Below are 229,787 nucleotides of genomic sequence, written 5' to 3'. Positions count from 1 at the left end.
GCTGTTACCGGGCGAACGTGCAGCGGAAATTGGACAGTTTTACTCTGAGGACGAGTACGATCTGACGATTCTGAAACAGTCCGGGCGCAAACTGCTGGAGCTTGGCCGATCCTGCCTGCACCCGGATTATCGCGGTGGCACGGCGATGTATCACCTATGGAACGGGTTGGCAGCCTATGTCGCAGAACGCCAGATCGAGGTGTTGTTTGGTGTGGCCAGTTTCCACGGCACCGATGTGCAGGCGCTGGCGCAACCGCTGTCGATGTTGCACCACAATCATCTGGCCCCTTCCGACCTGAGGGTCCGCGCGCAGCCGGACGTGTTTCAAAGCATGGATATCGTAGCGCCCGAAAACCTGGATCGTCGTGCCGCGATGGTGCAGGTGCCCGCGCTGATCAAGGCCTATTTGCGGCTTGGTGGGTTCGTAGGCGAGGGCGCTTTCATCGACCACGCCTTCAACACAACAGATGTTTGCCTGATCCTGGACACCAAACGCATGAACGAACGGCAACGGCGCATTTATGGCGGAGCGTAACGCTGTGAGTCAGGCATCTTGGCAGAGCGACGAAGCGCCCGATCCCATCGAACTGGGCTTCTTAGGGTGGTTGCTTGTCTTCCTGCGCGGTATTCCTTTGGCGACGCTTGTCTTTGGCGGGCTGGTTATCCTGTTGCTTATCCGGCTGGTCGAACGTCCTTTCTTTGGCGTGCGTCGTCCGATAACCCCTTTCATTGCGCAATTTGTGTGTCGGAACGCTTTTCGCATTTTGGGTATTGGATTCCGGACCTCTGGCGAGTTGATGCGGGAACGGGGGGCCGTGGTTGCGAACCACACATCCTGGCTGGATATCTTCGCGCTGAATTCGCGAAAACGGGTTTATTTCGTTTCCAAAGCCGAAGTGGCGAACTGGCCCGGCATCGGTTGGTTGGCCCGTGCAACGGGAACCGTGTTCATCGAACGGAACCCCAAAAAGGCGCAAGAACAAACCCGCATATTCGAAGAACGGCTGAAAGCCGGGCACAAGCTGTTGTTCTTCCCCGAGGGGACTTCGACCGATGGATTGCGTGTTTTACCTTTTAAAACAACACTTTTTGAGGCGTTCTTTGCAAGCGAGCTGCGCGATTTCATGTATGTGCAGCCGGTTTCGGTTGTTTTTCACGCGCCTGAAGGGCAACCGGATCGGTTCTACGGATGGTGGGGTGATATGGATTTCGGGCCGCATCTTTTGAAAACCCTGGGCGCACGCAAGCAGGGCTCGGTCGAGTTGATTTACCACGCACCGGCCAAGGTCAGCGACTTTGCGAACCGCAAGGCGCTTGCCGCGCATAGCGAACAGGCCGTACGCCACGCTCATTCGCTCGCGCGGCTTGAAAAATAAGGGCATTAAGCCCTTGCGCAATAGGAAAACCTGCCGTATACGCGCGCCATTCAAACCCGCAGGCGGGGTTTGGGCTTTGTAGGGGAGACATCCCTATCTGGCCCGCCGGTTGGAGCATCCGCTTCTTTCACCCCCGCCGAGGCGTAAACCGGAAAAGGAAAATAGCATGGCTCTTCCCGAGTTCACCATGCGTCAGCTGTTGGAAGCTGGCGTTCACTTTGGTCACCAGACACAGCGTTGGAACCCCCGCATGGGCCCGTTCATCTACGGCTCGCGCAATGGCATCCACATCATGGACCTGACCCAGACCGTTCCGATGCTGGACCAAGCTCTTCAGGCCGTTCGTGACACCGTTGCAAAGGGTGGCCGCGTTCTGTTCGTTGGTACCAAGCGCCAGGCAGCCGGCCCGATCGCAGAAGCCGCTGAAAAGTCGGCTCAGTACTACATGAACCACCGCTGGCTGGGTGGCACGCTGACCAACTGGAAAACCGTTTCCCAGTCGATCAACCGTCTGAACCAGATCGACGAAGCGATGGAATCGGGTGCCGAAGGCCTGACCAAGAAAGAGCGTCTGGGCATGGAACGTGACCAGGGCAAACTGCAGGCATCGCTGGGCGGTATCCGCGAGATGGGCGGCGTCCCTGATCTGCTGTTCGTCATCGACGTCAAAAAAGAAGCGCTGGCGATCGCAGAAGCCAACAAACTGGGTATCCCGGTAGTGGCTGTTGTCGACACCAACTGCTCGCCCGACGGTGTTGATTACATCATCCCCGGCAACGACGACGCAGCCCGTGCAATCGCTCTGTACTGCGACCTGGCCGCACGTGCTGCTCTGGACGGTATGACCGCTCAGATGGGTGCTGCTGGCGTTGATCTGGGTGCGTTCGAAGAAGCCCCGGTTGAAGAAGCCGTTGCAGAAGAAGCCCCCGCCGAAGCAGAAACACCTGCCGAAGCGTAAGCTGCCCGTCACGTAAATGACATATGGGGCAGGGTAGACCTGCCCCAATTCCGTTTGAATTGAGGAGAGCCTAAAGATGGCAATCACAGCAGCAATGGTTAAAGAACTGCGCGACGCAACCGGCGCAGGCATGATGGACGCAAAGAAGGCACTGACCGAGACCGAAGGCAACATGGACGAAGCCGTTGACTGGCTGCGCACCAAGGGTCTGGCCAAAGCAGCCAAAAAATCGGGCCGTACCGCAGCCGAAGGTCTGGTTGCTGTTCACGTCAACGGCGGCAACGGTGTTGCTGTCGAAGTGAACTCGGAAACCGACTTTGTCGCCAAGAACGCCGAATTCCAGGAAATGGTCGGCAAGATCACCTATGCAGCCGAAGGCGTCGACGATGTCGAAGCTCTGCTGGCGGCTGATCTGGGCGGCAAGAACGTTGCAGACACTCTGACCGACAAAATCGCCACCATCGGTGAAAACATGTCGGTGCGCCGCATGTCGAAACTGTCGGGCGACACCGTTGTGTCCTACGTCCACAACGCAGCCACCAACGGCATGGGCAAGATCGGCGTTCTGGTCGCTCTGTCGGGCGGTGACGACGCGATTGGCAAGCAGGTTGCGATGCACATCGCAGCTGTAAACCCGGCGGCTCTGTCCGAGGCGGACATGGACCCGGCCGTTGTCGAGAAAGAAAAGCAGGTTCAGATGGACATCGCCCGCGAATCCGGCAAGCCGGAGCAGGTGATCGAGAAGATGATCGAGGGCCGCATGAAGAAATTCGTCGCGGAATCGACCCTTTTGAACCAGCAATTTGTCGTGAATCCTGACCTGACCGTTGAAGCGGCAGCCAAGGAAGCAGGCGCGACCATCACCGGATTCGTCCGCATGGAAGTTGGCGAAGGCATCGTTGTCGAAAAAGAAGACTTCGCAGCAGAAGTTGCCAAAGCCGCCCAAGGCTAAGACAAAGTCACGACCCCCAGTGGGTCATGAACGCTCAGCCGGTCACGGAAACGTGGCCGGTTTTTTTGTTGTTTGTCAAACGACTTGAACGATTTTAGGACGTATTGAAATGAGGGACCCCGCATGATGGGGATGGACAGGGTCCCTCAAAATTCCGACTGACAGACGCGGACGAATAGACGCCTCTCATTCAGAGTGACCGGAGAGCTTTGGTATTGCAAAGATCCAATCAAATCGTTCCCTGGCTAAAGCCACCACTCACGGAACAGTATCAATTTGCGATTTTTTGCGCGGAAAGGGAAGTAATGTTTTCCTTACCTATGGTAAACTGACGCAGTTTAGCGTCAATAAACCGTTACGCTTCCATGACAAACATCTGATTCTGCAGTGATGCCTTCAACACGGCCTGCGCCGTGGTTTCGACGCTCAGAGCTTCACGCGCGAGGCGCAGATGCTTTTCAACGGTGGCAGCAGTCAGCCCCATCAGCAGCGCGATATCCTGCGTCGTCTTGCCGTCGCCGACCCATTGCAGCGCCTCGCGCTGCCGCTTGGTCAGGGCGCGGTTTGGCGCGCTGTATGGCAGCGTCAGGATCTTCAAATGCGCCATGTTGTTCATGAGCAGGATGTCTTCTCCGTGCGCGTCCCAGACAGCGTCAATTTCGTCCTGGGTACGACCACCGATACAGGCCATCGAGATCGCGCCCTTGGATCGCACGGAAACCGAGTTGAAACTGACCGTGAATCCAACGGTTATGTTTTTGGATCTGTTGAATTCATAAACTTGCCGTTCCTGCTCGGTCATGGTGCCGGTCGACATCATCTCTTGGATCATTCGCCAACTGGCCGCGCCCTCATTTTGAAGCGCCCATTTCAGCATGGGAGCATGGAAATACAGGCCGGAATGCAGGAACCCGTTCAAATAGTCGTTGCAGTGGTTGGTCAGGATCACAAAGTCTTCGGGGTCCCCCAAAGACGTTTCTGTACGGTATTGCGTGTGACCGTACAGAAGGCGGTCGAACCCGTATTTCGCCATTTGGCGACAGTGGGCATCCCAAAGCTCTTCCAGGGTTTTGGTGTAGCTGATGAAGTTGAGGTATTCGTTCAAGTTCAAACGGTATCCTCCCTCGAAAGATGGTCTGCAAGCGCGTCCATGGCCAGGACGTAAACCTGTCCACCGAACCCGCAGATTTGTCCGATGCAGACCGGCGCGATATACGAGTGATGGCGAAACGTTTCGCGCGCGTGAATGTTTGACAGATGGACTTCTACAACGGGCAGGTTTACCGCTGCGATCGCGTCCCTTAGGGCCACGGAAGTGTGGGTATAAGCGCCGGCATTCAAAACGATCCCGTCCTGCGTGCCACGCGCCGCATGGATCGCGTCGATCAGCGCACCTTCGTGATTGGATTGCACATGCGTCACGGTCTGACCCTGCGCCTCGCCGTGCGAGACACAGCGATCCACGATCATGTCCAGCGTTGTATGGCCGTAGACCTCGGGCTGCCTGGTGCCCAAAAGGTTCAAGTTCGGGCCGTTCAGAACCAATATTCTCGTCATCTTCAATCCATCCCCGTTACGTTGTGATAAACCCGAAACGAGGGGGCGTCCACCCGACTATTTGTTCACGAAACAAAGTTTCGCCGAGAATGTTCTGCGATTGCACCAAGTGAGATTGTTCCAGTACTCAGGGCGCTTCCATCGTGACCACGACTTTGCCCTGGACCGAGCGTTCTTCAAGCGATCTCAACGCTTCACCGGCGCGTTCCAATGGGAACCTTGCGCTGATCCGGGGCCTGATTTTCCCGGCCCGATACATCGCAAAAAGCTCGGCCGTGTTCGCAGCGTGCCCTTTGGGATTCCGAAACACCGAAGCGCCCCAGAATACGCCGACGATCTGGCACCCTTTGAGCAATGTCAGGTTCAGAGGAATATTGGGAATGCCAGCGGGAAAACCGACCACCAGAAACCGTCCGTTCCATGCCATCGCGCGCAACGCCGGTTCTGAATAATCGCCACCGACCGCATCATACACAACGTCCACGCCGTCGCCGCCTGCAATCTGCTTGATGGCTTTCGAAAAGGATTTCTGAGCGTCACGGTCCAACGCGCGCGGGTAAATAATCGTTTCATCTGCACCGATATCTTTACAGAACGCGGCCTTGTCGTCGGACGACACTGCGGCGATTACCCGCGCACCTGCGGCCTTCGCCAGTTCGATCGCAGCTGACCCGACACCTCCGGCGGCCCCGAGAATCAGCACTGTCTCACCCGGTTTAAGATCGGCTCTGTCCTTGAGCGCGTGATGCGATGTGCCGTAGGTAAAGATGAAGCAGGCAGCGTCTTCATAAGGCATTTCATCCGGGATTTTCACTGCAGTGTTGGCCTTTAGCGTCAAATGAGTGGAAAATCCTCCATGACCAACCAATGCAAGCACCCGATCGCCCGCTGAAAGGTGCCGAACTTTTTCGCCAACTGCGATCACGTCGCCCGAAACCTCGCCGCCGGGGGCAAAGGGGCGGGGTGGTTTCATCTGATAGAGATCGCGGATCATCAGCCCATCAGGAAAATTCACACCCGCAGCACGGACGCGTAACAGGATCTCGTCCGGCGCGGGCACTGGGTCGGGCAGGGTGGTCAGCTCTAATGTATCGGGACCGCCTTTTGTGACGCTGAGTAATGTCTGCATGTGCCCATTGCCTCTTGCTTTGCCAGATGTGAAATCGTTGGATTGCAGGCAACCGTTGTCAAAAGATATGCCAGATGCAACCCCTTGGACAAAGCGCCTGGGGGTTAGGAGAACCCATGACGCCCGAATCCCTGTTTTCGTTGCCCGGAAAAACCGCCCTCGTGACCGGAGGTGCAACCGGCATCGGCCGGATGGCGGCCGAAGCGCTTGTACGTGCAGGGGCTCATGTTCTGATTGCATCGCGCAAGTCGGATGCGTGCAAAGCCGTTGCCACCGAGTTGAATGCGCTGGATGCGCCGGGGACTGCGGAGGGTTTCGCGGGTGATGTGAGTACGGAAAGCGGCGTAGATGCGCTGGTTGAAGACGTCAGAAGCCGTACGCAATCTCTTGATATTCTTATGAACAATGCCGGAATCGCTTGGGGCGCGCCGCTCGGGCAATTTCCGCACGCGGCATGGGATAAGGTCATGTCAGTGAACGTTTCAGGCGGTTTTGATCTGACCCAGAAATTGCTGCCTTTGCTTATGAAATCAGCGACGGATGACGACCCGGCCCGCGTTGTGAATGTGGGCTCTGTCATGGGCGAGGTGCCAATGGGCGATGGCGCATACAGCTATTCGGCGTCCAAAGCAGCCGTATTGCATCTGACCAAGATCATGGCGAAGGAACTCGCCGGGCGGCGGGTCACGGTCAACGCGCTTGCGCCTGGTCCGTTTGTGTCCCGGATGACGGAATTTGCAACAGGCGACGCGAACAAGCGCGACAGGGTCGGGCAATCTGTTCCGCTTGGCCGCGTTGGACGGCCCGAAGACATCGCAGGTTGCCTGCTGTTTCTGTGCGGTCGCGGCGGAAGCTATGTTACCGGTGCGGTCATTCCGGTTTCCGGCGGAATCAACGTACAGACCGGCGGCGATATTTTTGCTGCGGCGAACTGAGCGTTTCCGAGAAGGGTCGAGCCGTGGAACACGAAGAACAATCATTTAGTATCAGCGATGTAACAGAATATCTTGACGCCCATCTCGAGGGGTTTTCTGGCCCGCTTGAAGTTCATAAATTCGCTGTAGGACAATCAAACCCGACCTATCTATTGCAGACACCGGATCAATCCTACGTGCTGCGGCGCAAACCGCCGGGTGTACTTTTGAAGTCCGCTCATGCTGTCGATCGCGAATATCGGGTACAATCCGCTCTGGCCGGAAGCAATGTGCCGGTACCCGAAATGTACCTGTTGTGCGAAGATGACTCGGTCATCGGGTCCGCCTTCTATGTGATGGAATATCGCGAGGGCCGGGGCTTTACCGATCCAACCATGTCGGGCGAAAGCAACGCGACACGCACCGGCATCTTAGATGAAATGAACCGGGTTCTGGCCGAGCTGCACTTGGTGGACATTGACACCGTCGGTCTGTCTGACTTTGGGCCGCCGGGCAACTATTTCGAGCGCCAGATTTCCCGTTGGACCGGACAGTACAGGGCTACGGAAACCGAAAAAGTCAAGGATATGAACCTTTTGATTGAACAGCTTGAGGTGCACCTGCCTGCCGATGACGGACAGCGGACACTGGTTCACGGGGATTATCGGATCGACAACCTTCTGTTTGCCAAAGACGGAACAGACTGCGTTGCAGTGCTCGATTGGGAATTGTCCACGATCGGCCATCCCTACGCGGATCTCGCTGCCGTCATCATGCAGTGGCAGTTGCCTCCGGGGAACGAGGGCCGTGGTCTGGCGGGTGTTGATCGCGCTGCGCTTGGGCTGCCGTCGGACCGGGCGTTCATCGAGCAATATTGCGCGCGCACCGGTCGTGCGGGGATAGAGAATTTCGGCTTTTATCTTGCGTTCAATTTCTTCCGGATGGCTGCGATCTTGCAAGGTGTTTACAAACGGTCGCTGGACGGCAACGCGTCGGACCCGGTCCGGGCCCAGGCCTTTGGAGCTTACGTCCCGGTATTCGCCCGGCACGGGTTAGACGCATTGGGTCATCCCTAAAGGTCGGTAAAAATCACTTGGGTTGCTTTAGTTCAAGTTCGAGATTGCCAAGGCTGTTCTTGCCAAAGAACATCTCGGGGCCAGCAAATATTGTGGGTACGCCGAACACACCGCGACGCACAGCGGCTTTGGTTTGATCCTTCAATGTCTGCTTGATCTCGGGGTTTGTCGCCGCCTCGCGGATTTTTCTGGCGGGCAAGCCCGCTTCATCGACGACATCTGTCAGGACGTTCAATTCGTCAAGCTTCTGTCCATGCACCCAGATAGCATCAAAAACTGCGTCTATGTATTTGCTTTCCCATGGTTTACCTTGCGCAAAGCACGCGCCACGCATGGCGAATTTCGTATTCAGCGGAAAATGCGGGCTCATGTGGAAACTTATGCCTCGCCGACGGGCGTATCGGTGTAGATCATGCGTAAGATAGGCCGTTTTCTGACGGTTCTCGGAAAACGCTTCAAACGGGCTTTGGTTGTGAGTCGCCTTGAACACAACACTCAGCAAGACCGGACTAAAACTCAGCTCGGCCTCACGTCGTTTGGCCAGACCCGGCAGAACCTTGTGGGCAAGAAAGGCGTTCGGGCTGCAAAAATCGTAAACGAATTCAATTTTCTTCGCCATCTGTCCGCTCCGTCAAAAAAAGGTAATCAAGGCGGGAATCAAACCCACCCAAGGTTGAGTGTGCCGATACCATAGCAGCTTGCCCGGTTGGTAAACGAAAATCGTTTGCTACCTTCGGATTTTTCTGTTGTTCCTCGGTTTTGCGCTGCAAGATCGGTTTCAGGGTTCAGCAACCGGGACACAAGATGAATTTCGACACAGCGCGATTGGCTCGCATTCAAGTCTGGATGCAACGCTATGTAGATCAAAGAAAATACCCTGGATGCTCGGTGTTGGTTAACCAAAACGGGAATGAGGCTTTCTTTCATTCTTGCGGATTGCGTGACGTCGAGAACGGCTTGCCGTTCGACCGTGACACAATGGTGCGAATCTATTCGATGACGAAACCAGTCACCTCGGTCGCTTTGATGATGTTGGCCGAGCGCGGGTTGTTCCACCTGGACGCACCGTTATCGGATTTCCTGCCCGGGTTCGACGCAATGCGGGCGCTGGTGCCCGAGGCGACTTCGATCGACCAAACCGAGCCCGCACCGACACCCACGTTGCACCAGTTGCTGACGCATACCAGCGGTCTGAGCTATCCGTTCAATCCGGGAATTTTGCCACAGGCGATGGATGCTCGGGATCTGATCTTCGCGCCCGGTCAGGGCCCGTTGAGGGAACGGGTTGATCTGTTGGCCACATTGCCTCTGGCCTTCCAACCAGGAAAGCGTTGGGAGTATTCCGTTGGCATTGACGTCATCGGACGCGTGATCGAGGTCGTGTCGGGCCAGCCACTGGACCGTTTCTTTGCCGAGCAGATATTTGAACCGCTTGGGATGCACGAAACCGGGTTTTCGGTGCCGACAGGGGCAGGGGGCCGGTTTGCCTCGCTCTATAGCCCGTTAGAAGGCGACGCGATGGCGCTGAATGCTGCCAGATCAGGCTCCGAAACATTAAGGTTGGTCGACAGCGCAGGCTCCTCGCCCTTTGAACATGCAACCACCTTTTCCGGTGGCGGTGGTCTTGTCAGCACGATTGACGATTTTGCGTCCTTTTCCGAAATGCTTCGTAACAAGGGCGCGACGGCGACGGGTCGGTTGCTGGGGGCATCGACCGTCGATTTCATGATGCGCAATCACTTGCCGGGTGACATCGCTTCGATGGGACCGCAGAGCTTTGCCGAGCAGCCGATGGATGGCACAGGGTTCGGTATCGGCGGCGCGGTTGTTCTTGAACCGGCACGGGCGCGCGCACCGGGGTCGGTGGGTGATTTTGGTTGGGGTGGTATGGCGTCGACCTATTTCTGGATCGACCACAAACACGATATGTCGGTTGTTTTTTTTACACAACTTTCGCCGTCCAGTTCTTATCCTTCGCGGGCCGAGCTCAAGGCATTGGTTCACGGGGCGCTCATTGAATGATCCTTTCGCAAATGCTAGGCGGCTGTCGCGGCAAGTGGAGAAAGAACCATGACCGAAGCGGAACGTATCCTGTTGGATTTGCTCAATATCGAAGCGCTGGAGGTCGATCTTTTTCGCGGCACCGGTTCGGGAGGTGAAACACCGACCCGGATTTTCGGAGGGCAGGTCATCGCGCAGGCTCTCGCAGCCGCATACCGAACCGTTGATGATCGGCTGTGCCACTCGTTACACGCATATTTCATCCGTGCGGGCGATCCGTCAATTCCAGTGATATATCAGGTTGACCGGGCCCGGGACGGCGGGTCATTCACAACCCGTCGCGTGGTTGCAATTCAGCATGGCAAACAGATTTTGAACCTCTCCGCATCATTTCATTGCCAGGACCAGGGCTGGGACCATCAGCATCCGATGCCGAAGGTTGTCGGTCCGGACAATCTGGCGACCCGGAATGAGCTGCGCCACAGTTATCTCGACCGGGTGCCCGAGAAATTTCATTCAGAGCTGCTGCGGGAACGCCCGATCGAAGTCAGTGAGATCGAACCATTGGATTTTCTGACCCCGGACGTGGCCGACGACAAACATTACCTGTGGTTTCGCATGACGGCTGCGGCGCAGGCTGATCCGGTGATGCAGCATCTGCTGCTGGCTTATGCCTCGGATATGGATTTGCTGAGCTCGGGCCTTCGACCGCACGGCCTCAGCTGGTTGTCGGGTCTGGTTGACGGTGCCAGCCTTGATCACGCCATCTGGTTCCACGCACCAATGCAGTTTCAGAACTGGCATCTTTACTCCATGGAATCTCCGTGGACCGGGCAGGGGCGCAGTTTCAATCGCGGCTCAATTTATTCTCAGGACGGTACGCTGGTGGCGTCCATCGCCCAGGAAGGTTTGATGCGAAAGCGGAAGGCGCGTTAAAGGTCACCGCTATATATTTGATTTAGCGATGACATTCCGTCCAGCCATCGGTCATAGTCGGCGGATTTGAACTGTATGTAATCCCGAACCTTTTCGTGAGGCAGCACCAGAAAGCGTTCGTCACTAATGGCTTCAAAGCAGGCTTGCGCGATGTCTTCTGGGTCGAGAATGCCATCTATGGCGGCAGCCGAATCCTCGTGACCGCTGATCATATCCGTACGCACAGCCTGCGGGCACAGAACTGAAACGCGAATACCTTTGTCTTTGTAAGTCAGTGCCAGCCATTCGGAAAAGCCGACAGCGGCGTGTTTGGTCACTGCATAAGGTGCTGCGCCGGGTTGGCTCAGTAATCCAGCAGCGGAAGCTGTGGTCAAAAAGTAGCCGCCACCGCGCGCGACCATGCGCGGTATCACGTGTCTGGCCGCCCAGACATGCGACATCACGTTGATCTTCCAGATCCGGTCCCAATCCGCGTTCGGCACCTCAAGCCCGCCAAGCGTCAGAATGCCGGCGTTTGCACAGAACAGGTCAATTGCACCGATACGGGCTTCAACGGCTTCAATCATCAAGCGCGTCGAATCCTCGCTGGACACATCGCACTCAATTGCATGGCCACCGATTTCTTCGGCCACAGATTGAGCGCTCACGATGTCGATATCCGCACAGACGATCTGCGCACCTTCGGTTGCAAAGCGCTGCGCCAATGCTTTTCCGATGCCACGAGCGGCACCGGTAACAACAACAGTTTTACCGCTCAACTGCATGAAAAGGCGATCCTTTTAGATATTTGTCGGCAATCTGGGCTACCGCCTTCGAATCAGAAATATTTACATAATACCGATTATGCGGATATTGCTGCCACTTAATAGAACGCCTGCAATCCTGTTTGCGCGCGTCCCAAGATCAGCGCATGAACGTCATGAGTCCCCTCGTAGGTGTTTACAGTCTCCAAGTTGATCATGTGACGCACGACCTGAAATTCCAAAGAGATTCCGTTCCCGCCGTGCATGTCGCGCGATTGCCGTGCGATCTCCAGTGCTTTGCCGCAATTGTTCCGTTTGATCAACGAGATCATCTCGGGCGCGGCTTCCGCCTGATCCAGCAGACGCCCGACACGCAAGCTGGCCTGCAAACCCAGAGCTATCTCGGTCTGCATGTCAGCCAGTTTGCGCTGAAACAGCTGTGTCTGCGCCAAGGGCTTGTTAAACTGCTTGCGGTCCAATCCGTATTGCCGTGCCGCGTGCCAGCAGCTTTCTGCTGCGCCCATGACACCCCAACTGATGCCATACCGAGCACGGTTGAGACATCCGAATGGACCCTTCAATCCCTGTACATTTGGCAGCAATGCCTCTTCGGGCACGTCGACATTATCGAGAACGATCTCACCTGTGATCGAGGCGCGAAGGCTCAGTTTTTTGTCGATCTTCGGCGCGCTCAGCCCTTTGGTGCCTTTGTCCAGGACAAATCCGCGGATCTTTCCATCGTGCGCGTCGGATTTGGCCCAGATTACAAACACATCCGCGATCGGAGAGTTCGAAATCCACATCTTGCTGCCATTCAAACGATAACCGCCATCGATTTTCTGGGCCCGGGTCTTCATTCCTGCCGGGTCTGATCCCGCGTCCGGTTCGGTCAGACCAAAACAACCAATCCATTCGCCGCTGGCCAGTTTCGGAAGGTATTTGCGCCTTTGATCCTCGCTGCCATAGGCGTGAATCGGGTACATAACCAGCGAGCTTTGTACTGACATCATCGAGCGATAACCCGAGTCGACCCGCTCGATCTCGCGCGCGACAAGGCCATAGCCGACATATCCGGCCCCTAGCCCACCGTATTCCTCGGGGATAGTTATGCCCAGCAGGCCCATCTCACCCATTTCGCGAAAAATATCGGGGTCGGTTTCTTCGTTTTCGAAGGCCTCGGTTACGCGCGGCTGCAGCTTTTCCTGCGCGTAAGCGCGGGCGCTGTCGGAAATCATGCGCTCGTCTTCTGCCAACTGGTCCACAAGACGAAACGGATCGTCCCAGGTAAACGCGCCAAGTTCCGGGGCATCCTTGGCGCGCAGCATCGGTTTTTGATCAGGAGCGTTCATGGCATTTCTCCGCAAATTCGAGAGGTTTGCTGAAACCTACCCGGACCCGAGCGCAAAAAACAGCAAGACTTTATCAAGAACGCATGACCAATTCGCATAGCGATATGCGGGAACAGGCACCCTGCCCCGCAATGCATTACCCCAGCGCGTAGCCCGCGCCCCGGACCGTGCGCACCGGATCGTCGCCGCCATGCTGTGTCAACGCCTTGCGAAGACGGCCAATGTGGACGTCGACCGTACGCGTATCCACGTAAATGTCGCGCCCCCAGACCCGATCCAACAATTGCTCGCGGCTCCAGACCCGGCCTGGTTTTTCCATGAAGGTGCTCAGCAAGCGAAATTCGGTCGGACCCAGTTTTAGCGGCTTGTCATCGCGACTGACCTTATGAGTTTCCGAATCGAGAATGATATCGTCAAACTCAAGCCGCAAACCTACGGTGGCTGGACGAACGCGCCGCAGTTGCGAGCGCACGCGGGCCATTAGTTCGACGACCGAGTATGGCTTGACCACATAGTCATCCGCACCCGTTTCCAGACCGCGCACCTTGTCGACTTCTTCGGACCGCGCCGACAGCATAATGATCGGGATCGACCGGGTGTCTGGTCGCGTCTTCAGCCGTCGACACACCTCGATCCCGCTGAGATTTGGCATCATCCAGTCCAGCACAATGATATCCGGACAGTCTTCATCGACCAGCAGCAGGGCTTCGTCACCGTTGGCGGCCTTGGATACGCTGAACCCTTCGGCTTCGAGGTTGTAGGCCAGCACTTCACGCTGTGCCAATTCATCCTCTACCACAAGCACGGTTGGTTGATCGGCGGACATCTTCGGTTACTCCTAGGCCGTTTGCGAGGTCACGTCCGCCTTGGGACGTGCATCTGCGGGGCGCTCTCCGGTGACAAGATAGACGACCTGTTCAGCGATGGATGTCACGTGATCGCCCATCCGCTCGATGTTCTTGGCGATGAAATGCAGGTGCATACAGGACGATATGTTGCGTGGATCTTCTGCCATGAAGGTCAGGAACTCACGGAACAGGCCGTTATACATCTGATCAACCTCTTCGTCGCGATTGATGACATCCGTCGCCAGTTCCGCGTCGCGTTGAATATAGGCGTCCAGAGCGTCACGCAGCATCCGTTCAACCTCGCGCGCCATGCGGCGCAGGGCTGCTGCGCTGCCGCTGATTTCACCCGCATTGACCAGGACCGTGGTCCGTTTGGCGATGTTTTTGGCGTAATCGCCGATCCGCTCAAGGTTTCCTGACACTTTCAGGACCGACAGCACAAGACGCAGGTCGCTGGCGGTTGGTGCGCGCAGCGCAATCAGCCGTGCGGTTTCTTCGTCGATCAGCTCTTCCAGGGCGTCGATGGCTTTGTCGCCGCGCCGCACCTCTTGCGCCAATTCCTCGTCGCGGGTTTCCAGCGAGCGCGCCGCGCCGATGATCGCGGCCTCGACCAGCCCGCCCATCTTCATGATATGCGCCTGAATGGCCTCGAGGTCGCGGTCGAAGGCGGATGCAATATGTTGTTCGGTCATATCTGAATACCTGTGTTCAGCCGATGCGGCCGGTAATATAGCTTTCGGTGCGGGGATCTTCGGGGTTGGTAAAGATCTGCCCGGTCTCACCAAATTCGACAAGATTGCCAAGGTGGAAAAACGCGGTCTTCTGGCTGACCCGCGCGGCCTGCTGCATCGAGTGGGTCACGATCACCACCGAATAGCGCGAGCGCAGTTCATCGATCAGTTCCTCGACCTGCGCGGTTGCGATCGGGTCCAGCGCCGAGCATGGCTCGTCCATCAGCAGAACCTCGGGCTCGGTTGCCACAGCGCGCGCGATGCACAGGCGCTGCTGCTGGCCGCCAGACAGGCCGGTGCCTGGAGCGTCCAGACGATCCTTGACCTCATCCCAGATTGCACCGCGGCGCAGGGATTTTTCCACGATTTCATCAAGTTCCGCCTTGTTCTTGGCAAGGCCGTGGATGCGAGGGCCGTAAGCGACGTTGTCATAGATCGACTTCGGGAACGGGTTCGGCTTTTGGAACACCATGCCCACCTTGGCACGCAGCTGTACCGGGTCGACGCGCTTGTCATAGATGTCTTCGCCGTCCAGCAAAATGTCGCCCTGCACGCGGCAGATATCGATCGTGTCATTCATTCGGTTCAGACAGCGCAGGAACGTGGACTTGCCGCAGCCCGAGGGGCCGATGAAGGCGGTCACGGTCTTGTCTTCAATCTCGACATTCACGTCCTTGATGGCGTGGGTGTCGCCGTAATAGACCTGTACCTTCTTGGCGCTGATCTTGATGTCTTTGGAGTCCACGTTTCTCTCCACTCGTGTCATGTCATTCATGTTAGCCCCCTTTTACCAGCGGCGTTCAAAGCGGCGGCGCAGGATGATCGCGATGATGTTCATCGTCAGCAGGAAGATCAAAAGAATGATAATCCCGCCCCAGGCTTTTTCATAGAAGCCAACATCCGCCCGGGCCGCCCAGGTATAGATTTGCGCCGGCATCGCCGAGTTCGGCTCGGTAAATCCGGCAAGGAACCCGTCGGGGTAGCCGCGCGCAACAAAGCCAACCATGCCGATCAGCAGCAGCGGCGCGGTTTCGCCGAGCGCCTGCGCCAGACCGATAATGGTTCCGGTCAGAATACCGGGCGCGGCCAGCGGCAGAACGTGGTGGAACACCGCCTGCATTTTCGAGGCCCCTACCCCCAGCGCCGCATCGCGGATCGACGGCGGTACCGCCTTTAGCGAGGCTCGGGTCGAGATGATGATGGTCGGCAGCGTCATCAGAGTCAGCACCAGTCCGCCAACCAACGGCGCCGACTGCGGCAGGTGCATGAACTGGATGAACACGGCCAGACCCAGAATGCCGAACACGATGGAAGGCACCGCCGCAAGGTTTGAAATATTTACCTCGATCAGATCGGTGAACCTGTTCTGCGGCGCGAATTCCTCGAGGTAGATCGACGCTGCCACGCCGATGGGCAACGACAGGGCTAGCACAACCAGCATCATGAAGAACGACCCCACGACCGAAGCGCCGATGCCAGCGCCACCCGGGTTGTCCACGCCCGAATCCGAGCCGGTGATGAAGGGCCAGTTGAACGCCTGCTTGATAATTCCGGCCTCTTTCAAGGCATCAACCAGATCCAGGTCGCTTTTCTGCAAGAACCGGCTGTCCTGCATGGAGTCGCGAGAAACACGATCCTTGAAGTACCCATCAACCCGGCTGGAAGTTGCCAAATCAAATTCGATCGGCTCACCGATCTTGTCGGGATTCGCCTTGTAGAATTCGCGGATTGTGCCGCCGATCTTGCCCAGAATCCGTTCGATCGCGGCTTCATCGAAATCCACACTGATCCCGCTTTCTGCAAGGTCTTCGTTCAGTTCTGCAATGAACAGGTTGGAATAGGCCTTGGTCTTGAACATCGTCCCTTCGGCTTCTTCGAACTGCGGTTCAGTCAGCGTGAACTCAACGCTGACCACGGTGCGCGTGAACGCCGGTATCCCCTGCGACAGGATCGAGGCGAACAGGACCACCAAAAAGAACAGCCCGGTGGCGATGGCTACAATCCCATAAGCGCGGAAACGCTTTTCGGCGTTGGCGCGTTTGCGGGTATGTGCGTCTGAGGCCATCAGTGAGCCCGAACGGCGGTCCGCTGCGGGCGTTGGCATGCTGGCGTCGGTCATTCGTACTGCTCCCGGTATTTGCGCACGATGTAGAGGGCAAAGATGTTCAGGCCCAATGTGAGGATGAACAGGGTCATGCCGAGGGCGAAGGCAACCAGCGCCTCGGGTGAGGCAAAGTCGGCGTCACCTGTCAGCTGGCTTACGATCTTGGCGGTGACGGTTGTCATGGCTTCGAACGGATTCAGGCTCAGGCGGGCTGCGGCCCCTGCCCCCAGAACCACGATCATCGTCTCACCAATGGCGCGCGATGCGGCCAGAAGGATGGCTCCCACGATCCCCGGCAACGCAGCGGGCAGGACAACCTGACGGATGGTTTCCGATTGGGTGGCACCAAGGCCATAAGACCCATCGCGCATGGCCTGCGGTACCGCGTTGATAATGTCGTCAGACAGCGAAGACACAAACGGGATCAGCATGATGCCCATCACCAGACCGGCGGTCATCACAGCGGTGCCCGCCTTCATCCAGCCCAGACCGTCAGCGCCGAAAACGCCCAGTAGCAGCGGACCGACGGTCAACAGCGCAAATAGACCGTAGACGATGGTCGGGATACCGGCCAAAACCTCGAGCATGGGCTTGGCGATCGAGCGGACCCGAGGCGATGCATATTCACTCAGGTAGATCGCGGCAAACAGACCGATCGGCACCGCCACCAGCAAAGCGACCAGCGAAATGTAGAACGTGCCCCAAAGCAATGGGATGATACCCAAAGCCGATGAGCCCCCGCGGCCCGAAAAGCTGGGCGACCATGTCAGGCCAAAGAAGAACTCGGATGCCGGGTAGAGCTTGAAGAACTCCCAGGTGTTGAACACCAGCGACAGGACGATGCCAACAGTTGTCAGAACCGCGACCGAAGCAGCGGCAAGAAGAAGCATACGCACGCCCTGTTCGACCACATTGCGCGCCCGGTATTCGGCTTGTGTCTGCCACCAGCTGATCACGGCACCGATCAAAGCGACAAGAATAACCGCAGCCGACATGATGGCATAACCGGTTGCATTCATTGCTCTGTAACGCTGCGCCGCGTTCAAAATAGGCTGTGTGATTTCAGCCGTCACAACCTGCCCGGCATCTTTTAGCAATTGGGTGATCTCGGCGATGTCGGCTTTGGGGTTTGCAGCAGTGGCTTCGGTCAACTGGCCCTGCGCCACCGCGTTGTTCAGCCCGCTGGCCGTGCGGCGCACTTCGGCCATGACAAGGCTGCGCGACGAACCCTCCTTGATGGCGGAATCGGGCACCATCTCTGATACCTGAGAATTCACGTAAAGTGGCTGAATCAGCAACCAGACGATCAAAAGGCCGATCGCAGGAACCACCGTCTTTAGCGCGACGTTCGCGCCGTAAAAGGTAGGGAGAGAATGCAGGTTCCGGCTATCGCCCCCGGCGCTTTGCAAGGCGCGCGCACGCCCAAGCACGTATCCGACTGCAGAGATCGCGACAACGATCAGAAAGAGCCAAATTATCGGCATAACACCCCCACGGGTCTTGATCAGGAATTCAGAAGTACTTGGGGGCGACACGCCTGGCCGCCCCCAATCATCGGACCAATGTCAGGATTAGCTGCCCGAGCCAAGCGTCTCTTCGTTGGCAATCGCTTCCTGTGTCTTTGCCAGCTCAGGATCAGCAACCAGGCCATAGTTTGCCAGCGGACCCGATCCACCCGCGATTTCGTCATGGGTGAAGAACTGAGCGTATTCTTTCAGGCCAGGGATCACGCCGATATGCGCTTTCTTGACGTAGAAGAACAGCGGGCGCGACACGGGGTATTCACCCGAAGCAATGGTCTCGGTCGACGGAGCGACATCACCCATGGTGGCAACCTTCAGCTTGTCGGTGTTGTTCTCGTAGAACGCCAGACCAAACACACCGATGCCGTTGGGGTTGGTGTCGATACGGGCCAGAGTTTCAGTATAGTCACCATCGATGTCGACCGACTTGCCGTCTGCGCGCACGTCCAGGCATGCATCTTCGGCGTCGTCCTCGCTCATACCGCCTGCAACCATGGCCTCCATAGCGCCGGTTGCTTCGCAACCTGCCAGCAGAACCTTGTCTTCGAATACTTCACGGGTGCCGTGCTTGGTACCGGGGATGAACATGGCGATTTCAACATCCGGCAGATCGCCGTTGAACTCGGCCCAGCTGTTAAAGCTGTTGTCGACCAGCGCACCGTCCTTCATGACTTTCGAGCCGATGGCGTTGTAGATGTCCGCAGGCTGGAACGCGGTGAACGCAGGGCCTGATTGCTGGCTGGCAAATACGATGCCGTCATAGCCGATGCGGACTTCCATGATGTCGGTCACGCCGTTTTCGGCGCAAGCTTTGATCTCTTTTTCGCGGATGGCGCGGGATGCGTTTGCAACGTCGATGGTGTTTTCGCCAACGCCTTCGCAGAAACGCTTCAGACCGGCCGAAGAGCCGCCCGATTCCACAACCGGTGTCGGGAAGTCGGTGTTTTCACCAAACAGTTCGGCAACGATGGATGCGTAAGGCAGAACGGTCGAAGATCCAGCAACCTGAACGTTGTCACGAGCAGCAGCAGTGGTCGCCGATACGGCAGCAATCGCCAGCGCAGAAGCCGACAGTTTTACAAAGGACATCTCAGTCTCCTTGAAAGTACATTATGTGATCACCCCCATGATGATCTTGACGGCACCCCTAAGGACCTCGCGTAAGCCTTTTGTGACAGGTTCGTAACGGTTTTATGACAAGGTGGAGATTTCTTAATACTATTTAAGTTGACGCCACGGTGGTCTCAGGCGCTGCCGGATCAGCGCGGCAGGATCACGGTAAAGACCGTTCCCTTGCCAAGCTCACTTTCCACCCGCAATCGTCCACGATGACGGTTTACGATATGCTTGACGATCGCCAGCCCCAACCCGGTCCCGCCCAGCTCGCGCGACCTGTGACTGTCGGCGCGGTAGAACCGTTCGGTCAGACGCGGCAGGTGAACCGCATCGATTCCCGGCCCTTTGTCGACGATCTGAACGCGAACCGCAGGACCGCGCATTGCGGTGTCTCGCTCGGATGGCTGAACGCGCACATCGACGCGCCCGCCGCTGCCACCGTATTTTATAGCGTTTTCAATTAGGTTGGTAAAAACCTGACGCAACTGATCGCTGTCACCGGGCAGCATCACCGGATCGTCAGGCGCGTCCAAAGACAGCGTGACCTCAGCATCATCCGCCAGCGGGCGCAGCGTGTTCAGCGTCGACTGGATCAGCCCCGACAACTCCAGTTGCTCTTTCGGGCGCACGCGCTCTTCGCTTTCGACGCGGTTGAGCGACAACAGATCGCCAACAAGGCGATTCATCCGGTTGGCTTCGTCCGCCATGATTTGCAGAAACCGGTCGCGGGCGGCCTCGTCGTCCCGGGCGGGGCCGCGCAGGGTTTCGATGAATCCCATCAGCGCTGTCAGAGGCGTCCGCAGTTCATGGCTGACATTGGCGACAAAATCGCGACGCATGTGATTGGCCTGTTCCAGATGGGTCACATCCTGAAACACCACCAGAACAGCGCCGCCGGACACCGCCCCGACACCGTTCATATATCTGCATTCGACATCAAAAGTGGTATCCTGCGCCCCGTCATTCGACAGATGCCGGGTCCGCGTCGGCGCCTTGTCACGCAAGCTTTGCTCAATCGATTCGATAACCTGAGGCTGCCGCAGAAAAGTGGCAAAGTGGCGCCCCTGAATACTGTGTCCCAGCAGGGTCTTGGCGTCCGTGTTGGCCGCAATAATCCGCTCGGTCTGATCGACCATCAGCGCAGGCAGCGGAATGGCCGAAACGAATTCTTCGATCAGTTCGGTAGACATGATGCGGCCTTTGCTGGCTAACCGCCTGTTGAAACCGGCACCAACCGATCCCGGAACCTGCGCATATTGTCCTGATAGTGCAATGCACTGAGCGTCAGCTTTTTTACGGTCGCATCATCCAGTTGCCGAACGACCTTGCCGGGCGAGCCCATGACCAGAGAATTGTCAGGAATTTCCTTACCCTCAGTAATCAGCGCCCCTGCTCCAATCAGACAGTTCCTACCGATTTTCGCACCATTGAGAACAATCGCTCCCATACCGATCAGCGTGTTTTCACCAATTGTGCAACCGTGCAGCATAACCTTGTGCCCGATGGTGCAGTTCGGCCCGATCGTCAGCGGATAGCCTGCGTCGATATGCATGACGCAATTCTCTTGAACATTGCTGCCCGCACCAACCCTTATCTCTTCGTGATCCGCGCGGATGGTGCAACCAAACCAGACCGAGGCGCCCTGCTCGAGCACCACTTTGCCGATAAGATTTGCGTCCGGCGCGACCCAGGTGTCTTCGTGGACCTGCGGGGCATCATCGCCCAGAGCGTAAAGGGTCATGACAGGGCCTCGAATTCGTTTTGCAACTTGCGAACATGCTCTTGCAGCTTCGGTTGCTGGATGCGGCGCATCCTTTCGGCGCTGACGATTGCCTTGAGTTTCTCTTCGGTCGCATCGAGATCATCATTGACCAGAACGTAATCGTAATAACCCCAGTGGCTGATCTCATCCCAGCTCTTCTGCATCCGTTTGGCGATCACGTCGGCACTGTCCTGCCCGCGACTTTCCAGTCTGCGGCGCAATTCTGGGATCGAGGGCGGCAGGATGAAGATCGACAAGGCGTGTTTGCCGAGATCGGAATTGCGAATCTGCAGATCGCCCTGCCAATCCACATCGAACAGGACATCCCGACCGTCATTGATTGACTCGCGCACCGGCGCGATTGGCGATCCGTAGAAATTCCCGAACACATGCGCGTGTTCCAGCATTTGGCCGTCCGCGACCTGCTGCTTGAACGCGTCTTCCGACAGGAAATAGTATTCCCGGCCGTGTTCCTCACCCGGGCGCGGCGCGCGGGTTGTGGCCGAGACCGAGAACTCCAGCCCGCTGTCCCATTGCATCAACCGGCGGGCCAATGTGGATTTTCCCGCACCCGAAGGAGAGGACAGAATGATAAGTAGGCCCCGGCGATCTGCCATGTCGATGTTCCCGTCTCTATTCCACGTTCTGCACTTGCTCGCGCATCTGATCGATTACGGCCTTCAACTCAAGCCCAACCGACGTCAGATCGGCGTTTTGCGATTTCGAGCACAGCGTATTGGCCTCGCGGTTGAACTCTTGCGTCAGGAAATCGAACTTGCGCCCGACCGGGCCGTCTTGCGTCAACAGCGTGCGCGCCGCATTGATATGCGCCTTTAGCCTATCCAGTTCCTCGGTGATATCAGCCTTGACCGCAATCAGAGCCAATTCCTGCGCGACCCGGTCCGGGGCCGCACCCTGAGTGTTGTCCAGGACGCGCGCAAGGTTTTCGCGCAAAGACTGCCCCATTTCGTCGCGTCGTTGCTCGGCCAGTTCTGACGCGCGACTGGTAAGCGTCTCGACACTGTCCAATTGCGCGTTCAGGATTTCGGCCAATGCCTGACCCTCGGTCTTTCGCATGTCCAGGAATGCGATCAGCAATGTGGCAAATTCCGACCGGAGTTGTTCTACCAGCGGCGCTGCATCGTCCGCCTCGGCGCTGGCTTCGACCATTCCCTTCAAAGCCAGAAGGTCGCTGGCTTTCGATGGCGCCAACGTCAGACCCTGATTTGTCGCCAGCGTTTCGGTCTGCGCAAGGGCCTGCAATGCCGCCTGCATCGCCGGGACGTTCAGGCTTAGATCCGACGCAGTCTCTTCCCGGCTCAGCCGCAGGGACAGAGTCACGTTGCCGCGCGCAAGTGCCTTGGACAGGTCGGTCCGCAGTGCCGCCTCGAGCCCGGTCAGCCAATCCGGCACGCGCAGGCGCAAGTCCAGCCCCTTGCCGTTGACGCTGCGCAGCTCCCAACTCCAGCTATGAGGGCCATGCGCCCCTTTGCCCGAGGCGAACCCGGTCATGGATTTGATCATGCCTGCCCTTTCAAATCTGCCTTCCGCACCTAATGCCATCCGCCAGTCGGGGGCAAGACCTCGCTTATTCGTCAATTCATATGCGGAAGTTAACCAATCGTTAAAGAATTCCTCCAAAATTGTATTAACCCGTGCCAATCTTTCAGACACAAGGACTGGAAGGCCGGTGATCTGCCCAATAGTTGGCATTTTACGAAAATCGCGGCTGATCGGCGTTAGGGTGATGAAAATGAAAAGCTTTTTTGGAATTGGTTCCAGCTCGGGTTTTGGAAAGATCGTCGCAATGGACCGCTTTGACAGTGGGCGCAGCCTGTCCCCGATCCGTCAGGCCGAAGCGTATTGGACCGCGCTGCTGGATGGCAGCGAGGTTCCGATGCGTTCGCAAATTGATCCACGCGGACTTGAGAATATTCTGGAATATACCTTCATTCTCGAACGGATCGCGCCGGGACTGGCTCGCTTTCGGCTGGCTGGCAGCCACCTGAACAAGATTGCCGGCATGGAAGTTCGTGGCATGCCCGTGACCGCGTTTTTCGAACCCAGCGCACGCAGCGACATGACAGAACATCTGAATCGCGTGTTTTCCGAACCTGCGGTGGCCGAATTGAGCCTTGTCTCGACCGGCAAGATGGGTCGGGCGCGGATGCAGGCGCGGATGTTGTTGCTGCCCCTGAAAAGCGATCTGGGCGATATCAGCCGTGTCCTTGGCGTTTTTATCGGTGACGGCACGATCGGCGCAACACCGCGCCGCTTTAGCATCGCGGATACACGTATCAAGGCGGTGCGCGATGTTCAGATGCAGCCCCAGTTGCGCGAGCATGCCGGGTTTGCCGAGGATAAGGCCGAGTTCAGTCCCTCAGCCTCGCATCTCAGACTGGTCTCATCGCGCGACGACTGATCCAAAGAAAAACGGCGGGCACTGGGCCCGCCGCTTTCAAATTCTGTGCTCCGACGATCAGCTTGCGGCGCGCTTTGCCCCGTTTCGGCGCAGGTTCGTCAGCTCTTCGGCGACCAGGAAGGCCAGTTCCAGCGACTGTGTTGCGTTCAGGCGCGGGTCGCAGGCCGTATGATACCGGTCCGACAGGTCTTCTTCGGTCACCGCACGTACACCGCCGGTGCATTCGGTGACGTCCAGGCCGGTCATCTCGAAATGAACACCGCCCGGAATTGTCCCTTCTGCCTGATGCACGCCAAAGAAATCGCGAACTTCACGCAGGACAGAATCGAACGGGCGGGTCTTGTAGCCCGTGGCCGACTTGATCGTGTTGCCGTGCATCGGATCGCAGACCCAGGTCACAGTGGCGCCTTCTTCCTTGACGGCCTTGATCAGGCGCGGCAGATGCTCGCCCGCGTTTCCTGCGCCAAAGCGCGCGATCAAGGTCAGGCGACCTTCTTCATTTTCCGGGTTCAGCTTGGACATCAGAACCTTCAGGTCTTCCGCCGTCGTGGTTGGACCGCATTTCAGGCCAATCGGGTTTTGAACGCCACGGCAGAACTCGACATGCGCACCGTCGGGCTGACGCGTGCGGTCGCCGATCCAGATCATGTGCCCGGAACCGGCAAGCCAGTTGCCTGAAGTCGAGTCCAGACGGGTCAGCGCCTCTTCGTATTCCAGCAACAGGCTTTCATGGCTGGTGTAGAACTCGACGGTCGAGAACTCATGCGTCGTGTCCGCAGTGATCCCCGCCGCGCCCATGAAGTCGATCGTGTCCTGAATGCGGTCCGCAATCTCGGAATACTTCTGAACATCCTGCTCGTCGGTAAAACCAAGCGTCCAGGAATGAACACGGCTCATATCGGCGAAACCACCGGTCGAGAATGCGCGCAGCAGATTCAGCGTCGCCGCGGCCTGGGTGTAGGCCTGCAGCATCTTGGCTGGGTTCGGAATGCGCGCTTGGGGCGTGAATGCCAACTCGTTGATGATATCGCCACGGTAGCTGGGCAGTTCCACACCATCGACCACTTCGGTCGGCGCGCTGCGCGGTTTGGCAAACTGGCCCGCCATGCGACCGACCTTCACCACAGGCACTTTGGCACCATAGGTCAGCACCATGGCCATCTGCAGCATGACTTTGAATGTGTCGCGAATTGCGTCTGCGCTGAACTGTTCAAAACTTTCGGCGCAATCCCCACCCTGCAAAAGAAAGGCTTCGCCGCGACCGGCGGCACCAAGATGTTGCTTGAGACGCCGTGCTTCGCCAGCAAAAACCAGCGGGGGATACTGCGAAAGCTGAGCCTCGACTTTGGCCAGCGCGGCCGCGTCGGTATAGTCGGGCATCTGAACTCGGGGCTTGTTGCGCCAGTTCGATTTTTGCCACTCGGTCATAGCTTTGATCTCCGCTGAGGTAATTCAGGCTGTCTCTATACAAAAAGCTTTGAAGAGTGACCATATCCGATTTGCGCCTCTTGACGCAGCAAACAAGCTTTGAGCATGGTTGCGGCCACATCAGCGACCGGGGATGTTTCCGGCCAGCACCGAATCAAGGACAATTCGCCATGCAAGAGCAACGCCAAGTTGTCACTGTGGACAGCGATACCACAAAGCCGAAGCACTTTGTTTTCGTCTTGCTCGACAAGTTCTCACTGCTGTCCTTTGCCTCGGCACTGGACAGTCTGCGTATCGCAAACCGCATGGCCAATAGCGAGCTGTACCGCTGGACGCTGGCGGGCGAAGGCGGAGAGGTCGTGCAGTGTTCGGCGGGGACCACATTCAAGCTGGACAGCGATTTGCAGGAGTTGCAGCGCGATGACGTGGTTCTGATCTGCGGCGGTGTCGACGTGCAGGCGGCAACGACCAAGCGTGTTCTGAACTGGGTCCGGCGCGAAGCGCGCAAAGGGCTGAAGATCGGCGGCTTGTGTACGGCGGCCTATTCGTTGGCCAAGGCGGGGTTGCTCGACGGCAAACGTGCCACGATCCACTGGGAGAACTCGGACAGTTTCTCGGAAGAATTTGACTCGGTCGAATTGACCAAGGCGGTATTTCAGATCGACGGAAACCGCATGACAACCGCCGGTGGAACGTCTTCCATCGACCTGTTGCTGAAACTGATCGCAGATGATTATGGAGAAGAATTGGCCAACGCGGTTGCAGATCAGATGATCTATTCCTCGATCCGAACCGATCAGGACACCCAGCGCCTGTCGACCCCGACCCGCATCGGGGTCCGCCATCCCAAGCTGAGTCAGGTCATCCTGATGATGGAAAAAAACATTGAAGAACCGATCTCACCGTCGATTCTGGCCAAGGATGTGGGCATGTCGACCCGGCAACTGGAACGTCTTTTCCGCCGCTACCTGAGCCGCTCGCCCAAGCGCTATTACATGGAACTGCGCCTGCACAAAGCGCGCAACCTGTTGATGCAGACCGACATGAGCGTCATCAACGTGGCGCTCGCCTGCGGCTTTGCCAGCCCGTCGCATTTCTCGAAATGCTACCGGGCCCATTACAACACCACGCCCTATCGCGAGCGTGGCGCGCAGGCCGGGCGTTTGTCGGTCTAAGACATCAATAAAGTTTAAACAGTTCTTCGGAACTTGTGTTCATGTTGAACCGCAGAACCAGCACGCCATCTTCGCGCTCGTGGACAAGCGCATAGTAGAAGAAATAGCTGTTTTTGTCGTTCCAAAACGCGCGCATTTCGTGGGAAAAGCCATTGGAAAGCTCAACACGCTCCATAATGGCAGTGTTTGTCAGATAATAGGGCACAGCGTCGCGCAGTTGAGTCTGTATGACCCTCAATTGTTCGGGCGTGAATTCGTCGGCTCCGCCCAAACGCAGAACGACATTCGTAAACTCACGATTCTTTATCTTCTGTTCAATGTAATTTTCGTAGTCCTCGTAAGAACTGAAAGCTTCGTCGGCGAAGGCAGGTAACGCACAGAGCGCAAGTAACATCTTGGCAAGAAATAGTTTCACAGAATTCTCCGCTGGGTTGTCGTAAATCCGTTCTAGGGTTGCGGCGACATCCTGTAAACCGCGCCCTGCCCCACAGAAATGAACCAGATCGACCCGTCCGGTGCCTCAACAATGTCACGGACGCGTTCGGTTTCACCGCCCTTTATCTGCTCAACTTCGCGCAAGGGTTGCCCGGATAGCCTTGCGATGTAATCGAACTTTAGCGAGCCGACAAAAAGGCTGCCCTTCCATTGCGGCCAGAGCTTGCCAGAGTAAACCAGCAGACCGGACGGGGCGATCGACGGGTCCCAATAGTGCCGGGGCTGTTCCATGCCCCGCTTCGTTGTCCCCTCGCCGATCTTTTGCCCCGAGTAATGGACGCCATAAGAAATGACAGGCCATCCGTAATTCGCCCCTGGACGCACCATGTTCACCTCGTCGCCACCGCGCGCACCGTGTTCGGACACCCACAGCTGACCGCGCGCATCCAAGCCTGCGCCCTGCGGATTGCGATGACCATAGCTCCAAATTTCAGGGCGCATGCCGGGCTGGCCGACAAAGGGGTTGCCCGCCGGGACCGTACCATCCCGGTTGATCCGAATTACGGTTCCCATATGGTTCGACCGGTCCTGCGCCTGCGGTCGGTCACCTCGGTCACCAATTGTGACAAATAGCGTCCCATCCGCCGCCTCGACCACGCGCGAGCCGAAATGCCGCCCGCCGCTGCCGCCCGGAATGGCTTCGAAGATCACGCGAAGATTGGTCAATCGGTCGCCGGATTCGGACAGGCGGGCAACTGCAACGGCAGTTCCGGCACCACCCTTCTGTGGCTTGGAAAAAGACAGAAATACCTCGCGGCTTGTTCCGAAGTTTCGCGCGACGGTCACATCCAGCAAACCGCCCTGCCCTTTGACGGCTACTTTGGGCACGCCTTTGACGCGGCGCGATTTACCATCTTTGATGTACAGCAAGTCCCCGTCACGCTCGGTCACCAGAAAACTGCCATCAGGCAAAAGACCAATGGCCCATGGTGTACCCAGACCCTTTACCATCGGTGTTACCTGAATCGGCCCAACCGAGGTTTCAATGACTTGGGCATTGGTCAATCCGCCCCACAGCAGAAGGATCGCAAGGGTGCAGGCTCTCAGCATGGTAACACTCCCAATTTTTGGCCCAATCTTCTGGTCCAAACCTCTGGTGATGCCGCCGGATCGGCAACAAATCCATTAAAACAAATAGGATTGCTGCTTGGGAAAGCACAGTTGCGTTAGCACTTTTCTTTTCCGGGCAGCTTGCCTAGGGTCGTGCCCAGAACGAAAACGTTCAAAACAGGGAGTAACCAAATGAAAAAGCTGCTTACTGCAACCGCAGCAACCGCTCTGCTGGCCGGCACCGCCATGGCCGACGACGTAAAACTGGGCATTCTGTTCGGCTTCACCGGCCCGATTGAATCGCTGGCGCCTGCGATGGGCTCGGGTGCGGAATTGGCGATGGCCGAGGTCACCGAATCCGGCAAACTGTTGGATGGTACGTCCGTCACCGGCACGCGCGCTGACACTGGCTGCATCGACAACGGTCTGGCAACTTCGAATGGCGAACGCATGATCGGCGACGGCGTCGCGGGCATCATTGGCGGCGATTGCTCGGGGGTGACGGGTGCGATTTTGCAGAACGTCGCGATTCCGAACGGCATGGTCATGATTTCACCTTCGGCGACGTCGCCGGGCCTGTCGACCATGGAAGACAATGGCCTGTTCTTCCGCACGGCACCGTCGGATGCGCGTGAAGGTCAGGTCATGGCTGACATCCTGAACGACCGCGGCATCAGCTCGATCGCTTTGACCTACACCAACAACGATTACGGCAAAGGTCTGGCCGACGCGATCCAGTCGTCCTTCGAGGCTTCGGGTGGCGAAGTGACCATCGTTGCCGCGCACGAAGATGGCAAGGCGGACTATTCGGCCGAAGTTGGCGCGCTGGCATCAGCTGGTGGCGACATCCTGGTTGTTGCGGGCTATCTGGACCAAGGTGGTTTGGGCATCATCCAGTCTGCCTTGGACAGCGGTGCATTTGACACCTTCGGTCTGCCCGGCGGTATGATCGGTGACTCGCTGCCCGCAAACGTCGGTCCTGACCTGAACGGCTCGTTCGGTCAGATCGCAGGATCAGGCGGCGAAGGTGCCGAGAAGTACTTTGCCATGGCCGAAGCGGCCGGTTTCGACGGCTCGTCGCCCTATTCGCCTGAAGCCTATGACGCCGCTGCGCTGTTCATGCTGGCGATGCAGGCAGCGGGCTCGGCCAACCCGGCCGACTATGGTTCCAAGATCATGGACGTTGCCAACGCTCCGGGTGAGAAAATCTATCCCGGCGAACTGGCCAAAGGTCTGGAACTGCTGGCCGCAGGCCAGGAGGTTGACTATGTCGGTGCATCCGGCGTTGAACTGATCGGCCCCGGTGAAAGCGCGGGATCCTATCGTGAGATCGAAGTGACCGACGGCGAAAACAAGACCGTCAACTTCCGTTGATCCGACGCGAACAGTCATAAAAACAAGCAGCCCGGGCCTTGTGTCCGGGCTGTTTCAATGACAAAAGGCCGCACCCTGCTTGGGGATGGGACTATAACGCCTAAAAATTGGCGGCTGGGGGAGAAAAATGATCGTCGTCGAAGACGTGCACAAGCATTTCGGCGGGTTTCATGCGGTGGATGGGGCATCGCTGGAAATCCAAAAAGGGTCAATCACCGGGCTGATCGGGCCGAATGGCGCGGGAAAAACCACTCTGTTCAACGTGATCGCAGGTGTTCTGCCGCCCACCTCGGGCCGCGTTTTCATGGATGGCGAAGAGATCACCGGCCTTCCGCCGCACGATCTGTTCCACAAGGGTTTGCTGCGCACGTTCCAGATTGCGCATGAGTTTTCGTCCATGTCGTGCCGCGAAAACCTGATGATGGTGCCCGGCGCGCAATCGGGTGAATCGCTGTGGAACACCTGGTTCGGACGCAAGCGCATCGCCGATGAAGAGCGCGCGCTAAAAGCCAAGGCCGATGAGGTGCTGGAGTTTCTGACCATCGAACATCTGGCCGATCACAAGGCTGGTCAGGTCTCGGGCGGTCAGAAAAAGCTGCTGGAACTGGGTCGCACCATGATGGTCGACGCCAAGATCGTGTTTCTGGATGAGGTCGGCGCGGGTGTGAACCGCACTCTGCTTATGACCATCGCCGACACGATCCTGCGCCTGAACAAGGAACGCGGCTATACGTTCGTGGTCATCGAGCATGACATGGATTTCATCGGCAAAATTTGCGACCCGGTCATCTGCATGGCCGAAGGTAAGGTTCTGGCCGAGGGCACTCTGGACGAGATCAAAGCCAACGAGCACGTGATCGAGGCTTACCTGGGAACCGGCCTGAAGAATAAAGACAAGCTGGAGGCGGGCGCATGAGCGACAACCCCTACCAGGACGACAAGGGCAACAAGGACGCTTCGATCACCAATACGCATGGGGTTGGCACCATGACCCCCGCCCACCGCAAAAGCGGTCAGACGCATCGGGTTGAAGGCGGCCCCTTTTTGATCGGCGACACCATGACAGGCGGTTACGGCAAAGGACCGGACATCCTGCACGACTGCACCATTGCGGTCGACAAGGGTGAGATCGCGGTAATCGTCGGCCCCAACGGCGCGGGTAAATCCACTGCGATGAAGGCAGTGTTCGGGATGCTGGATGTTCGCCAAGGGTCCGTGCGGTTGGATGGCGAAGACATCACCAATCTCAGCCCACAAGACCGTGTGGTGCGCGGAATGGGCTTTGTACCCCAGACCTCGAATATCTTCACGTCGATGACGGTGGAAGAGAACCTTGAGATGGGCGCTTTCATCCGCCGCGACGACATCAGCCAGACGATGGAGCAGGTCTATGACCTCTTCCCCATCCTTCGTGACAAACGCAATCAAGCGGCCGGAGAGCTATCGGGCGGTCAACGCCAACAGGTCGCCGTGGGCCGCGCGCTGATGACCCAGCCCAAAGTGCTGATGCTGGACGAACCCACCGCCGGCGTATCGCCCATCGTGATGGATGAGCTGTTCGACCGGATCATCGAGGTCTCTCGCACCGGGTTGCCGATCCTGATGGTTGAACAGAACGCCCGTCAGGCGCTGGAGATTGCAGACAAGGGCTATGTGCTGGTTCAGGGGCGGAATGCCTATACCGGCACGGGCAAGGAACTGCTGGCCGATTCGGAAGTTCGCAAGAGTTTCTTGGGAGGGTGAGGATGAAAGTTCTGTTCCTCACAGCACTTCTGTCGGTCGGTACCGGTGGGGCCACAGCACAAGAAATCACAAAGTGTAAGATGGATTACACGTGTGCCAATATCGATGCTTGTCAGTCAACCAAGACGGGTCAAGGTGTTGATTTTGAGTTTGTACTTTTGCCCGACAACGAGCTTCGTCTTGATCTCGGAGATGGTGGGTTGCCGTTACTGAAAGTCCAGCAAGTGACCGACGACCTGATGACAGCACATGGCTGGGATTCCGATTGCTCAGCCTCATACACCTTCAGCTTATTCGCTGATGGGATTGTCGCTTACACGACCCACGTCTTTGTGGGCAAAGGTATAAGCCTGACCGGCCTTGGCCGCTGCGAGGTAAATGGCTAATGGACTTCCTCAACGCCCTTGTGGCGCTCTCCAACTTCGTTCTTGTTCCCGCAATCGCCTATGGCAGCCAGTTGGCGCTGGGCGCTTTGGGGGTGACGCTGATCTATGGCATCCTGCGGTTCTCGAACTTCGCCCATGGTGACACGATGGCTTTTGGCGCAATGATTGCCGTTTTGGTCACGTGGGGCCTGCAAGCCGCCGGGGTTAGCTTCGGCCCGTTGCCGACCGCTCTGCTGGCCCTGCCCTTTGCCATTCTGGGCTGTATCGTTCTGGTGCTAATCACCGACCGGCTGGTTTACAGGTTCTACCGGGAACAAAAGGCCAAACCGGTCATTCTTGTGATCGTGTCGATGGGCGTGATGTTCATCATGAACGGGCTGGTGCGGTTCATCATCGGGCCTGATGATCAAAGGTTCTCGGACGGTGCGCGCTTCATCGTCTCGGCAAGGGACTTCAAGGCGATGACCGGGCTGCGCGAGGGGCTGGCGATCAAGACCTCTCAGGGCATTACCGTGATCGTGGCTGTTGTCGCCGTGGCGCTGTTGTTCTGGTTCCTGAACAAAACCCGCACCGGTAAATCGATGCGCGCCTATTCGGACAACGAGGATCTGGCACTGCTGTCCGGCATCAACCCCGAGCGTGTGGTGATGATCACATGGATCATCGTCGCAGCACTGGCGACCACGGCGGGTGTGCTTTACGGCCTCGACAAAAGCTTCAAGCCGTTCGTCTATTTCCAGCTTCTGCTGCCTATCTTTGCCTCGGCCATCGTCGGTGGCCTTGGCAACCCGATTGGGGCGATTGCGGGCGGATTCATCATCGCGTTCTCAGAGGTTACCATCACCTATGCCTGGAAAAAGGTGCTGACCTATCTGGCACCGGAAAGCCTTGAACCATCCGGATTGGTGCAGTTCCTGTCCACCGATTACAAATTCGCAGTCAGTTTCGTCATCCTGCTGATCGTGCTTCTGTCTAAGCCCACGGGCCTGTTCAAGGGGAAAGTGATATGAGCGAGACGGTCAAAAATACGCTGCTCTTTGTCGTCGTCGGCGCGCTGATCTTGCTCACGGGCTTCATGCAAAGCTGGAACGCTGCGATCCTGATCCTGAACATGGGTCTTATCTCGGCCATCATGTCGATCGGTGTGAACCTGCAATGGGGTTTTGCCGGCCTCTTCAACGTCGGTGTCATGGGCTTTGTCGCGCTGGGCGGACTGGCGGTTGTGCTTGTCTCGACTCCGCCAACACCCGGCGCCTGGTCAAGCGGCGGTTATGGTGTCATCCTGGCGCTGCTGCTGGGGGCCGCGACAGTGGTTGCGGCCGTGATGGTGGCGCAGAAGATGCCCAAAGGGCGTACCCAGACCCTTGCCATCATCGGGATTTTGATCGTCGGTTTCTTTGTCTACCGCGCCCTTTTCGATCCAAATGTCGCCGCAATCGAGGCGATAGATCCTGCCATTGCCGGCAACATCGGCGGTCTGAACCTGCCCGTTCTGCTGGCTTGGCCTGCTGGCGGGTTGTTGGCCGCAGGTGCTGCATGGCTGATCGGAAAAACTGCACTGGGTTTGCGCTCGGACTATCTCGCGATTGCCACTCTGGGCATCGCCGAGATCATTATCGCGATCATGAAGAACGAGGATTGGTTGGCGCGTGGCGTCAAGAATGTCTATGGCATTCCGCGCCCCGCGCCGGTGGTCGGCTATGAGGTCGATCTGCAGCAAGACCCCTCTTTCCTTGCGCGTGCCGATTGGCTTGGGCTCGACCCTGTAATCGCATCGACCCTGTCGGTAAAGCTAGGATATTCGCTGCTGTTTCTGATCGTGCTGCTGGCGCTGCTGTGGATGGCGCAGATGGCGCTGAAAAGCCCCTGGGGCCGTATGATGCGCGCCATTCGCGACAATGAGGTCGCGGCCGAGGCGATGGGCAAAGACGTCACCCGTCGTCATCTGCAGATCTTTGTACTGGGCTCTGCTGTATGTGGCATTGCGGGCGCGATGATGACCACGCTGGACGGTCAGTTGACGCCTGGTACGTACAACCCGTTGCGCTTTACTTTCCTGGTCTGGGTGATGGTGATTGTTGGCGGCTCGGGCAACAATTTCGGCGCGGTTCTTGGCGCTTTCCTGATCTGGTTCTTGTGGGTGCAGGTAGAGCCAATCGGTCTGTGGCTGATGAGTCTGATCACAGCCGGATTGCCCGATGGCAGTGCGCTGAAGGCCCATCTGGTAGAGAGCGCTGCACATATGCGCTTGTTCACCATGGGACTGGTTCTGCTGCTTGTGCTCAGATTCAATCCAAAAGGGCTGATTCCGGAAAAATAGCCCGCATTCAGAGGGGAATTTTGGGAACCGCGCCTCAGAAACGGCGCGGTTTCTTGCCTGAAAGGTAAATATTTTGTAAACGCCGGGGTCACCACTCACCTAACCGAAGCGTCCTGCGATCATTGCATCATGGGTGTCTCGGGCGGGATTGGGCGAAGTCTCTTGTTAACCATTGCAGGACGTTAGTGAACCCGATGAAACTCAGTATCAAAACCGTATTGATTGCGCTGCCACTTGCCGCGACGCTGGCCGGTTGTATCCCAACCCCCGAAGATCTTGAGACCACTCCGGTCAAAGTGCAGACGCCAAAAGGTGTGGTGACCTGCCAGTTGTACCGGCAAAACCGGGTAACGTGGGACCGAGCAATTGACTTCCCGGCCACCAAGATGTCGGTGCCCGAAGCGGATCGTTATTGCCGACAGGAAGGTCAGCGCCGTCTTAATCAGTGACCGTCGGAGCGCCTTGCCGTTGTGCGCAAGGCGTCCTTTCCAGGCGATCAGCGGTTCTTGAACAAGCTGCCCAATATGCCCCGGACCATGCGGCGACCGGTCGTGCCTTTCAATTCCTTGATCACCGCTTCGCTCATGGCTGATGCGAACGTGTCCTTGCGCCGGGTGATCCGAGCCGAAGACCGCCCGACCCGGCTGCCGGAAAACCGTCTGGCGGCGCTGAACTCGCGTTCCATCGGGGACTGGCTGGCCAGAACCTCTTCGGTTTCCGCCTGCTCTGCGGCTTGCGCTGCTGCTTGGGCACGGGCCTGAAGGATTTCATAGGCGGATTTGCGGTCTACCCGTTCACCATATTTCGCAGCCATCTTGGACGCCGCCACAAACGCCTTTCGCTCGCTCGCTGTGATCGGCCCGAGTTGAGACCCGGGTGGCCGGATCAACGTCCGTTCGACCACCCCCGGTATCCCTTTTTTCTCCAGCATCGAGGTCACGGCCTCGCCCACGCCAACCTCGCGAATGGCTGTTTCCGTGTCGAAGGCCGGGTTTTCGCGATAAGTTTCGGCGGCCAGTCGCAGGTTCTTGCGATCCTTAGCGGTGAATGCGCGCAGGGCATGCTGTATCCGGTTGCCCAGCTGGCCCAGAATATCTTCAGGGATATCGGCCGGGTTCTGCGTGATAAAATAGACCCCGACCCCCTTGGAGCGGATCAGACGCGCGACCTGCTCGACCTTGTCCACCAGAACTTTTGGGGCATCATCGAACAGCAGATGCGCTTCGTCAAAAAAGAACACCAGCTTGGGTTTGTCCGGGTCGCCAACTTCGGGCAGTTCCTCGAACAGTTCGCTGAGCAACCACAGAAGGAACGTTGCATACAGGCGCGGCGCGCCCATCAGTTTGTCCGAGGCCAGAATGTTCACCATCCCCTGCCCGTTTTCGTCCACACGCATCAGATCGGACAGATCAAGCGCAGGTTCGCCGAAAAGATTGGTGCCACCTTGGTTTTCCAATACCAGCAGGCGACGTTGAATCGCACCGATCGAGGCGGTCGATACATTGCCATAGCGCAGTGACAGCTGCTCTCTGTTCTCGCCTATCCAGACCAGAAGAGCTTGCAGGTCCTTGAGGTCCAGCAGCGGCATGCCTTCCTCGTCCGCGACGCGGAAAGCAATGTTCAGGATGCCCTCCTGCGCCTCACTCAGTTCCAACAAGCGGGACAACAACAGCGGTCCCATTTCCGTGACAGTGGTACGAACCGGGTGACCCTGATCCCCGAACAGGTCCCAAAAGGTCACCGGGCATGCTGCGTAGGAAAACGCATCAAAGCCGATCCGGGATGCCCGGTCCTGAAACGCCTGATGCAGCTTGTGATCTGCACTGCCGGGTTTTGCGAGCCCCGAAAGATCGCCTTTGACATCAGCGAGGAAAACCGGAACGCCAGCCTGCGAAAACCCCTCGGCCAGAATTTGCAGTGTCACGGTTTTGCCCGTTCCCGTGGCCCCGGCAATCAGACCATGCCGGTTTGCGTAATCCAACGCCAGTCCCTGTGGCTGACCATACTCGGTTCCGCCACCGCCAACGAATAACTTGTTTTCCATCTGATACCTGTCCCAACTTCTACCGATCTGTCCAAAGCATACAAAGTTAACCTTTGGGTGCGATAGTCAATCTGCTTTCCAAGCGGTGTTCCGGGCGGAAAGCGACTTCCTCCCTGTCGACTGGCCGTGCCTTCGGGCACGGCTCTTTTTTGCGTCTTTGATGGTTTATCGAAGGAAATGCATCACTTTTTCAGGTTAACAGTTGACCACTGGGTTCGCCTTTCGTAACGTCGCGCCATAACTAAGTCGGCCAGTCCGACGGGGAGAACCAAAACGTCAAGGGAGCCGCTGTACCGGCTCCCTTTTCTGTTGTGTCGACGCATTGAAACTCCCCTCAAACGGCGGAAATCCGACAATTTAAACTTTGGTGCGTCGGTTTGAACCTGACAGTCTCAAGCAAGGATGATAGACGGAACAAAAAGCTGGATCAGCAACACGAGGCATTCATGATCAAGAACCTTCTCACCTTCAACGTCGTCGCCGCAGCGTTGTTCAGCAGCGCGGTCTTCGCACAAGAAGCGGCCCAGGAAGAGCAGACCGAAGCACAGGTCCCGCAAACCGAAGCCGGATCCGATCTGGATCTGGGCGAAGAAGGTCCGCGCGTTGGCGAGCAATATGTCAAAGAAGAAAGTGGCGATTGGAATATCACCTGCCTGAAAACCGAAGATGGCAACGATCCCTGTCTTCTGCGCCAGGTTCTTTTGGGCGAAGAGGGTCTGCCCTTTGCAGAGATTTCCGTCAACAAACTGCCCGAGGGAAACGCGGCTGTTGCCGGTGCAAGCCTGATCGTACCACTTGAAACCATGCTTCAGGCACAGGTTGCTCTGTCCATCGACGGCGCACCGGGCAAGCGTTACGACTATCACCATTGCAACCGGGTCGGGTGTGTCGCGCAGCTAGGCTTCACCCAAGGCGATATTGACGCGATGAAAGGTGGCACCACGGCGACTATTTCTCTGGTGTCAATTCTTGCCCCCACTCAGTTGCTCGAGACTGAAATGTCCTTGGCGGGCTTCACCAGCGGCTTTGACAAGTTGATACCGCTCGAGAACTGAACCGAGCAGAAACAAATGCGCCGCTGGCTCCAACCAGCGGCTTTTTTTTGTAGCGTAACGACGCTTCAGACGCGTTTCAGTGCCAGAACTGCATTCAACCCACCAAATGCGAAGGCATTGCTAAGCGCCACATCGATTTTCGCATCGCGCGCCTCGTTCGGAACCACATCCAGGGCACATTCGGGGTCGGGTTCTTCATAGCCGATTGTCGGCGCAATAACCCCGTCGCGCAGAGCCATGATACACGCCAACAACTCGACCGCGCCGGTGCCGCCGATCAGATGACCATGCATCGACTTGGTCGATGAAATCATCAGATCATCGGCGTGTTTGCCAAATACATCTGCAACAGCCGCGCATTCGGTCTTGTCATTGGCCGCGGTGCCCGTCCCGTGCGCGTTGATATAGCCAACGTCGCTGGCGTTCAGCCCGGCATCCGCCAGTGCCCCGGCCATTGCGCGCGAGGCGCCCTGTTTGCTGGGCATCACGATATCTGCCGCGTCCGAGGACATTGCAAAGCCGACCACTTCGCACAGGATATCCGCGCCGCGCGCCCGAGCGTGATCATATTCTTCAAATACGAAGACGCCAGCACCCTCGCCTTGCACCATGCCGTTGCGATTGGCGCTAAAAGGTCGGCAGGCGTCTTTGGACATGACGCGCAACCCCTCCCACGCCTTGACGCCGCCAAAGCACAACATCGATTCTGAACCGCCAGTGAGCATAGCCGGCGCGGCGCCACTGCGGACCATTTGAAACGCCAGCGCCATGGCGTGGTTCGACGACGCGCAAGCGGTTGAAACAGTAAAACTGGGACCTTTGAGGTTGTGTTCCATCGACACATGGCTTGCCGCTGCGTTGTTCATCAGCTTGGGCACCACAAAAGGATGCACACGGTTCTTTCCGTCCTCATAGACGGACCGGTAATTGTCGTCCCAGGTCGAAACACCACCACCAGCTGTCCCCAGAACCACCCCAGAGCGCGCGGCCACGTCACCGTGAAATTCGATCCCGGATTGCTGGATGGCCTCTTTCGCGGCGGTCAGCGTGAACTGCGTGAACCGATCATACAGGGTCATCTGCTGGCGGTTGAAACGGCCTTCAGCCTCGAACCCGCGCACCTGCCCACCGATTTTGATAGCCAGCCTCTCGACATCACGAAACTCCAACTCAGAGATTCCGCAACGACCCTCGCGCATGGCTTCCAGCGTATCGGGCACCGAGTGGCCCAGTGAGTTGATTGTACCGGCCCCGGTAATGACGACGCGCTTCATGAGATTATGTCAGACCTTTTCCGACACCAGCTTTTCGATACCCGCGATGATCTTCGCGACATTCGATATGTCAAAATCACTGGCAGTTGGCTCATTCGCATTGAACGGCACCGAGATGTCAAACTCTTCTTCGATAGCGAAAATGCTTTCGACCAGGCCCAGGCTGTCGATACCCAGATCCTCGAGGGTGCTGTCGGGTGTGACATCCGATGGCTCCAGCACGGCCTGCTCTGCAATGATTGCGATGACGCGGTCGCTGATGCTCATATCGTTCCCCTGATTGTCGCGTTGGGGATGATTTAATCGCTCGGAGGCTGTTTGGAAACAGCCTTTTTCAAAGCCGCTACGTCGCTGGCCAATCGGGGCAGACGACGCTGCGCTTTGTATATCTCGGTATGGCTTTCCATTTTGATACCGGGATAGCCCATAATGACACGTCCGGCAGGAACGTTGGACAGTATCTTGGTGCCGCCGCCCGAGATCACGCCATCGCCGATGAAAATGTTGTCTACAACCCCGGTCTGGCCACCCAAGACCACGTTGTTGCCTATTTCAACCGAACCGGAAACACCTGTCTGACCGCATAGCAAACAATCATTTCCGACCCGCGTATTGTGGCCCACATGCACGAGGTTATCCAGTTTCGACCCGCTGCCGATCACCGTGTTGCGGATCGTGCCATTGTCGACAGTGCAGTTTGAGCCGACCTCGACATCATCTCCGATCTCGACCGCGCCAAGCGAGTGGATGCGCAGCCAGCTTTGCGCCTTGGCCTCGCCCTGATCGCCCAGGGTCTTTCGGGCATTTTCGGCCCCTGACACTTCGGGTGTCACAAAACTGAAACCGTCCCCTCCGATACGCGCACCGGGTTGGGCGATGAATCTGTCACCGATCTGACACCGCGCGCCGATGCTGACCATTTCGCGCAATACGGCGTTTTCACCGATTGAGGCATCCATGCCGATCACACAATGCGACCCAATTACCGAGCCTGCCCCAACCCGCGCACGCGCACCGATCACGGCCAGAGGTCCAATTGATACGTCAGCACCAATCTCCGCGGTGGGGTCTACAACTGCCGACGGGTGAATGCCCTCGGCGACACCCTGCCCCCGGTCCAACATCGACGTTATCCCCGCCATCGCCATTCGGGGACGTTTCACAAAGATCGCGGCATCTAGGCCAAGGGCCTTCCAGTCCGCTCCTTCCCAAAGAACAGCGGCCCGTGCGCCGCCTGTTGAAAGAGCCTCGGCATATTTTGGTGCCATGGCCATTGCCAGATCGGTTGGCCCCGCATCACCAGGCTCCGCTGCGCGCAGTATCGTCAGATCGGTTTGTCCCTCGGCTTCGGCACCAAGAGACTGAGCGATTTGCTGAATAGTGAACTGCATGTCGGGCTTCCTTGTTGCAGGATTTGCCCCAGTGATTACCCCTGAACGTCCGGCAGGACCACCCCTGCCTTCTGCAGCGCGTCCCAGATTTTTTGATCCCGTTTGTAAACGTCGCGACGATACTGGACCTCACCCTTGGGGCCGATATACGCCGTGCGGTAGATCAGATGCACCGGAACCGGTTTTTCCAGGTTGACCTTGGTCTCTTTGCCGGTGTTCAGGACACGATGGAAAAATGCCTTGGGGTCCTCTTCCTGCCGGGCCAGCAGCGCATAGGCAAACTCAAACGGTTGGGCCAGTCGGATACAGCCATGAGAGAAAGCCCGCACCTCACGCGCAAACAGACTTTTCTGTGGCGTATCATGCAGATAGATGTTGTGCTTATTGGGGAACATGAACTTTACCAGCCCCAACGCATTGCTCTTGCTGGGGGGCTGTCGCATCGAAAACGGGAAGTTTCGCGCGGTGAACTGATTGAAGTCCACCGCCCCGCGATTCACCTGACGTCCGCGCCGGTCCGTGATCTGGATGTGACCCACCGCATTCGGGTTCGCGCGCAGCTTTGGCAGGTATTCCTTGGTGATGATCGAGCGTGGCACATACCAGCTTGGATTGATCACCATATGCTCCATCTCATCCGAGAACTCGGGGCTGCGGCGGTCATGTACGTTCTTGCCGATGACCGCGCGAGTTTCAAATGTCACCCGACCATCGTCGACGATTTTGGCCGAGAAATCGGCCTGATTGACCAGAACATGCCGTTCGCCGCGCTCCTCCGGCAGCCAGCGTTCCCGCTCTAACGCCACCAGAACGGCCTTCAGCCTGTCCGATGCCGGGCGATTCAATTCGGTGATGGTGCCTTTGCCAGCAACACCATCTGCTTCAAGTCCGTGCGCTGCTTGGAAAGCCTGTACTGCCGCGACCAACGCATCGTCATAATCAGGGCTGGCCGTGGGTTTCAGATACCCCATCGTTACCAACCGATTGCGCAACTTTACGACGTTCGCACCGGAGTCACCCCTCTCGAGTTTTGTGACGGGCACAGTCGGCCCCCAACCGCCCTGGGCGATCAGATCCTGCAGGGCCATCTTCTGCTTCATCAATGCGCGGTATTGCGGCGAGTTCGGACCAAGCTGTTGGATATAGCCCCCCGGATGACCCGCGACGAGGCGCTGCAAATGGTCTGCAGCCGGACGCCGCTCGACCTCGCGCACAAGCCCATCGTCGATTTGAGATGGCCTGACAGTTCCGGCCTGCAAGTCGCTGGCATATTTCACAAAAACCCGGCTCAGCTGAGCCTCAATCGCACCCAGATCGCGTGTGGTTCGCGCCTGTTCCATCTGGTCGATGAGGGACTGTACGTCATAACGCCCCGCAGGCAGACCGTGGCGATCGGTATTCGACAACGCCTGAACCAAAGCTGCCCGACGCGATTTGTGCTCGGGCCCGGTTCCGACCCAAATGGGCTGATATCCGTTCTGGCGGTAGTACGCCGAAATAGCCGGGTTCGATGCGGTGTTTTCCGCCAGCGCCATCTGGAACGCGGTCGAACTTGTGTCCCCCTTGGCAAAGGACGCGGACAAGGCAAAACCCAGCGCAAAGAGGAAACGGGTACTGGTACGGGCAACAGGCGACATGAGATGACCTTGGTTATTCAATGACTTGAGCGCCTCAAACAGGGCGTAAGGGAAATAATGTTCGTTCACTTCAGACTTGTCTATTCACAAATGTATCACCAATCCGCATCTTTTGCGCGCTGATGCGCGTTTGCATCTCGCTTTTGGACGCCTGCTCAATTTCGTGACTCGTCTGCGTCAATTGCGCAAAAAACTGCCGAAAATTCCCCCTTGAAAGCGCCTGAGCGAAACACTGCTTGGCTCACGAATCCGGCTGTGTCATAAAATCCGCATCTGGGATGGGAAAAAATTAAGACAGCATGCGTAACATCGTGTGCAGGCAGGAACAGTACGGGACGAAACAAAAATGACCAAGAGCAGTAGTTCGGGCTTGACCCGACGTGCCCTATTGGGCGCATTTGCCGCTACGGCAGTGATCGCGGCACCGACCTATTCCAATGCAGCAGGGTTTCTTCGCGGCGGTGGCGATATTCGTCGTATCCGCATGTATTCCGGACGCACCGGCGAACGGATCGACATGGTCTATTGGGTCGATGGAAAATACATCAAGGACGCCGTCAAGGAAGTGAACCACTTCATGCGTGACTGGCGCAATGATCAGGTCATGAAGATGGACCTGCGGACGATCGACATCATGGCCGCCTCGCACAATCTTCTGGATGTCAGCGAACCCTACATGCTGTTGTCGGGATATCGTTCACCAAAGACCAACGCGATGCTGCGGTCGCGGTCTCGCGGTGTGGCGCGGAATTCGCTTCACATGAAGGGACAGGCTGCGGATCTTCGGCTGGGGTCTCGATCGGTCTCTCAGATGGCAAAGGCCGCCATGTCTTGCCGCGCGGGCGGCGTGGGTCAGTACTATCGCTCCAATTTCGTGCACATGGATTGCGGCGACGTCCGTACATGGCGCGGCTGAACGGCACCAGATACGTCCCAGACAACAACTGCCCAGTTCCAACAAGACATTGCCGCGCGTTTAGCGCGGTGAAACATATACTTTATTTTTCTTTCGTAATCGCTCAGGCTGCAGATGCTCTGGGACCGCGATTGTGTTGATCACTCCGCGGCTCATAAAGCCAAGCTTTGATGATTTAACGATTGCGATGCCATGAAAATATTGTCTTTCAAACCTGGTCATGACGGTACGATTGCAGGCATAGACACAACTTCACGACGATTGCTGTTTTCATATGAGGCCGAAAAGGGCGGCTTCCCACGCAATGCCGCCGTAACACCGGATACCTTTATTGACGCAGGCCTCTGGTTCAACCAACTACCGGACGGGATTGCGCTGAGTGGCTGGTCCATACCGCAATCGGATCATGCCACCGTCTCGGGCGCAGGATATCGCGGCGTTGGTCCGGGGTCAGAGCAATTCAGAAAGACGACCTTTTTCGGCAAGACGCTGGACTATTATTCCTCGACACATGAGCGGTCGCACTTATGGGCAGCTTACGCACTATCGCCATTCCCGCAGGGCGAACCCTGCTATGCCCTGGTTTGGGAGGGCGTGTTGGGCGATTTCTACGAGATCGACAGCGCCTTGAATATTCACCATCTGGGCCAGGTTCTCAGCGCACCCGGTCACAAATACGCGTCACTTTATGACCTGGCCGACCCGGCCTACAGGCCATCCGATGGTACGTTCCGCAAAAGCAACGCCGGCAAACTGATGGCGGCTAGCGCCATGGGTGATGCGAGCCGCGTGGACAAGGATGCGGATGCGTTGATCGAAGCCATACTGGACTGGGATTCCGATACGAAGCCGCTGAAAAAAAGTGACTTTTCTTCTTCGCGCTTTTTTGACATAGGTACAGATAGTTCGCAGTTTCATGATCTGGCAGCCAGATTCTCGGATGCTCTGTTTGATCGGTTCCACCGATTTGCCGAGGCAAATTTGACAAACGGGTATCCGTTGCTGATTTCCGGCGGCTGTGGATTAAATTGCGACTGGAACACGCGCTGGAAGAACAGCGGTTTGTTCCGCGATGTTTTTGTGCCGCCCTGTACCAGCGATTCCGGCAGCGCGATCGGGACCGCCGTGGATGCGATGCGGCACTATACTGGGCAGGCAAAACTGGACTGGGACGTGAACTCCGGACAGGCGTTCATCGACGATCAGATCGATCTGACGGATGTCAGCATGTCAGAGTTGAACCTATCGGACGTCGCTGCCGCCTTGCATGAGGGCGCAGTCGTCGGTTGGGCCACTGGAAACTGTGAGATCGGACCGCGCGCGTTGGGGAACCGATCAATTCTTGCCGCGCCGTTTGATGCTGCAACTCGAACCCGGTTGAACCTTATCAAGGGACGGCACTCAGATGCGCCGATCGCACCGGTTTGCCTTGAGGAAGACGTGTCAGAACATTTCGACTGGGACGGCCCATCGCCTTACATGTTGCATTTTCAGAGGGTCACCGACCCCAGATTGAAGGCGGTCGAGCATCTGGACGGGTCGGCACGTGTGCAAACCGTGAACCGGCAACAGAACGCGCGGCTCTACACGTTGCTGCAAGAATACAAAAAGCTCTCGGGTGTCGGAGTGCTTTGCAATACGTCTCTGAATTTCCAGAACGCTGGATTCATCAACAGAACCAGCGACTTGAACCGCTACGCGCGCTCTGCCGGGTTGGATGCATTCGTGGCCGGAATTTCATTTTACCGGTTCAAATAGTTGAGGCCAAGTCTTTCGGACTATTACAAAAGGCCCCCTAACCCAGGAATACAGACCTCTGGACGCGGATTTGAGTAGATGGCGCACCTGAGAGGATTATTGTCTAGCTTCATTGCCATTTTTGCAACTTATTAACAATGACTTAAGGCCACTAACGTTACGCATGTGTCAACTATTGTGTCACCTAAGAAGTCCAACTTTTTTGTTGGTGGGGCTCACTATTTCGTCATCGTTAAAATGGGCAGTCGGCATCAGCAGAGAACTGGTCAAGGCTCAGACTTTCTTGTTATCCTTGCCAAACGGTATCCGCTCAAGGTCCTGCGGGTGAAAAAAACTATGCGCCTCGCCTGCGGCATCTCGTTGATACTCAGAACCATTTTTTTTGAAAATTGGGGGGATTTCTCCAATGAAGGAAAAATCAGCTTCTGAAGTTAAACTTTGGTATCAAACTCTAGAGTTGATCCGCTACATACTGATCGGAAACCCCCTAAAACGCTTTTTTACGACAATTTTCTTTGGCGGAATTACCTTAATCGGCGGCGAAGGGCTGATATACCTGCTTGCGGAATCCGCACTGGTTCACGTCGATTTGGGTGCCGACGGCTCAGAGCAGAACCATGATGCTGACAGAAATCTGCTAACCGTGCGAAACGCCGGTTTATTGCTTTGCGCCACCGGAATCTTCCTTCACTTGGCTCTGTATGCCTTTGAAAAGTTTACAGAATGGAAGGCAGCAAAAAGGGCACATAGAAACAAGAAGGCCCAGCTGGTTGGAAAACTAAACGAAATCGCACGCACATTTTCTGATGACCAAATCCCTACCCACTCCAACCACATAAAAGACGATATCGATGAAGCAAAGAAACTTGCGCTGGAACTTAAACCTGAGCTGACTGAAGCTGTTCTGTCAGATCCGATGTTTGCCGTCGTTGCTGCAGCCAAAATCGATCCAGCATTATCCAATCCATATTTGGGTGTGACCGCTGAAAAGCTTATGGAATTCGCCAGGCGTTTGGCGGATAACTCAAAATCGATAACCGCTGCGTCGACACTTTCCGTTAGAAGACTGATTGAGTATTCAGCCGTCCTCGCATTCGGATTGGTTGGATTGTTTTTTGTGTCCATAGCAGTTGGTTCGTTCAAAGCACCAATGCGCATAACTACACTGGCGGAAAGTGGTGAAACATGGAGCCCCGGCGACTGCTACCGGCCAGATGGTTGTCCCGGGAAAAAAATCTCGGGAAAAATCTTCGACTGGCTTTCAGAAGAGTGCCCATTGCCTAGCTTTATTTTCGGCGATTGCGACGGTATTGTAGCGCAGTATGCTACTGGGCGACGTTATAACACATATTTCGACAAGCAAGATATGCTTTGGCCGTTGGAGCTTGCCGGTCCTTTCAGAGTGGCAACTCGGGACCCCTTTTCAATTTACGAGCAGCTTGCCGAAACCTACCCAGATTGCATCGTGATTAAAAAAACTGATACTGGTCTCTTTCTGGAGGTCAAAAAAACTGAAGAGATTTGTAGAAACGTAAAGGAGGATTGAAATGCTTCTTAGAATTCTTTTTTATTTTTTGTTTTCAGTACTTTCCATGGGACTTTCCCACGAAGTGGTCGCAGCTACGTATACGTGTACAGAAGTGGATGACAAGGCCACCCTGACTTATAGCGGTGGCGACACTGTTACCGACAATCACTCAGACAAGAACTGTAGTTGGACAATTGGTACTTCAAATTGTTCCGGTTGTTATCGACCAGAATGGCGTCAGTTTCAAACCTTGATAAACGAACTCGCTACAAACGCTGGGTATAGCCTCTATAGGGATCGTTCTATTAAAGAGTTTTTTCCAGCTATGTATACGATTGCACAAGAAAGACTGGGAGTTGATTTAAGTAACGTTGATCTAGACGAATTTAGCTGTGATCGACATGATTCCTATGGTGATGTCTACCTCGACTATGACAACGTCGGATTTAATGCCTCGATCGCCTGCATAGTTTTCGAACCTGGGTACAACAATGAAGTCCGCATAGGAAATACACTGATTCAAACTGCCAACGACCTTCTAATCATTTCTGTCAAAGGCAGTGGTTGGGATGATGGCGAGATAACCACCTACGTGACAGTGCCCCGTTAGTACCTGACTGCAACAAGGCCTTCTTTGGCTCTGAAACCAACGGGTCCGCCACCTGCTTTGGGAAACGGAAGATCATGAATGGCATACAAGCAACCGAAGCAGAAAGTTCTTTAGCTTTGTGGCTGGTTTAGGTGAACAGGAAACATGAACTGCTCGGCCCTGTACTGTCGTTGACCACGCTAAAAGTTGGTTTGGCTGTTTCACAGGGCCGTTTACCAAGAAACTTCGTCTAATTCAGCACTGAGCTTCCATAGCGACTGATTGACGAGCATCATTGACGATCCGGTAGACTGATCTCTGAGAAATACTCAGGCGCTGGGCTATTTCTTGCTTCTTATAGCCTTGACCCAGTAGCTGAAGCACCTCAGAGGTTCGCATACGTGCCGTTGGTTTTCTGCCTTTGTATTTGCCCTCGGCTTTGGCCTTGGCTATTCCTTCTCGCTGACGTTCCAGCATCATCTCTCTTTCAAACTGAGAGATAGACCCAAGGACATTCAGCATGAGCTTCCCTGTGGCTGTGGAGGTATCAAGGGACATGTCGAGTACTCTTAGGGCGACGCCACTCTTTGTGAGTTCATCCACTATCTCTCCGAGGTGTCGGACCGAACGAGCAAGACGGTCAAGCTTGGTGACTATGAGGACATCTCCCTCTCTGCAGAAGCTGAGGGCGTCACTGAGGGCCTCTCTGCGGGCAACAGAGGAGACTTGCTCGGAGTAGATCTTCTCACATCCAACTTCTGAGAGTGTCTTCTGTTGAGCTTCCAATCCTGCTTGTTGTTCCAGTGTAGATGTTCTTGCGTATCCGATAATCATGCTGGCGGTTTCCTTTAGGTTCCTAGACGTTGAGGCAATTGCTTGCCAAAAGCCGAGATCGACTTCATTGCCACCATTTCCTCCACCCTGGGAAGACGGACACAGAACCTTGGCCTATTGGCAGATTTTTTTAGCTGGAAACTAAGGGGTGGGGGGTTTTGGAAACCGACTTCAAAAAGGAGGGGCTATATTGTTCTTATTATTCCCACAAAAAAAACGGTTCCTTAGAGGTGCAGAAGCTGAAAGGTATGAGCACCAGAATCTCAGTTAATTGAGTGCACTGTCTTATCAGGACTGAGCGGCCCAAGGTTGCGACTATTCAACGGCGTCAACGGTTTGACTATCAATTGGCTGTACGGTGCGGAGCCGATGACCAAGGCTGTGGTAGGCGCTACTTATCACGTCTCGCCAGCCATCCGCCGCAAGGCTTAAACATACGGGATCAAGCGCACGTTTTACGTCGTCGGGTGCCCACACACGGTTCAGTTGCTTTGCCTTCGCGTAGACGACAGCATAACCAATGCGGCCTAGGAAGATTTTCTCCGCCCACTCTGTTGCAAGATAGCGCACCAGTTCTGGGTCTTCATGGTTGCCATACCTAACCGTCAGGTCATCTTTCGTGTCGCCAATGGACGGATAAAGCATATTGACGAACAGTTCGTTCGTCGTTTCGATGTAGATCGCTGCTTTGCCTGTTATCCCATGATCTTCGATGTCCTGTTCGTCGCGCAGTTGGATAAATTCCGGCGGCTGTTCCATATTCTTGGATATCGACGCACGCTTCGTACCCAGCGGGTTGAAGATCAATTCGTCTGGTTTTTCTGAACTGACTTGGTCGCTTTTCCCCTCCCCGCCCTCAGGATTCGGTTGGGCGCCACGAGCGCCACCATCTGTTACCGGTTGGTCGCCCAACAATGACTCACGCGGGCTTTTCACGCGCAATCGAAGGTTATTCAGCATCTGTTGGAGTTCTTTGCGTAGCTCGCTTGTGTCTGTCGAGCTTTTGGGTGCGAACTCACTTATGCGATCTATCAGCCACTGTGGGCGATTTCGATACACAAGCTCTGCGAAGTCTTCGACTGTGACTTCCCTTTGATCTCCGGCCTTCAACTGCAAAAAACGCCTGTAAGGCTCATGACGTACCGGGAAATCGTCCGGCACTTCGATGTGAACTGAAATATGCTTGGCTCCAAACGGAATGCCGAACATCGGAGCGTCTACCTTCCACTTTTGAGACTTCCGCACATCGTACATCTCACCCTTGTAGATAATGCAGGCAGTGCTCAGGTTAGACGCGAAGGACCCGCTGACGGATTGATTGTGCGACGTGTTCTTGTATGGCGGATCGAAGTAGAAGTGGATGACAATCCCACCCTCGACTTCGACAGCTTCGTATCCACCAAATACGTCCCGACGTTCCAGAATGGTCTTGAAGGTCCGGCGTCCGTCACGCGGATGAGTACCCTCATTCAGGCCTAACTCAACACCCTCCGGCAGGCGATAGATACGGTGGTACAGCCCCGTAGCGATCCACTGTCTGTCCGTCTCTGGGTCGCCGTCGTATGGGTCAGCAACGGTATCTTGCTCTGCTCGGTTGCCAAGAAGAACAACTTCCGTCCAATCCTCGTCGGTGCTGTACTCGCCTTCAGTGATGACTTGGTCAGTTACATCCAGCACCTCTTCAAAGCCATCTTCAACCGGCTGGGGTATCTTGCCATATATACCGTCTCGGTTCCCCATGAGAACTTGGCTCACGGCACCGTCGCGGCAGGATCGGTATCGCATTCCAAGTTTGTTTGATGGCAGTGAAGCGACCTTCGCACCCATGCCGAAGTTGCCTTCCAATGCCATGTCTTTGCCGAGTGACGCTGCCAAGTCACAGATGTGGAGCAACTGACCACTATCCAGACCCGGCCCCGTGTTCCATATCGCAAGCTTCCTTGCCGACCCAGTAAGCTCTACGTGCTTACCGAGTATCTCGACCCTTCGACCGAACAGGTCGTCCGCTTTCGAGGCAGCTTCAATCGCGTTCACGACAAGTTCACGAAGCATCATCGTCTTCGGACACTGCTCGATCTGCCTTGCGACCGTGAAGTCGATGTCGTGGATTTTGAGAGGATGGATACGGTTAAAGTCGATCACTGGAACACCCTCATAGCTTGAATTCGCCACCACGGGACGACGTGGCTCCGAACCGGCTCTCGACTTCGCCTACAGCATCGCGCAGCGCCTTTATTATCTTCCGCGTCTCTTCCTGCTCGTAGGTATACGTTGCCCGGTTTGACAGGTTGCCAATAAGCCTTATTGCATCGAGCGCCTTATTGGTCCGTTTTTCAGCAAGTTCTCTGAACTTCTCGTGTTTCTTGTCCATAATACCCACCTACTCCACACAAACACCGAGGATCGTCGCTTCACGCCTCATGGAGGAGATATTATTGTCATATATAGGAATATTTCAAGATTATTTGTAGTTTATTTTACTAATATTTCATAAATACCTTATATTTTGAAGTGCGAAAAGAAAGCTGTCTTCGCCGTAAGGATTTGTATTTTAACTATTTTAAGGAAGTTCTCCGACGAATCTCTACGATGTCACAACAGTGCTGTGTGGGAGAGTGGATTCAGCATCTGATGAAACCTATGCAAACTAAAGCCACGTCTTCCAGAAAAGTTTGGAACAAAGAAGACACTGCCGTCCATGCGCTTTTTCGGAACGATAGCTTACCGCCACCGAAGAATACAGACATCAAGGCAGACAAGTAGGCTTCCCAATCGCGGCGTTGACGACAGCCAGCAGCCGTTTCGTGTCACGTGCCGATCTCTTAATTCAGAGGACTTTATCTTTCTCAAAAACCGCGATTGCCTTGGTACAGTTCAACCTCCCTCTTCCAGATTGTGCCCATTAGCCCCACTATTCAGCGAACTCACCAGAGCTTCGGTTTCACCGAAGGCTTCTTTTTCGACCTCAAACGAGGTGGTGCCACAAGTGATACCTAACCGCACAGTTTGCCTGGCGTAGACAATGCCATGAATTCAATGTGTTGATCTTATTCTCGAGCAACTGAGTTAGGTCAGCGAACCAACCCTATGTCCGTCGGGAATGCTACAAAGAAGACACGTCCAATTACCTTATCGTGAAAAACAAAGCCACCACCTTGCTCGGTGCCCCATGAATGGGGTCGATTATCTCCAATAACAAAAAATGCATCGCGCGGTACTATGTAAGTTGGGCTTTCTGCATATATTTCGCGATAGTTCTGTAAGACTCGGTAACTTCTCCCATTAGGCAGAGTTTCGGTAAATTCCGATAGCCTTTCTATATCTGGCTCCTGATCGACATCCCAGTATATTGAAACCTCTATGTTTTGACGTCCCTCTACTGACTCACGTACCACCTCGGCACCATCAATTTTCATTTTACCATCTTCCGTGAATTCGACGGTTTGGCCCCCAATAGCGATCACCCTTTGAATGTCATCCACATAGTCTGTAAATTGGTTGAAACTTCTTCCTTGAATTTCACCAAACGCAATTACGTCGCCTGGTTCGAGTTCAGCAGGGTTTACCCTCAAATCAATTATAGCAAGAGACCCGCCTGGGAGTGTCGGTTGCATCGACGACCAAGGCCAAACTCCGTTGTATGTAGGTGCTCCAAGCGGCCCCATCATTGAGTGGCGAAGGTAGGTCTTTGCAGACTCAACTCCACTAACGCCAGCAACCGCACAAAAAGCAACAACATTAGCGACAATAGCTATTAGAAAGTACTTAATGATCCCGACGCCACATGCGACACAAGACAATCGAAGAGTTAGGAAACCACCAACTAAACCAACTGCCATAAAAACCAAATTGTAGATGATCAAGTGTTTCCACAGCATCACACTTGAAAACAACTCAAACACAGAGAGAAATAACAATACGGAGATCGTCATGGACAAAAAGCAAATTGACGTACCATACAACAGTGCCCGCAATAATCTTTGCGGCCGTACTTTGTAGCCCAACAACGCTAGAAGTAAAGCTGAGGGTATCGCCCAGACGACCACAACAAAGAGTGTGATGCTTACCAACGGCTTGGGAACAGTCTCCAAAAACAATCTGACTAGTTTGTTTTCCGAGTCGAAAGAATAATAGCTAAACGGATTATCTGGCCAAAAAGTTTCGAAAGCCGCAACACAAAACAACACTGACACAGCAAAAAATGCGACCGGGTCTAGGAGCTTTCTATTCTTAAGTAATATCTTTAGGCTTCCGGAGTAGAACACTGGAAACACTGAGAGATATTTGATCAGCAAATCCCCGGTTTTCTTTATGTATCCTGATTGTTGGTATGATTTTGCAAGTGTTTCCGAATATCTCCTAAGTCGGGTTCTGAATAAACTTTCTGAAAATCTGCCAAGCATCAATAAATCTCCGATCTAATACCCACGATGGCCGACCCACGATCTGAATATTAAATCCGAATGCGCCGTTACAAAGCCATGTCGAATTCGTACATCGATGCAACGCCGACAGCGCTGCCTCAAAAGCATTGACAGTTATGTCAAAATTCGCACCAATTGTCACGTCAGCAGTCGCGACACTGATTGCTATCTCGTCTTTCTTACATCCAAGCGTTCCCATTAAGTTCACGACTAGCAAGCGCTTAACCTCTCCGATCAAAGTCTCGGGTTGGCCCCCAAATCTACCTATCATCCGAGATTTCCGTCAGTTCGTGATGCGTGGGCAAAGGCCGTAACGTCGCGTCGTGGGGACTCGTTGGCATTCCGGAACGGCTCTTTAGTTTCATGCGAACAGTGATGGCTGCACAGTCCAGTTGGGATTTTACATCAAACCGACAAGTCTAAAATGCTCTGGGATGTTGTCTGATGAAGTCTCAAGAGTTTTGAATCTCTCAGAGTTGGAGGCTTTAAGCACATAACAAAAGCGAGGTTTAACAAATTGATATAAAACCTAAATAAGTCAAACTATCCATTGCCCCGAGAGCGCTCTGAGAGCCTCTTAGAGCCCCGTAAGGCGGTCCATTACAACCTCTTAGCCCTAACCCCCTACCAGAAAGAAGCAAACGGCCCTGTACTGTTCCTTTGGATTGATCCAATGAAGCCAAGCATCTCGTTGATTGTATCGATGAATAAAAGACTCTAAAAGCCACTTAAACTTAACAAACACTCGGAGCCATTCAACGACGGCCTTAGCGTTCATAGTAACCCGTAAGGTAGGACATTATGGTATCTACCGTTAGCATTTTAGAAGTAGACTACAAGCAATCTAATACACATCGTATGGTCAAACCAAATCTTACACGTAGGAGCAGTAAGTAATTGAATCAGATAAGTTAATAGTCCCAGTATCTACTGAGGATTCTTCTTCATCAAAGTTCCACCTCTAAGGTTGGCTTAACTCCAACATGCTCAAAAAACGCTTCGATGAACACTTCTTTTGCAGTATCTATGTCCTTTGCGCGAACAATTAGACAATCATGGATTGGAAGTGCTGGTACATTGTGTTCGCGTTTTAGTATCAGGAGAGTGCGATTCATTATGTTTGAGTCAATTGCCTGAAGTTTCAGCGAGTTAAATCCACGAGCCTCTAGATCATCCAAGAAGGGGTAGTACTCTATCAGTTTAGATTGGACTGGGTTGCTTCTACTGCTTACCCTTCCATTACCAACAATTGTATTTACTGCCTGTTTGACTTCGGCTCGATCAATTCCCGCTATCTCGTAAAGGTCGACACCAGCTTCATACTCGGCACCAAACAAGCCATGAAGCATGGTTAGTTGACAGGCCTTTATGTCGATTTCAGCTGTAGCTTCGCCACCAATCTGGATACCTTTACGGTCTTCAGACTTCCAATTTATGTAGGTGGACTCAGAACCGTAAAATCTACCCCCCATATCCCATTGATAGTCCTCAGTATCGCCATTGTTGAACAAGCGATACAGCGCAGGAGGCGCACCAAAGCTGTACTGCCATTCAGCCAAGAATCCATTGATTTCCCGAACATCAGCTTCGAGTGCATCAGTCTTTGGTGTTTTTTCGTACGGAATGAGTCTGCCCTTAGCCTGACCACTGGTCTTTGTTGCTCTGAGGCTGACCGGTTGGGACTTTTTGAATTCTGTCCTGAAATGCAGAGACAAAGTAGCTGGGCTTATTCCAAATTCCTCAAGCTTTGTCAGCAAAAGAGGTTTCGCCCGAAGTCGGGTAGCCCAACGCTTATTGGGAGTGTTCGGATGATATATCTCCCCATCCCATTCATCACTGCCTCGAAAGCCGTCAACAACGTCCAATAGGCCCATATGGGGCCATTCTTCCTTTAGGGATTCATAGTGTCTGCTAGATGCCAAAGTGTCTCTGAACTTGGTTCTATCACTCAATCGCCAACAGTAACCGTTTGCCTCACTGTTCAATGCTGCTTCCAACAAATCTCCTATAAGCGCAGCAATAGTAGCTTTTAGTGACAGAGCAGCTTCAGCTTTGAGGCCCCTTATTCTTCTTCCTTGTTCTTTGCGAAAGGAAACGGTTTGCTCAAACAACTCATCAACGGCCCTTTTAGCTTCTTCTGAAAAGGGAACCATCAGTAAAGGAGCCATTTTTGCTGACCTCAGTTCCTCAGGTTCAAAGTCTGGAACGATCTTCTCAGCAATGCCTTTTTCGTCTTTCATTTCTTTTTTCTTCAATCGTTTACGTTGGATTTACCGCATGTACTAGCTCGCATTCGATCATATGCAGTAGATGATTATGAAGAACCGAGAGCTCATGTCCCAAACCGTAGGTTTCCCCTACACCGTAAGTCTTCCAGCCCCCGATCCGGTCATGAATATCCTTTGGACAGCCTGTATTTCTTAGTCTGTCTTTCATCGAATGCCTTAGGCTATGCATACTTTGCTTTTCACCTCTAAGTCCCTGTTCAGTCAGCCATTTGTTCAACGCGGCGGAGGTTGCATTTTTGTCGTAGTCACCATGCCTAGTGACCAGAGGAAAAAGATAATCCTCTTCTGAAGCAGCCATAGCTTGCTTCACACCCCACAAAGCCGCACCAACTAAGGGAACCTTCCTAGCTGATCCGTCGTTTTTGACTTCTCTGACGCTATTTGCCGCGATGCAGACATACGGTATCGTTTCATCCAAATGGACATCACTCCGAAGTAATCCGGCAATCTCAGACAGTCTCGCACCAGTATCGCTTAGGGCTGCAATCAACCACCTGCGCTCATCGTTGACCTCGATACACCGTTTCTGAATTGACATAATCTGTTCAACTGTGAACGGGTTCTTTGTTTGTTCAAAATCCCTTTCGGATTCCGGTATTTGCAGTTTCTCTAGTGGGTTATTCATTACGACTTCGAGTTCGAAGATAGCCGTCTTGAATACCGGCCTCACCTGAGCGAGATACCTTTTTATCGTCGCCTTTTTCACACCGCTTTCAAGCAGGTCCTTAACGTAGGCATTCCCGTGTTCCCGCCGAAACTGATCTATTGGCATGTCTCCATTGACCTTTATGAACCTCTGTGTGGCTCGGTCAAACTGAGGGTCTGATGCCCGTCTTGGATGAAAGTACAGGTGCTTCACAATAACTTCAGAGAAGCTGGGGCAGGTGAGTTTATTCAGTTCATCACCTTCAGCATAAAACAACTCAGCTGCCATCCTAAGGCTTGCTGGTAGACGTTCCTTCACGATACCGGGGTTGTTTCCGTAGGGGTCGTGAGAGTGAGCGAGGAGTTCATCTACAAACTCATCCGGCTCGATGTCGTATTTGTCGTACTCGACGGCTTGACCCGGCTTCAGACCATACTTTCGCAGTACCGCCATTCCCTCTTCTCTAGTCTGAAGGTCTGATTGCCCCTTCGACCTCAACAGGCTCCACTCTCTGTCGATGCGCCTAGTTTCTTCGAGTGATCGCTTTGCTGCCAATGCAGGGTTGTCAGTCTTGAGCGAGGAAAACAGATGGGCTTTCCCATCGTATCTATTCTGTAGGTCGGACGGAATTCGACGGCGATAGTAGGCTGCGCCCCTACGCCACTCTACGTATTTTATTTTCATACTGATTGGGCCGATTTTGAACCAACTTGCTGCCATGTGTCACCTAATGTGTCACCTAACAGAGCGCAATAACAAACTAACTCATTGTATTTATTGTATTATGCTATTTGATATGGCGCACCTGAGAGGATTCGAACCTCTGGCCTCTGCCTTCGGAGGGCAGCGCTCTATCCAGCTGAGCTACAGGTGCGTTGAGCGTTAGCTATCGTTCTTCGAAACAGGGTGCAACTGAAAATGCGCTGTAATCAGATGGTTTCCGACCGGTTCACGCGAACAGGTCGTGTGCCAGTTCCAACGCATCGATCAACGTGTCGACCTCGTCCTTGGTATTGTACAAACCAAAGCTGGCGCGGCAGGTTGCGGTCACGCCGAGGTGGTCCATCAAAGGCCCGGCACAGTGGTGGCCGGCACGAACGGCAACGCCTTTCTTGTCCAGAATGGTCGAGACGTCATGCGCGTGCCCTGCTCCATCCAGAGTAAAGCTGAAGATCGCTGCTTTGGTTGCAGTCGTGCCCTGAACCTGAAGCCAGTTCAGACCGGCAAACCGTTGCATAGCATAGTCGCGCAGCCCTGCTTCATGCGACGCGATTGCGTCCATTCCCAGGTCCATCATGTAATCCAGCGCCACGCCGAGACCGATCGTCTGAACTATGCCGGGCGTCCCGGCCTCGAACTTCATCGGCGGGTCGTTGTAGATGACCTGTTCTTTCGAGACCTCTTTGATCATGTCGCCGCCACCGATAAAGGGGCGCATTTCGGCCATGCGGTCAGATTTGATGTAAATCGCGCCCGACCCTGACGGACCATACAGCTTGTGGCCCGTGATTGCATAGAAGTCGCAGCCAATATCCGGCACGTCGACCGGCATGTGAACCGCACCTTGGCTGCCGTCGACCAAAACCGGCACCCCCTTTGCATGCGCCCCTTCCGTGATGGTTTTGACATCAACAACGGTGCCCAGAACGTTCGAGCAATGGGTGACAGCAACCAGCTTGGTTCGCGGGCCGATGGCGTCGATCACGGCCTGCGGGTCCAGATGACCGGTCGCATCGACATCCACCCATTTCAGCACGACACCTTGCCGTTCGCGCAGGAAATGCCAGGGCACGATATTGGCGTGATGTTCCATGACGCTCAGAACAATCTCGTCCCCTGCTTCCAGTCGCGGCATCGCCCAGCCATAGGCGACCAGATTGATCCCTTCGGTGGTGCCAGAGTTCAGGACGATCTCATCCTCATTGGGCACACCCAAAAAACGGGCGACTGTTCCGCGAACGGCCTCGTACTTCTCCGTGGCGAGGTTGGACAGATAATGCAGCCCGCGGTGCACATTGGAGTATTCATGCGCATAAGCCTGTGTCACTGCATCGATCACAGCCTTCGGTTTTTGCGCCGAGGCGCCATTGTCCAGATATGTCAATGGCTTGCCATTCACCTCTCGGGACAGGATCGGGAAATCAGCGCGGATTTTCTGAACGTCATACATTGGCGGGAATTCCCAGCATCGGCCCACCGACAAGAGACAGCAGGACAGTGACAACAACGGCGATGGCCAGCGCCGACAGTACGATCACACCCAACGCCTTTAACGGAGAACCAAAGCGATGAGCCTGATCGATGAAATGAACGGTGATGTAGAGGCCCAGCAAGAACACCGCAACAGCCACAATGGTAAGCAACCCGGGCATGACGATCAGCACGACGATATTGGCTGCCTGCACCAATACGCGCAGGAACTGCAACCACACCATGACGATCATAATGTCATCGAATGACGCGGTTCCGCCCAGCTTGCGACCAACCTGATAGAAGGCCGCGATGCTCAGGATCAGACTGCCGCCGACAACAACAAAAAAGACCACCAAAGAGTTGCCAATTCCTTGCAGATCCGGGTCCTGGATTGGGGCCAGAACGTTGGACAGAACGTGCATCAGCGCATTCAGAACAACGGCCAATGCCAATCCCAGCCACAAGGTTTCGCGGCCCGGTTTCATCGCCAGCAGCTGACGCGCTGCCAGGGCGGGGTTTGTCACTGTCGTAACCATCAGGGAACGCAGGTTAATCTCAGTCATGCGGTGCGCCCTTCTGCTCGGATCAACCCTGACATCCAAAACCACAAAAAGACGATGAACCACAAGAGGCCCGTAGCGGTTTGTGTCGGTCCCGGCCCGATAAACCCGGCCACCAGCCCGTTCAACAGGATTAAAGGGGCCGAGGCCAACAGGGCCCAGAACAGCGATAGGCGCGCACCGAACCAGTCCCCCTTACCGCCAACTGCGCGGGCAATCAGATGCGTCAGGCCAGCAATAAGGTAAAGCACAAGCGGCATGCAGATCAGCCAAGCGAACAAGCCGCCTGCCAATAGTGCATTCAGTTCCTGTCCGGTTACGTAGGCTTCGCGAGACAGGCGCGGCGTGTCGGCGACAAACACGATGGCACAGCCGATCATGACGAAAGCCAGCGCGCGATCCTCGCGCTGACCCATGTCAAGAAGCCGCCCGACAACACGGCCTGGGCCGCGATACGTGGCCACTATGTCCTGTGTGACAGGCATCAGCGGCGGCGTGCCAGCCAATCTTGCAGACGCGAGACGATCACACCGGCCAGTTCCTCATCCTCGATCTCTTCCACCGCTTCGGCCAGAAACGCCAGCGTCAGCATGTCGGTGGCATCATCGGTCGGAACGCCGCGCGAGCGCAGGTAAAACAACGCCGTTTCATCAATCGCGCCCGAGGTCGATCCATGTGAACACGCGACATCGTCGGCATAGATCTCAAGCTCGGGTTTGGCGAGAAACTGGCTGTCATCGTCCAGCAACAGCGACTGGCTGATCTGATAACCATCCGTCTTCTGTGCGCCTTCCTTGACCAGGATCTTGCCCTGAAACACGCCCGTTGCACCGTTGCGCAGCACTTTCTTGAACACCTGACGGCTTTCGCAGTTTACCGCGTCATGCGTGACAAAGACCGTGTCATCGTGATGGAAATCCCCGTCGCCGACGCAAGCCCCGGCAACATGCGCAACTGCATCGTCTCCGGTCAATTCAACAACCTGTTCGTTGCGCGTCAGAACACCGTTCACCGTCAGCGTGAAGGATTTGTAGACAGATTCCTGCCCCATCCGAGTGAACATGTGCGTGGCCGCCCGCCGCTGATGGTCGCGGCCTTGCGCCCGAATGTGATGCAAAGTGCCATGTTCGGCGATATCGATCTCCATGCACTTGTTGAAGCGCGATGCCGCAGGACCGTTTTCAAGGATCGTCGCCTCAGCACCGCTTTCGACCCGCACGATATGATGCAGGATCGCATCCGAGGTCTCGGACGCGTGGCGATAAATAAGGCTGATCGGTTTCGAAGGTTTTCCGGTCACATGGATCGCCACACCGTCAGACGCAAACGCGGTGTTCAGCGCGGCCAACGGACGCTGCACCGGGGTCTGACCTCGTGCCTCAAGAACGCCGTATAACTCTTTGGCCCAATGAATATCTTTGCAGCAGATGTCCTCAAGCCGGTCAATTGTGACACCTTCCAGCTTAAGATCATCCGATTGTTCAGGGCTGAACACGCCGTCGATGAACACGATCTTCAGACGATCGAATTCATGGAACATCATCGGCTCATCGGTCTGAAACAACGCGGCCGACGGGGCCTCGGCCGAGACCAGCGTGTCAGGGCGGGTGTATTTCCAATATTCATCCCGCCGCCCGGGCAGGCCCATTTCACGTACCCGGACCAGAGCGGCCTCGCGCGCTTTGCGCGTGCACCCGGCATCGGGCATGGTCAGCGCTGCCAACCTTTCCTCGGTCGCCGTCTGTTTTGCTTGGGGCAAAGCCATCAGTTCACCTCGGCCAGAATGTCGGCATAGCCATTGTGTTCGACCTCCAGCGCCAGCTCGGGACCACCGGATTTCACGATGCGGCCATCGGCCATGATGTGAACGACATCGGGTTTGATGTGATCCAGCAGACGCTGATAGTGCGTGATGACAAGGAAACTGCGGCCTTCGTCGCGCAGGGCGTTCACACCTTCCGAAACCAGCTTCATCGCATCTACATCCAGACCCGAGTCCGTCTCGTCGAGGATACACATTTTGGGTTCCAGCATGGCCATCTGCAGGATTTCATTGCGCTTTTTCTCGCCGCCCGAGAAACCAACGTTAACCGGGCGCTTGAGCATATCCGCGTCGATTTTTAGCGACTTGGCTTTGGCGCGGATGATCTTCAGAAAATCTGCCGCCGACAGTTCGTCCTGGCCGCGCGCCTTGCGTTGAGCGTTCACCGCGGTGCGCAGGAACGTCATGTTGCCAACGCCGGGGATTTCAACCGGATATTGGAATGCCAGAAACAGGCCTGCCGCCGCGCGCTCTTCCGGCTCCAGTTCCAAAAGATCTTCGTCATCCAAAGTCGCCGAGCCATTGGTCACTTCGTACCCATCGCGGCCCGACAGCACATAGCTGAGCGTCGATTTCCCCGACCCGTTCGGCCCCATGATCGCATGCACTTTTCCAGCCTCGACCGTCAGGTCTACGCCCTTGAGAATTTCCTTCTCTTCTTCCTCAAGTTTGACGTGCAGGTTTTTGATTTCCAGCATTTTTTGTCCTTTTGCGAATCGCACGGGACCACCCGGCCCCCAATTTTCATATTCAGGAGAGAGCAGGCTTATCCCACCGAACCTTCAAGGCTGATCGCCACCAATTGCTGCGCTTCCATCGCGAACTCCATCGGCAGCGCCTGCAGGACGTCCTTGCAGAACCCATTGACGACCAGCGCCACGGCCTCTTCCTCGTCCATGCCGCGCTGACGGCAGTAGAACAGCTGATCGTCGTCCACCTTGGACGTCGTTGCCTCGTGTTCCACGCGCGAGGAGTTGTTGCGGACTTCAATGTAAGGCACTGTATGTGCGCCACATTTGTCACCAATCAGCAAACTGTCGCACTGCGTATAGTTGCGAGAATCCTTGGCTTTGGGGTGCATCGACACCAACCCGCGATAGGTGTTCTGCGCCTTGCCAGCACTGATGCCCTTGGACACGATGCGCGACTTTGTATTTTTGCCCAGATGCACCATCTTCGTGCCGGTATCGGCCTGCTGATAGTTGTTGGCAATCGCGATCGAATAGAACTCACCCTGACTGTCGTCGCCACGCAAAATGCAGGACGGGTATTTCCAAGTCACTGCAGAACCGGTCTCAACCTGCGTCCACATCACCTTTGACCGGTCGCCCCGGCAATCGGCACGCTTGGTCACGAAGTTATAGATACCACCCTTGCCGTTTTCGTCCCCGGGGAACCAGTTCTGGACGGTGGAGTACTTCACCTCGGCGTCTTCCTCGATGATGATCTCGACGACGGCGGCATGCAGCTGCGCGGTATCGCGCTGCGGTGCGGTGCAGCCTTCCAGATAGGACACGTAGGAGCCCTTGTCAGCGATGATCAGGGTGCGTTCGAACTGTCCGGTGTTCTCCGCGTTGATACGGAAATAGGTGCTCAGTTCCATCGGGCAACGCACGCCCGGCGGGACATAGACGAAAGATCCGTCCGAAAAGACAGCCGAGTTCAGCGTGGCGTAGAAGTTATCCGAGACCGGAACAACGGTACCGAGATACTTCTTCACCAGTTCAGGATGTTCGCGGATCGCCTCGGAAATCGAGCAGAAAATGACACCGGCCTTCTTCAGTTCTTCCTGAAACGTTGTGCCAACAGAAACCGAGTCGAAAACGGCATCCACCGCAACCTTGCGACCTTCCGCAGGAGCGTCCTCAGCGCCTTCAACGCCAGCCAGAATCATCTGTTCTTTCAGCGGGATACCCAGCTTTTCGTATGTGGCCAGCAGTTTGGGATCGACCTCGTCCAACGATTTCGGTTTCTCCTCCATCGATTTCGGACGGGCATAGTAATACTGATCCTGAAAATCGATCTTGGGATAGCTGACCATAGCCCAGTTGGGCTCTTCCATCTTGGTCCAGCGCTCAAACGCGGCCAGACGCCATTCGGTCATCCATTCGGGCTCATCATTCTTGTCCGAGATCAGACGGACGATATCCGGGTTCACGCCTTTGGGCGCGTATTCCATCTCGATATCGGTTTCCCAGCCATATTTGTAGGTTCCGACCTCGCGCACCGCGTCCACGGTTTCCTGATCGACACCTTCTTTTACCTGGGTCTGGTCCAAAGCGGCCATAAGACACCCTCCGTCAGATCACGCGGCACGCGCGCGATGCTTTTTCTGTTTTTCAAGCCACGTTTCGGCGAAACGCAGCACATCTTCTTCCGTCGTCTCCGGGCCAAGCGATACGCGGATCGCGCTGGCTGCGGTCACTTCGTCGTAGCCCATTGCGCTCAGCACGGCGCTGGCTCGCACCTTGCCACTGGAGCAGGCCGAGCCCGCGCTGATCGCGAAACCTGCCAAATCCATCTGCATGACCTGTGTTTCGCCTTTCCAGCCCGGAGTCGCAAAGCACAGCGTATTGGGTAGGCGTTCCCGCCCTTTCCCGACAAAAATAGTCGCTTCCGATCCAGCCTCAAGTGCCTTTTCTAGAATATTTCTAAGTTCCGCAACCTTTTCCCAAACACCATTGGCAAGATCTGCTGCCGCCGCTTGAGCAGCGGCTCCGAACCCTGCTATTCCAATGACATTTTCCGTTCCGGACCGGCGGCCCATCTCTTGACCACCGCCTTTGATCTGCGCGGCCAGATCGGTGCCACGTTTCATCACCACTGCCCCAATGCCTTTAGGACCGCCCAGCTTATGAGCCGAGACCAGAGCGATTTGCGCACCCAGCCAGTTGAACGCCACCGGAAGCTTTCCAAACGCTTGTGTGGCATCCGTGACCGCCAATCCCGAGGGCAGTTCCTGTACGACGCCGGTTTCAGAATTGGCAAGCTGCAAGACCGAGTTCAAAGGGTCTGAGATTGCGACCAAACCATCAGCAGAAACCGGCAAAACCTCGTTTGTCCAAGCTCTTACGGCGTCATGCTCGATCGCTGCACCTTGCAAGTCTCGTCCGCTCAGCGCCAAGGCAGCCCCTTCAGTCGCGCCCGATGTAAAAACCACATCGGCACCGTCTGCGCCGAATGCACTCGCCACTTGCGCCCGTGCCTTTTCGATCAGCGCCTTGGCCGCGCGCCCTTCGGCGTGCACCGAAGATGGGTTGCCGCACACATCCATTGCCGCAAGCATCGCTTCCCGGGCCTCGGGCCGCAGCGGCGTGGTGGCGTTGTGATCAAGATAAACACGTTTCATGGATTCATCTTTTTAGGCAAGTCAGCAAATGTGGTGTTGGTCCCATGGTTTTCCATCACCTCAGTCGTCCACCACGGCAAACAGGTTGGGCACCGCAGGGCAAGGTGCCAGATCGTTGCGGATCACGTCCGACAGGCGGGTTTGATGCAGGAACACATAGACATGTGCGCTGAGCCCCTCCCAGAGACGATTCGTAAGGGATTGCGCACGGCTGCCCGACGATCCGCCCGAAGCACCTGCCCCTTTGTGCATGGCGTCCACAGTTTCGTCGACCGCCGACAAGACCTCGACCACGCGAATGTCCGATGCTGCACGCGCCAGACGATACCCGCCACCCGGGCCACGCACCGAAGCGACCAGATCGGCACGCCGCAGTTTGACGAATAACTGTTCCAGGTAAGGAAGAGAAATGTCCTGCCGCTCAGAAATCTCGCCCAGTGTGACCAGCTTATCCGCTGGCTGCAAAGCGATATCTGCCAGAGCAACCATTGCATAACGGCCTTTTGTCGACAGCTTCATCTTCTATCCCCACGGCAAGATTGGCGCGAAAACATTGACGCCGCCGCAGCCAGTGCGTATCTCCCACTGACAGCGCCATCGCGCAATGTGATTGCAATTAGAACCGTTCTAAAGTGCCCGAGGATAACCGTCAAGTATATCCGGGTGCCGACGAGAAAAAGACAGGACCAAAGCCCATATGCCCGAGGTGATTTTTCCCGGACCCGAAGGCCGCCTGGAAGGCCGCTACCACCCCCAAAAGGAAAAAGACGCACCGATCGCCATCGTTCTGCATCCGCACCCTCAGTTCGGCGGGACCATGAACAACAAGGTGGTCTATAACCTGCACTATGCGTTCTACAACATGGGCTTCACCGTGTTGCGGTTCAACTTTCGCGGCGTTGGCCGCAGCCAGGGCGAATACGATCAGGGCGTAGGTGAGCTGAGCGATGCAGCCTCGGCGCTGGATTACCTGCAATCGATGAACAACAACTCCAAGCACTGCTGGGTCGCCGGTTTCTCATTCGGCGCGTGGATCGGCATGCAGCTGTTGATGCGGCGCCCCGAGATTACCGGGTTCATCAGCGTTTCGCCCCCGGCCAACATGTACGATTTTTCGTTTCTTGCGCCCTGCCCGTCTTCGGGCCTGATCATCAACGGGTCCGCCGACCGCGTCGCCCCACCTGCAGACACCACCACTCTGGTCGGCAAGCTGCACGAACAAAAAGGTATAACCATCACGCATAACGAGGTCGAGGGCGCGGATCACTTCTTCCAGGAACGGCACATGGACACCTTGATGACCGATGTGACCGATTATGTGAAACGCCGCCTGACCGAGACCACACGCTGATGTCAGACACCATTACCACCCTGGCGTCCAAGCTTGCCGAAGACACGATGAAGGTAATGGACGAGACCGGCGAGGATCGTTTCTTTGTCGAGGTTGGCGAAGTTCTTGGTGCAGCCTCGCAATCTCTGGAAGAGGCATTTCTGACCGAAATTCGTGTGCGCATGGCAGAGCGCAAGGCACGACTTTTCGTTGTCGAACGGCTCAGCCGGCACAGGTCAAAGTTCAAGGCGATCGAAAAGAAATAGTCGCCCGCCAACGTTGAAATCAGGCACAAAAAAAGGAGCTGTTCAGCTCCTTTTTTTGTGGTTTCGGCCGGGCCTGCGTTTAAGCCGGAATACCCAATAACCGCTCGACACTCTGGGCTGCATCCATGTCGACGGACCCCCCGTCTGCAAGCCACCCCAACGCCGCGATCAGAACCGAAACCACAATGACGGTCTTCGCAAATGTCGTCATTTTAAATAACTCATAAATCAGAAAACAATTAACACGACACCCTGTTACACGCATTCTGGGACTTCGAATAGTCGGGTTTACCTGACCTTTGCCGAAACAACGCACCTTGGCCGCGGCTCGAATTTCCTTGCCCGACCATTGATTTGGGTGTTCAAGCGACACGTGAGTTTGCGTCAGGAATCCCGCCGTGCCCAAGACATATCTGATCCTACTGCTTGCCGTGGCAGCAGAAACCATCGGGACCACAGCCTTGCAAGCCAGCCAGCAATTCACCCGGTTCTGGCCGTCAGTCCTTGTACTGGTCGGTTACGGGCTGGCGTTCTATCTGCTCGCATTGACCCTCAAGGTGATGCCGGTTGGCATTGTCTATGCCATCTGGTCAGGTCTGGGGATCGCATTGATCGCGCTGATCGGGTATCTGGTTTTTGGTCAGCGTCTCGACTGGCCTGCGATCATAGGTCTGGCGATGATCTTGGGCGGAATTCTGGTTATCCATCTGTTTTCCGCAACAGCGGGCCACTGAACGCGCGATAGGGCTGGTATCTTTGGCCATGCCGCGTTATGCGCCGGGCCAACTTCCCGTTCAAAGGCTGACCTCTCATGGACCTGCGCAACATCGCAATCATCGCTCACGTGGACCACGGTAAAACGACTCTGGTAGATGAGCTGCTCAAACAATCCGGCGCATTCCGGGAAAACCAGGCCGTGGCCGAGCGTGCCATGGACAGCAACGATCTGGAGCGCGAGCGCGGCATCACCATTCTGGCAAAGGCCACCAGCGTCGAATGGAAGGGCACGCGCATCAATATCGTCGACACCCCCGGCCACGCTGATTTCGGTGGTGAGGTCGAGCGGATCCTCAGCATGGTTGACGGCGTCGTCCTGCTGGTGGACGCGGCCGAAGGCCCGATGCCGCAAACCAAGTTCGTGACCTCCAAGGCTTTGGCGCTTGGGTTGCGTCCGATCGTTGTCCTGAACAAAGTCGACAAACCTGATGCCGAACCCGACCGGGCGTTGGACGAGTGTTTCGACCTATTTGCAAATTTGGGCGCCGATGACGACCAATTGGATTTTCCAGCCATGTACGCCTCGGGTCGTTCGGGCTGGGCGGATATGGAGTTGGACGGACCACGCAAAGACCTGACCGCCCTGTTCGATCTGGTGGTCGACCACGTACCCGCGCCGCAGCAGGCCGAGCGCAAGGAAGAACCCTTCCGCATGCTGGCCACCACGTTGGGCAGCGACCCGTTCATAGGCCGCATTCTGACCGGCCGCGTGGAAAGCGGTACGCTGAAAGCGGGCGACAGCCTCAAGGCGCTCAGCCGCGATGGGACATTGATCGAGAACTTTCGCGCCTCAAAGATTCTGGCCTTCCGTGGTCTGGCACAACAGCCCATCGATGTGGCCGAAGCCGGTGACATCGTGACCATCGCAGGTATGAGCAAGGCCACTGTTGCCGACTCTCTGGTCTCACCCCAGGTCGACGAAGCCCTGCCGGCGCAACCGATCGACCCGCCGACCATCACAGTGACCTTCGGCATCAACGACTCGCCTCTGGCCGGTCGGGACGGCAAGAAAGTTCAATCGCGCGTCATCCGGGATCGTCTGATGAAAGAGGCCGAATCCAACGTCGCCATCCGCATCAGCGACACCCCCGGTGGCGAAGCCTTCGAGGTTGCCGGCCGTGGCGAATTGCAAATGGGCGTTCTGATCGAAAACATGCGTCGCGAAGGGTTCGAACTCAGCATCTCGCGCCCGCAGGTACTGTTCCGCGAGGAAGACGGGCAGCGTCTAGAGCCGATCGAAGAGGTCACCATCGATGTAGATGATGAATTCTCGGGCTCGGTGATCGAAAAGATCACCGGCGCGCGCAAGGGCGAGCTGGCCGAGATGCGCCCCGCCGGTGCAGGCAAGACGCGGATCATCGCGCATGTGCCCTCACGTGGGCTGATTGGCTATCATGGCGAGTTTCTGACCGACACGCGCGGCACCGGCGTTCTGAACCGCGTGTTCCATGGCTGGGCTGCGCATAAAGGCCCGATCCCGGGACGCCGAGCAGGCGTTCTGATCTCGATGGAAAAAGGCCAGGCCGTGGCCTATGCCCTATGGAATCTGGAAGAGCGCGGCCGGATGTTTGTCGGCCCCCAGGCGGACGTCTATCAGGGCATGGTGATCGGTGAGCATTCGCGCGACAACGATCTGGAAGTGAACCCGTTGAAGGGTAAAAAGCTGACAAACGTTCGGGCAAGCGGCTCGGACGATGCAGTCCGCCTTACGCCACATATCCAGTTTTCTCTGGAAGAGGCCATCGCCTATATCGATGACGATGAACTGGTCGAGGTCACGCCGAATGCAGTTCGCTTGCGCAAGCGTTATCTCGACCCCCACGAGCGAAAGCGTATGTCCCGCGCCGGATAACTTTGTTTCCAAGTCGCAAACAATGCCATGTTTGTGACATTTTTGCGCCCCTGCGGAAAATTCGCACTATTCCCAAACCCGGCCTCGCGCCGGGTTTAGCTTTTGTTTTTGTTGCAAGTTCTACCTGAAGAAGAGTCAATTTACTGTCGATCACCTTTGGCCAATCTTGTAAATCCGGCCGCAGAAAGGTCTATTTATGTCCAAACTGTGACGTTGTTCACTGCCAACTAGAATCACAGGGTCTATAAACAGACCGAGTTAGTAAAGAGTATCAAGGAGCAGCGCTATGCGCATCAAGTCCAATATCTTATATGCAGCCTTTGTTTCCGCATCGTTGCCATTCATCAGCGCAACGTCCGCCAGTGCGATGTGCACCGTCGCGACAGCGAAACAATCCGTATCAGCCAACACGCTGTGCGCCTGTGATGTCGTCAGCTCTCGGATGCTGAAATACATCCAGCGTCGGGCGGATTTCGAGAGCATCCTGGAAAAGACGTTGATCGAATGCCCCGGTTTTGCGGCGGTTCTGACCGACTTCCCAACCGCTTCGATCGGCCTGGCTGAACAGCGCTCTGGTGACGGATCGGCGGACGAAAGCACCGAACGCGAAGATCCTCCTGGAACAGATGATACACCAGAGGATAACCCGCCGAACGATAACCCGCCGAACGATAACCCGCCGAACGATAACCCACCGAACGATAACCCGCCTCGGGACAACCCTCCCAAGGATAATCCCCCGAAGGACAACCCGCCCAAGGATAACCCACCGAAGGATAACCCGCCCAAGGATAATCCTTCAAAGAAAGATAAGAAAAAAGCTAAAGAAGAACGGAAAAAGGCAAAAGAGAACCGCGCCAAAGCTAAGAAAGAGCGGGAATCTGCAAAAGAGTACCGCGAAAAAGCCAGACAAAAGAGGAATGGCGCCAAGGAGCTTCGGCAAGCAGTTAAGGACCTCAAGGAATTGGCCAAAGAAAAGCGCAATGCTGGTGACAAAAAAGGTGCGAAACTTGCTAGGGAAGAAGCTCGGAAGAATGCCGTATATGCTGACGCACATCGGGCTTGGGCAAATGAAGCCCGAGACACCGCACAGAGACATGCCGCTGCTGCCAAGGAATACCGTGCTGCTGCTAAGAAGCATCGAGCGGCCGCCAAAGCTGCGGCCCAAGACTACCATGCTGCTTCAAAAGATACCAAAGCGCGCAACAAACAAAATGAGGATGATATCGGTCGGTAGGATCGTCTGTTAGAAAATCAAAAAGAAAAAGGGCGGCGCATTTGCGACCGCCCTTTTTCATTGGCGCATCCGGCCGATTGTTCTCTGGAAAAAATCAGCTGCGACCGTATACGCCTACCCAGTTCCGAGGCTGTTTGGGGTCTTGCATCCGAAGGAACAGATAGCGGGTCGCATTCCAAGGTTTGATGCGATTCGTAAGGTTATCAAGAACAAGATCGCCCTGGCTGGAACGATAAACCAAAACGGCGTGTGGGTTCTTGCGATTGTCCAAAACCGTGGCCAGCAACAGTTTGCGCGGATCGATACCGGCCTGAATCAAATCGCGTTTCTTCAGAAGGGCGAAGTCTTCGCAGTCGCCCCCCATTGATGTCGGCAATGCCCAGAACTCTCGCGTTTTGTATTGCAACTGATCTGTGACTTCGCGCGTGGACCGATTGACCCTGTTGTTGATCTGTTTGACCAGTCTCAATTCCTGACTGCTGGACAGCGACACGGACGCCTTATGAGCGCAGGCCCAGGAATACTGGCGGCACAGCTGTGCTGCGCCCGAAGGCGGCGGCGAGGCGGAGACGCCAGCGATAAAGGCTGATCCGGTGGCAGACGCTGTAGAACCGAACAGAAGCGAACTGCCCAGCACGGCAGATGCCACGACGGTACGCCAGCGGAGTGATACAGCGCGCTTTGACAAAGCGTTCAGTGTGTTCGCAACGGTTTTCATGCCTGTCCCTCGATCCTGTGACATCCCAGAGATTGGCGTACTCAGGACCATAACCGGTTTTTGGAAACTATCCGTAAACCCGGGCCAATACGCAATCTCAGGTCAAAGTGATGGGGAAAAACGGCGGAATTTCGTCACTTTTGGTGGCCATTTCCGTTCAACAAAGTGGCAAGGCAGAACACAATTGCCATTGCGCAAAGGGTATGAGCGCGGCCCGTTAGGGGATAACCATTTGTAAATAGAGTGTTTTTTGAAGCGCCCCACTCAGTTCGCCCACGAACCAAGACTCGACCGGGGCGCCTCGTCATCCAAAGCGCCATGACCCTACGTAACGTACGGAGGTGATTCTTATTCGGTGATTTCGACCACGACCAATTCCCGCTCGCTGGCGCCACGAGCGTGGTCCAAAGCCGCCTGATATTCTGCCGAGTTGTAGCACTCGACCGCCGCCTCGACAGATGGAAACCGCGCAACCACATTTCGCGGCCGTTCCTTGCCTTCAAGCTGAACATACCGTGCTGCGCGGGCGATAAACTTGCCGCCATGTGCGGCAATCGCCGGGCCGGCCAGCTCGGCGTATTTTCCATATGCTTCGGCATCGGTCACCGATACATGCGCGATCCAGAGTGCAGCCATCTTATCCTCCCAAAACCTGCTCTGCGGCTTTTATTGCGGCCTCAGCGTTCGAGGCATCCCGGCCACCGCCCTGCGCCATATCGGGTCGACCGCCGCCGCCCTTGCCACCCAGTTCTGAAACAGCGGCGCGGACCAGATCGACGGCCGAAACCTGGCCCGTCAGGTCGTCGGTCACCCCTGCAGCAACAGCCGCTTTGCCACCTGTATCCGCAATCAAAAGCACCGCGCCGGAGCCGATGCGGCTTTTGTGTTCGTCGATCAGCGCAGGCAAGTCCTTGCCCGAAACGCCAGACAGCGCCTGCGCCAAAAAAGCGACGCCATTGACATCCCTTGCCTCAGCGCCGCCGCCCTGCCCGGCGCCACCGGCCATTGCAAGGTCCCGACGCAGTTGCGCGACTTCGTTCTGAAGCGCTTTCCGCTCATCCAGCAGGGATCTGACCCGGTCGACCACGGTGTCCGGCTGCGCCTTCAGTTCCGTGGCGACTTGTGCCAAGCGATGATCCTGCGCCGACAGATAGCGGAACGCTTCGTCGCCAGTCAGGGCTTCGATCCGGCGGACGCCAGCGCTGCTGGCGCTGTCGCCCAGAACAACAAAGGTCCCGATGTCGCCGGTTTGGCGGACATGGGTTCCGCCACACAGTTCAATCGACCAGGTTTCACCATCCTGGCCCTTGCCGGTCGGTGCCTTACCCATCGAAACAACGCGCACTTCGTCGCCGTATTTCTCGCCAAACAATGCCTGCGCACCGAGTTCGCGTGCATCATCGGGTGTCATGATGCGAGTCTCAACGCTCGAGTTCTGGCGGATGAAGTCGTTGACCTGACGTTCAACTATCTGGATCTCGTCCGGTGTCAAACCTTTCGAATGACTGAAATCAAACCGAAGCCGGTCGGCAGCGTTCAACGATCCGCGCTGCGCGACGTGATCGCCCAACGTTTCACGCAGGGCTTCGTGCAACAGATGGGTTGCCGAGTGATTTGCGCGTATGGACGTTCGGCGGGCATGATCTACTGCAAGCTCGACCGCATCGCCTTTGGACAAGGTACCCTGGCTGACGATGACACGATGCGCATAGACTTTGCCCTCGGCAAACTTGCGCGTATCATCGACCTGCGCGACGTCCTGCATATTCTCGAGGCGCCGGATTTCACCCGTATCGCCAACCTGACCACCCGCTTCGCCGTAGAACGGCGTCTGGTTCGTAACGACCCAGCCACTGCCCCCCGCGTCGATCTTGTCGACCAGAGCACCATCGACCACCAGCGCCAAAACCTGGCCCTCGGCCTTTTCGGTGTCATATCCCAGGAAATCGGTCGCACCGGCCGTATCCAGTACGTCAAACCAGACCGCCAAGTCTGCGGACTCGCCAGAACCAGCCCATGCGGCACGCGCCTTTGCCTTTTGCTCGGCCATTGCCGCGTCGAACCCGTCGGTATCCACGGTCCGGCCCTTCTCACGCAGCGCATCCTGCGTCAGATCAAGGGGGAATCCGTAAGTGTCATAGAGTTTGAATGCGGCATCGCCCGGCAGAGCTGCGCCGTCAGCCAGGCCCGAGACTTCGTCATCCAACAGCTTCAGGCCACGATCAAGTGTTTGCTTGAAGCGGGTCTCCTCCAACAGCAGAGTCTCTTCGATCAGCGCTTGTGCCTGACCCAATTCGGTATACTGCGCGCCCATCAGTTGTACCAATGTGGGCACCAACCGATGCATGACCGGATCTTTCGCACCCAGCAGATGCGCGTGGCGCATGGCCCGGCGCATAATCCTCCGCAACACATAGCCGCGACCGTCATTGGACGGCATCACCCCATCCGCAATCAGAAACGATGTCGAGCGCAAATGGTCGGCGATGACCCTATGATGGACATTCTGATCCCCATAGGGGTCAACACCGGTTGCGTCGGCCGACGCCTCGATCAACGTCTTAAACAGGTCGGTGTCGTAATTGTCGTGGCTACCTTGCAGAAGCGCGCCGATCCGCTCCAGCCCCATGCCCGTGTCGATCGACTGCATGTCGAGTTCCACCATCGAGCCGTCTTCGAACTGCTCGTTTTGCATGAAAACGATGTTCCAGATCTCGATAAACCGATCACCATCTTCTTCGGCCGATCCCGGAGGGCCGCCCCAGATGTGATCACCATGATCATAGAAAATCTCGGTACAGGGACCGCAGGGGCCGGTCGGGCCCATCTGCCAAAAGTTGTCGTGGGTTGCTATGCGGATGATCCGGTCTTCGGGGACCCCGACCTTTTTCCAGATCTCGAACGCTTCGTCATCGGTGTGGTAGACGGTCGTCAGCAACCGGTTCTTATCGATGCCGAATTCCTTGGTGATCAATTCCCATGCAAACGGGATCGCCTCGGGCTTGAAGTAGTCACCGAACGAGAAATTTCCCAGCATTTCAAAGAAGGTATGATGACGCGCGGTGTAACCGACATTGTCCAGATCGTTGTGCTTGCCACCTGCGCGTACGCATTTCTGAGCCGTAGTGGCGCGCTGATAGTCACGGGTTTCGACACCGGTGAACAGGTTCTTGAACTGCACCATGCCCGAGTTGACGAACATCAATGTCGGGTCATTGCGCGGGACCAGAGGGCTGGACGCAACCACTTCGTGCCCCTGCTTGGCAAAGTAGTTCAGAAATGTCGATCGGATGTCGTTCAGCGTGGGCATAAGGCTCTCTCGGCGCGCAGTCGTTGTGGTCAGCAAAGGTTTAGCCGCACCCCCGGGGAGTGTCCACAGCATTGGCCGGTCTGAGACGAAACAAGGCGGCCCCAAGAGACCGCCCTGTTCCAGGTATTCTCAGCACCTTCGGGGTGCCGGGGGATTTCTGCTGTTCCCGTCAGCGTGCGTCAAGCTTCGAGGATGTCGTCCTCTTCCGCTTCGGGCGGCATTTCAAAGTCCAACCCATGGGCGGCGCGGATCTTATCCTCGATCTCCAGCGCGGCACGACTGTTGTCGCGCAGATATTGCTTGGCATTCTCACGACCTTGCCCGATCCGCTCGTCGCCATAGCTGAACCATGAGCCCGATTTCTCGACCACTCCGGCCTTGACGCCCAGATCCAGCAGTTCGCCCATCTTGGAAATGCCTTCGCCATACATGATGTCGAATTCCACCTGCTTGAACGGTGGCGCCACTTTGTTCTTGACCACCTTCACGCGGGTCTGGTTGCCAACAACCTCGTCCCGGTCCTTGATCGCACCGATGCGACGAATGTCCAGACGGACCGAGCAGTAGAATTTAAGCGCATTACCACCGGTGGTGGTTTCGGGGCTGCCGAACATGACGCCGATCTTCATCCGAATCTGGTTGATGAAGATCACCATGCAGTTCGAGCGGCTGATTGATCCTGTCAGCTTGCGCATGGCCTGGCTCATCAGACGGGCCTGTACGCCCACATTGCTGTCGCCCATGTCGCCTTCCAGCTCGGACTTCGGCGTCAGTGCCGCAACCGAGTCGACCACGACCATATTCACCGCCCCCGAGCGTACCAGCGTATCGGTAATCTCAAGCGCCTGCTCGCCGGTATCGGGCTGCGAAATCAGCAACTCGTCCAGATCGACGCCAAGTTTGCGGGCATACTGCGGGTCCAGTGCATGTTCTGCGTCCACGAACGCACAGACACCGCCGCGCTTTTGCTGTTCAGCAATACAATGCAGCGTCAGTGTGGTCTTACCAGAGCTTTCAGGACCGTAAATCTCGACAATCCGCCCCATCGGCAAACCGCCGATTCCCAGCGCAATGTCCAGCCCCAGCGAGCCGGTCGAGCTTGCATCGATGTCCTGCTTGGCGTCCTCGCCCAGCTTCATGATCGAGCCTTTGCCGAACTGCCGTTCGATTTGTGCCAGCGCGCTGTCGAGCGCCTTTTGCTTGTCTGCGTTTTTCTTGTCGCTCATCGTCAGAAGATCCGCCATTGTCCTGTCGCCTTCCCTTTTGTCACACCCTTGTACGGGCGGCAATCGCTGCTTTGTTCGCCTCTTGTTCCTTATGGGACCAAAAAGAGAACATTTCAACAAAAACTTACAGAACTCACAGTTCTGCAATTGTGTTAAAGAGTCGTTTACGACAATCTCAATTCCAGAAATTGCCGTAGGTTCAGGACTAAATGCTTGTTTTTTATGAAGAGCGCCTTGCGTTTCTTTCGGTTCCAAAAACCGGCAGCACAGCGTATCAGGCCGCGCTTCGCGATCGTGCGGATCTGGTGATTGCCAATCCTCCCGAGTTGAAACACGCAACAGTTCGCCGCTTTGATCGGTTCTTTCAGAACATGTTCCGCAAGATGTTCAACACCGAGATGGAGATCATGGGTGTTGTGCGCGAACCGGTCGACTGGCTGGGTAGCTGGTACCGGTATCGCAGCCGCCCAGAACTGCTCGGCCATGCGAACGCAACACACGACCTGAGTTTTGACGACTTTGTTCTGGCCTATCTGTCATCGCCCCGCCCCGCTTTTGCGGATATCGGCAGTCAGGTCGAGTTTTTTCAGCCCCGCAGCAACGGCAAGGCGGCGACGTATCTATTTCGTTACGAAAACCAAGACCAGATACTGGCGTTCCTGCAGGACCGGCTGAACTGTTCGATCAGCCTGTCACGTCTGAACGTCTCGCCCGAACGTCCATTGGATCTAAGCGATACTGTTCGTCAAAAATATCTGGCCGCGCACGCGGACGAGTTCGAATTGCATGAGGCGGCGAAGTAGCACCTCAGCTGAGTTGTTGAAACACAGCTTCGGTCAATTGCGTCAGTGAGAACGGCTTTGGCAGGAACGCGGAGTTCGGGACCTGCGGCCCTGAATCTCCGAAAGCGCCTTCAGTGTAACCGGACATGAAAATCACCCTCACATCAGGGCGCGTCAGCAATGCCTTGCGCACCCAGGTTGGGCCATCCATGCCGGGCATGACGACATCGGTGACAAAAACGTCAACGGTCAGGTTCTCATCCTCAAGCAATCGCAATGCCTCTTCGGCTGAATCCGCTTCGAGGACCGTGTAACCCTTTAACCGCAGCGCCCTGGTGGCGAAGGCGCGAACAGGCGCTTCGTCCTCGACCAGCAGTACAACGCCCTCACCCTGACGCGGGCCTTGCTCGGGCGGCATCTCAGAAGGTTCGGGGGCCGGGGAATTGGACTGCGCACAAACCGGCAGGTAAACCGAAAACTCAGTTCCGTGGCCCTGAATACTGTCGACGAAAATGAACCCGCCGGTCTGTTTCACGATGCCATAGACGGTGGACAGGCCCAGACCGGTCCCTTCGCCGGTCCGCTTTGTCGTATAGAACGGTTCGAACACCTTCTGCAGCTTGTCAGCAGCGATGCCGACGCCGCTGTCGATCACTTTGACGGTCACATACTCTCCAGGCTGAACCGTCGCGCGATCGCGCGTGATGGGTTGATCCAGAACCAGAACTTCGGTCTCGATCCTGATTTCCCCGCCCTCGGGCATCGCGTCACGGGCGTTGACGACAAGGTTCATCAAGACCTGTTCAAGCTGTCGTTTGTCGGCTCGTACAGGTTTCAGCACGGGATCGTGGCTGAGATTGAGCTGGACCTTTTCGCCAACGAGCCGGTTCAGAAGGTGGATCAGGTCGGAAATCGTGTCGCGCAGATCAAGCACCTCGGGGCGCAGGTTTTGCTTGCGCGAAAAGGCCAACAACTGACTGACAAGGGCAGCCGCGCGGTTGGCGTTCTGGTTGATCTGCACCAGATCCCCATAGTTAGGGTCGTTCTGGTCGTGCCGCAGCAGCAGCAGGTCGCAATGACCAGAAATTGCCGTCAGCAGATTGTTGAAATCATGCGCCACACCGCCCGCCAACTGTCCCACGGCCTGCATCTTTTGTCCCTGCACGAACTGAGCTTCCAACGTTTTCAGCTCGGTCGCGTCGTTCAGAACTGCTACAAGCACGACTTGATCATCGCTGACAAGCCTCGACAGAGTCACTTGTACAAAGACCTCCTGATCCTTGCGGGACAGACGCAGAAACTCGGACTGCGGCGGCAGGTTCTGTTCGGCTGTTTGCGCAAGCCAATCTTCGATCGGCTGACCAAGACCGTGCATAATATCTGCTATGTCCGTTCGGCCGGACAGGTCCTCGCCCACCAGCTTTGCCGCCAAGGAATTCATCTCCAGAACTCGACCCTTCGGCGAAAGGCACATGATCGGAACCGGCAGATCTTCGGTCGATCCACCGATGTGCGAGCCCGCGCAGCCATCCAATGGCAAAATGACAAGATCACGTTCGGCGCCGCTGCGCTGCAACGTCGAAGCCACCGCCGGGCGCGAGCCGTTGCTTGTATGCACGGGCACTATGCGACCTGCGCGGTGCACATCCTGCGATATCACGTCGGTCAGGTTCGCCGGCCGCTGCCCCAACAACTGCTCGCCCGCGTCATTGATATCCAGAACGATATCGTTTCGACCCAGAGACAGCACCGGCACAGAAACCGATTTCCAACGCGGTTCGATCTCGGGACCGATGCGCCAGAAAAACAGATCGTCTTCAAGTGCGGTAACACTGACAGGGATCACCCGACCCCGGGTGACAACGTCGTCCCGCGCGCCACCCTGCCCCTGGGCCTGCGATTGCAAGCGCAGCAATATCGCAGCCGGGTTGGCAAAATGAGTTCGAAGGCAACGATCCAGCCGTGTGCCCTGCCCGGCGCGAAACCGCGTTCGGGCGTTCTCGTTTGCAACGAAGATTTCACCCAAGGAATTGGCAACGAAACAGGCGTCAGCTTCCTGTTCGGCAAACGCGGACAAAACCTGGTGTATTCGACGCTCGGACAAACCACTGATCACTGAGAACAGGCTGAAGACGACAAAAACTGCAAAAAAGCTTAGGCCCACCGCTAATATCCCGGAATTCCAACCGGCAGGGACCATGTTGAAAACCGGCAGAAGGCACAGAAACGCCGCGACAACCGCCAGAACCGCAATACGTTGCCATCCAGTCCGCCCGGGGCGTAACGGTTCAAACGGAAATTCAAAAGTTTCAGACATAAATTGCTCGGATTAAGGTCTTTTTTGCCCAGTCATGAGCATTAATAGTTAACGACCTATTAACCTAACAAGAGTGTTTTTCTATTTTAGGTTGTGATGCCAATTATTCTTTCGCCAGATGAGCCGAATAGAACCCATCAGTCCCCTGCGAAACCAGCCATTGCTTACGCCACTTTGACCGCCAATCGGGGTTTTCGGACAGAAAAGCATCAACAATCGCGTCATTTTCGACGTTCAGCATTGAACATGTCGCGTATGCCAGAAGGCCGTTGGCAGTAACCAAAGGCGCAGCGTCCCGAAGAATCTGCAACTGGGTCCGCCCAAGGTCGGCCAATTTGTCGCGGGTTAACGCCCATTTCCCAGCGGGCGCGCGCCGCCATGATCCGCTGCCTGAACACGGAACATCTGTCAGGACCACGTCAAAAGCAGCAAGTGATGTCAGCCGATCTGTCTTGACAACTTCGATCCGAGCCCCGGCACGTTCAGCCCGTGCAGGCAGATCACGCATTCTGGCGGGGTTGGCGTCATGGGCAAAGACCTCAATATTCTCGGCCCGTGCTGCCAAAGCCAAAGCCTTGCCACCACCTCCCGAACAATAGTCCAACACGCGCATGCCGGATTGCAGAGGCACCGCTGCCACTACCGCCTGACTTGCGGCGTCCTGCAGCTCTACGATGCCAGTGCGATATGCCTCACTTTGCGCTACCCGTCGCGCGCCTTCTGTGACCTCCAACGCCGTATCGCAGGCCGGATGTGCGTGCGCCATAACCCCATCGTGTTCCAATGACCGAATGGCCTGCGCCCGATCCGCCTTGCTAAGGTTGACGCGTACATGAACCGGCGCGCGCGATCGCAGCGCGTTCGCTGCGGCTTGGGCTTCTGCGCCCAGCGAGGATTGGAATTCGGGCCAGAGCCAGTCGGGAATGTCCAACTGCTCGGCTTCGGACGTAAATTCGCGCGGGGTTTCGTCGGCGCGCAGCACATTCGGTGCATGACGATCTCCGGTAAACAACTCGGCAGGATCAGCACCTGCCGAGCGTTGCGCGCCGATCATCAGTCCGCGCCCGGTATCCGCCCCGCCCAAAGCCGCGAAGGAGCGGCGACACCGCAAGGCGTCGAACACATGATCCCGGATCGCCGCGCGGTCTTTGGACCCTGCAAACCGGCTGCGCCTTGCCCAACCGGTCAGAGCCTTCTCGACCGGCACGCCTGCCAAAATCTCGTCCAGAATGTCGATCGAAGCCTGAACGCGCGCGGCGGGTGTCATTTTGCTATCCGGTCCCAAAGGGCGGTCCAATCAATCGACCGGACCCGCCTGTTTTTCAATCGATCACATGACCCGGTAGTTCGGGCTTTCTCGGGTGATCTGAACGTCATGCACGTGGCTTTCTTTCAGCCCGGCACCGGTGATTTTCACGAAGTTGCAGTTGCGGCGCATTTCGTCGACGGTAGCACATCCGGTATAGCCCATGGCTGCGCGTAGACCGCCAACCAGTTGGTGAATCACCGCGCTGGCCGAACCTTTGTAGGGCACCTGCCCTTCGATCCCTTCGGGCACCAGCTTGTCACTGGCTGCGTCCTTCTGGAAATATCGGTCTGCCGATCCGCGCGCCATCGCTCCTAGACTGCCCATGCCGCGATAAGATTTGAACGAACGGCCCTGATACAGGATCACCTCGCCCGGGCTTTCATCGGTGCCCGCGATCATCGACCCGACCATCGCACAAGACGCCCCTGCGGCAATCGCCTTTGCAAAATCGCCCGAGAACTTGATACCGCCATCCGCGATGACCGGAACGTCTCCGGCCGCTGCCGCACAATCCATGATCGCCGTCAATTGAGGCACCCCGACGCCCGCAACCATCCGCGTGGTGCAGATCGAGCCCGGCCCGATCCCAACCTTGATTGCGTCGGCACCGGCATCAACCAGCGCACGTGCTGCGTCACCGGTCGCCACGTTACCAGCGATGATCTGAACTTCGTTCGACAAAGATTTTACCCGCTTCACGGCGTCCAGCACGCCTTGCGAGTGGCCGTGTGCGGTATCGACGACGATGATGTCGACGCCGGAATCCACCAGTTGCTCGGACCGTTCAAAACCCGCATCCCCAACCGAAGTTGCCGCTGCCACGCGCAGGCGGCCAAGATGATCCTTGCAGGCGGTGGGGTTCAGAACGGCCTGCTCGGTGTCCTTCAGTGTCAGCAGGCCGGTCAGCTTTCCTTCACTATCAACGACCAGTAGCTTTTCGATCCGGCGCGCGCGCATCAGGCTTTTGGCCTCTTCCAGATCAGCGGGCTCCTGTAGCATCGCCAGATTGTCCGAAGTCATCATCGCCATGATCGGCGTATCGTCCGACGTGGCAAAACGCATGTCGCGGTTGGTTACGATGCCGACCACGCGACCGATGTCGTCAACCACCGGAAACCCAGTGAAATTGTAGCGCTCGACCAAGGCCTTCGCATCAGCCAGCGTCTGATTGGCGCGCAACGTGACAGGATTGTAAACGATGCCCGATTCGAACCGTTTGACGCGACGCACTTCGCGCGACTGCTCTTCTACCGAAAGGTTCTTGTGTACGACGCCGATGCCACCGGCTTGCGCCATGGCGATGGCCATCCGGGCCTCGGTCACCGTGTCCATCGCCGAGCTGAGCAAGGGGATATTCATGCTGATCGCCCGCGTTACACGCGTGGTCGTATCCGCCGTTGCAGGTAGCACCGAAGATGCGCCTGGAACAAGAAGAACGTCGTCAAAGGTGAGTGCCTCACGAATCTGCATCTGACTACCCCATGCAAAAGCCCGTTTGGCGGTGACCCTATTGCATGGAATTGCCCCGAGGAAAAGCCCCAGCCGCCAAGTTGTTGTCCTCCGTGCGCGGATGCCGCGCCGGAAAACGACGCAAGCTGTGCAAATCGTGCCGCTGACAGCCCTTTCCCTTTCTGCGCAAAGCCATATCTTGCGCGCAACACGCGCGAACACAAAAAGGCAGGCCTCAATGACCACCGACCCTCTTGTCGTCTTTACCCCGTCCGGCAAACGCGGCCATTTTCCGGTCGGCACTCCGATACTGACTGCCGCCCGGCAGTTGGGCGTCGATCTGGATTCGGTCTGCGGTGGGCGCGGGATTTGCTCAAAGTGCCAGATCACGCCCAGTTACGGCGAGTTTCCCAAGCACGGCGTGACGGTGTCTGAAGACGCGCTGAGCGAATGGAACGCGGTTGAACAGCGCTATGACGACAAGCGCGGGCTGAAACCGGGTCGGCGTCTGGGCTGTCAGGCGTCGGTGCAGGGCGATGTGGTCATCGACGTCCCACCTGAAAGTCAGGTGCACCGGCAGGTCGTCCGCAAGGCTGCCGCAGCGCGCGCGATTACCATGGACCCGGCAACGCGTCTGTATTTCGTGGTCGTCGAAGAACCTGACATGCATTCGCCCACCGGCGATCTGGAACGGCTGGAACGCGCCTTGCGCGAACAGTGGAAGATTGACGCGATCACCGCCGATCTGTCCCTGATGTCCAAGCTGCAGCCCGTCCTTCGCAAGGGCAAGTGGGAGGTCACGGTCGCCGTTCACAAAGGCCACAAGGATGAGGTTTCAAAGATCGTCGAGATTTGGCCCGGCCTGCATGAAGGCGGTCTCTATGGTTTGGCCATCGACCTCGGTTCAACCACCATCGCGGCCCATCTGACCGATCTTGAAACCGGTGAAGTCAAAGCGTCTTCGGGCCTGATGAACCCGCAGATCCGCTTTGGCGAAGACCTGATGAGTCGTGTCTCTTACGCAATGATGAACCCCGGCGGAGACGCCGAGATGACCAAAGCCGTGCGCGAGGCGATCAACGACCTGACAACCTCGATCGCGGATGAGGCCGGAATTGATGCCTCGCTGATCGTGGAAACCGTGTTTGTCTGCAATCCGGTGATGCATCACCTGCTGCTGGGTCTGGACCCGGTCGAGCTGGGGCAGGCTCCGTTTGCCCTGGCGACATCGGAAAGCATGTCCCTGCCCGCGCGCGAGATGGACCTGACCACTATGAACCCACGTGCGCAGGTCTATATCCTGCCCTGTATCGCCGGTCATGTGGGGGCGGATTGCGCCGCGGTTGCCTTGTCCGAAGAGCCCGGCAAGTCAGACGATCTGGTTCTGATCGTAGATGTCGGCACCAATGCCGAGATCCTGTTGGGCAACACGCACCGAGTACTTGCATGCTCGTCGCCTACTGGTCCGGCGTTTGAGGGCGCCCAGATCAGTTCGGGTCAACGCGCCGCGCCCGGTGCTATCGAACGGATTGAGATCGATCCGGTCACCAAAGAGCCCCGGTTCCGCATCATCGGGTCCGACAAATGGTCCAACGAAGAGGGTTTCGATCTGGACGTCGCGACAACCGGCATCACTGGCATCTGCGGTTCGGGCATCATCGAAGCGGTGGCAGAAATGCGCATCGCGGGATTGCTTGACGAAGGCGGCCTGATCGGATCGGCAGCCCAAACCGGCACCGAACGCTGCGTGCCCGAAGGGCGCACCCATTCCTACCTGATCCACGATGCCAGCGCCGACGGCGGGCCCCGGATCACGGTGACGCAAGGCGACATTCGGGCCATCCAACTGGCAAAATCCGCACTTTATGCAGGCGCGCGTCTGTTGATGGACGAAATGGAAGTCGACAAGGTCGATCGCGTGGTTCTGGCTGGCGCGTTCGGCGCGCATATCTCGACCAAACACGCGATGGTTCTGGGAATGATCCCCGACGCGCCGCTCGACCGTGTTTCTAGCGCCGGGAACGCCGCTGGCACCGGGGCGCGGATCGCGCTGTGCAACATCGGATCGCGGGCCGAGATCGAACGCGTTGTGCGCGAGATCACCAAGGTTGAAACCGCCATCGAGCCCAAGTTTCAGGATCACTTCGTCGCCGCCAATGCGATTCCGCACAAGACAGACCCGTTCCCGGAACTCGGTCAGGTCGTCACGCTGCCTTCGCCGTCGTTCAACACCGGTGGCGGAGACGAGGAAAAGTCAGGTCGCCGTCGTCGCCGGCGATCGTAATGACAGACTGAGAAAACCTAAGCGGTTGTCTTGCAATGATCGTCCTGAACTGATTGGATCGGTTCAGGGCCTCAGTCCGACTATCGTCGTGAATCCCTGTATCAGTGCCAGTGGGCAAACCGGCAAAGGCTGCCGCTTTTGCCTGCCCGTTTGACGGTTCCGAGGCCATCGATTCCCCCCTAATTTTGAACGCCAAGGAAGGTCGTTGTCCGATGCCTTTTCCAAATCCCCCGTATGATGGAACCTGCCTGTGTGGAGCCGTCCGGGTTCACGTCAGTGCACCACCTCTTTTGACATTTGCATGCCATTGCAGCGATTGTCAGAAACTCTGCGCCAGCACCTATTCACTCACCACCATGTTTCCGCGCGACAGTTTCACCTGCACGGGTGAGTTGATCAAAGGTGGACTGGGCAAGCCCGGACGCGCGCATTACTTCTGTAAGTCCTGTAAATGCTTTGTGTTTTCTCTGATCGGCGACCCTGCACAACGGGCCAACCTGCGAACAACAATCTTGAACGATGCGGCGTCCTTCGCTCCGTTTGTCGAACTCATGACAGACGAAAAGATGCCGTGGGTGAACCTGCAAACCGCACACAGTTACCGCAAGTTCCCTCAGACCCAGGAAGAGTTGCAATCGCTTATGAATGCCTATTGCGATCGCTGACCGTGTTTGCTGTCGTGGTCGCGAAATTCTGCCCCCAACACCAGGTTACCGACCGGGGTGGCGAACACACGAACCGCCTCTGCCGAAACAAAAAAAGAAGAAGATTCCGGATAGATGCCGATGTTGTGATATAAGAAATGCACATTATTTTGGCGGGAGGATGTCGTGGACCAACAATTGCACGACTGGCTAAGCGCCCTTGGCTTGGAACGTTACGCGGCGACTTTTGAAGAGAACGACGTCGACCTTGAAACGTTGAGCCATCTGAACGACGAAGACCTGAAAGAGCTGGGCTTAAGCCTTGGGCATCGGCGTCGCCTGCTTGCGGCGGTATCGCCAACGCAGAAGGCAAAAGCCAAAGGCGCGCTTGCTGATTCCGAGCCCGAACGGCGACTGCTTACCGTGTTATTCGTTGATATTGTGGATTCCGTGGTCCTGTCCCGCGAACTCGACCCCGAGGAGATGCGGGATCTGATCAAGCGGTATCAATCTGCCGTGGTGTCGGCCGTGCTGCGCTATAACGGATATGTTGCCAAGTTTCTCGGCGACGGCATTCTGGCCTATTTCGGATGGCCCGAAGCGCATGAGGACGAGGCCGAGCGCGCTGTCAGAACCGCAAAAGACGCATTCGCAGCCATTCGGGAAATACGTGCGCGCGACGGGACCCGCCTTAAGGCGCGTGCGGGCGCTGCAAGCGGAGAGGTTGTGATCGGCACCATCGTGGGCGACGTAATGAACGATGACGCCGCCGTCATCGGCGCAACCCCGGGGTTGGCTGACCGCCTTCAGCGCCTGGCGCGCCCGAACGAGATTGTCGTTGGTCCGTTGACCCGCCAACTTCTGGGTCGCCGTTTCGAGGTCGAGGATCTTGGTCAGAACGTACTGAAAGGGTTTGATGAACCGATACAGGTTTGGCGCGTCGGCGACGAATCGAAGGCTGAAACCCGATTTGAGGCGTCACAATTCGAAGGCTCGACACCTCTGGTCGGTCGGTCCGCCGAGTTGCGGGTCATTCGTGATGCCTGGACCACCGCCAAGGCGGGATCCGGTCAGGTAATTTCCCTGTGCGGCGATCCGGGGATCGGCAAATCCCGATTGCTCGAGGAAATGCGCCGCGAGATCGCCGAGGATCGGCGCTTTGGCTATCGCTATCAATGCTCTCCGCACCACACCAACAGCGCGCTTCATCCTGTGATCGCCGGTCTGCGCAGGGTCGCAGGGATCGCGGAACAGGACACCGACGCCGCGCAGTTGGAAAAGCTGGAAAACATTCTGGGCCTGACCGATTACCCGCTGGAAAAAAGCATACCATTGATTGCCTCGCTTCTTCGGGTGCCGACCCAGGGTCGATATGACGAATTGGACCTGCCGCCGGTACAACTGCGTCGCGCGATCAACAGCTGCCTCGTCGATCAGGTCCTGGGCATGAGCAAACAGCACCCAATCATTATTGTGTTCGAGGATATTCACTGGGCCGACCCAACAACGCTTGAACTGCTTCGCAAACTGTTCGCAGCAATTGCCGACGCGCCAATTATGGTTCTACTGACCTATCGGTGCGAATTCTCACCCGACTGGCAAGATTTTGAGCACTGGCAAGAACTATCCCTCAATCGCGTCGGGCGCCGTCAGTCGCTGCGTATCGTAAATGCTGTGGCCAGCGACATCCTGGACGAAGACGTCGCGGCGCAGATTGTCAAACGCGCAGACGGTGTGCCGCTTTATATCGAGGAGCTGACCAAGGCCTTTCAGGAGGCCGGGCCTGACTATAAGGACGCCCCTCCGGCGACGCTTCAAACCTCGCTCTCGGCGCGTCTGGACAGGCTGGGGGCCGCCAAGGCGCTGGCGCAGGTCGGGTCGGTCATCGGGCGAGAATTCGACCACGAGGACATTATCGGTCTGGCAAAGGACCTGAATCTCGACTGCGATGACGAATTGGAAAAACTTGTGGATTCGGGACTGGTCCAGCGGCGCGGCGTCCCGCCAGCGGTTTGTTACATGTTCAAACACGCTTTGGTTCAGGACGCGGCCTATTCGACATTATTGAAAAGCCGACGCCACGAATTGCATCGCGCCTTTGCCGACCTGCTGGAACGCAAGCGTTTCAAACGACCGGGCGAGACCGCCGGGATCGTCGCACACCACGCCTTTCTGGGTGAGGACTGGCAACGTGCTTTCAGCGAGTTTCGCCGGGCCGGAGAAGATGCGGTGGAACGGTCTGCGCTGCGCGAAGCCGCCGGCCAATTTCGGCGCGCGTTGGAGGCGCGCAACGAGATAGATCAGGAGATCGAAACAGCGTCCGACACGATTGACGTGCAATTCGCATTGCGAAACGTACTTTGGGCACTGGGCCAGTTCGGCGCAATTCTTGCGCCGCTCGAAGAAGCAGAAAAGCTGTCCATCATGCTGAAGGACAACGTTCGGCTCGGCTGGGTTTCGGTCTATCGCGGTGCCAGCCTTTGGCAGGTCGGCCGTTCGGCCGAGGCTAAGGCTGCTGCAGAACGCGGACGAGACATCGCTCGTGTCGCGGGTGACCTGCCGCTGGAGGCAGCATCGAATTTCTATCTCGGCTGCGCCTACGTAACTTCGGGCGAGTTGGGAACAGCGGAAAACTACTTTGAACGCGTCGTCGCATTGCTGCCCGGCGATTTGGCACTTGAAAAATGTGGACTTCCATTTGCACCAGCCATCATCGCACGGTCTTGGCTGGTTTGGTCATATGCCGAACGCGGGGCCTTTGAACACGCCGAACAAAACGCGAAACAGGCCGAAGCCCTTGTAGATCGCCAGGATAACCCATTCAACCGGGCCCATATCGGCTATGACATTGGTTACTATCAAATTATCCGGGGTGACATTGACGGAGCGCTTGAAACCCTGGGCGATGCCAGCGCAACCATCAACACCTGGGGACTGACCTACCTTTCGCCCTTCACGAATGGCTTTCTGGGCTATGCCGAGATTTTGTCCGGTGAGGTTGAACAAGGCGTCAAGCGTCTGGAACAAGCCTGTGATTTGTACAACGACATCGGTCTTGGCCTATTTAAGTCACTTGTGTCCGCCCAATTAGCCCTGGGCTATCTCAAAGCAGGTCGGCGCGAGGACGCAATGGCGCAATTGACCCGCGCCTTGGACATCGCCCGCAGCCGAGGCGAGCGCGGCCACGAAGCCTTTGCCTTGTTTGTCATGGGAGAAACGTCAAACGGTGCCGGACATGGCGGAGATTTTGACGCCATCAAATGTTACGAAAGCGCGCTCAAACACGCCAACTCACTCAACATGCGCCCGCTTGCCGCACAGTGTCACCTCAGGCTCGGCCAGGTCCGAGAGCGACTGGGGCTTTCTGATTTCAAAGACGATCTAAATCAGGCCCGTCAGTTGTTGGGTGAAATCGGTAACTTAGGCGATGAGCTGAGTTGAGCAGGATCTGTTCAGCGCACGACCTTTCAATCGCCTATTCGCAGTCTAGTAGAAGCACGCGGAGAAGTTGCGTTCTCACGCAAAGTCTTTGGTCAATGAACTTTGGCGGTGGGCACAATGCTGTCGCATGGATGCGTGGTTGAAAATAGGACCTGCGTTCAATCGTCCGCTCAAAGTCTCTAAACCGATCAGTTTCGCAATTGTTCCGGAACAAATACGTAGCAGGCCAATCCACCCAGTTCGGCAGAGCCCTTCAACTGCAATTTCGCTCCATACGCTTTTAGAAGGTCAGCAACAATTGCCAGACCCAAGCCGGTGCCAATCACCGACGTATCAAGCCGTTTGCCAAAGCGAAGTACGTCTCTTTCAGCTTCTTCCGGGATACCTGGGCCGTCATCTTCGATACAAAGCTCGATACCGTTTTCTACGCTGACCGCAGAAAATCGGATCGTTTTCTGACCCCATTTGATTGCGTTGTCGAGGAGATTTCCAATGACCTCTTCGATGTCCTGAGGATCCATTCGAACCTGAAGCCCAGCCTCACAATCTGTCGTCAGAGTTTTCCCTTCACGCTCGGCCATAACCGAAAACAATCTGGATAGCCGGTTAACGGAATTTGTTAGATCAGTGCGCGAATGCGTCAGTTCAGCGGTGTTTGACGCGCGCATGCGCGCAAGAGACCGCTTGAGTTGGGCGTCTATCCTGTTCAACGCGTCATCTGCAGGTTCGGTATCTGAGCCCGCGTCCGACAAAGTTGCCAGTTCGTTTCGGAGGATTGCGGTCGGCGTTTTGAGTGCATGTGCCAAGTCCGCTGCTTGCCGTCTGGAACCAGACACAATTTCGCGGTTTCTGTGCAACAATTGATTGAGGTCCTCAACAAGCGGCGAAACCTCTTCCGGATAATCTTCGGGCTTCAGATCGTCGCCCTTGTCCCAGCGATGCGCCACATCTGCACGCAATTTCCTGAGGGGGCCGATAATTGCAGACATCAACAACAATGACCCCGCAACTCCGATCAAGCCGACCAAGCCAAATACCGGAAGCAGGTTGTTTTGCGCCGCGCGGCGTTCACTTATTAGCTCAAGCCTGCTTTCAGCGACCGTAACGCCCCACTCGGTTCCGTCTTCAAATGTGATTTTCTGGTAGACGCCGCGAACGGCCTCATTGTCCGGTCCAGATGTGTTCCAGACGGTGGACTGTTCCGTCGCACGCGCGGGTTCGGAAATTGTTTCATCAAAGAGCGAGGCAGATGTAAAAGTGGCTCCGTTGCCATCGGTCACTTGCCAATACCTGCCGGAGTATGGAGTACCGTAGGCCGGGTCGAACATGAGATCGCGCAGAGCCTCTGGGTCGTCGGTCGTCGCACTCAACCCGACAACAAGTTGCGTGTGCCTGTCGCGCAGAGTTTCGTCGAATTGCTCCAGGACACGGGTGTTGATGTATGAAAACACAACCAGCGTTCCGACGCCGACAGAAAGCGCACCTGTCGCGAGGCCGCCAAGCAAAGCGCGCTGGCGCAGCGATAACATCAGGCCGTATCGATCATATAGCCGCGCCCTCTGACCGTTGTGATAAGGTCAGATCCCAGCTTTTTTCGTAACCGGGTTATGAATACGGCTATGGTGTTCGAATCCCGGTCACCGTCATACTCGTAGATGTGCTCTGACAACTCGGTACGTGACACCATGCGTCCCATGTTGTGGGCAAGGTAAGTCAGCACAGCAATCTCTTGCGCGGTCAGATCGACGGGAATTCCACCCACACTGACACGCCCGTTTCGCGTATCAAGCATGACGTCCCCCATCTCGATCACCGGATTCAGCTGACCGCTTTGTCTGCGCAGGATGGCGCGCACTCGCGCCGCCAGTTCGGGCATGTGAAACGGCTTCGTCATGTAGTCATCAGCGCCTGCATCAAGGCCATCCACACGCTCGCTCCACCCGTCGCGGGCCGTCAGGATCAACACCGGCGTCTTGACGCCCGCACTTCGCCATTCCCGCAGGACAGAAATACCGTCGCGTTCCGGCAACCCAATGTCGAGGATGATCATGTCGTAAGGTTCAGTCGCACCTAAATGCAGGGCGTCTGTTCCGTTGTTGGCCACGTCGACCACGCGACCTTCTGAACTTAGAAGTTTCTTGATCTGCTCGCATAGCTGCGGCTCATCTTCGGCCAGAAGTACTCTCATATTCAAAAGCTACAGTCACAACGGCTTTGGTTTAAGCACTATTTTTTACCGTTGCCTTTGCCGTTCCCGCCAGAATTGCCGCCACCGTTACCACCGCCGTTTCCGCCACCATTCCCGCCGCCGTTACCACCGCTATTACCACCGCCGTTTCCACCACCATTGCCGCCTCCATTGCCGCCGCTGTTGCCGTTTCCACCGCTGTTGCCGCCGCCGCCGCCGTTGCCATTGCCGCCGCTGTTGCCGCGACCGTTGCCACTGTCGTTGTTTCCACGGTTCGCAGAGGCACCAAGGTTGCTGTTGGTCTTGCGGCTGTTGTTGGCGTTGGCGGGATTCGAACGCGCTGCTTTCGATATTTGACGCCCAACACTGGATCGGTTGGAAACGACCATTCCGGTCTGCGCATTCACAATCACGCTGACTATTTTTCCATCAGGCTTCTTGACTAGAATGCGATAGTAAATCTGATCAGCCTGAAACGCGCGCGCATCTACGGGGGTGCCGCCATAAGCTTTCTCGACACCTTTGATAACCCGTTTCAAACGGATGGTGCCCCCGGTAAGGGTCGCCTTGCGCAGTTCGCCTTGCTTAAGCTCGCGCGTCTGGGCTGCCGCTTCCCCAATGGGCAAAGCAACCAGCAGGCTTGCAACCACCAAGATCACCTTCGCACGCATGAAAGTCCTCGTATTTCGCGGCTAGAGACTACGTCTTTCGACATGAACCGATGATGAACAAGCAGTTAGCCCTGCGTTCAAGCACGCTCAAGTTAAATGGCAACAAGCTTAGGAGATTCGTGCGCGAATCCAGACGATTGAACACAGCGAGTTGTTTCAGAATTCTGATGCCCGCTGATTTCCACCGGGGAGGTCGATATGAAAACCACCAGTTTGACACTGTTAAAAGCATCTACCTTGGCAATTGCGCTGCTGGGATCAACAGCCATCGTAGCCACCGTCGCTATGCCCGACGTAGCCTTTGCAAAGGAAGGCAAAGGCAATGGCGGCGGAAAAGGTAACGGTGGAGGAAACGGCAAGGGTGGCGACAACGGAAATGGTGGAGGAAAAGGAAACGGCGGAGGAAAGGGTAACAGCGGCGGCAAAGGGAATTCGGCCAAAGGTGATCGTGGCGACCATAGTTCCGTTGGTAACAAAGGCGGCAAGAAAGGTGCGGACAAAAGCCGTGGTGGCCGAAACGCCAGCAAATCGAAGTCCAAATTCTCACGCTCTGCTTCGGGCAACGGTGGCCGTTTTTCCTTGAAGGACATCTTTGGCGGCAAAGGTAAATCGAGAACAGTTACCACCTCCAAGAAAGGCGCGAGCACGAATGGTGGCAGGCAAAAGCCTAGGACCTACCACAAGTCGAAAACCGTGATTGTGGAGGAATCTGTTCGTCCCGCCGTTCGGACCAAAGGCAACACAATGGCTGCGCTACTTGGTGCCCACCCGTCTGAACTGGGCGCTTTGAACGCCGCCAATGCCAGCGAGACTGCACTGGCAAACGCGGCCCCCAATTCGCGCGTCGGTCGAATTGCAAATTATCGCGACACCGTGTTGGCAGGTGAGCCGCTGCGCGAAGAGCTTGCGGAACAGCTGGAAGAGCTCACCGGACTGGAGCCACCGGAACGGACCGTTTCTGAGATCGAGGAAGACCTGGAGGTTGCTCTGAACGAAGTGCAGGAAAACCAGGAACGCGTTGAGGATCTTGAGCAAGCGCTTGAAGACGCGGGCGGAACGGATCCAGAAATTGAAGAACAATTGGATGAAGCCCGCGCTGATTTGGACGAGTCCATCGATGCCGCGCAGGACCTGAACGACGAAAGACAGGCGGCTGTCGAATACGAGGAAGCAACCGAAGAAGTGCAGGAACTGGCTGATCTGGTCGAAGAACAGGAATTGGCCGAGCGGGAAGCGTTGGAAGCTGCGGCCAACAAACCTGTCACCGATGCCGTCGAAGCGGAGGTTAAATCATTGCTGGGCCTGTACTGAGGGCCGTAAGCGCAAGGTGGGGGAAGAACATGACGAAAGACGACCTGGCACTGTGGGCAGTCGAGAAACTGAACACGCCCAAACACGAGGCTGAGCAAGTTGCTGAGATGCTCATGGAGTTGCTCAGGACCGAAAACAAACGGTTAGCGAGTCCGCATCGATCTATCCACAGTGCTGACTACTCACGGAAGTACTGAAAACCGGGCCAGCCATATGCTTCACAGGGATGGGAAGCGGCTGGCCCGACTAATTCTAAGTGCAAGATCCCGCCCACTTTGTTCACCGTCGCATGAAGAAAGAAATCCCGCCCCAAAACCGGAGCGGGATTCAGTTTTCAATTCCAATATCTAGGACGAATACCGGGAATTGTTTGGGGGTCCGCTGAACTGCCTTCAGACGTTGTTATGTGCCTCAAAAAGCCGCTTGTTTTTTACGATCTCGGTTAGTGCATTTTCGATAGGAGGGAAGCGACCACTGCTCGATTTGGTCGTGGTTGACAAACGTTCTCCGGCAATCTTACCAGAGGTTTGCATCACAGCTGTTGTGCTGGATTTTTCAGTCACAAAGGCAGGCTTGATCATGCTTTTCCCCTTGTCAGCGATCAAACGACACACCACTCGTTCGATCCAACCTGATCACTATGCCTCAACACGGTTGAACACTGTGCGAATACATTGTTCACGTTCGGTTAATGTTGTTCGCGAAATAAAGACAAACGAATAACGGACGCCTGGGTGAACCAAGAACAAGCTGTCTGAATACTGCTGGTGGGTTCTGCGACGTGAGGTTCCTCATTTGGTTTCTGAGAGTGCGTTAGCAGTGTCGCCGCATCGAAAGGCGCATTCTTGCCGACCGCCTCGCCCTTACGCGTTCAAATGCATATCTAAACCCTGAAACTTTAGAAGGCGCTGGAAATGAAAGTATCAGTTGGAGTTCTTACGGCAGCCCTAACCCTGCAAGGGGCGTCTATGGCAAGTGCAAACGACAGGTTATGGGGTCATAGCACCGACCAGGGTTTTGGCTTCAACGCAACCGCGCCAATCCTTGTAAAGTCCAAATCCAAACACTGCCCGCCCGGCCTCGCGAAGAAAGCGGTACCATGTGTACCGCCAGGCCAAGCCAAAAAATATCGCCGTGGCGATTACATCTATGACGGGTATGTCCGTATCGACGAACCGGGCCGATGGGGATTACGGCGCAATGGCTATTACGTGCGCGCCGGTGATTACGTATACGAAGTGAACCGTGAAACGCATGAAGTGCTCAATCTGATAGGTGCAATCGCCGACGTTTTGAATTGAGCCTGAAACGCGTCGCGCTGTACGATCTGATTTCTTTGTGTATCCAACTCACGCAGGGATACATGGCGGTACCTCGCCGGCGCATCCAAAGACACGTAAGGTGGGGCAACGGAACCCAGATATTTCCAAGAAACACGGGCGCATTGAATTCAGAAAGGCAGAAAAGTAAATGTCAGATGAGCTCCGTCACGGTCTTGTACCGCCATTTACTTTGCTTTCTCGCCAACAATCGCAAGTATCTGCGGACGGGCTTCAAGATTTCCATGCTACGATCTTTTGCCAAATTGGGGAGGTTTAACCTTTCGCCTTTTCGTTCGGTTTTGGAGGTGCGTTCTCTAGAAGCTCAACCAACTCAGCTGGAATACCAACCCCGGACACGTCGATTTCCTTTGGGCGGATCGTACATTGATGGGCTTTTAGCTTCGTCCCCACCTCAAATTTTTCCGTCGCTTCTTTCAAGTTACGTTTGAGAACGGTTTCCTCAACAGATACCGCTCCGTCTTGGTCACCAAGATTGCAAGCAGCCGAAACTGAAAAATTGATCTCATCGACGTCTAACTAGTATCGACCACTAGATTTTACGATGCGCTCAATGTCTTTAAGCAGGCAGAAACCAATTTGAGAAAGCAGAACTTTGCCGTCGCGCTTGGTTGAGCCAAGATTCTTGTATGAGACTTGCGGGCAATACTGAACATGACGCTCAGTGGCTGAAAACCGGATGATTGTCGTTGCGCTGCTATTGAGGAGCGACTTTAGAAACTTCAGCTGCCTCGTTGGATGCATAAAATTCAACACGCTATAAAGATGAACGAAGTCGAACTCGCTTATGAAGACCGCATCCAACTCATCTGCGCTAGCCACACTGAAATTTTCACCATACCTTTTCTTTGCCCGCGCGATTTGGCGTTCAGATATATCGATGCCAAAATACCTATCCAACTCAATTTCAGAATATTTTTCCAGGGCATATCTAAAGAAGCCCGCTCCGCATCCAACGTCCAATATCTTCGTTGCACCAATTTGTTCTGCAACAGATATTGCCTGAAATGACAGTGGATCGTTGCTAAATGAACTCGGGCGACGACTGTGCTCGCCCCGCAAATACCCGACCATGTCATATGCGTCTACGACCGAGTCGTCTTCATAATATTCTTGGTTGGCAAATCCTGTCTCAGAATTATCCGAGATATCCCAAAGCCTATTCCGTTCGTCAAACCTTCTGGCGTCCGCGCCCCATAACCTTTCGATCGACAACCCAAAGAAATTGACCATGAATGACCTCACCTAAATGTTGACCGGGTCGCTAGCACCTCGAACTGAGCCAAGCAAGCAACAATGTTGGCACGTCGAACACTAATTTAGGTATGCAGCAATTATTCGTCCGCACTGTATGCAGCAATTATTCGTCCGCACTGATTGATGCTTGCACTGCATTCCTTCGCATTCGACACATATTTGAATCAGTTGTCGGACGAAAACCGACCGTGCCAGGCTTCTAAGCTGTTGCTAATCCGTCAGAAACAGCCCATCGAACGTTCAAAATTCCATAGCAAATTGGCTCCTTTCCCGCATAATCCGGCAAGGAAACCCTTTGACTTAATAAGGATGTGGTGCCCAAGGAGAGACTCGAACTCTCACGCCCGTGAAGGCGGGGGATTTTGAATCCCCTGCGTCTACCATTCCGCCACTTGGGCCACGATCATTGGATTACCGTCACCAGTCGGGAAGGTCCAGAGGCAAAAATCAACCTTACCCCAGTTTGTTTTGCCTCTAACGGTTGACGGTTAAACACCTGCATGGTTTGGCTTGCATCAACATTGAATTGGAACCCTGCATCCTATGCTACGATCCCTGTATGACTGGACCATCCGTCTGGCCGAACATCCGCGCGCTCTTTGGGCGCTTGCGGTCGTGGCCTTTGTTGAAAGTTCGTTCTTTCCGATTCCACCGGATGTGCTGATGATCCCGATGATCATCGCGCGGCCATCTCGGGCGTGGTTGATTGCGTCCGTCGCGTTGGTGGCCTCGGTCCTGGGCGGGCTTCTGGGATATGCAATCGGCGCGTTCTTTTATGAAAGCATCGGGCAACCCATTCTCGAGTCGATGGGCAAGGCGCATGCCATGGAAGAGTTCAACCATCGCTTTAACGATTTCGGGTTCTGGGCGGTTCTGGCGGCCGGGGTGACCCCCTTCCCTTACAAGGTGATCACCATCATGTCCGGCTGGACGGGAATGCCACTTGGGACGTTCATTGCCACTTCGATCCTAGCTCGTGCACTGCGCTTTTTCCTTGTCGCCGGTTTGCTTTGGGGATTTGGCGAACCGATCCGGGAATTCATCGAAAAACGTTTGGGACTGATGTTCACCCTCTTCATCATCTTGCTGTTTGGTGGGTTCTTGGCGGTTAGATATCTATGACGAAACGCAACCTTCTAATACTCCTCGCCACAGCCGGATCAGCGGCACTTTTGCTGGGCGCGCTGGGTTTTCAGCATCTTGGCGGGTTGGCGCCGTGCAAGATGTGTATCTGGCAGCGGTATCCGCATGCCGCTGCGATTGCACTGGGAGTATGCGCCTTTGCCTTCCCTGGTGTTCGCTTTCTCCCCCTACTGGGCGCGATCGCAGCGGCGATCACCGCAGGGATCGGCGTGTTCCACGCCGGTGTCGAACGCGGATTGTGGGAGGGTCCTTCGACATGCACCTCGGGCGACATCGGTGGTCTGTCGCAGAAAGACCTGTTCGATCAGATCATGTCCGCCCCGCTGGTGCGTTGCGACGAGATTCCGTGGGAGATGTTGGGCCTGTCCATGGCGGGCTGGAACGCGCTGTTCTCGGCCGGTCTGGTGCTGCTATGGCTTGCGGCCTCGCGCGCACGCTGAACGTTATTAAGCGTCCAGTTCGGCATCCCAATACAGGAAGTCTATCCAACTTTCATGCAGGTGGTTCGGCGGGAACTTGCGCCCGATATTGCGCAACGCCTCGGCATCCGGCTGGCGGGGTGGCTTGTTCAAAGACATGCGTGCCTGTCGCAGCGACTTGGACCCTTTGCGCAGATTGCACGGGCTGCACGCAGCCACCACATTCTGCCAGCTTGTGACGCCACCTGCGGCGCGCGGCACCACATGATCAAAGGTCAGGTTGTCGCGGCTGCCGCAGTACTGGCATTTGAATTCGTCCCGCAGAAATAAATTAAAGCGCGTGAAGGCCACGCGCTTTCTGGGTTTTACGTAATCCTTCAGGACAACGACCGAAGGTATTCGGATCTCGGTACTCGGACTGCGGACAACCTCGTCATATTCAGCGACTATGTCGACCCTGTCCAGCCAAGCAGCCTTGATTGCTTCCTGCCAGGGCCACAGGGACAAAGGGTAGTAGGACAAGGGGCGATAGTCTGCGTTCAAAACCAATGCCGGATGATGCTTGAGCGCACCGGTTTCCCTGACAAATTCGGTCCTGAAGTCTCCATCCATATCAGAATCGCTCCTCGCTCTGCTCTGCCTGTTTTGACATCAGAGCGGGGAACACCCGCCCCGGCCTTAATCTAACTATATATCGTGTTAAAACTCTGACAAGCCCTGAGTTTCCACAATATCTCGGTCACTGGTTAAGCCCAAAGCGTAACAGTGGCGTGACAGTTATCCACAGGTTGCAACGGTTTTGTCAGCAAGCTATGGCGGGGTTTATGTCCTGGTTCATCCGCTTCAACAAACCCTACGACGTGCTGCCGCAATTCACTGATCGCGCGAATGCGGATTCGCCGCGCAGCACCCTGTCAGATTTCATCGATCTGCCGGATGTGTATCCCGCCGGGCGCCTGGACCGTGACAGCGAGGGGTTGATGTTGCTTACCGATAACGGGCGGCTTCAGGCGCAGATTTCGGACCCAAAGCACAAGATGGCCAAGACCTATTGGGTTCAGGTCGAAGGCATCCCGGACGGCGCAACGCTCAACGCATTGCGGGACGGTGTCGAGTTGAAAGATGGGCCGACGCGGCCGGCCAAGGCACGGTTAATGGACGAACCCGACGGGCTCTGGGCTCGTACCCCACCCATCCGGGTGCGCCAAACGGTGCCCGACAGCTGGATCGAGCTTACGCTCCGCGAAGGCCGAAACCGACAGGTCCGCCGCCTGACCGCAGCGGTTGGGCACCCCACCCTTCGGCTGATCCGCGCGCGCATCGGCGATTGGACGCTGGACGGACTGGAACCCGGCGCTTGGGACAGCCTGCCCATGCCAGCCCTGAGCACCTCTGTGCAGCGAAAACGGGACCGGCGTCCGCGTCGATGACGACCAAGGCCCGATCTGCTAGACTAGGGCCATGAAACTGACGCCCGAAATACCTGTGCCCTCGGCCATTCTCGAGGCGGCTCTGTATGTCGACGATCTGGACGCAGCCGAGACTTTTTACGGCGAGGTTCTGGCGCTGAAACGCATCCAGCGCGTCGAGGACCGGCACGTGTTTTACCGCATCGGCCACTCGGTTCTGCTGTTGTTCAACCCCGATCAGACCGAACAACCGCCAACCAACCCCGACCTGCCTGTCCCACCTCACGGCGCGCGCGGCCCTGGGCATGTGTGCCTTGTACTCGCCCGCGAAGAGATCGCCGCCATGCGCAAGCACTTGCTCGATTGGAACATCCCCATAGATGCCGAGTTTGAATGGCCCAACGGCGCGCGGTCGCTATATGTGCGCGATCCGGCGGGCAACTCGGTCGAGTTTTCAGAAGGCCGATTGTGGGACTAACCGTCTAGCGCAGGGGCAGTTTCTCACCGCCAATTACACGGTAAATCTCGCTAGACGTCACCCCAACCTCGCCCAGAACGGCCTGAAACCTGGCCATATGAGGTGTTGCGAAATGCGCCTCGAGTGCGGCCTGATCCTGCCACTCTTCGTAGACGCGAAAACAGGTTTTGTGCCCCAGAATCTGACTGAACTCATAAATCAGACATCCGGGTTCTTGCACGGTTTCCGCAACCATTTCCAGCGCAGCTTTGACCGCTTTTTCAACGCCTTGCGGCGCGACCTCAACTGTTCCTGTCACGATCAGCATGACACGTCCTTTCTTAGCTCATACCGCTTGGATACCCGGTTCACAGGTGTTCCATCTTGAAGCTGAACGCCATAGGCCACCGAGTAATCCCGAAAACCCATCTTTTCATAATAGCTTAGCCCCAGAATGTTATCCGCACGAATGGTGGCGTTAATCGCATTGAAACCAAGCGATCTTGCGACCCTTTCGGTTTCGGCAAACAAGGCACGCCCTGCTCCACGCAGCGTCGGTGATCGTCGTGTAAAAGTAGCCACATCTGCACAATCCTCGGGCAAGGCATCATATGTACCCAGCCACTGAAACCCGGCCACATCTCCGGTATCGTCCAGAGCAACATGGCAACATAACTTGTCTGCCCCGTCCAGATAGCTGAGTGCGAACTGCGCCTCTGAAAAGGGGGTCTCATGCGCCGTGGCTCCGCCTGCGGCAATGATCTGGTTGAGGATCGCGCAAGCTTCGGTCACGTCTTCGGGCATCATGGGACGGACGGCGATCATCGACTACAAGCTCAGTTTATCGCGCATAAAGGCCAGCGCCACGCTTAGCCCGTCGGGTGCGATCCCGTGGCCGGTGCCTTTCATCACGTGCGCGTAGACCTCTTTGAATCCAGCCTCCTGCAAGGCTTCGGCGGCTTCGGGCAAAGATTGCGGGGGAACCACGTCGTCCACGTCGCCATGCACAAGCAGAATCGGCATCCGGCTGACTACTTCCTCTGCCAGCATGTCCGGTTCCAGCAAACGGCCTGAAAAAGCCACGATACCCGCCACCGGGTCTTCGCGGCGAGGTGCGACATGCAGGCTCATCATCGTTCCTTGCGAGAAACCGAACAAGACAACCTGTTCGGGCAAAACGTCCTCGTCGACCATAAGCGCGTCCAGGAAGGCGTTGAAATCCTCGACCGCCATTTCCATGCCGCGGCGCGCCTCTTCCTCCGATGATCCGTCGATCCAGGGGATCGGAAACCATTGAAAGCCGTTTGGCATTCCTGGGATCTGCTCGGGCGCATCAGGGGCGACAAACAGCGTGTCGGGCAGATGTTCCCCCAAAGGGTCGGCCAATCCCAGCAAATCGGCCCCGTTTGCGCCATAGCCATGCACGAACACCACAACCGAGCGTGTATCACCCGAAACCGGCTCTTTCCTGAGCGCGTTCAAAACCCGTGTCATCTGATCCCTTCTCTGTCTTTTGCGACCCGGTAATAGGCCCAGAGCACCCGCGCGGCAACCGACCGCCAGGGCGACCAGGCCTCAGCCATTTGACGCAGCTCTTTGTCCGTGGGCCGTTCGGACAGGTCATACAAAACGCGCGCGGCCTCTTGCAGCGCCAGGTCTCCGGGCGCAATCACGTCGGCCCGACCCAGCGAAAACATCGCATAGATTTCAGCGGTCCAAACGCCAATCCCAGGCACTTGTGTCAGGATGGCGACAACTTCGTCATCCGGGGCACTACGCAACGCCCTGTAGTCGATACGCGCATCGGCCAGCGCACGGGCATAGCGGATTTTCTGACGGCTCAGACCAACGGCGCGCAGGTCGTCATCGCTGGCCCACATGATCTTGCGCGGTCCTGTGAGCTTTGCCTCGACCATCCGCTTCCAGATCGCATTGGCCGAGGCGACACTGACCTGCTGACTGACGATCGCACTTAGCAATTGGGCGAACCCATCAGGCTTGCGCCGCAACGGTAACGGACCTGTCTGTTCCATCGCATAGGCCATGCGGGGGCATGTTTCCGCTAGCCAGTCCGCCCCTTCGGCAACACAGTCAGGCGTTTCGATAATGCGTCCGACAGACATGCGTGCTCCGGCGGTTAAAGATGCGCTCACGTTAGGTTGCTTTGCCGCAGATGCAACCCGCTTGTACGACGGGCTTTTCACGGATACGGATGAGCCCATGACAATGACCTCCGCCACCCCTGACAACAACCGGGCCAAACGCAACGTCGCCGTTTTGGTCGCGGCGCAGGCTGTTCTGGGTGCGCAGTTGCCGATAATCTTCATTATTGGCGGTCTGGCGGGGCAATCGCTGGCGACCAACGCCTGCCTGGCCACGCTGCCGATCTCGCTGCTTGTGTTGGGATCAATGCTGTCGGCAACGCCCGTTTCAGCCATCATGCAGCGCTGGGGTCGTCGGGCGGGTTTTCTGATCGGGTCGACTGCGGGGGCCTGCGGGGGCGTGGTTGGCGCCTATGGGCTCTTTCTCGGATCATTCCCGATCTTTCTGCTCGGCAGCCTGCTGACCGGCGTCTACATGAGCGCGCACGGATTCTATCGATTTGCCGCAGCTGACACCGCATCGGATGACTTCCGCCCAAAGGCGATCTCTTATGTGATGGCAGGTGGCCTTGCTGCGGCCATCATCGGTCCTCAGATCGTAAAACTGACTTCAACCGCCTATGTGATTCCGTTTCTGGGCACCTATATCGCCGTCATTGCACTCAATGTCATTGGCGCGGCTCTGTTCTTCCTTCTTGATATTCCAACGCCCGAGCGGCCAACTGCGAATACCCCCAAAGGGCGCAGTCGGTGGGAGCTGCTGAAAACCCCCCGCATCGCCGTCGCCGTCATCTGCGCGATGGTATCATACGCCCTGATGAACCTTGTCATGACGTCGACCCCACTAGCTGTTGTCGGCTGCGGTTACACCGCCAATGACGCAGCGGATATTGTCACCAGCCACGTGCTGGCAATGTATGTCCCCAGTTTCTTTACCGGCCACCTGATCGCCCGCTTCGGGGTCGAGAAAATTGTGGCGCTTGGTCTGGCAATACTGGCGGCAGCTGGTGTGGTCGCCCTGCAAGGGGTTGAACTTGGAAACTTTTTCGTCGCCCTCGTGCTGCTTGGCGTCGGTTGGAATTTCGGCTTCATCGGAGCAACCAGCATGCTAGCCGCCTCGCACGACGTTAACGAACGCGGCCGGATGCAGGGTCTGAACGACCTGTTGGTGTTCGGTGGGGTCACATTCGCCTCGCTGGCCTCGGGCGGTTTGATGAACTGCTCGGGCGGATCACCGATCGAAGGGTGGACAGCCGTCAATCTCGCCATGATCCCCTTGCTCACGCTGGCAGGAGGTGCGTTGTTGTGGCTGGTGCTGAGGCCGTCGGATACCCAGACTGCCTGATCAGGTTACCAGCGTCCTGTCGCCGCCACGCGCATCAGGGATAGCCTGCGGCGGAGTTCTCCCTGCTTCAGCGCGCCCGCTGCCACAAGTTGTGGATTTGCCAACGCACGCCGCAGCACCCATTCGGCCTGCCAACCTGCAATCAGCGCCGGTTGCGCGGCCTTTGAGACACGCGCACCCTCAGACCGTGCAGACCGCAACCGATCCAACGCCTTTTGCGCCAGTGCCTGCACACCGTCCAGAGTTCCATCAAGCAGGGGGATGCGACCGCGCGCCTCAAGATCTGGTATGGCGCGAAACCAGTTGGCAACGCCCACCGCATAGCCGAAATCTCGCACCACATCTTCGTCCGCCGATCCCAATGCCTGCGCCGAAACCACCAGCAGCGTACCTGAGCTATGGTTGATGTAGGCATCGAAATGGGCCTCATCCTCGAACGGATCACGATAGATATCCCAACGCCTTACGGCGACATATTCATCCAACATCGCGACGAGATGCGGAGACAATACGCGCGTTAACGGCGTTACAACTTCGTGCCGTCGAACGGTTGGACCGTTGGCGATCTCCTGCAGAGCATCGCGCCACCATTGCAGGCGCATTTCCGCGATCATCGCCTCTTGCGTGACCCAGGGCGCGCGCGCGACCTCGACATTCAGCGCGTAGATCGGAAACAACACTGCTCGTGCTGCAACCGGGGCTGCCATCGCCGCCATGAATCGATCAGGGTCGGCACGATGTACCAGCGCGGCGCAAGCTTTCACGTCGTCGTCGAACTGCACGGGCTACTCGGCCGCTGCGGACTGCGGCCCGCAATCGCGCACCAGTTTCCACTGAATGGCCTCTAACAATGCCTCGAACGACGCGTCGACTATGTTGGCACTGACCCCCACAGTGGACCAGCGCCGCCCCTGCCCATCTTCGCTGTCGATTATGACGCGAGTCACCGCTTCGGTACCGCCCTGGGTGATCCGCACTTTGAAGTCCACCAGATGCATGTCATCCAAAATGCGGGAGTATTGCCCGAGATCCTTGGCCAACGCCTTGGACAGCGCATTCACAGGCCCCCGGTCACTGCCGCTGTCATCCATAGACTCGCTCACCGACAGCTTTTTCTCTCCGTCGACTTTCACGACAACAACAGCCTCGGACAAGCTGACCATCTTGTTGTACTTGTTCTTGCGCCGCTCGACCGTCACTTTATAGCGCTTGACCTCAAAGAACTGCGGCAGCTGCCCCAATTCGTCCCGCGCCAGCAGTTCAAAGCTGGCCTGAGCGGTGTCATAGGAATAGCCTTCGGCCTCACGCTCTTTGATCCGGTCAAGAATACGCCCCAACGCAGGGTTCCCTGCTTCGACCACCAGCCCCGCATCGGTCAGGCGCTTACGCAGGTTGGATTGACCTGCCTGGTTCGACATTGGAATGATCCGTGCGTTGCCTACACTTGCTGGGTCTACGTGCTCATATGTCGCGGGATCTTTCAAAATCGCGCTGGCATGCAGCCCTGCCTTATGGGCAAAGGCCGAGGCCCCCACATAGGCCGATTGCTTGCTGGGTACGCGGTTCAGGATGTCATCCAGCATCCGGCTGATGCGCGTCAGCCCTGCCAGCGCCTCGGGATCGACCCCGATCTGGTAGGTCGAGGCATAGGGTTCTTTCAACAGCAAGGTCGGGATCAGCGCGGTAAGATTGGCATTGCCGCAGCGTTCGCCCAACCCGTTTAACGTCCCCTGAACCTGCCGCGCGCCTGCATCAACCGCCGCCAACGAGCAGGCAACGGCATTTTCCGTATCGTTATGGGTATGGATACCCAACCTGTCCCCGGGAATACCGGCGGCGATCACCTCGGACACGATCTGCCCGACCTCGGCCGGCAAAGCACCGCCATTGGTGTCGCACAGCACCACCCAACGGGCACCCGCATCAAGGGCGGCCTGACAGACCTTCAACGCATAGCCAGGGTTTTCCTTGTAACCGTCGAAAAAGTGTTCGGCATCGAACAACGCCTCACGCCCCTGGGCGACGATATGCGCGACCGAGGCGCGAACATTCTCGACATTTTCATCCAGCTCAATCCCCAACGCGTGCGTCACGTGATAGTCATGCGATTTACCGACCAGGCAAACCGCCCGGGTCCCGGCATTCATCACCGCCGCCAGCACGTCGTCATTGTCGGCAGATCGACCCGAACGTTTGGTCATACCAAACGCCGTCAAACAGGCCGACGTCTTGGGGGCACTCTCAAAGAACGCGCTATCGGTGGGGTTTGCACCGGGCCAGCCGCCTTCGATATAGTCAATTCCCAACGCGTCCAACGCCTGCGTGATCTGGACCTTCTCAACAGTCGAGAATTGCACGCCCTGCGTCTGCTGCCCATCGCGCAGCGTGGTATCGTATAGGTAAAGACGTTCTTTGGTCATGTTCTGGCTCTTTGGCTTGACTTGTAGGTGCGGCGAATGGATCAGCGTCAGATGCTTTCGAGTTTGGCGGGATCAAATCCGGCACCCGGCACCAGTTCAATCGAATCCTTGCTCATCCGAACCTCAAGACCGGCGGCAAGGAAGACGGATTTCAAACGGTCCACCTCGGAAAAATCCTTGCTGATCATGGCTGCGGCGCGTGCGGCGGCCAACTTTTCCTCATAAGAAGAAAAGTCCGCTTCGGCGCTTTCGGCCCATTCCGCAAGGTCCTCAGAGAGCAGCCCCAACACCCGCGCACTTGCCAGCAACCCGGCACCATCGCCATCGGCGGCAAGACGGTGCAACTCGGCGATGGCACCCGCTGTGTTCAGATCATCCGCAAGCGCGTCGATAACCGCGGGTGCCGCGCTGGCGGCGGGCTCGATGCCCGCTGTCAGCGCCCGCCATTTGCGCAGCGTAGTCTCGGCGTCCCGCGCCTTCTTGGCTGTCCAATCCATCGGCTTGCGGTAATGGGTCTGCAAGAAAACGAACCGGATCACCTCTCCCGGAACGCCCTCTTCCAACAGATCATGAACAGTGAAGAAGTTGCCCAATGATTTGGACATTTTCTTGCCTTCGACCTGCAACATCTCATTGTGCATCCAGTACCGCGCAAACTCTCCATTCGGATGTGCGCAACTACTTTGGGCGATCTCATTTTCATGGTGTGGGAACATCAGGTCGTTGCCGCCTCCATGAATGTCAAAGCTGTCGCCCAGCAGTTCATAGCTCATGGCCGAGCATTCAATGTGCCAGCCCGGACGCCCCCGGCCCCATGGGCTCTCCCAACCCGGCAACTCATCAGTCGATGGTTTCCACAGTACAAAATCCATCGGGTTCTTCTTGTAAGGCGCAACCTCGACACGGGCACCGGCAATCATGTCATCGACAGACCGGCCTGACAGTTTTCCATAGCTCTCTTTCCAACTATCCACCGCAAACAGCACATGCCCCTCGGCCGCATAAGCGTGACCCTTTTCGATCAACCCCTCGATCATCGCGATCATCTGAGCGATGTATTGCGTCGCGCGCGGCATCTCGTTCGGCTCCAGCGCACCCAACGCGCCCATGTCGTGCAGGTACCAGCCTATGGTCTCGTCCGAGCGCTCCTGAACCAACTGCTCCAGCGATCCTTCGGCCCCGGCCTGCTTGCGGGCCAATGCGGTCGCGTTGATCTTGTCATCCACATCAGTAAAGTTGCGCACATAGGTCACATGATCGGCGCCATAGACATGCATCAGCAGTCGATAAAGCACATCAAAGACCACAACCGGACGCGCGTTGCCCAGATGGGCCCGGTCATAGACCGTTGGACCACAGACATACATCCGCACGTTTTCAGGGTCGATCGGCGCGAAATCCTCTTTCGCCCGCGTCCTTGTGTTGTGCAGTTTGATCGTCGTCATCAGGTCATGCTCCTAAAACAGCAGTTACGTCTCGCGTTGGCGCGGGCTTAGCAACTTGTCTCAGGGATGAAAACGAAAGAAACCGGCCCGCTTGATGGATCAGCAGGTAATGCAGCAAATAATGATGCAGGTCATCGGGTTCATGAGCCATCGCATATCACGTGCGGCGACGTGAGCCAAGACTTGAGTTCAACTCATTCGGGCGGCACTGTGCACGGCATGAGCCGCGAAACCGTCAACGCCATCTGCGCCCAATTGCCTGGCGCTGACCTGTCCGACCCCTGGGGTGGCGGGCACGACGCATGGAAGGTCGGTGGCAAAATGTTCGCCTGTATCGGGTCCGTCGGGGATGGCGTTTCCGTCAAAACCCCGGATATCGAAACCGCTCAAATGCTGATCGACGCGGGCGTGGGGACCAAGGCCCCGTACTTTCACCGCAGCTGGATTCGGCTGCCCTGGGATACCGATCCCGAAGAAATGCAGCACCGCCTGATCGCGTCTTATGGCATCGTACGCGCGTCGCTGACGAAAAAAGTTCAGGCGCAGTTGCCGCCGCGAAGTTGATTGACAATTCTTTGCCGCTCTGTCCCATTTCCGCCAATGGACTGAAGGGAGACGCGCCATGAAACTGTCGCATCGCATTACCCATCTGACCGGCGGCGGTCCGGATGGCTGGGACGTATTCTACCGCGCGCGTCGGATGATTGCCGAAGGTCACGCCGTCACCGAGTTGACCATTGGCGAGCATGACATTCAGACCGATGCCGAGATCCTGAATGCGATGGACGCCTCGGCCCGTGGTGGTCACACCGGTTATGCCATGGTCCCGGGCACTGACTTGCTGCGCGACACCGTGGCGGCGCGGCTGCAAATCCGCACCGGTGTGGCGACAACCCGTGATAACGTCCTGATCACGCCGGGCGGTCAGGCGGCCCTGTTTGCGGCGCATCTGGCCACATGCAACCCAGGTGATGTGGGCCTCTATCTGGACCCCTACTATGCCACGTACCCAGGCACGATTCGCGGTGCCGGAGCTGCCGCCAGAGCGGTACAAACGCATGCTGAAGACGCATTTCAACCGCGTGCCAGCGACATAGACGCCGCAACAGACGGTGCCGTATCGCTTTTGATCAACACGCCGAACAATCCGACCGGGGTGGTCTATTCACACCAGACCTTGCAGGCTATCGCGGATGTCTGTCAGCGACGGGACCTCTGGCTGATCTCGGACGAAGTGTATGACACCCAGGTCTGGGAAGGCAGCCACCTGTCGCCGCGCGCGTTGCCGAACATGGCCGAGCGCACGTTGGTCGTGGGCTCGATGTCAAAGTCGCATGCCATGACAGGTTCGCGCTGCGGCTGGATCGTTGCCCCAGCCGAGGTCATCGACAATCTGATAAACTTGGCGACTCACACCACTTACGGCGTGCCCGGTTTCATTCAGGACGCCGCCAGTTTTGCCCTGAATGCCGGGCATGAGCTGGAAGAGAGAATTGCCGAGCCCTTCCGCCGCCGTCGCGCATTGGCAAAGCGCGTTCTGGGCGCGCAGCAAACCGTGACCGCGATCCCTTCGCAGGGGGCGATGTATCTGATGCTGGACATTCGTGCTACGGGCCTGAGCGGAGACGCTTTTGCCAACGCGCTGTTGGATCGGCACGCCATCGCCGTGATGCCCGGCGAAAGCTTTGGCACAGCTGCCGCAGGGCACATTCGTGTGGCAATGACCATCGACGACGACAGGTTCGCAAGCGCGGTCCAAACCGTGTGCGATTTTGCTGCAGAATTGGCCATGAACAAAGGGGCGGCGTAGGCGTCAGAACCGGAAGGTCGTGCGCAAATTGAAAACGTTGGTCTGGATCTGCCCGTTGGTTCGCGTTGGGGTATCAAAGTCCTGTCGCAGCGCCTCGCCGCTGATCACGAACCTGTCGTTCAATGGGTAGGCGATGCCTATCCCATAGACAGCCGCCGTATCGCTATCGCCCGAAGTATCGGCGCGCGCGGTGCCCACAACGACATAGCCAAGCGCCGGGCCGAAATCATAGCCGCCGCGCAGTTTCAGGCGTGAGATGCTGTCCAGACTCCCCTCGCCTTGCCCCAGATCAAGGTTGAGACGGTTGTATTCTAGCTCACCACCCAGAACAAAACTGCCGAAGTCATGGTCATAGCCGATATGCGGGCCAAAGGCCGAATCGCTGCCGCTCACACCATCCGGCCCGTCTGCATCTGCATAGCCAAAACTGAATCCCACATAAGGGCCGGTCCAATCCTCGGCCAGTGCCGGGGCAGCCCCCGTCAGCATCAATACGACCAGTATCGCCTTTGTTGGTGTCACACAGACCTCCAAACAGATGACGCCGGAACCTTTTTGGCGGCTCCAGCACAGCGTCGCACATGCCCCCACAACAGCAAACAACAAAACATGTATTCAATTAACTATGCATATCTTAACAGATTTCTATCATAACGGGAAAAAACATTTCTTCACGCGGTCTTGCGCAGTTCTTCGTGAAAGTAATGTCCGAAAACGCCAGAAATAAACTCTGTTCAAGGTCGCAAACAGGACAGATATTGTCGTGCGCGGTTGAAAAACTAGTCGCAGGTTATCGAGGAAACCGATGCAAAACGAAGTCTGGAAAGTCCAACTGATCAGCCGGACGATTGGTGCTGATCGGGGTCGGGCGGCGCGCGGTCGGCCTGCGCGCGATTGAATCTTGCGCAAAACCACCAAACCAGCCCTTTGTTCCGGACCAACTACATGAATGATCAATCCCGTACCTCTTCCCGCAGCGGTGGGCGCTCTGCCCGTCGAGCCGCGCGCGCGTCTGCCTTACCCGAGCATCTGCGTCCTGTCCGACCTGGCATGTCCGGCGGTGCTCTCAAGGTTCTGACCGACACACAGGTACAGCAAATCCACCAGGCGGCGTTGACCGCCCTTGAAACAATCGGCCTAGCGGACGCCCCGCAAAGCGGAATCGACTATCTGGTCGGTGCTGGTTGTACCTTGGGCGATGACGGTCGGATCCGGTTTCCGCGCGCGCTGGTCGAGGATACTTTGGCGAAGGCGAACCGCTCGGTCACGTTATACAGCCGCGATGGCAAGACCGATCTGGATCTTTCCGGCAGTCGCGTTCACTACGGAACCGCAGGGGCTGCGGTCAGTATGGTGGACGTGCAGGGCAACGCCTATCGCGACTCGACCGTACAAGACCTGCACGACGCGGCGCGTATCTGCCAAGAACTTGATAATATTCACTTTGTTCAGCGCCCGATGGTGTGCCGCGACATTGCCGACAACCTTGAAATGGACCTGAACACGATCTACGCGGCGTGTTCCGGCACGTTCAAACATGTCGGCACGTCCTTCACGGAACCAAGTCATGTCCCCCCGGCACTCGAAATGGCTTACATGATCGCTGGCGGCGAGGATAAATACCGCGAGCGGCCATTTGTTTCGAACTCGAACTGTTTTGTCGTGCCACCGATGAAGTTCGCGACCGAAAGTTGCGAAGTGATGGAACTTTGCATCAAGGGTGGGATGCCGGTTCTGTTGCTGTCTGCCGGAATGGCCGGGGCCACCGCACCGTCGACGATTGCCGGCGCGATTACGCAGGCAACGGCAGAATGTCTTGCCGGTTTGGTTTACGTAAATGCCGTAAGTCCCAGTGCACCCGCGATTTTTGGCACCTGGCCCTTTGGGTTGGACCTTCGGACCGGAGCTATGTCAATCGGTTCGGGCGAACAGGCCCTGCTGACAGCAGGCTGCGCCCAGATGCACCAGTTCTACGACCTGCCTGGCGGAGCGGCGGCCGGCGCGTCGGATTCCAAGATGCCCGATATGCAGGCCGGGTGGGAGCAGATGTGTTCCAACGTGATGGCCGGGCTGTCTGGTGTGAACATGGTCTATGAGGCTGCGGGCATGCATGCCTCACTGCTTGGATTCTGCTTTGAAAGCCTGATCCTGGCAGACGATCTGATTGGACAGGCACAACGCTGCGTCCGCGGGATCGAAGTTACAGACGAAACACTGGCGCTGGATCAGATGGCCGAGGTCTGCATCGGCGGGCCGGGTCATTATCTGGGAACCGATGCCACGCTAAGCCGGATGCAGGCGGACTATGTCTATCCGACATTCGGCGATCGCACTTCGCCTAAGGAATGGGCAGAACTTGGAAAGCCTGATCTGCTTGCCAAAGCTGCTGCGCGAAAGGATGAGATTCTGGCGAACCCTTCTGCGGCCAAGTTCGACCCTTTGCTGGACAGCGAACTTCGGGCGAAGTTCAACATTCACTTACCATCGTAAGCACTTGAAAAGGCGGCCCGTTACGAGACGAGCCGCCTGTTGTTGCAGCGTTAGCCGTTATTCGGCGGAAGCAATCCCGCCTCTTGCGCCACAGCGATCTCATCCGCGTCCAAGGCGCCGTCACCATTTGCATCCATTGCCGAGAACCCGTCGGTATCGACCTCGGGCAAAACGGCTTGTACCTCTTCGATGGTCAGAACGCCATCTCCGTTGGTGTCCGCACTGGACTGCGCCAGCGCGAGTGCGGGCAGGCCAAAAGCGATTGCGGAAATGACGGCCAGTTTTTGCGGTTTCATGAGTGTGCCTCCTGAGTAGATTTCAAAGTTTTTTCGTCCGGACAGGGCACAGACACACGCAATTGCCGGTCTCAGTCACCCCATGTGAGGGAGGATCAGGAATTCGCGCCATTCTCCGCGTGTTTGTCCGAGTCGCATCCGCAATCAACCGCTGGGCGAAATGGCTGTTCGAGGTGTCGGCGAAACTTGCCCGACGCTTGATCACCGATCCGGCAAGCCTTTGCCTGAAACCGCGACTCGGATGACCAAAAAAGAAAGGGGGCCGAAGCCCCCTGTCAGTTTCGCCTTCCAGGCTCTTTTCGTTGACCGCCCGGTGTTTTTTTGCCTGCGGCCTGGACTGCGCATGGGGCGAGCGCACCCGCCCCCTGAAAGAGTGGGAGGGAGCAAATATTCCGCCCCACCCTGTTTGCGGCCAACACGGGCATGTCGACCGGATGGACCAAGGCAACTTAGGTAAGTCTTTGCGCCTTGAGCCGTTGTTCGTCGGGACCCGAGATCCGGGGGGAAATCGAGGTCCCTGCGCCCCGGGGTGCCGGGGCGGTATTCTCAGCTACACCCGCTTGTCGCGCCGCAGGTGTTGCATTTCATGCAGGTGCCGTTGCGCACCAGCGTGTAGTTTCCGCATTCACCGCACGGGTCGCCCTCGTAACCTTGCATCTTGGCTTTGGTGCGGGCATCCATGCTGGTCGCGACGGCGGTTTCCGCTGGGGCGTCGAACTGCGCGGCGGTTTCCGCCATGCCGGTCACATCTGCTTGCCCACCATTCAGAACCATCAGATCCTGCGGCAGACGCTTGCGCAGATAACCGGTCGAGCTGATTTGTTTCAGCACTTCCAGAGACTTTGTTGCAGCACTTTCGCTGATTTCGGATACGTTCGCGACGCCCTCATCCTCGCCGCGGCCCAAATCGTCAAAGGTCGCTCCTTCGGGTTTCACATGCGCCAGATCGGTGCGATCCAGATAGGAGACGGCCAGTTCGCGGAAGATGTAATCCAGGATCGACGTCGCGTTCTTGATCGAGTCGTTGCCCTGCACCATCCCAGCCGGTTCGAACTTGGTGAAGGTGAAGGCATCCACGAACTCTTCCAGTGGAACGCCATATTGCAGGCCAACCGAGACGGCGATGGCAAAGTTGTTCATCATCGCCCGGAAACCAGCACCTTCCTTGTGCATGTCGATGAAAATCTCGCCCAGCTTGCCATCTTCGAACTCACCAGTGCGCAGATAGACCTTATGGCCACCCACGATCGCCTTCTGGGTATAGCCCTTGCGGCGATGCGGCAATTTCTCGCGATGGCTGCGGATCATTTCCTTGACCACAACCTTCTCGATTACCTTCTCGGCCAGAACGACCGCCTTTTCCTGCGTCGAACCGCTTTCCAGAACTTCCGCCGCCTCGTCGTCATCCTCGACCAGCGCCGCCGCCAAAGGCTGCGACAGTTTCGAGCCGTCACGATAGAGCGCGTTTGCCTTCACACCCAGCGACCAGCTGAGTTCGTAAGCTTTCTGGCAATCCTCGATGGTCGCATCATTCGGCATGTTGATCGTTTTCGAGATCGCACCCGAGATGAAGCTTTGCGCCGCAGCCATCATGGTGATGTGGCTATCAACCCCAAGGAAACGCTTGCCTTTCTTGCCGCACGGGTTGGCGCAGTCGAATATCGAATAGTGCTCTTCCTTCAGATGCGGCGCACCTTCCAGCGTCATCGTCCCACAGACATGGTCGTTCGCCGCGTCGATATCCCCTTTGGTAAAGCCCAGATGGCGCAACAGGTCGAAGGTCGGGTCGTTCAGCTTGGTCGCCGGGATCCCCAGAACGCCGGTGCAGAAATCTTCGCCCAGTGTCCACTGGTTGAAGACGAACCGGATATCAAAAGCACTTTCCAGCGCGGCGTCCACCTTGGCCAGTTCGTTCGGGCCAAAGCCATGACCGGTCAGCGACGTGTGGTTGATCCCCGGCGCGTTGCCGATGGTGCCATGTCCAACCGCATAGCCCACGATCTCTTCGATCTGAGCCGAGGAATAGCCCAGCTTCTCAAGCGCAGAAGGCACCGAACGGTTGATGATCTTGAAGTAGCCACCACCGGCCAGCTTTTTGAACTTAACCAGCGCAAAATCGGGCTCGATCCCGGTCGTGTCGCAGTCCATCACCAGACCAATAGTGCCGGTCGGTGCGATAACCGTGGCCTGCGCATTGCGATAACCGTTCTTTTCGCCGAGGCTCAGCGCCTCATCCCACGCGGACATGGCCAGATCGACCAGACGTTTATCCGGGCAGTTGCCGTGATCCAGACGCACGGGCTTCACGGCCAGTTTCTCATACCCCTCGGTCACTCCTTGCGACGCGCGGCGGTGGTTGCGGATGACGCGCAGCATGTGGTCGGCGTTGCGCTCATAGCCCTTGAACGGGCCAAGCTCACCGGCGATCTCAGCCGAGGTTGCATAGGCCACACCGGTCATGATCGCAGTCAGCGCGCCACAGATCGCCCGACCTTCATCCGAGTCATAGCTGTAGCCCATGTTCATCAGCAGACCGCCGATGTTCGCATAACCCAGACCCAAAGTGCGGAAGTCATAGGACAGCTGCGCGATTTCCTTGGATGGGAATTGCGCCATTGTCACCGAGATTTCCAGTGTCAGGGTCCACAGGCGCGAAGCATGCATGTAATCCGCCGCCTGGAACTCACCATCCTTGAGGAACGTCAGCAGGTTCATCGACGCCAGGTTACAGGCCGTGTCATCGAGGAACATGTATTCCGAGCACGGGTTCGAGCCGCGAATCTCACCGTCTTCGGGGCACGTGTGCCATTCGTTAACGGTGTCGTGAAACTGGATGCCCGGATCAGCACAGGCCCACGCGGCGTGGCCGACCTTTTCCCACAGATCGCGCGCCTTGACGGTCTTGGCGACCTTACCGTCGGTCCGGTTGATCAACTCCCAATCCGCGTCTTTTTCAACGGCGGTCAGGAACGCATTGGTCACTCGGATCGAGTTGTTCGAATTCTGACCCGAGACCGAACTATAGGCTTCCGAATCCCAGTCCGTATCGTAGGTCGGGAACTCGATGCTGTCGTGGCCCTGCTTGGCGTAATCCAACACGCGCTTGATGTAAGTTTCTGGGATCGCAACCTTTTTCGCCTCGCGAACCGCCTTTTTCAAAGCATCGTTCGAATTCGGATCATAGGCATCGTCAGCGGACCCATCCCAAGACCGGATGGCCTCGAAAATGCCGTTCAGCATCTTCTCGTGCATCTTCGATCCGGCAACGATCGAGGCCACTTTCTGTTCTTCGAGCACCTTCCATTCAATGAACTGCTCGATATCGGGGTGATCGGCGTCCACGATCACCATCTTTGCTGCTCGACGGGTTGTCCCGCCTGATTTGATCGCGCCAGCGGCGCGGTCGCCGATTTTAAGGAAGCCCATCAGGCCCGAGGATTTGCCGCCACCCGACAGCGCCTCGCCTTCTGCGCGCAGATGGCTGAAGTTGGTCCCGGTGCCCGATCCATACTTGAACAAACGTGCCTCACGCACCCACAGGTCCATGATGCCGCCTTCGTTCACCAGATCGTCATCAACGGACTGGATAAAGCACGCATGCGGCTGCGGATGCTCGTAGGCGGATTTCGACTTGGTCAGCTTGCCGGTTTTGTAGTCGACATAATGGTGCCCCTGCGCCGGGCCGTCGATTCCATAGGCCCAGTGCAGGCCGGTGTTGAACCATTGCGGCGAATTCGGTGCGGCGCGCTGGGTCGCCAACATATAGCGCATCTCGTCAAAGTAAGCGCGCGCGTCGTCCTCGGTCGAGAAATAGCCGCCCTTCCAGCCCCAATAGGCCCACGCGCCCGCCAGACGGTCAAACACCTGCTTCGAAGAGGTTTCTCCATCAAATTCAGCGCCATCAGCGGGAACCGAACGCCACAGGAATTCAGGAACGTCTTTTTCTTTTACCTTCTTCAGCTTGGACGGAACGCCAGCCTTACGAAAGTACTTTTGCGCGATGACGTCGCTGGCCACCTGGCTCCATTTGGCGGGAACCTCAATCTCGTCCAGGCGAAACACAATGGTCCCATCGGGATTGCGGATTTCCGAGGTCGCGGACACAAAGTCCAATTCGGCGTATGCGTCCTGCCCCGGTTTGGTGAACTTTCTTTCAATCTTCATATCCGCTGCCCCAGCTTCAATCCGTCCAAATTCTAGTCTCAGGCACAAAATCTTGAGTGGCGAAGTGCCGCTCGCCTTGCCTAGCCAAGTTCGAACACAGGAAGACCGTCGCTGCCTTTGACAGCGCAAAACCGTACAATCCGGTCGCACGTCTGAATGGTTTGTTGTCCGTCCCTTGCCCGGCGCCACCCTGGATGTCCTACCAGATATAGTGTCGCGCCCCTCGGCCCATACAATCTGACGTATGATGCCATAGTTGGTCAACGACCTTTTTCAGAGTTTTTTGAAATCTTTTTTGTTGACCGCCGTTCTAAAATCGGCGGAAAACCGCCGCGAACCGATTCCTCCACAGCCAACCACCGTGCGCAGCGCCTTACACCCGGCTTCGAACCAGAGAGAATATTCGTTTCCCTCGGCCACCTTAGCGGCCAGAGATCAACCAGTTCAGCGTTTACGAAAAGTTCAGAGAATCATCGCCTCGGCTTTGGTCCGCGTGCCATAGTTGAAACGAGGAACACTCATTCACCTGGGAATCGGTTTCGGTATGCGTCTGTTGCGTTCAATTCCTGCTCTGGCCCTGATCGTGTCCTGCACATCACAGGACAGCCCACCCGGATCACGCAGTGCACAATTCGCCGAGTATCCCAAAAAGATGTTCAATTCGTTTCAAACAGACTGCGCCGGGCCGGGAGAAGATTACGTAAACACCGGCAAAGGCAGCTTTGAATGCCGCGAGCATCTTTCGCCCGAAGCGACAGCTTTTCTGATTCTGTCTTATGACGGCTACCCGCAAAAGCTGCCGCAAATCGTGACCCGTCTGGAATCAACCAAAAATCAACTTGGGTATCGCGTGGACGCAGATCTTTTCTTCCTGGTGCCGCAACAAGATGGCGGAACGCTGAGAATCCCGGTGCAAAGCGAAACGCTTGATCAGGATTTCAGTCGCCTCTACGCCAGATATGGCGGAACGCCGATCTAAGAAGAAGTGGTCGGGGCGGCAGGATTCGAACCTACGACCCCCTGTACCCAAAACAGGTGCGCTACCAGACTGCGCCACGCCCCGGACCGTGCGCCTTCCTAAACGCGCCGATCTGATTTGAAAAGCCCTAACAGGGCCAAATTGCAGGACCTTGCGAAAAAATTTCATGACGCAATTGCGTTCCAGGGCCGATACCGTAACGGCTCGCCAGCCCGGCATTGATTTCGAGCACGGTAAATACCGAATCGCCGCCTTTGATTGGGGTAAGATCCCCCGGTACCGCACCTTCATGCACATGGGTTACGGTCCCGGCGCGATCGGTAAAAATCATGTCCAACGGGATAAGCGTATTCTTCATCCAAAACGCGACCCTTTGCGGGGGGTCGAACACGAACAGCATCCCTGCCCGCGCGGGAAGTTCCTGACGAAACATCAAACCGCGCGATCTTTCCGCTGGCGTGATTGCCAATTCGATATCAAACCGAACTTGGGCCTGATCGTTGCGCAATTCGACCCGGTCAGCCCGGCACTCGGCGCGGGCCGCGGCGCTGAAACACACCATCAGGATCGCAAGCGCCGGGAAGAACTTCTTCATTGCATGAGGCTCAGCCGTTCAGGGCTGCCTCCCAGGCCAAAACCTGAGCAGCCATCCGGCCCCGTTTACCATCGATGACCCGCATCGCCAGCGCTTCGCCCGGTTGCAGATCGGCCAACCCGGACCGGCGCAGGACCTCGATATGCAGGAATACATCTTCGCTGCTACCAAAGACATTCGCGAATCCGAACCCCTTGCCCTTGTCGAACCACTTTACGCGGGCCGCCTCAAGTGGTGCCTCGGAAATCACGCCCGGATCAAGCTCGGCGAAGTCGGCCAGCATCATGGTGTCGGCGCGTTCCGGTGGGTCGACGCTGACCACCTCTACCGCCTGCACACCACGGTCGGTGCGATGGGTCATGATCTCGATCCCGGCGCCATCAGCGACCGAGCTCTGCCCGAAGTTGCGCAGGACGTTTACGTGCAGCAGAATGTCCGGACCACCTTCGTCGGACACAACAAATCCGTACCCCTTAGCGGGGTCGAACCATTTAACGTGTCCACGGACGCGATACATGCTGTTCAGATCTTCTGGCACTGTTTTCCCATCACGATATAGCGCAGTTCGTCAGGGGTTCGTTGTTGATGCAAATGGCTCGCAAATTCAAGCCGAAAAAGTTCTTTGATTCTGGGCTGTTGCATTTCACGATACGCGAGTGTCATGGATTTAACCTCTGCACTTGCCATTCCGAGTCCGGCGAGTTCCGGGTCCAGCGAAACCGGTCATGCAACCGGAACGCACCATCCGCCCAGAACTCGAATTCAACTGGCGTCAGCCGATAGCCACCCCAGAATTCGGGGCGCGGCGGGTTCGGGCCAAGTTTGGCGGTCACCTTTGCCACCTCGGCCATAAGCGACGTTCGACTGTCCAACGGCTGCGACTGGTGCGAAGCCCACGCCCCCAACCGGCTTTTCAGAGAACGCGAGGCGTAATATTCATCCGCCTGCGGCCCGTCTTCCCGGGTGATTGTACCACGAACGCGAACCTGACGCCGCAACGATTTCCAATGCATCACAAAGGCGGCCTTGTGGGCATCATCCAATTCACCTGCTTTGGCACTGTGATAGTTGGTATAAAACACAAAGGCTGCGGGTTCGATATCCTTCAGCAGCACCATGCGGACATTGGGCATACCTTCGGAATCGACGGTTGCCAGCGCAATCGCATTCGGATCATTCGGTTCCGTTTTCTCAGCTTCTTCCAGCCACCGACCCGTTATTTCAAACGGATCAGCGCCAGCAAAAATGCCACTACGCTCGTTCATTTCCATCCCCTGGAAACAATTGTTAACGACACTAAGGCGAGAACCCGCTGCGAGCAAGAGCGCATGGCCTTGATGCAGGGCAATCAATGGCATAAACCAACCGAACATAACGCGACGACATGCGGAGAAACAAACATGTCAAATCAGTTGATGGCCGGAAAACGCGGCCTCATCATGGGACTGGCCAATGATAAATCAATCGCATGGGGAATCGCCCGAGCGCTGTCCGACGCCGGAGCCGAACTTGCCTTTTCATATCAAGGCGACGCGCTGAAAAAACGTGTTGACCCGTTAGCCGAGAAACTGGGAAGCGAGATTGTTCTTCCGTGTGACGTCAGCGACGAGGCATCGATAGATGCCCTGTTCACTTCTCTGGAAGAAAAATGGGGCAAACTGGATTTCGTGGTCCATGCGATCGGGTTCTCGGACAAGAACGAATTGCGCGGTCGCTACGTCGATACCAGCCGGGCGAATTTCAACCTGACCATGGATGTGTCGGTTTATTCGTTTACCGCCGTGATGCAGCGCGCCGAAAAGATGATGGCCGAAGGTGGCAGCGCCATCACGCTGACCTATTACGGGGCCGAGCAGGTCATGCCCCATTACAATGTCATGGGCGTCGCCAAAGCGGCGCTGGAAGCATCGGTGAAATACCTGGCCGAAGATCTGGGCAAGGATGGTATCCGCGTCAACTCGATCTCGGCGGGTCCGATCAAGACATTGGCCGCCAGTGGCATCGGTGATTTCCGCTATATCATGAAGTGGAACGAGTACAATTCGCCCCTACGCCGCAACGTGACCATCGACGATGTCGGCAAATCGGCACTGTATCTTCTGTCTGATCTCAGCAGCGGTGTCACGGGCGAGAATCTGCACGTGGATTCGGGCTACCACATCGTCGGCATGAAAGCCGTCGACGCGCCGGACGTGGAAAAAGGATAACAATCGATGAGCGCCAAAGACCGCTTGCCCCACGAAAAAGGCTTTCACATAAGCTGGGACCAGATCCACCGGGATTCCCGCGCTCTGGCCTGGCGGCTGGATGGGCAAGGCCCGGACGACGGGGCGTGGCGCGCCGTGGTTGCCATCACGCGCGGCGGAATGGCCCCCGCCATGATCGTCAGTCGCGAGTTGGATATTCGCACCGTGGATACGATCAGCGTGCGGTCCTACCACCATCAGGAACAAGGCGAGGCCGAAGTATTGAAAGCCCCCGATGCCGACCTGATGGGCGACGGCACCGGCGTTCTGATCATCGACGATCTGGTCGACAGCGGCAAAACGCTTGAACTGGTGCGCGACATGTACCCCAACGCCCATTTCGCGACGGTGTATGCCAAACCCAAGGGCCGACCGATGGTTGATACATTCATCACCGAGGTCAGCCAGGACACCTGGATCTTCTTCCCATGGGATATGGCGCTGCAATATGTCGAGCCCTATAGGGGCACAGACTGACATCCGGGCTTCTTCTGTTCAAAAATACCTCGGAGCGCGAGGCAGAGCCTCGCAAAAAAAACGCATGAGCAACACACGCACCGCCGCCACCTTCCCTCCTCCGGTGATGGAGGCCCGACGCTGGCTAGACGGTGTAATCTTTCCCGCAGACCGCCCGCTGATCAACGTCAGCCAAGCCGCGCCGGTCGATCCACCGCCGCTGGCGCTTCGGCAGGCGATGGCAGAGTTCGCTATAAACGAAGACAGCGCGCATCTATATGGTCCCGTTCTGGGCAACACCGATCTGCGCGCGGAATTGGCACGTCAGATCGGCGAGCACTATGCCGCAAATGTCGCGGCCGATCAGGTTGCCATAACCTCGGGGTGCAATCAGGCGTTTTCTGCTGTTGTGTCGGCGGTTACCGATCAAGGGGATGAGATAATCATACCAACCCCTTGGTATTTCAATCATAAGATGTGGCTGGACATGGCCGGCGTCAAAGCTGTTGACCTGTCGACCGGCGATGATCTTTTGCCCGATCCGGAAAAAGCCCGCGCTTTGATCACCAGCAAAACGCGCGCCATTTCGCTGGTGACGCCGAACAATCCCGGCGGAGTAGAATACCCTGCCGAACTGGTACGTGCCTTTTTTGATCTTGCGCGCGAGGCTGGCATCCGCCTCCTCGTCGACGAAACCTATCGCGATTTCGACAGCCGCAGCGGTCCTCCGCACGATCTTTTCCAGCAGGAAAACTGGCAAGAAACGCTTGTTCATCTGTATTCTTTTTCCAAGGCCTACCGGCTGACCGGGCATCGCGTGGGGGCGGTCGCCAGCAGCACCGCTCTACTGGCCGAAATGGAAAAATTTCTGGACACAGTAGCGATCTGCCCCAGCCAGATCGGGCAATTCGCCGCCCTGTGGGGGATGCAGAACCTGTCGCAATGGGTGGCGGGTGAGCGTGACGAAATCCTCGACCGCCGCGCAGCCATTGCCGAGGGCATGCCAAAGCTGGAAGCCAAAGGTTGGCGCTTGCTGGGCTTGGGTGCGTATTTCGCCTATCTCGAACACCCTTTCGACCTGGCCTCGGATCAGTTGGCACAGCGTCTTGTGCCAGAGGCAGGCATTCTGCTGCTCCCGGGCACCATGTTCATGCCTGCGCGTGACCCCGCCGGCAAGCGACAGGTTCGCGTGGCATTCGCCAATCTCGACCGTGCAGGAATTGCACAGTTGTTTGATCGACTGAGTGCACTGTCCTTCTGACCTTGCCCCCCGGCGATGCGCGTCGTATTCAGGGCCGCAACCAACAGGGCAGCACCTGCCACCACATAACACAGAGGGCGCCATGGCCGCAGGCATGAAAAACCTATCAAAGACCTTTGTCTGGATACTCATGGGCCTTTTGATGCTGGGCCTTGCAGGGTTCGGCGCGACCAGCCTGACCGGTACGGTCAGAACCGTGGCGCAGGTCGGCGACGAAAGCGTCTCGGTCGACAAATATGTCCGCGAATTGCAGCGTGAAATTCGCGCGGTCGAGGCGCAGACCGGGCAGGCAATGCAGATTTCAACCGCGCATGAACTTGGGCTGGATCGGCAAGCTTTGTCGCGACTGGTGGCTCTGGCCGCTCTGGACAATGAGGTTGGGCAGCTTGGCATCTCAATCGGCGATGAAAACCTGCAACGGGAAATCGTGCAGATTCCGGCCTTTCAGGGCGTTGACGGCACCTTTGATCGCGAGGCGTATCGCTTTCAGCTGGATCAGATTGGTCTGAGCGACACAGATTTCGAATCGGATCTGCGTAAGGAAATTGCCCGCACCATCGTTCAGGGTGCTGTCATGAGCGGTGTCGAAATGCCGCGCAGCTTGACCGAAGCACTGGCCAACTATGTGCTGGCCCGACGCAGCTTTACGGTCGCGACGCTGTCTGCGGACGCGCTTGAGACACCAGTTGCTGCACCGACGGATGCGCAAGTGCAGTCGTATTACGACGAGAACACCGATCAATTTACCCTGCCCCGCACCAAGAAACTGACCTATGCGATCCTGTCGCCTGACATGCTGTTGGATACGATCGAGGTTGACGCTGACGCGGTGCAACGCCTCTACGAACAGCGCGCCGAACAGTACCAGCAGCCAGAACGGCGCTTGGTCGAACGTCTGGTGTTTCCCGACGATACCGCCGCGACCGAGGCGCTGGCCCAGCTAGAGGTCGGCGGGACAACGTTCGAACAACTGGTCCGAGCGCGCGAGCTTGAGCTAAGTGATGTCGATCTGGGCGACGTGACCCGCGAGGATCTGGGCGAAGCCGCCGATGAGGTTTTTGCGGCCGAGATCGATGACGTCGTCGGCCCGCTGCCCTCGACATTCGGCCCCGCGCTGTTTCGGATAAACGGTTCGCTGGCCGAAAACATCGTGACCCTGGAAGACGCCGAACCGGAACTGCGCGAAGAGCTTGCCGCCGATCAGGCTCGCCGTCAGATCGAGGCTCAGTCCGAAGATATCAACGATTTGCTCGCCGGGGGCGCAACTCTGGAAGAGCTGGTTGGCGAAACCGACATGGAACTGGGCCAGATCGACTGGACCCAGCAAAGCGATCAGGGTGTGGCGGCCTATGACGGTTTCCGCTCGGTTGCCGAAGCCGTTCAGGATGGCGATTTCCCCGAAGTCGCGTTTCTTGAGGACGGCTCGATCTTTGCCCTGCGCCTGAACGAAGTTCTCGACCCACGGCCCGAGCCGTTGGACAGCGCCCGTGACCGCGTCATCCAAGCGTGGACGCAGACCGAAGTTGCAAAAGCCTTGGAAGCGCAGGCAGGATCTGTTCTGACCCAGTTGGTTACCGATGGCGATTTCACGGCAACCGGTCTGCCCTTCCGTGTCGAGAACGCGCTGACCCGCACCGCTTTTCTGGAAGATGTACCCGCTGAATTCATGACTCAGGTGTTCGAAATGGAACCGGGCGATATTCGGGTTGTCCCCGGCGACAGCACCGCTCTGATCGTTCGTCTGGACGAGGTTCTTCCACCGGCAGAAACCGACGAGCAGCGACAGATGCAAGACGCACTGGCAGCGCAATTGAATCAGGCGCTGGCACAGAACATCTTTGATGCCTACGTGCTTGATACGCAGACCCGTGCGCGTCCGGTGGTGGATCAACAGGCACTGAACGCCGTGCAGGCAAGTTACTAACCGAGAGCGTCCATGGCCCTGACCCCCGATTTCGACAATTTCGCGCGCGCCTACGAGGCAGGCGAAAATCAGGTTGTCTTTACCCGCCTTGCCGCCGATCTGGATACGCCTGTATCGCTGATGCTCAAGCTGACCGGCGCGCAAAAGGACGCGTTTATGCTGGAATCGGTCACCGGTGGCGAGGTGCGCGGACGTTATTCGATCATCGGGATGAAGCCGGACCTGATCTGGCGCTGCCAAGGAGAAGCTTCGGCCATCAACCGGTCGGCCCGCTTCGACGCCGAAGGGTTCGTGCCGCAAGACGGTAACCCGATGGACAATCTGCGCAGCCTTCTGGCCGAGTCGCGCATCGCCCTGCCCGATGATCTGCCGCAAGCCGCCGCCGGTCTGTTCGGGTATCTGGGCTATGACATGGTGCGCCTGGTCGAACACCTGCCAGACGTGAACCCGGACCCGCTGGGCCTGCCGGATGCCATCATGTTGCGCCCCTCTGTTATCGCCGTTCTGGACGGCGTTAAGGGTGAGGCTACCGTTGTTTCCCCTGCCTGGGTGGCCGACGGACAATCGGCAAAGGCAGCCTATGCGCAGGCTGCAGAACGCGTCATGGACGCGGTGCGCGATCTGGAACGCGCGATGCCTGCCGAAACCCGCGATCTGGGTGAATCGCGCGAAGTCGCGCCTCCTGAATCGAACTTCACCAAGTCCGGCTATATGGAAGCTGTTGAAAAGGCCAAGGAATATATCCGCGCGGGTGACATCTTTCAGGTTGTTCCCGCGCAGCGCTGGTCGCAGGATTTCCCGCAGCCGCCATTTGCACTCTATCGATCGTTGCGCCGTACCAACCCTTCGCCGTTCATGTTCTATTTCAACTTCGGCGGCTTTCAGGTCGTGGGCGCCAGCCCCGAAATTCTGGTGCGCGTCTTTGGCGACGAAGTGACCATTCGCCCTATCGCCGGCACCCGTCCCCGCGGTGCCACGCCGGAAGAGGATCGCGCCAACGAAGCCGATCTGCTGACCGACAAGAAGGAACTGGCCGAGCATCTGATGCTGCTTGATTTGGGGCGGAACGATACCGGCCGCGTGTCAAATATCGGGACCGTCCATCCCACGGAAAAGTTCATCATCGAACGCTATAGCCACGTCATGCACATCGTATCAAATGTTGTCGGTGAACTGTCCGAGGACAAAGACGCACTGGATGCGTTTTTTGCGGGCATGCCTGCGGGCACCGTCTCGGGCGCACCCAAGGTGCGTGCGATGGAAATCATTGACGAGCTGGAACCGGAAAAGCGTGGCGTCTACGGCGGCGGTGTTGGCTATTTCAGCGCCGGTGGCGACATGGACATGTGCATCGCGTTGCGCACAGCCATCGTGAAGGATCGCAAACTTTATATTCAGGCAGGCGGCGGCGTCGTCTATGACAGCGACCCCGAGGCGGAATATATGGAAACCGTGCACAAATCCAACGCCATACGACGCGCGGCGGCAGATGCTGCGCGGTTCACCGGCAACGGGAATGGATGAAAACGGGCGGCAGTTGTGCCGCCCTTGGACCTAGTATTCCAGCGCGTTGGCGCCCTGTTCGACCTCGCTTTTCATAACGGCCGAGATTGGTGCCATCGCGACGCGGTTGCCGCGATCCTCAAGCCCCCACAGCAACAGTGCCGAGATCGTCTCGGGGCGCAAGCGACCCATCATCACAACCGCGCCTTCCTGCCCGGCGCGAAACGCCGCTTGATCCAGAAAGCGGCGCATGACCTTGGCATCCTGACGCGCACCGTCGAAATCGCGGAACACAACACTTGAAGGCACGCCGTTGCGCGCAGCAAGTTTCTGCACGGTATTCAGACCGCTGTCCTGCGTCACCAGACCGCGTCCGGTATCGCCTGCGATTGCAGCGACCTGATCGGCCAGTTTGCGGTTGCCCTGGATACCGGTATCGACACCTTCGAGAATTCCAACCGTCTGATGCAACGTGTCCAGCCATACGGACAGCGACACCTCGGCATCCTGTGCATTTGCAGCCTGATGCATATCGACAAGCGCCATGACCTCGAAACCGGCCTCTCGGTGGCGGGCCATCTTTTCGGCGGCGTCCGGGTCGGTGGGGCTGACGGCAAAGCTGATGGGATAGGGAAAATCCTTCAGAGCCTCAGCGCCATAGGCGCCCTCGTCATCAATCAGAATGATCGACATCAGCGGCTTGGACTCCGGGTTATCGAAATCGGCAGCATATTCCTCGATCGGCTTGCCAGAGGTTTCAGGCTGCGCTTCGGCTTGCTCTTCAGGTGGATCGTCGCGTTCGGTCAAAGGAATTACACGCTTGCCTACCAGCGTTCCGGATGGGCCCGATTGTTCTGTCGGAGCTTCGGGCAAAGTCAGGATACGAGGCTGGTTTCGGGGTAGAGTATCCTCGTCCCCCTCGACGGCGATGGGATTATCCTCGACCGAAACGTCCTCATCCACCTCGGGTTCCGGCTCGGGTCGCAACACGGCAACCTGGGTGTCCGGTGCGTCAGATGGGGGCTCGGGCTGTGGGTTCGGCTGTAACTCTGGTGCAGGCGCTTCCACAACCTCCGGCGCTGGAGCTTCGGCAACCTCTGGTTCGGGTGCTGGTCTCGGCTCGGGCGGTTGCAGGCTGTCCGCCGTCAGGCCGGGTGCTGAATCCTCTGTCGGCGCGGATCCGACAGGGGCTGGTTCCGAAGAAACTATCGCGGTATCCGGCGCAGCCACTGCCGCAGGTACGTCAGCCGCAGAGGGAGCTTCGATCTCGGCCGGCAGCGTAACGGCTTCAGGCAGTTCATCCGGTTGTAGCTCGATTCCGTCCAAACCGGCCAACGTGTCGGACTCAGCCTTCGGTTCGGTCGGCGACTGCGCGGGCCGCTCGACCAGGTCGGCGTCCTTGCCCTGAATCTGGACATCTTCCGAAGAAGAAGGCGTAGCTGGTGCGTCCGCAACGTCGGGCGCGGTCGCAGCGACTTGCGGTTTGCCGGTCAGCGGTGTGTTCAGCGACAACACCGCACCAAGGGCCAGAACCGAAACTGTCCCGGCGATCATTCCACCGTAAAATCCGCCCATCGAAAACCTGCCTCTCGCGTTGTTTCCTGCCTCACATACCCCTGCGCCATCTGGTGCGGCACTCACTTGCACACGTCCCGGACGGATGTCCTCTTGACGCTGCCCTGCAAGCCTGAGCATGTATGTCCCGACATTATACCGTGGCCCGGGGCTGCATCGCCAGCCTGAAATGCCCAAGTGAAGATAAGAGCTCAAATGCTGCTGCTGATCGACAACTATGACTCGTTTACCTACAACCTGGTACACTATCTGGGCGAGCTGGGGGCCGAAATGGTCGTCCGACGCAATGATGCGCTGGACGTGCAGGAAGCGATGGCGATGAATCCTGCCGGGATACTGCTCAGCCCTGGTCCGTGCGATCCCGATCAGGCCGGAATTTGCCTTGCCTTGACCGAAGCCGCAGCTGAAACGCAGACACCCCTTATGGGCGTCTGTCTGGGTCATCAGACAATCGGCCAGGCGTTCGGAGGCAAGGTCGTTCGGTGCCACGAGATCGTGCACGGCAAGATGGGCACGATGAACCATAACGGCAAAGGCGTCTTCGCCGGGCTGCCCTCGCCGTTTGAAGCGACCCGCTATCACTCGCTGATCGTCGACCGCGAGACGCTGCCGGACTGCCTTGAAATCACGGCGGAATTGCAAGATGGCACCATCATGGGACTGCAACACAAAGACCTGCCAATCCACGGCGTACAGTTTCACCCCGAATCCATCGCTTCCGAGCATGGGCACGCCCTGCTCAAGAACTTCCTGAACGAAATGAAAGTCCCCGCATGAGTGACGCCCTGAAACCGCTGATCGGTGCTGCGGCCGACCGACCATTGACACGCGCCGAAGCGGAACAAGCCTTTGACATTCTGTTCGAAGGCGAGGCGACCCCCAGCCAGATTGGCGGGCTTCTGATGGCGATGCGTACACGGGGCGAAACCGTTGACGAGTTCGCCGCTGCGGCTGCTGTGATGCGATCAAAATGCCACGCGGTCAAAGCGCCCGACGGCGCGATGGACATCGTCGGTACTGGAGGAGATGGCAAGGGCACCCTGAACATCTCGACCGCAACGGCCTTTGTGGTCGCGGGTGCCGGGGTCACGGTGGCAAAGCACGGCAACCGCAATCTCAGCTCGAAATCCGGGGCCGCTGACGCGTTGGGGCAGCTGGGCATCAACGTTATGGTCGGCCCGCAAACCGTTGAAAAAGCTCTGCAAGAGGCGGGGATAGGGTTCATGATGGCCCCGATACATCATCCCGCCATCGCGCATGTCATGCCGTCGCGGCAGGAGTTGGGTACACGCACGATATTCAATATACTCGGGCCGCTGACCAACCCCGCCGGGGTCACGCGTCAGTTGACCGGGGCTTTCAGCCGCGATCTGATCAGACCGATGGCGGAAACCCTAGGTTTGCTGGGGGCGGAACATGCCTGGCTGGTGCACGGTTCGGATGGAACCGACGAGCTGACCATCACCGGCGTCAGTTGGGTGGCCTCGGTCGAAGATGGAACCGTCAAAGAAACAGAACTGCACCCCGAAGATGCGGGCCTGCCCGTTCACCCGTTCGAGGACATTATCGGCGGTACGCCCCAAGAAAACGCTCAGGCGTTCCGCGCGCTTCTGGACGGTGCGCCCTCGGCCTATCGCGACGCGGTCTTGCTGAATTCGGCGGCTGCCCTTGTTGTGGCAGACGCCGCCGCGGACCTTCGCGAAGGGGTCCAGTTGGCGGCCGAGAGCATCGATAGCGGCAAAGCCAAAGACAAGATTACCACCTTGGCCCGCATTACACAGGAAGCCGAATGACCGAGACCGTACTCGACAAGATCAAAGCCTACAAACTGGAAGAAATCGCGGCAGACAAGGCCGAGAAGTCTTTGGAAACGTTGGAGTCTGAGGCCAGCAGCGCGCCTGAGACACGCGGGTTTGCCGAGGCGCTGCACAAGGCCACTCGCAGTGGCTATGGGTTGATCGCCGAAGTGAAAAAGGCCAGCCCCTCCAAGGGTTTGATCCGGGCTGACTTCGATCCGCCGACCCTGGCCAAAGCCTATGAAGATGGCGGCGCGGCTTGCCTTTCGGTTTTGACGGACACGCCTAGCTTTCAGGGCGCGAAGGACTATCTGACCGCAGCGCGCGAGGCGACGGGACTGCCAGCTCTGCGCAAGGATTTCATGTATGACCCCTATCAGGTTGTCGAAGCGCGCGCGCTGGGTGCGGACTGCATCCTGATCATCATGGCCTCGGTGAGCGACGCGCAGGCGGCCGAGTTGGAACAAACCGCATTTGATTGGGGCATGGACGTTCTGATTGAGGTGCATGATGAGGCTGAGTTGCAACGCGCAACCGATCTGAAAAGCCCGTTGATCGGGATAAACAACCGCAATCTCAAGACGTTCAAGACCACTCTTGATACAACCCGCCATCTGTCCAAGCTGGTTCCTGCGGATCGAACCATCGTGTGTGAAAGCGGGTTGAGCACGCCTGCTGATCTGGCCGATATCGCCCGCTATGGCGCACGCTGTTTTCTGATCGGTGAAAGCCTGATGCGGCAGGCTGACGTCTCGGCGGCGACCCGCGCGTTGCTTGCCAATCCGCTTGTACCCGGAGTGATGTGATGCCACTGACCCATTTCGATGCACAAGGCCAGGCGCATATGGTAGATGTGTCCGACAAAGACGTCACCGACCGCGTCGCCGTCGCTGCCGGACACGTCAAGATGGCATCGGAAACGTTTGAAATCATATCGGAAGGTCGCGCCAAGAAAGGCGATGTACTGGGCGTTGCCCGCCTAGCCGGGATCATGGGCGCCAAGAAAACGCCGGATCTGATCCCCCTGTGCCATCCTCTGCCAGTCACGCGCGTTGCTGTCGATCTGACGCTGGACCCACAGCTTCCGGGTGTCCAGATCGAGGCTACGGTCAAGACCACCGGTCAGACCGGCGTTGAAATGGAGGCTTTGACCGCAGTATCAACCGCTGCCCTGACCGTCTATGACATGATCAAGGCGGTGGATAAGGCAATGGAAATCGGTGGCATCCGCGTTCTTCTGAAAGACGGCGGCAAATCAGGGCGTTACGAGGCGGAATGATTACCGTCGAGGATGCCCGCGCGCTGCTTTTTGATCTGGTGGATCGTCTGCCCGTCGAAGCGGTCCCTCTGACCGACGCTGCAGGTCGGGTTCTGGCGCAACACGTGTGCGCGCTGCGCGACCAACCCCCGTTTGCGGCATCTTCGATGGATGGGTATGCCGTAAAGGCCACCGAGGTTGAACTGCACGCCATGTTCAAGGTCATCGGAGAGTCGGCTGCAGGCAATCGCTTTGCTGGAGCCGTGGGTCCCGGACAAGCGGTTCGGATTTTTACCGGAGCGCCGATACCCGATGGTGCCGATTTTGTCGTCATTCAAGAAGACACCGATCGGCGGGGCGACTTGCTGACCATTACCGAAGAGCCGGGCGCCAAAACAAATATCCGTCCCGCCGGGGTAGATTTCAAAGCCGGAACAGAAATCACAGCACCGCGCCTATTGCGCGCTGAAGACGTGGCATTGATGGCCGCCATGAACATCGCAACGGTGCCGGTCACGCGCAAACCAATCGTTGCGCTAATATCGACCGGCGACGAACTGGTGATGCCCGGAGACACCCCTGGCCCCGATCAGATCATCGCGTCAAATACGTTTGGTCTCAAAGCGTTGCTGGAAGATGTTGGGGCACATGTGAGGGTGCTGCCGATCGCGAAGGATACGGTTTCATCACTTGAAACGGCGTTCGGTCTGGCGGAAGGGGCTGATCTGGTGGTGACAATCGGCGGCGCTTCGGTTGGTGACTACGATCTGGTCAAGGACGTCTCGCAAGGGCTTGGGATGGAACGCTCCTTCTACAAAATCCGCATGCGACCCGGCAAACCTTTGATGGCCGGTCGGATCAACGGTTCGGCCATGGTCGGTCTTCCGGGCAACCCGGTCAGCGCCATGGTCTGCGGCTATCTGTTTCTTGCCCCGATGATCCGACGAATGCTGGGTATTGCGGAGGCCCTGCCCCCATTTCGAACGGCTCGGTTGGCCGAAGCGATCGGTGAAAACGGTCAGCGCGAGCACTACATGCGCGCCGTTGTGGATGACTCGGGTATCAAAGCCTGTGCGGATCAGGACAGTTCGTTGCTAAGCGTACTGGCGCAAGCAAACGCACTTTTGCTGCGCCCACCCCATGATCCGGCACGTCCGACAGGCGATAGGGTTTCGTATCTGCCGATCTGATTGAAAAGCAAACTCGTTGACACAAAACGTGAACATGCGTAGAACAAAAAGAAACGCATAAGCGACGAGGTGTGAGCGATGCTAACCAAGAAGCAGTTGGATTTGCTGGAATTCATCCATAAACGCGTGCAAGCGGACGGTGTTCCCCCCAGTTTCGATGAAATGAAGGCCGCTTTGGACCTAAGGTCCAAATCTGGTATTCACCGATTGATAACCGCGCTCGAGGAACGCGGCTTTATCCGACGCCTCGCGCATCGCGCCCGCGCCATCGAAATTGTCAAACTGCCCGAAAGTTTAGGTGGTGAGCCGACAGCGGGCTTCAATCCGCGCGTGATCGAAGGCGATAGACCCACTGGGCCGCGTCCGGCAAATTTCGAACCCGTCACGGTCGACGCAATGGAACTGCCCGTCATGGGTCGCATTGCGGCTGGTGTCCCGATCGAGGCGATCAGCCATGTCTCGCACCGGGTCGCGGTGCCCGGGTCGATGATTTCGGGCAAGGGCGAACACTACGCGCTCGAAGTGCGCGGGGATTCGATGATCGATGCGGGCATCAATGATGGCGATGTGGTGGTGATCCGCGAAACTTCAGCTGCAGACAATGGCGACATTGTTGTGGCTCTGGTCGAAGATCAGGAGGCCACGTTGAAACGGTTCTTCCGTCGTGGCCACGCCATTGCGCTTGAGGCTGCCAACCCCGCTTATGAAACCCGCGTTCTGCCCGAGGACAAGGTCAAGGTGCAGGGCCGTCTGGTTGGTCTGATCCGCAGTTACTGATCCACCCTGCCCGGCGACCACAGACGCTGACCCGAGATGTCAGCGCTTGTGACAATGCGCCCATTGTCCAGCGCCAGACTGCCGGTTTTCATAAGCGATTGCGCATCATAGAACACGCAATCTCCGGTCAGTTTCAAAGCGACCGGAGAGATCACGATCTGGTGCGCCGCGCACTCGTCGAACCCCTGTGCGGCGCGCTTGCCGGTAATGTGAACCATTTCCTTACCGCCGATCAGATACCTCTTAACCGGATCGCCCTCACCGGGCCAGCGCGTTGCTGCCAAGGGTTGATCCACACTGTCGCCGTCGTTTTCCAACCAGACCGAGGCGACAAAACCGCTGCCCTTGCTTTTGCTCAGGGCACGACCCTGTTCTGTCATGACACCGATCAACCCCCCGCTATCGGCCACCAGAACCTCGGGCCGATGCCCCTGCCCCCAGAATGTCATAACCAACGCGGCCGGTATCAGGCCAACCCAGCGCGCACGGCCCTGCCATAGAATGATCCAAAGCAAGCTGAGGGCCAGAACAGGCAGCAGAAATTCCGGTGGGCTGACCACATAGCCTTGCGCACCATCCAGCCCCGACACCCGATCCGCGACCATAATAATCCAACTCAAACCGACGCCCATCACCTTGAGAGCGATCCAGTCCAGCCCAAACGGAGCCAGCAACGCCGCCACCACAGCCGCAGGCACCACAAGCGTTCCCATGACCGGAACGGACAACAGGTTTGCGATCAACCCATAGTGCGACATTGTGTTGAAATGGGCGGCCCCGATCGGTGCGGTGGCGAGACCCGCGATGGCCGAGGACAGAACAACACCAACCACCGGCTTCATCCTTTTGGGTCCGGGCAAACGTCCGAAATCGCGCAGCGCCCCAAAGACAGCGACCAGCGCGGTTGTTGCCGCGAAGGACATCTGGAAACCCGGGCTTAACAGCGACTCGGGCCGTAAGATCTGTACGATCACCGCGGCCAAGGCCACTGCGCGCAAGGATACCGCCCTGCGATCCACCAGAACTGCGCCCAGCATCACCGATACCATGACAAAGGCGCGTTCGGTCGCCACGTTGCCGCCCGACAACGCCAGATAGATCATGGCCGCAAACAAAGCCAACACCGCCGCAATCTTGCGGACCGGCAACCGTAATGCCAGCGACGGAATGGCTGAGAGACCGATCCGAAATGCCGCAAAGACAAACCCGGTCAGCAAACCCATATGGAGCCCCGAAATGGCGAGCAAATGCGCCAGATTCGATGCGCGTAGCGCGTTCAGCGTCTCTTGCTGCATGCCGCTGCGATCTCCGGTCGTGACAGCGGCGGCAAACCCTCCGACCTCGCCGGGCAGAATCCGGCGAACATGGTTCGAGATTGCCATGCGCCAACTGGTGACACGCACACCATCTGCGCCACTTTCAGCCGAGGCGGCGGTCAGAACCGGCACCCGCGTGTATCCCACCGCGCCAAGGCCTTGAAACCAGGCATGGCGGCGAAAATCGAACCCGCCCGGCTCCACAGGCCCCTGTGGTGGAGACAAATGGCCGGTTGTCATGATGCGTTGGCCAGGCTTCAGTTCGGCGTCGCCACCGTGCAAGGACAATCGGACCCGATACGGCCGCTCGCCAGTTGGTATATCTTCCAGCCGCACATGATCCAGCGTCACCCGCAGCGCGTCCGAAGCTGAACGGTCCAGCGCAACGACGCGCCCTTCGATCGGGCCATAATACCGCCAGCTCAGCACCGGCTCGGCCACGGAATGCGCCCGGGTTCCGGCAAGCAGGAAACCAACCGCGACCAATGCCAGAGCGACTGCAAGTGGACTCCATGCGGCATTCAGCATTCGGGCCAGAAACGCTGCGGAAATCAGTGTCGAAGCCACGAACGTATATGTCATCGCATCGGGTTCAAACCTAAGCCCAAAATACAGACCGATGCCTGCTGCGAGGCAAATCGGAGCCCAGACGAACAGATGCCCACGCTGTTGCAGCAACGCGACCTCGACCCGTGCCAGAACACCCATAGTTGCCCCCGTCCTTCGGGCTCGTTAGACAGGCCTCAACTCTATGCCCGTCGCGGTTACCAAAAGGTTAATCAACACAATGTCCGACCAGGTCGTCACCCGTTTCGCCCCTTCGCCAACAGGTTTTCTGCATATCGGCGGCGCGCGCACCGCGCTGTTCAATTGGCTCTACGCCCGCGGGCGCGGCGGCAAGTTCCTGCTGCGGATCGAAGATACCGATCGCGAACGGTCCACACCCGAAGCAACAGCCGCAATACTGCAAGGAATGCAATGGCTTGGGTTAGATCACGATGGCGATGTCATCAGTCAGTTCGAAGGCGCTGAACGTCACGCCGAGGTGGCGCGACAACTGTTGGCAGAGGGCAAGGCTTACAAGTGTTTTTCGACCCAGGAAGAGATCGCTGCTTTCCGCGAACAGGCCCGGGCCGAGGGGAAATCCACGCTGTTTCGCAGCCCATGGCGCGATGCCGACCCCGCGACGCATCCAGATGCGCCGTTTGCGATCCGTATCAAGGCTCCGCAAGACGGAACCACGGTGATCCGCGACCAGGTACAGGGCGATGTCACCATTCGCAACGACCAGTTGGACGACATGATCTTGCTGCGCTCGGACGGTACGCCCGTTTATATGCTCGCGGTTGTGGTGGACGATCACGATATGGGCGCGACCCACGTGATCCGGGGCGACGATCACCTCAACAACGCTGCGCGCCAAATGATGATCTACCAGGCGATGGGTTGGGACGTTCCGGTCTGGGCGCATATCCCGCTGATCCATGGCCCTGACGGCAAGAAGCTGTCGAAACGCCACGGCGCGTTGGGCGCGCAGGAATACCAGGCCATGGGCTATCCCGCCGCCGGAATGCGCAACTACCTTGCGCGTTTGGGCTGGAGCCACGGTGACGATGAGTTCTTTACCGATCAGCAAGCAAAGGAATGGTTCGATCTGAACGGAATCGGCAAAAGCCCGGCCCGGTTCGACCTCAAGAAGCTTGAGAATCTCTGCGGTCAGCATATTGCGATTTCAGACGATGCTGCGCTGCGGCAGGAAATTGGTGGTTATTTGGCGGCTGCCGGGCATGCGGCGTTGAGTCAAACACAATCCAGTGATTTGGAACGTGCGATGTATTGCCTCAAAGACCGTGCCCGAACGTTTCCAGAACTGCTTGAAAAAGCACATTTTGTCCTGACACAGCGCCCGGTAACCCCTGATGAGAAGGCGGCAAAAGCGCTTGAATCTGTATCCGACGGTATACTGAACGAATTGACGCCGCAGTTGCAAAATGCTAGCTGGTCACGAAATGGACTGGAGGAAACCCTCAATTCGTTCGCAGAAGCGAAAGGGGTAAAGTTCGGCAAACTGGCAGGGCCACTAAGGGCTGTATTGGCAGGGCGGGCTGTGACACCTTCGGTTTTTGACATGATGCTTGTGCTTGGGCGCGATGAAACCTTGGCGCGGCTTTCTGATGCAGTGGAATCAACCTGATCTTCACAATCGGGTAACGCTGCTCCGCTAACACCCGGACTGCGCATCCTTGCGCAGCCGTTGCCCGCAAAGTCGGACAGCGATCCGACGCGTGATGAATGAGGAAGGGACAAAATGACCGATAGCAACAAGACCGCCACTCTGACTGTCCACGGCAAGGAATACGAGCTTCCAATCCATTCGCCAACCGCTGGTCCCGACGTTGTCGATATTCGCAAGTTATACGGCGATGCTGGTGTCTTTACCTACGATCCCGGCTTTACCTCGACCGCAAGTTGCGACAGCACGATCACCTATATCGACGGCGACAAAGGTGAGCTGCTTCATCGGGGTTATCCCATCGATCAGCTGGCCGAAAAGTCTCATTTCCTCGAGGTCTGCTATCTGCTGCTTTACGGAGAATTGCCTGCGGCCAAGGATCTGGAGCAGTTCGAGACAACAATCACCCGCCACACCATGCTGCACGAACAAATGCAGTATTTCTATCGCGGTTTCCGTCGCGACGCGCACCCGATGGCGATCATGGTGGGTGTCGTTGGCGCGATGTCGGCCTTCTATCACGATTCGACCGATATTCACGATCCGCGCCAGCGAGAGGTCGCTTCGCACCGCCTGATCGCGAAAATGCCGACGATCGCGGCCTGGGCTTACAAGTACCATACCGGTCAGCCCTTCGTGTATCCGCGTAACGATCTGGACTATGCGTCGAACTTCCTGCGCATGTGCTTTAGCGTTCCGGCCGAGGAATATGAGGTCAACCCGATCCTCAGCCGCGCGATGGACCGCATCTTTACTCTGCACGCAGATCACGAACAGAACGCATCGACCTCGACCGTGCGTCTGGCGTCGTCGTCAGGGGCCAACCCGTTCGCCTGTATCGCTGCCGGCATCGCTTGTCTTTGGGGACCGGCCCACGGCGGCGCGAACCAGGCCTGCCTGGAAATGCTGGAAGAAATCGGCAGCGTCGATCGCATCCCCGAATACATCGCGCGCGCCAAGGACAAGAACGACCCGTTCCGCCTGATGGGCTTTGGCCACCGCGTCTATAAGAACTTTGACCCGCGCGCCAAGGTGATGAAGCAATCAGCGGATGAAGTTCTGGATCTGCTGGGAATCGAGAACAACCCCAAGCTTCAGGTCGCCAAGGAACTGGAGCGCGAAGCGCTGGAAGATCCGTATTTCGCCGAGAAGAAACTGTTCCCAAATGTCGATTTCTATTCCGGTATCATCCTCGAAGCGATGGGCTTCCCGACCTCGATGTTCACCCCGATCTTCGCGCTGTCTCGGACTGTCGGCTGGGTCAGCCAATGGAAAGAAATGATCGCAGATCCGCAGAACAAGATCGGTCGTCCGCGTCAGCTCTATCTGGGCGAGACCGAGCGCGACTATGTGGATATCGAAAACCGCTAAACCGCAGATTATCCAAAACACTAAGGCCCCGGATCGTCCGGGGCCTTTTTTTGTGGCGACCTTCGACGGTGTTACCGAATTGTTGCCCCCGCAAGCAAAAATTACGCCCCGAGGCCAAGCGTGCTTTCCGTTGCGGCATGCGATGCCTAAGGTCGCCGCATAATCCTAGTCTCATGTTGCGATGATGTTCCGGCTTTTTGTTCCCGCCGTTCTGGCCGCCCTGCTGATATCCGGCCCCGCCTTGGCGCAGGGGTTCGCGGAAAGAGCGTTCGAGAAAATTCAACGCGAAAATGCCGCCGGGTCGCTGGCGGTCATGGGGCTTGCCGGTATCCCTGACGATTCCGCCAGTGCCATCTCGTTGCAGTCCAATACCGGCGACCGCGACTATGACTTTAAATCAGCGCAGCTTGGCGGGGGGTTCCGGCTTTCCGAAGGGGTTCCGATCTATCTGGAGGGATACATCGGGTATGCGCGTTATGATCCGGTGCTGTTTTTTTCCGGAACAGGTGAGACGACCAGATTGCCGCTGAAATGGACCAGTGCGGCGGTCACGGGTGGAATAGGCTATCAATTCGATCTGGGGGAGCGGTGGAAGATAACTCCGATGGCCCATATCTCGATTGGACGCACGCAGACGGACGCCTCGGTTGCAACGCAGGTGATTGCCAATCGGTTGGGAATCGAGCGCGACTTTGTAAAAAGCGGTGGTCTTTGGGCCGGCGGCGCTGGTGGATCGCTGACGCTGGACTATGCGCGCCCGTTGTCGAATGACCGCGAATTCGAGATGAGCATTCGGTACACCCATATTGAATATTGGCCGATCGGTGATGACGAAGACCTTCTGATTCAATCCACCGCCGCCAATGCCGTTCTATGGACCCGCTATCGATTTCCTACGGGCAAGCGCATGTTCGGACGTCCGGTTCGCTGGGTCGGTGACTTTTCCTATTCCTACCTGATCGGTGATCAATCGCTGGTCCTCGGGACCGACTGGCTTGCACGGGTCGGAGGAGGGATTGAGGTCGATCTGTCCGATACCTGGGTCCCCTGGGTCACCACGACGCGCCTTATGGTACGGTATTACGGCAGCGATACGGTGAACGGCTATACCGTCGGGATCGGCATAAGTTTCTGACAGATTTCAGAACAGACGCATCTGTTCTCCGGGTTGAGGTGGAACGCTGAACAGATCAGTCCGCAAAGGCGCGGATTTGATGCGCAGACCCAACCGTTTGCAAGCCGCCTTGAAACGTTGCGCGATGACACTGGCATACTCGCCCTCGCCTCGCATCCGGTGGCCCCAACGCGGATCATATTCCTTGCCGCCATGCATGTCGCGCAGACGCGCCATGACCTTGTCTGCGCGGCCGGGTTCATGCTCAGCCAACCAAGCCTTCCACAAGTCCGAGACCTCGCGCGGTAGGCGCAGCATGATCCAGCTGGCCGCATCCGCACCCGCCTGTTTGCCCGCTTCCAACAAATGCTCGACCTCGTGATCCGTCAATCCGGGAACGATGGGTGAGGTCATGACGCGCACCGGCACCCCTGCCCCGGTCAGCCGTTCGATCATACGCAGCCGCCGCTTTGGCGATGGTGCGCGCGGCTCCATCCGTCGCGACAAACCTGCATCGAGCGTGGTCAACGAAATTCCGACCCGCACCAGCCCCTGCTCCGCCATTGGCGCCAGAATATCCACGTCGCGCTCGATCAACGAACCTTTGGTTACAATCCCGACTGGGTGGCGAAATTCTTGCAGAACCTCCAGACAGGACCTTGTGATTTCGCGATTTTTCTCGATTGGCTGATACGGGTCTGTATTGGTTCCCAGCGCGACCGTCGCCACCTTGTAGCGCGGTTTCGACAGCTCGCGCCGCAGGATTTCGGCTGCGTTGGGCCGGGCGATCAGTCGGGTTTCAAAGTCCAGCCCTGGCGACATCCCCAGATAGGCATGCGTCGGTCGCGCGAAGCAATAGATGCACCCATGCTCACACCCCCGATACGGGTTGATTGAGCGATCGAAAGGCAGGTCCGGCGACTTGTTATAGGTGATCAGGCTGCGGGCAATCTCATCCCGAACTTCGGTACGCAGAACCGGTAGATCTTCCTCCAGATCCCAACCGTCCGGTGCATCAAAGGTGGCAAACCTCTCGAACCGCCCGCTTTCGTTCGAGGCCGCACCGCGCCCCGGGGTTTCTGCCCGAACGGTCATTTGTTTCCCCTTTGTTCTCATCCCTCTCTTGTAGGCGCGGCAGCGAAATTTGGCAAGCTCGGCCAGCGCCGGGAACCTAAGGGGAAGATGAATCTTGCACAGAAAAATCTTGCAAATATTTCCACTGCAAAGTTTGAATATCTATTCTAAACGTCGGTCCCGGAACGACCGAGGTCGCAATCGTGAAAGTAGACCTGCGACGAAATGGTCAAAACGGAAAAAATGCCACTTTGGGCCGCGCGCCCACTCAGCACAGGGAATCGCCCCATGTCCGATGAAGAAGACATCGTCCTGTCGGAACTCAATGACGAAGAGCTTGTCGAACAGATGTTCGATGATCTCTATGATGGCCTGAAGGAAGAGATCGAAGAAGGTGTGAACATCCTGCTGGAACGCGGATGGACGCCCTACGACATTCTGACCAAGGCGTTGGTCGGTGGCATGACTATCGTGGGCCACGATTTCCGCGATGGTATTCTGTTTGTGCCCGAGGTTCTGCTGGCCGCGAACGCGATGAAAGGCGGCATGGCAATCCTCAAACCACTGCTGGCAGAAACCGGAGCGCCGCGTGTTGGCAAAATGGTTATCGGCACCGTCAAAGGTGACATCCACGACATCGGCAAGAACCTTGTGTCGATGATGATGGAAGGCGCGGGCTTCGAAGTCGTCGATATCGGCATCAACAACCCGGTTGAAAACTATCTTGAGGCGCTGGAAACCGAACAGCCTGACATTCTGGGAATGTCGGCCCTGCTGACCACGACGATGCCCTATATGAAGGTGGTCATCGACACGTTGGTCGAACAAGGGCTGCGCGACGACTATATCGTTCTGGTTGGCGGCGCGCCTTTGAACGAAGAGTTCGGCAAAGCGATTGGCGCAGACGCATATTGCCGCGACGCGGCCGTTGCCGTGGAGACGGCCAAGGATTTCGTTTCGCGCAAGCACAACCAATTGGCAGGCTGATCAACTCAGCTGATTGCAAGGCAAGGCCGCCCGTCACCGGGCGGCTTTTTTGTTCACGATTACGTAAACTTACGGGAATAAGGTAACGGCTGGTTTGCACACCGTTCGGCTGCATGTTAGCTGGCTGCGCGTTAACCAGTTTGTTTAGGATTCCAATGCCCACGACCTTTAATGTACTGTTTCTCGGCAACCTTACCCTGATCGATCCGACCGAAGGCAATGCAACGGCAGAAAACGCCGGTGCGTTGGTTGGTCAGACCTTTGGCGGCCCGGGCGATCCCTTGTTGAACAACGCCTTTTCGTGGAGCCCTCTGGGCAATCCCGGAGGCACCTACAACAACGACAACACGGTCGAGAACGACTCTTTCCAGATCAACGGCACGTTCAATCTGACCTTCGACGCAGCCGTGGCGTACAATGCTACGATCACCTATGTCGATGGAACAACAGCTGATATCTCGGCGGTTATCGCGCAAGATACATTTGGCAATACCTTCCTTGTACCGGAGTTTTCGGCCAACGCAGATCAGGCAGCGCTCGAGGACAGGGGCATCCAGTCGCTGACCCTCAACAGCGTGCTGACGGACACCGCGACCGGTCTGACTGCCAATCGGCAGGAATGGGACATCGCCACCTGTTTCACGACGGGAACACTTATCGATACGGACAAAGGCCCGGTACCGGTTGAACATCTCTCAGCGGGCGCCAAGGTCAAAACCCTGGACAACGGATTGCAAACGCTGCGCTGGGTTGGATCCCGAACAGTGCGCGCCGAAGGGGCATTTGCCCCGGTCCTGTTCAAGACGGGTGCATTGGGTAATTCGCGCGATCTGCTTGTGTCTCAGCAGCACCGGATGTTGATCCGGAACTGGCGGGTCGAGCTTCATACCGGCCACGCCGAGGCGCTTGCGCCCGCGAAGCAGTTGATTAACGGTCGCGACATCGTACTTCAGCCCGGCGGATTGGTGACCTATTTTCACCTGTTGTTCGATCGACATGAACTTGTCTGGGCCGAAAATTGCCCAAGCGAGAGCTTTCACCCCGGCGTTCTGGGGATGAGCAGCCTGGATGCGGAAACCCGCCGGGAAGTCCTGACTTTGTTCCCCGAACTGAAAACCCACGGGCTTGTCGCCTACGGCCCCACCGCAAGACCGTCGCTGCGTATGTACGAAACCTACGCGTCGGTGGCCTGATACGGGATGTCGGTAGCAGGCTTGCCAGCGGCTGGAAATCGGCATTTGATAAGGCAATCCCTGCCGGATCGGACCCATGCAACACAGCACACCGCCAGATGACGCAAGCCTGACAACCGACGGTTATACGGAACAAAACCGGCCTGGCCGCATTCTTTTGCTGGCTTGTGGCGCGCTGGCGCGCGAAATCCTTGACCTAAAAAGGCGCAACGGCTGGGATCACATGTCGCTGACCTGCCTGCCCGCAATCCTCCATGTGTACCCGGAAAAGATCACTCAGGCAGTCGAAGAGGCCGTGACCAAGCACCGCGCTCAATTCGATAAGATATTTGTCGTCTATGCGGATTGCGGAACCGGAGGGTTGCTGCAACAGGCCTGTGAACGGTTGGGCGTCGAAATGATCAAAGGCCCACATTGCTATTCATTCTTCGAAGGCAATGACGTCTTTGCCAGCCATCAAGAAGACGAGACAACTGCTTTTTATCTCACCGATTTTCTGGCGCGCCAGTTCGACGCCTTTGTCTGGAAGCCACTGGGCCTGGATCGGCACCCCGAGCTGCGCGACATGTATTTCGGCAATTACACCAAGTTGGTTTATCAGGCCCAGACCGACAATCCGGAGCTTACGAGACGCGCTCAGGAATGTGCCGACCGGATGGGCCTGGCGTTTGAGCGCAGGTTGACCGGGTATGGCGATCTGGCGACCACGTTGTCAGATTGGGCGACGCGCACCGAGCCCCAGGTTTAAGCCTGCGCCAGCGCGACCTCGCGAATACGTTCCACCATCGCACGCAATCCGTTCGATCGTTGGGCCGATAAGTGATCGTTCAGGCCCAGCCGTGCCAGCTCCGCCCCTGCGTCCACTCCGGCGACCTCAGCAATGGGCAGCCCGTTGTAAAGGCGCCGCAACACGGCGATCAGCCCGCGCACGATCAGGGCATCGCTGTCGCCATCAAAACGAAAAGTTCCACCTTCGATCACTGGATGCAGCCATACCTGACTGGCACAGCCATTCACCTTGGTCGCTGGTACTTTGAACGCCTCATCCAGCGGCGCCATCGCTTTGCCCTGGTCGATCACATGGCGATAGCGGTCTTCCCAATCTTCCAGGAATTCGAAATCCTCGACGATCTCTTCAAAGGCGGGTGTGGCCATGACGGGGCTTATCCTTACATTGCGCGATCACAATTGTGACCTATGCCGGGCTTTACCCGCTGTCCAGCCCCAGCCGTGGCTTTTCAAGCCGCGGAATTTGCGTTAACCCGTTGCAAGTCAAGTTGCGCAAAGTGTTGGGTCCATGCACAAAACTCTATCTGTTCTTCTGGTTTCCGCCCTCGCCCTTTCCGCTTGCAGCAGTTGGCGCGATTCGCGTGCAAACCCGACGAACTGGTTTGGCAGCAGTACTAGCAGCGATGCACCCCCGTCACCCGATGATGCAAACGCGTTGCTCCCCGACCAGGGTGATGAAGGTGGCGTAGGGCTGTTTTCCCGGCCCGAGGCCGAGGACACAAGCATTCCAATCACGGTCGTTGACGAGTTGCAGATCAATCCGACACCAACAGGCGCGATCATCTACGCCTCGGGGACCGCCACACGTCAGGGAGCCTTCAACGCCCGACTGGTTCGTGTGGAAAGCGAGGAAAACGCCAAGAACGGGGTTTTGGAATATACCTTTCGCGTGAGCTACCCGGTCTATGCGACGGCGCAGGGAACACCACGATCTCGTATGGTGTCGGACGCGGTTGGTGTCAGTCGAAAGCAACTGGACGGGATACGTCTGGTCCGCGTGGTCGGACAGCAGAATACGCTGGAATCACGCCGCCGCTGAGGCAACCTTACAGAGACACGACGCGCACGACCTGCCCCTTGGCGGCTAGTGCGATCTTACCGTCACACAGTTTCAGCGCGTCCTCGCCAAATACCTCAAAGCGCCAACCGGACATGGCAGGCAACTCGCGCTCGCCCGCTGCGATTTGATCCAGATCTGCACTGGTTGCGATCAGTTTGGCCGCTACGCCCGAACTTTCTGTTTTCGACTTCAACAATACGCGCAACAGATCAGCCAGTGCCGGGTTGACCTTCAGCTTGTCGCGGCTGTTGTCGATATTGGGCAGCTTGTCGGCGGGGCAATTCACCCCACGTTTGACCGCAGCCAGAATACCGTCCGCGATCACACCTTTGCGCGCCTCACGCAGCAGCAGGCGCGACCCACCCAGATCAGAGGGCGATTTTGGCTTGATCGAGGCCATCTCGATCAGCGCATCATCCTTGAACACCCGGTTGCGCGGGACGTTGTTTTCCTGCGCATAGGATTCTCTGAATTGCGCCAGTTCCCGCACAACCGCCATGAACTTGGCCGAGTTGGTCCGGGTTTTGACCCGCCGCCATGCGTCCTCGGGGCGAATGTCGTAGGTTTCGGGTCGGGTCAGAATGCGCAACTCCTCGGCGACCCAATGGCTGCGGCGGGTCTTCTCCAGCTCGGCCGCGAGGTATTCGTAGATCTTCCGCAAATGCGTAACGTCCGCCAGCGCATAGGTTTTCTGCGCTTCGGTCAAAGGGCGCCGCGACCAGTCCGTAAAGCGTGAACTCTTGTCGACGCCTTCCTTGCAGACCTTGCGCACCAGTGTTTCATACCCTACCTGCTCGCCGAACCCGCAGACCATGGCGGCGACCTGCGTGTCAAACAACGGGGATGGAAACACACCAGCCTCGACCCAGAAAATTTCGAGGTCTTGACGGGCCGCGTGAAAGACCTTGACCACGTCTTCATTTCGAAACAGCTCGTATAGCGGATCAAGCGATAGTTCTTCAGCCAGCGGATCAACCAGCACAGCGCTGTTTTCGTCATCCGATGGATAAGCCAGTTGAACCAGACAAAGCTTTGAATAATACGTCCGCTCACGCAGGAATTCGGTATCTACAGTGACGTAGGGATGTTGCGAAGCTGCCGCGCAGAATTCGGCCAGCTCTTGCGTCGTTGTCAGGGTTCTCATGCGCCGTGCTGTTCTTGCTCTTGTCTATTGGTGACTGCCCGTCTGTTTTTCCTCTTCCCGAGCGTTAGAGGCGACCATAGGCCGAATAATAGGGGCGTGTAAATCACCCCGCAGCTTTAAGGCAGCAGAACCGGGGTCTTGTCACCAAGGGCAAAGCGCTTCAATACCGCCGGATACAGCTTGTGTTCCTGCGTCAGCACCCGTGCTGCCAGAGTGTCCGGCGCATCTCCGGCCTGCACAGGAACGCGGGCCTGCCCTAGTATGGGGCCATCATCCAAAGCGGCGGTGACCTCGTGAACTGTACAGCCATGCTCGGCATCACCCGCTTCGATCGCCCGGGCATGTGTATGGAGCCCCTTGTATTTTGGCAACAGTGACGGGTGGATGTTCAGCATCCGGCCCTGAAAACGCGTTACGAAACCCGCGGTCAGAACCCGCATGAAACCGGCCAAGCAAACGATATCAGGTTCTGCATCTTCGAGGGGTTTCAGAAGCTCGGCCTCAAACGCGGCACGATCCCACTTGAAAGGCCGGTGATCTACGGCAGCGATGGGAATACCCCGATCAGCAGCCTTTTTTAGCCCCCCCGCATCCGGGTCATTGGACAGCACCAGACAGGGCCGCGCCGGGTGATCGCCGGTCATGCTGTCGACCAGAGCCACCATGTTCGACCCCCCGCCGGACAGCAGAATGGCGACGCGTTTGTGGCTCACAGCAGGCGGCCCGAATAGGTGACACCCGGTGTAGACGTGACTGATCCTATGCGCGCGACGGTCTCGCCCGCATCCGACAGCAGACCAGTCAACTCGTCGGCGCGGTCCGCCGCGCAGACGACGATCATACCGATGCCGCAGTTGAAGGTCTTCAACATCTCGGCCTCGGCAATACCGCCGGTTTCAGCCATCCAGGCGAATACGGGTGGCAAAGTCCAGGCGCTCAGATCTATCTCGGCCCCCAAAGCATCGGGCAACACCCGAGGCAGATTTTCGGACAAACCACCGCCGGTTATATGTGCCAGCGCATGCACACCCCCTGCCCGGATCGCCGTCAGCGCGGGCTTCACATAGAGGCGCGTCGGCGTCAGCAAGGCCTCACCCAGCGTTCCGTCACCAAAGGGCGACGCCGCATCCCAGCCCAGCCCGGACATTTCGACCAGTTTGCGCACCAGCGAATAGCCGTTCGAATGCACCCCGTTCGAGGCAAGGCCCAGCAGCACGTCGCCATCCTGCACTCCGTCGGGCAAGGCCGCGCCCCGCTCCATCGCGCCAACCGAGAATCCGGCCAGGTCAAAGTCACCATCAGGATACATGCCCGGCATTTCTGCCGTTTCGCCGCCGATCAGCGCACAGCCCGATTGCGCACATCCCTCGGCAATCCCTTCGATGATCCGCGCGGCGGTATCGGTGTCAAGCTTGCCAGTGGCGAAATAGTCCAGAAAGAACAGTGGCTCGGCCCCCTGACAGATCAGGTCATTGACGCACATCGCCACCAGGTCGATACCGACTCCATCGACAACGCCGGTATCAATCGCGATCCGCAGCTTGGTACCGACCCCATCTGTGGCCCCGACCAGAATCGGGTCCGAATAGCCTGCGGCCTTGAGGTCGAACAGTGCGCCAAAACCGCCCAGGCCACTCATCACTCCAGGACGGTTTGTGCGTTTGGCGGCAGGTTTGATCCGGTCAACCAGCGCGTTCCCCGCGTCAATATCCACGCCCGCATCGGCATAGGTGATTCCGTTCTTGCCCGCTGTCATGACTGGCCCCCTGAGAATGCTTTGAGCGCGGGTTAGTCGATTGTGCGGACTGTTGCAACGGTCAGGCTTGACGCGGGGCGTGATCGTGATACCCAAGGCGCTCAGGCGGGCCTGTAGCTCAATTGGTTAGAGCAGAGCGCTCATAACGCTTTGGTTGGGGGTTCGAGTCCCTCCGGGCCTACCAAAATCCGCTTTTTTGACGATCTTTCGTAGAATTGTTCACCGCAAATGCTGAAAGGCGCAAGGCTTACTGCACACGGCAGATCATCCGGCCCTTTCTCAACGCGTGCTCCGCACATAAGAGAGGGGCTGGTCAAAACCCCCTCGCCCAGCCCCTCTCACACCGCCTTTCACTCTCTAGCATTTGCGAGTCGGCGATGTTCTGTTGCGTCGACCGCGTGACATCGGGCCCGAGCCCGGATGCTGCGGTCTGATCGCGCTATTTCTTTGGCGCGACTTTGGTCAGCGCCTTTTGTGCGTCGGCCATTGCCTTTTGCTTGTCGGCCAATTTCTTGTGCGCCGGACCCATCTTCGTCAGCAGTTTTGCAAGCTTGATGTTCGCCTCGGCCACTTTTGCGCCGCCACCTGTGGCGAGGTTGGGCGGGCTGGCGAGAACGGCCTGGGCCTTGGTGATTTCGACCTGCAACTTGATCAGGTCCTGTTGTGCATCGGTCCAGGCCTTGATGCTGTCAGCTACTTTTTTCGCCGCCGCTTTGATTTTCTTTTCGTCAACCATTCTCTTCTTCCCATCAATGTGTTCGAATCTCGATGGAAAGGAATTTCCGACATTTTGCAGGAAAAAGAAGTAACCTTCTTCACAGATGCAAACCCCTGCATCAAAGGTCACTCAAAACCAGGCAGGATGATCGGGGACTCGCGAATTCTGTCTGCGAGTGCAAGCTATCTTGCGACGACAATGTCCGCGCAAAGGCCGCCCAGTTTTTCGCTTTTGCCCAGCCTCAAGGTTCCGCCATGCGCGCGCGCGATATCTGCGACAATGGCCAGTCCCAGCCCGACACCGCTGCCTTGATTCTGGTTGCGCGCGGGATCGAGCCGGGTGAAGGCCTTGACCGCTTCGGTCCGTTGGTCCACCGGGATTCCGGGGCCATCATCTTCAACCCGAATACGCAGGGATTTGGGGGTCAGCTTCAGGCCGACCTCGGCGCGTGCCCCATAGCGAACGGCGTTTCCGATCAGGTTCTCGACCGCCCGCCGCATCGCGGTCGGGCGCAGCGAGGCAGTCCCCTCGCCCTCGACCGAGACCAGTTCGACGTTCTGGCCCGCCCGCAGCGCGTCATCGGTGATTTCGCGCAGCCAGGGTTCTGGGGCGATGGTTTCAGGCGCGCCTTCTGCTGTGCCGCGCGAAAACTCGAGAAACGCATCCAGCAACGACTGCATTTCATCGACGTCCTTGACCAATAGCCCGGCCTCATCCTCGGGCAAAAGAGACAAGCCCAATTTAAGCCGCGTCAACGGCGTGCGCAGGTCATGGCTGACACCCGATAGCATCAAGGTGCGCTGTTCGATCTGCCGTTCGATCCGGGTTCGCATATCCAGAAACGCACTTCCGGCGGCGCGCACCTCGATTGCACCGCTGGGAGAATAGGGTACCACCCGCCCCCGCCCAAATGCCTGCGCCGCCGCTGCAAGGCGCGTGATCGGTCGCAACTGGTTACGCATGTACAGAAAGGAAATCGTTGTCATCAAGAAGGCGAAGAAAACCATCGTCACGATCAACTGGTGCGGCGCTGCCGGAGACAGTCGCCGACGATCAAATGTCAGTTCGAGCACGCCCAGATCGGTATTCAAATACAGTCGAACGGTCTGACCGCTTGGCAAGGCGACATCGAGAAAACCGGGCAGCTTTTCCTGCAGCTCGAACTTCACCTGCGGTGCGATGAAATCGTACCAGCGCCGCCCTCCGATATCGGGGTCTTCGTTTGGCGCAAGAAACCGGGCGGTCATTTGCAAGGCAGCCAGATCCGGTCGTACCACCGCCAGCGCCTGCTGCTGGGTTTCCGATCCCTGCATCGCATCCGTGATCAGCGTCACCTCTCGCGCAGATGCAAGCGTCATTTGCGCAGTCACATCCTCAAGATGTTTCTGCAAGAACGCCACGGCCACAACCAGCAGCACAACAATCACTGGTAGCACAAGAATCAACGCCGCCCGGGCATAAAGGCTGCGCGGCATATAAGGTTTGAGCCATTGCAAAGACATGCGCTAAACCTAGCGGGCCGCCCGGGTAAGAGAAAGAGGTCAGAATGCAGGCTCCCGACGAATTCGATCCACAACCAGGGCGGGCCATGTCGCTTGCACCAGGCCTGCGCCGGATATTGGCACCAAACCCGTCACCGATGACCTATCGCGGCACCAATACCTATCTGGTCGGCGAGCGCGATATCGCTGTGATTGATCCGGGCCCTGCAAGCGAGGCACATCTGGCCGCAATTCTCGATTCGCTGCACCCCGGACAGCGCATCAACCACATTCTGGTCACCCACAGCCACCTGGATCACTCGCCGCTGGCAGCGCCATTGTCCCGGCGTACCGGCGCGCCAATTCTGGCCTTTGGCGGGCCGGATACCGGGCGCAGCGCGATCATGTCCCGGCTAGCCAGTCAGGGGTTGGCAGGTGGTGGCGAAGGGATCGACGTCGATTTCCGACCGGACATAGAACTGGCCGACGGTGAAATTGTTGAGGGCGAAGATTGGTCGCTCGAAATCATCCATACGCCCGGGCACTTGGGCAACCACATTGCGCTGGCCTGGGGCGACATCTGCTTTACCGCCGATCACGTGATGGGTTGGGCCAGTTCGCTCGTTTCCCCTCCGGACGGAGATCTGACCGACTTCATGGCCGCCTGCCACCGTCTGCGCGCGCGCGATTGGGCGATCTTTCACCCCGGCCACGGTGCGCCGATACCCGATCCTGCGGCGCGTCTGGATTGGCTGATACAACACCGTTTAGGGCGCGAAACCCAGATAGTGTCCACGCTGGAACACGGTGCAGCCACAGTTGCGGACCTAACACGCAAAATCTACGCGGACACGCCCGCAACGCTGTTGCCCGCCGCCGAGCGCAACGTGTTCGCGCATCTGGTGGACCTGACCGGACGCGAGCTGGTCGCACCGGAACCCGAACTGTCTGTGACCGCCACGTTCCGATTGGTGCCATGAACCAAAGATTTTTTGCGCCCGATGCGCTTACCCTCTGGACGAGTAGAATCCGGGTTGTTATACGCCCCCTCAGTTCCGGCGTAGCTCAGCGGTAGAGCAGTTGACTGTTAATCAATTGGTCGTAGGTTCGATCCCTACCGCCGGAGCCAAAATCCCCCAATTAGCCCTTGAAAACGCAGTCGGGAACACCGACAAAATCGGCTAATAATTTTCATCCAAAAAACTCATCGACCCTCTGGACGCGGGGAAATCGGGTTGCTATACGGCGCGAACCGTTCCGGCGTAGCTCAGCGGTAGAGCAGTTGACTGTTAATCAATTGGTCGTAGGTTCGATCCCTACCGCCGGAGCCAATTCCCCAAACTATCCCATCAACACATTCGAAAAATCCGCGCGCAGCTGGCGTTTTAGGATTTTTCCGGTCGCGTTCAGGGGTAAGGATTCTACAAAAACGACTTTGTCAGGCACCTGCCAACTGGCGATCTTTCCGTCAAAGAATTCAAGCAGTTCGTCTTCGGACGGATCCTCTCCTTCGGCCTTAACGGCGACCAGAAGCGGGCGTTCATCCCATTTCGGATGCGCCACCCCCACGACTGCGGCGGTCGCTAGCTTGGGATGCGCCACGGCGATGTTCTCGAGCTCGACCGAACTGATCCATTCGCCCCCTGATTTGATGATGTCTTTCGAACGATCGCGGATGGTCATGTACCCGTCGGCGTCCAGCGTGGCGACGTCGCCTGTAGCGAACCAGCCGTCCGTCAGTATCGCCTGATCCTGCATCTGAAAATAACTGTCCAGCACCCAGTGTCCTCGCACCATCAGATCGCCCTGTGTCTCTCCGTCATGGGGAAGATCGTTACCGTCGTCATCGACGATCTTAAGCTCGACCCCAAACGGTGGTCGGCCCTGATTTTCTCGCAGCCTGCGCTGCTCTTCCAAGGGCAGATCGCGGTGCTTGGCCAGTGGATGATTCGCGGTTCCCAGCGGGCTCATCTCGCTCATGCCCCAGGCGTGAATGGTATCGACGCCATAGGTTTCGCGGAACGTTTCGATCATCGACGGAGGGCAAGCGGCGCCGCCGATCACGGTGCGACCCAGACTGGTCAGTTGCGACCCGGAACTGGCGGCGTGCGCCAACAGGCCCTGCCAGATCGTGGGCACACCCAATGCAAGTGTCACGCCATAGGTGTCGATCAGGTTGACCAGCGCCTCGCCATGCAGACCGGGGCCCGGCAGGACCATGCGCGAACCTGACATAGCGCATGCGTAGGGCGATCCCCAGGCGTTGACGTGGAACATGGGCACCACTGGCATCACCACATCCATCGCCGAAAACCCGATCACATCGCGGGTGTTCGAGGCAAAGCTGTGCAAGACGGTCGAGCGGTGCGAGTACAATACGCCCTTGGGGTGGCCCGTTGTGCCGGACGTGTAGCACAGGCTGGACGCGGTGTTTTCATCAAAAACCGGCCATTCGAACGCGGCATCGCCCGTTGCCAGAAGCTCGTCATAGAATTTGACGTCCGGCACCTGTGAAACCGCCGTTTCGTCACGTGGACCCAATAGAACGAAGTGCTGAACTTCGGTCAGATGCTCACGCAGACCAGCGACCAGAGGCAGAAAGGTCGCATCAAAAAACAGCACCCTGTCTTGCGCGTGATTGATGATATACGAAAGCTGCTCGGGGAACAGGCGCGGGTTGATTGTGTGACACACAAAACCGGCACCGGAAGCTCCAAAGTAGATCTCAAGATGTCTGCGATTGTTCCAGGCCAGGGTTCCGACGCGATCCTGCGGTTGCAGACCCAGTGCGGTCAGCGCTGAGCCCAGCCGACGCGCGTTACCCGCAACATCAGCCCAATTGGTTTCTGTCACCGTTCCATCTGTTTCGACTGAGATGATCTCGGTCTGTCCGTGATAGCGTTCGGCATGGTCAATCAGTGACGAAATCAGCAGCGGCTGCGTCATCATCTGTCCCAGCATGGGCATTCTCCCTTCGTCGGCGCGGCACGAATATGGCCGGCGTCGTTTTCGTTGCGCTCTGCTCTGAGGCGCAGCGCAACACCTCCCTTGGCAGCAAGCCTGCCAAGGAATCAATTGTCTGACAATAAAAGAATGCGTTGCCGCGGCTTTGGATCAATCGCGTTGTCGCAGAGCGTAGGCGACCAAAGCGGCGGTCGAGCCATCCTTGCCCTCTGCGCTGACATCACCATCCACGATCGGGCCAAGCGAAGTCGCCAGTTCCTTGCCCAGTTCGACACCCCATTGATCGAACGAGTTGATGCCCAACAAGACGCCTTCGACAAACACGCGATGTTCGTACAGGGCAATGATCTGACCCAGTACAAAGGGTGTCAGTTTCGGATAGATCAGCGTTGTCGAGGGGCGGTTTCCGGGGAAGACACGGTGGCGGGCCTGCCGATCCAGCTCGGCACCCTGCCAGCCTTTGTCGGCCACACGCGCCTGCGCCTCCTCGAGCGAGCGACCGCGCATCAGCGCTTCGGACTGGGCCAGACAGTTGGCCAACAGCAGACGATGGTGATGGGCCAGTTCGGGCTCGAACCCTTCGGCGCCGATCATGAACTCGCAAGGGATGATGTCGGTACCCTGATGGATCAGTTGGTAAAAGGCGTGCTGACCATTGGTGCCCGGCTCGCCCCAGACGACAGGCCCCGAGGCCATCGTCAATGCGCTGCCATTCATCGCCACGGATTTGCCGTTGGATTCCATTTCCAACTGCTGGAAGTAGGCAGGCAGCCGCAAAAGGCGCTGGTCATAGGGCAGAACCGCACGGCTGGCATGACGCAGAACCTGACGGTGCCAAATACCGACCAGCGCCAGCATCACCGGCATATTCTCGACCCAGTCGGCCGAGCGGAAATGCAGATCCATCGCCTGACCGCCGCGCAGAAACGCGTCAAACGCGTTCGAACCGACCGCGATCATCACCGGCAAACCGACCGGCCCCCAGACCGAATAGCGCCCCCCGACCCAATCGGCGAAGCCAAAGACGCGATCGGCTGGGATGCCAAATGGGCCAGTCTTATCCAAAGCGCTGGACACAGCCGCAAATTGCTGCTCCGGATTGCCGCCGCCGTCCTGCATCCACGCGCGCGCAGTGCGCGCGTTGGTCATCGTTTCGATTGTCGTGAAGGTTTTTGAGGCAACAATCACCAGCGTTTGCATCGGATCAAGCTGTCGCAGCGTGTCCGCGATATGGGCGCCATCCACGTTCGAGACGTAATGCAACCGAGGCCCGTCATGGTACGGAGACAGCGCCTGCGTCGCCATAACCGGGCCCAGATCGGACCCGCCGATCCCGATATTTACCACATCGGTAAAGCTGCCCCCTGCTCCTTTGACCGCACCGCCGCGCACCTCTTCGGCGAAAACGCGCATCCGCTGCAACGTGTCCAGAACGCCCGGCATGACATCTTGCCCGTCCACCTCGACTGCATCGCCATCCAGATTGCGAAGCGCGGTATGAAGGACCGCACGGTTTTCCGTTTCGTTGATCTTTTCACCCGCAAACATCGCAGCACGGCGTCCGGCAAGATCGGCCTGTTCGCAAAGCTGGATCAACGCCGAACGAATCTCTGAATCGATGGATGTTTTCGAGTAGTCGAACAACATGTCCACGGACGTAGCCGAAAAACCCTGCGCACGCTGTGGATCAGCGTCAAACAGGTCCAGAATGCGTCGGTCGGCGTGTTTGGCGGCCAACGATTTCAATACGTCCAATTGCATGAAACTCACTCCGCCCAATGAACCGTCATGCCGCTCAGCACGGCCGCGATCGGGGCCTCTTCGGGCGGCAGGCTCATGGCTCGATCAAGGGCATCACGCTTGGCCGCGCCAAAGATGATCAGATGTTTCGACAAGGCACCGTCCAAAACCGGCGCTGTCAGAGTGATGCGCGGTTCCGGCTGCACATCCGTCCGCGCAACGGCCAGCGTCGGCGCGTGGCTGTCCAGCGCATCTTCAAGCCCCTGCATCCCCGGAAACAGCGAGGCGGTGTGCATGTCCTCACCCATGCCCAGCACCAGCACCGAAAGCGGCAGCACCGGTGTGATCAGCGTTTCAATTTCGGCCAGAGCCGCCTCTGGCGCACGCCCGGGGACATAAAGCGGCACATATTCGGCAACCGAAGCGCGGTTTGTCAGTAACCGCTTTCGGATCAGTTTTTCGTTCGAGCGATCATCGTCGCTTGGCACGCAACGCTCATCCGTCGGCAGAACGCGCACCCGGTCCCATGCCAGATCCGCCGCACACAACACGTCAAACATCGGCCCCGGCGTTGTCCCGCCCGGCACCGCTAGCGCGATCTGTTCATCATGCAGCAATGCGGCCTCGATCTCGCCAGCCAGCGCGTTTGCCACGTCAATGGCCAACATGTCGCGATCTGCGTATTCCTTGATATTCATGGCTTTATTCCCTGCCACTGGCGACCATCCCGTTTCATCAGCAGCTCGGCGTCGCCCGGCCCTGTGCTGCCGCTGTCATATGGTTTGGGCACATCGCCCCGCGCCTGCCATCCGGCGATGACAGGATCTGTCCAAGCCCAGGCGGCCTCGACCTCATCTCCACGCATGAACAGCGTCTGGTTGCCTCGGATCACGTCCATGATCAGTCGTTCATAGGCGCCCGGTGGGTCCTGATTCTCGGGCCCCAAAGCGTCAGCAAAGCTCATATCCAGTGGCACATCGACCAAACGCATGCCACCTGGCCCCGGCTCTTTGATCGTGACCTTGAGGGTAATCCCCTCGTTCGGTTGCAACCGGATCGACAAGACGTTCGCGTGGCGACCCGCTTGTTCGCCAAATATCGAATGCGGTGCGTCCTTGAACATCACATTGATGACCGAGGATCGCGCCACCAGCCGCTTGCCGGTGCGCAAATAGAACGGTGTTCCCGCCCACCGCCAATTGCTGACATGGGCCCGAAGCGCCACGTAGCTTTCGGTGGTCGAACGCGGATTGCCGGCGATCTCTCGGTACCCCGGGCCCAGAGGGCCAGCCGAGAACTGACCACGCACGATATGGTGCGGCTCAACCGGATCCAGCGCGCGTATAACTTTAAGCTTCTCGTCCCGCACCGCGTCCGGATCGAACTTGGCGGGCGGTTCCATCGCGATAAGGCACAACAACTGCATCAGATGGTTCTGCACCATATCGCGCATGGCACCCGAATGCTCATAATACTCCTCGCGCCCGTCAATTCCGACGGTTTCGGCCACGGTGATCTGTATGTGATCGACGTATTGGCTGTTCCAGAGCGGTTCGAACAGCATGTTCCCGAACCGGACTGCCATCAGGTTCTGGACGGTCTCCTTACCCAGATAATGGTCAATTCGGTAAATCTGGCTTTCATCAAAATGCGCGGCCAGGGTCGCATTCAGCGTCCGTGCGCTTTGCAGATCGTGCCCAAACGGCTTCTCGACCACGATGCGAGTGTTTTCGTTCGCGATCGCATTGTCGCGGATCCGTTCGGTCAAGGGGCCAAAAAGTTCTGGCCCTACCGAGAAATAATAGGCGCGTACGCGATTGTCGCCCAGCACCTTGGCAAGCCGATCCCAGCCCGTGTTCGAATGCGCGTCCAGCCGCAGGTATTCGAGCCGATCAACGAACGCTGCCAGCATCGAGTCATCCACCGTTTTCTCGTTCGCCCTCAGAGCCTGACCAACGATTTCGCGATACGAAGCCGAGTCAAGTTCACCGCGCGCGATTCCGATGACCCGCGCCGTCTCCGGCCATTGCCCGGCGCAATACCGACGGAACATAGCCGGCAGGATCTTGCGCTGCGCCAGATCGCCGGTTCCGCCGAAAATGACCAGATCGAACGGGTCAACTGGGATGACACGAGAAACCATGACCTGTCCTTACCCTGCCCCATTCCGCATGTCCAATGTTAGCGCAACCATATGCCAGTTTTTCTGCGTCTTCAAAACTCTGTCAGAATTGGCGCGTCAGCCTTCCCTATGGCCCGGCAACGGACTACATCAGTCGGACCGCTGCTAAGAAACCGGATACCGGAATGAAAGACAACGCTGCTCAGGTCGCCAATATCGGCAAGTTTCAAAACAAGTTGGTGACAGCCGATGGCCAAACAAGGGCGAGTGTCGCACTGACCAATCCCGAAACGCTTTGGTTCAACACTGGGACGCTGTGCAACATTGAATGCGTGAACTGCTACATCGCCAGCAGCCCAACCAACGATGCGCTGGTCTACATCACGGCGTCCGAGATCGTCGATTATCTGGACCAGATCGAAGCACGGAACTGGCCCATCCGCGAGATCGGTTTTACTGGGGGTGAGCCTTTCATGAACCCTCAGATGATCGAAATGACGCGGGCGGCGCTCGAGCGTGGCTACAAGGTGCTTATCCTTACCAACGCGATGGCCCCAATGATGCGTCGTAAGATGCGCGACGGTCTTCTTGAACTGCAACGCGATTATGGCGACAGGCTGACACTAAGGGTTTCGGTCGATCACTTCCGCCCCGAATTACACGACGAAGAGCGCGGCAAAGACAGTTTTGCCAAGACTTTGACCGGGATGGAGTGGTTGCGGGACAACAGCTTCAACATGGCGATTGCCGGGCGCACTGTTTGGGGTGATACCGATGACGAAAGCCGCGCCGGATACGCGGCTTTCTTTGCCGAGCACGGCTTTGACATTGACGCGCATGACCCCGGGATGACCGTGTTGTTCCCCGAAATGGACGAAACCGTCGAGGTGCCAGAGATCACGACCGCCTGTTGGGACATTCTGAACAAGTCCCCGGATGCGGTGATGTGCGCCAGTTCGCGCATGGTGATCAAGCGCAAGGGCGCCGAGAAACCAGCAGTTCTTGCCTGCACTCTTCTGCCCTATTCGCCGGAGTTCGAGATGGGACACTCTTTGGCCGAGGCCGAAGCGGACGTACATTTGAACCACCCACATTGCGCCAAATTCTGCGTGCTGGGTGGGGCAAGTTGCTCAGCCTGATCAGTTCAACTCGGGGGATTTCCAGAATTTCGTGCCCGACGCCCCAGCCGAGACACGCCAACCTTTCTTGCCAAGAACGAAAAAGGACCGCCCATCGGTAAAGTGCACGGATTCACCGCTGCGCTCTTCGCCGTACATGGCGCCGGTTTCGGCCGTCGCGTCGTAGCCATGTTCGATGAATTTCTCCAGATCAGCCTGAGATTCGAACAGGATCACGAACTTGGTCTCGAACCCACCGATGCCGAGGGCGGCACCGACCCCACCGGTGCCCATGTTCATGTAGGTGCGCTGGTCCGTTTCCAATGACACGGCCACTCCACGGCCATACCCGGCTGAGACCGGAAAAACCGTAACCTTGCGCGAGTCGAAGACCGCATATCCTGCACTGACATCATACAGCGATTGCGCGTCGGGATTCTCTGCCAGCAATTGGGTAAGAACCTGATCAGCCATACTGTCCAGCTTGGCGCGCGTTTCTTCCGGGGTGGCTTCGTTTGTCACCAGATCAGCGGTCGAGGTGATGGTTCCCTCGACCACCTCTGCGCCTTTTTCAACGGTGTTGCCAACGGATTCAGCGCCTTTACCAATCGCTTCGGCTGCGTTTTCTGCACCTTTCTTGAATTTGTCAAAGACGCCATCGGCGAGGGCTGGCCCGCTGATCAAAAAGACAGAAGCGAACAACAAAGCGCGGGGCATGGGGCGATTCCATTTGTGACCAGATATCTGGTCGACACCATAGCCCAAGCACAAGGAAATTTAATGCATCTCAATCATTACTGACCATGAACCCGGCCAGAAATTCAATTGACCCGGAACTCGCCCACCATATTGCGCCATTCCCCGGGCGCGATCATCTTGCGATGGGTGAATTTGACCGAGTGCAGCGGACCTTCGATCTCGCGCTGCCAGAATTCGATGAATTTGAACAGTTTCGGATGGTCAGGTGCGAGATCATAGTCCTGCCAGATGAACGTGTTCAACACGTGAATATAGTCGGGCATATGGTAGAAGAATTCCGCCGTCGTCAGCCCGTACCCCTTGAGCATCAATTCGGTTTCGTTTTGCTCCATGCAGACCTCCAAATTCTTGCAAGGTCTCTGCAGGGTAACACGAAAACATCCTAATCCTTAGTTAACAATATGTTACTGGGATGTTACGGGTGTTTTTCGCGTGCATAAAGGTTGGTTGCTTGCACCTTATGTGCCAGGTCTGATAAGATGCATCCACAAGATATAGACCCAGAACAAGACACGGGCAGTTTACGTGAGCGATACGCCAGAAATCCCTGAAAACATGGATGAAACCCCGCCCGAGCGCCCCGTTTACGACGGCCCGACGGTCTCAATCGAATCCGAAATGCGCACGTCCTATCTGGACTATGCGATGTCGGTCATCGTCAGCCGCGCGATACCAGATCTGCGCGACGGGCTGAAGCCGGTGCATCGGCGCATCCTGTATGCCATGCACGAAACCGGGAACACGCACGACAAAGCCTATCGCAAGTCGGCCCGTCCGGTGGGTGATGTGATGGGTAAATACCACCCACACGGGGACAGCGCGATCTATGACGCGCTGGTGCGGATGGCGCAGGATTTCTCGATGTCCCTGCCCTTGCTGGATGGTCAGGGCAACTTTGGCTCGATGGACGGCGATAACCCGGCGGCCATGCGGTATACCGAAGTACGGATGGACAAACCCGCCGCGTCCCTGCTGGCCGATATCGAAAAAGAGACGGTCGATTTTCAGGACAACTATGACGGCAAGGACAAAGAACCGACCGTCCTGCCCGCGCGTTTCCCGAACATGCTGGTCAACGGTGCCGGTGGTATCGCCGTGGGCATGGCGACCAACATTCCGCCGCACAATCTGGGCGAAGTGGTCGATGCCACACTGGCACTGATCGACGACCCGGACCTGACGTCCGAACAGTTGATCGAATACGTCCCCGGCCCCGACTTCCCGACCGGCGGTGTCATGCTAGGCCGGTCCGGCGCGCGCAAAGCGTATCTGGAGGGGCGCGGCAGCGTCATCATCCGCGCCAAGACCCGCGTGGAAGAGCTGCGCAAAGACCGCTACGCCATTGTCGTGGACGAAATTCCCTATCAGGTGAACAAGGCCGCGATGATCGAAAAGATCGCCGAAGCGGTGCGCGAAAAGCGGATCGAAGGCGTCGCCCACGTTCAGGACGAATCCGACCGCAACGGTGTGCGGGTGGTGGTCGAGCTGAAACGCGACGCAACGCCCGAGGTGGTGCTGAACCAGCTCTATCGTTTCTCGCCGATGCAGACATCCTTTGGCTGCAACATGCTGGCCCTGAACGGTGGCCGCCCCGAACAACTGACCCTGCGCCGCTTCCTGACATCCTTCATCGATTTCCGCGAGGATGTCGTCGCCCGCCGCACAGCCTACGACTTGCGCAAGGCGCGCGAGCGTAGTCACATCCTGTGCGGTCTGGCCGTTGCCGTTTCGAACGTGGACGAAGTGGTTGCCACGATCCGCTCGTCTGCTGACGCCGCCGAGGCGCGCGAAAAGCTGATGACCCGCCGTTGGCCTGCGGCCGACATCGAAGGCTATCTGCGCCTGATCGACGATCCTTTGTCCAAGATGAACGACGACGGCACCTATAACCTGACCGAGGTTCAGGCCCGCGCCATCCTCGACCTGCGCCTGCAACGCCTGACCCAGATTGGCGTCAAAGAGGTCACGGACGAGCTGGAAGAACTGGCCGCCAAGATCAAGGAATATCTGGATATCCTATCCTCACGCGAACGCATCATGTCGATCATTGGCGATGAACTGCGCAGCGTCCGCGAGCAATTCGCCGTTCCACGCCGCACCGAGATCGTCGACTGGTCCGGCGATATGGAAGACGAGGACCTGATCGAGCGTGAGGATATGGTCGTGACCGTCACGTCGGGCGGCTACATTAAGCGTACCCCGCTGGCTGATTTCCGTGCTCAGAAACGGGGTGGCAAAGGCCTGTCGGGGATGCAGACCAAGGAAGAGGACGTGGTCACCACCCTCTTCGTGGCCAACACCCATACGCAGCTTTTGTTCTTCACCACCGACGGGATGGTCTACAAACTCAAGACCTGGCGTCTGCCGCAGTCGGGGCGCACCGGCAAGGGCAAGGCCATTGTCAACATCCTGCCGATCCCGACCGGGGTTTCCATCGCGGCAATCATGCCGGTGGATGTGCCGGATGAGGAATGGGAAAACCTGCAGATCGTCTTTGCCACCAGCGCGGGCGACGTGCGCCGCAATGCACTGAGCGATTTCACCAATGTCAAGCGCAACGGCAAGATCGCCATGGACCTGCCCGATGGCGTGGAACTGGTGAACGCGCGCATCTGTTCCGAAGATGATGACGTGATGCTGATCACCAATTCGGGCCGCGCGATCCGCTTCCAGACCACCGCCGTGCGTGTCTTCAAGGGCCGCAAATCGACCGGTGTGCGCGGCATCAAGCTGACAAATGGCGACCGTGTGGTATCGATGTCGGTGATCCGGCATTTCGAGGCCACCTCGGACGAGCGCGCCGCCTATCTCAAGATGCGCCGCCTGATGGCCGGTGTGATTGATGAGGCCGAAGCGGATGAGGATGAAGGCAATGCCGACAGCGTGCTGCCGCAGGAACGCTATGCCGAAATGTCGGCCGCCGAGAACCTGATCCTGACCATCACCGCAGGCGGTGCTGGCAAGCTGAGTTCCAGCCATGACTATCCGGTGCGCGGACGCGGCGGCATGGGCGTGGCCGCTATGGACAAGGCGATGCGCGGCGGAGAGCTTGTGGCCTCGTTCCCGGTCGAGATCGACGACCAGATCATGCTGGCGACGTCCAAGGGACAATCGATCCGGGTGCCAGTGGACGGCATCTCATTCCGGTCCCGCAGCGCGGGTGGTGTAAAAGTGTTCAACACCGGCAAAGGCGAAGAGGTCGTCAGCGTCGCATGGATCGCAGATCAGGGCGACGAAGAAGCCGAAGAGTAACGGAACGTGCATGAAACCTGAGGCGGTTACGCCTCGGGTCTAGTTCGACCTTACAGTCGTTCTGCGGGACAAAGCGCTCATTGGCTTGCAACCAATATCTGCTTGAGCCAATCCAAAAAAATTTGAACAGTTCCTGCCAGTTCACCTTGGCGATGAATTGCGAAATAAGCGCTTTCCATCTCAGACGGCGCTGCCAAACTAATCAGACTGCCGTCGGCCAAATGATTGCGCACTGTCACTTCCGGTCCTACCAGCACACCGAGACCCATCAATGCGGCTTCAATCTCAAATCTTCCGCTCGCTGGATCAACCAGTTTGATTTGCTTTGGATCACAACCAGCCAAGCGCACCATGTCCTGAAATACGCTTCCGCCAAGAGTCCGGTCCAATATCCACGGCAAATGCGATAGCTCGGCTTGCCCGTCTCCAACCAGCGCTGGTGAGGCATACACAATCATCTGTGTCTCAAGTAACTTTGTTTGCCCAACACCGTCAAAGACATGGTTTTTCCCCGCTCCACGGATCACAATATCGAAGCGCTCCAGATCAACAGGTGCAGAATTGCCTTCGGGTGAAAAAGAAACTTGAAGGCCAGGGTATTGCTTCCAGAAGTCACCAAGTGAGGGCAGGATCAAAGTATCAACGAAGAAGTCAGTCGTGGACACCCGTACGCCTCGCGTCGCCCCCTGTAACTTCATGTTGTCGATCCCACGAGCAATCAGAGCAAAGCCCTCAGTAAGTGACGCTGCCAACCGCATACCCTCATTCGTAATCGCAAGACCCCGGCCCTCGCGGCGTACCAGCGTTGCGCCAACCTCCGCCTCTAGATTTCGGACATGCTGCGCGATGGCTGCCGGGGTTACATTGAGGGCTCGTGCCGCTGCGGAGTATCCATTCAGTCGCGCGGTGGCCTCAAATGCTCGGAGCATGCTAAGCGACGGGATTTCACGCCAGTTGATCGTCATTCCGATTAGTACCTGAACTTAAAGAAATCAAAATATTCGTGACTCACGTTTCACCGTTTTTAACTGCAAAATGGGCTCACCTAACCTTGAGGGTCAAGAAAACATTTAGCCCAGATACGTTATCAAGCCACCCTACGAACAGAGGAGTCAATCAAATGTCCCTTGCAAAAATCAACGCGACCGCTCTCGCTGTCATCTGCAATACAACACTTGCACTTGCGGAAACGCCCACCGACACGGCAAGCAAAGCCCATGATGCCTACCTCGCGGCAATCAATTCAAACGACCTTGGGAAGGTGCTGGCGACCGTAACCGACGATGTCGTCTTACTTGCCCCAAATTCTCCTGCAATCGAAGGAAAGGAGGCCGCCAGTCCTTGGATCGCTGGCTATTTCGAGCATTTCGAGACCCAGTGGCAAAAGACGCCATTGGAGTTCGTAGTGGCCGGGGATTGGGCGTTTGAGCGTTACTCCTACCGTGTCGTGGACACACCGCGCAACGGTGGTACAAGCGTCGTCGATACGGGCAACGGTATAAACATCTATCGTCTTGAGGAAGATGGTGTCTGGAGGGTGGCCCGCGATACCTGGGCCTCGGACCAAGCGTTACCTGTGACCTATGATGGCATGGGACCATTCTGAATCTTGGGTCAGCCAAGTTGGCAGTCAATAGGTTTGAACCGGGCTTTCGCTGCTCGCAAGCCGCAATCTTTATTGAAGACCCGGTTCATACCTTCCAGAACATAATAGCCTGATTTTTCCGCTCAGGCGCTCATTGCAGACATTACACAATTTTCCATCAGATCGATCGTTGAACTAAAACGGCCTCGCTGATCCCTTCAACAGCCGCAGCGCTAAAGTCCGTATAGCGACCCAAATTTCTGTTCCAAATACGCCAACAATGGCTCAGGCCCGGGCTCCATTCCGCTTGCGCGCTGGATGGTCTCACGGGGGGCATACAGCCCTCCATATTGTTGCAGATTCTCGCGCAACCAGCCTGTTGCCCCGCTCGTATCGCCTTGGGCCAGTTGCTGGTCCAGATCAGGCACAGCTACTCGCAGCGCCTGATACAAACACCCTGCATAGACGTTGCCCAGAGAATAGGTCGGGAAGTAGCCGAACAGGCCAACCGACCAATGCACATCCTGCAAACACCCGTTTGACGGCTTGTCGACGGCGTATCCGAAATCAGCCCCGAACCGATCATTCCATGCGGCTTCAAGATCAGCGACCTGCAAATCACCTGTCATCAGCGCGCGCTCAAGATCGAAGCGTAGCATGATGTGAAGGTTGTATTGCACTTCGTCCGCCTCGGTCCGGATATAGCCGTTATGGACGCGGTTTACCGTCGCGTAGAACGTATCTGCATCGGCGATTCCGAAATCGCCGAATACCTCGGTCATCCGGGTAAATAGCCAGCCCGTGAACGCACGCGAGCGGCCGAGTTGGTTCTCGTAGATCCGACTCTGGCTTTCATGAACCCCCATCGACACGCCGCGCCCCAATGGCGTCAGCGCATAAACCGGGTCGATGCCTTGTTCATAGGCGGCATGGCCGACCTCGTGAATGGTCGAATAGAAACAGTTGAACGGGTCATCCTCGGCGGTGCGCGTGGTGATACGCACATCGGACCCGCTGCCCGAGCTGAACGGGTGCACCGCCTTGTCCACCCGCCCCCGGTCAAGGTCATAGCCGAAGGCAACCGCCAATTTCTGCGACAGGCGCATCTGGTCTTGTGCATCGAATCTGCCGCTCAGCGCCGGTGGTTCCGGGCGATCCAGAACGGCTGCACGCAGTTTGACCAGTCGCGGGCGCATTTCGTCGAAGATCCCGGCAATTTGCGCGCCGGTCGTATGGGGCTCATAATCCTCAACCATGGCGTCGTAGATGTTGCCACCCTGGGCCAGCGCCTCACCCTCTTGCCGCTTCAGAGATACGACCTCTTGCAGCACCGGCAGGAAGGCGGAAACATCCTCATCCGCGCGTGCCTGCGCCCATCTTCCCTGCGCAGCCGAGGTCACTCGGGCAATCGCCGTTGCCAGGTCGGCTGGAACTTTTACGGCACGATCATAGGCCCGGCGGATTTCCCGTAGCTGTGCCTTGCCAACCTCGTCCTGCGGGGCTGCCTGATCCAGCCACTCTGCCACTTGTTTGTTTGCACGGCGGGAATGCAGGACCGCCTCGATGGCGGCCATCTCTTCGGCCCGTTGCGCCGCGGCGCCGCGCGGCATCACCGTTTCCTGATCCCAACCCAAGCGTCCGGCAATCTGCCCCAGGGCCGAGGTTTCGCGCTGATAGGCCATCAGGTCGTCAAAAGCTGTCATCTGGATCATGCTCCGCGGATAGAGGTTGCGATTGGATAGGCGGTCAGAAAGCGCGCGCGCAGGATCAAGGTCCAGACTACGACGGCCAGGAACTGATGGACGATCGCGATTTGCCACGGTGCGCCATAGACCACGGTCAGGATGCCAATGACCACCTGCACGGAAATCGCGGCAAAGGCGGCGTTGAAAGCGAACCGCGTTTGCGGGTGCGCGCTGGTGCTGCCACGCCGCCAGACCACGACGGCAAAGGCGAACAGCAGATAGCCAACGCAGCGGTGGATGAACTGTACCAGACCCGGGCTTTCAAAGTAGTTGCGCCAGATCGGCTCTAACGCGGTGGCATCGGGCGGCAGCAACTGCCCGCCGATCAGGGGCCAGTCAGTGTAAGACCGCCCGGCGTCGATCCCGGCGACCATGGCGCCGATGAGTATTTGCAAAAAGGTGAAATGCAGCAGCCCGGTAGAGAGCGAGAACAGTCGCGCCTCTTTCGCGCGACGGGCCTGCATCAGGTCGCGCTCTTGCCGGCCCAATTCAAAGACATACCAGGCCAGGAAACCGAGAATGACAAAGGCCAGCCCGAGATGCACGGCCAACCGATAGCTGGCGACGGCAGTCATGCCCTCACCCTGCGTAACGCCCGAAGCAACCATCCACCAACCGACTGCACCTTGAACGCCGCCCAAGATGCCGGGGATCAGCAACTTTCCGGTCCAGCCTGTCGGAATCTTCCGAGCAACCAGAAAACCAAAGAATCCAACAGCCCAGATCAAACCGATCACCCGGCCCAGTTGGCGGTGGCCCCATTCCCACCAGTAGATGAATTTGAAATCATCCAACTCCATCCACTGGTTCTGAATGCGCCATTGGTCGATCTGGCGGTATTTCTCGAATTCGGCCTGCCAGTCGCTTTCGGTCATGGGCGGGATCGCCCCTGTGATCGGACGCCATTCGGTGATCGAAAGGCCACTATCGGTCAGGCGTGTCAGGCCGCCAACGGCAATCATGACGACAACCAGCGCAAACAGGATCATCAGCCAGACGCGAATGGCCGACCGCGCGCCACCGCGCCCGCGATCAATCATACCCGGTTGAATGCTCTGTTGTTTTTCCGTGTCTGAGACGTCTTCGAAGATGCTGCGCTTACCGCTCATGCTGTCCTCTTGTGCCTTGGATTTCGTCGCAAGCTAGGGTGAAGGGACGCCGAGGTCCACCCTCAGCCCTTCTCCTTCCAGCGGACCATCTGCCGCATGATCCCATGCAGCATTTGTACGTCCGCCCGCGTCATCCGCATCCGCGACCACAGGTTGCGCAGATTGGTCTTCATGCCTTCGGCTTTTTCAGGCGGGTAGAAGAACCCAGCCTGTTCCAGCCGGTCTTCATAGTGTTCGACCAATTTCTCGACCTCGATACCTGTGGCCCAGTCACCTTTGCCCAAATCGGTGGCCTCGTGCACCACGTCTCCGGTCTGTCGCATCCACTCATAGGCGGTCAGCAGCACGCACTGCCCTAGATTGAGCGAGGCGTATTCCGGGTTCACCGGCACCGAGATGATCGCATTTGCCTTGGCAATATCCTCGTTCTCCAGCCCGGCACGTTCTGGCCCGAAGAGGACCGAGACATTCTCGCCCGCCGCGACCTTCTCGGCGGCAAGCTGCATGGCGCGTTCGGGGCTGTAAACGGGCTTTGTCAGGCCGCGCTGGCGCGCCGTGGTGGCAAAGACAAAGGTGCTGTCGGCAAGCGATCCGGCGAGATCGTCGAACAACTGCGCCTCGTCCAGCAAACGCCCGGCCCCGCTGGACATCGCCACGGCCCGAGGGTTCGGCCATCCGTCCCGAGGCGCAACGATCCGCATCCGGTCCAGACCGAAATTCCACATTGCCCGCGCGGCGGCGCCGATGTTCTCACCCATCTGCGGGCGCACAAGCACGAAGGACGGTTGGGATTTATCGCTGGGCATGGCTTACTCCGAAAGTTCCGCCTGCTCTAATAGCCGCTTGGCGGAAGGGCAAGCCGCCCTTGCCGGTTCCGTCCGCCAATTCGGGCTGGGCTGGCAATTAAGTTTGCTTCCCTGCCGCAATCCGCTAAACCCCGCCAAAGACCAAAAGCCGAAGGATGCGCCAATGGACACCCCCGAGCAGCCGCAGATTTACCTGATTACTCCACCAACCATCGCGCTAAGCACCTTTCCCGATCAGTTGGCCCGTGTACTGGACGGGGCCGATATCGCCTGCATTCGCCTGGCACTGGCCGGCAGCGACGAAGATGCGATCTCACGCGCTGCGGATGTCTGCCGAGAGGTGGCGCATGCGCGCGACGTGGCGCTGGTGATTTCGAACCATGTTCTGCTGGCGCAGCGTTTGGGGCTGGACGGGGTGCATCTGGATGACGCCGCACGCTCGGTCCGGGCAGCGCGCAAGGAACTGGGCGCAGATGCGATCGTCGGCAGCTTTTGCGGCGCGTCCAGCCATGACGGCATGACCGCGGGCGAGGCTGGTGCGGACTATGTGGCATTCGGCCCTGTCGGAGCGGCGTCGCTGGGCGACGGTACACGTGCGGAACAGGACCTGTTTCAATGGTGGTCCGAAATGATCGAGGTTCCCGTGGTGGCCGAAGGCGGGCTAAGCGCGGACCTGATCAGCACCATCGCCCCATTCACCGATTTCTTCGGCGTCGGTCAGGAAATCTGGTCACAGGATGACCCTCTGGCCGCACTCAAGACACTGTCAGACGCGATGTGAGCGTTAACCCTTGCACCCGCGTCAGGGCTGCGGCATGAGTTCGGCATGAACCAGAACAGTGATATCCTGTGTATCGGCTCGGTCCTGTGGGACGTGATCGGACGTTCAGCCAGCGCCATGCGGCAGGGATCGGATGTGCCCGGGCGGATCACGCGCCTGCCGGGCGGGGTCGCCCTGAACATCGCGATGACGCTGGTGCGTTTTGGGATGACCCCGACGCTGCTAACTGCCGTCGGCCGCGATCCTGAAGGCGATGAACTGGTGCATGCCTGCGTACGGCTCGGGTTGGTGACGGACCATATCTATCGCTCGCAAGACCTGCCGACTGACCGATACATGGCAGTCGAAGGGGCCAATGGTCTGATCGCGGCTATCGCGGATGCCCACTCGCTTGAGGCTGCGGGGTCCAAGATCCTGCGCCCGCTGATGCACGGCCCCTTGGGATATGAAAACACGCCCTATGAAGGCCCGATCGCGCTGGACGGAAACCTGACGCTGGACCTGCTGGAAGAGATTGCCCAAAGCCCCGCCTTTGCCCGCGCCGATTTACGGGTTGCCCCAGCGTCACCGGGCAAGGCCGAACGGCTGCTGCCCTTCCTCAAACACGCTCGCGCAACGCTATACGTCAATCTGGAAGAAGCCGGGTTGCTGTGCCGAAGCGAATTCGCCGATTCTGCGTCTGCCGCCAAAGGGCTGCTGGATCGTGGCGCGCTGCGGGTGTTGGTCACGGATGGCGGCAATTCGGCCACCGTGGGATCAGCGCAGGGCATCCTGACCCAAACACCCCCGTCCGTTCTGGTCACGCGCGTGACCGGCGCAGGCGACACTTTCATGGCGGCCCATATCGCTGCCGAGACCAGCGGTGCAGACGACGAAACGGCGCTTGCCCGGGCGTTGAAAGCCGCGGCCACCTATGTTTCCGGAGATACTCCCCTGTGATCGACATCCAATATTCCGCCGAGGTCCAGTCTGCGAAAGAGGCCGGTCATCCCATCGTCGCGCTGGAAAGCACAATCATCACCCACGGCATGCCCTACCCTCAGAATATCGAGGTCGCGGCACAGGTCGAACAGGATATCCGCGACGCCGGTGCGGTTCCGGCGACGATGGCCGTGATCAAAGGCAGGCTGCATGTGGGGCTTGAGAGTGACGAGTTGAGCGCGCTGGGTCAGGCCCAGGGTGTCGCCAAACTGTCGCGCGCCGACATGGCTGCCTGCATGGCGACCGGTGGCACTGGTGCCACCACTGTGGCGGCAACCATGATCGCAGCGCAGTACGCTGGCATTGACGTCTTCGCCACCGGCGGGATCGGCGGTGTACATCAGGGGGCCGAGACCTCGTTCGACATCTCTGCCGACCTGCACGAACTGGCACAGACTCCGGTGACGGTGGTGGCCGCCGGGGCCAAGGCGATTCTCGACCTGGCGAAAACCCTTGAGGTGCTGGAGACCCTCGGCGTGCCCGTCATCGCCCACGGGCAGGATGAGTTTCCCGCCTTCTGGTCTGCGAAATCCCCCTTTGCCGCGCCCCTGCGCATGGACAGCGCCGACGAAATCGCAAAAGCCCACGCAACCCGGCGTGCGCTTGGATTGCCGGGCGGGCAGCTTGTGGCCAACCCGATCCCAACGGCGGATCAGATCCCGGCCGAAGAGCTTGCCCCGATCATCGCCGCCGCGCAGCGCGACGCAGACACCCATCGGATCACTGGCAAAGGTGTGACGCCCTATCTGCTGCAACGGATCTACGAGCAGACCCAAGGCCGCTCGTTAACCGCAAACATTGCGCTGGTTCGCAACAATGCGCGGCTGGCGGCGGCGATCGCCATCGCGCTGGTCAAAGACAAGGCATGACGCTGCCCTATTGTACCAAGCGTCCGGACTGATTAACTAATTCCGCAAACCACTCAGGATCGCCTGCTCAGCACAGCCATGAACACACCGTTTGACGAAGAACCCAATCGCCGGCCCGGGCTGTTCGCCGGCCTACGCGCGTCGTTTCTGACCGGGATCGTCGTCATCGCGCCCGTCTGGCTGACCGTCTGGCTGATCTGGTCGGTTGTCGGGTGGATCGATAGCGCGGTTCTGCCGCTGGTACCACAACGCTTTCAGCCGCAGGAATATGTCGGCATAAACCTTCGCGGCGTTGGCGTTGTCATTTTCTTGATCTTCACAGTCATCGTTGGCTGGATCGCCAAGGGCATTCTTGGCCGGTCGCTGATCCATTTCGCCGAAAGCCTTGTGGATCGCATGCCGGTTGTCCGTTCGGTCTATTCCGGGATCAAGCAGATCTCTGAAACCGTCTTTGCACAGACCGAGCGTTCGTTCGAAAAGGCCTGCCTGATCCAATATCCGCGCCGGGGCATCTGGGCCATCGGTTTTGTCTCTACCACGGCCCGGGGTGAGGTGAGCGAACGCGCCGAAACAGGGGGCGAATTGCTAAGCGTCTTTGTCCCGACAACGCCCAACCCCACATCCGGCTTTCTGTTGTTCTTTCCGGCCGAAGATGTGATCCTGCTCGACATGTCCATCGAAGACGCCGCCAAGCTGGTGATCTCGGCTGGGCTTGTCTATCCCAACGACAAAGACCCGACGCAACCGCCTGAATGATCAGCCAAACATCGTTGGCAGGTCGACGGTACTACGCTGACCCAGATCAGATTTGTGGTCGCGTAGAAATTGATGCGCCGCCGCATGCCCTGCCTGTTTCAGCCGGTTCAGAATGACTGGATTTGGTACCGTCTTGGTGGCTGCCGACAGATCATTCATCAGTTCATCATCCGCGATCATGTGAACCAGAACGCGGCTCATCTCGCCCGCTTTCAGCTTGCCTTCCTGCAAAAGCCGCTGGACAAAACTGATCGCACGCAACTCGCGAAACAGCGACGAGTTGAAGCTGATCTCGTTGATACGGTTCTGGATTTGCTGAGGGGTCTTTGGCACCTCATCCCGTTCCAGCGGGTTGATATTCACGATCACCACGTCATCGGGCAAGCCGCCCCCAAACAGAGGGTAAAGCGCCGGGTTCCCGGTGTAGCCGCCATCCCAATAGGCTTCTTTCCGTCCCGATTTCGGGTCATAGATTTCAACGGCCTGAAACAGATTGGGCAAGCAGGCCGAAGCCAGAATGGCATCAGTCGAAATCTCGTGACCGGTGAACACCCGAATCTTGCCGCTGCGCACGCATGTAGCGCAAACAAACAGCCCCGGGCCATCGTCGGCGCAAATTTCGTCGAAATTGAAGTTGTCCACGACAGGCTCAAGCGGATTGCGGTAAAACGGACCATAAGCATAGGGCGAAACCAGCCGCGACCACGCATCCGCCATGGAAAACGGCACCGAATACTCGATCGCCTGCGCAATATGCGCCGGCTCAAGCCCACGCATCCAGTGGGCAATGCGCATATCGCCTACTGCGCCCATACGTTTCCACAACCCGTTCAGCGTTTCGCGCGCGCCCTCGCGCCCGGCACGCACCATGCCCGATTTGAACGCTGCGCCGTTCAACGCTCCGGCCGAGGTTCCAGTAATCGCCGCAACCTCGATATCCTCTTCATCCAGAAGCCGGTCCAGCACACCCCAGGTAAATGCGCCATGCGCACCGCCGCCCTGCAATGCCAGATTGATCCGTTTCATGACCATGCCCCTTCATCTTTTCCCAAATACTCCGGGGGTTTGGGGGCAGCGCCCCCAAGCAACCTCACAACGCCGTCCAACCACCATCGACCGAGATCGTTGTTCCAGTAATCTGCGCCGCTGCGTCCGAGCACAGGAACACTGTGGTGCCGCCGAGCTGCTCGACCGTCGCAAACGCCTTGGATGGCTGCCGTTCCAGCATGACGTTTTTGATGACGTCCTCGCGGCTCATATCGTATTCCTTCATCGTGTCTGGGATTTGCGCCTCGACCAGTGGCGTCAGCACATAGCCTGGGCAGATCGCGTTCACTGTAATCGGCTCCTGCGCGGTTTCCAGCGCCACAGTCTTGGTCATACCCACGACACCGTGCTTCGCCGCCACATAGGCGGCCTTGTAGGGCGAGGCCGTCAGCCCGTGCGCCGAAGCGATGTTGACCACACGCCCCCACCCGGCGGCGCGCATTTTCGGCAGAGCCGCTGCCATAGTGTGGTAAGCCGAGTTCATGTTGATCGCGATAATCGCATCCCACTTTTCGACCGGGAACTGATCGATGGGTGAGACATGCTGGATACCCGCGTTGTTCACCAATATGTCACAGGCCCCCGCCTGTTCGATCAGCGCGCGGCACTCATCGCCCATGGACATATCCGCCTTGATATAGCGCGCGTTGGTGCCGGTCTCTTTGGCAATTTCGGCGGCCAGGGCGTGATCCTCATCCCGATCGGTAAAGGAATTCAGCACCACGTCAGCCCCCGCCTTGGCCAATTCACGCGCGACACCCAAGCCGATGCCGGAATTGGATCCGGTGATGATTGCAGTTTTTCCCGTAAGGCTCATCTTGTCTCTCCTACAGAGTCAGGTTTGTCGACACAGTGCCATGCTGCACCTGCAAAGAAAACGGGGAAACATCACCTTGACTTGCCAGCTTACGCAGGGGCCGCCTGAACCAAAAAAAACGCCCGCGCGAAGCGGGCGTTAAGTTATTGAGGCAGGTTTCATACAGGCAAGAAACCTATCGAGCAGTGCAACCTTTATAAGCAATTCCGTGCCGTCATCCAAGCTAAAAGTTTGATAATATGAAAAATCATGGCTACGGTGAATCCCAACAAAATAAGGCCAGAGCAGGATTGTTTCCAAAATGCGCCCCCTTTATTCACGCCCCGCACAGCGTCTGATCGCGGGAATCGCCGCAATTTTTCTGGCCTCGACTGCTCATGCAGATTCGGCCCATGGCATAGCTATGTATGGCGACCCGGCCCTACCACCGGATTTTGTGTCCTTACCCTATGCCAACCCGGATGCCCCAAAGGGCGGCAAGGTCGTCTTTGGCAATACCGGAGGGTATGACAGTCTGAACCCCTTTGTTCAGAAAGGCACCTCGCCCTGGCAGTTGCGGTTTTGGACGCATGAAGGGCTGATGGGGCGGTCCTGGGACGAACCTTTCACTCTTTACGGGTTGTTAGCCGAATCGGTTGAGACCGCACCGGACCGCTCGTGGGTCGAATTTACCCTGCGCGAAAACGCCCGATTCTCGGATGGCAGCCCGGTCACTGTTGATGACGTCATCTGGTCATATGAGACGCTTGGGACCGAAGGCCATATTCGGTATCGCGGGCTGTGGGGCAAGATCGACAGTATCGAACAAACCGGACCGCGCAGCGTCCGGATTACCTTTAACGAAGAAGACCGTGAGCTTGCTCTGATCGCAGGCCTGCGCCCGATCCTGCAAAAGGCTCAGTGGGAGGGTAAGGATTTCGCCAACGCGCCCTTGCAGGACATTCCCGTTGGAACCGGCCCTTACGTGATCGATGACTATGAAGCAGGCCGATACGTGAACCTGCGCCGCAACCCCGATTACTGGGGGGCCGATATCCCCTTCCGGCGCGGCACGATGAACCTGGATGACATGCGGATCGAGTTCTACGGCGACGGCACCGTTCTGTTCGAAGCCTTCAAAGCCGGAGAGCTTTCTGCCGTACGTGAGTTCAATGCTGACAAATGGGACGGCCAATATGGCTTTCCGGCGGTCCAGCGCGGCGACGTGATCAAAACCGAGATTCCGCATCGTAAACCCTCGGGCATGACGGGTTTTGTTATGAACACCCGCAAAGCGCCCTTTGACGATTGGCGCATACGCGAAGCGCTGACGCTGGCTTTCAATTTCGAGTTCATCAACGACACGATAACCGGCGGCGCGCAGCCCCGGATCACCTCGTATTTCTCGGGCTCCGATCTGGCGATGCAGCCCGGACCGGCTACAGGTCGCGTCAGGGAATTGCTGGAACCTTACGCAGATGACTTGCTGCCCGGAACGCTCGAAGGCTACACGCCGCCCCAGGGCGACGGTTCGGCACGCAATCGGGCCAATATCCGCAAAGCCTCCAAACTGCTGGCCGAGGCCGGATGGACCATTCAGGACGGCGTGCTGCAAAATGACAAGGGCGAGCCGTTTTTGATCACGGTCCTTCTGCAGCAAGGAGACACCGACAATCACACTGCCATCGAGATTTATGCCCGCGCGCTGGAGCGTTTGGGCATCCAGGTGATGACGGAAACCGTAGATAGCGCTCAATATGCGGGCCGCACGTCTGAACTGGATTTCGACATGACCAATTTCCGTCGCGCGCTGTCTCTGTCGCCGGGCAACGAACAACGGCTGTACTGGGGAAGCGAGAACGCTGATACGCCGGGAACACGAAACCTGATGGGTGTGGCATCGCCCGCCGTTGACGGGTTGATCGACGCCATGCTGACCTCGGAAGACCCCAATGATTTTGTGGCCGCCACGCGGGCGCTGGACAGGGTTCTGACAGCCGGGCGCTATGTTATCCCGATCTGGAGTTTTGATGTCGGGCGCATCGCCCATGCAAAAGAGCTGAAATTCCCGGACACATTGCCCATCTACGGCGACGGGCCGGAATATATGCCGCAGATCTGGTGGTACGAAAACTAGGCCGTTGATCGGCCCGCAACGTTCGTTCTCGGATGGGGAGGCGTGGTCGCGTTCCGCCTCGTCGCTGTCAAATAGCTGCCAATGAGCGCAAGACACCCCTCCGTGACGTAGCGTAAAGTACGCTGCGCGTTGGTTTCGGCGGAAATCAGCACAGTCGACGAATGCCCAAGACATGGTATGAGAATGCGCAAGATCCTCAAAACCTTGCCTCTACCACAATAACTGCGACTTTGAACAAACTTGACACAAGGGGTTTACTGGCTCGTGGGTAATTGGTTACGTTGCATGCAAGGAATGGAATAATTCAAGGCAAAGAAACGCTTATTTTACATGGCAGATAGCGGTTCTCCGTTATTCAAAGCCTTCTGAAAAACGGACCAACCGCCACTCACTTTTAAGCTGGTCCGTCTGCCCGTTGCGGTCATCCGCAGCGGGTTTTTTGTTCCCAAACCCGCGACATTCAGCCTGCGACATTTTGTCATGTGCGCTGCGACATGGAGGCATTCGTAGGCTTGTACCGGGGAGAGCAATCCTGAAACGTCATCAAAGGAAGGCTCGCAGATGCTGAACTGGGCTGATCTGACACAAGACTGGAGCGCATGCTACGCGCGCGCGAAACGCAGGTTCCCGAACTTGCGCGACAAGGACATGGCGCGTATGCGAGACGACCGCAAGCGGTTCGAGGCGTACCTGGCCGAGCGCCATCATCTGACCGTGAACGAAGCCCGGGAAGAGCTTGAGGATTTCCTGTTTACCGAAGGGCTCAACCGCGAAGTCAACCTGGCCTTAGGCAAGTGACGTCACCCACAGGATAGTAGCATCTTCGTCGCTGACCGAAACGACGTTGTGCCCCATGCTGGCATCATAATAAGCGCTGTCGCCCCGGCGCATTTCGACGGGTTCGTAATATTCCGTATAAAGCCGCACGACACCGGTCAGCACATACAGAAACTCTTCGCCATCATGGCGCACCCATCCGTCAAACTCGTCCATTGATCGCGCGCGCACCCGGGCACGATAGGGCAACATCTGTTTGTTGGTCAGGGTCTCAGCCAGCAATTCATGCTCGTAGGTGGCGGTTGCATGTGCAGTACCATCACCCACCTTGGTCACGGCCATGCGCCCCAGCACCTGACCCCTTTGCGGCTGAGTGAACAGTTGAGGCACCGAAATCTCAAGTCCCGTCGCCAGCTTTTTCAGCGCGTCATAAGTTGGGGACATTTGCCCGTTTTCGATCTTGCTGAGCGTTGATCGCGCCAGCCCCGCCTGCGTGGCGGCCTGTTCCAGCGTCCAGTTACGTGCCTTGCGCAGCTCGCGAACGCGCGCACCAAGGTCAAGGGGCTCGACATGGGCAGGCTCGCCACTGTCGCGCGCGATGCGGATCAGGGATTTGGGATCACTTGTCGTCATGGCCAACTCTATAGGGCCAGCAGCACGCGCTTGCAACGCGGCTGCCGCCGCGCTAGCCAAGACACATGCTGTCCATTTTCGATCAGGGCCCACCAGCACCCTGCCCCACCCCGTTCAACATGGCGGCGCATGTCATGCGCCATGCCCCCGCTTTGGCAGACAAGACGGCCTTGTCGGTTCTGTCCGCAGGCGGGTCAGAGGACTGGAGCTATGGCAAACTGCAGGCCGCCATTCTGGGCACCGGAACCGGATTGCTGAAAGCGGGTCTGAAACCCGGTGATCGGGTGTTGATGCGGCTGGGCAATGGCGTCGAGTTTCCAATCGCCTATCTGGCTGCCATTGCGGTCGGAATTATCCCGATACCGACCTCATCGCAACTGACAGAACCCGAAACCGCGCGGATCATTGACGACCTGTCGCCCACGGCTGTCCTGCGGGACCTCGGAATAGCCTGTGCACCTCATCCGCATCAGATCGGATTGGAGCAACTGGCCGAGATGCGGAACTTGCCCCCTGCCGCCTTTGCGATGGGGGATCCAAACCGGCTGGGCTATGTGGTCTACACCTCTGGCACTTCGGGCAAACCCCGTGCGGTGGCCCATGCGCATCGCGCGATATGGGCGCGGCAGATGATGGTTGATGGCTGGTACGGGCTGCGCCCTTCGGATCGTCTGTGTCACGCCGGGGCGTTCAACTGGACCTATACGCTGGGAACTGGGCTGATGGATCCCTGGGCCATTGGCGCGACTGCCCTGATCCCGCAACCAGGTACTGATCTGGACGCGTTGCCTGAGCTTCTGAAAGAAAACCAAGCCACGATTTTCGCCGCCGCACCGGGCGTGTTCCGCAAGATACTGCAACGGCCAGACCTGCCGAACCTGCCCGATCTGCGCCACGGGTTGTGCGCGGGTGAGAAACTGTCTCGCCATCTGCACGAAGAATGGACCCGGGTGACGGGCACTGAACTCTACGAAGCCTACGGCATGTCCGAATGCTCGACCTTTATCTCGTCGAGCCCGACTCATCCAACCCGTGGCGAGGCACTGGGCCAGCCACAACCGGGCCGAAGGGTCGCAATCCTAGGTCCTGACGGACCGGTCCCGCAGGGTCAGGAAGGCACCATCGCCGTGCATCGCGACGACCCGGGCCTGATGCTGACCTATCTCAACGCTTCGGACGAGGCCGCCAGCCGAATGCAGGGCGACTGGTTCCTGACCGGCGATCAGGGCGCAATGACCGTCGACGGACAGATCACGTATCTGGGCCGCGACAATGACATGATGAATGCCGGTGGCTACCGTGTTTCCCCGGTCGAGGTCGAGTCGGTGCTGGCCCGATACCCTGGCATTTCGCAGGTCGGCGCAGCCGCGGTCGAAGTCAAACAAGACACATCCGTCATCGCCGCCTTCTATACCGGGCCGGAAAAACTGGACGAGGCAGCGTTACGCGCCTATGTGTCCAAAAATCTGGCGCGCTATAAACAGCCGCGCGCCTTTGTTCACCTGTCCGCGCTTCCCACCGGAGGCAACGGCAAACTCCTGCGCCGGGCCCTGCCGGCCTATTTCAAGGCACCATCCGAATGACCCAGACCGTCAAGCTTGATATCATGTCCGACCCGATCTGCCCGTGGTGCTATATCGGCAAGACCCATCTGGACAAGGCGCTGGCCGAAGTGCCCAACCACCCGTTCGTAATCGAATGGCACCCATTTCAGCTGAACCCGGACATGCCCGCCGACGGAATGGACCGTCGCGAATACCTCGAGCGCAAGTTCGGCGGCAAGGACGGTGCCGTGCGCGCCTATGCGCCCGTGGTCGAACATGCCGAAAACGCCGGTCTCAAGATCGATTTCGAAGGCATGCAGCGCACGCCCAACACGCTCGATGCCCATCGCCTGATCCATTGGGCGGGAATTGAGGGCAAACAGAATGCGGTGGTTGACGCGCTGTTCAACGCCTATTTCGTCGAAGCGCGGGATATCGGCGATCATGAAGTTCTGGGCGACATCGCAGACAGCGTGGGCATGGACGCGGCCGTTGTGCAGAAATTGCTGAAATCCGATGCGGATCGCGAAGATATCAGCAAGCGCGACAGCCATTCTCGCGAGATGGGGGTGACCTCGGTGCCAACTTACATCGTTGCCAATCAGCATGCTGTACCAGGTGCTCAACCTCCTGAATTATGGGCAAAAGTGATCGGTGAAATCATGTCTCAAATTGAGGCTTCCTCCGCAGAATAGCACATATACCTGTGCGTTTTCCCACCTAGCCCAACCGCGCTTGCCGTGTTAGCGCAGTTGGGAAGGAGCCCCCATGACCAAGCACATGTCACGCGGCGAATTCATTGCGCTGATCGCGATGATGTTTGCCACTATCGCGTTTTCGATCGATTCCATGTTGCCTGCGCTGCCCGAGATCGGCGCGCAGCTCAGCCCGGATGATGTCAACAAAGCGCAGTTGATCTTGACCTCGTTTGTACTGGGTATGGGGATCGGGACATTTTTCACCGGCCCACTTTCCGACGCAGTTGGCCGCAAACCGGTCATCTATGGTGGTGCTGCGCTTTATATTCTGGCCTCAGCGGTGGCATGGGCCAGTTCCTCGCTGGAATTGGTACTGGCCGCTCGCGTTGCGCAGGGTCTTGGTGCGGCAGGCCCGCGCGTCGTCGCAATGGCCATCATTCGCGACCTTTATGCAGGGCGCGAAATGGCGCGGATCATTTCGATTGCTATGCTGATCTTTACGCTGGTTCCGGCTGCGGCCCCGATGCTGGGCGCGGGCGTGATCGCGCTGGTCGGATGGCGCGGAATCTTCGTCTCGTTCATCCTGTTTGCCGTGCTCATCATCATTTGGATGACGTTGCGCCTGCCCGAGTCGCTGGCCCCCGAAAATCGTCGTCCGTTTCGCCTGCCGCTGATGATCTCTGCCGTGCGGGAAATGATGACACATCCCACGGTGCGCATTTCCATCGCGGTGCAAACACTGTGCATGGGTCTGTTGTTCACCATGCTGACGATGGTGCAGCCGGTGTATGACGTTATCCACGACCGCGCCGAGAGCTTTCCGTTCTGGTTCGGGTTCGTGGCGCTGCTGTCGGGTTCGGCAAGCCTGCTGAACGCTGCGGTGGTGGTCCGGCTTGGCATGCGCCGCATCGTGACCTGGGCGCTGGGCGGACAGATCGCGATCACAACGACGATCATATTGCTGAACCAAACCGACCTTTCGCCGGACGCGTCCTTTGCGCTGTTCGTTTTCTGGCAGACGACGTTGTTCTTCATGGCCGGCATGACCTTGGGCAACCTGAACGCTATCGCGATGGAGCCGATGGGGCATATCGCGGGCATGGCGGCCTCGGTCATCGGGTCGATCTCAACTGTTCTCGCGGCGGCCATTGCAGCGCCGGTCGGGCTTCTGTTCGATGGTTCGATCACACCATTGGCTTTGGGCATATTGACCATGAGCACCCTTGGCTTTGGCCTGATGCTGCATATGGGAAGGGTCGAAAACCGACTGCTCGCCTGACCTGTCCACACAGGCTGAATCGCGCTATCCTGCCCCCGAATTCAAGGGGGGAACCATGAGCTACGACTATGATCTGGGGACATATTCCTGCCCCGTCACAACATCATCGCCCGAAGCGCAGCTTTGGTTTGATCGGGGTTTGATCTGGACATACGGTTACAATCACGACGAAGCCGTCGTCTGTTTTCAGCGTGCCCTCGAACATGACCCCGAGTGCGCGATGGCGCATTGGGGCGTAGCTTATGCGGCAGGTCCAAACTACAATATTCCGTGGGAGTTGCAGGACGACCGGGGCCGCGCCAAATCTCTGAAGATCGCATATGACGCCATGCAGTCTGCGTTGTCGCTTTGCGATCGCTGCACGGCTGTCGAGCAGACTCTGATCCGCGCGCTGCCCGCGCGCTATCCCCAACGTGACCCGGTCGAGGATATGCATCAGTGGGACTATGCCTTTGCCGATGCCATGCGCGCGGCCTTTGCCGGGCAGCCCGACCACCTGGATCTGCGTACGATCTATGTTGAATCGCTGCTGAACCTGACCCCCTGGCAAATGTGGGACCTGAAGACCGGGCAACCTGCGGAAGGTGCCGCCACGCTTGAGGCGCAAAAGGCGCTTGAGGACGCGATGGCGGATGATCCTGCGTCCATGACGCATCCCGGCCTTCTGCATCTTTACGTGCACTTGATGGAAATGTCGCCGACGCCGGAAAAGGCGCTGAAAGCCGGCGATGTCCTGCGCACATTGGTTCCCGACGCGGGACACCTTGTGCATATGCCCACGCATATCGACGTTCAGTGCGGGCACTATCACAACGTTGTTCATTGGAACGAAGTGGCCTCGATTGCCGATCTGAAATATTTCGAACGCGAGGGCGCGCTCAACATCTACACGGGATATCGGCAGCACAATTACCATTTCGCTATCTACGGCGCGCTATTCCTGGGGCAGATCGAACCCGCCCTGCACGCCAACCAAGGCATCTGGGACACAACGCCCGAAGAGATGCTGCGCATTGAAAGCCCGCCTATGGCGGATTTCTTCGAAAGCTACATGTCCATGGGACCGCACATCCTGATCCGTTTTGGGCGGTGGGAAGAGGCGAAGGCACTGGAATTGCCGGAAGACCCCGATCTCTATCGCACGCTAACGGCGACCACCCATTACGCGCGCGCGCTTGCATACGCCGCTACGGGACAGGTGGGCGAAGCCGAAGCCGAAGAGCAACTGTTCCTCAGCGCCAAAGCATGTGTCCCCGAGGCGCGCCTGCTGCACAATAATCGTGTTATCGATCTGCTTGAAATCGCAACAGAAATGCTGCGTGGCGAGATCGAATACCGAAAAGGTAACTTCGAACTGGCATTCGGGCATCTGCGCCGCTCGGTCGAATTGGACGATACGCTGCCTTATGATGAGCCCTGGGGCTGGATGCAGCCGACACGCCACGCATTGGGCGCGCTGTTGTTCGAACAGGGGCATGTGGCCGAGGCCGAGGCCGTTTATCGCGAAGACCTCGGGTTGGGTGGTTCGCTCGGCCGCGCGTCGATACACCCGGATAACGTCTGGAGCCTCAAAGGTTTGCATGATTGCCTAAAGAAGCGCGGCGAAGAAGTTGAAATAACACAGATAAAACAAAGGCTGGACCTGGCTCTGGCACGTGCCGACAGGGCCGTCGCGGCCTCGTGTTTCTGCGCGCAAGCCGCGATGAAGGACGCCGAATGAGACTGCACATTGTTTTGGTAGCCGCCTTTTTCGGAAACCCGGTTTTTGCGGATCGCCAAAGTTTCCCACCGATCGACGAAGCAGCACAGGATCCATCCGTCGCCGCCTTTCGTGCCGATCTGCTAACCAAGGTACGGGATCGCCAGATCGACGCAGTGATTTCGGCCAGTTGCGATGACATCGAGCTTGGCCAAGACAGCGGACTGGACGCGTGGCGCGCCACTTTGACCTCTGGTCCCGACGCCCCAGCCGAGGACGCGACGGTGCCACCCTCGGCCGGGCCGGACGCTATCTGGACGGCACTGGAAGACACGCTTGCGCAACCCGGTTACTTCGATGATCAGGGCGAATTCTGGATGCCCCATCAGTGGCAGATAACCCTGCCCGCCTCACTTGACCCCGGTTTGGCTTTTTTTGTCACCGGCGAGAATGTCACCCTTCGCCAGAGCGCGTCCCGCGATGCGCCGGTTGTCGGGCTGATAAGCCATGAGGTTGTGCTCGTTCCCACGTTTTTGCCCGATCTCGACTATCAGCGGGTGTTACTTACTGACGGAACTCCAGGCTATATGCACAGAGACTTTTTGTGGTCGATGACCGGCTATCGAGCGGCTCTGGTGAAGTCGGATGCAGGCGACTGGCAGCTATGTACCTTCGTGACCGGTGACTAGGCTTTGGCTTTTTTCTTCTGGGCGACCACTTTCTCGGCCAGATCACGGGCTATGGCAAAGGCACCCTTGATCTTGTCGCTGTCTTTCTTCCAGTCACGCCGGACGACAATCTTGTTATCTTTGACCTTGGCCAATCCGCGCTGGTTTTGAATGAATTCCACCAACCCTTGCGGAGACGCGAATTTGTCATTGTGAAACTGGATCGTCGCACCTTTCGGCCCGCCATCCAGCTTGGCTATCCCGGCGCGTTTGCACATCGCCTTGATACGCACGACCAGCATCAGGGTGTTGACCTCTTTCGGCAGCGTTCCGAACCGATCAATCAGCTCGGCGGCAAAGCCCTCCAGTTCAACCTTGGTCGATAACGAAGACAGGCGACGATAGAGACCCAGGCGCACGTCCAGATCGGGCACGTAATCCTCGGGGATCAGAACCGGCACACCCAGATTGATCTGCGGCGCCCATTGATCGTCGGCATCCGACAGCCCCTCCATCTCACCGGCTTTGATCTTGGCAATCGCCTCTTCCAGCATCGATTGGTAAAGCTCATAGCCCACGTCTCGCATCTGGCCGGACTGTTCCTCGCCCAGCAAATTGCCCGCGCCGCGAATGTCGAGATCCTGAGAGGCCAGTGTAAAGCCCGCGCCCAGCGTATCGAGCGAGCCCAGAACCCGAAGACGTTTCTCGGCCGTCGCTGTCAGTTTTTGGCGCGGCTTGGTGGTCAGATAGGCATAAGCGCGGGTTTTCGACCGCCCCACCCGGCCCCGGATTTGGTAGAGCTGCGCGAGGCCGAACATATCCGCCCGATGCACGACCATGGTGTTTGCCGTCGGAATATCCAGTCCGCTTTCGACAATCGTCGTTGCCAGCAACACGTCGTATTTTCCGTCGTAAAACGCGTTCATGCGGTCATCGAGTTCGCCCGCCGCCATTTGCCCATGCGCGACAACGTATGTCAGTTCCGGCAGTTGCTCCTTCAGGAATTCTTCAATCTCGGGCAGGTCCGAGATGCGGGGCACGACATAGAAACTCTGCCCGCCGCGATAATGCTCGCGCAGCAGCGCCTCGCGGATGGTGACAGCGTCGAACTCGCTGACATAGGTGCGGATCGCCAGCCGGTCGATTGGCGGCGTGCCGATGATCGACAGATCGCGAACACCCGTCAGCGACAGTTGCAGTGTGCGCGGGATCGGCGTTGCCGTAAGGGTCAGCACGTGAATGTCGCTGCGCAGCTGTTTCAGACGTTCCTTATGGCCTACACCAAAATGCTGTTCTTCATCGATGATCAGCAGGCCCAGGTTCTGGAACCGTATCCCTTTGGCCAACAAGGCATGGGTCCCAATCACGATATCAACTGTCCCGCGCGCCAGCCCGTCGCGGGTCTGTTGCGCCTCTTTTGCCGAAACGAATCGGGACAATTGCCGCACCTCCAGCGGAAAGCCCCGGAACCGTTCCCTGAACGACGCCGCGTGTTGGCGCGCCAGCAGCGTGGTCGGCGCGACAACAGCCACCTGCACGCCTGACATGGCGGCGACGAAGGCCGCGCGCATGGCGACTTCGGTCTTGCCAAAGCCCACATCGCCGCAGATCAGACGATCCATCGGCGCGCCGGAATGCATGTCTTCCATGACTTCGTTGATAGCCCGCAATTGGTCGTCGGTTTCCTGATAGGGGAAGCGGGCACTGAACTCCTCCCACGCATGCGGAGGCGGATCCATGATCGGGGCCTTGCGCAGCGCGCGTTCGGCAGCGATACGGATCAACTTGTCCGCCATCTCGCGGATGCGCTCTTTCAGCTTGGCTTTCTTGGCCTGCCATGCGCCACCACCTAAACGGTCCAGCAGCCCTTCGTCATGGCCGTATTTCGACAGCAGTTCGATGTTTTCGACCGGCAAATACAGCTTGGACTGTTCGGCATATTCCAACAGCAGGCATTCATGAGCCGCCCCGGCTGCGGTGACGACCTCCATCCCCATGTAGCGGCCAATGCCGTGGTCGACATGCACCACCAGATCACCAGGGGACAGCGATTGGGTTTCGGTCAGGAAGTTCTCGGCCTTGCGGCGTTTCTTGGGTTGGCGGATCAGACGGTCGCCCAACACGTCTTGTTCGGCAATCACCGTGAGGTCGGGGGTTTCAAACCCGTGCTCCAGCGCCCAGACCGCCAGGTGCAGCCCACGTTTGCCAACACGGGTGCCGTCTGGGACCGGAATGGCCTCGGCCAGACCTTCATCTTCGATCAGACCTGTCAGACGTTCCCGCGCGCCTTGGGAATAGGATGCAATCAGCACCGGTCCTTTGGACAATTTGTCGGTGATGTGACCGGCCAATGCGCCAAACAAGCTGATACTTTCCTGCTGGCGTTCGGGCGCAAAGTTCCGCCCGATCCGCCCACCGGCGTCAATCACACCGGGACCGCTGGACTGAGGCAGCGGGCTAAAGTGCAAAACGCGCCGATCCCTCACAGCCTGTTCCCATGCGGCATCATCCAGATACAACAGGCCCGGCGGGGTCGGTTTGTAAACCGTATCCATGCGCGAGCGGTTTTCCAGCGCCAGCCGCCGTGTTTCATACTGATCCTCTATGGACTCCCACCGCGCCAACCGAGCAGGTGTGACCTGATCATCCAGCGAGATCGTCGCGCCCGGCAGATAGTCGAACAGCGTTTCCAGTTTCTCATGAAAAAACGGCAGCCAATGCTCGATGCCCTGATGTTTGCGGCCCGCGCTGACTGCCTCATATAGCGGATCGTCTGTACCGGCCGCACCGAACTCGATGCGGTAATTCTGGCGGAATCGGGTGATGGCGGCGTCATCGAGGATGACTTCGGACACCGGGGCCAGTTCGACCATGTCCAGCTTCTCTGTCGTGCGTTGCGAAACCGGGTCGAACCGGCGGGCACCGTCCAGAACGTCACCAAACAGGTCCAGCCGCACGGGACCCGAATCCCCCGGCGGGAAGATATCGATGATCCCGCCACGGATCGCGTAATCGCCGGGCTCCATCACCGTCGGGCTTTGCGTGAAACCCATCCGCACCAGAAAGTTCCGCAACGCGGTTTCATCCACGCGGTGGTCAACCCGCGCGGTGAACGCGGCCTCGCGCAGCACGTCGCGGGCCGGAACCCGTTGCGTCGCGGCGTTCAGCGTGGTCAGCAGCACAAACTGCGCGGGCATCTGGTGCACCAGCGCCGCCAGTGTCGCCACCCGTGCCGCCGAGATATCGGCATTGGGCGACACCCGGTCATACGGAAGGCAATCCCAGCCCGGAAAGACAAAGACAGGCATGTCAGGTGCAAAGAACGCCAGCGCCGCGCGCATCGCCTCCATCCGCTTGTCATCACGGGCGACGTGGCAGACGCGGCCGGACTTCGCGACCTCATTCAGAACAAGCTGTGCGTCAAACCCCTCGGGGGCGCCGCCAACCGTCACGTGGTTCGGAGCCTTCATCGCCATGCCTTTCCGATATTACCAACCCAGAACGCCGATAGAAAAATTCTGATACATCCCCCAGAGCGAGGTGACCAGTATCGAGATCATCCCGATGATCTGTGTATAAAACCGGCACCGCGTCAGGGTTTTGGATACGATTTCCAACGTAGGCTCGGTTTGCCGCAACCTTTTGGCAGCAAGGATGTTGATTGCGGTGACGAAGCTCAGCGGAAACAACAGCAAAAACACCGCCTGGGCAAACTCAACGCCATAGTGAAAGCCCAATGTCGCCAGACCGGTGAAGAAAAAACAGCACAGGGCGAATATGACCAGCCCCGAGACATCCATGACATACAGCAACCGGTTGGAGTTGATGCGCACGATATCCAGCAGGTCTCGTTCGTTCTGTCCACCTACGCGACGCGCGCGTACAACCAGATCATAAGGCACGCCCAGGACCCAGTGGCTGACAGATGACCACAGCACCGCAAGCGCTATCCAGAACCACAGATTCGAAAAGCTGCGCATGTCAATGAGTTCGAAGATCGAAGAGTATATGTCCAAGCGTCAGCCCTTTATTCACCGCCATCAGGGGGGTTCGTCGTGCCGACGCGATCAATGCTACCCTTGAGACTGCATCGAATTCATGCCACCCAATGCGCAAATGTTCAAGGAGAGCGCGCCATGAAACCGACCATTGCCCCCTATCCCCTGGCCCGGTTCCGCCGCGCGCGCCAATCTCCGGCGATCCGGGGACTGGTTCGCGAAAACACCTTGACCACGGATGATCTGATCTGGCCTGTCTTTGTGCGCGATGGTGAAGGTATCGAAGAACCCGTTCCCTCGATGCCGGGCGTTATGCGCCGGTCGGTCGATCTGATTGAAAAAGTTGCTGTCGAAGCGCAGGCGCTGGGTATCCCTGCGATCTGCATTTTTCCCTACACCGATCCGTCGCTCAAGACCGAGGACTGCGCCGAGGCTTGGAACCCCGACAACCTGTCCAACCGCGCCATACGTGCGATCAAGGCAGCCGCACCGGACATCGCTGTCATGACCGATGTGGCACTGGATCCCTATAACATCAACGGCCATGACGGCTATGTGGTCGATGGCGAGATCGTGAACGATCAGACAATCGAGGCGCTGGTGAAAATGACGCTTGCGCAGGCCAGTGCCGGGGCCGACATCATTGGCCCCTCGGACATGATGGATGGCCGCATCGGCGAGATGCGGCGCGCGCTTGAGACCGCCGGGCACCACAATGTCATGATCCTGAGCTACGCCGCCAAATATGCCAGCGCTTTCTACGGCCCGTTTCGTGATGCGGTTGGGGCGTCAGGTGCTTTGACCGGGGACAAGAAGACCTATCAGATGGACCCCGCAAACTCGAACGAGGCCCTGCGCCTGATCGAGCGTGACCTGACCGAAGGCGCGGATATGGTGATGGTCAAGCCTGGCATGCCTTATCTGGACATTTGCCGCCGGGTCAAAGACAGCTTTGGCGCGCCCACCTATGCCTATCAGGTATCTGGTGAATACGCGATGATACAAGCGGCGGCGCAGAATGGCTGGATCGACGGCGAAAAGGTGATGTTGGAAAGCCTGCTGGCGTTCAAACGTGCTGGGTGCGACGGGATTCTAACCTATTTTGCGCCGCAGGTGGGGCGGCTATTGAACGGGTAAGGCACCGCCTTCCCGCGATTTTTCGCCGATTGCACCGGGCGCTGGCCCAGCTTTCCCGTGACATGTGGGCGCATTCGGCGTATTCTTGCACATAAGATCGGGAACACCCGACATATCAGGCAGTTATACAGAGTAAAAACATGAGCAGTTCCAATTCTCCCCGACTGAACCGTCGCGGCTTTGCGCTTGGCATGGCTGGTCTGACAATGACCGCCGCTTGCGGCAACGGAGTAGGCAATTCCAACGCCGCAACAATCGACGCACGCGTCGATGCGACGCTGAACGAAATGTACACCAAGTACCCAAACACGGTCGAAATCGGCAACAAAGCAAACGGCATGCTGGTTATGCCGCTGATTACCGAGGCCGGGTTCATCTTTGGCGGCGGCTTCGGTCAGGGCGCGCTGCGCATCCAGGGTGCGACGGTCGACTATTATTCAGCCGTCAAAGGCAGCGCCGGGTTGCAGATCGGCGCCCAGCAATATGCGCATGTCCTGTTCTTCATGACCGAGGATGCGCTAAACGAATTCCGCCGCTCGAACGGTTGGACCGCTGGCGCCGACATCGGTTATGTGGTCGATGCAACGGGCAGCACTCTTTCAACCTCGACGACAACCCTGCGCAGCCCTGTTATCGCGGCCATATTTGGTCAGGCCGGTATGCTGTTCGGCGCGACGGTCGAAGGCACAAAATACACCCGCATCATTCCCTGATTTCGAATACCACTCCCCCCAGTGTCGAGCCCCGCTGTTGATCACGGCGGGGCTCGGTGCTTTTGGGGATCGGGTGCAGTTTCCAACTGCAATGGCCTTTCGGTCCAGGCAGCGTTCCTTTAGTCTCTGGCGCAATTGATAAACGCAGGAATTGTGGGGCAGGAATGGGTCTGGTTTTTCGCTGGCTGGTACGAATTGTGACGGGTCTGATCCTGCTGACACTGGCGGCGGTCGGTCTGGTCTATTTCCTGGCCAGCCAATCCTTGCCGGACTACAACCAGACCGTTGAAGTCAAGGGACTTACCGCCCCTGTCGAGATCGTCCGCGACACCGCAAATGTCCCGCATGTTCTGGCGCAAAATGACCCGGATGTGTTCTTTGGACTGGGCTATGCGCACGCACAGGACCGACTGTGGCAGATGACCGTGCTGCGCCGCACCGCGCAGGGCCGATTGTCCGAAGTTTTTGGCCAACGCACTGTGCCGGTCGACAAGCTGTTACGGCGTCTTGATTTGTACGGTCTGGCGCATCGCTCGGTCGAGGTTCAGGACGATTACACCAAGGCGGCACTGCGCGCCTATTCCGCCGGCGTGAACGCGCGTCTGGATGAAATCAATGAAATGGCACTGGGACGCGGCGCGCCCGAGATGTTCCTGTTCAACGCGCCCGTTTCTCCGTGGCAACCGGGCGACAGCCTTGCCGTGATCAAATTGATGAGCCTGCAATTGTCCGGACACCTGAAGGACGAGGTGCTGCGTGCGCGAACTTCTCTGATCCTGAACGATCAGTCGCGCCTGATGGACATTCTGCCCGACGTGCCCGGCCCAGGTATCGCTGCCCTGCCCGAATACGCAGCACTGTTTCCCGGTCTGCCCCGCTATGCCTCGGGCCGCGACATGCCGGACACCCCACTTTCGCCATTTCCGGAACGCGGGCTGGCGGGGGCCTCAAACGCCTGGACAGCCGCGCCATCGCGCTCGGCCAGCGGTGGTACGTTGTTGGCCAACGATCCCCATCTGGGCTTCACAGCGCCCGGGATCTGGTATCTGGCCCGGTTGGAACTGGCCAAGGGTGGCGTGATCGGCGCTACCATTCCAGGGGTCCCGGCGGTCATGACCGGTCGCAGTGACCGGCTGGGCTGGGGGCTGACCTCGTCATACCTTGACGATCAGGACGTTCACATCGAACAGCTGAATCCCGAAAACCCCGAAGAATACCTGACGCCCGATGGGTACAAGCCGTTCCGGGAACGTCCATCGATCATCGAAATCAAGGACGCCCCTCCGATCACGCTGACGCTGCTATGGACAGACAACGGGCCGGTGCTGCCCGGTACGCATTACGACCTTGAGACGATAACTCCGCCCGGCCATGTTGCGTCTCTGTCCTGGACCGCGCTCAGCCCGCGCGATACGTCGATGACGGCGTCGATGGCCTTGATGCAGGCCGATACCGTGCGCGAGGCCATTACGATCGCCGAGGATTTCATCGCGCCCTCGCAGAACCTGTCGCTGGTCGACAAAGACACAATCGGCCTGAAGCTGATCGGTGCAATGCCGGACCGCGATCTGAACAACCAAAGCCGCGGGCGTATCCCGACGCCGGGCTGGCTGGCGCGAAACCGGTGGCAGGGCCGCCTGCCCTACGCCGACAACCCAGAATTTGTTGCCCCGATTGGCGGCGTTCTGGGCAACACGAACAACAAGATCATCGACCGCCCCTTTCCCCTTCATGTGTCCTATGAATGGGGCGACACTCAACGTGTACAGCGCTGGGAACGCCTGATGCAATCCCGCGAAGTCCATACCCGCGACAGCTTTATCGAGGCGCAACTGGACACGGTCAGCTTTACCGCGCGTTCGCTTCTGCCACTGGTTGGAGCGGACCTTTGGTTCACCGGCGAATCCGCATCCGAAGGCACTCCCGAACGGCAACGCCGGATCGCGCTGAGCCTTTTGGCGAACTGGAATGGTGAGATGAACGAACACCTGCCCGAGCCGCTGATCTATGCCGCCTGGCTGCGCGCGTTGCAGATCCGTTTGATCTCGGATGAGCTGGGGCCGCTGGCGAAAGAGTTCAAACATGTCGAGCCGCTGTTCATCGAGCGGGTCTACCGCGACATCGACGGCGCTTCGGTCTGGTGCGACGTCCAGCAAAGCGCGCCTGTCGAGACATGCACCGACATGGCGCGGTTGGCGCTGGATGATGCGCTGATCTGGATTTCCGAACGGTATGGCGGCGCGCTGGAATCCCTGCGCTGGGGCGATGCGCATCAGGCCACGCATGATCACCCCGTTCTGGGAAAGGTTCCCGTGCTTCGGTACTTCGTGAACATCCGCCAATCGACCAGCGGCGGCGATAATACGCTGCTGCGCGGGCGCACATCGGGCGAAGGACCCGACCCGTTCCAGAACGTTCACGGCGCGGGCTATCGTGGCGTGTATGACTTTGCCGACCCGGACAGTTCCGTCTTTATCACTGCCACCGGGCAATCCGGTCATTTTCTGTCGCGCTATTATGATGATCAGGCTCAACTGTGGCGTCGGGGAGAATATATTCCAATGTCTCTGGATATCGGCTTGGCCCGGGCTGCGGCAGTCGGTGTGACGGTACTGACACCCCGGTAAGCGGATCGGCAATTCCTCGCCCCTTTTTACACCTCGCGTGGACGAGTCCGCGTTGCTTGGCATAAGTTACGGCAAGACGACCAAGGGGGTACTCAAATGGCCAGCGTTCGTGACGTGCTGAACAATCTCGCTCGCGACTATGCCATCGCTTGGAGTTCGGGTGATCCCGACGCCGTGGCTTCGTTCTTTGCCACCGATGGGCAAATCACCATAAATCGAGGCGAACCCATAAAGGGCCGACCTGCCATATCCGAGATGGCACAGGGGTTCTACAGCGAGTTTCCTGATCTGGAGGTTCGCTGCGATATGATGCGTTGGGCTGGCGCTCACGCCATTTTTGTCTGGACGTTGGAAGGACACCACGCCGAAACCGGAAACCGAGTCGTCACCCGCGGCTGGGAAGAGTGGGAACTGGATGCCGAGCACAAGGTTCGATCATCGCTTGGCTGGTTCGACGCTGAAGACTACCAGCGCCAGATAGACGGCCTATAGTCTTCAAAGCCCGTCGAACTGAGCTGCCTGCTTATCGGTCCACAGCACTGTGATCTGGAAACCTTCTTCGTCCTGCTCTTCCGACCGCACGACATCCTGACGGAACAGCCACGCCCGCTTGTCGCCTTCGGCAAAGCTTAGGTGCAATTGAGTCTCGTGCCGCGCCCCCTGCAATTGCGTGGCGAATTCTGCGAGCAGTGGGTCCACGCCTTCACCAGTCACGGCAGATATGGCGAAGATCGAAAGGTCACGGTCTGCCCGGGCAAGCACCGCCTCGCGGTCATCCGCGCCCAGCAGGTCGATCTTGTTCCAAACCTCTAGCCGGGGGCGATCCTCGTCTACTCCCAATGAGGTCAGAATCGTCTCGACATCCTGCGCCTGCGCTTCGGTCTCTTCGTGACTAATGTCGCGCACATGCACGATTAGGTCCGCCCCCAGAACCTCTTCGAGCGTGGCGCGGAAGGCGGCAACCAGCTCGGTTGGCAGGTTCGAGATGAATCCAACCGTATCGGACAGAATAACCTCGGGCCCGTCTGGTAGTTCCACCCGCCGCATGGTCGGGTCGAGCGTGGCGAACAGCATGTCCTTGGCCATCACCTCGGCCCCGGTCAGGTTGTTGAACAACGTGGATTTGCCAGCATTGGTATAGCCGACCAAGGCGACAATCGGATACGGCACCTTGGCCCGCGCGGCCCGGTGCAGGGTCCGCGTTTTGACGACCTTCTGCAACTGCCGACGCAGGCGTACAAGCTGTTCATCGATCGCACGACGGTCAGCTTCGATCTGGGTTTCACCGGGACCGCCGACAAAACCCAATCCGCCGCGCTGGCGTTCAAGGTGTGTCCAGGCGCGCACCAACCGCGTACGCTGATAGCTGAGCGCTGCCATTTCAACCTGCAACACACCTTCGCGGGTGCGGGCGCGGTCGCTGAAAATTTCCAAAATCAACCCGGTCCGGTCGAGGATCTTAACCTTCCACGCCTTTTCCAGATTGCGCTGTTGAACCGGCGTAACCGGCCCGTCGATCAAAACCAGTTCAACCTCGTGATCGTGAAACCGCGCGCCCAGTTCTTCGATCTTGCCACTGCCGAACAGCAACCCGGCCTGTGCGCGTGGCAGGCGCACGACTTCGGAGCCGATCACGTCAAGATCGGGCAAAGCAGCGGCCAACGCCACCGCCTCGGCCAGCGCCGGTTCGGGGACACGGCGCTGTTCGTCTGATTTGATTTCGGGATGCAGCACCCAGGCTCGGGTGCGCGTCCGTTCATGTTCCATCAAGAGGCGTCTTCGCCCTCATACAGGCTGATCGGCTGCGACGGCATGATGGTCGAAATCGCGTGCTTGTAGACAAGCTGCGACTGTCCGTCGCGGCGCAACAAGACGCAGAAGTTATCAAACCAGGTGATAACACCCTGCAATTTTACGCCGTTGATCAGGAAAATCGTGACCGGGACCTTTGCTTTCCGTACATTGTTCAGGAACGCGTCCTGAAGGTTTTGTCTGTCCGAAGCCATATTATTATAATCTCGCCATTGTTCTTGCTACGCGCTGCGGACCAACGCGCTCCCTCTGGCGGAGTATGGAGTGGCGCGCGCAGATATTCCAGACGAAATTTTACGCAACGACACCAATGACCTGTTGTCTCGTCAATCGCGCCACAACGACGGAGTGATCAGCGCGATGATCGCCAGCGTCTCCAACCGTCCTATCACCATCGCAGCGCACAGTGTCAGCTTCGCGGAACCCGACAGGTCGATCAGGCGAATTGGGGTATCCGTCGCCAGTTCGATCAGCGGTCCCGTAGTGCTGAGGGCCGCGACGCTCAACACCATCGCCTGCTCGAACCCGACCCCCATTGCAGCCAGCAGAACATCGAATACCGCCAGCGTCAGAGCGAACAACATAAAGAAGATCCACGCGATAAAGGCGCCGTCACTTTGTATACGGCGGTTGCCGCCACCCTCTCCGCTGACCGAGGATGGGTAGATCAGCCGGTCGATCTCGCGCCGCCCATTGAGGTAAAGTGCAAACACCCGCAGGAGTTTCACCCCGCCAGCAGTTGTCGCGACTCCACCTCCGATCAGAGCCAGCCCCATCAGGATCAATCCGGGGGTTCCCAAACCCGACAGTTGTTGCGCATCGTTCCAATTGGCGCTTTCGAATCCGGCTGTGGTCAGGAACGCCATGACGGTAAAGAACATGCCCCAGATCACATGCAAAGCCTGCCCCATGGTGATCTCAAGGCCTAGCTCGGCAACCCCCGCCAGCACCCGGAAGAACAGCAAAGCCGCAACCGCGAGAACGATGATCAGCCCGATCCGAAACTCTGGATCCTTGTCCAGACGTGCATAGCCGCTTGTCGCGGTGTCGGCGGAAAACGTCAGGCGAGACAGAGCGAAGAACAGAAACAGAAACAGGATCGCCTCACCGGTGATGCCTGCGGTTGAACCTTCCAGACCTCCGACCGGTGAAATGCCCGATGTCGCCATCGTCGACATGGCGTGACATACGGCGGTCAATCCCTGTTCGCCGGCAATCAGCAACAGTATCCAAATGATCCCCGTCAACCCAGCGTAAACCGGAGCCAGAGTGCGCGTTACCCGGATCAGAAGGCCGCGAGGGTCTGTTTTTTCGCTTTGCGCCACACCCGAGACGGGGCGGCCCGGTTGGCCTCGCGCGGTGACCTCGAACCCGCCCAAAGACAAAGGCGCCAGAATCGCCGCAGCGGCGATCCACATCAGCAATCCTCCCATCCAACCGACCAATGCACGCCACAGATGCAGCGGAGCAGACAGTCGCGCAGGATCGGGGAAAAGATCCGCGCCGGTTGTCGTGACCGCGCTGACCATATCGAAATAAGCATTCAGAAAACTGGTGGTTCCCAGCGCATCATGAAAGGGAACGGCCAGAAACAGCGGCAAGATCGTGAACGACGCGAGCATGACCGCCAATTGACCAAGCGTCCCGCGGCGCGGCACGCGGTTCATCTGGGCCACAGCGATCAATGTGACGACAAATATCCCCAGCAAGCCAGAGTAGAAGAACGACCGCGACGTGTCGTGGTCGTCCAACGCCAGCGCATAGATCGCTGGAATCCACATCGCAAACGAGGTGATCCCCCAGATCATCAGCAACAGCGGCAAGCGCCGTAATACCCCGTGCTGTTGTGTGCGCAGCCGGTTCATCAGAAAAAGTCGATCGAAACCTGCATCAGACGCTCAACCTCGGGCACATCCTTGGCCAGAGCAAAGATCGATACGACGTCCTTTTCGTCGATGCGAAGGCTGCCGGTGGGACGCAGAACCTCGTCGCCCTTACGCACCGCGCCAACCAGCGCCCCTTCGGGAAAGTCGATATCCCGCAGCCGTTGCCCGGCCATCGGAGAGGTCGACATAACCTCGGCTTCGATCACCTCGGCTTCGGCGTCGCCGATCGAATAGACCTGACGCACACGCCCATGGCGGATATGGCGCAGGATCGAGCTGACGGTCGTGGCGCGCGGGTTGATATAGGCGTCGATGCCCAACGGCCCCATCAGGGCAACCATGCTGGGGTCGTTGATCAGAGCGATGGCCAGCGCGCAGCCTTCGCCCTTGGCCCGCACGGCGGCCAACATGTTGGTGCGGTCATCGTCCGTCACCGCAAGCATCGCGTCGGCCCGGTCGATCCCGGCCTCGTTCAGCAACGCTGAATCCAGCCCGTCACCGTTCAATACGATGGTGCGTTCCAAAGCCTCAGCAGCGATCTCGGCGCATTTCCGGTCCCGCTCGATCACCTTTGCGCGCACCCGGCTTTCGCGTTCCTCCAGGGCGCGCGCAACCTCCAGCCCGACATTGCCACCGCCGACGATCACAACGCGGTCCTGCTTGCGCTGCGCCTTGCCGAACACTTCCATCGTGCGGTCCACGTCCTTGACGCTGGTGAACACATAGCATTCGTCGCCGACAAACAACTGGTCTTCGGATTCAGGTGCAAAGAGGGACCCCTCGCGCCGCACACCCACCACGATCGAACTGAGGGTCGAGAACAGATCCGTAAGCTGGCGCAGCGGCGTGTTCACGATGGGGCAATCTTCTTCCACCCGAATGCCCAGCAATTGCGCCTTACCGTCCATGAAAATCTCGGTATCAAAGGCGGATGGCGCGGACAGTCGACGCATCGCAGCAGCGGCGACCTCGCGCTCGGGGCTGATGACCACGTCGATGGGCAGGTGATCACGGCGGTATAGGTCAGAGTGGATCGCCTGAAGGTAGGATTTCGAACGCAATCGGGCGATCTTGCGCTGGATCGAGAACACCGAATGCGCCATCTGGCAGGTGACCATGTTCACCTCGTCCGAATGCGTCGCAGCGATGATCATATCCGCATCCCGCGCCCCGGCCCGTTCCAGCACATCCGGATAGCTGGCGAACCCGGCAATACCCTGAACATCCAGTGTTTCGGTCGCGCGCCGGACCAGATCGGGATTGTTATCCACAACGGTGACGTCGTTCAACTCGCCCGAAAGGTGCCGCGCAATTTGCCAGCCAACCTGGCCTGCACCGCAAATTATGACCTTCATGTCCCTGGCCCTTCTGCCTGAATTCTTTGAATGACAGATGCCCCCAAAGCGGTCAATTGAATTGTCATGACCCCATGAATGCGGCAAGGTAAGTGTATGAAAACAGTACTGCCCCTGCTTCTTTGTCTGACGATGCTGTCTGCCTGCGGGCCGCTTTCGATGTATTACCGCGAGGGTGAAAGCGTCGCGCGCATGCAATCCGCGACAACCGAATGCCGGGTCTCAGCGCTCAAGGATGTGCCGGTGAACAACCAGGTGCGTCAAAGCCCTCCGGTCTATTGGCCGGGACGGTCCTATTGCGACAGCCGGGGCCGGTGTTATCGCACGCCCGGTTGGTGGCAGCCGGGGAACATCTACACCGTTGATGCCAACAAGGGGCTACGCAACAACGTCGAGGCGCAATGCATGGCCAAAAAAGGCTTTCGCCCAATCAGCCTGCCGCCCTGCCGAAGCGCTGTGAAGTCGCGCGTGCCTGCGGTGCGCACAACCACCCTGCCACCAATCAGCACCCAATCCTGTTTCGTGAAGTTCAAGGATGGGTCGTTCCAGATCATCACGCCGGGACAGGCTGGGTAAGACGCGTCAGGACTCTGTGCGGCGCCGACGCGCAAGCCATAAGTGGGCAAGGATTGCAGCGAGGTATATTCCGATCACGGCCGTAAGCATCCCGGCCTCGCTCGTGCGCCACAAAACAGCCAGCAGCACAGGTGTTCCCAGCAGGTTCCCCGCATTCCCCATCTGCGCCATCGCACCATAGCTGAGCGCCTGTGTTTCCGCCGTGTCGTTCAGGTGCGGCACTGCGGCAAAACTGCCTCCCTGCACCAATCCCAGCACCGCAAACAAAGCGATGCAGACAACAGGTAGCGGAGCACCGGCAAACCCCGCAACCAGCGCAGCTATTCCCAGGGCAAAGCCAATGTTGACCACGGTGACACTCGGCAGGACATTCAACAGCAGCGGAACTGCAAGCCATGATAAGACGATCCCGGCCAGAGGCATCAGACCCGCAATCGTGCCGCTGATCTCTGCGGGCAAGCGACCGGGAAGGATGGCCAGCAAGGACACAAAGGTCAGAGTGTAAAAGAACCATCCAATCGCCGGGGCCGATACATGGGCCGAGCCATAGGTTCGCGCATGCACGCTCAGTACCGCGTTCCACCCCAACGCCAGATCGCTGCGGCGATGCGGTTCGATCCGAATGCTGCTAGCTGCAACCAGGCCAGCAATCAGAACCATCAGCAAGCCATGCAGTGCAAAATACGGCGACAACCCGAACCGTGCGACAAAGTCCAATCCGACCCAGGCGTTGGCCGCGAATGCAACGCCAAAAAATGTGCTCCACAATACCATCGCTGAGTTGCGCACCCGACCAGTTGTGATCTGAGCGATCAGAGTGGGCGCCGCGACAACGATTGCAAGATGCGAAAAGCCCTCGATCACCCTGCTGATCAGCATGGGGTAAAAGCCCGGCCCCAATGCCTGAAACAGCGAGATGAGCCCACCCAGTACAAGACCCGAAATCAACAGACGAACGGGTCCGATCCAACCAGCAAGCGCACCGGACAAAGCGCCCAGGACAGCACCCATCAAACTGATGATCGACAGCAGCCAGCCAATCGCATCGGCGTTATCGGAATAGCGCAGCGCCACTTGGGCGAAAGGAACTGCGATCTTGGCAAATTGCGTGGCGGCCCCAAGCCCAGCGGCCCAAAGTAGAAGAACCTGAAGGAAAATGCGTACCGACCCAGACATAAGCCGCTTTTAGCGAGAGCCGTCAGTCGTTGGAACGCATAAATTATGCGTCCCCTACCCGCCTGCCGCTGACCAATCTGACCGGCGTGCCATCAGACAGGTACAACCTCTCCCATACGATCTGGCCGGCGCTGATCCGAATTTGGTCATGCACCGCCTCGGAGGTCAGAAAAGATTTCGGCGTCGGCGTGTGCATGTCCCACCAACCTTCTACATCCAGTTCTGCCTCGGCAGACTGGATTTCATCGGTGGCAAACTGCCAGAGCGAAACACCCAACAATGCGGACTGGCTGGTTTTCCAGTCTCGCGCCCGACTTGCCGAATAGGCCAGACACCGGTGGCTGCTTTCCTCGACCAGATGCAGACATTCGGCCGAATGCATGACAAGCCGCTTTAGCACAGCGTCGTTTGATTTTGTCGGACCAAAGGCCGAAAACGCGGCTTGCTGCGTGGACGGGGGCGGCGTTTGGGTTCCGTTCTCCCATCGTGACACCGTCGTCTGATCAACCTGCAATATGTCTGCAAGTGCGGCTTGTTTCAGCCCCACCGATCTGCGCAGGCGCCTGAGGCGCTTGCCAAACGCCGGAAACCCCTGCGGATTAAGGCGGGGTTTCCCTCGCGATGGAGAGGTCTTTTCCAAACCGTCCTCCCGGACTGCCGAAAGGTCAGAAATCCCGGCAGATCACTCTGCCGGTTCCGGCTCGTCAATCTGTGCGACCCGCGCACCGGATTTGTTCGAGGTCACAACGCCCAGCGATTTCAGTTTCCGGTGCAATGCACTGCGTTCCATGCCAACAAAGCTGGCGGTTCGACTGATATTGCCGCCGAACCGGTTGATCTGCGTCAGAAGGTACTCGCGCTCAAACGCCTCACGGGCCTCGCGCAGCGGCAGCGTCGCCAATGCGCCCGACAGAACAACGCGACCGGATTCGTCCGATTTCTCTTCGTCACTTGGCAACTCACGCGCCTCGACCGGACCAGTGCCATCGCCAAGGATCAACACGCGCTCGATCAGGTTCTTGAGTTGGCGCACATTTCCGGGCCATGTCATCGTCTGAAGCAATGCGATGGCCTCATCCGTCAACTCGCGCATCGGCAAGCCCTGGGTTTCATTGCACATTTCGATGAAATGTTGCGCCAGAACCGGAATATCTTCACGCCGTTCCTCCAGCGAAGGCACGGCGATCGGAACCACGTTCAGCCGATGATACAGTTCCTCCCGGAACCGATCCGCTGCGATTTCTTCTTCAAGATCGCGGTTGGTCGACGAGATGACCCGTAGATCAACACGAACCTTGTCGGACCCTCCGACTCGCTGGAATTGCTGATCCACCAGCACCCGCAGGATTTTCGACTGTGTTCCAAGCGGCATATCGGCCACTTCGTCGAAATAGATCACCCCGCCATGCGCCTCTTCCAACAGGCCGGACTCGATGCCGCGTTCGGCACTTTCGCGGCCAAACAGAACCTCTTCGACGCGCTCAGGTTCGATCCCGGCGCAGTTCACGGTCACAAAGGGCGCGTTGGCACGGTTGGAATGCGCGTGAATATAGCGCGCGGCGATTTCCTTGCCTGATCCGGCCGGGCCGCTCAGCATCACGCGTCCGTTTGACTTGGTCACCTTGTCCAGATTGCTTTGCATCGCGCGGAACGAGGCCGATTTGCCGATCATATCGGAATTGCTGACCTCTTTGCGCTTGAGCGAGGCGTTCTCGCGGCGCAGACGCGAGGTTTCCATCGCGCGGCGGATCACCACCATCAACTGATCGATGTTGAACGGCTTTTCGATAAAGTCATACGCCCCTTGCTTGATCGCCGCGACAGCGATTTCAATGTTGCCGTGGCCCGAAATAATCACCACCGGAACATCCGGGTTGTCGCGTTTCACCGCTTTCAGAATGTCGATCCCATCCATGCGGCTGTCTTTCAACCAGATGTCCAGGATCAGCAGCCCCGGCGGTTCGGCATTAATTGCGGCCATGCAGTCGTCAGAATTTCCAGCCAACCGGGTGGAATAGCCTTCGTCCTCCAGAATGTCGGACACCAGTTCGCGAATATCGCGTTCGTCGTCTACGATCAGAATATCGCTCATCTTTAGCCTGCTTTCAGTTTGTTTATTTTGAGTGCCTGTTTCTTTGACGCAGCGGTTGAAGTCGGATCGACTCCGGGCAAACGAATGACAGCCATCGCGCCGAAATGGTCCTGTCCGTCAAAAACGGGCGCGTCTTCCAAAGTCAGCGCTCCGCCATGTTCTTCGATGATCTTCTTGACGATGGGCAGGCCAAGGCCGGTGCCTTCGTCTCGGGTGGTCACATAAGGTTCAAACAGCCGTGCCCGATCTTCCGGCAGGCCGATGCCATTGTCGGCAATGGTAATCAACGTACCTGAATCGTCTCCGGAAACCGCCACTTTGATCTGCGGTACTAAATTGTCCGGAGCGCCCTTTTCTTTCAGTGTTCCAATCGCTTCTCCGGCGTTCTTGATGAGATTTGTGAGCGCCTGGTTCAACATGGTCGCATCGACATCCACCGGCAGCGGATGGTCCGGCAAATCCGCATCGATCTGAACATCCGGCTGTCCGGCCTGCTGCAACAATACGGCTTCGCGCACCAGATCCACGATGTTTTCTTCATGCCGTTCCGGTTCGGGCATACGCGCGAATTTCGAGAACTCGTCCACGATCCGCCGCAGGTCGTTGGTCTGGCGAACGATAACATCCGTCATGGACTCCAGGCTGTCACAATCTTCCTCATCCAGTTTGCGCGAGAACTTTCGCTTAATGCGCTCAGCGCTCAATTGGATCGGGGTCAAAGGATTCTTAATCTCATGGGCAATCCGACGGGCCACGTCGCCCCAGGCCGCCATCCGTTGGGCGCTGACCAGATCGGTGACGTCATCAAATGCCACCACATAGCCCTCTAGCCCGCCATCTTCGCCACGACGGGTCGCCATCCGTACCAGCAGGTTTTCCGCCCGGCCTTTGCGGGTGACCTTGATCTCACCCTGCACGGCCTCCTGGCCGCTTTCCTTCAGGCTCTCGAACAAGGGCAGAAACTCGGGCACTGCAATGCCGATGGCCAGCTGGCTCTCACCACGCGACCAGTCCAACAACCTTTCGGCGGACCGGTTTACAAAGGTCACGCAGCCTTCGGAATCAACACCAACCACGCCCGAGGTCACCGAACTGAGCACCGAATCAAACAGCCGCCGCCGCCTTTCGATCTGACGGGTGTTCTCCAGCAGCGTGTCGCGCTGGCCTTTCAGCTGGCGGGTCATCTGGTTGAAGTACCGGCCGAGCATAGCGATCTCGTCGTCGCTGGCCTCTTCGATGACCTGGACGCTCAAATCCCCGGCTCCCACGCGCTGCGCGGCAGTTGTCAGCCGTCCGACCGGGCGCGACAGTCGTTCGGCAAACCACATCCCCAGCGAAACCGCGGCCAAAATGAGGATCACCGCAAAGCCCAGGTACAAGAGGCCAAACTCGAACAGGACCCTGCCCCGTTCGCTTTCTAGCTGACTGTAGAACTGCGCGGTTTCCTTGGTGTCGTCGAGCAGCGTCAGCAGATCCCCGTCGACCTCGCGGCTGACATAGAGGTATCGGTCCGCATAGGCCTGCAACGGCACCAGCGCGCGAAATTCGCTGTTGTCCCAATCGTCGATGATGGCAAGTCCGGTATCGTTGGCCTTGACGATCTGCTCGGGTGTCGGTTCTTCGTAGTCAAATAGGTACGACCGGTCTCCGCGCGCGCGAATCTCACCGCTGCCATCGATGACATAGGCTTCGCGCAGACCGCGCTGAATCTGGGCCTGCCCTTGCGCGAGAACTTCGCGAAGTTCCGCATCCGAGATATAAAAATCGCGCGCGCGCGCATTGTCCAGAAACCGCGCCAGAACCGAGGCATCCTGTGTAAGGCCCTGTCGGTGTTCCTGCTCATAAGCTTCGGCCGCTGTCAGCGACGACCCGACCACCTGCCGCACCCTGTCCGAGAACCAGCCCTCAAGGCCGATATTTACGGTTAGACCGGCAAAGATCGCCACCGTCACCGTGGGCACCAATGCCAACAGTGTGAACGCTCCGATCAGTCGCAGGTGCAGGCGAGACCCCGCTGATTTGGCCCGTCGCGCGGCGATCAGACTGCCCAGCTGGCTGAGAACCAGCGCCGCAACGACCAAAACATAAACCAGATCGGCCAATAGAATCAGCCGCAATGTGGGGGCCGTTGCCCCCAGATCGAATGGTCCAATAACAAGATAAGTTGCCAGCGTCAGGATGGGTCCAAGAACCACCAGTCCGAGGCTGCCAATATTGCGCAATCTCCGTGACTTGCGCCACCGATTGATCGATAGGATCGGCCGGTTCTGTGCCCGGGTTGCCACCGTCTGCCCTCATACTGATGTGCCGCTTGCGCGGCTAACCGCCATATGTCGTGGTCGTTGGCCGGGACGAACCCGGATGCCACGGTTTGTGTGGCGATATTACATCAGTTTGCGGCGACGTGTCACCTGAATATCGAGATCGGTGATCTTTTTACGCAGCGTATTCCGGTTAATCCCCAGCAAATCAGCACATTTTGCCTGATTGCCGCCGGTCGCATCCAGAGCAATCTCGATCAGGGGTGCCTCGACCTCGCGCAGAATGCGCTGGTAGAGGCCAGGTGGCGGCAGAATGTTCCCGTGCAGATCAAAATACCGACGCAGATGGCGCTCGACCGAGGAAGACAGCTTTTCGCGATCTCCATCGCCCAGTACTGGCTCGGCCTCGGGCTGCGAACCCAGTGCCATTTCAACCTCAAGCTTTGAGATTTCATCGGTTCGGCTGGTCAGACTTAGCCGCCGAACCGCGTGTTCCAGTTGTCGCACATTTCCGGGCCAGGAATAGCGACGGACCAGTTCGACCGCATCGGGGCTGAGCCAGCGCTTTGCACCGCTATCACGCTCTTCCCGGGCCAGAAAGTGATCGACCAACAGGGTGATATCATCGACACGCTCACGCAGAGCAGGCACATGGATCGTCGCGCCGCAGAGACGATAATAGAGGTCCTGTCGAACCTTCCCGCTTTCCATCGCGTCGGTCAGGTCTGACTGGCTGGTTGCCATGAACCGCGGCACGTGATCGCCGGGCGTATCCATCATCCGCACGATCCGGGCCTGAATTTCATCGCTGAAGTCCGAGATTTCGTCGATCAACAGCGTTCCGCCCCGCACCCGTGCCATCACGCGCGCAGGGCCCTCAAGATCGCTCAGATCGGCAGCGGTTGCCGTGACAAAAGGTAAGGTCCGGCGATCCGAAAAATCGTGAATAGCCCGCGCAATCAACGATTTGCCGGTTCCGCTTTCACCGGATATCATCACCGACAGGTCCGTGTTCATGACGCGCGCAACCAGACGATACAGTGCTTGCATGACCGGCGTTCGCCCAACCAATGGCAGTTCATCAGGCCGGTCGCCGCTCTCGCGATTCATTTCCGGCTGAACGCGCGATTTCTGATCCAGCGCGCGGGCTGTACGCTTCATCAGGTCAGGCAGATCGAAGGGTTTTGGCAAATAGTCATAGGCGTCCGCCTCGGCCGCCTGAATGGCCGTCATGATCGTGTTTTGCGCCGAGATCACGATCACTGGCAAACCGGGCCGGTCCTGCGCGATCTTTGGCAGCATCTCAAGCCCGTTCCCGTCCGGCATGACCACATCCGAGATCACGACGTCCCCTTTGCCCTCGCCCACCCAGCGCATCAACGTGGTCAACGAAGAGGTGGCGTGCACCTTGCAACCGGCGCGGGTCAGTGCCTGTGTCAGTACGGTGCGGATCGTGCGGTCGTCGTCGGCGACCAGTACTGTGCCATCCATCAGATGCTCTCCTCGGTGCTATTTTCTTTCGGTGCGCGGCGCAGGGACAACCGAAACACGGTCTTTCCTGGCACCGAGTCCGCAGTGATCCAACCGTCGTGGTCGGACACGATCTTGCTGACCAGCGCCAGCCCCAGACCGGTTCCGTTATCCCGGCCAGAGACAAAGGGATCGAAAATGTCGCTGCGGATCTTGTCGGGCAGACCCGGACCATCATCAATGATCTCGATCTGCAATGGCAGCGAGTGGCCCGATCCGTCGCTGCGGCGCAGGCGGAAAGAATGTTCGAAATACGTCCGCAGACGGATCGTGCCACCGTCGGTTCCGGCCGCCTCGGACGCGTTCTTCAGCAGGTTGAGTACGACCTGCAAGAACTGATCCGGGTCGCCATAGGCCAGCGGCAGCGACGGGTCATAGTCCTCGACGATCGTCATATGCGCCCCGAACCCAAGCAATGCCGAACGCCGGGCACGATCCAGAACGTCATGGATATTGACCGGTTTGAACTCGGGCTGAGACAGGTTTCCGAATTGCTCGACCTGCTCCAGCAGCTTTACAATCCGGCGACTCTCTGCAACGATAAGGTCCGTAAGTTCAAGATCTTGCGCCGGAATATTCATGCTGAGCAGCTGCGCCGCCCCGGTAATTCCGGCCAGCGGGTTCTTGATCTCGTGCGCCAGCATCTCGGCCATACCGATGGCGGATTGCGCTGCCGATTTCACCGAGTTTCCACGCGTCATGCGTCCAGACAGCTCGCGCGGTGAAACCATCATGATCATCGACCCGGCATGTCCCATCAGCGGTGCAATCTGCAAGGCACATTGCAAGGGTGCGCGGTTGCCCGATCCGACATCGACGTCGTTGACAAAAAGCGGCGCGCCTTGTTGGCGAGCGCGCAGGAACGCAGCCTCCAGCGGGGCGTCCACGGCGATCTGGTCCCACACTGGCTGCCCGATCACAGATTTGCGCGAGGCGTTCAGAAAACCCTCACCGGCAGAATTCACGTCCGAAATCCGGTCTTCTGCATCTATGATGAAGGCCGGCACGGGCAACGAGGCCCAGATATTCTGGTCCGATGTCATGCTGCGACCTCATGCTCGGGCGACAGCGCGTGTTCCAGCAGACGCAGCACGTCTTCGGTATCGCGTGAGGTAAGAACTGATCTTCGCAAGGGCGCGGGCGTGCCCGCCTCGTCCATGTACCAGCCCAGATGTTTGCGCGCGACGCGCAGGCCCAGGTCGGCCCCGTAAAACGCCAGCATTGCCTGATAATGCGCCCGCACCATATCAACCAAATCGGCTCCTGCCGGAATCTCGGGCGCGTCCGAGCCGTACAAGTCGTGGCACATCTGAGCCAGAAGCCACGGCTTGCCCTGCGCACCGCGCCCGACCATGACACCGTCAGCCCCGGACTGGTCCAGCGCGGATCGGGCGGCGGGTGTATCAACGATGTCCCCGTTGGCGATGACGGGCACCGAGACCGCCTGTTTCACGGCGCGGATCGCACTCCAGTCGGCGCGGCCCTTGTAGAACTGGCATCTGGTGCGACCGTGGATCGTGACCATCTGAATACCCGCGTCCTGTGCGCGCTTGGCCACCTCGGGGGCGTTCAGCAACGTGTCGTCCCAGCCCAATCGGGTCTTCAGCGTTACCGGGACGTCGACGGCGCCGACAACCGCTTCGATCAATGTCAGGGCATGATCCGGCGTCTTCAAAAGCGCCGAACCGGAATAGCCGTTCGTCACTTTCTTGGCAGGGCACCCCATGTTGATGTCGATCACGCGTGCGCCGCGATCCGCAACCTGCCGCGCCGCTTCGGCCATCCAATGCGCCTCGCGCCCGGCCAGCTGTACGGCGGTGTTTTCCACATCCGCAGACAGCTCGGCCCGTTCGCGCACACCGGGTTTGGCCTGCACCATCTCTTGACTGGCCACCATTTCGCTGACGACCATCCCCGCGCCAAAACGCATGACGAGGTCGCGGAACGGCCGGTCGGTGATTCCGGCCATGGGTGCCAGCAGCACCGGAGGGGTCAGGTCCTTGTCAGCAAGACGCAGGGTCAACGTGCTTAATCCTTGAGCAATTGAGGTTCTGATATCGAAATAGCAGCATGTGAACAATAAAATGGCGGCATTCAAGCCTGCAAAATCATCATATGCCTATTTTTTAGGCAACTGACTTGGGGTCATTGCCTCTGCATTCACCGCGCCCTAAACAACCCCCAACATCAAAAGGATCGCCCACACATGACCACCGCCGCCATCATCGTCGCCGCAGGCCGCGGACACCGCGCCGGAGGAGACGTGCCAAAACAATGGCGCAGCCTGGCGGGTCGGCGGGTGGCAGATTGGACGATTGAGCGGTTTTCAGGGCGTGTGGATCACGTCGTTCTGGTCCTATCCCCTGGCGATCAGGATGCCTGGGCTGAGTTTCAAGAGAACCCTCTGATACTGGCTCAGGGCGGAGACGATCGCGCCGCCTCGGTACGCAGCGGGTTGGATGCCTTGGCGGGCAAAGGTGTTGAACATGTCCTGATCCACGATGTTGCCCGCCCCTGCGTTAGCGCGCGCGTGATTGATGACGTTCTGGACGCGCTAAGGACCCATCCAGCGGCTGCACCCGGGTTGGCGGTCACGGATGCGCTTTGGACCGGAGACGGGTCGGTTGTTACCGGGGTCCAGGACCGGACGGGCTTGTTTGCAGCGCAAACGCCGCAGGGCTTTCACTATGACGCCATCGTTGCGGCCCATGCAGCGCATCCCGGCGGAGCTGCGGACGATGTCGAGGTTGCCCGCGCTGCGGGGCTGGATGTGGCCATCGTACCTGGCGATGCGGACAACCTGAAAATCACCCGGCCCGAGGATTTTGCCCGAGCCGAACAGATCTTGGGGAAAGGTATGAATGTAAGACTGGGCAATGGCTATGACGTGCATCGCTTTGGCGAAGGTGACCATGTGATCCTGTGCGGCGTGAAAATTCCGCATGGTCGCGGGCTGCAAGGACATTCGGATGCGGATGTCGGAATGCACGCCGTCACCGACGCGATCTATGGCGCACTTGCACAAGGTGACATCGGCCAGCACTTCCCACCCTCTGATCCGCAATGGAAAGGCGCGGCCAGCGAGATATTCCTGCGCCACGCGGTCGAATTGGCGTCGTCGATGGGATACCGCATATCGAATATCGATTGTACACTGGTCTGCGAGTTTCCAAAGATCGGCCCGCATGCACCAGAGATGCAACAGAAAATGTCTGATATCACGGGCTTGAACACCGATCAGGTTTCGATCAAGGCCACCACTTCGGAACGTCTGGGCTTTACCGGCCGCAGCGAAGGCATTGCCTCGCTTGCGACAGCCTGTTTGGTGAAGTCATGACGCTGGCGCGCTTGATCGGCACAGTATGCGGCGTCGGATACCTGCGCCCTGCCCCGGGAACCTGGGGATCGCTGGTCGCGCTTCCGTTGGCTTGGGTACTTCATGTGATCGGTGGCTTCCCGCTGCTTGTGCTGGCAACACTCGCAGCCTTCGGCGCGGGTCTCTGGGCAACGCGGGTCATGACCGAAGGATCCGACAACCATGACCCGTCAGAGATCGTCATTGATGAGGTCGCAGGCCAGTTCATTGCAATCTGGGCGATCTCTTATCCTGCCTGGGCGCATGGGATCGCCATAACCGCGCTCTGGCCCGGCTGGATTGCCGGGTTTGTGCTGTTCCGTCTGTTTGACATCACCAAACTTGGCCCGATCGGTTGGGCCGACCGTCGTGGCGACCCGATGGGCGTGATGCTGGACGACGTGATTGCCGGGGCCTTTGCAGCAGTCGGGGTGCTACTGCTGGCCGGGCTTGCGCACGGGGTTCTGGGGGCATGAGCGCGACTGATGTCCTGAACCGCGCCAAGGCACAGCGAGCAATGATCGCCACGGCAGAAAGCTGTACCGGAGGCATGGTTGCGGCTGCACTCACCGATATCCCCGGCAGTTCGGCCGTGGTCGACCGCGGCTTTGTCACCTATACCAACGCCGCCAAACGGGAGATGTTGGGGGTGCGCGCCGATACGCTCGATGCCCACGGCGCCGTATCCGAACAGGTCGCCCGCGAAATGGCCGAGGGCGCATTGCAGAATTCCAACGCACAGCTTTCGGTTTCGGTCACCGGAATCGCAGGTCCCGGCGGTTCCGAGTTCAAGCCAGAAGGCCGCGTGTGTTTTGGATTGGCAGCAAAGGGCCGAGCGACCCGCACCGAAACAATCGAGTTTGGTGCCGTCGGGCGTGACACCGTGCGCAAGGCGGCGCGAGACCATGCGCTGAACCTGCTGTTGGACGCCCTTTCATAACCCGCACAAAATTAGGGCATACCCACCTGATCGCTGCAAGAATTATCGCCACTTGAGAAAAAGCCGCCAAAACAGGCGGCTTTTTGTGTCTATGCCTCTTTTTTCCTCAACGCCTCTCCGCTTCAAAACCCGCAAAACCACTCACGCAACGTCGGTTGGCACAGATTTGCGCCAGCCGACACAGTTTTTCAGGGAAAGGAGACCGGCCCATGAACGGAGCCGACACAGCCTGGATCATCGTCGCAACGGCATTGGTCCTGTTCATGACATTACCGGGGCTTGCCCTGTTCTATGGCGGCCTCGTGCGGGCGCGAAACGTACTGAGCGTGTTCATGCATTGCTTTTCCATTGCCTGCCTGATGAGCATTCTCTGGCTGGTCGCAGGGTATTCGATCGCGTTTGGCCCCGGTGAAAGCGGTCTGTGGGGCGGGCTGGGCAAGGCGCTTCTGAACGGTGTCGACGCTGACAGCCTTGCAGGCACCCTGCCCGAGATTCTGTTCTTTGCTTTCCAGATGACCTTTGCCATCATCACGCCTGCCCTGATCGTTGGCGCCTATGTCGAACGCGTGGGTTTTGGTTTTGTCCTGACATTCTCGGCCCTGTGGATGCTGCTGTGCTATGCGCCTGTGGTTCACTGGATCTGGGGCGGTGGCATTCTGGCCGATGGCGGCATTCTGGGCGACGTTGGCGTTCGTGACTTTGCCGGGGGCATTGTTGTGCATGAAACCGCAGGTCTGGCTGCGCTGATCATCGCGGTCGCTCTGGGACCGCGTCGAAATCGCACCACGCCACCGCACAACCCTGGCTATGTCATGGTCGGGGCCGCGATGCTGTGGGTCGGCTGGTTCGGCTTCAACGGCGGCTCGCAACTGGCGGCTGACGGCGGCGCGGCAATGGCGATGACGGTCACGCACCTGTCCGCCGCGACCGCCTCGCTGTCCTGGGCGCTGTGGGAGAAGGTGCGCTTTGGCAAAGCCTCGATGGTGGGTCTGGTGACCGGTACCATCGCTGGTCTGGCCTCGATCACCCCGGCCTCGGGCTTTGTCGGCCCGGTGCAGGCGCTGATTATCGGTGCTGTCGCAGGCATATTGTGCCAAGAGGCAGTTTTCGTGATCCGCAACAAGCTGAACATCGACGACACGCTGGACGTGTTCGCCGTTCACGGTGTCGGTGGAATCTTTGGGACGCTCATGATCGCTCTGTTCGGCCTTGGCACCTGGACCGCGCAACTGGGGGGGCTGCTGATCGTGGGTGTCTTTACGGCAGTTGTCACGTTTGTGTTGGTCAAGGTGGTTGCAATGATCACCCCGCTTCGCGTAGATGCGGAGACTGAAACAAACGGGCTCGATCTTTCGGTACACGGAGAGCGCGCTTACGACATGAGCAGCTGAGCCCACCTTGGCTGCTGCGCCCGCAAGGGCAAAGCGGACCCTTCGGGGTCCGCTTTTCTTTTTTGCCCCTCTCGACTCTGGGCCGACGCTCAGGCTATCAGCCCGCAACGTCTTTCAGCCCCGAGGTTTGCGCCATGATCCCCAGTTCCTTTCCCGACAGCACCGAAATCGCCCGCCTGACCGCGCGCATGCTGCTGGAGATCAAGGCCGTCCATTTCAACGCGCGCGAGCCGTTCACTTTGGCCAGCGGCCTGCCCAGCCCGACCTATATCGACTGCCGCAAACTGATCTCGTATCCGCGCATCCGCTCGACCCTGATGGATTTTCTGACTGTCACCGTCATGCGCGACGCAGGCTTTGAGGCGTTCGACAATATTGCAGGTGGCGAGACCGCGGGCATCCCCTTTGCCGCGATGGTTGCTGAACGCTTGGCCCTGCCGATGACCTATGTGCGCAAAAAGCCCAAAGGCTATGGCCGCAACGCCCGCATCGAAGGCGCGATGAGCGAAGGCGAACGTGTGCTGTTGGTCGAGGATCTGACCACCGATGGCGGGTCGAAACTGTCTTTTGTGGATGCGATCCGCGAAACCGGTGCGACCTGTGGCCATACGGCGGTGATTTTCTATTATGGCATCTTCCCCGACACGGAAAAGACGCTGGGCGACCATGGCATCACGCTGCACAGCCTTTGCACATGGTGGGATGTTCTGGCCGAGGCCAAGGCGCAGAAAGCCTTTGATCAGGAAACACTTGACGGGGTTGAAGCGTTTCTAAACGACCCGCGCGGTTGGCAGGACGCTAACAAAAGCTGAATTTACCACTGTGAGTGGTTTGGGGATAAGTCAGGCAGAATCAGCCCGACCGCAACAATATGTGGTGACTTTTGTCTGGAAACCCACATAATACACCAAATCCTTTGCGTATATCAGGCCGTCTCAAAAGTTATCCCAAGGCTTTATCCATAGTTAGCCACAGGTATTTCCAGATAGCCGCCACGCCGAAATAGCGTGTAAGAACACCGTGGGCAGCGGGGACAATATGAACGAGATCAGCAGCATCGAGCAGGCAGCGGCACAGATTCAGAATGCCGAGACAATGCCGCATTCCATTGAAGCGGAACAGCAGCTTCTGGGTGCGATCCTGACCAATAACGATCTGTACGACCGGGTGGCGTCGATTATTGGGGCCGAGCATTTCTTTGACCCGGTCCACGCCCGTATCTACGAGGTCGCCGCAGCGCGCATCGCCAAAAATGCTCTGGCCTCACCTGTGACGCTGAAATCCTTCATGGCCGAGGACGAGGGCCTGAAGGAACTGGGCGGCCCGGCCTATCTGGTCAAGCTGGCCGGCGCGTCGATCAGTGCGTTTGCGGTGCATGACTATGCCCAGATGATCTATGACCTCGCCATCCGGCGCGAATTGATCCGGCTGGGTCGGGATATTTCCGACAAGGCCGCACGCGTCGATGTCAGCAGCGAGCCCAAGGAACAAATCGTCGAGGCCGAGCAACAGCTCTATCAGCTATCCGAGCAGGGCCAGACCGAACAGGGTTTCCAATCCTTCCTCAAGGCGGTCACAGAAGCCGTCAACGTCACCAATGAGGCGTACCAGCGCGGTGGCGGCATGGCGGGGATTTCCACCGGTCTGGCCGACTTGGACAAGCAATTGGGAGGGCTGCACCCATCCGACCTGATCATTCTGGCCGGACGCCCGTCGATGGGAAAAACCTCGCTTGCGACCAACGTCGCGTTCAACGTGGCCAAAGCCTACAAACGTGGCACCAAACCTGACGGTTCTGAGGGTGCGATTGACGGTGGCGTGGTCGGGTTTTTCTCGCTTGAGATGAGCGCCGAACAGCTTGCAGGCCGGGTTCTGGCCGAGGCCTCGGAAATTTCCAGCCACAAGATCCGTCAGGGTGACATGACCGAGGCCGAGTTCCGCCGTTTCGTGGACGCGGCCAAGGAATTGGAAGCCTGCCCGCTATTCATAGATGACACCCCCGCCCTCCCGATCTCTCAGCTCGCCGCGCGCGCGCGGCGGCTGAAGAGAACGCATGGGCTGGACCTGCTGGTCATCGACTATCTGCAACTTTGCCGAGGTATGGCCGATAATCGCGTCAACGAAATTGCCGAGATTTCGATGGGCATGAAGGCGATCGCAAAAGAGCTGAACATCCCGGTGGTGGCCCTGTCCCAGCTGTCGCGTCAGGTAGAAAGCCGCGACGACAAGCGCCCTCAACTCAGCGACCTGCGGGAATCGGGCTCGATCGAACAGGATGCGGACGTCGTGATGTTCGTGTTCCGCGAGGAATACTACAAGGAGCGTGAAAAGCCCGGCGATCACGAGCTGGAAAAGATGGAAGAGTGGAAGCAGGCGATGGAACGTCTGCACGGTAAGGCCGAGGTCATCGTCGGTAAGCAGCGCCACGGCCCCATCGGAACGGTCGAATTGTCGTTCGAGGCGCAGTTCACCCGCTTTGGCAATCTGGTCAAACCCTGGCAACAGGGTGGCGAGATCGAAGGCTACTGAACGATCACAAATACACCGTAAACACGTTCTACACCAAAGGGCATTCGCTTTATTGGTGTTGGCCATGCGTTGTGCTAATCTAAATTTGCAAATGCGGCGCAGACCGCTGATTTTTGTCGAGGCGACCAGCACGTGCCAGCCATTATTTCGGAAATCAGATATCGCAACGGGCCTGGGTTCAGCCCAGACGACGACTATATCGAGATCCGAGTTCCAACCGGCACCGACGTCTCGGACCTGACGGTCGACGTCTACAACCCGAACGGAACCGTGCGCAGCTCGACCGATGTCAGCGACGGCACGATGACGACGGTTGGCAACTTCGACTATTACGTCGTGAATGCGCGGATCAACCGGTTTGGGGCCATATCGCTATCTGACGATGGAACTGTTTTGAGCTTTGTGTCATTCGACGCTGAAGTCACCGCGACCGAGGGTCCTGCGGATGGCACGACCTCGACGCAGGTGGGTACCAATGGCGACGACTCGACATCATCGCTCAGCTCAACGGACGGGGTGAATTTTGTCGTCGATCCGGACCCAAGCCCCGGTGCCCCCTGTTTCGCTTCGGGCACCCATATCCAGACAATCAATGGTCCCGTGCCCGTTGAAGAGCTGAAACCGGATGACCAGGTTGTGTCGGCAGATGACACCGTTCACATTCTGCGACTACGCCTGTCCCGTGCGGTTCGTCTGTCCGAATTGATACGGCTGCCGCAACTGCGCCCCGTTCGCATCGTGGCCGGGGCCTTTGGGCAAGGATTGCCGCGTCGGGACCTGCTGGTATCGCGCCAACACCGGATGCAATCCGACTCGCCCATTGCGAAACGCATGTTTGGCACACGTAATGTGTTGATCTCTGCGATCCGATTGACCGACTTGCCGGGTGTGTTTGTAGACTCGGACGTCACGCAGGTTACCTATCACCACCTTATCTTTGACCAGCATGTGATCCTACTGGCCGAAGGAGCACCCAGTGAAAGCCTGTTCACCGGCCCGCAGGCGCTTGCCTCGATGCCTGCCGAAGCGCGTGCGGAGCTTAAGCTGCTGTTTCCGGATATCGCGGAAACGCTGACTCAGGTTCCAGCTTGCTACATTCCCGATGGGCGTCGGCAAAAGAAACTGATCTCGCGTCATGTCGACAATAACAAACCCTTGTTGGGACACGGGCCCGACCGGCATCGGCCGAATGCCTGACACGGATCAACGATGGTCGCAACAGTGCGGCATTGGAGGCAGCAGGTTCACAATCTGATTGTTGAAGTTACTCCGTCCTTCCAGCGCGCGGCACCTTGATACGTTTGGCTGTTTTGCCACAACTCGGCAAATGCGCGCCCGAATGCAGGGGAATTCGCCGCGTACCCTCTTGACCTCAGTCACCCCAATGTCATGAACGGGCCATGAGTACTGCACATCTGACCATCAACCTACACGCCCTGACGCAGAACTGGCGTGCGCTGGATGCAAAAACGAATGTTGAAACCGGTGCCGTGGTCAAGGCTGACGGCTATGGTCTGGGGGCGGGACCCGTTGCAGGCGCGCTGGCCGAAGAAGGTGTGCAGAAGTTCTTTGTCGCCGTAGCCGAAGAAGGCGTCGCCGTGCGTGAGGCCGTCGGCCCAGAACCGCTGGTGGCTGTGTTCTCTGGTCACATGGAAGGTGACCGTGACCTGCTGCGCGACCACGACCTGACGCCTCTGATCAATTCGCCTCAGCAATATAAGCGCCACCGTGACGCCCTGCCCGATCACGCGTTCGGCATCCAGTTGGACAGCGGCATGAACCGTCTGGGGCTCGAGCCCGCCGACTGGGTCGCGTTGCGATCCGAGGCGCTGGCCAAAGACCCGGTTGTCGTGATGTCACATCTGGCCTGCGCGGATGAGCCTGACCACCCGATGAATCGTCAGCAATTGCAGTGCTTTAAGGATATGACCGACGGAGTATCAGCGCCCAGATCTCTGGCAGCTACCGGCGGCACGTTGTTGGGCCCCGAATTTCACTTTGACTTCTGCCGACCCGGTATTGGCCTCTACGGTGGAATGCCCTTTGCAGGGGCGAAGCCGGTCGTCACCGTCGATCTACCGGTCATACAGGTACGATCGGTCGAAGTTGGTGAGACCGTGGGCTACGGCAACAGCTGGACCGCGCGCCGCCCGTCGCGCATAGCAACCGTGGCCGCAGGCTATGCCGATGGGCTGCATCGCGCCATTGGCGGCGGCATCGATACCTTTGCTGGTGATCAACCCTGCCCGGTGGTAGGACGTATCTCGATGGACCTGATCACCGTGGATGTTACCGATTTGCCCTATGACCCCGACCGACTGCGCATCCTGAACGGCCATCAGACCGTTGACGATCTGGCCGAAGCTGCCGGAACCATCGGCTATGAAATCCTGACCTCGATGGGCCGGCGGTTTTCGCGGGGATATGTGGAATGAGCCCTGTCGCGCTGCCCGGCGGATTGGGACGGGCAATCCTGAACATGTTGGCGACCTTTGGCCGCGTCGCGCTGTTTGCGGTGGACGCGATCTCGCATATCGTCCGCCCGCCCTTTTACCCGCGCGAGTTTCTGATTGCACTGCTGAACGTCGGCTGGCTGTCGCTGCCCGTCGTCGGCCTGACCGCCATTTTCACCGGCGGCGCGTTGGCGCTGCAAATCTACGCGGGCGGCGCACGTTTCAACGCCGAGGCCGTGGTACCCCAGATCGTCGCCATCGGCATGGTGCGAGAGCTTGGCCCGGTACTGGTCGGCCTGATGATTGCCGCGCGGGTGACCTCGTCCATCGCGGCCGAGATTGCCACGATGAAAGTGACCGAGCAGATCGATGCGCTGGTCACACTGTCGACCCACCCGATGAAATACCTGACCGCCCCGCGCGTTCTGGCAGCGCTGATAACCGTGCCGCTGCTGGTCGCGGTCGGGGACGTCATCGGCATTGCGGGCGGCTATACGGTTGCCACGCAGAACCTGGGCTTCAATCCGGCAGCCTATCTCAAGAACACCGTGAATTTCCTTGAGGCACGCGACATCGTCTCATCCTTGGTCAAAGGCGCGGCCTTTGGCCTGATCGCGGCCATTATGGGCTGCTATTACGGGATGAACTCGGGCCGGGGCGCGCAGGGTGTGGGCCGTGCCACCAAATCCTCGGTCGAGTCCGCCGCCATCCTGATCCTCGCCGCCAATTTCGTTCTGACAGGGGTGTTCTTCTCGCTATGATCCGGATGGAGAATGTACACAAAGCCTTTGACGACAATCATGTTCTGCAGGGGATGAACCTTGAGATTCCCAAGGGCACGTCGATGGTCATCATCGGCGGCTCGGGCACCGGCAAATCTGTGGCGCTGAAATGCATCCTCGGCCTGATCAAACCCGATAGCGGCATGATCTATGTTGACGGCAAAGACGCAACCAAAGGCGACCGGGATGCCTTTCTGGCCCGCTTTGGCATGCTGTTTCAGGGGGCCGCCCTGTTTGACTCGCTGCCGGTCTGGCAAAACGTGTCGTTCCGCCTGTTGCGCGGCCCGCTGAAACGCCCCGCCGAATACGCCCGCGAGATCGCCATCGAAAAACTGCGCCGCGTAGGCCTGAAATCCAACGTCGCCGACCGTTACCCGTCGGAACTGTCTGGCGGTATGCAGAAACGTGTCGGCCTGGCCCGCGCCATCGCCGCCGAGCCCGAGATCATCTTCTTTGATGAGCCCACCACGGGTCTGGACCCGATCATGTCCGGCGTCATCAACGACCTGATCCGCGAGATCGTAACCGAGATGGGCGCCACCGCGATGACCATCACCCACGACATGAGCTCCGTCCGCGCAATCGCCGACAACGTCGCGATGCTGCATGACGGCGTGATCCAGTGGACCGGACCGGTGGCGCAGATGGACAGCTCGGGTGATCCTTATGTGGAGCAGTTCATCAGCGGGAGTGCTGAGGGGCCGATTGAGGCGGTGCGGTGATCGAGCGGGTCGCTTCGCTTATTGCCTTTTTCGGTTGGCCTTTGTGTTGGATATTTGCGATTTACGTTGCGGTTCGCAGCTATTCCCGATTCAAAGTGCTTTCAATGTTCATCATTATAGTTGTGTTAGATCTGTTATCAATTTTGTGGGTACAGATCAGCTTGACGGATTTGTTGACCTTAGTGTTCTCAAGCTGGATCCAAGTCAGCATTTTTCAAGCAAATTTGTGGGCAATCGAAAACATATTTGTTTTTATTTCAGTCTCCTCGCTTGTTATCTTTCAAAGCCGAAATTTAGGGCTAAATTGGCTCTCTAAGTCTTTGGGAATACTATTTGTCTTGATGGGCCCGCTCATTACATGGTTTTACGTGATGGTGCGCTTTCACTGACCCCTTAGATCTTTAGGTTTGGGCAATGAGCTTAGTTATCTTCATCTGACTGGATCTAATGACCCTCCGCATCGCCACCCTTTCCCTCCTGATCCTCTACCCCATCGCGTGGTTCGCCCCGCTGATGCGAGCGGGTCTCCTCCCGATCTTCGGGCTATCAGAGATCAGCGTCATCACCGGGCTCCAGTCGCTGTGGAAATCCGACATCTTCCTTGCCCTGGTCGTCACCGTCTTTGCCCTGTTCGCGCCCTACGTCAAAACGATCGGCACCGCGCTGGTTCAGTGGAACATGCTGGACCCCCGCGTTCAGCCAGCGCTCAACATTATGGGCAAACTGGCGATGGCCGACATTTTCCTGATCGCGCTCTACATTACTTTGGCCAAGGGTATCTCATACGCCACCATTGAAACGGCGTGGGGATTGTACCTGTTCACGGGCTGCATTCTGGTCTCGATCGCGCTGGGTTACATTACGGAAATGACATCCAGTTCACGAAATTCTCAGACCTAATTGATTGAAATCATTAATCTGAGTATCATCTTTAGTATTCGAGCAGCAAAGTTTTTTGTAACGCACCGGTCCCTGGCGGATCACAATGACTGTTTGATGTGTTCCTCCGCTTCGGCCCGGCCTGTACCGGTTTTTGAAGGAGATGCACGTCTATGTCCGGCCTCCATACTCTTACATTGCAATTTCAGAATGCCTTTATTCGACTGACTTTTTTCCTGATTTGTGCGGCAGCTTTTCTGGCCGTCACTGCAACCATGCTTTCCGCGCTCGGCGTCCTGCCTTGGCTTTCCATGCAGGCGGGTTTTGGGGCCGAAACGCTTGATGCAGGAATGTACGTCCAGATCGGGCTCACCTGCCTGATTCTGATGCTCGCATTCTACCTTCCCGCAAATGCACGGATGATGGCGTTGGAAAACAACCATCGCAAATTCGCCCTGAACATGCGCGATATTGTCGATGCCTATCAGGTCGCCCATGCTGCTGATCGCAGCGGTGCGTTTTCCCTGGGCTCGGAATTCGACGCCGTGAAGGAACGCATGGCCTTTCTGCGCGACCATCCCGATCTTCAGTCACTCGAGCCGCAGATCCTGGAGCTCGCCGCCCAGATGAGCCAGGTCAGTCAGGAACTGGCCGATACCTACGGCGATACCAAAGTCGCGCGGGCGCGGATGTTCCTGCAACAGCGTCAAGAAGAGATTGAGCAGTTCCAGCATCGGATCGAGGATGCCCAAACGATCCAGCACGAGCTACGCCAGTGGACGCGCGATATCGAGATCGAGGAATCCATCGCCAAATCGCAACTCAGACGCCTGCGCGATGAACTATTCGAACTGTTGCCGGAACTGTCCGCCCAATTGCAAGCCCCCTCGGATGACAAGGATCCAAGCGTATCCAGCGTCATCGCCATGTCGCCTCCGCGCGCCGCAGAGTAGGCGCATCCGCGCCCGTCGGGGGCGATGGCCCGCAGGGCCTGAGCGCACGACGCCCCTCCGGCGGAGATGAAAGCCCACAAGGGCTTGAAGAACCGCCCATCCTCGGGCACGAATTGCGCCATGGCTAAGACAACCGCATTCACCTGCTCCGCCTGTGGCGCATCACACTCACGTTGGTCCGGGCGCTGCGACGCCTGTGGCGAATGGAACACGATCACGCAGGAAACGCCTCTTTCGGCTGGCCCCGCAAAGAAATCCCTCGGTGGCAAACGCGGCCAGTCCATCGCACTCACGGACCTCGCCACCGAGGAGACTCCGCCCCCCCGCACCCTCTGCGGGGTCGAGGAACTCGACCGGGTGCTGGGCGGTGGTCTGGTCCCCGCTTCGGCGCTGTTGGTGGGCGGCGACCCAGGCATCGGCAAATCCACCCTGCTGCTGCAAGCCGCGGCACGGTTCGCGCGAGAGGGTGTCAAAACCATCTACGTGTCTGGCGAGGAAGCCAGCGCGCAGGTCCGAATGCGCGCGCGCCGTCTGGGGCTTGAGGACTCGCCGGTCCAATTGGCAGCCGAGACCAACCTGCGCGACATTCTCACCACCCTTGAGGCCGAGAAACCCGGCCTGGCCATCATCGACTCGATCCAGACCATGTGGGCCGACAATGTGGACAGCGCTCCCGGGTCGGTCAGCCAGGTGCGTGCCGCTGCGCATGAGTTGACGACCTTTGCCAAGCGCCATGGCGTGTCGATCATCATGGTCGGCCACGTCACCAAGGAAGGCCAGATCGCAGGCCCCCGCGTGGTCGAACATATGGTCGACACAGTGCTATATTTCGAAGGCGAGCGCGGCCACCAGTTCCGCATCCTGCGCGCGGTCAAGAACCGCTTTGGCCCCGCAGATGAGATCGGCGTGTTCGAGATGACGGGCAAGGGGCTGGCCCAAGTCACCAACCCTTCGGCCCTGTTCCTGTCCGAACGCGGCACGCCCAGCCCCGGATCGGCGGTTTTTGCCGGTATCGAAGGCACCCGCCCTGTTTTGGTGGAGTTGCAGGCATTGGTTGCCCCCTCGCCCCATTCGCAGGCCCGCCGCACCGTTGTGGGCTGGGACAGCGGGCGTCTGGCGATGATCCTCGCGGTGCTTGAGGCACGCTGTGGCATTCCCTTTGCAGGTCTCGATGTCTATCTGAATGTCGCTGGGGGCCTGAAAATCAGTGAACCTGCCGCTGATCTGGCAGTGGCCGCCGCGCTGCTCAGCGCCCGCGAAGACACCGCCCTGCCCGCAGATACGGTCGTTTTCGGAGAAATCTCGCTATCCGGGGCACTTAGACCCGCCTCACAGACCGAAAACAGGTTGAAAGAAGCGCAAAAACTTGGTTTCACGGCGGCAATTGCTCCGGCGGGTGGCAAAACCGGCACTGTGGCAGGTCTGACACTCACCCGACCCTCTGATTTGGTTGGGTTTGTTGGCGAAACCTTCGGAGCAGGTTAAAGTCGCGCCTTGAGGGGCAGAAAAGAACAGGCGAGGGCCATGGAAGGTTTTACAATAATTGACGGGGTCGTTGCCCTGATCGTCGTGGTGTCGGGCATTCTTGCCTACTCTCGTGGGTTCCTACGCGAAGTCCTTGCCATCGCCGGCTGGGTTGCAGCTGCGGTTCTGGCGTTCATTTTCGCACCGCAAGTGGTTCCTCTGGTCAAGGAGATTCCAGTCGTTGGGGATTTCTTGCGTGACAGCTGCGAACTATCGGTCATCACTGGCTTTGCGGCGGTGTTTGCGGTCGCACTGATCGTGGTCAGCATTTTCACCCCGCTCTTTTCCTCGCTTGTGCAACGGTCCGCTCTGGGCGGGCTCGATCAGGCACTGGGCTTTTTCTTTGGCATCGCGCGCGGCATCCTTCTGGTCGCCATCGCGTTCTTTGTCTACGACACCGTGATGACCGGCCAGTCCTACACGATCGTTGACGAAAGCCGGTCGGCCAAGGTGTTCGAACAGTTCAGCGACCGGATCGAAGAGCAGAACCCAGAAGAAGCACTGGGCTGGGTGACCACACAGTACGAAGAGCTGGTCGCAAGCTGCACCGCAGACAGCGCGGCCGATGCCGAGACACCGCAAGCGGACAGCACCGAAGGCACCGCAAGCGAATAACCGGCGGTTTAATCATTAGATTGCCAGAGAATGCCCGGCCTGCGCCGGGCTTTTTTCTTAGACGAACCCCTCGCCGCCGCAGACTGCGCAACGGATCGTCTTGAGACCGAAACAGCCGTCGCAACGCGCCCTGTTTGGGTTGCCTTGTATATCCCGACCCTTGATTACTTCGCCGGTACCTTTGCAAATCTCGCAGGGTGCGCGACCCATCCCCCGGCATCTATGGCACCGTCGCTTGACTGGCTCGTCCTTCTTCGGTCCTGGCTTGTTTTGCCACATCTGTTGTTCCCCACCCCGGATTTCCGGCCATTGATGTGCGACCATCGCTGGGTCATGACAGCACATGCCCTGTGCTTTGTCACCTACAGCAAAGGATTGTTGCCAAATTCGCAACGTGACTGCGGCAAAAGGTGAATGTGATCCTTTGATGACAAGGGCTGCGTAAGGCAGTATGTGAGGGCCGGAACAGCCACGGAATCGGAGCGTGTGAACCTTGCCCGTACCCAAGTATGTCATTTGCGGTTGCTCAAGCGACACACGGCAAGCTCGTCGATCCCGATTGCTGAATCAAATCAGAACATCATCGTCATAGAAATTGGAGCCCGTACATGTGTGGGATTTTGGGAATCGCAAGCCGGACGCATGATGTGTTTGCGGAAATCTATGACGGGCTGCTGATGCTGCAGCACCGGGGTCAGGACGCCTCGGGCATCGTCACATATTCGGGTGAGTTCTTTCGCGAAAAGAAAGCCAACGGGCTGGTCAAGGACGTGTTTAACGCCAATGACGCCGAGACGCTGCTGGGCAAGGTCGGGATCGGTCACGTGCGCTATCCGACAGCCGGTTCGTTGAGCGCGTCCGAGGCGCAACCATTCTTCGTGAATGCGCCGTATGGCATCTATCTGGTCCATAACGGCAACATCACAAACACCGAAGAGCAGCGTGAGAAAGTCACGGCAAAATACAGCCGCCACCTGCGCACAACTTCGGATTCCGAGGTGCTGCTGAATGTATTGGCCGACAAGGTTGCAGATGCCATCAAGGTCAACGGCAACGTCGATCCAATCCGCAATCTGTTTGCCGGCGTGAAGATGACGATGGAGCGTGTGCAGGGCGCCTATTCGGTGATCTGTTTGGTCGCCGGTGTCGGCATGCTGGCCTTCCGCGACCCGCATGGCATCCGCCCCCTTTCGGTCGCCAAACGCGAAGCTCCGGGTGATGGCGACGATTATGCATTTGCCTCCGAGGATGTGGCATTCGGCATCAACGGTTTCGAAAAGCTGCGCGACCTGCGCCCTGGTGAGGCGATCCTGATCGACCTCGACGGGAACATGCACGAGTTCCAGGCGGTCGAAGGCAAGCTGACACCCTGCATTTTCGAGTATGTCTATCTGGCCCGCCCGGATTCGCTGTTGGATGGCGTGTCTGTCTACAAAACTCAGATGCGTATGGGGCAAACGCTGGCAAAGCAAATTCAGGACTCGGGCCTGCAGATCGACCGGATCATCCCCGTCCCCGATAGCGCCCGCCCCGTTGCGCTTGAGGCCGCCAAGATCACCGGCATTCCCTATCGCGAGGGGCTGGTAAAGAACCGCTATGTTGGGCGCACATTCATCATGCCCGGACAGGCCGAACGACAGAAATCGGTGCGCCGCAAGCTGAACGCAGTTCCGCTGGAGTTCGACGGGCATAATGTGCTTTTGATCGACGACTCGATCGTGCGTGGCAACACGATCAAGAAGATTGTGCAGATGTGCCGCGAAGCTGGTGCCAAGAAAGTCTATATCGCCAGCGCGTCACCGCCTGTGAAATACCCCAATGTCTATGGCATCGACATGCCCACCCGGCATGAATTGATCGCAAATGGCAAAGAGATCGAGGAAATTCGCGAAGAACTGGGGGCAGACGCTCTGTTCTATCAAAATCTCGACGATCTGATCTGGGCCGCCAAAGAGGGCAATCCGGATATCGAAGCCTTTGACTGCTCGTGCTTTGACGGCAATTACGTCACCGGGTTGGAAGAGGAATATCTGGACAGTCTGGAGAACAGCAGCCGGGTCAGCAAGAAACGCGAAGACATGCAGGTTGTGGGTGGATCGTGGAACGCCGCCAAACTGGCGTCGGGGTAACGCGAATCGGTCGCTGATCAGCGGCAGCTGAGAGACAAAAGTTGACGCCAAGGCAATTGAGTGAGGCGGTGAAATTCCGCCGACGTATGGGATAAGAACCCGCCGCAATTGCAAGGACTTCGCCCCGTGCATAGCCAGCGTCACGATTCCGCGTCGCTTGGGGGCTTTTCCTCACTGACGCTGTTTGATAGCCCGCGCGCCTGACACCACTCAGCTTAAGGGGTCGGGGCCATGCCCTGACCGCAATCCATGTCAAACACCGCTGTCAAAAGCGCGGCCACGCAGAAGGGCGCGCTTAAGAAAAACACTGTCTCGGTCCTTGGGGTATTTGGCCCCAAATCTGAAATGCGCGCCTTAGTGCGCCTGGCCTCGGGCCGGGTAAAAGAGGTCAGACTCGGCAGTCGCGTTGCCTCTGGCAAGGTCATGGCAATTGATGAACACGGCGTCATGCTGCAACAAAGCGGGCAGACACGACGGATTGCAATTCCCGGAAGTTGATCCGGGCTTGACGCCCTTCGTTCTGGCGTTCAAACCGCGCCTATGACCGATCAGACCAAAATCGCGCTCATCACAGGCGCTTCTCGTGGGTTGGGGGCTGCGCTGGCAGAGGCCCTGTCGCCCGAGTATCACATCGTTGCCGTCGCGCGTACCACTGGTGGACTGGAAGAACTGGACGACCGCATCCAGGCCAAAGGTGGCTCTGCCACATTGGCCCCGATGGACATCACGGACCCTGACGCCATGGCGACCCTGTGCAGGGGCATTCACGACCGCTGGGGCAAGGTCGATCTGTGGCTCCACACCGCGGTCCACACCTCTGCCCTGACGCCTGCACATTTTGTGGATCCCAAGGAATGGACCAAGGCTGTGAGTACCAACGCTACGGCCACCTCGGTTCTGATTCCATATGTCGCCCCGTTGCTGGGCGAAACCGGCCATGCGGTGTTCTTTGACGACCCCAAAGCAGGCGAGAAGTTCTATGGCATCTATGGCGCGACCAAAGCGGCACAGATGGCACTGGCACGCAGCTGGGCGGTCGAGACCGAACGAACCGGTCCGCGTGTATCGATTGTGGAACCGGCACCGATGCCGACGGCAGTACGCGCACGCTTTCACCCCGGCGAGGATCGTGACCCGCTGACCAGCCCAGCAGATGAAGCCGCTCGTATTCTGGCTATGCTATAGGAATGGCCCCTCGGGTCATGCCTCTGGTGGCGGAAATTTTTGGCGAGATGACGCGGCCGGATCAAGCGATATGAACGCCGTTGCGCCCGGCCAGATCGACAAAGAACTGCCAGGCCACACGGCCTGAACGCGCTCCGCGTGTGGCCTGCCATTCGATCGCTTCGGCCCGCAGAGTCTCTGCGTCAACTGAGACGCCGTAGGCCGTGCAATAACGGTCGATCATCGCCAGGTATTCATCCTGATCGCAGGGATGGAAGCCGAGCCAAAGGCCGAACCGATCCGATAGCGAGACCTTTTCCTCGACCGCCTCGGACGGGTTGATGGCGCTTGAACGTTCGTTCTCGATCATATCCCTTGGCATCAGGTGACGACGGTTCGAGGTGGCGTAGAAGACGACGTTCTCGGGACGGCCTTCGATACCACCGTCCAGCACAGCCTTGAGCGATTTGTAGTGTTGGTCATCGTGACTAAAGGACAGGTCATCGCAGAACAGAATGAACCGATGCGAGGACGCGCGCAGGTGATTCAGCAAGCGCGCGACCGAGCCCATATCCTCGCGTTGAAGCTCGACCAGCTTCAGGTCCGGGTGTTCGCTTTGCAGCGTTCCGTGAACCGCTTTGACAAGGCTGGATTTCCCCATCCCGCGCGCACCCCACAGCAACGCATTGTTGGCCTTGTACCCAGCGGCAAATCGGCGCGTATTGTCCAGCAGCGTATCGCGAGAGCGATTGATGCCGACCAACAGGTCCAAATCGACGCGGTTGACTTGAACGACCGGTTCCAGCCTGTCCGGTTCCACGTGCCAGACAAAGGCCGGGGCCGCGTTGAAGTCGGGCGCAGCCAAAGGTGCCGGGGCCATGCGTTCCAAAGCATCTGCGATACGGTTTAGGGCTTGGTCGTCCATCGGCTCCTCCGGTCGGTTTCGGGGGTTCAAACCACGTTACGGTTGGCGCAACAAGAGCCTTCAGTAAAAAAGGCGCGCCATTACTGGCGCGCTAATTGCGATGCGTCGAAAGGTTATTTCTGGTCTTCTTCCTGCATCATTTCCGCATCGGCCTCGGCCTCATCATCATCGTAGTAGCCGTCAGCACGCAGCTGTTCTTCGCGCTTTTTCTCGACACGGGCGACAAGGAAGATCGACACTTCGTAGAGTCCGTAGACGACCGTGAAGAGAATGATCTGGGTGATCACGTCCGGTGGCGTGACCACGGCGGCCAGCACCAGAATGCCGATCACGGCATATTTTCGAACTTCACCCAGCCCCTGCGCGCTCACCAACCCGGCTTTGCCCATCAGCGTCAGCAAAACTGGCAACTGGAAACACAAGCCAAAGGCCACGATGAACTTGATCGTCAGGTTCAAATACTCTTGCGCCGAACCTTGGAAAACGACGCTCAACGGTGCAGCTTGAGCCCCTTCGGAAACAGGCTCGCCTTCTGCCCCAAACTGTTGGAAACCCAAGAAAAAGTCATATGCAAGCGGCGTTACAACATAAAAGGCAAAGCTTGCCCCCAACAGGAACATAAATGGCGAGGCCAACATGAAGGGCAGAAACGCGTTCTTTTCCGAACGATACAGACCCGGCGCAACAAAGCGCCACATCTGCATCCCGATATAGGGAAAGGCCAAAATGAACCCACCCAGCAGCGAGACTTTGATCGCGACAAAGAACCCTTCCTGCGGCGAGATGAAGATTAGTCCACAATCCTGTCCGCGCTCGGTCAGAACCTCGCACAACGGCTGCGTCAGAAAGTTGAAGATCGGCGTAGCGACCGTAAAGCAGATGATCATCCCGATGAGGAAGGCCACAACGGAATGAATCAACCGCGTCCGCAGTTCTGCCAGATGCTCGATCAATGGGGCCGAGCTGTCCTCGATCTCGTCCGTTTTACTCATGACTTGCTTTCGGTGTTCAGCGCGGCTTCGGCCTCTTCAGCCTTGGCAAGCGCGTCAGCGGCTTCCTTGGCTTTGCGCTCGGCTGCCGAGCGCGCAGCGGTTGCCTGGATCTTCTTCGCTTGCTCAGCGCGTTCAGCGGCGAGTTTGCCGGTTTCGCTTTCCGGGTCGAACTTCGTTGGGTCCAAAGATTTGGCCACATCCCGCGCCGCCTCGTTGACGCTGTCCATGGCGCTACCGACCGGGTTCGCCGCAGCGTTCAGGCCCTTTTTTATCTCGTTCACGCCCGCCTGATCCGCAGCCTCGTTCATGGCGCTGCTGAATTCGCGCGCCATGCCGCGCGCCTTGCCGACAAAGCGACCGACATTGCGGAACAACACCGGCAGATCCTTGGGCCCCACGACGATCAGGGCCACGATGCCGATGACCAATAGTTCGGTCCAGCCCAGATCAAACATCTGCGCTTAGACCTTGTCTTTGTCAGTCTCGGGCGTGACATCCTTGGCCACTTCGGCGGCGTCTTGCTCCAGCTCGTCAGCGCCTTCCTTGACGCCGCGTTTGAACGACGTGATGCCCTTGCCCACTTCACCCATCAGCGAACTGATCTTGCCGCGACCAAACAGCACCAGCACCACAACGGCGATCAGTAACAGACCGGGAAGGCCGATATTGTTAAGCATGTCTTGTCTCCTTCTACGTCGGCGCAGCGCGCCGGGAATATGATCTGGCCCTGTGTCTACGCCCGGACGCGCATCAACAAAAGCGCGGCAGGTCCTTTCACCACTCAAATTTGAGCAAATCGCGCATTTTCTGCGGGCTGGTTTTTCTCAACTGACAGGTTTATGTCAGTTGCAGGGGCGTAAAAGCTGGGCATCGAAACCTGGTCAACGGAGACTCACATGACCCAAGTCGCAGAATTTGTCACTTTCGCCCTCGCAGACGGCACCACGGCCGAAGACTTCGTCAAGCTTAGCCAAGCGTCCGAAGCGTTTGTTCGTGCCGCGCCCGGCTTTGTTCATCGTCACCTCAGTCAGGGCGATGATGGGTGCTGGACGGATTGTGTGGTCTGGCAAGATATGGATGCCGCTCAGAATGCGGCAGCCAAGTTCCCCCAGCAGGAGTTTGCTCCCGCGTTGATGGCGGCCATCAAACCCGGCAGCGAAAAGATGCGCCACGAGAATGTACTATGGAACATGACCACATAACCAATGTCAGAACAGACCGTCATGCGCCGCACTGACCGTCTGTTCGACATCATACAGATCCTGCGCGACGGTAAACTGCACCGGGCGCAGGACATCGCGGACCGGCTCGAAGTGTCGGTCCGCACGATCTATCGCGACATGGACACCTTGGTCGCCTCGGGTGTCCCCGTCGAAGGGGAACGCGGTGTCGGCTATATGGTGCGCGACCAGATAACGCTGCCGCCATTGAACCTGACACCGGCTGAATTGGAGGCGCTGAACCTCGGCATGGCAATCGTGGCCGAGGCCGCCGACCCCGATCTCAAGGCTGCGGCAGAGTCGTTGGCAAACAAGGTTGATGCGGTGCTACCGACACAGGTCATCGCCGAGGCCGATACCTGGAAATTTGCCGTCTACCCCTTTGCGGATGCCGCCCGCGGACTGGCGCATATGGCCCCGATCCGCTCGGCGATCAAATCCCGCCAGAAACTGCGTCTGTCCTACCGCCGTATCGACGGCGTGATGACCGAACGCACTATTCGCCCGTTGCATATGGAATACTGGGGCCGGGTTTGGACCCTGACCGCGTGGTGCGAGTTGCGCGATGGTTTCCGTGTCTTCCGCATCGATCTGATCGAAGCGGTGTCCGCCCTGCCCGAGCTTTTTGCTGATGAACCCGGAAAACGCCTGAGCGATTACGATCCGCACGCGTGATCCGACCTTCATCTGGCCAAAAATATCCCCGCAGGTGGCATGGCCCGATGCGGGCCATTCGACTCACTTCAAATAGGGTTCGGGATCAACGGATTCGAAGCCCTTGCGCACTTCGAAATGCACATAGGCATTGTCGCCTCCGCGCAGCGCCGCAATTTTCTGCCCGCGCCGCACCCGGTCGCCTTTCTTGACCGTGATCCCCTCGACATTGGCATAAACGGTCAACAGATCGTTTGCGTGCCGCACCACGATGATCGGCACCTGATCCGCATCTGCCGTAACAGCGGCAACGGTGCCGCCGTCCGCAGCCTTAACGGATGTGCCGGGGGAGGCCGCGATATCGATGCCTTCGTTCTTTCCCTTTTCATAAGACCGGATGATCCTGCCTGACACCGGCAGCGCCAAAGCTGACGACCCACTGTTGGTCGGTGCTTCGGCCGTGACATCCGGGGCGGGCGCGGCCTCTGCCAGCGGTTTAACCTTTTCATCCGGCAGGGGCTGCGTCGCACTGGGTGGCGTCGGAGTCGGAGAGCCCTGCCCCGGCTGCGTGATTGCGGCAGTCGTCGCTGCGGCAGGCGCTGCGCTGCGTGTCGGCGCGGCTTGATCCTTGATCGGGATCAGCAGGAACTGCCCCTCGCGGACCATGAAGTCCGAGCCCAACCCGTTCCATTCCGCAAGCGACTCGACTGGTACCTGATACAGGCGTGAGATCGTATAGGCCGTCTCGCCGCGCTTGACTTTGTGCCGAATGGGTTCCGGTCCGGACGGCGCGGGTGCTGCCGCAGGCGCAGACTGAACCGGTTCCAAAGTCGTGGTGCGTACGCCCCCTGTTTCAGGTGCCGCGTCGATTGCCGAGCCTGCCAGTGTGGCAATATCCACATTGCTGCCGCCACCAACGGACCGTGGCAGCGCCAGGACCTCTCCGTCGCGCAGGGCGTCATCGGCCTGAAGGCCGTTGAAGCGGGCCAGTTCCGCTGCAGGAAGGCCGACCCGGTTGGCCACATCGGTAACCCGATCGCCGGATCTTGCCACAGCAACCTGATAGTTCGGATAGGTGATGACGCCGCGTGCATCCGGCGCGGGGCGACTAGTGGTCGCCGCCAGCGCAGCGTCTGCGGTCGAAAATCCGCCGACATTGCCGCGCAAGTCGTAGTCAAAAGGCCCTTCGCACCCGGCCAGAAGGGCAATGGTGGCTGCGCCCACCACGTATCGGCGCATGGCTGATCTTGAAACTGCTCTCATCATTCTGTCCTCAACACCTGCCCCTGTTTTCCGGGGTTCTGGCGCAAATATCGTAATAAACCTTTACGCCTCGTCCTTTCCAAGTCCTTCAAGCAAAGGCACGAAACGGACGGGCAACAATTCGTCATAGTCCAGACCGTCCTCGGTGCGGGTAACCCGGATCAGGGTCTGCACCGCGTCCGACTGGCCCACGGGTAGCACCATGATACCGCCGATTTTAAGCTGCGCCAAGAGCGGCCCTGGCGGATCTTCTGCTGCTGCGGTCACAATGATGCGGTCAAACGGGGCCTGTTCGGGCAAACCGAAAGACCCGTCCGACAGCATGGCGGTCACGTTGGTCATCCCCAACGCGCGAAACAGCTCACCTGTTTCGCGCACCAGACGCTTGTGCCGTTCGACCGTGTAAACCCGGCGCGCAAGCTTTGACAGGATCGCGGCCTGATAGCCCGAGCCTGTACCGATCTCCAACACCGTATCACGCGGCCGCACTTTCAACGCCTGTGTCATCAGCCCAACAACCGAGGGCTGGCTGATCGTCTGTCCGCAGGCAATCGGCAGCGGCGTATCCTCATAGGCACGCTCGGCGAACAGGCCCTTGACGAACAGGCCACGGTCCACCTGCTCCATCGCTGCCAGAACTTGCGCATCTGTCACCCCGCGCGAACGCAGTGAGAACAGAAACTGCATGGTCTTTTCCGGGTCCAGTCCGCTCATTCGATCGCCTTCAGCGCGCCAAGCATATCATGCGCCGTCAAATCCGCCCGCATCGGTGTGACCGAGATATAGCCATCCAGGTTCACTGCCGCATCGGTGCCGGGCGCTGTCGGGTTGTGCTGATACCCCCCCTTGATCCACAGGAAACGCCGACCAGACGGAGAGCTATGCGGTTCGACCGCGAACCGCGTGTCTCGACGATACCCTTGCGGGGCGACGCGCGTTCCCAGAACCTCGTCGGCCGGAACCGGTGGGAAGTTCACATTGTAGAACAGTCGATAGTCTTCTTGCCCGCTCGGCGTTGCATCCAGAATGCGCCTGACCAGATCGACCCCGTGCTGCGCCGCGGCCTCGAACGGATTGTCCAGATCGGCGTTTCTCGGCCCAAAGTACTGGGACAACGCAATCGCCGGAACACCTTGAAGCGCCGCTTCCATTGCGCCGCCTATCGTGCCGGAATATAACGTATTTTCCGCAGAGTTATTGCCGCGGTTCACCCCAGATAGAACCAGATCGGGCGGGCAATCTTTCATGACTTCGTGCAACCCGGCCAATACGCAATCCGCTGGCGAGCCTTCGGCGGCAAAGCGACGTTCGGCCAGTTTTGCGACCATGAACGGGTGGGTATAGCTGATGCAATGCCCTACGCCCGATTGCTCAAATGCGGGGGCGACAATCCAGACCTCGCCATCGCGACCTGCCAGTTCCCCGGCAATCGCCTCGAGCACGGCAAGGCCCGGCGCGTTGATGCCGTCATCATTGGTCAGAAGAATGCGCATGATATTGCCCCAGCCCCAAGTTTTTCCCTTGATAGACCCGCCCTCGCGCTGCGGCAAGCAATGCCCAACCGCATTCTGAGGCTTTCGCGCACCACTTGGAAGGAAATCGGCAGGTCCGCGCGTCAGGCTGGAAAGACAAAGCACCGGTCGCGGCGCACGGTCAGCCACATGACACGACCCGGTTGAGGCACAAACACATTCGGAACAGTCGCTTTGAGGACCGAGCCATCATGGTCCATCCGAAATTCGACAAGGCTTTCATTGCCCAAGAAACGAGCGCGCTCGACCACACCGCGCGCGGCAACGCCGTCCGTCGCGGTTGGTAGCGGTCCTTTGCCGTTGCGGTCAAAATCAAGGCGGACATGTTGCGGCCGGAATACAATTTCAACTTCGGTGTCGTCGGATACACCCGGCGCCAGAAACTGACCAAAGGGCGTCTCGGCCAAAGCGCCATTCACTTTGGAGCGCAACACATTGACATCACTGAAGAAAGATACTGCGGCCTTGTCAACCGGACGGGTGAAGACGTTGTACGGTGCTCCCTGTTGCACGATCTTCCCACCGCGCATCAGGGCAATTTCGTCGGCCATGCGCATCGCTTCTTCGGGCTCGTGCGTCACCAGCAGTACCGCTGCGTCTTCCTCTTTCAGGATCGCCAGCGTTTCATCACGGATTCCGTCACGCAACCGGTTATCGAGGCCCGAGAACGGCTCGTCCATCAACATGATCCGCGGCCGAGGAGCCAATGCGCGCGCCAACGCCACGCGCTGCTGCTCACCCCCTGACAGTTGGTGCGGAAACCCATCGACGTAACGCATCAAGTCGACGCGGTTCAGAAGCTCTTCGACCCGGGCGCGTTTTTCGTCCTTACCGCCTTTGAGCCCAAAACCCACATTGTCTGCTACGCTAAGGTGCGGAAACAGGGCAAAATCCTGAAACATCAGGCCGATCTCGCGTCGCTCGGGCGGCACCCGGAACACCGTGTCGCAGACCAGTTTGCCGTCAACAAAGATCTCGCCCGCGCTTTGCATCTCGACCCCGGCAATCATGCGCAAGGTGGTAGACTTGCCGCAGCCCGACGGCCCAAGCAGACAGGTCACCTGCCCGGCCTGAACCCTCAGCGAGACGTCATCGACGACGGTCCGCCCCTCAAACCGGGCCACAAGATTGCGGACTTCCAGACGAGGAGGCGTTGCGTTCATTGTCACTGATGGACCCCGATTCCATTCCCGATCAATTCCATCGGGCTTGGACGGGGATAACAACCCCGTCCGTCCGGCGCAAGGGATCAGCAGCAGCTGGCTGGGGCACTTTCACCTTGATCGAAAAACGGGCTATCCCCGCCGCAGCCTTCAAAAATCCCGTAATGGGTGGCGAAGTCGCCGATAAAGTCGAAATGCCGGGCAAAGCGGGTGTCATGCAGCATCATCCAGGTGTTGCCGCAAACAGGGAACACCTTGCCCGTTTCGATCGCATGGTGGTCATCCAGCACGAACTCCTGCGGGGCGTGCGGTATCGTGCCTTTGTAGATGACGGCCTGACCGTAATCCTCACACGCCGCTTCCAGTGCGGGTAGCTTGAACAGCCGATACGTGGCGGAAAGGAACTTGAGCGGTGCAACGCGTTGCTCCAGCACCGGGTTTTCGATGGTCAGCGGACGATGCGTCACTCTGCGTGGATCACCAAAGCCCGCAGCGCGTGACAGTGTCAGAAAATCGTTCCAATACAGCGCACCCGACAGGCACTCGCCATACAAAACCTCATCTTCTGCCATGGCCTGCGGCACCCGGCGATCCGCATAGACGTCCGAGAAATACATCTCGCCCCCGTCCTTCAACAACCGATGCGCCCCGCGCAAAACCGCTGCTTTGTCCGTGGCTAGATTGATCACGCAGTTCGAGACGATTATGTCGAATGAGCCCGGTTCGAGATCCAGATCTTCCAGTTTTTCGATATAGCCATGGTGAAACTCTACATTGCTATTCGAGTGCCCAAACGCCTGCGCATGAAAGTCCTGGTGCGCACGGGCGATGTCCAGTTGCTCGGGCGTCATATCGACACCGACGACACGCCCCGTCTCACCCACCATGGCGGACAGGGCATAGACATCGCGCCCCGCGCCACAGCCTAGATCCAGAATGTGCATCCCTTCCAGATCCAAAGGCGCAATCAACCCGCAACCATAGTAACGTGTCAGTACATCATCGTGAATTTTCGACAGAATTTTCCTGACATGGTCGGGCATGTCATCCGGCGTGCAGCAGGCGTTGGTCTGCAAATCCGCGCTGCCCTGCAGCACTTCGCCATAGTAATTTTGCACAGCCTCATGTTTCATTGGCATTCCTTATCTGAACGGTCGGTCCGAAACTGGTTCGGCATCGCACATAGCGCAATCGGGGCCGGTATGACCTGACAAAAGCGTGAAAAATCGCTCGGCAGGCTTAGCCCAACAGTTCGAAGTCAACTTCAGCGCGCACGCGCCCGTTGACCTGAACCTCCAGCCGGTGCGCGCCGGGGATCAGGGTAAAGGTGCTGGCATTTGCTTTAAGCTTGTGGGACTTCTTCAAAACCAGTTCACCCCCCTTCAATGCAGCCTGTTTCAGTTTGTAAACCTTGGCCGAAACCTTGCCACCAGGCCGTATGAAATGGATGATGTAGTCCACAAGAACCGGCTGGTTCTGTTCCCCCTTAAGCGCGACCTCAAACTCGAGCACGCCACCGATGCGCGCATCGCCATACAAAGCGATCGACGCTGAAATCTCGGCCTCGGGATCATAGCCCAACATCTTCATTGCGCGCGGATGGCCAGATTTGACCAACCCGCGAACTGCGTGAGATGTCATCCACGTCAACTCATCCCGGTCCTGTTGCCCGCCGTCCCGCCAACCTTGCAGGCGGTCCAGTACCAGATCGGGGTCCTTTTTGGTGATATCATTCAAGTGATTGGCCACGGACCGCGTCACATATCGCGTTCGGTCACCATGCAAACGATCCAACAGGGGCAACGGGTCAGACAGGTCCAGCGAAACCGCCTGCCCCCAAGGCAGTCTGGGCCGGGTTCCTTCGCTGACCAGACGGCGCACGTGATAGCTGGAATGCCCGCACCATGCCTGCATTCGCATCATCACGGTTTCGGGGTGGTGGTTCAGGAAGGGACGAATTGCCCATTCCATCGAAAACCTCTGTGTCAGTTCCTCGAGCACATCCAGCGCCAGTTCAGGGTGGTCCAGCCCGACCGCGACAACCCAATCGCCGAGCGGTGCGAAAATGAAATCGCCGAAATCATCATCCGACTTGCCCGGATCCAGAGGCGGTGGCAGTGCCCGCAGCAGCAAAGGCGCAATCGTCGGCAGGTCCCCGGGTACTGCCTCTTGCAGACATTCGGCGATCCAGGCGATCCGCTCTTTCAGCTCAAGTTCAAGCAGCCGTGACATGACCCGAGCCTCAAAGGCTGACCCATCAAATTCCGGGTCCGCCGCAGAGAACAATCCCGACAGATAGCTTGTCTTTTCGACGTTAAACAGCTGATCTTTCAGCGAAAAGCTTTGTGCCATGGTCACATCGTCAGATTGGTCGCGCCACCGTCCAGAAGGATATTCTGCCCGACGATAAACCCAGCATGTTGCGAACACAGGAAGGCGCAAGTTGCCCCAAATTCCTGCCGCGTACCGTAACGGCGCACGGGAACCGTCGCAGCGCGCGCTGCCTTGGCTTCGTCGATCGAAATCCCCTGTTGCTCCGCGACGCCGCTATCCAACGAAACCGCTCGGTCCGTGGCATGTATGCCGGGCAGCAGGTTGTTGATCGTGACCCCATGCGGCGCCACCTGCCGGGACGTGCCGGCGACATAGCCGGTCAACCCGGTTCGGGCTGCATTTGACAGCCCCAGTGCAGGGATCGGCGCGCGCACCGATTGCGAGGTGATATTGACCACTCGGCCCCAGCCCCTGTCGATCATTCCCGGCAACAACGCCTTCATGAAGGCGATCGGTGTCAGCATATTTGCGTCCAGCGCTTTGACGAAGTCTTCTCGATTCCAGTCCGACCACAATCCCGGCGGCGGGCCACCAGCGTTTGTCACCAGAATATCAATGCCTTGCGCGGCCTCAATCACCTGTGCCTGACCGTCGGCAGAGGTTACGTCCCAAGCGACGGTCCGGACTTCTATGCCATGTTCAGAGCGCAGACGCGCGGCTTCAGCCTCCAAGACGTCCGCCCCGCGCGCGTTCATCACCAGATCGACCCCGGCTTGGGCCAGCGCTTCGGCACAGCCCAAGCCCAAACCTTTGCTGCTGGCACAAACCAGCGCACGTTTTCCTTTTATTCCCAGGTCCATACTGATCCTCCCTGTCTTTGCAGCACATCTAGCACCGGCCCATCAGGGAAGACCAGCGACCGTTCATGGATCAGTAAAAGAACTCTTCCCGTACGATCTTGCCATCAGCAACGTGGTACACGGCAACCTCTTTCATATCAAAGGTTTCACCGCTTTCCTTCACCTTGCCGCTTACCTCGAAGATCACGGCAAAACGGTCGTCACCATGCGGGAACGGATCGCTGATCGAACCGCCCGAAACTTCATGCGCGTTTTCCCACCATTCATGCTTGCCCCGGATCGCGTCGCGGCCCTTGGTCTCACGGCCCATGCCCATCGTATCCGCAGCCTCGACCGAGACCGCATCGGCAGCATAAAGCTTGTCCAGGTTTTCCTTGGCCCGATTTTCACGGCATCCGGCGACCAGTTCGTTAGCGATTTCTTTCAAATCCATTGATCCACTCCATCTTTTGTTCACTATATGTTCTTATTGCCATAAGCGTACGATTCGAACCAGCCCCTTTGTCTTGCCTCTGCAGGATTCCCCGCCTATACGCGCGAATATGCTTGATACCTCGAACCAACCCACCCTGCCGCCCGAGATCGCCCGGCGCCGGACATTCGCCATCATCTCGCACCCGGATGCGGGCAAGACGACGCTGACCGAAAAGTTCCTGCTTTACGGGGGCGCGATTCAGATGGCCGGTCAGGTGCGCGCCAAAGGTGAGGCACGGCGCACGCGTTCGGACTTCATGCAGATGGAAAAGGATCGGGGTATCTCGGTTTCGGCCTCGGCGATGTCCTTTGATTACGGAAACTTCCGGTTCAACCTTGTGGATACGCCCGGTCACTCGGATTTCTCCGAGGATACCTACCGCACGCTGACCGCCGTTGATGCCGCCGTAATGGTGATCGACGGCGCAAAGGGAGTCGAGAGCCAGACTCAGAAACTGTTCGAGGTCTGCCGCCTGCGCGATCTGCCGATCCTGACCTTCTGTAATAAGATGGACCGCGAAAGCCGCGATACGTTCGAGATCATCGACGAAATTCAGGAAATGCTGGCCATCGACGTCACCCCGGCCTCGTGGCCAATTGGCGTGGGTCGCGATTTCATCGGCTGCTATGACATGCTGCGCGACAGGCTGGAACTGATGGACCGCGCCGACCGCAACAAGGTAGCCGAAAGCATCCAGATCAACGGGCTGGACGACCCGAAACTGGCAGAACACGTCCCCGAACATCTGCTGGAGAAACTGCTGGAAGAGGTCGAGATGGCGCGCGAATTGCTGCCTGCGCTCGACCCGCAGGCGGTGCTTGAAGGTCACATGACCCCGATCTGGTTCGGCTCTGCGATCAACTCGTTCGGTGTGAAGGAGTTGATGGAAGGAATCGGGGCTTATGGCCCGCAGCCTCAGGTTCAGTCGGCCGAACCCCGTCAGATCGCCCCAGACGAGAAAAAAGTCGCGGGTTTTGTCTTCAAGGTGCAGGCCAACATGGACCCCAAGCACCGCGACAGGGTGGCCTTTGTACGCATGGCCTCGGGCCATTTCAAACGCGGCATGAAACTGACGCATGTGCGGTCGAAAAAGCCGATGGCGATTTCCAACCCCGTACTGTTTCTGGCGTCTGACCGCGAGCTGGCCGAAGAGGCTTGGGCCGGTGACATCATCGGCATCCCCAACCACGGCCAACTGCGCATCGGCGACACGCTGACCGAAGGCGAGGCGATCCGGGTGACCGGCATCCCCTCCTTCGCGCCGGAACTGTTGCAAGGGGTCCGGGCCGGTGATCCGATGAAGGCCAAGCATCTGGAGAAAGCCCTGATGCAGTTTGCAGAAGAAGGCGCCGCCAAGGTGTTCAAACCCTCAATCGGCTCGGGCTTCATTGTGGGCGTCGTCGGTGCGCTGCAATTCGAGGTACTCGCCAGCCGGATTGAGATGGAATATGGGCTGCCTGTTCGGTTTGAGGCGTCTCAGTTCACTTCTGCCCGCTGGGTGAGCGGCGACAAGGCAGCAGTCGAAAAATTCGTCAACGCCAACAAACAGCACATCGCCCATGACCATGACGGCGACATCGTCTATCTGACACGCCTGCAATGGGATATCGATCGCGTTGTCCGCGACTACCCCGAGTTGAACCTGACAGCGACGAAGGAGATGATGACATAACGCCCCGCGCCCCTCACCCAGCCCGGCCCCGGCGACATCGATGGCGCATGGCATGACGCAAGGCAGGCCGACTTGGGGAATTGTGTGCACAACCCGCGCGCCACTTGACGAAATTCTGGGGTTTGCGGCCTACCACATCGACCTTGGCGTCGATCGTCTGCACCTGTTTCTGGACGAACCCAACCGGCGCGCGGTACGGGTGTTGCGCAAGCACCCGAAGATTGAGATTCGGGTTTGCAACGAAGGTTTCTGGCAACGGCGCCAGATCGAACGGCCCGAAAAACATCAGGTGCGACAATCCCATAACGCGACTTTCATCTATCGCCAGACCGATCTGGATTGGCTGCTTCATATCGACATTGATGAGTTTCTGTGGCCGCGCGCTCCAATAAAGGATGTCCTGGCTGATGTACCTGCAGACGTACCTTCCGCACGAATTCGTCCGATCGAAGCGCTGTCGGGCGACGACGACATGTACAAGGCGTATATCCCCTCAGGTCCGGACCGCGCCGCGCTTGTCGAAACGCTCTATCCCAATTTCGGAGGGTTTGTCCGGGCCGGATTTCTTGGTCACGTTCAGGGCAAGCTTTTTGTTCGGTCCGGCCTGAAATATGTCAAAGACCGCATCCACAATATTTATCAGAGCAATGAACTGCTACCCACCAAGCTAGAGCTGCCCGAGATCGAGCTTTGCCACAGACACGCACCCGATTGGGAGCATTGGCAAGCACATTACCGGTTTCGTCTGGAACGCGGGTCCTACCAGCCCGCGAAGTCGCCCAACGCCCCCAGTCAATTGGGAGGGTTGACCATGCACGAGTTGCTCAGCTGGATAGAAGCGGAACAGGGTGAACCCGGCCTGCGTGCCTTTTACGACGAATTGAGTGGGGCCGAGCCCGAGGTTCGTGCACGGCTGAACGCGCACGGCCTGCTTCGGCACAGACCATTGAAACTGGACGAAAAAGTAGCGAAACACTTCCCCGGAAGCACCTGAATTGTTGCGGGAATATGCGGCCAAGCAGCAGTTTCGTCGGGTTAAGACCTCTTCATTTGACCCTGTCCCACGATTTTGTTATGTCCCGCCCAAGCCGCACCGCGCAACTTGCGCGTGGCCATCCGGGCCCGGCACTTTTTTCAGACGCGCGGGCCAGGTCTAGTGTCCGCAACTACCGGACATACATGACAAAGTTTAACGAACTGAACCTGAACCCGAAGGTCCTCAAAGCCATTGAGGAAGCCGGATACGAAACCCCCACTCCGATCCAGGAAGGTGCGATTCCCCCTGCACTGGAAGGTCGTGATGTTCTGGGCATTGCCCAGACAGGCACCGGCAAGACAGCCAGTTTCACGCTGCCGATGATCACGCTGCTGGCCCGTGGCCGAGCGCGTGCGCGGATGCCCCGGTCGCTGGTGCTGTGCCCGACACGGGAACTGGCCGCACAGGTGGCCGAGAATTTCGACACTTACGCCAAAAACGTAAAGCTGACCAAAGCGCTGTTGATTGGCGGCGTC

214 protein-coding genes and 6 tRNA genes (2 of these 220 only partly in view) are annotated in these 229,787 nt (G+C 57.8%); 105 read left to right on the top strand and 115 right to left on the bottom strand.

The features are described 5' to 3' along the window. The 4 genes from olsB to tsf all read left to right on the top strand — a co-directional run. Positions 1-535, top strand: the 3' portion of a protein-coding gene (olsB, locus tag ACR0LX_RS01400) for an L-ornithine N(alpha)-acyltransferase (RefSeq protein ID WP_480569727.1). It extends 221 nt beyond the left edge of the window; only the last 535 of its 756 coding nucleotides appear in the window; its start codon lies off the left edge, out of view; it ends in the stop codon at positions 533-535. Beyond that, the gene (olsA, locus tag ACR0LX_RS01395; protein WP_480782265.1) at positions 522-1,376 is read left to right on the top strand and encodes a lyso-ornithine lipid O-acyltransferase; all 855 of its coding nucleotides are present in this window, start codon (positions 522-524) and stop codon (positions 1,374-1,376) included. Before olsB ends, olsA begins: the two co-directional genes overlap by 14 nt. Before the next feature lie 166 nt (positions 1,377-1,542). After that, on the top strand, positions 1,543-2,334 hold the full coding sequence (gene rpsB, locus ACR0LX_RS01390; RefSeq protein ID WP_480569732.1) for a 30S ribosomal protein S2: 792 nt from the start codon (positions 1,543-1,545) through the stop codon (positions 2,332-2,334). 76 nt (positions 2,335-2,410) lie between these two features. Continuing rightward, positions 2,411-3,286: a translation elongation factor Ts gene (gene tsf, locus ACR0LX_RS01385; protein ID WP_480782264.1), complete on the top strand. Its 876-nt coding sequence runs from the start codon at positions 2,411-2,413 to the stop codon at positions 3,284-3,286. Positions 3,287-3,641: 355 nt separating this feature from the next. On the opposite strand, the gene ACR0LX_RS01380 is transcribed toward tsf, so the two are convergent. The 3 genes from ACR0LX_RS01380 to ACR0LX_RS01370 all read right to left on the bottom strand — a co-directional run bounded on the left by ACR0LX_RS01380 (position 3,642) and on the right by ACR0LX_RS01370 (position 5,972). Beyond that, positions 3,642-4,397, bottom strand: a complete 756-nt coding sequence (locus ACR0LX_RS01380; RefSeq protein WP_480569738.1) for an autoinducer binding domain-containing protein — start codon at positions 4,395-4,397, stop codon at positions 3,642-3,644. After that, the gene (gene aroQ / locus ACR0LX_RS01375; RefSeq protein ID WP_480782263.1) at positions 4,394-4,843 is read right to left on the bottom strand and encodes a type II 3-dehydroquinate dehydratase; all 450 of its coding nucleotides are present in this window, start codon (positions 4,841-4,843) and stop codon (positions 4,394-4,396) included. The genes ACR0LX_RS01380 and aroQ overlap by 4 nt, the downstream gene beginning before the upstream one ends. 127 nt (positions 4,844-4,970) lie before the next feature. After that, entirely contained in the window at positions 4,971-5,972 is a 1,002-nt protein-coding gene (locus ACR0LX_RS01370) for an NADPH:quinone oxidoreductase family protein (protein WP_480782262.1), read from the bottom strand. A 116-nt stretch (positions 5,973-6,088) separates the two neighbouring features. Between ACR0LX_RS01370 and ACR0LX_RS01365 the strand changes: the two genes are divergently transcribed. Both ACR0LX_RS01365 and ACR0LX_RS01360 read left to right on the top strand, forming a co-directional pair. Next, the gene (locus ACR0LX_RS01365) at positions 6,089-6,907 is read left to right on the top strand and encodes an SDR family oxidoreductase (protein WP_480782261.1); all 819 of its coding nucleotides are present in this window, start codon (positions 6,089-6,091) and stop codon (positions 6,905-6,907) included. A gap of 23 nt (positions 6,908-6,930) precedes the next feature. After that, complete coding sequence (locus ACR0LX_RS01360) at positions 6,931-7,962, top strand: phosphotransferase family protein (RefSeq protein WP_480782260.1); 1,032 nt, start codon at positions 6,931-6,933, stop codon at positions 7,960-7,962. Positions 7,963-7,975: 13 nt separating this feature from the next. Here the strand turns inward: ACR0LX_RS01360 and ACR0LX_RS01355 are convergent, their stop codons facing one another. After that, positions 7,976-8,581, bottom strand: coding sequence for a DsbA family protein (locus tag ACR0LX_RS01355; protein WP_480782259.1), 606 nt, complete (start codon positions 8,579-8,581; stop codon positions 7,976-7,978). Positions 8,582-8,766: 185 nt separating this feature from the next. Between ACR0LX_RS01355 and ACR0LX_RS01350 the strand changes: the two genes are divergently transcribed. Together ACR0LX_RS01350 and ACR0LX_RS01345 are read left to right on the top strand one after the other, a co-directional pair. Continuing rightward, positions 8,767-9,984 carry a serine hydrolase domain-containing protein gene (locus tag ACR0LX_RS01350; protein ID WP_480782258.1) on the top strand — a complete coding sequence of 406 codons (1,218 nt, stop codon included), beginning with the start codon at positions 8,767-8,769 and terminating at the stop codon, positions 9,982-9,984. 48 nt (positions 9,985-10,032) lie between these two features. Continuing rightward, positions 10,033-10,899, top strand: coding sequence for an acyl-CoA thioesterase (locus tag ACR0LX_RS01345; RefSeq protein ID WP_480782257.1), 867 nt, complete (start codon positions 10,033-10,035; stop codon positions 10,897-10,899). Here the strand turns inward: ACR0LX_RS01345 and ACR0LX_RS01340 are convergent. The 12 genes from ACR0LX_RS01340 to ACR0LX_RS01285 all read right to left on the bottom strand — a co-directional run bounded on the left by ACR0LX_RS01340 (position 10,896) and on the right by ACR0LX_RS01285 (position 22,599). After that, positions 10,896-11,663, bottom strand: coding sequence for an SDR family oxidoreductase (locus tag ACR0LX_RS01340; RefSeq protein WP_480782256.1), 768 nt, complete (start codon positions 11,661-11,663; stop codon positions 10,896-10,898). The genes ACR0LX_RS01345 and ACR0LX_RS01340 overlap by 4 nt on opposite strands. 98 nt (positions 11,664-11,761) lie before the next feature. Further along, the gene (locus tag ACR0LX_RS01335) at positions 11,762-12,991 is read right to left on the bottom strand and encodes an acyl-CoA dehydrogenase (protein ID WP_480782255.1); all 1,230 of its coding nucleotides are present in this window, start codon (positions 12,989-12,991) and stop codon (positions 11,762-11,764) included. 136 nt (positions 12,992-13,127) lie between these two features. Next, positions 13,128-13,817 carry a phosphate regulon transcriptional regulator PhoB gene (gene phoB / locus ACR0LX_RS01330; RefSeq protein WP_480782254.1) on the bottom strand — a complete coding sequence of 230 codons (690 nt, stop codon included), beginning with the start codon at positions 13,815-13,817 and terminating at the stop codon, positions 13,128-13,130. Between the two features lie 12 nt (positions 13,818-13,829). Continuing rightward, complete coding sequence (phoU, locus tag ACR0LX_RS01325) at positions 13,830-14,531, bottom strand: phosphate signaling complex protein PhoU (protein WP_480569769.1); 702 nt, start codon at positions 14,529-14,531, stop codon at positions 13,830-13,832. Between the two features lie 16 nt (positions 14,532-14,547). Further along, a complete protein-coding gene (gene pstB / locus ACR0LX_RS01320) occupies positions 14,548-15,345 on the bottom strand; it encodes a phosphate ABC transporter ATP-binding protein PstB (RefSeq protein ID WP_480569772.1) in 798 nt (265 codons plus the stop codon). Between the two features lie 12 nt (positions 15,346-15,357). Next, a complete protein-coding gene (gene pstA, locus ACR0LX_RS01315; RefSeq protein ID WP_480782253.1) occupies positions 15,358-16,689 on the bottom strand; it encodes a phosphate ABC transporter permease PstA in 1,332 nt (443 codons plus the stop codon). After that, positions 16,686-18,158: a phosphate ABC transporter permease subunit PstC gene (pstC, locus tag ACR0LX_RS01310; protein ID WP_480782252.1), complete on the bottom strand. Its 1,473-nt coding sequence runs from the start codon at positions 18,156-18,158 to the stop codon at positions 16,686-16,688. Before pstC ends, pstA begins: the two co-directional genes overlap by 4 nt. An 87-nt stretch (positions 18,159-18,245) precedes the next feature. Continuing rightward, the gene (locus ACR0LX_RS01305; RefSeq protein ID WP_480782251.1) at positions 18,246-19,286 is read right to left on the bottom strand and encodes a substrate-binding domain-containing protein; all 1,041 of its coding nucleotides are present in this window, start codon (positions 19,284-19,286) and stop codon (positions 18,246-18,248) included. 170 nt (positions 19,287-19,456) lie between these two features. Continuing rightward, positions 19,457-20,503 carry a PAS domain-containing sensor histidine kinase gene (locus tag ACR0LX_RS01300; RefSeq protein WP_480782250.1) on the bottom strand — a complete coding sequence of 349 codons (1,047 nt, stop codon included), beginning with the start codon at positions 20,501-20,503 and terminating at the stop codon, positions 19,457-19,459. A 17-nt stretch (positions 20,504-20,520) separates the two neighbouring features. Next, a complete protein-coding gene (locus tag ACR0LX_RS01295; protein WP_480782249.1) occupies positions 20,521-21,054 on the bottom strand; it encodes a gamma carbonic anhydrase family protein in 534 nt (177 codons plus the stop codon). Further along, positions 21,051-21,692 (bottom strand): guanylate kinase, encoded by a 642-nt coding sequence (gmk, locus tag ACR0LX_RS01290; RefSeq protein ID WP_480569787.1) that lies wholly within the window; start codon positions 21,690-21,692, stop codon positions 21,051-21,053. Before gmk ends, ACR0LX_RS01295 begins: the two co-directional genes overlap by 4 nt. Positions 21,693-21,708: 16 nt before the next feature. After that, positions 21,709-22,599 carry a YicC/YloC family endoribonuclease gene (locus tag ACR0LX_RS01285; RefSeq protein WP_480782248.1) on the bottom strand — a complete coding sequence of 297 codons (891 nt, stop codon included), beginning with the start codon at positions 22,597-22,599 and terminating at the stop codon, positions 21,709-21,711. Positions 22,600-22,828: 229 nt separating this feature from the next. On the opposite strand from ACR0LX_RS01285, the gene ACR0LX_RS01280 reads away from it, so the two are divergent. Continuing rightward, positions 22,829-23,497: a PAS domain-containing protein gene (locus ACR0LX_RS01280; RefSeq protein WP_480782247.1), complete on the top strand. Its 669-nt coding sequence runs from the start codon at positions 22,829-22,831 to the stop codon at positions 23,495-23,497. Between the two features lie 57 nt (positions 23,498-23,554). On the opposite strand, the gene ACR0LX_RS01275 is transcribed toward ACR0LX_RS01280, so the two are convergent. Then, complete coding sequence (locus tag ACR0LX_RS01275; protein WP_480782246.1) at positions 23,555-24,925, bottom strand: class II 3-deoxy-7-phosphoheptulonate synthase; 1,371 nt, start codon at positions 24,923-24,925, stop codon at positions 23,555-23,557. A gap of 170 nt (positions 24,926-25,095) precedes the next feature. Between ACR0LX_RS01275 and ACR0LX_RS01270 the strand changes: the two genes are divergently transcribed. Continuing rightward, positions 25,096-26,100 carry a GlxA family transcriptional regulator gene (locus ACR0LX_RS01270; RefSeq protein WP_480782245.1) on the top strand — a complete coding sequence of 335 codons (1,005 nt, stop codon included), beginning with the start codon at positions 25,096-25,098 and terminating at the stop codon, positions 26,098-26,100. A 4-nt stretch (positions 26,101-26,104) separates the two neighbouring features. Here the strand turns inward: ACR0LX_RS01270 and ACR0LX_RS01265 are convergent, their stop codons facing one another. Beyond that, on the bottom strand, positions 26,105-26,515 hold the full coding sequence (locus tag ACR0LX_RS01265; protein ID WP_480782244.1) for a hypothetical protein: 411 nt from the start codon (positions 26,513-26,515) through the stop codon (positions 26,105-26,107). A gap of 32 nt (positions 26,516-26,547) precedes the next feature. After that, positions 26,548-27,645 carry a PQQ-dependent sugar dehydrogenase gene (locus ACR0LX_RS01260; RefSeq protein ID WP_480782243.1) on the bottom strand — a complete coding sequence of 366 codons (1,098 nt, stop codon included), beginning with the start codon at positions 27,643-27,645 and terminating at the stop codon, positions 26,548-26,550. A gap of 192 nt (positions 27,646-27,837) precedes the next feature. On the opposite strand from ACR0LX_RS01260, the gene ACR0LX_RS01255 reads away from it, so the two are divergent. From ACR0LX_RS01255 to ACR0LX_RS01225, 7 genes are all read left to right on the top strand, one after another. After that, on the top strand, positions 27,838-29,019 hold the full coding sequence (locus ACR0LX_RS01255) for an ABC transporter substrate-binding protein (RefSeq protein WP_480569808.1): 1,182 nt from the start codon (positions 27,838-27,840) through the stop codon (positions 29,017-29,019). Positions 29,020-29,146: 127 nt separating this feature from the next. Next, positions 29,147-29,935, top strand: a complete 789-nt coding sequence (locus tag ACR0LX_RS01250) for an ABC transporter ATP-binding protein (RefSeq protein ID WP_170658565.1) — start codon at positions 29,147-29,149, stop codon at positions 29,933-29,935. Further along, positions 29,932-30,762: an ABC transporter ATP-binding protein gene (locus tag ACR0LX_RS01245; RefSeq protein WP_480782242.1), complete on the top strand. Its 831-nt coding sequence runs from the start codon at positions 29,932-29,934 to the stop codon at positions 30,760-30,762. Before ACR0LX_RS01250 ends, ACR0LX_RS01245 begins: the two co-directional genes overlap by 4 nt. A 2-nt stretch (positions 30,763-30,764) precedes the next feature. Continuing rightward, positions 30,765-31,148 carry a hypothetical protein gene (locus ACR0LX_RS01240; protein WP_480782241.1) on the top strand — a complete coding sequence of 128 codons (384 nt, stop codon included), beginning with the start codon at positions 30,765-30,767 and terminating at the stop codon, positions 31,146-31,148. Then, positions 31,148-32,158: a branched-chain amino acid ABC transporter permease gene (locus ACR0LX_RS01235; RefSeq protein WP_480782240.1), complete on the top strand. Its 1,011-nt coding sequence runs from the start codon at positions 31,148-31,150 to the stop codon at positions 32,156-32,158. Before ACR0LX_RS01240 ends, ACR0LX_RS01235 begins: the two co-directional genes overlap by 1 nt. Further along, the gene (locus ACR0LX_RS01230) at positions 32,155-33,468 is read left to right on the top strand and encodes a branched-chain amino acid ABC transporter permease (protein ID WP_480569823.1); all 1,314 of its coding nucleotides are present in this window, start codon (positions 32,155-32,157) and stop codon (positions 33,466-33,468) included. Before ACR0LX_RS01235 ends, ACR0LX_RS01230 begins: the two co-directional genes overlap by 4 nt. A 194-nt stretch (positions 33,469-33,662) precedes the next feature. Further along, positions 33,663-33,917, top strand: a complete 255-nt coding sequence (locus tag ACR0LX_RS01225) for a hypothetical protein (protein ID WP_480782239.1) — start codon at positions 33,663-33,665, stop codon at positions 33,915-33,917. Positions 33,918-33,964: 47 nt separating this feature from the next. Here ACR0LX_RS01225 and ACR0LX_RS01220 read toward each other — a convergent pair whose 3' ends face one another. Beyond that, a complete protein-coding gene (locus tag ACR0LX_RS01220; RefSeq protein ID WP_480782238.1) occupies positions 33,965-35,512 on the bottom strand; it encodes a helicase HerA-like domain-containing protein in 1,548 nt (515 codons plus the stop codon). A gap of 446 nt (positions 35,513-35,958) precedes the next feature. Between ACR0LX_RS01220 and ACR0LX_RS01215 the strand changes: the two genes are divergently transcribed. Beyond that, complete coding sequence (locus ACR0LX_RS01215) at positions 35,959-36,567, top strand: invasion associated locus B family protein (RefSeq protein WP_480569832.1); 609 nt, start codon at positions 35,959-35,961, stop codon at positions 36,565-36,567. A 65-nt stretch (positions 36,568-36,632) separates the two neighbouring features. Here the strand turns inward: ACR0LX_RS01215 and ACR0LX_RS01210 are convergent, their stop codons facing one another. The 4 genes from ACR0LX_RS01210 to ACR0LX_RS01195 are packed head-to-tail and all read right to left on the bottom strand — an operon-like array spanning position 36,633 to position 40,869. After that, complete coding sequence (locus ACR0LX_RS01210; RefSeq protein WP_480569835.1) at positions 36,633-37,841, bottom strand: beta-ketoacyl-[acyl-carrier-protein] synthase family protein; 1,209 nt, start codon at positions 37,839-37,841, stop codon at positions 36,633-36,635. Positions 37,842-37,850: 9 nt separating this feature from the next. Then, on the bottom strand, positions 37,851-38,108 hold the full coding sequence (locus ACR0LX_RS01205; RefSeq protein ID WP_170711547.1) for an acyl carrier protein: 258 nt from the start codon (positions 38,106-38,108) through the stop codon (positions 37,851-37,853). Between the two features lie 32 nt (positions 38,109-38,140). Next, positions 38,141-39,232: a UDP-3-O-(3-hydroxymyristoyl)glucosamine N-acyltransferase gene (gene lpxD, locus ACR0LX_RS01200; protein WP_480569838.1), complete on the bottom strand. Its 1,092-nt coding sequence runs from the start codon at positions 39,230-39,232 to the stop codon at positions 38,141-38,143. 35 nt (positions 39,233-39,267) lie between these two features. Further along, entirely contained in the window at positions 39,268-40,869 is a 1,602-nt protein-coding gene (locus ACR0LX_RS01195) for a L,D-transpeptidase family protein (RefSeq protein WP_480782237.1), read from the bottom strand. A 346-nt stretch (positions 40,870-41,215) separates the two neighbouring features. Between ACR0LX_RS01195 and mepK the strand changes: the two genes are divergently transcribed. The 4 genes from mepK (at position 41,216) to ACR0LX_RS01175 (ending at position 45,681) form a co-directional block, all read left to right on the top strand. Further along, entirely contained in the window at positions 41,216-41,785 is a 570-nt protein-coding gene (gene mepK, locus ACR0LX_RS01190) for a peptidoglycan L,D-endopeptidase MepK (protein ID WP_480569844.1), read from the top strand. 192 nt (positions 41,786-41,977) lie between these two features. Beyond that, a complete protein-coding gene (locus tag ACR0LX_RS01185; protein ID WP_480782236.1) occupies positions 41,978-43,543 on the top strand; it encodes a carbamoyltransferase C-terminal domain-containing protein in 1,566 nt (521 codons plus the stop codon). 406 nt (positions 43,544-43,949) lie between these two features. Further along, complete coding sequence (locus ACR0LX_RS01180; protein WP_480782235.1) at positions 43,950-45,089, top strand: hypothetical protein; 1,140 nt, start codon at positions 43,950-43,952, stop codon at positions 45,087-45,089. A 1-nt stretch (position 45,090) separates the two neighbouring features. After that, complete coding sequence (locus tag ACR0LX_RS01175) at positions 45,091-45,681, top strand: hypothetical protein (RefSeq protein ID WP_480782234.1); 591 nt, start codon at positions 45,091-45,093, stop codon at positions 45,679-45,681. A 234-nt stretch (positions 45,682-45,915) separates the two neighbouring features. Here the strand turns inward: ACR0LX_RS01175 and ACR0LX_RS01170 are convergent, their stop codons facing one another. The 15 genes from ACR0LX_RS01170 to iscR all read right to left on the bottom strand — a co-directional run bounded on the left by ACR0LX_RS01170 (position 45,916) and on the right by iscR (position 62,295). Further along, a complete protein-coding gene (locus ACR0LX_RS01170) occupies positions 45,916-46,494 on the bottom strand; it encodes a recombinase family protein (RefSeq protein WP_480782233.1) in 579 nt (192 codons plus the stop codon). A gap of 315 nt (positions 46,495-46,809) precedes the next feature. Continuing rightward, entirely contained in the window at positions 46,810-48,636 is a 1,827-nt protein-coding gene (locus ACR0LX_RS01165) for an ATP-binding protein (protein ID WP_480782232.1), read from the bottom strand. Positions 48,637-48,646: 10 nt separating this feature from the next. Beyond that, a complete protein-coding gene (locus ACR0LX_RS01160; protein WP_170509823.1) occupies positions 48,647-48,865 on the bottom strand; it encodes a hypothetical protein in 219 nt (72 codons plus the stop codon). Positions 48,866-49,565: 700 nt separating this feature from the next. Beyond that, positions 49,566-50,897: a signal peptidase I gene (lepB, locus tag ACR0LX_RS01155; RefSeq protein ID WP_480782231.1), complete on the bottom strand. Its 1,332-nt coding sequence runs from the start codon at positions 50,895-50,897 to the stop codon at positions 49,566-49,568. A 968-nt stretch (positions 50,898-51,865) separates the two neighbouring features. Continuing rightward, positions 51,866-53,158 (bottom strand): hypothetical protein, encoded by a 1,293-nt coding sequence (locus ACR0LX_RS01150; RefSeq protein ID WP_480782230.1) that lies wholly within the window; start codon positions 53,156-53,158, stop codon positions 51,866-51,868. 19 nt (positions 53,159-53,177) lie between these two features. Next, a complete protein-coding gene (locus ACR0LX_RS01145; protein ID WP_480782229.1) occupies positions 53,178-54,572 on the bottom strand; it encodes a tyrosine-type recombinase/integrase in 1,395 nt (464 codons plus the stop codon). 77 nt (positions 54,573-54,649) lie between these two features. After that, positions 54,650-54,726 (bottom strand) — tRNA-Arg (locus tag ACR0LX_RS01140). 75 nt (positions 54,727-54,801) lie between these two features. Then, the gene (locus tag ACR0LX_RS01135) at positions 54,802-56,022 is read right to left on the bottom strand and encodes a cysteine desulfurase (protein WP_480782228.1); all 1,221 of its coding nucleotides are present in this window, start codon (positions 56,020-56,022) and stop codon (positions 54,802-54,804) included. Continuing rightward, on the bottom strand, positions 56,015-56,608 hold the full coding sequence (locus ACR0LX_RS01130) for a YIP1 family protein (RefSeq protein ID WP_480782227.1): 594 nt from the start codon (positions 56,606-56,608) through the stop codon (positions 56,015-56,017). Before ACR0LX_RS01130 ends, ACR0LX_RS01135 begins: the two co-directional genes overlap by 8 nt. Next, positions 56,605-57,090 (bottom strand): YIP1 family protein, encoded by a 486-nt coding sequence (locus ACR0LX_RS01125; protein WP_480782226.1) that lies wholly within the window; start codon positions 57,088-57,090, stop codon positions 56,605-56,607. Before ACR0LX_RS01125 ends, ACR0LX_RS01130 begins: the two co-directional genes overlap by 4 nt. After that, on the bottom strand, positions 57,090-58,370 hold the full coding sequence (gene sufD, locus ACR0LX_RS01120) for a Fe-S cluster assembly protein SufD (protein WP_480782225.1): 1,281 nt from the start codon (positions 58,368-58,370) through the stop codon (positions 57,090-57,092). Before sufD ends, ACR0LX_RS01125 begins: the two co-directional genes overlap by 1 nt. Then, the gene (gene sufC, locus ACR0LX_RS01115; protein WP_480569860.1) at positions 58,370-59,125 is read right to left on the bottom strand and encodes a Fe-S cluster assembly ATPase SufC; all 756 of its coding nucleotides are present in this window, start codon (positions 59,123-59,125) and stop codon (positions 58,370-58,372) included. Before sufC ends, sufD begins: the two co-directional genes overlap by 1 nt. Positions 59,126-59,193: 68 nt before the next feature. Further along, positions 59,194-60,714 carry a Fe-S cluster assembly protein SufB gene (gene sufB / locus ACR0LX_RS01110; protein WP_480569862.1) on the bottom strand — a complete coding sequence of 507 codons (1,521 nt, stop codon included), beginning with the start codon at positions 60,712-60,714 and terminating at the stop codon, positions 59,194-59,196. Between the two features lie 18 nt (positions 60,715-60,732). Next, complete coding sequence (locus tag ACR0LX_RS01105) at positions 60,733-61,776, bottom strand: cysteine desulfurase family protein (RefSeq protein WP_480782224.1); 1,044 nt, start codon at positions 61,774-61,776, stop codon at positions 60,733-60,735. A 60-nt stretch (positions 61,777-61,836) separates the two neighbouring features. After that, entirely contained in the window at positions 61,837-62,295 is a 459-nt protein-coding gene (gene iscR, locus ACR0LX_RS01100; protein WP_480569868.1) for a Fe-S cluster assembly transcriptional regulator IscR, read from the bottom strand. 178 nt (positions 62,296-62,473) lie between these two features. Between iscR and ACR0LX_RS01095 the strand changes: the two genes are divergently transcribed. Beyond that, complete coding sequence (locus ACR0LX_RS01095; protein WP_480782223.1) at positions 62,474-63,127, top strand: alpha/beta hydrolase; 654 nt, start codon at positions 62,474-62,476, stop codon at positions 63,125-63,127. Continuing rightward, on the top strand, positions 63,127-63,372 hold the full coding sequence (locus ACR0LX_RS01090; protein WP_480782222.1) for a hypothetical protein: 246 nt from the start codon (positions 63,127-63,129) through the stop codon (positions 63,370-63,372). The genes ACR0LX_RS01095 and ACR0LX_RS01090 overlap by 1 nt, the downstream gene beginning before the upstream one ends. A 79-nt stretch (positions 63,373-63,451) precedes the next feature. On the opposite strand, the gene ACR0LX_RS01085 is transcribed toward ACR0LX_RS01090, so the two are convergent. Next, positions 63,452-63,583 carry a hypothetical protein gene (locus tag ACR0LX_RS01085; RefSeq protein ID WP_480569877.1) on the bottom strand — a complete coding sequence of 44 codons (132 nt, stop codon included), beginning with the start codon at positions 63,581-63,583 and terminating at the stop codon, positions 63,452-63,454. Between the two features lie 187 nt (positions 63,584-63,770). On the opposite strand from ACR0LX_RS01085, the gene ACR0LX_RS01080 reads away from it, so the two are divergent. The 3 genes from ACR0LX_RS01080 to ACR0LX_RS01070 all read left to right on the top strand — a co-directional run bounded on the left by ACR0LX_RS01080 (position 63,771) and on the right by ACR0LX_RS01070 (position 67,238). Next, on the top strand, positions 63,771-64,106 hold the full coding sequence (locus tag ACR0LX_RS01080; protein WP_480569880.1) for a DMT family transporter: 336 nt from the start codon (positions 63,771-63,773) through the stop codon (positions 64,104-64,106). 77 nt (positions 64,107-64,183) lie between these two features. Then, entirely contained in the window at positions 64,184-66,001 is a 1,818-nt protein-coding gene (gene typA, locus ACR0LX_RS01075; protein ID WP_480782221.1) for a translational GTPase TypA, read from the top strand. A 286-nt stretch (positions 66,002-66,287) separates the two neighbouring features. Beyond that, a complete protein-coding gene (locus ACR0LX_RS01070; protein ID WP_480782220.1) occupies positions 66,288-67,238 on the top strand; it encodes a hypothetical protein in 951 nt (316 codons plus the stop codon). A 94-nt stretch (positions 67,239-67,332) separates the two neighbouring features. Here ACR0LX_RS01070 and ACR0LX_RS01065 read toward each other — a convergent pair whose 3' ends face one another. From ACR0LX_RS01065 to recA, 4 genes are all read right to left on the bottom strand, one after another. Then, positions 67,333-67,956 carry a transglutaminase-like cysteine peptidase gene (locus tag ACR0LX_RS01065; RefSeq protein WP_480569889.1) on the bottom strand — a complete coding sequence of 208 codons (624 nt, stop codon included), beginning with the start codon at positions 67,954-67,956 and terminating at the stop codon, positions 67,333-67,335. 348 nt (positions 67,957-68,304) lie between these two features. Continuing rightward, complete coding sequence (locus ACR0LX_RS01060; RefSeq protein WP_480569892.1) at positions 68,305-68,592, bottom strand: DUF1330 domain-containing protein; 288 nt, start codon at positions 68,590-68,592, stop codon at positions 68,305-68,307. A 1-nt stretch (position 68,593) separates the two neighbouring features. Then, positions 68,594-71,266 carry an alanine--tRNA ligase gene (gene alaS / locus ACR0LX_RS01055; RefSeq protein WP_480782219.1) on the bottom strand — a complete coding sequence of 891 codons (2,673 nt, stop codon included), beginning with the start codon at positions 71,264-71,266 and terminating at the stop codon, positions 68,594-68,596. A 179-nt stretch (positions 71,267-71,445) separates the two neighbouring features. Next, positions 71,446-72,510, bottom strand: coding sequence for a recombinase RecA (recA, locus tag ACR0LX_RS01050; protein ID WP_480782218.1), 1,065 nt, complete (start codon positions 72,508-72,510; stop codon positions 71,446-71,448). Positions 72,511-72,701: 191 nt separating this feature from the next. Here recA and ACR0LX_RS01045 point away from each other — a divergent pair, with 191 nt between their 5' ends. After that, positions 72,702-73,295 (top strand): gamma-glutamyl kinase, encoded by a 594-nt coding sequence (locus ACR0LX_RS01045; protein ID WP_480782217.1) that lies wholly within the window; start codon positions 72,702-72,704, stop codon positions 73,293-73,295. Positions 73,296-73,299: 4 nt separating this feature from the next. Here ACR0LX_RS01045 and ACR0LX_RS01040 read toward each other — a convergent pair whose 3' ends face one another. The 3 genes from ACR0LX_RS01040 to guaB form a co-directional block, all read right to left on the bottom strand. Beyond that, positions 73,300-75,591, bottom strand: a complete 2,292-nt coding sequence (locus ACR0LX_RS01040) for a hybrid sensor histidine kinase/response regulator (RefSeq protein WP_480782216.1) — start codon at positions 75,589-75,591, stop codon at positions 73,300-73,302. A gap of 103 nt (positions 75,592-75,694) precedes the next feature. After that, entirely contained in the window at positions 75,695-76,858 is a 1,164-nt protein-coding gene (locus tag ACR0LX_RS01035; RefSeq protein WP_480782215.1) for an RsmB/NOP family class I SAM-dependent RNA methyltransferase, read from the bottom strand. A gap of 63 nt (positions 76,859-76,921) precedes the next feature. Further along, a complete protein-coding gene (gene guaB, locus ACR0LX_RS01030; protein ID WP_480782214.1) occupies positions 76,922-78,370 on the bottom strand; it encodes an IMP dehydrogenase in 1,449 nt (482 codons plus the stop codon). 217 nt (positions 78,371-78,587) lie between these two features. Here guaB and ACR0LX_RS01025 point away from each other — a divergent pair, with 217 nt between their 5' ends. From ACR0LX_RS01025 to ACR0LX_RS01015, 3 genes are all read left to right on the top strand, one after another. Beyond that, positions 78,588-80,633 carry an ASKHA domain-containing protein gene (locus tag ACR0LX_RS01025; protein ID WP_480782213.1) on the top strand — a complete coding sequence of 682 codons (2,046 nt, stop codon included), beginning with the start codon at positions 78,588-78,590 and terminating at the stop codon, positions 80,631-80,633. Positions 80,634-80,845: 212 nt separating this feature from the next. Then, positions 80,846-81,298 carry a GFA family protein gene (locus ACR0LX_RS01020; protein WP_480782212.1) on the top strand — a complete coding sequence of 151 codons (453 nt, stop codon included), beginning with the start codon at positions 80,846-80,848 and terminating at the stop codon, positions 81,296-81,298. Between the two features lie 165 nt (positions 81,299-81,463). Then, a complete protein-coding gene (locus tag ACR0LX_RS01015; protein WP_480782211.1) occupies positions 81,464-84,718 on the top strand; it encodes an ATP-binding protein in 3,255 nt (1,084 codons plus the stop codon). 188 nt (positions 84,719-84,906) lie between these two features. Here the strand turns inward: ACR0LX_RS01015 and ACR0LX_RS01010 are convergent, their stop codons facing one another. From ACR0LX_RS01010 to ACR0LX_RS01000, 3 genes are read right to left on the bottom strand one after another with little or no spacing between them, the layout of a single operon-like run. Beyond that, positions 84,907-86,247, bottom strand: a complete 1,341-nt coding sequence (locus ACR0LX_RS01010; protein ID WP_480782210.1) for a sensor histidine kinase — start codon at positions 86,245-86,247, stop codon at positions 84,907-84,909. After that, complete coding sequence (locus ACR0LX_RS01005; RefSeq protein WP_480782209.1) at positions 86,247-86,906, bottom strand: response regulator transcription factor; 660 nt, start codon at positions 86,904-86,906, stop codon at positions 86,247-86,249. The genes ACR0LX_RS01010 and ACR0LX_RS01005 overlap by 1 nt, the downstream gene beginning before the upstream one ends. 38 nt (positions 86,907-86,944) lie before the next feature. Then, positions 86,945-87,577: a PepSY domain-containing protein gene (locus ACR0LX_RS01000; RefSeq protein ID WP_480782208.1), complete on the bottom strand. Its 633-nt coding sequence runs from the start codon at positions 87,575-87,577 to the stop codon at positions 86,945-86,947. A gap of 198 nt (positions 87,578-87,775) precedes the next feature. Between ACR0LX_RS01000 and ACR0LX_RS00995 the strand changes: the two genes are divergently transcribed. Further along, positions 87,776-88,888, top strand: coding sequence for a hypothetical protein (locus tag ACR0LX_RS00995; RefSeq protein WP_480782207.1), 1,113 nt, complete (start codon positions 87,776-87,778; stop codon positions 88,886-88,888). A gap of 392 nt (positions 88,889-89,280) precedes the next feature. Here ACR0LX_RS00995 and ACR0LX_RS00990 read toward each other — a convergent pair whose 3' ends face one another. After that, positions 89,281-89,469 (bottom strand): hypothetical protein, encoded by a 189-nt coding sequence (locus ACR0LX_RS00990; protein WP_480782206.1) that lies wholly within the window; start codon positions 89,467-89,469, stop codon positions 89,281-89,283. A gap of 333 nt (positions 89,470-89,802) precedes the next feature. Between ACR0LX_RS00990 and ACR0LX_RS00985 the strand changes: the two genes are divergently transcribed. Next, entirely contained in the window at positions 89,803-90,189 is a 387-nt protein-coding gene (locus ACR0LX_RS00985; RefSeq protein WP_480782205.1) for a hypothetical protein, read from the top strand. A gap of 558 nt (positions 90,190-90,747) precedes the next feature. Here ACR0LX_RS00985 and ACR0LX_RS00980 read toward each other — a convergent pair. Together ACR0LX_RS00980 and ACR0LX_RS00975 are read right to left on the bottom strand one after the other, a co-directional pair. Beyond that, positions 90,748-91,461: a class I SAM-dependent methyltransferase gene (locus ACR0LX_RS00980; protein WP_480782204.1), complete on the bottom strand. Its 714-nt coding sequence runs from the start codon at positions 91,459-91,461 to the stop codon at positions 90,748-90,750. 336 nt (positions 91,462-91,797) lie between these two features. Next, a tRNA-Leu gene (locus tag ACR0LX_RS00975) sits at positions 91,798-91,883 on the bottom strand. A gap of 145 nt (positions 91,884-92,028) precedes the next feature. On the opposite strand from ACR0LX_RS00975, the gene ACR0LX_RS00970 reads away from it, so the two are divergent. Next, entirely contained in the window at positions 92,029-92,607 is a 579-nt protein-coding gene (locus ACR0LX_RS00970) for a YqaA family protein (protein ID WP_480569917.1), read from the top strand. After that, positions 92,604-93,068, top strand: coding sequence for a disulfide bond formation protein B (locus tag ACR0LX_RS00965; RefSeq protein WP_480782203.1), 465 nt, complete (start codon positions 92,604-92,606; stop codon positions 93,066-93,068). Before ACR0LX_RS00970 ends, ACR0LX_RS00965 begins: the two co-directional genes overlap by 4 nt. 6 nt (positions 93,069-93,074) lie before the next feature. Here the strand turns inward: ACR0LX_RS00965 and ACR0LX_RS00960 are convergent, their stop codons facing one another. Next, a complete protein-coding gene (locus ACR0LX_RS00960) occupies positions 93,075-93,659 on the bottom strand; it encodes an HNH endonuclease (protein ID WP_480569922.1) in 585 nt (194 codons plus the stop codon). A 212-nt stretch (positions 93,660-93,871) separates the two neighbouring features. On the opposite strand from ACR0LX_RS00960, the gene ACR0LX_RS00955 reads away from it, so the two are divergent. Together ACR0LX_RS00955 and ACR0LX_RS00950 are read left to right on the top strand one after the other, a co-directional pair. Then, positions 93,872-94,477, top strand: a complete 606-nt coding sequence (locus ACR0LX_RS00955) for a pseudouridine synthase (RefSeq protein WP_480782202.1) — start codon at positions 93,872-93,874, stop codon at positions 94,475-94,477. Positions 94,478-94,508: 31 nt separating this feature from the next. Continuing rightward, the gene (locus ACR0LX_RS00950; protein ID WP_480782201.1) at positions 94,509-94,934 is read left to right on the top strand and encodes a VOC family protein; all 426 of its coding nucleotides are present in this window, start codon (positions 94,509-94,511) and stop codon (positions 94,932-94,934) included. A gap of 4 nt (positions 94,935-94,938) precedes the next feature. On the opposite strand, the gene ACR0LX_RS00945 is transcribed toward ACR0LX_RS00950, so the two are convergent. Genes ACR0LX_RS00945 through ACR0LX_RS00930 form a run of 4 tightly spaced genes read right to left on the bottom strand, consistent with a single transcriptional unit; the run spans position 94,939 to position 97,036 of the window. Next, positions 94,939-95,241 carry a putative quinol monooxygenase gene (locus ACR0LX_RS00945; RefSeq protein WP_480782200.1) on the bottom strand — a complete coding sequence of 101 codons (303 nt, stop codon included), beginning with the start codon at positions 95,239-95,241 and terminating at the stop codon, positions 94,939-94,941. Beyond that, positions 95,235-95,738, bottom strand: a complete 504-nt coding sequence (locus ACR0LX_RS00940) for an N-acetyltransferase family protein (protein ID WP_480782199.1) — start codon at positions 95,736-95,738, stop codon at positions 95,235-95,237. Before ACR0LX_RS00940 ends, ACR0LX_RS00945 begins: the two co-directional genes overlap by 7 nt. A gap of 3 nt (positions 95,739-95,741) precedes the next feature. Beyond that, positions 95,742-96,407, bottom strand: coding sequence for an alpha/beta hydrolase (locus ACR0LX_RS00935; protein ID WP_480569936.1), 666 nt, complete (start codon positions 96,405-96,407; stop codon positions 95,742-95,744). Next, the gene (locus ACR0LX_RS00930; RefSeq protein WP_480782198.1) at positions 96,404-97,036 is read right to left on the bottom strand and encodes a DNA-3-methyladenine glycosylase family protein; all 633 of its coding nucleotides are present in this window, start codon (positions 97,034-97,036) and stop codon (positions 96,404-96,406) included. Before ACR0LX_RS00930 ends, ACR0LX_RS00935 begins: the two co-directional genes overlap by 4 nt. 97 nt (positions 97,037-97,133) lie before the next feature. On the opposite strand from ACR0LX_RS00930, the gene ACR0LX_RS00925 reads away from it, so the two are divergent. Further along, positions 97,134-98,360: an MFS transporter gene (locus ACR0LX_RS00925; protein WP_480782197.1), complete on the top strand. Its 1,227-nt coding sequence runs from the start codon at positions 97,134-97,136 to the stop codon at positions 98,358-98,360. A 5-nt stretch (positions 98,361-98,365) separates the two neighbouring features. On the opposite strand, the gene ACR0LX_RS00920 is transcribed toward ACR0LX_RS00925, so the two are convergent. Genes ACR0LX_RS00920 through cysS form a run of 3 tightly spaced genes read right to left on the bottom strand, consistent with a single transcriptional unit; the run spans position 98,366 to position 102,225 of the window. Further along, positions 98,366-99,142 carry a squalene/phytoene synthase family protein gene (locus tag ACR0LX_RS00920; protein ID WP_480782196.1) on the bottom strand — a complete coding sequence of 259 codons (777 nt, stop codon included), beginning with the start codon at positions 99,140-99,142 and terminating at the stop codon, positions 98,366-98,368. Between the two features lie 3 nt (positions 99,143-99,145). Beyond that, positions 99,146-100,780 (bottom strand): citramalate synthase, encoded by a 1,635-nt coding sequence (gene cimA, locus ACR0LX_RS00915; RefSeq protein ID WP_480782195.1) that lies wholly within the window; start codon positions 100,778-100,780, stop codon positions 99,146-99,148. Positions 100,781-100,827: 47 nt separating this feature from the next. Then, the gene (cysS, locus tag ACR0LX_RS00910; protein WP_480782194.1) at positions 100,828-102,225 is read right to left on the bottom strand and encodes a cysteine--tRNA ligase; all 1,398 of its coding nucleotides are present in this window, start codon (positions 102,223-102,225) and stop codon (positions 100,828-100,830) included. A 219-nt stretch (positions 102,226-102,444) separates the two neighbouring features. Here cysS and ACR0LX_RS00905 point away from each other — a divergent pair, with 219 nt between their 5' ends. Next, entirely contained in the window at positions 102,445-102,789 is a 345-nt protein-coding gene (locus ACR0LX_RS00905) for an MmcQ/YjbR family DNA-binding protein (protein WP_480782628.1), read from the top strand. A gap of 58 nt (positions 102,790-102,847) precedes the next feature. Beyond that, the gene (locus ACR0LX_RS00900) at positions 102,848-104,035 is read left to right on the top strand and encodes a pyridoxal phosphate-dependent aminotransferase (protein WP_480782193.1); all 1,188 of its coding nucleotides are present in this window, start codon (positions 102,848-102,850) and stop codon (positions 104,033-104,035) included. A gap of 3 nt (positions 104,036-104,038) precedes the next feature. Here the strand turns inward: ACR0LX_RS00900 and ACR0LX_RS00895 are convergent, their stop codons facing one another. Beyond that, on the bottom strand, positions 104,039-104,557 hold the full coding sequence (locus tag ACR0LX_RS00895; protein ID WP_480782192.1) for an outer membrane protein: 519 nt from the start codon (positions 104,555-104,557) through the stop codon (positions 104,039-104,041). Between the two features lie 423 nt (positions 104,558-104,980). Between ACR0LX_RS00895 and ACR0LX_RS00890 the strand changes: the two genes are divergently transcribed. Beyond that, a complete protein-coding gene (locus ACR0LX_RS00890; RefSeq protein ID WP_480782191.1) occupies positions 104,981-106,525 on the top strand; it encodes a trimethylamine methyltransferase family protein in 1,545 nt (514 codons plus the stop codon). 50 nt (positions 106,526-106,575) lie between these two features. Here the strand turns inward: ACR0LX_RS00890 and ACR0LX_RS00885 are convergent, their stop codons facing one another. Further along, positions 106,576-106,821 carry an EF-hand domain-containing protein gene (locus ACR0LX_RS00885; RefSeq protein WP_480569962.1) on the bottom strand — a complete coding sequence of 82 codons (246 nt, stop codon included), beginning with the start codon at positions 106,819-106,821 and terminating at the stop codon, positions 106,576-106,578. 546 nt (positions 106,822-107,367) lie between these two features. Next, a complete protein-coding gene (locus ACR0LX_RS00880; protein WP_480782190.1) occupies positions 107,368-110,985 on the bottom strand; it encodes a vitamin B12-dependent ribonucleotide reductase in 3,618 nt (1,205 codons plus the stop codon). Between the two features lie 544 nt (positions 110,986-111,529). Between ACR0LX_RS00880 and ACR0LX_RS00875 the strand changes: the two genes are divergently transcribed. After that, positions 111,530-111,964: a hypothetical protein gene (locus tag ACR0LX_RS00875; protein WP_480782189.1), complete on the top strand. Its 435-nt coding sequence runs from the start codon at positions 111,530-111,532 to the stop codon at positions 111,962-111,964. A gap of 7 nt (positions 111,965-111,971) precedes the next feature. Here the strand turns inward: ACR0LX_RS00875 and ACR0LX_RS00870 are convergent. The 4 genes from ACR0LX_RS00870 to pdxH all read right to left on the bottom strand — a co-directional run bounded on the left by ACR0LX_RS00870 (position 111,972) and on the right by pdxH (position 113,824). Further along, positions 111,972-112,048, bottom strand: a tRNA-Pro gene (locus ACR0LX_RS00870). A 43-nt stretch (positions 112,049-112,091) separates the two neighbouring features. Continuing rightward, positions 112,092-112,559, bottom strand: coding sequence for a DUF192 domain-containing protein (locus tag ACR0LX_RS00865; protein ID WP_480782188.1), 468 nt, complete (start codon positions 112,557-112,559; stop codon positions 112,092-112,094). A gap of 10 nt (positions 112,560-112,569) precedes the next feature. Continuing rightward, positions 112,570-113,097: a cold-shock protein gene (locus tag ACR0LX_RS00860; RefSeq protein WP_480569973.1), complete on the bottom strand. Its 528-nt coding sequence runs from the start codon at positions 113,095-113,097 to the stop codon at positions 112,570-112,572. Between the two features lie 121 nt (positions 113,098-113,218). Then, positions 113,219-113,824 (bottom strand): pyridoxamine 5'-phosphate oxidase, encoded by a 606-nt coding sequence (gene pdxH / locus ACR0LX_RS00855; RefSeq protein ID WP_480782187.1) that lies wholly within the window; start codon positions 113,822-113,824, stop codon positions 113,219-113,221. A gap of 135 nt (positions 113,825-113,959) precedes the next feature. Between pdxH and fabI the strand changes: the two genes are divergently transcribed. The 5 genes from fabI to trpE all read left to right on the top strand — a co-directional run bounded on the left by fabI (position 113,960) and on the right by trpE (position 119,970). After that, positions 113,960-114,766 (top strand): enoyl-ACP reductase FabI, encoded by an 807-nt coding sequence (fabI, locus tag ACR0LX_RS00850; RefSeq protein WP_480569979.1) that lies wholly within the window; start codon positions 113,960-113,962, stop codon positions 114,764-114,766. 6 nt (positions 114,767-114,772) lie between these two features. Beyond that, positions 114,773-115,282, top strand: coding sequence for a xanthine phosphoribosyltransferase (gene gpt, locus ACR0LX_RS00845; protein WP_155147071.1), 510 nt, complete (start codon positions 114,773-114,775; stop codon positions 115,280-115,282). Positions 115,283-115,346: 64 nt separating this feature from the next. Further along, the gene (locus ACR0LX_RS00840; protein ID WP_480782186.1) at positions 115,347-116,522 is read left to right on the top strand and encodes an aminotransferase; all 1,176 of its coding nucleotides are present in this window, start codon (positions 115,347-115,349) and stop codon (positions 116,520-116,522) included. A gap of 82 nt (positions 116,523-116,604) precedes the next feature. Next, complete coding sequence (locus ACR0LX_RS00835; protein WP_480782185.1) at positions 116,605-118,446, top strand: peptidyl-prolyl cis-trans isomerase; 1,842 nt, start codon at positions 116,605-116,607, stop codon at positions 118,444-118,446. Positions 118,447-118,458: 12 nt separating this feature from the next. Beyond that, on the top strand, positions 118,459-119,970 hold the full coding sequence (gene trpE / locus ACR0LX_RS00830) for an anthranilate synthase component I (protein ID WP_480782184.1): 1,512 nt from the start codon (positions 118,459-118,461) through the stop codon (positions 119,968-119,970). Positions 119,971-120,000: 30 nt separating this feature from the next. Here the strand turns inward: trpE and ACR0LX_RS00825 are convergent, their stop codons facing one another. After that, on the bottom strand, positions 120,001-121,524 hold the full coding sequence (locus tag ACR0LX_RS00825) for a divergent polysaccharide deacetylase family protein (RefSeq protein ID WP_480782183.1): 1,524 nt from the start codon (positions 121,522-121,524) through the stop codon (positions 120,001-120,003). A gap of 195 nt (positions 121,525-121,719) precedes the next feature. On the opposite strand from ACR0LX_RS00825, the gene ACR0LX_RS00820 reads away from it, so the two are divergent. From ACR0LX_RS00820 to lexA, 6 genes are all read left to right on the top strand, one after another. Further along, positions 121,720-122,301 (top strand): anthranilate synthase component II, encoded by a 582-nt coding sequence (locus ACR0LX_RS00820; protein ID WP_480782182.1) that lies wholly within the window; start codon positions 121,720-121,722, stop codon positions 122,299-122,301. Beyond that, the gene (trpD, locus tag ACR0LX_RS00815) at positions 122,298-123,317 is read left to right on the top strand and encodes an anthranilate phosphoribosyltransferase (RefSeq protein ID WP_480782181.1); all 1,020 of its coding nucleotides are present in this window, start codon (positions 122,298-122,300) and stop codon (positions 123,315-123,317) included. The genes ACR0LX_RS00820 and trpD overlap by 4 nt, the downstream gene beginning before the upstream one ends. Next, entirely contained in the window at positions 123,314-124,126 is an 813-nt protein-coding gene (gene trpC, locus ACR0LX_RS00810) for an indole-3-glycerol phosphate synthase TrpC (RefSeq protein WP_480782180.1), read from the top strand. Before trpD ends, trpC begins: the two co-directional genes overlap by 4 nt. Beyond that, positions 124,126-124,599: a cyclic pyranopterin monophosphate synthase MoaC gene (gene moaC, locus ACR0LX_RS00805; RefSeq protein WP_480570002.1), complete on the top strand. Its 474-nt coding sequence runs from the start codon at positions 124,126-124,128 to the stop codon at positions 124,597-124,599. The genes trpC and moaC overlap by 1 nt, the downstream gene beginning before the upstream one ends. Then, positions 124,596-125,768, top strand: a complete 1,173-nt coding sequence (locus ACR0LX_RS00800) for a molybdopterin molybdotransferase MoeA (RefSeq protein ID WP_480782179.1) — start codon at positions 124,596-124,598, stop codon at positions 125,766-125,768. Before moaC ends, ACR0LX_RS00800 begins: the two co-directional genes overlap by 4 nt. Before the next feature lie 78 nt (positions 125,769-125,846). Then, a complete protein-coding gene (gene lexA / locus ACR0LX_RS00795) occupies positions 125,847-126,545 on the top strand; it encodes a transcriptional repressor LexA (RefSeq protein ID WP_480570008.1) in 699 nt (232 codons plus the stop codon). Here the strand turns inward: lexA and ACR0LX_RS00790 are convergent. Next, positions 126,539-128,569, bottom strand: coding sequence for a ComEC/Rec2 family competence protein (locus tag ACR0LX_RS00790; RefSeq protein ID WP_480782178.1), 2,031 nt, complete (start codon positions 128,567-128,569; stop codon positions 126,539-126,541). The two genes, lexA and ACR0LX_RS00790, sit on opposite strands and share 7 nt — an antisense overlap. A gap of 79 nt (positions 128,570-128,648) precedes the next feature. On the opposite strand from ACR0LX_RS00790, the gene gltX reads away from it, so the two are divergent. The 3 genes from gltX to ACR0LX_RS00775 all read left to right on the top strand — a co-directional run bounded on the left by gltX (position 128,649) and on the right by ACR0LX_RS00775 (position 132,600). Continuing rightward, positions 128,649-130,055 carry a glutamate--tRNA ligase gene (gltX, locus tag ACR0LX_RS00785; protein ID WP_480782177.1) on the top strand — a complete coding sequence of 469 codons (1,407 nt, stop codon included), beginning with the start codon at positions 128,649-128,651 and terminating at the stop codon, positions 130,053-130,055. A gap of 114 nt (positions 130,056-130,169) precedes the next feature. Beyond that, positions 130,170-131,465 (top strand): citrate synthase, encoded by a 1,296-nt coding sequence (gene gltA, locus ACR0LX_RS00780; RefSeq protein ID WP_480570016.1) that lies wholly within the window; start codon positions 130,170-130,172, stop codon positions 131,463-131,465. A 184-nt stretch (positions 131,466-131,649) separates the two neighbouring features. Next, entirely contained in the window at positions 131,650-132,600 is a 951-nt protein-coding gene (locus tag ACR0LX_RS00775; RefSeq protein ID WP_480570019.1) for an autotransporter outer membrane beta-barrel domain-containing protein, read from the top strand. A gap of 6 nt (positions 132,601-132,606) precedes the next feature. On the opposite strand, the gene ACR0LX_RS00770 is transcribed toward ACR0LX_RS00775, so the two are convergent. After that, complete coding sequence (locus ACR0LX_RS00770) at positions 132,607-133,674, bottom strand: PA0069 family radical SAM protein (RefSeq protein WP_480782176.1); 1,068 nt, start codon at positions 133,672-133,674, stop codon at positions 132,607-132,609. 267 nt (positions 133,675-133,941) lie between these two features. Between ACR0LX_RS00770 and ACR0LX_RS00765 the strand changes: the two genes are divergently transcribed. From ACR0LX_RS00765 to ACR0LX_RS00755, 3 genes are all read left to right on the top strand, one after another. Continuing rightward, positions 133,942-134,640, top strand: a complete 699-nt coding sequence (locus ACR0LX_RS00765) for a corrinoid protein (RefSeq protein ID WP_480570025.1) — start codon at positions 133,942-133,944, stop codon at positions 134,638-134,640. Between the two features lie 155 nt (positions 134,641-134,795). Then, on the top strand, positions 134,796-135,833 hold the full coding sequence (locus ACR0LX_RS00760; RefSeq protein ID WP_480782175.1) for a Hint domain-containing protein: 1,038 nt from the start codon (positions 134,796-134,798) through the stop codon (positions 135,831-135,833). 76 nt (positions 135,834-135,909) lie between these two features. Next, a complete protein-coding gene (locus ACR0LX_RS00755) occupies positions 135,910-136,581 on the top strand; it encodes a DUF1638 domain-containing protein (protein ID WP_480782174.1) in 672 nt (223 codons plus the stop codon). Here the strand turns inward: ACR0LX_RS00755 and ACR0LX_RS00750 are convergent. Beyond that, the gene (locus ACR0LX_RS00750) at positions 136,578-136,988 is read right to left on the bottom strand and encodes a SufE family protein (protein ID WP_480782173.1); all 411 of its coding nucleotides are present in this window, start codon (positions 136,986-136,988) and stop codon (positions 136,578-136,580) included. The two genes, ACR0LX_RS00755 and ACR0LX_RS00750, sit on opposite strands and share 4 nt — an antisense overlap. A gap of 289 nt (positions 136,989-137,277) precedes the next feature. Between ACR0LX_RS00750 and ACR0LX_RS00745 the strand changes: the two genes are divergently transcribed. Further along, the gene (locus tag ACR0LX_RS00745; RefSeq protein WP_480570037.1) at positions 137,278-137,661 is read left to right on the top strand and encodes a hypothetical protein; all 384 of its coding nucleotides are present in this window, start codon (positions 137,278-137,280) and stop codon (positions 137,659-137,661) included. Positions 137,662-137,668: 7 nt separating this feature from the next. On the opposite strand, the gene rnd is transcribed toward ACR0LX_RS00745, so the two are convergent. The 3 genes from rnd to purM all read right to left on the bottom strand — a co-directional run bounded on the left by rnd (position 137,669) and on the right by purM (position 140,582). Beyond that, positions 137,669-138,826 (bottom strand): ribonuclease D, encoded by a 1,158-nt coding sequence (rnd, locus tag ACR0LX_RS00740; RefSeq protein WP_480782172.1) that lies wholly within the window; start codon positions 138,824-138,826, stop codon positions 137,669-137,671. A 116-nt stretch (positions 138,827-138,942) separates the two neighbouring features. Next, a complete protein-coding gene (gene purN, locus ACR0LX_RS00735; RefSeq protein ID WP_480782171.1) occupies positions 138,943-139,539 on the bottom strand; it encodes a phosphoribosylglycinamide formyltransferase in 597 nt (198 codons plus the stop codon). Continuing rightward, complete coding sequence (gene purM, locus ACR0LX_RS00730) at positions 139,536-140,582, bottom strand: phosphoribosylformylglycinamidine cyclo-ligase (protein ID WP_480782170.1); 1,047 nt, start codon at positions 140,580-140,582, stop codon at positions 139,536-139,538. The genes purN and purM overlap by 4 nt, the downstream gene beginning before the upstream one ends. 107 nt (positions 140,583-140,689) lie before the next feature. Between purM and ACR0LX_RS00725 the strand changes: the two genes are divergently transcribed. Then, a tRNA-Ile gene (locus tag ACR0LX_RS00725) sits at positions 140,690-140,766 on the top strand. A gap of 255 nt (positions 140,767-141,021) precedes the next feature. Here the strand turns inward: ACR0LX_RS00725 and ACR0LX_RS00720 are convergent. After that, positions 141,022-141,429, bottom strand: coding sequence for a hypothetical protein (locus ACR0LX_RS00720; protein WP_480782169.1), 408 nt, complete (start codon positions 141,427-141,429; stop codon positions 141,022-141,024). Between the two features lie 53 nt (positions 141,430-141,482). Next, positions 141,483-142,802 (bottom strand): ATP-binding protein, encoded by a 1,320-nt coding sequence (locus ACR0LX_RS00715; protein WP_480782168.1) that lies wholly within the window; start codon positions 142,800-142,802, stop codon positions 141,483-141,485. 44 nt (positions 142,803-142,846) lie between these two features. On the opposite strand from ACR0LX_RS00715, the gene ACR0LX_RS00710 reads away from it, so the two are divergent. The 3 genes from ACR0LX_RS00710 (at position 142,847) to ACR0LX_RS00700 (ending at position 144,112) form a co-directional block, all read left to right on the top strand. Continuing rightward, entirely contained in the window at positions 142,847-143,761 is a 915-nt protein-coding gene (locus tag ACR0LX_RS00710) for an MBL fold metallo-hydrolase (protein ID WP_480782167.1), read from the top strand. Positions 143,762-143,835: 74 nt separating this feature from the next. Next, positions 143,836-143,910, top strand: a tRNA-Asn gene (locus ACR0LX_RS00705). Between the two features lie 127 nt (positions 143,911-144,037). Next, positions 144,038-144,112, top strand: a tRNA-Asn gene (locus ACR0LX_RS00700). Positions 144,113-144,122: 10 nt separating this feature from the next. Here ACR0LX_RS00700 and ACR0LX_RS00695 read toward each other — a convergent pair. The 4 genes from ACR0LX_RS00695 to zwf form a co-directional block, all read right to left on the bottom strand. Then, a complete protein-coding gene (locus ACR0LX_RS00695) occupies positions 144,123-145,742 on the bottom strand; it encodes a long-chain-fatty-acid--CoA ligase (protein ID WP_480782166.1) in 1,620 nt (539 codons plus the stop codon). Between the two features lie 153 nt (positions 145,743-145,895). Next, positions 145,896-147,506 carry a glucose-6-phosphate isomerase gene (gene pgi / locus ACR0LX_RS00690; protein WP_480782165.1) on the bottom strand — a complete coding sequence of 537 codons (1,611 nt, stop codon included), beginning with the start codon at positions 147,504-147,506 and terminating at the stop codon, positions 145,896-145,898. 5 nt (positions 147,507-147,511) lie between these two features. Continuing rightward, a complete protein-coding gene (gene pgl, locus ACR0LX_RS00685; protein ID WP_480782164.1) occupies positions 147,512-148,183 on the bottom strand; it encodes a 6-phosphogluconolactonase in 672 nt (223 codons plus the stop codon). Further along, entirely contained in the window at positions 148,180-149,628 is a 1,449-nt protein-coding gene (gene zwf / locus ACR0LX_RS00680; protein ID WP_480782163.1) for a glucose-6-phosphate dehydrogenase, read from the bottom strand. Before zwf ends, pgl begins: the two co-directional genes overlap by 4 nt. A 164-nt stretch (positions 149,629-149,792) precedes the next feature. On the opposite strand from zwf, the gene ACR0LX_RS00675 reads away from it, so the two are divergent. After that, entirely contained in the window at positions 149,793-150,746 is a 954-nt protein-coding gene (locus ACR0LX_RS00675; protein WP_480782162.1) for a radical SAM protein, read from the top strand. Here ACR0LX_RS00675 and ACR0LX_RS00670 read toward each other — a convergent pair whose 3' ends face one another. Further along, positions 150,747-151,442 carry a lipid-binding SYLF domain-containing protein gene (locus ACR0LX_RS00670; protein ID WP_480782161.1) on the bottom strand — a complete coding sequence of 232 codons (696 nt, stop codon included), beginning with the start codon at positions 151,440-151,442 and terminating at the stop codon, positions 150,747-150,749. A gap of 104 nt (positions 151,443-151,546) precedes the next feature. Beyond that, positions 151,547-151,816, bottom strand: a complete 270-nt coding sequence (locus ACR0LX_RS00665) for an usg protein (RefSeq protein WP_480570074.1) — start codon at positions 151,814-151,816, stop codon at positions 151,547-151,549. A 193-nt stretch (positions 151,817-152,009) separates the two neighbouring features. Here ACR0LX_RS00665 and gyrA point away from each other — a divergent pair, with 193 nt between their 5' ends. Continuing rightward, entirely contained in the window at positions 152,010-154,736 is a 2,727-nt protein-coding gene (gene gyrA, locus ACR0LX_RS00660) for a DNA gyrase subunit A (RefSeq protein WP_480782160.1), read from the top strand. A 77-nt stretch (positions 154,737-154,813) separates the two neighbouring features. Here gyrA and ACR0LX_RS00655 read toward each other — a convergent pair whose 3' ends face one another. After that, positions 154,814-155,701, bottom strand: a complete 888-nt coding sequence (locus ACR0LX_RS00655) for a LysR family transcriptional regulator (protein WP_480782159.1) — start codon at positions 155,699-155,701, stop codon at positions 154,814-154,816. A 155-nt stretch (positions 155,702-155,856) separates the two neighbouring features. Between ACR0LX_RS00655 and ACR0LX_RS00650 the strand changes: the two genes are divergently transcribed. Further along, a complete protein-coding gene (locus ACR0LX_RS00650) occupies positions 155,857-156,342 on the top strand; it encodes a YybH family protein (RefSeq protein WP_480782158.1) in 486 nt (161 codons plus the stop codon). Positions 156,343-156,554: 212 nt separating this feature from the next. Here the strand turns inward: ACR0LX_RS00650 and ACR0LX_RS00645 are convergent, their stop codons facing one another. The 3 genes from ACR0LX_RS00645 to ACR0LX_RS00635 form a co-directional block, all read right to left on the bottom strand. Continuing rightward, positions 156,555-158,024 (bottom strand): carboxypeptidase M32, encoded by a 1,470-nt coding sequence (locus ACR0LX_RS00645; RefSeq protein WP_480782157.1) that lies wholly within the window; start codon positions 158,022-158,024, stop codon positions 156,555-156,557. 5 nt (positions 158,025-158,029) lie between these two features. Next, positions 158,030-159,175, bottom strand: coding sequence for a heme A synthase (ctaA, locus tag ACR0LX_RS00640; protein WP_480782156.1), 1,146 nt, complete (start codon positions 159,173-159,175; stop codon positions 158,030-158,032). Positions 159,176-159,237: 62 nt separating this feature from the next. Beyond that, positions 159,238-159,981 (bottom strand): RNA methyltransferase, encoded by a 744-nt coding sequence (locus ACR0LX_RS00635; RefSeq protein WP_480570088.1) that lies wholly within the window; start codon positions 159,979-159,981, stop codon positions 159,238-159,240. 163 nt (positions 159,982-160,144) lie between these two features. On the opposite strand from ACR0LX_RS00635, the gene ACR0LX_RS00630 reads away from it, so the two are divergent. The 4 genes from ACR0LX_RS00630 (at position 160,145) to ACR0LX_RS00615 (ending at position 163,368) form a co-directional block, all read left to right on the top strand. Further along, a complete protein-coding gene (locus ACR0LX_RS00630) occupies positions 160,145-160,762 on the top strand; it encodes a thiamine phosphate synthase (protein WP_480782155.1) in 618 nt (205 codons plus the stop codon). A 45-nt stretch (positions 160,763-160,807) separates the two neighbouring features. Then, positions 160,808-161,701 (top strand): PfkB family carbohydrate kinase, encoded by an 894-nt coding sequence (locus tag ACR0LX_RS00625; RefSeq protein ID WP_480782154.1) that lies wholly within the window; start codon positions 160,808-160,810, stop codon positions 161,699-161,701. Then, a complete protein-coding gene (locus ACR0LX_RS00620; RefSeq protein ID WP_480782153.1) occupies positions 161,698-162,612 on the top strand; it encodes a pseudouridine-5'-phosphate glycosidase in 915 nt (304 codons plus the stop codon). The genes ACR0LX_RS00625 and ACR0LX_RS00620 overlap by 4 nt, the downstream gene beginning before the upstream one ends. 78 nt (positions 162,613-162,690) lie before the next feature. Continuing rightward, entirely contained in the window at positions 162,691-163,368 is a 678-nt protein-coding gene (locus ACR0LX_RS00615; RefSeq protein ID WP_480570100.1) for a DUF502 domain-containing protein, read from the top strand. Here ACR0LX_RS00615 and ACR0LX_RS00610 read toward each other — a convergent pair whose 3' ends face one another. Continuing rightward, entirely contained in the window at positions 163,369-164,394 is a 1,026-nt protein-coding gene (locus ACR0LX_RS00610; RefSeq protein ID WP_480782152.1) for a patatin-like phospholipase family protein, read from the bottom strand. A 64-nt stretch (positions 164,395-164,458) separates the two neighbouring features. Then, positions 164,459-165,232, bottom strand: coding sequence for a 3-hydroxybutyrate dehydrogenase (locus tag ACR0LX_RS00605; protein ID WP_480782151.1), 774 nt, complete (start codon positions 165,230-165,232; stop codon positions 164,459-164,461). 301 nt (positions 165,233-165,533) lie between these two features. Between ACR0LX_RS00605 and ACR0LX_RS00600 the strand changes: the two genes are divergently transcribed. Further along, the gene (locus ACR0LX_RS00600; RefSeq protein WP_480782150.1) at positions 165,534-167,348 is read left to right on the top strand and encodes an extracellular solute-binding protein; all 1,815 of its coding nucleotides are present in this window, start codon (positions 165,534-165,536) and stop codon (positions 167,346-167,348) included. Positions 167,349-167,909: 561 nt separating this feature from the next. Next, positions 167,910-168,146, top strand: coding sequence for a hypothetical protein (locus ACR0LX_RS00595; RefSeq protein WP_480570112.1), 237 nt, complete (start codon positions 167,910-167,912; stop codon positions 168,144-168,146). Here ACR0LX_RS00595 and ACR0LX_RS00590 read toward each other — a convergent pair. Beyond that, complete coding sequence (locus ACR0LX_RS00590) at positions 168,135-168,758, bottom strand: helix-turn-helix domain-containing protein (RefSeq protein ID WP_480782149.1); 624 nt, start codon at positions 168,756-168,758, stop codon at positions 168,135-168,137. The genes ACR0LX_RS00595 and ACR0LX_RS00590 overlap by 12 nt on opposite strands. Positions 168,759-168,823: 65 nt before the next feature. On the opposite strand from ACR0LX_RS00590, the gene ACR0LX_RS00585 reads away from it, so the two are divergent. The 5 genes from ACR0LX_RS00585 (at position 168,824) to ACR0LX_RS00565 (ending at position 174,667) form a co-directional block, all read left to right on the top strand. Further along, complete coding sequence (locus ACR0LX_RS00585; protein WP_480782148.1) at positions 168,824-170,341, top strand: class I adenylate-forming enzyme family protein; 1,518 nt, start codon at positions 168,824-168,826, stop codon at positions 170,339-170,341. Next, entirely contained in the window at positions 170,338-170,997 is a 660-nt protein-coding gene (locus ACR0LX_RS00580) for a DsbA family oxidoreductase (protein ID WP_480782147.1), read from the top strand. Before ACR0LX_RS00585 ends, ACR0LX_RS00580 begins: the two co-directional genes overlap by 4 nt. Positions 170,998-171,070: 73 nt before the next feature. Further along, the gene (locus ACR0LX_RS00575; RefSeq protein WP_480570123.1) at positions 171,071-172,279 is read left to right on the top strand and encodes a multidrug effflux MFS transporter; all 1,209 of its coding nucleotides are present in this window, start codon (positions 171,071-171,073) and stop codon (positions 172,277-172,279) included. A 55-nt stretch (positions 172,280-172,334) separates the two neighbouring features. After that, on the top strand, positions 172,335-173,999 hold the full coding sequence (locus tag ACR0LX_RS00570) for a hypothetical protein (protein ID WP_480782146.1): 1,665 nt from the start codon (positions 172,335-172,337) through the stop codon (positions 173,997-173,999). Then, positions 173,996-174,667 (top strand): SH3 domain-containing protein, encoded by a 672-nt coding sequence (locus ACR0LX_RS00565; protein ID WP_480782145.1) that lies wholly within the window; start codon positions 173,996-173,998, stop codon positions 174,665-174,667. The genes ACR0LX_RS00570 and ACR0LX_RS00565 overlap by 4 nt, the downstream gene beginning before the upstream one ends. Here ACR0LX_RS00565 and mfd read toward each other — a convergent pair. Next, entirely contained in the window at positions 174,664-178,116 is a 3,453-nt protein-coding gene (gene mfd, locus ACR0LX_RS00560) for a transcription-repair coupling factor (RefSeq protein WP_480782627.1), read from the bottom strand. The genes ACR0LX_RS00565 and mfd overlap by 4 nt on opposite strands. A gap of 18 nt (positions 178,117-178,134) precedes the next feature. Next, positions 178,135-178,662, bottom strand: coding sequence for a component of SufBCD complex (locus ACR0LX_RS00555; protein ID WP_480570132.1), 528 nt, complete (start codon positions 178,660-178,662; stop codon positions 178,135-178,137). Between the two features lie 120 nt (positions 178,663-178,782). Between ACR0LX_RS00555 and hemB the strand changes: the two genes are divergently transcribed. The 4 genes from hemB to ACR0LX_RS00535 all read left to right on the top strand — a co-directional run bounded on the left by hemB (position 178,783) and on the right by ACR0LX_RS00535 (position 183,613). After that, positions 178,783-179,781, top strand: coding sequence for a porphobilinogen synthase (gene hemB, locus ACR0LX_RS00550; protein WP_480782144.1), 999 nt, complete (start codon positions 178,783-178,785; stop codon positions 179,779-179,781). 140 nt (positions 179,782-179,921) lie between these two features. Continuing rightward, positions 179,922-180,494, top strand: coding sequence for a lipid-binding SYLF domain-containing protein (locus tag ACR0LX_RS00545; protein ID WP_480570138.1), 573 nt, complete (start codon positions 179,922-179,924; stop codon positions 180,492-180,494). Positions 180,495-180,658: 164 nt separating this feature from the next. Next, positions 180,659-183,121, top strand: a complete 2,463-nt coding sequence (locus tag ACR0LX_RS00540; protein WP_480782143.1) for a penicillin acylase family protein — start codon at positions 180,659-180,661, stop codon at positions 183,119-183,121. A 96-nt stretch (positions 183,122-183,217) separates the two neighbouring features. Beyond that, positions 183,218-183,613 (top strand): SgcJ/EcaC family oxidoreductase, encoded by a 396-nt coding sequence (locus ACR0LX_RS00535; protein WP_480782142.1) that lies wholly within the window; start codon positions 183,218-183,220, stop codon positions 183,611-183,613. 3 nt (positions 183,614-183,616) lie between these two features. Here ACR0LX_RS00535 and hflX read toward each other — a convergent pair whose 3' ends face one another. The 4 genes from hflX to trkA all read right to left on the bottom strand — a co-directional run bounded on the left by hflX (position 183,617) and on the right by trkA (position 188,174). Then, entirely contained in the window at positions 183,617-184,888 is a 1,272-nt protein-coding gene (gene hflX / locus ACR0LX_RS00530) for a GTPase HflX (RefSeq protein ID WP_480782141.1), read from the bottom strand. Continuing rightward, entirely contained in the window at positions 184,888-185,127 is a 240-nt protein-coding gene (gene hfq / locus ACR0LX_RS00525) for an RNA chaperone Hfq (RefSeq protein WP_010440340.1), read from the bottom strand. Before hfq ends, hflX begins: the two co-directional genes overlap by 1 nt. 132 nt (positions 185,128-185,259) lie before the next feature. Then, positions 185,260-186,798 (bottom strand): TrkH family potassium uptake protein, encoded by a 1,539-nt coding sequence (locus tag ACR0LX_RS00520; RefSeq protein ID WP_480782140.1) that lies wholly within the window; start codon positions 186,796-186,798, stop codon positions 185,260-185,262. Continuing rightward, positions 186,798-188,174, bottom strand: coding sequence for a Trk system potassium transporter TrkA (gene trkA, locus ACR0LX_RS00515; protein ID WP_480782139.1), 1,377 nt, complete (start codon positions 188,172-188,174; stop codon positions 186,798-186,800). The genes ACR0LX_RS00520 and trkA overlap by 1 nt, the downstream gene beginning before the upstream one ends. A gap of 96 nt (positions 188,175-188,270) precedes the next feature. Here trkA and ACR0LX_RS00510 point away from each other — a divergent pair, with 96 nt between their 5' ends. Further along, positions 188,271-188,750, top strand: coding sequence for a hypothetical protein (locus tag ACR0LX_RS00510; RefSeq protein WP_480570155.1), 480 nt, complete (start codon positions 188,271-188,273; stop codon positions 188,748-188,750). Positions 188,751-188,756: 6 nt separating this feature from the next. On the opposite strand, the gene ACR0LX_RS00505 is transcribed toward ACR0LX_RS00510, so the two are convergent. From ACR0LX_RS00505 to dusB, 7 genes are all read right to left on the bottom strand, one after another. Continuing rightward, entirely contained in the window at positions 188,757-189,926 is a 1,170-nt protein-coding gene (locus ACR0LX_RS00505; protein ID WP_480782138.1) for an MFS transporter, read from the bottom strand. Between the two features lie 43 nt (positions 189,927-189,969). Next, the gene (locus tag ACR0LX_RS00500; RefSeq protein WP_480782137.1) at positions 189,970-190,566 is read right to left on the bottom strand and encodes a helix-turn-helix domain-containing protein; all 597 of its coding nucleotides are present in this window, start codon (positions 190,564-190,566) and stop codon (positions 189,970-189,972) included. A gap of 42 nt (positions 190,567-190,608) precedes the next feature. Next, complete coding sequence (gene ntrX, locus ACR0LX_RS00495) at positions 190,609-192,018, bottom strand: nitrogen assimilation response regulator NtrX (protein ID WP_480782136.1); 1,410 nt, start codon at positions 192,016-192,018, stop codon at positions 190,609-190,611. 2 nt (positions 192,019-192,020) lie between these two features. Continuing rightward, positions 192,021-194,303 carry a sensor histidine kinase NtrY-like gene (locus ACR0LX_RS00490; protein ID WP_480782135.1) on the bottom strand — a complete coding sequence of 761 codons (2,283 nt, stop codon included), beginning with the start codon at positions 194,301-194,303 and terminating at the stop codon, positions 192,021-192,023. A 99-nt stretch (positions 194,304-194,402) separates the two neighbouring features. Next, positions 194,403-195,770, bottom strand: a complete 1,368-nt coding sequence (locus tag ACR0LX_RS00485) for a response regulator (protein WP_480782134.1) — start codon at positions 195,768-195,770, stop codon at positions 194,403-194,405. Then, positions 195,770-196,852 carry a two-component system sensor histidine kinase NtrB gene (locus tag ACR0LX_RS00480; protein WP_480782133.1) on the bottom strand — a complete coding sequence of 361 codons (1,083 nt, stop codon included), beginning with the start codon at positions 196,850-196,852 and terminating at the stop codon, positions 195,770-195,772. Before ACR0LX_RS00480 ends, ACR0LX_RS00485 begins: the two co-directional genes overlap by 1 nt. Continuing rightward, positions 196,849-197,832 carry a tRNA dihydrouridine synthase DusB gene (dusB, locus tag ACR0LX_RS00475; protein ID WP_480782132.1) on the bottom strand — a complete coding sequence of 328 codons (984 nt, stop codon included), beginning with the start codon at positions 197,830-197,832 and terminating at the stop codon, positions 196,849-196,851. The genes ACR0LX_RS00480 and dusB overlap by 4 nt, the downstream gene beginning before the upstream one ends. Before the next feature lie 183 nt (positions 197,833-198,015). Here dusB and ACR0LX_RS00470 point away from each other — a divergent pair, with 183 nt between their 5' ends. The 17 genes from ACR0LX_RS00470 (at position 198,016) to ACR0LX_RS00390 (ending at position 215,266) form a co-directional block, all read left to right on the top strand. Continuing rightward, on the top strand, positions 198,016-199,146 hold the full coding sequence (locus ACR0LX_RS00470; protein WP_480782131.1) for a bifunctional 2-C-methyl-D-erythritol 4-phosphate cytidylyltransferase/2-C-methyl-D-erythritol 2,4-cyclodiphosphate synthase: 1,131 nt from the start codon (positions 198,016-198,018) through the stop codon (positions 199,144-199,146). Beyond that, entirely contained in the window at positions 199,143-199,640 is a 498-nt protein-coding gene (locus tag ACR0LX_RS00465; RefSeq protein ID WP_480782130.1) for a phosphatidylglycerophosphatase A family protein, read from the top strand. Before ACR0LX_RS00470 ends, ACR0LX_RS00465 begins: the two co-directional genes overlap by 4 nt. Next, positions 199,637-200,104 (top strand): CinA family protein, encoded by a 468-nt coding sequence (locus tag ACR0LX_RS00460; protein WP_480782129.1) that lies wholly within the window; start codon positions 199,637-199,639, stop codon positions 200,102-200,104. Before ACR0LX_RS00465 ends, ACR0LX_RS00460 begins: the two co-directional genes overlap by 4 nt. Positions 200,105-200,313: 209 nt before the next feature. Next, on the top strand, positions 200,314-201,495 hold the full coding sequence (locus ACR0LX_RS00455; RefSeq protein WP_480782128.1) for an ammonium transporter: 1,182 nt from the start codon (positions 200,314-200,316) through the stop codon (positions 201,493-201,495). A gap of 134 nt (positions 201,496-201,629) precedes the next feature. Further along, the gene (locus tag ACR0LX_RS00450) at positions 201,630-202,307 is read left to right on the top strand and encodes an orotate phosphoribosyltransferase (RefSeq protein ID WP_480570189.1); all 678 of its coding nucleotides are present in this window, start codon (positions 201,630-201,632) and stop codon (positions 202,305-202,307) included. Positions 202,308-202,533: 226 nt separating this feature from the next. Next, entirely contained in the window at positions 202,534-204,024 is a 1,491-nt protein-coding gene (locus ACR0LX_RS00445) for a replicative DNA helicase (protein ID WP_480570191.1), read from the top strand. A gap of 132 nt (positions 204,025-204,156) precedes the next feature. Further along, positions 204,157-205,221 carry a Hint domain-containing protein gene (locus ACR0LX_RS00440; RefSeq protein ID WP_480782127.1) on the top strand — a complete coding sequence of 355 codons (1,065 nt, stop codon included), beginning with the start codon at positions 204,157-204,159 and terminating at the stop codon, positions 205,219-205,221. Between the two features lie 203 nt (positions 205,222-205,424). Then, entirely contained in the window at positions 205,425-206,459 is a 1,035-nt protein-coding gene (gene alr, locus ACR0LX_RS00435) for an alanine racemase (protein WP_480782126.1), read from the top strand. Further along, positions 206,456-207,238: an MlaE family ABC transporter permease gene (locus ACR0LX_RS00430; RefSeq protein WP_480782125.1), complete on the top strand. Its 783-nt coding sequence runs from the start codon at positions 206,456-206,458 to the stop codon at positions 207,236-207,238. Before alr ends, ACR0LX_RS00430 begins: the two co-directional genes overlap by 4 nt. Further along, a complete protein-coding gene (locus ACR0LX_RS00425) occupies positions 207,235-207,981 on the top strand; it encodes an ABC transporter ATP-binding protein (protein WP_480782124.1) in 747 nt (248 codons plus the stop codon). The genes ACR0LX_RS00430 and ACR0LX_RS00425 overlap by 4 nt, the downstream gene beginning before the upstream one ends. Before the next feature lie 447 nt (positions 207,982-208,428). Then, positions 208,429-208,881 carry a paraquat-inducible protein A gene (locus ACR0LX_RS00420; protein WP_480570203.1) on the top strand — a complete coding sequence of 151 codons (453 nt, stop codon included), beginning with the start codon at positions 208,429-208,431 and terminating at the stop codon, positions 208,879-208,881. A 152-nt stretch (positions 208,882-209,033) separates the two neighbouring features. Further along, positions 209,034-209,813, top strand: a complete 780-nt coding sequence (locus ACR0LX_RS00415; RefSeq protein WP_480782123.1) for a DNA repair protein — start codon at positions 209,034-209,036, stop codon at positions 209,811-209,813. Between the two features lie 120 nt (positions 209,814-209,933). Next, complete coding sequence (gene radA / locus ACR0LX_RS00410; protein ID WP_480782122.1) at positions 209,934-211,298, top strand: DNA repair protein RadA; 1,365 nt, start codon at positions 209,934-209,936, stop codon at positions 211,296-211,298. Between the two features lie 39 nt (positions 211,299-211,337). Further along, positions 211,338-211,952, top strand: coding sequence for a CvpA family protein (locus ACR0LX_RS00405; RefSeq protein ID WP_480782121.1), 615 nt, complete (start codon positions 211,338-211,340; stop codon positions 211,950-211,952). Positions 211,953-212,560: 608 nt separating this feature from the next. After that, positions 212,561-214,081, top strand: a complete 1,521-nt coding sequence (purF, locus tag ACR0LX_RS00400) for an amidophosphoribosyltransferase (protein WP_480782120.1) — start codon at positions 212,561-212,563, stop codon at positions 214,079-214,081. Between the two features lie 249 nt (positions 214,082-214,330). Continuing rightward, positions 214,331-214,579, top strand: a complete 249-nt coding sequence (locus ACR0LX_RS00395) for a hypothetical protein (RefSeq protein WP_480782119.1) — start codon at positions 214,331-214,333, stop codon at positions 214,577-214,579. Positions 214,580-214,621: 42 nt separating this feature from the next. Continuing rightward, on the top strand, positions 214,622-215,266 hold the full coding sequence (locus ACR0LX_RS00390; RefSeq protein ID WP_480782118.1) for an SDR family NAD(P)-dependent oxidoreductase: 645 nt from the start codon (positions 214,622-214,624) through the stop codon (positions 215,264-215,266). Positions 215,267-215,327: 61 nt separating this feature from the next. On the opposite strand, the gene ACR0LX_RS00385 is transcribed toward ACR0LX_RS00390, so the two are convergent. From ACR0LX_RS00385 to ACR0LX_RS00370, 4 genes are all read right to left on the bottom strand, one after another. Next, a complete protein-coding gene (locus ACR0LX_RS00385; RefSeq protein WP_480782117.1) occupies positions 215,328-216,170 on the bottom strand; it encodes an ATP-binding protein in 843 nt (280 codons plus the stop codon). A 113-nt stretch (positions 216,171-216,283) separates the two neighbouring features. Then, positions 216,284-217,162: a twin-arginine translocase subunit TatC gene (tatC, locus tag ACR0LX_RS00380; RefSeq protein WP_480782116.1), complete on the bottom strand. Its 879-nt coding sequence runs from the start codon at positions 217,160-217,162 to the stop codon at positions 216,284-216,286. Continuing rightward, positions 217,159-217,617 carry a Sec-independent protein translocase protein TatB gene (tatB, locus tag ACR0LX_RS00375; protein ID WP_480782115.1) on the bottom strand — a complete coding sequence of 153 codons (459 nt, stop codon included), beginning with the start codon at positions 217,615-217,617 and terminating at the stop codon, positions 217,159-217,161. The genes tatC and tatB overlap by 4 nt, the downstream gene beginning before the upstream one ends. A 6-nt stretch (positions 217,618-217,623) precedes the next feature. Continuing rightward, complete coding sequence (locus ACR0LX_RS00370) at positions 217,624-217,839, bottom strand: twin-arginine translocase TatA/TatE family subunit (RefSeq protein WP_170328918.1); 216 nt, start codon at positions 217,837-217,839, stop codon at positions 217,624-217,626. Between the two features lie 219 nt (positions 217,840-218,058). Here ACR0LX_RS00370 and ACR0LX_RS00365 point away from each other — a divergent pair, with 219 nt between their 5' ends. Both ACR0LX_RS00365 and ACR0LX_RS00360 read left to right on the top strand, forming a co-directional pair. Further along, a complete protein-coding gene (locus tag ACR0LX_RS00365) occupies positions 218,059-218,364 on the top strand; it encodes a hypothetical protein (RefSeq protein ID WP_480570233.1) in 306 nt (101 codons plus the stop codon). Positions 218,365-218,385: 21 nt separating this feature from the next. Then, entirely contained in the window at positions 218,386-219,057 is a 672-nt protein-coding gene (locus tag ACR0LX_RS00360) for a helix-turn-helix transcriptional regulator (RefSeq protein ID WP_480782626.1), read from the top strand. A 63-nt stretch (positions 219,058-219,120) separates the two neighbouring features. Here the strand turns inward: ACR0LX_RS00360 and ACR0LX_RS00355 are convergent, their stop codons facing one another. The 8 genes from ACR0LX_RS00355 to ACR0LX_RS00320 all read right to left on the bottom strand — a co-directional run bounded on the left by ACR0LX_RS00355 (position 219,121) and on the right by ACR0LX_RS00320 (position 226,561). After that, the gene (locus tag ACR0LX_RS00355; RefSeq protein ID WP_480782114.1) at positions 219,121-220,299 is read right to left on the bottom strand and encodes a peptidoglycan DD-metalloendopeptidase family protein; all 1,179 of its coding nucleotides are present in this window, start codon (positions 220,297-220,299) and stop codon (positions 219,121-219,123) included. A 63-nt stretch (positions 220,300-220,362) separates the two neighbouring features. Continuing rightward, positions 220,363-221,013, bottom strand: coding sequence for a protein-L-isoaspartate(D-aspartate) O-methyltransferase (locus ACR0LX_RS00350; protein WP_480782113.1), 651 nt, complete (start codon positions 221,011-221,013; stop codon positions 220,363-220,365). After that, the gene (gene surE, locus ACR0LX_RS00345; protein ID WP_480782112.1) at positions 221,010-221,792 is read right to left on the bottom strand and encodes a 5'/3'-nucleotidase SurE; all 783 of its coding nucleotides are present in this window, start codon (positions 221,790-221,792) and stop codon (positions 221,010-221,012) included. Before surE ends, ACR0LX_RS00350 begins: the two co-directional genes overlap by 4 nt. Before the next feature lie 122 nt (positions 221,793-221,914). Continuing rightward, the gene (locus tag ACR0LX_RS00340; RefSeq protein ID WP_480571135.1) at positions 221,915-222,994 is read right to left on the bottom strand and encodes an ABC transporter ATP-binding protein; all 1,080 of its coding nucleotides are present in this window, start codon (positions 222,992-222,994) and stop codon (positions 221,915-221,917) included. A gap of 86 nt (positions 222,995-223,080) precedes the next feature. Continuing rightward, positions 223,081-224,127 (bottom strand): methyltransferase domain-containing protein, encoded by a 1,047-nt coding sequence (locus tag ACR0LX_RS00335; protein WP_480782111.1) that lies wholly within the window; start codon positions 224,125-224,127, stop codon positions 223,081-223,083. A 106-nt stretch (positions 224,128-224,233) separates the two neighbouring features. Further along, entirely contained in the window at positions 224,234-225,346 is a 1,113-nt protein-coding gene (locus ACR0LX_RS00330) for a hypothetical protein (protein WP_480782110.1), read from the bottom strand. A gap of 2 nt (positions 225,347-225,348) precedes the next feature. Next, complete coding sequence (locus tag ACR0LX_RS00325; protein ID WP_480782109.1) at positions 225,349-226,128, bottom strand: SDR family oxidoreductase; 780 nt, start codon at positions 226,126-226,128, stop codon at positions 225,349-225,351. A gap of 70 nt (positions 226,129-226,198) precedes the next feature. Continuing rightward, positions 226,199-226,561, bottom strand: coding sequence for a SnoaL-like domain-containing protein (locus tag ACR0LX_RS00320; protein WP_480782108.1), 363 nt, complete (start codon positions 226,559-226,561; stop codon positions 226,199-226,201). 109 nt (positions 226,562-226,670) lie between these two features. Here ACR0LX_RS00320 and ACR0LX_RS00315 point away from each other — a divergent pair, with 109 nt between their 5' ends. From ACR0LX_RS00315 to ACR0LX_RS00305, 3 genes are all read left to right on the top strand, one after another. Beyond that, positions 226,671-228,275: a peptide chain release factor 3 gene (locus tag ACR0LX_RS00315; RefSeq protein ID WP_480782107.1), complete on the top strand. Its 1,605-nt coding sequence runs from the start codon at positions 226,671-226,673 to the stop codon at positions 228,273-228,275. Between the two features lie 40 nt (positions 228,276-228,315). Next, on the top strand, positions 228,316-229,269 hold the full coding sequence (locus ACR0LX_RS00310; protein ID WP_480782106.1) for a glycosyltransferase family 2 protein: 954 nt from the start codon (positions 228,316-228,318) through the stop codon (positions 229,267-229,269). Between the two features lie 185 nt (positions 229,270-229,454). Continuing rightward, positions 229,455-229,787: the start of a DEAD/DEAH box helicase gene (locus tag ACR0LX_RS00305; protein WP_480782105.1), read on the top strand. The gene runs 1,011 nt beyond the window's last position; 333 of the gene's 1,344 nt are visible here — the first part of the coding sequence; the start codon lies at positions 229,455-229,457; its stop codon lies off the right edge, out of view.

The sequence above is a fragment of the Ruegeria sp. CH11 genome, assembly GCF_056537105.1.
This window is presented reverse-complemented; position numbering and strand designations above follow the sequence as displayed.

Bases quoted from the DNA above. Each gene is read 5' to 3' on its own strand.
- olsA (WP_480782265.1), top strand. From the start codon at position 522: ATGGCGGAGCGTAACGCTGTGAGTCAGGCATCTTGGCAGAGCGACGAA.
- rpsB (WP_480569732.1), top strand. From the start codon at position 1,543: ATGGCTCTTCCCGAGTTCACCATGCGTCAGCTGTTGGAAGCTGGCGTT.
- tsf (WP_480782264.1), top strand. From the start codon at position 2,411: ATGGCAATCACAGCAGCAATGGTTAAAGAACTGCGCGACGCAACCGGC.
- aroQ (WP_480782263.1), bottom strand. From the start codon at position 4,843: ATGACGAGAATATTGGTTCTGAACGGCCCGAACTTGAACCTTTTGGGC.
- ACR0LX_RS01370 (WP_480782262.1), bottom strand. From the start codon at position 5,972: ATGCAGACATTACTCAGCGTCACAAAAGGCGGTCCCGATACATTAGAG.
- ACR0LX_RS01365 (WP_480782261.1), top strand. From the start codon at position 6,089: ATGACGCCCGAATCCCTGTTTTCGTTGCCCGGAAAAACCGCCCTCGTG.
- ACR0LX_RS01355 (WP_480782259.1), bottom strand. From the start codon at position 8,581: ATGGCGAAGAAAATTGAATTCGTTTACGATTTTTGCAGCCCGAACGCC.
- ACR0LX_RS01350 (WP_480782258.1), top strand. From the start codon at position 8,767: ATGAATTTCGACACAGCGCGATTGGCTCGCATTCAAGTCTGGATGCAA.
- ACR0LX_RS01345 (WP_480782257.1), top strand. From the start codon at position 10,033: ATGACCGAAGCGGAACGTATCCTGTTGGATTTGCTCAATATCGAAGCG.
- ACR0LX_RS01340 (WP_480782256.1), bottom strand. From the start codon at position 11,663: ATGCAGTTGAGCGGTAAAACTGTTGTTGTTACCGGTGCCGCTCGTGGC.
- ACR0LX_RS01335 (WP_480782255.1), bottom strand. From the start codon at position 12,991: ATGAACGCTCCTGATCAAAAACCGATGCTGCGCGCCAAGGATGCCCCG.
- phoB (WP_480782254.1), bottom strand. From the start codon at position 13,817: ATGTCCGCCGATCAACCAACCGTGCTTGTGGTAGAGGATGAATTGGCA.
- phoU (WP_480569769.1), bottom strand. From the start codon at position 14,531: ATGACCGAACAACATATTGCATCCGCCTTCGACCGCGACCTCGAGGCC.
- pstB (WP_480569772.1), bottom strand. From the start codon at position 15,345: ATGAATGACATGACACGAGTGGAGAGAAACGTGGACTCCAAAGACATC.
- pstA (WP_480782253.1), bottom strand. From the start codon at position 16,689: ATGACCGACGCCAGCATGCCAACGCCCGCAGCGGACCGCCGTTCGGGC.
- pstC (WP_480782252.1), bottom strand. From the start codon at position 18,158: ATGCCGATAATTTGGCTCTTTCTGATCGTTGTCGCGATCTCTGCAGTC.
- ACR0LX_RS01305 (WP_480782251.1), bottom strand. From the start codon at position 19,286: ATGTCCTTTGTAAAACTGTCGGCTTCTGCGCTGGCGATTGCTGCCGTA.
- ACR0LX_RS01300 (WP_480782250.1), bottom strand. From the start codon at position 20,503: ATGTCTACCGAACTGATCGAAGAATTCGTTTCGGCCATTCCGCTGCCT.
- ACR0LX_RS01295 (WP_480782249.1), bottom strand. From the start codon at position 21,054: ATGACCCTTTACGCTCTGGGCGATGATGCCCCGCAGGTCCACGAAGAC.
- gmk (WP_480569787.1), bottom strand. From the start codon at position 21,692: ATGGCAGATCGCCGGGGCCTACTTATCATTCTGTCCTCTCCTTCGGGT.
- ACR0LX_RS01285 (WP_480782248.1), bottom strand. From the start codon at position 22,599: ATGATCAAATCCATGACCGGGTTCGCCTCGGGCAAAGGGGCGCATGGC.
- ACR0LX_RS01280 (WP_480782247.1), top strand. From the start codon at position 22,829: ATGAAAAGCTTTTTTGGAATTGGTTCCAGCTCGGGTTTTGGAAAGATC.
- ACR0LX_RS01275 (WP_480782246.1), bottom strand. From the start codon at position 24,925: ATGACCGAGTGGCAAAAATCGAACTGGCGCAACAAGCCCCGAGTTCAG.
- ACR0LX_RS01270 (WP_480782245.1), top strand. From the start codon at position 25,096: ATGCAAGAGCAACGCCAAGTTGTCACTGTGGACAGCGATACCACAAAG.
- ACR0LX_RS01260 (WP_480782243.1), bottom strand. From the start codon at position 27,645: ATGCTGAGAGCCTGCACCCTTGCGATCCTTCTGCTGTGGGGCGGATTG.
- ACR0LX_RS01255 (WP_480569808.1), top strand. From the start codon at position 27,838: ATGAAAAAGCTGCTTACTGCAACCGCAGCAACCGCTCTGCTGGCCGGC.
- ACR0LX_RS01250 (WP_170658565.1), top strand. From the start codon at position 29,147: ATGATCGTCGTCGAAGACGTGCACAAGCATTTCGGCGGGTTTCATGCG.
- ACR0LX_RS01245 (WP_480782242.1), top strand. From the start codon at position 29,932: ATGAGCGACAACCCCTACCAGGACGACAAGGGCAACAAGGACGCTTCG.
- ACR0LX_RS01240 (WP_480782241.1), top strand. From the start codon at position 30,765: ATGAAAGTTCTGTTCCTCACAGCACTTCTGTCGGTCGGTACCGGTGGG.
- ACR0LX_RS01235 (WP_480782240.1), top strand. From the start codon at position 31,148: ATGGACTTCCTCAACGCCCTTGTGGCGCTCTCCAACTTCGTTCTTGTT.
- ACR0LX_RS01230 (WP_480569823.1), top strand. From the start codon at position 32,155: ATGAGCGAGACGGTCAAAAATACGCTGCTCTTTGTCGTCGTCGGCGCG.
- ACR0LX_RS01225 (WP_480782239.1), top strand. From the start codon at position 33,663: ATGAAACTCAGTATCAAAACCGTATTGATTGCGCTGCCACTTGCCGCG.
- ACR0LX_RS01220 (WP_480782238.1), bottom strand. From the start codon at position 35,512: ATGGAAAACAAGTTATTCGTTGGCGGTGGCGGAACCGAGTATGGTCAG.
- ACR0LX_RS01215 (WP_480569832.1), top strand. From the start codon at position 35,959: ATGATCAAGAACCTTCTCACCTTCAACGTCGTCGCCGCAGCGTTGTTC.
- ACR0LX_RS01210 (WP_480569835.1), bottom strand. From the start codon at position 37,841: ATGAAGCGCGTCGTCATTACCGGGGCCGGTACAATCAACTCACTGGGC.
- ACR0LX_RS01205 (WP_170711547.1), bottom strand. From the start codon at position 38,108: ATGAGCATCAGCGACCGCGTCATCGCAATCATTGCAGAGCAGGCCGTG.
- lpxD (WP_480569838.1), bottom strand. From the start codon at position 39,232: ATGCAGTTCACTATTCAGCAAATCGCTCAGTCTCTTGGTGCCGAAGCC.
- ACR0LX_RS01195 (WP_480782237.1), bottom strand. From the start codon at position 40,869: ATGTCGCCTGTTGCCCGTACCAGTACCCGTTTCCTCTTTGCGCTGGGT.
- mepK (WP_480569844.1), top strand. From the start codon at position 41,216: ATGACCAAGAGCAGTAGTTCGGGCTTGACCCGACGTGCCCTATTGGGC.
- ACR0LX_RS01185 (WP_480782236.1), top strand. From the start codon at position 41,978: ATGAAAATATTGTCTTTCAAACCTGGTCATGACGGTACGATTGCAGGC.
- ACR0LX_RS01180 (WP_480782235.1), top strand. From the start codon at position 43,950: ATGAAGGAAAAATCAGCTTCTGAAGTTAAACTTTGGTATCAAACTCTA.
- ACR0LX_RS01175 (WP_480782234.1), top strand. From the start codon at position 45,091: ATGCTTCTTAGAATTCTTTTTTATTTTTTGTTTTCAGTACTTTCCATG.
- ACR0LX_RS01170 (WP_480782233.1), bottom strand. From the start codon at position 46,494: ATGATTATCGGATACGCAAGAACATCTACACTGGAACAACAAGCAGGA.
- ACR0LX_RS01160 (WP_170509823.1), bottom strand. From the start codon at position 48,865: ATGGACAAGAAACACGAGAAGTTCAGAGAACTTGCTGAAAAACGGACC.
- lepB (WP_480782231.1), bottom strand. From the start codon at position 50,897: ATGCTTGGCAGATTTTCAGAAAGTTTATTCAGAACCCGACTTAGGAGA.
- ACR0LX_RS01150 (WP_480782230.1), bottom strand. From the start codon at position 53,158: ATGAAAGACGAAAAAGGCATTGCTGAGAAGATCGTTCCAGACTTTGAA.
- ACR0LX_RS01145 (WP_480782229.1), bottom strand. From the start codon at position 54,572: ATGGCAGCAAGTTGGTTCAAAATCGGCCCAATCAGTATGAAAATAAAA.
- ACR0LX_RS01135 (WP_480782228.1), bottom strand. From the start codon at position 56,022: ATGTATGACGTTCAGAAAATCCGCGCTGATTTCCCGATCCTGTCCCGA.
- ACR0LX_RS01130 (WP_480782227.1), bottom strand. From the start codon at position 56,608: ATGACTGAGATTAACCTGCGTTCCCTGATGGTTACGACAGTGACAAAC.
- ACR0LX_RS01125 (WP_480782226.1), bottom strand. From the start codon at position 57,090: ATGCCTGTCACACAGGACATAGTGGCCACGTATCGCGGCCCAGGCCGT.
- sufD (WP_480782225.1), bottom strand. From the start codon at position 58,370: ATGGCTTTGCCCCAAGCAAAACAGACGGCGACCGAGGAAAGGTTGGCA.
- sufC (WP_480569860.1), bottom strand. From the start codon at position 59,125: ATGCTGGAAATCAAAAACCTGCACGTCAAACTTGAGGAAGAAGAGAAG.
- sufB (WP_480569862.1), bottom strand. From the start codon at position 60,714: ATGGCCGCTTTGGACCAGACCCAGGTAAAAGAAGGTGTCGATCAGGAA.
- ACR0LX_RS01105 (WP_480782224.1), bottom strand. From the start codon at position 61,776: ATGAAACGTGTTTATCTTGATCACAACGCCACCACGCCGCTGCGGCCC.
- iscR (WP_480569868.1), bottom strand. From the start codon at position 62,295: ATGAAGCTGTCGACAAAAGGCCGTTATGCAATGGTTGCTCTGGCAGAT.
- ACR0LX_RS01095 (WP_480782223.1), top strand. From the start codon at position 62,474: ATGCCCGAGGTGATTTTTCCCGGACCCGAAGGCCGCCTGGAAGGCCGC.
- ACR0LX_RS01090 (WP_480782222.1), top strand. From the start codon at position 63,127: ATGTCAGACACCATTACCACCCTGGCGTCCAAGCTTGCCGAAGACACG.
- ACR0LX_RS01085 (WP_480569877.1), bottom strand. From the start codon at position 63,583: ATGACGACATTTGCGAAGACCGTCATTGTGGTTTCGGTTCTGATCGCG.
- typA (WP_480782221.1), top strand. From the start codon at position 64,184: ATGGACCTGCGCAACATCGCAATCATCGCTCACGTGGACCACGGTAAA.
- ACR0LX_RS01070 (WP_480782220.1), top strand. From the start codon at position 66,288: ATGCGCATCAAGTCCAATATCTTATATGCAGCCTTTGTTTCCGCATCG.
- ACR0LX_RS01065 (WP_480569889.1), bottom strand. From the start codon at position 67,956: ATGAAAACCGTTGCGAACACACTGAACGCTTTGTCAAAGCGCGCTGTA.
- ACR0LX_RS01060 (WP_480569892.1), bottom strand. From the start codon at position 68,592: ATGGCTGCACTCTGGATCGCGCATGTATCGGTGACCGATGCCGAAGCA.
- alaS (WP_480782219.1), bottom strand. From the start codon at position 71,266: ATGCCCACGCTGAACGACATCCGATCGACATTTCTGAACTACTTTGCC.
- recA (WP_480782218.1), bottom strand. From the start codon at position 72,510: ATGGCGGATCTTCTGACGATGAGCGACAAGAAAAACGCAGACAAGCAA.
- ACR0LX_RS01045 (WP_480782217.1), top strand. From the start codon at position 72,702: ATGCTTGTTTTTTATGAAGAGCGCCTTGCGTTTCTTTCGGTTCCAAAA.
- ACR0LX_RS01040 (WP_480782216.1), bottom strand. From the start codon at position 75,591: ATGTCTGAAACTTTTGAATTTCCGTTTGAACCGTTACGCCCCGGGCGG.
- ACR0LX_RS01035 (WP_480782215.1), bottom strand. From the start codon at position 76,858: ATGACACCCGCCGCGCGCGTTCAGGCTTCGATCGACATTCTGGACGAG.
- guaB (WP_480782214.1), bottom strand. From the start codon at position 78,370: ATGCAGATTCGTGAGGCACTCACCTTTGACGACGTTCTTCTTGTTCCA.
- ACR0LX_RS01025 (WP_480782213.1), top strand. From the start codon at position 78,588: ATGACCACCGACCCTCTTGTCGTCTTTACCCCGTCCGGCAAACGCGGC.
- ACR0LX_RS01020 (WP_480782212.1), top strand. From the start codon at position 80,846: ATGCCTTTTCCAAATCCCCCGTATGATGGAACCTGCCTGTGTGGAGCC.
- ACR0LX_RS01010 (WP_480782210.1), bottom strand. From the start codon at position 86,247: ATGTTATCGCTGCGCCAGCGCGCTTTGCTTGGCGGCCTCGCGACAGGT.
- ACR0LX_RS01005 (WP_480782209.1), bottom strand. From the start codon at position 86,906: ATGAGAGTACTTCTGGCCGAAGATGAGCCGCAGCTATGCGAGCAGATC.
- ACR0LX_RS01000 (WP_480782208.1), bottom strand. From the start codon at position 87,577: ATGCGTGCGAAGGTGATCTTGGTGGTTGCAAGCCTGCTGGTTGCTTTG.
- ACR0LX_RS00995 (WP_480782207.1), top strand. From the start codon at position 87,776: ATGAAAACCACCAGTTTGACACTGTTAAAAGCATCTACCTTGGCAATT.
- ACR0LX_RS00990 (WP_480782206.1), bottom strand. From the start codon at position 89,469: ATGATCAAGCCTGCCTTTGTGACTGAAAAATCCAGCACAACAGCTGTG.
- ACR0LX_RS00985 (WP_480782205.1), top strand. From the start codon at position 89,803: ATGAAAGTATCAGTTGGAGTTCTTACGGCAGCCCTAACCCTGCAAGGG.
- ACR0LX_RS00980 (WP_480782204.1), bottom strand. From the start codon at position 91,461: ATGGTCAATTTCTTTGGGTTGTCGATCGAAAGGTTATGGGGCGCGGAC.
- ACR0LX_RS00970 (WP_480569917.1), top strand. From the start codon at position 92,029: ATGCTACGATCCCTGTATGACTGGACCATCCGTCTGGCCGAACATCCG.
- ACR0LX_RS00965 (WP_480782203.1), top strand. From the start codon at position 92,604: ATGACGAAACGCAACCTTCTAATACTCCTCGCCACAGCCGGATCAGCG.
- ACR0LX_RS00960 (WP_480569922.1), bottom strand. From the start codon at position 93,659: ATGGATGGAGACTTCAGGACCGAATTTGTCAGGGAAACCGGTGCGCTC.
- ACR0LX_RS00955 (WP_480782202.1), top strand. From the start codon at position 93,872: ATGTCCTGGTTCATCCGCTTCAACAAACCCTACGACGTGCTGCCGCAA.
- ACR0LX_RS00950 (WP_480782201.1), top strand. From the start codon at position 94,509: ATGAAACTGACGCCCGAAATACCTGTGCCCTCGGCCATTCTCGAGGCG.
- ACR0LX_RS00945 (WP_480782200.1), bottom strand. From the start codon at position 95,241: ATGCTGATCGTGACAGGAACAGTTGAGGTCGCGCCGCAAGGCGTTGAA.
- ACR0LX_RS00940 (WP_480782199.1), bottom strand. From the start codon at position 95,738: ATGATCGCCGTCCGTCCCATGATGCCCGAAGACGTGACCGAAGCTTGC.
- ACR0LX_RS00935 (WP_480569936.1), bottom strand. From the start codon at position 96,407: ATGACACGGGTTTTGAACGCGCTCAGGAAAGAGCCGGTTTCGGGTGAT.
- ACR0LX_RS00930 (WP_480782198.1), bottom strand. From the start codon at position 97,036: ATGTCTGTCGGACGCATTATCGAAACGCCTGACTGTGTTGCCGAAGGG.
- ACR0LX_RS00925 (WP_480782197.1), top strand. From the start codon at position 97,134: ATGACAATGACCTCCGCCACCCCTGACAACAACCGGGCCAAACGCAAC.
- cimA (WP_480782195.1), bottom strand. From the start codon at position 100,780: ATGACCAAAGAACGTCTTTACCTATACGATACCACGCTGCGCGATGGG.
- cysS (WP_480782194.1), bottom strand. From the start codon at position 102,225: ATGACGACGATCAAACTGCACAACACAAGGACGCGGGCGAAAGAGGAT.
- ACR0LX_RS00905 (WP_480782628.1), top strand. From the start codon at position 102,445: ATGAGCCGCGAAACCGTCAACGCCATCTGCGCCCAATTGCCTGGCGCT.
- ACR0LX_RS00900 (WP_480782193.1), top strand. From the start codon at position 102,848: ATGAAACTGTCGCATCGCATTACCCATCTGACCGGCGGCGGTCCGGAT.
- ACR0LX_RS00890 (WP_480782191.1), top strand. From the start codon at position 104,981: ATGAATGATCAATCCCGTACCTCTTCCCGCAGCGGTGGGCGCTCTGCC.
- ACR0LX_RS00885 (WP_480569962.1), bottom strand. From the start codon at position 106,821: ATGAAACCGCAAAAACTGGCCGTCATTTCCGCAATCGCTTTTGGCCTG.
- ACR0LX_RS00880 (WP_480782190.1), bottom strand. From the start codon at position 110,985: ATGAAGATTGAAAGAAAGTTCACCAAACCGGGGCAGGACGCATACGCC.
- ACR0LX_RS00875 (WP_480782189.1), top strand. From the start codon at position 111,530: ATGCGTCTGTTGCGTTCAATTCCTGCTCTGGCCCTGATCGTGTCCTGC.
- ACR0LX_RS00865 (WP_480782188.1), bottom strand. From the start codon at position 112,559: ATGAAGAAGTTCTTCCCGGCGCTTGCGATCCTGATGGTGTGTTTCAGC.
- pdxH (WP_480782187.1), bottom strand. From the start codon at position 113,824: ATGAACGAGCGTAGTGGCATTTTTGCTGGCGCTGATCCGTTTGAAATA.
- fabI (WP_480569979.1), top strand. From the start codon at position 113,960: ATGTCAAATCAGTTGATGGCCGGAAAACGCGGCCTCATCATGGGACTG.
- gpt (WP_155147071.1), top strand. From the start codon at position 114,773: ATGAGCGCCAAAGACCGCTTGCCCCACGAAAAAGGCTTTCACATAAGC.
- ACR0LX_RS00840 (WP_480782186.1), top strand. From the start codon at position 115,347: ATGAGCAACACACGCACCGCCGCCACCTTCCCTCCTCCGGTGATGGAG.
- ACR0LX_RS00835 (WP_480782185.1), top strand. From the start codon at position 116,605: ATGGCCGCAGGCATGAAAAACCTATCAAAGACCTTTGTCTGGATACTC.
- trpE (WP_480782184.1), top strand. From the start codon at position 118,459: ATGGCCCTGACCCCCGATTTCGACAATTTCGCGCGCGCCTACGAGGCA.
- ACR0LX_RS00825 (WP_480782183.1), bottom strand. From the start codon at position 121,524: ATGGGCGGATTTTACGGTGGAATGATCGCCGGGACAGTTTCGGTTCTG.
- ACR0LX_RS00820 (WP_480782182.1), top strand. From the start codon at position 121,720: ATGCTGCTGCTGATCGACAACTATGACTCGTTTACCTACAACCTGGTA.
- trpD (WP_480782181.1), top strand. From the start codon at position 122,298: ATGAGTGACGCCCTGAAACCGCTGATCGGTGCTGCGGCCGACCGACCA.
- trpC (WP_480782180.1), top strand. From the start codon at position 123,314: ATGACCGAGACCGTACTCGACAAGATCAAAGCCTACAAACTGGAAGAA.
- moaC (WP_480570002.1), top strand. From the start codon at position 124,126: ATGCCACTGACCCATTTCGATGCACAAGGCCAGGCGCATATGGTAGAT.
- ACR0LX_RS00800 (WP_480782179.1), top strand. From the start codon at position 124,596: ATGATTACCGTCGAGGATGCCCGCGCGCTGCTTTTTGATCTGGTGGAT.
- lexA (WP_480570008.1), top strand. From the start codon at position 125,847: ATGCTAACCAAGAAGCAGTTGGATTTGCTGGAATTCATCCATAAACGC.
- ACR0LX_RS00790 (WP_480782178.1), bottom strand. From the start codon at position 128,569: ATGGGTGTTCTGGCACGGGTCGAGGTCGCGTTGCTGCAACAGCGTGGG.
- gltX (WP_480782177.1), top strand. From the start codon at position 128,649: ATGTCCGACCAGGTCGTCACCCGTTTCGCCCCTTCGCCAACAGGTTTT.
- gltA (WP_480570016.1), top strand. From the start codon at position 130,170: ATGACCGATAGCAACAAGACCGCCACTCTGACTGTCCACGGCAAGGAA.
- ACR0LX_RS00775 (WP_480570019.1), top strand. From the start codon at position 131,650: ATGTTCCGGCTTTTTGTTCCCGCCGTTCTGGCCGCCCTGCTGATATCC.
- ACR0LX_RS00770 (WP_480782176.1), bottom strand. From the start codon at position 133,674: ATGACCGTTCGGGCAGAAACCCCGGGGCGCGGTGCGGCCTCGAACGAA.
- ACR0LX_RS00765 (WP_480570025.1), top strand. From the start codon at position 133,942: ATGTCCGATGAAGAAGACATCGTCCTGTCGGAACTCAATGACGAAGAG.
- ACR0LX_RS00760 (WP_480782175.1), top strand. From the start codon at position 134,796: ATGCCCACGACCTTTAATGTACTGTTTCTCGGCAACCTTACCCTGATC.
- ACR0LX_RS00755 (WP_480782174.1), top strand. From the start codon at position 135,910: ATGCAACACAGCACACCGCCAGATGACGCAAGCCTGACAACCGACGGT.
- ACR0LX_RS00750 (WP_480782173.1), bottom strand. From the start codon at position 136,988: ATGGCCACACCCGCCTTTGAAGAGATCGTCGAGGATTTCGAATTCCTG.
- rnd (WP_480782172.1), bottom strand. From the start codon at position 138,826: ATGAGAACCCTGACAACGACGCAAGAGCTGGCCGAATTCTGCGCGGCA.
- purM (WP_480782170.1), bottom strand. From the start codon at position 140,582: ATGACAGCGGGCAAGAACGGAATCACCTATGCCGATGCGGGCGTGGAT.
- ACR0LX_RS00715 (WP_480782168.1), bottom strand. From the start codon at position 142,802: ATGTCTTTGCAATGGCTCAAACCTTATATGCCGCGCAGCCTTTATGCC.
- ACR0LX_RS00710 (WP_480782167.1), top strand. From the start codon at position 142,847: ATGCAGGCTCCCGACGAATTCGATCCACAACCAGGGCGGGCCATGTCG.
- ACR0LX_RS00695 (WP_480782166.1), bottom strand. From the start codon at position 145,742: ATGCTGGGACAGATGATGACGCAGCCGCTGCTGATTTCGTCACTGATT.
- pgi (WP_480782165.1), bottom strand. From the start codon at position 147,506: ATGCAATTGGACGTATTGAAATCGTTGGCCGCCAAACACGCCGACCGA.
- pgl (WP_480782164.1), bottom strand. From the start codon at position 148,183: ATGAATATCAAGGAATACGCAGATCGCGACATGTTGGCCATTGACGTG.
- zwf (WP_480782163.1), bottom strand. From the start codon at position 149,628: ATGGTTTCTCGTGTCATCCCAGTTGACCCGTTCGATCTGGTCATTTTC.
- ACR0LX_RS00675 (WP_480782162.1), top strand. From the start codon at position 149,793: ATGAAAGACAACGCTGCTCAGGTCGCCAATATCGGCAAGTTTCAAAAC.
- ACR0LX_RS00670 (WP_480782161.1), bottom strand. From the start codon at position 151,442: ATGCCCCGCGCTTTGTTGTTCGCTTCTGTCTTTTTGATCAGCGGGCCA.
- ACR0LX_RS00665 (WP_480570074.1), bottom strand. From the start codon at position 151,816: ATGGAGCAAAACGAAACCGAATTGATGCTCAAGGGGTACGGGCTGACG.
- ACR0LX_RS00655 (WP_480782159.1), bottom strand. From the start codon at position 155,701: ATGACGATCAACTGGCGTGAAATCCCGTCGCTTAGCATGCTCCGAGCA.
- ACR0LX_RS00650 (WP_480782158.1), top strand. From the start codon at position 155,857: ATGTCCCTTGCAAAAATCAACGCGACCGCTCTCGCTGTCATCTGCAAT.
- ACR0LX_RS00645 (WP_480782157.1), bottom strand. From the start codon at position 158,024: ATGACAGCTTTTGACGACCTGATGGCCTATCAGCGCGAAACCTCGGCC.
- ctaA (WP_480782156.1), bottom strand. From the start codon at position 159,175: ATGAGCGGTAAGCGCAGCATCTTCGAAGACGTCTCAGACACGGAAAAA.
- ACR0LX_RS00635 (WP_480570088.1), bottom strand. From the start codon at position 159,981: ATGCCCAGCGATAAATCCCAACCGTCCTTCGTGCTTGTGCGCCCGCAG.
- ACR0LX_RS00630 (WP_480782155.1), top strand. From the start codon at position 160,145: ATGGACACCCCCGAGCAGCCGCAGATTTACCTGATTACTCCACCAACC.
- ACR0LX_RS00625 (WP_480782154.1), top strand. From the start codon at position 160,808: ATGAACCAGAACAGTGATATCCTGTGTATCGGCTCGGTCCTGTGGGAC.
- ACR0LX_RS00615 (WP_480570100.1), top strand. From the start codon at position 162,691: ATGAACACACCGTTTGACGAAGAACCCAATCGCCGGCCCGGGCTGTTC.
- ACR0LX_RS00610 (WP_480782152.1), bottom strand. From the start codon at position 164,394: ATGAAACGGATCAATCTGGCATTGCAGGGCGGCGGTGCGCATGGCGCA.
- ACR0LX_RS00605 (WP_480782151.1), bottom strand. From the start codon at position 165,232: ATGAGCCTTACGGGAAAAACTGCAATCATCACCGGATCCAATTCCGGC.
- ACR0LX_RS00600 (WP_480782150.1), top strand. From the start codon at position 165,534: ATGCGCCCCCTTTATTCACGCCCCGCACAGCGTCTGATCGCGGGAATC.
- ACR0LX_RS00595 (WP_480570112.1), top strand. From the start codon at position 167,910: ATGCTGAACTGGGCTGATCTGACACAAGACTGGAGCGCATGCTACGCG.
- ACR0LX_RS00590 (WP_480782149.1), bottom strand. From the start codon at position 168,758: ATGACGACAAGTGATCCCAAATCCCTGATCCGCATCGCGCGCGACAGT.
- ACR0LX_RS00585 (WP_480782148.1), top strand. From the start codon at position 168,824: ATGCTGTCCATTTTCGATCAGGGCCCACCAGCACCCTGCCCCACCCCG.
- ACR0LX_RS00580 (WP_480782147.1), top strand. From the start codon at position 170,338: ATGACCCAGACCGTCAAGCTTGATATCATGTCCGACCCGATCTGCCCG.
- ACR0LX_RS00575 (WP_480570123.1), top strand. From the start codon at position 171,071: ATGACCAAGCACATGTCACGCGGCGAATTCATTGCGCTGATCGCGATG.
- ACR0LX_RS00570 (WP_480782146.1), top strand. From the start codon at position 172,335: ATGAGCTACGACTATGATCTGGGGACATATTCCTGCCCCGTCACAACA.
- ACR0LX_RS00565 (WP_480782145.1), top strand. From the start codon at position 173,996: ATGAGACTGCACATTGTTTTGGTAGCCGCCTTTTTCGGAAACCCGGTT.
- mfd (WP_480782627.1), bottom strand. From the start codon at position 178,116: ATGAAGGCTCCGAACCACGTGACGGTTGGCGGCGCCCCCGAGGGGTTT.
- hemB (WP_480782144.1), top strand. From the start codon at position 178,783: ATGAAACCGACCATTGCCCCCTATCCCCTGGCCCGGTTCCGCCGCGCG.
- ACR0LX_RS00545 (WP_480570138.1), top strand. From the start codon at position 179,922: ATGAGCAGTTCCAATTCTCCCCGACTGAACCGTCGCGGCTTTGCGCTT.
- ACR0LX_RS00540 (WP_480782143.1), top strand. From the start codon at position 180,659: ATGGGTCTGGTTTTTCGCTGGCTGGTACGAATTGTGACGGGTCTGATC.
- ACR0LX_RS00535 (WP_480782142.1), top strand. From the start codon at position 183,218: ATGGCCAGCGTTCGTGACGTGCTGAACAATCTCGCTCGCGACTATGCC.
- hflX (WP_480782141.1), bottom strand. From the start codon at position 184,888: ATGGAACATGAACGGACGCGCACCCGAGCCTGGGTGCTGCATCCCGAA.
- hfq (WP_010440340.1), bottom strand. From the start codon at position 185,127: ATGGCTTCGGACAGACAAAACCTTCAGGACGCGTTCCTGAACAATGTA.
- ACR0LX_RS00520 (WP_480782140.1), bottom strand. From the start codon at position 186,798: ATGAACCGGCTGCGCACACAACAGCACGGGGTATTACGGCGCTTGCCG.
- trkA (WP_480782139.1), bottom strand. From the start codon at position 188,174: ATGAAGGTCATAATTTGCGGTGCAGGCCAGGTTGGCTGGCAAATTGCG.
- ACR0LX_RS00510 (WP_480570155.1), top strand. From the start codon at position 188,271: ATGAAAACAGTACTGCCCCTGCTTCTTTGTCTGACGATGCTGTCTGCC.
- ACR0LX_RS00505 (WP_480782138.1), bottom strand. From the start codon at position 189,926: ATGTCTGGGTCGGTACGCATTTTCCTTCAGGTTCTTCTACTTTGGGCC.
- ntrX (WP_480782136.1), bottom strand. From the start codon at position 192,018: ATGAGCGATATTCTGATCGTAGACGACGAACGCGATATTCGCGAACTG.
- ACR0LX_RS00485 (WP_480782134.1), bottom strand. From the start codon at position 195,770: ATGGATGGCACAGTACTGGTCGCCGACGACGACCGCACGATCCGCACC.
- ACR0LX_RS00480 (WP_480782133.1), bottom strand. From the start codon at position 196,852: ATGACATCGGACCAGAATATCTGGGCCTCGTTGCCCGTGCCGGCCTTC.
- ACR0LX_RS00470 (WP_480782131.1), top strand. From the start codon at position 198,016: ATGACCACCGCCGCCATCATCGTCGCCGCAGGCCGCGGACACCGCGCC.
- ACR0LX_RS00465 (WP_480782130.1), top strand. From the start codon at position 199,143: ATGACGCTGGCGCGCTTGATCGGCACAGTATGCGGCGTCGGATACCTG.
- ACR0LX_RS00460 (WP_480782129.1), top strand. From the start codon at position 199,637: ATGAGCGCGACTGATGTCCTGAACCGCGCCAAGGCACAGCGAGCAATG.
- ACR0LX_RS00455 (WP_480782128.1), top strand. From the start codon at position 200,314: ATGAACGGAGCCGACACAGCCTGGATCATCGTCGCAACGGCATTGGTC.
- ACR0LX_RS00450 (WP_480570189.1), top strand. From the start codon at position 201,630: ATGATCCCCAGTTCCTTTCCCGACAGCACCGAAATCGCCCGCCTGACC.
- ACR0LX_RS00445 (WP_480570191.1), top strand. From the start codon at position 202,534: ATGAACGAGATCAGCAGCATCGAGCAGGCAGCGGCACAGATTCAGAAT.
- alr (WP_480782126.1), top strand. From the start codon at position 205,425: ATGAGTACTGCACATCTGACCATCAACCTACACGCCCTGACGCAGAAC.
- ACR0LX_RS00430 (WP_480782125.1), top strand. From the start codon at position 206,456: ATGAGCCCTGTCGCGCTGCCCGGCGGATTGGGACGGGCAATCCTGAAC.
- ACR0LX_RS00425 (WP_480782124.1), top strand. From the start codon at position 207,235: ATGATCCGGATGGAGAATGTACACAAAGCCTTTGACGACAATCATGTT.
- ACR0LX_RS00420 (WP_480570203.1), top strand. From the start codon at position 208,429: ATGACCCTCCGCATCGCCACCCTTTCCCTCCTGATCCTCTACCCCATC.
- ACR0LX_RS00415 (WP_480782123.1), top strand. From the start codon at position 209,034: ATGTCCGGCCTCCATACTCTTACATTGCAATTTCAGAATGCCTTTATT.
- radA (WP_480782122.1), top strand. From the start codon at position 209,934: ATGGCTAAGACAACCGCATTCACCTGCTCCGCCTGTGGCGCATCACAC.
- ACR0LX_RS00405 (WP_480782121.1), top strand. From the start codon at position 211,338: ATGGAAGGTTTTACAATAATTGACGGGGTCGTTGCCCTGATCGTCGTG.
- purF (WP_480782120.1), top strand. From the start codon at position 212,561: ATGTGTGGGATTTTGGGAATCGCAAGCCGGACGCATGATGTGTTTGCG.
- ACR0LX_RS00395 (WP_480782119.1), top strand. From the start codon at position 214,331: ATGTCAAACACCGCTGTCAAAAGCGCGGCCACGCAGAAGGGCGCGCTT.
- ACR0LX_RS00390 (WP_480782118.1), top strand. From the start codon at position 214,622: ATGACCGATCAGACCAAAATCGCGCTCATCACAGGCGCTTCTCGTGGG.
- ACR0LX_RS00385 (WP_480782117.1), bottom strand. From the start codon at position 216,170: ATGGACGACCAAGCCCTAAACCGTATCGCAGATGCTTTGGAACGCATG.
- tatC (WP_480782116.1), bottom strand. From the start codon at position 217,162: ATGAGTAAAACGGACGAGATCGAGGACAGCTCGGCCCCATTGATCGAG.
- tatB (WP_480782115.1), bottom strand. From the start codon at position 217,617: ATGTTTGATCTGGGCTGGACCGAACTATTGGTCATCGGCATCGTGGCC.
- ACR0LX_RS00370 (WP_170328918.1), bottom strand. From the start codon at position 217,839: ATGCTTAACAATATCGGCCTTCCCGGTCTGTTACTGATCGCCGTTGTG.
- ACR0LX_RS00365 (WP_480570233.1), top strand. From the start codon at position 218,059: ATGACCCAAGTCGCAGAATTTGTCACTTTCGCCCTCGCAGACGGCACC.
- ACR0LX_RS00360 (WP_480782626.1), top strand. From the start codon at position 218,386: ATGCGCCGCACTGACCGTCTGTTCGACATCATACAGATCCTGCGCGAC.
- ACR0LX_RS00355 (WP_480782114.1), bottom strand. From the start codon at position 220,299: ATGAGAGCAGTTTCAAGATCAGCCATGCGCCGATACGTGGTGGGCGCA.
- ACR0LX_RS00350 (WP_480782113.1), bottom strand. From the start codon at position 221,013: ATGAGCGGACTGGACCCGGAAAAGACCATGCAGTTTCTGTTCTCACTG.
- surE (WP_480782112.1), bottom strand. From the start codon at position 221,792: ATGCGCATTCTTCTGACCAATGATGACGGCATCAACGCGCCGGGCCTT.
- ACR0LX_RS00340 (WP_480571135.1), bottom strand. From the start codon at position 222,994: ATGAACGCAACGCCTCCTCGTCTGGAAGTCCGCAATCTTGTGGCCCGG.
- ACR0LX_RS00335 (WP_480782111.1), bottom strand. From the start codon at position 224,127: ATGAAACATGAGGCTGTGCAAAATTACTATGGCGAAGTGCTGCAGGGC.
- ACR0LX_RS00330 (WP_480782110.1), bottom strand. From the start codon at position 225,346: ATGGCACAAAGCTTTTCGCTGAAAGATCAGCTGTTTAACGTCGAAAAG.
- ACR0LX_RS00325 (WP_480782109.1), bottom strand. From the start codon at position 226,128: ATGGACCTGGGAATAAAAGGAAAACGTGCGCTGGTTTGTGCCAGCAGC.
- ACR0LX_RS00320 (WP_480782108.1), bottom strand. From the start codon at position 226,561: ATGGATTTGAAAGAAATCGCTAACGAACTGGTCGCCGGATGCCGTGAA.
- ACR0LX_RS00315 (WP_480782107.1), top strand. From the start codon at position 226,671: ATGCTTGATACCTCGAACCAACCCACCCTGCCGCCCGAGATCGCCCGG.
- ACR0LX_RS00310 (WP_480782106.1), top strand. From the start codon at position 228,316: ATGGCGCATGGCATGACGCAAGGCAGGCCGACTTGGGGAATTGTGTGC.